General features: G+C 32.5%; 184 protein-coding genes, 2 tRNA genes, 2 other RNA genes and 1 pseudogene (2 of these 189 cut by a window edge). 92 read left to right on the top strand and 97 right to left on the bottom strand.

Features of this window, described 5'->3' with window-relative positions; genetic code table 11:
• Both J2W95_RS05710 and J2W95_RS05705 read left to right on the top strand, forming a co-directional pair.
• A protein-coding gene (locus tag J2W95_RS05710; protein WP_310004850.1) for a DUF4960 domain-containing protein crosses the window boundary here: on the top strand, nucleotides 1-337 show its end. Its footprint begins 809 nt before the window's first position; the window shows 337 of its 1,146 coding nt (coding positions 810-1,146); the start codon falls outside the window, past its left edge; the stop codon is at nucleotides 335-337.
• An 83-nt stretch (nucleotides 338-420) separates the two neighbouring features.
• Nucleotides 421-1,338, top strand: a complete 918-nt coding sequence (locus J2W95_RS05705; protein WP_310004848.1) for a carbohydrate kinase family protein — start codon at nucleotides 421-423, stop codon at nucleotides 1,336-1,338.
• A gap of 631 nt (nucleotides 1,339-1,969) precedes the next feature.
• On the opposite strand, the gene J2W95_RS05700 is transcribed toward J2W95_RS05705, so the two are convergent.
• Nucleotides 1,970-2,893 (bottom strand): hypothetical protein, encoded by a 924-nt coding sequence (locus J2W95_RS05700; RefSeq protein ID WP_310004846.1) that lies wholly within the window; start codon nucleotides 2,891-2,893, stop codon nucleotides 1,970-1,972.
• Nucleotides 2,894-3,719: 826 nt separating this feature from the next.
• Between J2W95_RS05700 and J2W95_RS05695 the strand changes: the two genes are divergently transcribed.
• Entirely contained in the window at nucleotides 3,720-4,373 is a 654-nt protein-coding gene (locus tag J2W95_RS05695; RefSeq protein WP_310004844.1) for a M15 family metallopeptidase, read from the top strand.
• Between the two features lie 643 nt (nucleotides 4,374-5,016).
• On the opposite strand, the gene J2W95_RS05690 is transcribed toward J2W95_RS05695, so the two are convergent.
• From J2W95_RS05690 to tsaD, 8 genes are all read right to left on the bottom strand, one after another.
• A complete protein-coding gene (locus tag J2W95_RS05690) occupies nucleotides 5,017-5,583 on the bottom strand; it encodes a hypothetical protein (RefSeq protein WP_310004842.1) in 567 nt (188 codons plus the stop codon).
• A gap of 1 nt (nucleotide 5,584) precedes the next feature.
• Complete coding sequence (locus J2W95_RS05685; protein WP_310004840.1) at nucleotides 5,585-6,766, bottom strand: THUMP-like domain-containing protein; 1,182 nt, start codon at nucleotides 6,764-6,766, stop codon at nucleotides 5,585-5,587.
• A 1-nt stretch (nucleotide 6,767) separates the two neighbouring features.
• Nucleotides 6,768-7,859 carry an AI-2E family transporter gene (locus J2W95_RS05680; RefSeq protein ID WP_310004838.1) on the bottom strand — a complete coding sequence of 364 codons (1,092 nt, stop codon included), beginning with the start codon at nucleotides 7,857-7,859 and terminating at the stop codon, nucleotides 6,768-6,770.
• Nucleotides 7,860-7,935: 76 nt separating this feature from the next.
• Nucleotides 7,936-8,886, bottom strand: coding sequence for a zinc metalloprotease (locus J2W95_RS05675; RefSeq protein WP_310004836.1), 951 nt, complete (start codon nucleotides 8,884-8,886; stop codon nucleotides 7,936-7,938).
• A gap of 211 nt (nucleotides 8,887-9,097) precedes the next feature.
• Entirely contained in the window at nucleotides 9,098-10,048 is a 951-nt protein-coding gene (locus J2W95_RS05670) for a zinc metalloprotease (protein WP_310004833.1), read from the bottom strand.
• Nucleotides 10,049-10,346: 298 nt separating this feature from the next.
• The gene (locus J2W95_RS05665) at nucleotides 10,347-10,988 is read right to left on the bottom strand and encodes a DUF4159 domain-containing protein (protein ID WP_310004832.1); all 642 of its coding nucleotides are present in this window, start codon (nucleotides 10,986-10,988) and stop codon (nucleotides 10,347-10,349) included.
• A 21-nt stretch (nucleotides 10,989-11,009) separates the two neighbouring features.
• A complete protein-coding gene (locus J2W95_RS05660) occupies nucleotides 11,010-11,717 on the bottom strand; it encodes a 16S rRNA (uracil(1498)-N(3))-methyltransferase (protein ID WP_310004830.1) in 708 nt (235 codons plus the stop codon).
• Nucleotides 11,718-11,720: 3 nt separating this feature from the next.
• Entirely contained in the window at nucleotides 11,721-12,743 is a 1,023-nt protein-coding gene (gene tsaD, locus J2W95_RS05655) for a tRNA (adenosine(37)-N6)-threonylcarbamoyltransferase complex transferase subunit TsaD (RefSeq protein WP_310004828.1), read from the bottom strand.
• Nucleotides 12,744-13,011: 268 nt separating this feature from the next.
• Here tsaD and J2W95_RS05650 point away from each other — a divergent pair, with 268 nt between their 5' ends.
• From J2W95_RS05650 to J2W95_RS05630, 5 genes are all read left to right on the top strand, one after another.
• Nucleotides 13,012-17,391: a translocation/assembly module TamB domain-containing protein gene (locus J2W95_RS05650; protein ID WP_310004827.1), complete on the top strand. Its 4,380-nt coding sequence runs from the start codon at nucleotides 13,012-13,014 to the stop codon at nucleotides 17,389-17,391.
• Nucleotides 17,392-17,719: 328 nt separating this feature from the next.
• Entirely contained in the window at nucleotides 17,720-18,706 is a 987-nt protein-coding gene (pfkA, locus tag J2W95_RS05645) for a 6-phosphofructokinase (RefSeq protein ID WP_310004825.1), read from the top strand.
• Nucleotides 18,707-18,754: 48 nt separating this feature from the next.
• The gene (gap, locus tag J2W95_RS05640; RefSeq protein WP_310004823.1) at nucleotides 18,755-19,759 is read left to right on the top strand and encodes a type I glyceraldehyde-3-phosphate dehydrogenase; all 1,005 of its coding nucleotides are present in this window, start codon (nucleotides 18,755-18,757) and stop codon (nucleotides 19,757-19,759) included.
• Nucleotides 19,760-19,887: 128 nt separating this feature from the next.
• Entirely contained in the window at nucleotides 19,888-20,739 is an 852-nt protein-coding gene (locus J2W95_RS05635) for an N-acetylglucosamine kinase (RefSeq protein ID WP_310004821.1), read from the top strand.
• Between the two features lie 4 nt (nucleotides 20,740-20,743).
• Nucleotides 20,744-21,118 (top strand): methylglyoxal synthase, encoded by a 375-nt coding sequence (locus J2W95_RS05630; protein ID WP_310004819.1) that lies wholly within the window; start codon nucleotides 20,744-20,746, stop codon nucleotides 21,116-21,118.
• Here J2W95_RS05630 and J2W95_RS05625 read toward each other — a convergent pair.
• Both J2W95_RS05625 and J2W95_RS05620 read right to left on the bottom strand, forming a co-directional pair.
• Nucleotides 21,099-21,479, bottom strand: coding sequence for a RidA family protein (locus J2W95_RS05625; RefSeq protein ID WP_310004818.1), 381 nt, complete (start codon nucleotides 21,477-21,479; stop codon nucleotides 21,099-21,101). The two genes, J2W95_RS05630 and J2W95_RS05625, sit on opposite strands and share 20 nt — an antisense overlap.
• A 21-nt stretch (nucleotides 21,480-21,500) precedes the next feature.
• A complete protein-coding gene (locus tag J2W95_RS05620; RefSeq protein ID WP_409025116.1) occupies nucleotides 21,501-24,332 on the bottom strand; it encodes a putative LPS assembly protein LptD in 2,832 nt (943 codons plus the stop codon).
• Here J2W95_RS05620 and J2W95_RS05615 point away from each other — a divergent pair.
• The 8 genes from J2W95_RS05615 (at nucleotide 24,302) to bshA (ending at nucleotide 33,318) form a co-directional block, all read left to right on the top strand.
• Nucleotides 24,302-25,453, top strand: coding sequence for an N-acetylmuramoyl-L-alanine amidase family protein (locus tag J2W95_RS05615; protein WP_310004814.1), 1,152 nt, complete (start codon nucleotides 24,302-24,304; stop codon nucleotides 25,451-25,453). The two genes, J2W95_RS05620 and J2W95_RS05615, sit on opposite strands and share 31 nt — an antisense overlap.
• A gap of 55 nt (nucleotides 25,454-25,508) precedes the next feature.
• The gene (locus J2W95_RS05610; RefSeq protein WP_310004812.1) at nucleotides 25,509-26,468 is read left to right on the top strand and encodes an MlaD family protein; all 960 of its coding nucleotides are present in this window, start codon (nucleotides 25,509-25,511) and stop codon (nucleotides 26,466-26,468) included.
• 5 nt (nucleotides 26,469-26,473) lie between these two features.
• Nucleotides 26,474-27,808, top strand: coding sequence for a 4Fe-4S dicluster domain-containing protein (locus J2W95_RS05605; RefSeq protein ID WP_310004809.1), 1,335 nt, complete (start codon nucleotides 26,474-26,476; stop codon nucleotides 27,806-27,808).
• A gap of 102 nt (nucleotides 27,809-27,910) precedes the next feature.
• Entirely contained in the window at nucleotides 27,911-28,702 is a 792-nt protein-coding gene (locus tag J2W95_RS05600; RefSeq protein WP_310004807.1) for a (Fe-S)-binding protein, read from the top strand.
• Between the two features lie 157 nt (nucleotides 28,703-28,859).
• Complete coding sequence (locus tag J2W95_RS05595; protein WP_310004805.1) at nucleotides 28,860-29,342, top strand: ABC transporter ATPase; 483 nt, start codon at nucleotides 28,860-28,862, stop codon at nucleotides 29,340-29,342.
• A gap of 17 nt (nucleotides 29,343-29,359) precedes the next feature.
• Nucleotides 29,360-29,974 (top strand): phosphatase PAP2 family protein, encoded by a 615-nt coding sequence (locus tag J2W95_RS05590; protein WP_310004803.1) that lies wholly within the window; start codon nucleotides 29,360-29,362, stop codon nucleotides 29,972-29,974.
• 58 nt (nucleotides 29,975-30,032) lie between these two features.
• Nucleotides 30,033-32,024 carry a heavy metal translocating P-type ATPase gene (locus tag J2W95_RS05585; protein WP_310004802.1) on the top strand — a complete coding sequence of 664 codons (1,992 nt, stop codon included), beginning with the start codon at nucleotides 30,033-30,035 and terminating at the stop codon, nucleotides 32,022-32,024.
• Between the two features lie 160 nt (nucleotides 32,025-32,184).
• Nucleotides 32,185-33,318, top strand: coding sequence for an N-acetyl-alpha-D-glucosaminyl L-malate synthase BshA (gene bshA, locus J2W95_RS05580; RefSeq protein WP_310004800.1), 1,134 nt, complete (start codon nucleotides 32,185-32,187; stop codon nucleotides 33,316-33,318).
• Nucleotides 33,319-33,360: 42 nt separating this feature from the next.
• Here bshA and J2W95_RS05575 read toward each other — a convergent pair whose 3' ends face one another.
• On the bottom strand, nucleotides 33,361-33,864 hold the full coding sequence (locus J2W95_RS05575; protein ID WP_310004798.1) for a hypothetical protein: 504 nt from the start codon (nucleotides 33,862-33,864) through the stop codon (nucleotides 33,361-33,363).
• Nucleotides 33,865-34,180: 316 nt separating this feature from the next.
• Between J2W95_RS05575 and aroC the strand changes: the two genes are divergently transcribed.
• From aroC to J2W95_RS05560, 3 genes are all read left to right on the top strand, one after another.
• The gene (gene aroC / locus J2W95_RS05570; protein ID WP_310004797.1) at nucleotides 34,181-35,242 is read left to right on the top strand and encodes a chorismate synthase; all 1,062 of its coding nucleotides are present in this window, start codon (nucleotides 34,181-34,183) and stop codon (nucleotides 35,240-35,242) included.
• Between the two features lie 63 nt (nucleotides 35,243-35,305).
• Nucleotides 35,306-36,580: a dicarboxylate/amino acid:cation symporter gene (locus tag J2W95_RS05565; RefSeq protein ID WP_310004795.1), complete on the top strand. Its 1,275-nt coding sequence runs from the start codon at nucleotides 35,306-35,308 to the stop codon at nucleotides 36,578-36,580.
• Nucleotides 36,581-36,775: 195 nt separating this feature from the next.
• The gene (locus tag J2W95_RS05560) at nucleotides 36,776-38,980 is read left to right on the top strand and encodes a response regulator (protein WP_310004793.1); all 2,205 of its coding nucleotides are present in this window, start codon (nucleotides 36,776-36,778) and stop codon (nucleotides 38,978-38,980) included.
• Between the two features lie 27 nt (nucleotides 38,981-39,007).
• Here the strand turns inward: J2W95_RS05560 and J2W95_RS05555 are convergent, their stop codons facing one another.
• Nucleotides 39,008-40,258 carry a DEAD/DEAH box helicase gene (locus J2W95_RS05555; RefSeq protein WP_310004791.1) on the bottom strand — a complete coding sequence of 417 codons (1,251 nt, stop codon included), beginning with the start codon at nucleotides 40,256-40,258 and terminating at the stop codon, nucleotides 39,008-39,010.
• A 109-nt stretch (nucleotides 40,259-40,367) separates the two neighbouring features.
• A complete protein-coding gene (locus J2W95_RS05550; RefSeq protein WP_310004789.1) occupies nucleotides 40,368-41,408 on the bottom strand; it encodes a formimidoylglutamase in 1,041 nt (346 codons plus the stop codon).
• 87 nt (nucleotides 41,409-41,495) lie between these two features.
• Between J2W95_RS05550 and J2W95_RS05545 the strand changes: the two genes are divergently transcribed.
• On the top strand, nucleotides 41,496-42,371 hold the full coding sequence (locus J2W95_RS05545) for a synaptonemal complex protein 1 (protein ID WP_310004786.1): 876 nt from the start codon (nucleotides 41,496-41,498) through the stop codon (nucleotides 42,369-42,371).
• Nucleotides 42,372-42,467: 96 nt separating this feature from the next.
• Here J2W95_RS05545 and hutI read toward each other — a convergent pair whose 3' ends face one another.
• Together hutI and J2W95_RS05535 are read right to left on the bottom strand one after the other, a co-directional pair.
• Nucleotides 42,468-43,706 (bottom strand): imidazolonepropionase, encoded by a 1,239-nt coding sequence (gene hutI, locus J2W95_RS05540; RefSeq protein WP_310004784.1) that lies wholly within the window; start codon nucleotides 43,704-43,706, stop codon nucleotides 42,468-42,470.
• Between the two features lie 6 nt (nucleotides 43,707-43,712).
• Nucleotides 43,713-44,762, bottom strand: a complete 1,050-nt coding sequence (locus J2W95_RS05535) for a glutaminyl-peptide cyclotransferase (protein ID WP_310004782.1) — start codon at nucleotides 44,760-44,762, stop codon at nucleotides 43,713-43,715.
• Between the two features lie 88 nt (nucleotides 44,763-44,850).
• On the opposite strand from J2W95_RS05535, the gene ffs reads away from it, so the two are divergent.
• From ffs to fsa, 3 genes are all read left to right on the top strand, one after another.
• Nucleotides 44,851-44,948, top strand: an RNA gene (ffs, locus tag J2W95_RS05530) — signal recognition particle sRNA small type.
• A gap of 218 nt (nucleotides 44,949-45,166) precedes the next feature.
• Complete coding sequence (locus J2W95_RS05525) at nucleotides 45,167-45,970, top strand: SDR family oxidoreductase (protein WP_310004780.1); 804 nt, start codon at nucleotides 45,167-45,169, stop codon at nucleotides 45,968-45,970.
• Nucleotides 45,971-46,015: 45 nt separating this feature from the next.
• Nucleotides 46,016-46,672 (top strand): fructose-6-phosphate aldolase, encoded by a 657-nt coding sequence (gene fsa / locus J2W95_RS05520; protein WP_310004778.1) that lies wholly within the window; start codon nucleotides 46,016-46,018, stop codon nucleotides 46,670-46,672.
• 207 nt (nucleotides 46,673-46,879) lie between these two features.
• On the opposite strand, the gene J2W95_RS05515 is transcribed toward fsa, so the two are convergent.
• The 3 genes from J2W95_RS05515 to J2W95_RS05505 form a co-directional block, all read right to left on the bottom strand.
• Nucleotides 46,880-48,319 carry an MFS transporter gene (locus J2W95_RS05515; protein WP_310004775.1) on the bottom strand — a complete coding sequence of 480 codons (1,440 nt, stop codon included), beginning with the start codon at nucleotides 48,317-48,319 and terminating at the stop codon, nucleotides 46,880-46,882.
• A 194-nt stretch (nucleotides 48,320-48,513) separates the two neighbouring features.
• Complete coding sequence (locus tag J2W95_RS05510) at nucleotides 48,514-49,215, bottom strand: LytR/AlgR family response regulator transcription factor (protein WP_310004773.1); 702 nt, start codon at nucleotides 49,213-49,215, stop codon at nucleotides 48,514-48,516.
• Entirely contained in the window at nucleotides 49,205-50,245 is a 1,041-nt protein-coding gene (locus J2W95_RS05505; RefSeq protein ID WP_310004770.1) for a sensor histidine kinase, read from the bottom strand. The genes J2W95_RS05510 and J2W95_RS05505 overlap by 11 nt, the downstream gene beginning before the upstream one ends.
• A 277-nt stretch (nucleotides 50,246-50,522) precedes the next feature.
• Between J2W95_RS05505 and J2W95_RS05500 the strand changes: the two genes are divergently transcribed.
• From J2W95_RS05500 to J2W95_RS05445, 12 genes are all read left to right on the top strand, one after another.
• On the top strand, nucleotides 50,523-53,570 hold the full coding sequence (locus J2W95_RS05500) for a SusC/RagA family TonB-linked outer membrane protein (RefSeq protein ID WP_310004767.1): 3,048 nt from the start codon (nucleotides 50,523-50,525) through the stop codon (nucleotides 53,568-53,570).
• Between the two features lie 11 nt (nucleotides 53,571-53,581).
• The gene (locus J2W95_RS05495) at nucleotides 53,582-55,162 is read left to right on the top strand and encodes a RagB/SusD family nutrient uptake outer membrane protein (protein WP_310004765.1); all 1,581 of its coding nucleotides are present in this window, start codon (nucleotides 53,582-53,584) and stop codon (nucleotides 55,160-55,162) included.
• 345 nt (nucleotides 55,163-55,507) lie between these two features.
• Nucleotides 55,508-57,445 (top strand): glucosamine-6-phosphate deaminase, encoded by a 1,938-nt coding sequence (gene nagB / locus J2W95_RS05490; protein ID WP_310004763.1) that lies wholly within the window; start codon nucleotides 55,508-55,510, stop codon nucleotides 57,443-57,445.
• Nucleotides 57,446-57,563: 118 nt separating this feature from the next.
• On the top strand, nucleotides 57,564-59,636 hold the full coding sequence (locus tag J2W95_RS05485; RefSeq protein WP_310004761.1) for a beta-N-acetylhexosaminidase: 2,073 nt from the start codon (nucleotides 57,564-57,566) through the stop codon (nucleotides 59,634-59,636).
• 253 nt (nucleotides 59,637-59,889) lie between these two features.
• Nucleotides 59,890-62,229 carry a T9SS type B sorting domain-containing protein gene (locus tag J2W95_RS05480; RefSeq protein ID WP_310004758.1) on the top strand — a complete coding sequence of 780 codons (2,340 nt, stop codon included), beginning with the start codon at nucleotides 59,890-59,892 and terminating at the stop codon, nucleotides 62,227-62,229.
• 131 nt (nucleotides 62,230-62,360) lie between these two features.
• Complete coding sequence (locus tag J2W95_RS05475) at nucleotides 62,361-63,977, top strand: ABC-F family ATP-binding cassette domain-containing protein (protein ID WP_310004757.1); 1,617 nt, start codon at nucleotides 62,361-62,363, stop codon at nucleotides 63,975-63,977.
• 274 nt (nucleotides 63,978-64,251) lie between these two features.
• Nucleotides 64,252-64,791 (top strand): bifunctional pyr operon transcriptional regulator/uracil phosphoribosyltransferase PyrR, encoded by a 540-nt coding sequence (pyrR, locus tag J2W95_RS05470; RefSeq protein ID WP_310004755.1) that lies wholly within the window; start codon nucleotides 64,252-64,254, stop codon nucleotides 64,789-64,791.
• A gap of 55 nt (nucleotides 64,792-64,846) precedes the next feature.
• Complete coding sequence (locus J2W95_RS05465; protein WP_116798305.1) at nucleotides 64,847-65,773, top strand: aspartate carbamoyltransferase catalytic subunit; 927 nt, start codon at nucleotides 64,847-64,849, stop codon at nucleotides 65,771-65,773.
• Nucleotides 65,774-65,782: 9 nt separating this feature from the next.
• Complete coding sequence (locus J2W95_RS05460) at nucleotides 65,783-66,115, top strand: ribonuclease Z (protein ID WP_310004753.1); 333 nt, start codon at nucleotides 65,783-65,785, stop codon at nucleotides 66,113-66,115.
• Between the two features lie 127 nt (nucleotides 66,116-66,242).
• Nucleotides 66,243-67,148 (top strand): ribonuclease Z, encoded by a 906-nt coding sequence (locus J2W95_RS05455; RefSeq protein WP_310004751.1) that lies wholly within the window; start codon nucleotides 66,243-66,245, stop codon nucleotides 67,146-67,148.
• 35 nt (nucleotides 67,149-67,183) lie between these two features.
• Complete coding sequence (pdxH, locus tag J2W95_RS05450; protein ID WP_310004748.1) at nucleotides 67,184-67,828, top strand: pyridoxamine 5'-phosphate oxidase; 645 nt, start codon at nucleotides 67,184-67,186, stop codon at nucleotides 67,826-67,828.
• 160 nt (nucleotides 67,829-67,988) lie between these two features.
• Nucleotides 67,989-68,495: a CAP domain-containing protein gene (locus tag J2W95_RS05445; protein ID WP_310004746.1), complete on the top strand. Its 507-nt coding sequence runs from the start codon at nucleotides 67,989-67,991 to the stop codon at nucleotides 68,493-68,495.
• A 67-nt stretch (nucleotides 68,496-68,562) separates the two neighbouring features.
• On the opposite strand, the gene J2W95_RS05440 is transcribed toward J2W95_RS05445, so the two are convergent.
• From J2W95_RS05440 to J2W95_RS05420, 5 genes are all read right to left on the bottom strand, one after another.
• Nucleotides 68,563-70,503 carry an OmpA family protein gene (locus tag J2W95_RS05440; protein ID WP_310004744.1) on the bottom strand — a complete coding sequence of 647 codons (1,941 nt, stop codon included), beginning with the start codon at nucleotides 70,501-70,503 and terminating at the stop codon, nucleotides 68,563-68,565.
• A 53-nt stretch (nucleotides 70,504-70,556) separates the two neighbouring features.
• Nucleotides 70,557-71,243: a tetratricopeptide repeat protein gene (locus J2W95_RS05435; RefSeq protein ID WP_310004743.1), complete on the bottom strand. Its 687-nt coding sequence runs from the start codon at nucleotides 71,241-71,243 to the stop codon at nucleotides 70,557-70,559.
• A 92-nt stretch (nucleotides 71,244-71,335) separates the two neighbouring features.
• Complete coding sequence (locus J2W95_RS05430) at nucleotides 71,336-72,247, bottom strand: PorP/SprF family type IX secretion system membrane protein (protein ID WP_310004741.1); 912 nt, start codon at nucleotides 72,245-72,247, stop codon at nucleotides 71,336-71,338.
• A gap of 141 nt (nucleotides 72,248-72,388) precedes the next feature.
• A complete protein-coding gene (locus J2W95_RS05425; RefSeq protein ID WP_310004739.1) occupies nucleotides 72,389-81,154 on the bottom strand; it encodes a DUF7507 domain-containing protein in 8,766 nt (2,921 codons plus the stop codon).
• A 55-nt stretch (nucleotides 81,155-81,209) separates the two neighbouring features.
• Nucleotides 81,210-81,752 (bottom strand): hypothetical protein, encoded by a 543-nt coding sequence (locus J2W95_RS05420; RefSeq protein WP_310004737.1) that lies wholly within the window; start codon nucleotides 81,750-81,752, stop codon nucleotides 81,210-81,212.
• Between the two features lie 1,335 nt (nucleotides 81,753-83,087).
• Between J2W95_RS05420 and J2W95_RS05415 the strand changes: the two genes are divergently transcribed.
• The 4 genes from J2W95_RS05415 to J2W95_RS05400 all read left to right on the top strand — a co-directional run bounded on the left by J2W95_RS05415 (nucleotide 83,088) and on the right by J2W95_RS05400 (nucleotide 87,472).
• Nucleotides 83,088-83,588 (top strand): CAP domain-containing protein, encoded by a 501-nt coding sequence (locus J2W95_RS05415; protein WP_310004735.1) that lies wholly within the window; start codon nucleotides 83,088-83,090, stop codon nucleotides 83,586-83,588.
• A 373-nt stretch (nucleotides 83,589-83,961) separates the two neighbouring features.
• Entirely contained in the window at nucleotides 83,962-84,447 is a 486-nt protein-coding gene (locus tag J2W95_RS05410; protein WP_310004733.1) for a SixA phosphatase family protein, read from the top strand.
• A 7-nt stretch (nucleotides 84,448-84,454) separates the two neighbouring features.
• On the top strand, nucleotides 84,455-86,530 hold the full coding sequence (gene ppk1 / locus J2W95_RS05405; RefSeq protein WP_310004731.1) for a polyphosphate kinase 1: 2,076 nt from the start codon (nucleotides 84,455-84,457) through the stop codon (nucleotides 86,528-86,530).
• 51 nt (nucleotides 86,531-86,581) lie between these two features.
• The gene (locus tag J2W95_RS05400) at nucleotides 86,582-87,472 is read left to right on the top strand and encodes a Ppx/GppA phosphatase family protein (protein ID WP_310004729.1); all 891 of its coding nucleotides are present in this window, start codon (nucleotides 86,582-86,584) and stop codon (nucleotides 87,470-87,472) included.
• A 74-nt stretch (nucleotides 87,473-87,546) separates the two neighbouring features.
• Here the strand turns inward: J2W95_RS05400 and J2W95_RS05395 are convergent, their stop codons facing one another.
• The 33 genes from J2W95_RS05395 to J2W95_RS05235 form a co-directional block, all read right to left on the bottom strand.
• Nucleotides 87,547-88,716 (bottom strand): L-lactate MFS transporter, encoded by a 1,170-nt coding sequence (locus tag J2W95_RS05395; protein WP_310004728.1) that lies wholly within the window; start codon nucleotides 88,714-88,716, stop codon nucleotides 87,547-87,549.
• A gap of 30 nt (nucleotides 88,717-88,746) precedes the next feature.
• A complete protein-coding gene (gene pflA / locus J2W95_RS05390; protein ID WP_310004726.1) occupies nucleotides 88,747-89,529 on the bottom strand; it encodes a pyruvate formate-lyase-activating protein in 783 nt (260 codons plus the stop codon).
• A gap of 97 nt (nucleotides 89,530-89,626) precedes the next feature.
• On the bottom strand, nucleotides 89,627-91,861 hold the full coding sequence (gene pflB / locus J2W95_RS05385; protein WP_310004724.1) for a formate C-acetyltransferase: 2,235 nt from the start codon (nucleotides 91,859-91,861) through the stop codon (nucleotides 89,627-89,629).
• 354 nt (nucleotides 91,862-92,215) lie between these two features.
• A complete protein-coding gene (locus tag J2W95_RS05380; RefSeq protein WP_310004722.1) occupies nucleotides 92,216-92,659 on the bottom strand; it encodes a DUF1572 family protein in 444 nt (147 codons plus the stop codon).
• Nucleotides 92,656-93,120 carry a nuclear transport factor 2 family protein gene (locus tag J2W95_RS05375; protein WP_310004720.1) on the bottom strand — a complete coding sequence of 155 codons (465 nt, stop codon included), beginning with the start codon at nucleotides 93,118-93,120 and terminating at the stop codon, nucleotides 92,656-92,658. Before J2W95_RS05375 ends, J2W95_RS05380 begins: the two co-directional genes overlap by 4 nt.
• A gap of 180 nt (nucleotides 93,121-93,300) precedes the next feature.
• A complete protein-coding gene (locus J2W95_RS05370; protein ID WP_310004718.1) occupies nucleotides 93,301-93,576 on the bottom strand; it encodes a YtxH domain-containing protein in 276 nt (91 codons plus the stop codon).
• Nucleotides 93,577-93,600: 24 nt separating this feature from the next.
• Nucleotides 93,601-93,756, bottom strand: a complete 156-nt coding sequence (locus J2W95_RS05365; protein WP_310004716.1) for a lmo0937 family membrane protein — start codon at nucleotides 93,754-93,756, stop codon at nucleotides 93,601-93,603.
• A gap of 70 nt (nucleotides 93,757-93,826) precedes the next feature.
• On the bottom strand, nucleotides 93,827-94,291 hold the full coding sequence (locus J2W95_RS05360; RefSeq protein ID WP_310004714.1) for a sll1863 family stress response protein: 465 nt from the start codon (nucleotides 94,289-94,291) through the stop codon (nucleotides 93,827-93,829).
• A gap of 94 nt (nucleotides 94,292-94,385) precedes the next feature.
• Nucleotides 94,386-94,571, bottom strand: a complete 186-nt coding sequence (locus tag J2W95_RS05355; RefSeq protein ID WP_310004712.1) for a CsbD family protein — start codon at nucleotides 94,569-94,571, stop codon at nucleotides 94,386-94,388.
• Nucleotides 94,572-94,682: 111 nt separating this feature from the next.
• Nucleotides 94,683-95,159 (bottom strand): low affinity iron permease family protein, encoded by a 477-nt coding sequence (locus J2W95_RS05350; RefSeq protein ID WP_310004709.1) that lies wholly within the window; start codon nucleotides 95,157-95,159, stop codon nucleotides 94,683-94,685.
• A gap of 392 nt (nucleotides 95,160-95,551) precedes the next feature.
• Nucleotides 95,552-95,776, bottom strand: coding sequence for a hypothetical protein (locus J2W95_RS05345; RefSeq protein WP_310004706.1), 225 nt, complete (start codon nucleotides 95,774-95,776; stop codon nucleotides 95,552-95,554).
• A gap of 11 nt (nucleotides 95,777-95,787) precedes the next feature.
• Nucleotides 95,788-96,264 carry a hypothetical protein gene (locus tag J2W95_RS05340; RefSeq protein ID WP_310004704.1) on the bottom strand — a complete coding sequence of 159 codons (477 nt, stop codon included), beginning with the start codon at nucleotides 96,262-96,264 and terminating at the stop codon, nucleotides 95,788-95,790.
• A gap of 142 nt (nucleotides 96,265-96,406) precedes the next feature.
• A complete protein-coding gene (locus J2W95_RS05335; RefSeq protein ID WP_310004702.1) occupies nucleotides 96,407-97,174 on the bottom strand; it encodes an MlaD family protein in 768 nt (255 codons plus the stop codon).
• A gap of 20 nt (nucleotides 97,175-97,194) precedes the next feature.
• Nucleotides 97,195-97,971 carry an ABC transporter ATP-binding protein gene (locus tag J2W95_RS05330; protein ID WP_310004700.1) on the bottom strand — a complete coding sequence of 259 codons (777 nt, stop codon included), beginning with the start codon at nucleotides 97,969-97,971 and terminating at the stop codon, nucleotides 97,195-97,197.
• 4 nt (nucleotides 97,972-97,975) lie between these two features.
• Entirely contained in the window at nucleotides 97,976-98,770 is a 795-nt protein-coding gene (locus J2W95_RS05325; RefSeq protein ID WP_310004698.1) for an MlaE family ABC transporter permease, read from the bottom strand.
• 236 nt (nucleotides 98,771-99,006) lie between these two features.
• A complete protein-coding gene (locus tag J2W95_RS05320) occupies nucleotides 99,007-101,403 on the bottom strand; it encodes a glycosyltransferase (RefSeq protein WP_310004696.1) in 2,397 nt (798 codons plus the stop codon).
• Between the two features lie 318 nt (nucleotides 101,404-101,721).
• On the bottom strand, nucleotides 101,722-102,792 hold the full coding sequence (locus tag J2W95_RS05315) for an OmpA family protein (protein WP_310004694.1): 1,071 nt from the start codon (nucleotides 102,790-102,792) through the stop codon (nucleotides 101,722-101,724).
• Nucleotides 102,793-103,118: 326 nt separating this feature from the next.
• Complete coding sequence (locus tag J2W95_RS05310; RefSeq protein ID WP_310004691.1) at nucleotides 103,119-103,292, bottom strand: hypothetical protein; 174 nt, start codon at nucleotides 103,290-103,292, stop codon at nucleotides 103,119-103,121.
• 183 nt (nucleotides 103,293-103,475) lie between these two features.
• Nucleotides 103,476-103,670: a hypothetical protein gene (locus tag J2W95_RS05305; RefSeq protein ID WP_310004689.1), complete on the bottom strand. Its 195-nt coding sequence runs from the start codon at nucleotides 103,668-103,670 to the stop codon at nucleotides 103,476-103,478.
• Between the two features lie 50 nt (nucleotides 103,671-103,720).
• Nucleotides 103,721-104,155 (bottom strand): response regulator, encoded by a 435-nt coding sequence (locus tag J2W95_RS05300; protein WP_310004687.1) that lies wholly within the window; start codon nucleotides 104,153-104,155, stop codon nucleotides 103,721-103,723.
• Nucleotides 104,152-107,106 (bottom strand): ATP-binding protein, encoded by a 2,955-nt coding sequence (locus J2W95_RS05295; RefSeq protein ID WP_310004685.1) that lies wholly within the window; start codon nucleotides 107,104-107,106, stop codon nucleotides 104,152-104,154. The genes J2W95_RS05300 and J2W95_RS05295 overlap by 4 nt, the downstream gene beginning before the upstream one ends.
• A 53-nt stretch (nucleotides 107,107-107,159) precedes the next feature.
• Nucleotides 107,160-107,705, bottom strand: a complete 546-nt coding sequence (locus J2W95_RS05290) for a helix-turn-helix domain-containing protein (protein ID WP_310005387.1) — start codon at nucleotides 107,703-107,705, stop codon at nucleotides 107,160-107,162.
• Nucleotides 107,706-108,098: 393 nt separating this feature from the next.
• Nucleotides 108,099-112,439 (bottom strand): CheR family methyltransferase, encoded by a 4,341-nt coding sequence (locus J2W95_RS05285; RefSeq protein ID WP_310004683.1) that lies wholly within the window; start codon nucleotides 112,437-112,439, stop codon nucleotides 108,099-108,101.
• Nucleotides 112,440-112,709: 270 nt separating this feature from the next.
• On the bottom strand, nucleotides 112,710-113,387 hold the full coding sequence (locus J2W95_RS05280) for a peptidoglycan DD-metalloendopeptidase family protein (RefSeq protein WP_310004682.1): 678 nt from the start codon (nucleotides 113,385-113,387) through the stop codon (nucleotides 112,710-112,712).
• Nucleotides 113,388-113,473: 86 nt separating this feature from the next.
• Nucleotides 113,474-115,882, bottom strand: coding sequence for an alpha-ketoacid dehydrogenase subunit alpha/beta (locus J2W95_RS05275; protein WP_310004680.1), 2,409 nt, complete (start codon nucleotides 115,880-115,882; stop codon nucleotides 113,474-113,476).
• Between the two features lie 187 nt (nucleotides 115,883-116,069).
• Nucleotides 116,070-118,895 (bottom strand): gluzincin family metallopeptidase, encoded by a 2,826-nt coding sequence (locus tag J2W95_RS05270; RefSeq protein WP_310004679.1) that lies wholly within the window; start codon nucleotides 118,893-118,895, stop codon nucleotides 116,070-116,072.
• A 138-nt stretch (nucleotides 118,896-119,033) separates the two neighbouring features.
• Nucleotides 119,034-119,762, bottom strand: coding sequence for an LOG family protein (locus J2W95_RS05265; protein WP_310004678.1), 729 nt, complete (start codon nucleotides 119,760-119,762; stop codon nucleotides 119,034-119,036).
• Between the two features lie 146 nt (nucleotides 119,763-119,908).
• Complete coding sequence (gene uvrA, locus J2W95_RS05260; RefSeq protein WP_310004676.1) at nucleotides 119,909-122,740, bottom strand: excinuclease ABC subunit UvrA; 2,832 nt, start codon at nucleotides 122,738-122,740, stop codon at nucleotides 119,909-119,911.
• A gap of 87 nt (nucleotides 122,741-122,827) precedes the next feature.
• Nucleotides 122,828-124,621 (bottom strand): chloride channel protein, encoded by a 1,794-nt coding sequence (locus J2W95_RS05255; protein WP_310004674.1) that lies wholly within the window; start codon nucleotides 124,619-124,621, stop codon nucleotides 122,828-122,830.
• A 100-nt stretch (nucleotides 124,622-124,721) separates the two neighbouring features.
• The gene (locus J2W95_RS05250) at nucleotides 124,722-125,390 is read right to left on the bottom strand and encodes a DNA alkylation repair protein (protein WP_310004673.1); all 669 of its coding nucleotides are present in this window, start codon (nucleotides 125,388-125,390) and stop codon (nucleotides 124,722-124,724) included.
• A gap of 79 nt (nucleotides 125,391-125,469) precedes the next feature.
• On the bottom strand, nucleotides 125,470-127,155 hold the full coding sequence (ggt, locus tag J2W95_RS05245) for a gamma-glutamyltransferase (protein ID WP_310004672.1): 1,686 nt from the start codon (nucleotides 127,153-127,155) through the stop codon (nucleotides 125,470-125,472).
• 13 nt (nucleotides 127,156-127,168) lie between these two features.
• Nucleotides 127,169-128,854, bottom strand: coding sequence for a gamma-glutamyltransferase (gene ggt / locus J2W95_RS05240; protein WP_310004670.1), 1,686 nt, complete (start codon nucleotides 128,852-128,854; stop codon nucleotides 127,169-127,171).
• Nucleotides 128,851-129,435 (bottom strand): acyl carrier protein phosphodiesterase, encoded by a 585-nt coding sequence (locus J2W95_RS05235; RefSeq protein WP_310004667.1) that lies wholly within the window; start codon nucleotides 129,433-129,435, stop codon nucleotides 128,851-128,853. Before J2W95_RS05235 ends, ggt (J2W95_RS05240) begins: the two co-directional genes overlap by 4 nt.
• A 198-nt stretch (nucleotides 129,436-129,633) precedes the next feature.
• Between J2W95_RS05235 and glmM the strand changes: the two genes are divergently transcribed.
• Entirely contained in the window at nucleotides 129,634-131,022 is a 1,389-nt protein-coding gene (gene glmM / locus J2W95_RS05230; RefSeq protein WP_310004665.1) for a phosphoglucosamine mutase, read from the top strand.
• Nucleotides 131,023-131,222: 200 nt separating this feature from the next.
• On the opposite strand, the gene J2W95_RS05225 is transcribed toward glmM, so the two are convergent.
• Nucleotides 131,223-133,436, bottom strand: coding sequence for a S9 family peptidase (locus J2W95_RS05225; protein WP_310004655.1), 2,214 nt, complete (start codon nucleotides 133,434-133,436; stop codon nucleotides 131,223-131,225).
• Nucleotides 133,437-133,607: 171 nt separating this feature from the next.
• Here J2W95_RS05225 and J2W95_RS05220 point away from each other — a divergent pair, with 171 nt between their 5' ends.
• Nucleotides 133,608-135,095, top strand: coding sequence for an aminotransferase class V-fold PLP-dependent enzyme (locus tag J2W95_RS05220; RefSeq protein WP_310004652.1), 1,488 nt, complete (start codon nucleotides 133,608-133,610; stop codon nucleotides 135,093-135,095).
• 127 nt (nucleotides 135,096-135,222) lie between these two features.
• On the opposite strand, the gene J2W95_RS05215 is transcribed toward J2W95_RS05220, so the two are convergent.
• Together J2W95_RS05215 and J2W95_RS05210 are read right to left on the bottom strand one after the other, a co-directional pair.
• Nucleotides 135,223-136,101, bottom strand: a complete 879-nt coding sequence (locus J2W95_RS05215; protein ID WP_310004650.1) for a lysophospholipid acyltransferase family protein — start codon at nucleotides 136,099-136,101, stop codon at nucleotides 135,223-135,225.
• A gap of 99 nt (nucleotides 136,102-136,200) precedes the next feature.
• A complete protein-coding gene (locus J2W95_RS05210) occupies nucleotides 136,201-137,070 on the bottom strand; it encodes a lysophospholipid acyltransferase family protein (RefSeq protein WP_310004648.1) in 870 nt (289 codons plus the stop codon).
• A gap of 120 nt (nucleotides 137,071-137,190) precedes the next feature.
• On the opposite strand from J2W95_RS05210, the gene J2W95_RS05205 reads away from it, so the two are divergent.
• Together J2W95_RS05205 and J2W95_RS05200 are read left to right on the top strand one after the other, a co-directional pair.
• Nucleotides 137,191-137,829, top strand: a complete 639-nt coding sequence (locus J2W95_RS05205) for a rhomboid family intramembrane serine protease (protein ID WP_310004646.1) — start codon at nucleotides 137,191-137,193, stop codon at nucleotides 137,827-137,829.
• 27 nt (nucleotides 137,830-137,856) lie between these two features.
• On the top strand, nucleotides 137,857-138,546 hold the full coding sequence (locus J2W95_RS05200; protein ID WP_310004644.1) for an SIMPL domain-containing protein: 690 nt from the start codon (nucleotides 137,857-137,859) through the stop codon (nucleotides 138,544-138,546).
• A gap of 48 nt (nucleotides 138,547-138,594) precedes the next feature.
• Here J2W95_RS05200 and J2W95_RS05195 read toward each other — a convergent pair whose 3' ends face one another.
• The 6 genes and pseudogenes from J2W95_RS05195 to J2W95_RS05170 form a co-directional block, all read right to left on the bottom strand.
• Nucleotides 138,595-140,040, bottom strand: coding sequence for an amino acid permease (locus J2W95_RS05195; protein WP_310004642.1), 1,446 nt, complete (start codon nucleotides 140,038-140,040; stop codon nucleotides 138,595-138,597).
• 80 nt (nucleotides 140,041-140,120) lie between these two features.
• Nucleotides 140,121-140,201 (bottom strand) — tRNA-Tyr (locus tag J2W95_RS05190).
• 404 nt (nucleotides 140,202-140,605) lie between these two features.
• Nucleotides 140,606-140,992, bottom strand: a pseudogene (locus J2W95_RS05185) (TlpA family protein disulfide reductase); the annotation flags it as partial.
• A gap of 18 nt (nucleotides 140,993-141,010) precedes the next feature.
• Nucleotides 141,011-141,766, bottom strand: a complete 756-nt coding sequence (locus J2W95_RS05180) for a DUF4369 domain-containing protein (protein WP_310004640.1) — start codon at nucleotides 141,764-141,766, stop codon at nucleotides 141,011-141,013.
• A 614-nt stretch (nucleotides 141,767-142,380) separates the two neighbouring features.
• Nucleotides 142,381-142,821: a KTSC domain-containing protein gene (locus J2W95_RS05175; protein ID WP_310005385.1), complete on the bottom strand. Its 441-nt coding sequence runs from the start codon at nucleotides 142,819-142,821 to the stop codon at nucleotides 142,381-142,383.
• Nucleotides 142,822-142,989: 168 nt separating this feature from the next.
• Nucleotides 142,990-143,235: a hypothetical protein gene (locus tag J2W95_RS05170; protein WP_310004638.1), complete on the bottom strand. Its 246-nt coding sequence runs from the start codon at nucleotides 143,233-143,235 to the stop codon at nucleotides 142,990-142,992.
• Nucleotides 143,236-143,539: 304 nt separating this feature from the next.
• On the opposite strand from J2W95_RS05170, the gene J2W95_RS05165 reads away from it, so the two are divergent.
• From J2W95_RS05165 to J2W95_RS05130, 8 genes are all read left to right on the top strand, one after another.
• Nucleotides 143,540-144,085 (top strand): hypothetical protein, encoded by a 546-nt coding sequence (locus tag J2W95_RS05165; protein ID WP_310004636.1) that lies wholly within the window; start codon nucleotides 143,540-143,542, stop codon nucleotides 144,083-144,085.
• A complete protein-coding gene (locus J2W95_RS05160; protein ID WP_310004634.1) occupies nucleotides 144,082-144,240 on the top strand; it encodes a hypothetical protein in 159 nt (52 codons plus the stop codon). Before J2W95_RS05165 ends, J2W95_RS05160 begins: the two co-directional genes overlap by 4 nt.
• Nucleotides 144,241-144,245: 5 nt before the next feature.
• Entirely contained in the window at nucleotides 144,246-144,479 is a 234-nt protein-coding gene (locus J2W95_RS05155) for a hypothetical protein (RefSeq protein WP_310004633.1), read from the top strand.
• Nucleotides 144,480-144,482: 3 nt separating this feature from the next.
• Nucleotides 144,483-144,863, top strand: a complete 381-nt coding sequence (locus tag J2W95_RS05150) for a YchJ family protein (protein ID WP_310004632.1) — start codon at nucleotides 144,483-144,485, stop codon at nucleotides 144,861-144,863.
• Between the two features lie 24 nt (nucleotides 144,864-144,887).
• Nucleotides 144,888-145,676, top strand: coding sequence for an META domain-containing protein (locus J2W95_RS05145; protein ID WP_310004631.1), 789 nt, complete (start codon nucleotides 144,888-144,890; stop codon nucleotides 145,674-145,676).
• A gap of 198 nt (nucleotides 145,677-145,874) precedes the next feature.
• Nucleotides 145,875-146,993 carry a vWA domain-containing protein gene (locus J2W95_RS05140; RefSeq protein WP_310004630.1) on the top strand — a complete coding sequence of 373 codons (1,119 nt, stop codon included), beginning with the start codon at nucleotides 145,875-145,877 and terminating at the stop codon, nucleotides 146,991-146,993.
• 217 nt (nucleotides 146,994-147,210) lie between these two features.
• Nucleotides 147,211-148,674 (top strand): magnesium chelatase, encoded by a 1,464-nt coding sequence (locus tag J2W95_RS05135; RefSeq protein ID WP_310004629.1) that lies wholly within the window; start codon nucleotides 147,211-147,213, stop codon nucleotides 148,672-148,674.
• A 129-nt stretch (nucleotides 148,675-148,803) separates the two neighbouring features.
• Nucleotides 148,804-149,397 carry a 2OG-Fe(II) oxygenase gene (locus J2W95_RS05130; protein ID WP_310004628.1) on the top strand — a complete coding sequence of 198 codons (594 nt, stop codon included), beginning with the start codon at nucleotides 148,804-148,806 and terminating at the stop codon, nucleotides 149,395-149,397.
• Between the two features lie 7 nt (nucleotides 149,398-149,404).
• Here J2W95_RS05130 and J2W95_RS05125 read toward each other — a convergent pair whose 3' ends face one another.
• Entirely contained in the window at nucleotides 149,405-149,701 is a 297-nt protein-coding gene (locus J2W95_RS05125) for a hypothetical protein (RefSeq protein ID WP_310004627.1), read from the bottom strand.
• A gap of 120 nt (nucleotides 149,702-149,821) precedes the next feature.
• Between J2W95_RS05125 and rnpB the strand changes: the two genes are divergently transcribed.
• Nucleotides 149,822-150,145: RNase P RNA component class A (gene rnpB / locus J2W95_RS05120), an RNA gene on the top strand.
• Between the two features lie 41 nt (nucleotides 150,146-150,186).
• Nucleotides 150,187-150,585, top strand: coding sequence for a DoxX family protein (locus tag J2W95_RS05115; protein WP_310004623.1), 399 nt, complete (start codon nucleotides 150,187-150,189; stop codon nucleotides 150,583-150,585).
• Nucleotides 150,586-150,589: 4 nt separating this feature from the next.
• Here J2W95_RS05115 and J2W95_RS05110 read toward each other — a convergent pair whose 3' ends face one another.
• Together J2W95_RS05110 and J2W95_RS05105 are read right to left on the bottom strand one after the other, a co-directional pair.
• The gene (locus tag J2W95_RS05110; protein WP_310004606.1) at nucleotides 150,590-151,276 is read right to left on the bottom strand and encodes a response regulator transcription factor; all 687 of its coding nucleotides are present in this window, start codon (nucleotides 151,274-151,276) and stop codon (nucleotides 150,590-150,592) included.
• 10 nt (nucleotides 151,277-151,286) lie between these two features.
• Nucleotides 151,287-152,645, bottom strand: a complete 1,359-nt coding sequence (locus J2W95_RS05105) for a sensor histidine kinase (RefSeq protein ID WP_310004605.1) — start codon at nucleotides 152,643-152,645, stop codon at nucleotides 151,287-151,289.
• A 138-nt stretch (nucleotides 152,646-152,783) separates the two neighbouring features.
• Here J2W95_RS05105 and J2W95_RS05100 point away from each other — a divergent pair, with 138 nt between their 5' ends.
• On the top strand, nucleotides 152,784-154,904 hold the full coding sequence (locus tag J2W95_RS05100) for an outer membrane beta-barrel family protein (protein WP_310004604.1): 2,121 nt from the start codon (nucleotides 152,784-152,786) through the stop codon (nucleotides 154,902-154,904).
• Between the two features lie 292 nt (nucleotides 154,905-155,196).
• Here the strand turns inward: J2W95_RS05100 and J2W95_RS05095 are convergent, their stop codons facing one another.
• Together J2W95_RS05095 and J2W95_RS05090 are read right to left on the bottom strand one after the other, a co-directional pair.
• Nucleotides 155,197-155,799: an RsmD family RNA methyltransferase gene (locus tag J2W95_RS05095; protein WP_310004601.1), complete on the bottom strand. Its 603-nt coding sequence runs from the start codon at nucleotides 155,797-155,799 to the stop codon at nucleotides 155,197-155,199.
• Nucleotides 155,796-156,608 (bottom strand): DUF3822 family protein, encoded by an 813-nt coding sequence (locus tag J2W95_RS05090; RefSeq protein ID WP_310004599.1) that lies wholly within the window; start codon nucleotides 156,606-156,608, stop codon nucleotides 155,796-155,798. The genes J2W95_RS05095 and J2W95_RS05090 overlap by 4 nt, the downstream gene beginning before the upstream one ends.
• 167 nt (nucleotides 156,609-156,775) lie before the next feature.
• On the opposite strand from J2W95_RS05090, the gene J2W95_RS05085 reads away from it, so the two are divergent.
• On the top strand, nucleotides 156,776-158,200 hold the full coding sequence (locus J2W95_RS05085) for an ATP-dependent DNA helicase (protein ID WP_310004597.1): 1,425 nt from the start codon (nucleotides 156,776-156,778) through the stop codon (nucleotides 158,198-158,200).
• Here J2W95_RS05085 and J2W95_RS05080 read toward each other — a convergent pair.
• Nucleotides 158,197-158,559 carry a winged helix-turn-helix transcriptional regulator gene (locus tag J2W95_RS05080; RefSeq protein ID WP_077370300.1) on the bottom strand — a complete coding sequence of 121 codons (363 nt, stop codon included), beginning with the start codon at nucleotides 158,557-158,559 and terminating at the stop codon, nucleotides 158,197-158,199. The two genes, J2W95_RS05085 and J2W95_RS05080, sit on opposite strands and share 4 nt — an antisense overlap.
• 119 nt (nucleotides 158,560-158,678) lie before the next feature.
• Between J2W95_RS05080 and J2W95_RS05075 the strand changes: the two genes are divergently transcribed.
• From J2W95_RS05075 to kdsB, 3 genes are all read left to right on the top strand, one after another.
• Nucleotides 158,679-159,557 carry an SDR family oxidoreductase gene (locus tag J2W95_RS05075; RefSeq protein WP_310004594.1) on the top strand — a complete coding sequence of 293 codons (879 nt, stop codon included), beginning with the start codon at nucleotides 158,679-158,681 and terminating at the stop codon, nucleotides 159,555-159,557.
• A gap of 117 nt (nucleotides 159,558-159,674) precedes the next feature.
• Complete coding sequence (gene ygiD / locus J2W95_RS05070; protein ID WP_310004592.1) at nucleotides 159,675-160,508, top strand: 4,5-DOPA-extradiol-dioxygenase; 834 nt, start codon at nucleotides 159,675-159,677, stop codon at nucleotides 160,506-160,508.
• Nucleotides 160,509-160,566: 58 nt separating this feature from the next.
• Complete coding sequence (kdsB, locus tag J2W95_RS05065; RefSeq protein WP_310004590.1) at nucleotides 160,567-161,295, top strand: 3-deoxy-manno-octulosonate cytidylyltransferase; 729 nt, start codon at nucleotides 160,567-160,569, stop codon at nucleotides 161,293-161,295.
• A gap of 69 nt (nucleotides 161,296-161,364) precedes the next feature.
• Here the strand turns inward: kdsB and J2W95_RS05060 are convergent, their stop codons facing one another.
• Nucleotides 161,365-163,239, bottom strand: a complete 1,875-nt coding sequence (locus tag J2W95_RS05060; RefSeq protein WP_310004588.1) for a glycoside hydrolase family 3 protein — start codon at nucleotides 163,237-163,239, stop codon at nucleotides 161,365-161,367.
• 162 nt (nucleotides 163,240-163,401) lie between these two features.
• Nucleotides 163,402-164,070, bottom strand: coding sequence for a spermidine synthase (locus J2W95_RS05055; RefSeq protein WP_310004586.1), 669 nt, complete (start codon nucleotides 164,068-164,070; stop codon nucleotides 163,402-163,404).
• Nucleotides 164,071-164,132: 62 nt separating this feature from the next.
• Here J2W95_RS05055 and J2W95_RS05050 point away from each other — a divergent pair, with 62 nt between their 5' ends.
• On the top strand, nucleotides 164,133-164,687 hold the full coding sequence (locus tag J2W95_RS05050) for a 1-acyl-sn-glycerol-3-phosphate acyltransferase (protein ID WP_310004584.1): 555 nt from the start codon (nucleotides 164,133-164,135) through the stop codon (nucleotides 164,685-164,687).
• 200 nt (nucleotides 164,688-164,887) lie between these two features.
• Here J2W95_RS05050 and J2W95_RS05045 read toward each other — a convergent pair whose 3' ends face one another.
• Nucleotides 164,888-165,343, bottom strand: coding sequence for a helix-turn-helix transcriptional regulator (locus J2W95_RS05045; protein WP_310004582.1), 456 nt, complete (start codon nucleotides 165,341-165,343; stop codon nucleotides 164,888-164,890).
• Nucleotides 165,344-165,653: 310 nt separating this feature from the next.
• On the opposite strand from J2W95_RS05045, the gene J2W95_RS05040 reads away from it, so the two are divergent.
• The 4 genes from J2W95_RS05040 to J2W95_RS05025 all read left to right on the top strand — a co-directional run bounded on the left by J2W95_RS05040 (nucleotide 165,654) and on the right by J2W95_RS05025 (nucleotide 170,596).
• Nucleotides 165,654-166,808 (top strand): M14 family metallopeptidase, encoded by a 1,155-nt coding sequence (locus tag J2W95_RS05040; RefSeq protein ID WP_310004579.1) that lies wholly within the window; start codon nucleotides 165,654-165,656, stop codon nucleotides 166,806-166,808.
• A 76-nt stretch (nucleotides 166,809-166,884) separates the two neighbouring features.
• On the top strand, nucleotides 166,885-167,364 hold the full coding sequence (locus tag J2W95_RS05035; protein ID WP_024981770.1) for an Lrp/AsnC family transcriptional regulator: 480 nt from the start codon (nucleotides 166,885-166,887) through the stop codon (nucleotides 167,362-167,364).
• Nucleotides 167,365-167,459: 95 nt separating this feature from the next.
• Nucleotides 167,460-170,045, top strand: coding sequence for a phosphoenolpyruvate carboxylase (locus J2W95_RS05030; protein WP_310004573.1), 2,586 nt, complete (start codon nucleotides 167,460-167,462; stop codon nucleotides 170,043-170,045).
• Between the two features lie 35 nt (nucleotides 170,046-170,080).
• Complete coding sequence (locus J2W95_RS05025; protein ID WP_310004571.1) at nucleotides 170,081-170,596, top strand: DinB family protein; 516 nt, start codon at nucleotides 170,081-170,083, stop codon at nucleotides 170,594-170,596.
• Nucleotides 170,597-170,614: 18 nt separating this feature from the next.
• Here the strand turns inward: J2W95_RS05025 and J2W95_RS05020 are convergent, their stop codons facing one another.
• From J2W95_RS05020 to aroB, 6 genes are all read right to left on the bottom strand, one after another.
• Nucleotides 170,615-171,094, bottom strand: a complete 480-nt coding sequence (locus tag J2W95_RS05020; protein ID WP_310004569.1) for a DNA-deoxyinosine glycosylase — start codon at nucleotides 171,092-171,094, stop codon at nucleotides 170,615-170,617.
• A 3-nt stretch (nucleotides 171,095-171,097) separates the two neighbouring features.
• Nucleotides 171,098-173,209 carry a DNA helicase RecQ gene (gene recQ / locus J2W95_RS05015; protein WP_310004567.1) on the bottom strand — a complete coding sequence of 704 codons (2,112 nt, stop codon included), beginning with the start codon at nucleotides 173,207-173,209 and terminating at the stop codon, nucleotides 171,098-171,100.
• An 84-nt stretch (nucleotides 173,210-173,293) separates the two neighbouring features.
• A complete protein-coding gene (locus J2W95_RS05010; RefSeq protein WP_310004565.1) occupies nucleotides 173,294-173,692 on the bottom strand; it encodes a DNA primase in 399 nt (132 codons plus the stop codon).
• A gap of 9 nt (nucleotides 173,693-173,701) precedes the next feature.
• Nucleotides 173,702-174,673 carry a deoxyhypusine synthase family protein gene (locus tag J2W95_RS05005; protein ID WP_310004563.1) on the bottom strand — a complete coding sequence of 324 codons (972 nt, stop codon included), beginning with the start codon at nucleotides 174,671-174,673 and terminating at the stop codon, nucleotides 173,702-173,704.
• Between the two features lie 135 nt (nucleotides 174,674-174,808).
• Nucleotides 174,809-176,206 carry a type III PLP-dependent enzyme domain-containing protein gene (locus J2W95_RS05000; protein ID WP_310004561.1) on the bottom strand — a complete coding sequence of 466 codons (1,398 nt, stop codon included), beginning with the start codon at nucleotides 176,204-176,206 and terminating at the stop codon, nucleotides 174,809-174,811.
• A 293-nt stretch (nucleotides 176,207-176,499) separates the two neighbouring features.
• Nucleotides 176,500-177,567 (bottom strand): 3-dehydroquinate synthase, encoded by a 1,068-nt coding sequence (gene aroB / locus J2W95_RS04995; protein WP_310004559.1) that lies wholly within the window; start codon nucleotides 177,565-177,567, stop codon nucleotides 176,500-176,502.
• 93 nt (nucleotides 177,568-177,660) lie between these two features.
• Here aroB and J2W95_RS04990 point away from each other — a divergent pair, with 93 nt between their 5' ends.
• Nucleotides 177,661-178,833, top strand: a complete 1,173-nt coding sequence (locus tag J2W95_RS04990) for a proline dehydrogenase family protein (RefSeq protein WP_310004557.1) — start codon at nucleotides 177,661-177,663, stop codon at nucleotides 178,831-178,833.
• 107 nt (nucleotides 178,834-178,940) lie between these two features.
• On the opposite strand, the gene J2W95_RS04985 is transcribed toward J2W95_RS04990, so the two are convergent.
• Complete coding sequence (locus J2W95_RS04985; protein WP_310004555.1) at nucleotides 178,941-180,728, bottom strand: ABC transporter ATP-binding protein; 1,788 nt, start codon at nucleotides 180,726-180,728, stop codon at nucleotides 178,941-178,943.
• 184 nt (nucleotides 180,729-180,912) lie between these two features.
• Between J2W95_RS04985 and J2W95_RS04980 the strand changes: the two genes are divergently transcribed.
• Nucleotides 180,913-180,990 (top strand) — tRNA-Val (locus J2W95_RS04980).
• Here the strand turns inward: J2W95_RS04980 and J2W95_RS04975 are convergent.
• The 4 genes from J2W95_RS04975 to J2W95_RS04960 form a co-directional block, all read right to left on the bottom strand.
• Nucleotides 180,947-182,503, bottom strand: coding sequence for a recombinase family protein (locus tag J2W95_RS04975; protein ID WP_310005383.1), 1,557 nt, complete (start codon nucleotides 182,501-182,503; stop codon nucleotides 180,947-180,949). The genes J2W95_RS04980 and J2W95_RS04975 overlap by 44 nt on opposite strands.
• The gene (locus J2W95_RS04970; protein WP_310004553.1) at nucleotides 182,391-182,669 is read right to left on the bottom strand and encodes a hypothetical protein; all 279 of its coding nucleotides are present in this window, start codon (nucleotides 182,667-182,669) and stop codon (nucleotides 182,391-182,393) included. The genes J2W95_RS04975 and J2W95_RS04970 overlap by 113 nt, the downstream gene beginning before the upstream one ends.
• 111 nt (nucleotides 182,670-182,780) lie before the next feature.
• Entirely contained in the window at nucleotides 182,781-183,155 is a 375-nt protein-coding gene (locus tag J2W95_RS04965; protein WP_310004552.1) for a hypothetical protein, read from the bottom strand.
• Nucleotides 183,156-183,210: 55 nt separating this feature from the next.
• Nucleotides 183,211-184,062, bottom strand: a complete 852-nt coding sequence (locus J2W95_RS04960) for a hypothetical protein (protein ID WP_310004550.1) — start codon at nucleotides 184,060-184,062, stop codon at nucleotides 183,211-183,213.
• Nucleotides 184,063-184,235: 173 nt separating this feature from the next.
• Between J2W95_RS04960 and J2W95_RS04955 the strand changes: the two genes are divergently transcribed.
• Nucleotides 184,236-184,643: a helix-turn-helix domain-containing protein gene (locus J2W95_RS04955; protein WP_310004547.1), complete on the top strand. Its 408-nt coding sequence runs from the start codon at nucleotides 184,236-184,238 to the stop codon at nucleotides 184,641-184,643.
• A gap of 105 nt (nucleotides 184,644-184,748) precedes the next feature.
• A complete protein-coding gene (locus J2W95_RS04950) occupies nucleotides 184,749-185,006 on the top strand; it encodes a hypothetical protein (RefSeq protein WP_310004546.1) in 258 nt (85 codons plus the stop codon).
• Between the two features lie 983 nt (nucleotides 185,007-185,989).
• Here the strand turns inward: J2W95_RS04950 and J2W95_RS04945 are convergent.
• From J2W95_RS04945 to J2W95_RS04930, 4 genes are all read right to left on the bottom strand, one after another.
• Nucleotides 185,990-187,624 carry an ArnT family glycosyltransferase gene (locus J2W95_RS04945; protein WP_310004544.1) on the bottom strand — a complete coding sequence of 545 codons (1,635 nt, stop codon included), beginning with the start codon at nucleotides 187,622-187,624 and terminating at the stop codon, nucleotides 185,990-185,992.
• On the bottom strand, nucleotides 187,605-188,237 hold the full coding sequence (locus J2W95_RS04940) for a lipid-A-disaccharide synthase N-terminal domain-containing protein (protein ID WP_310004542.1): 633 nt from the start codon (nucleotides 188,235-188,237) through the stop codon (nucleotides 187,605-187,607). The genes J2W95_RS04945 and J2W95_RS04940 overlap by 20 nt, the downstream gene beginning before the upstream one ends.
• Nucleotides 188,237-188,950, bottom strand: coding sequence for a glycosyltransferase family 2 protein (locus J2W95_RS04935; protein WP_310004540.1), 714 nt, complete (start codon nucleotides 188,948-188,950; stop codon nucleotides 188,237-188,239). Before J2W95_RS04935 ends, J2W95_RS04940 begins: the two co-directional genes overlap by 1 nt.
• Before the next feature lie 113 nt (nucleotides 188,951-189,063).
• Complete coding sequence (locus J2W95_RS04930; protein ID WP_310004537.1) at nucleotides 189,064-190,026, bottom strand: NAD-dependent epimerase/dehydratase family protein; 963 nt, start codon at nucleotides 190,024-190,026, stop codon at nucleotides 189,064-189,066.
• A 413-nt stretch (nucleotides 190,027-190,439) separates the two neighbouring features.
• Between J2W95_RS04930 and J2W95_RS04925 the strand changes: the two genes are divergently transcribed.
• The 4 genes from J2W95_RS04925 to J2W95_RS04910 all read left to right on the top strand — a co-directional run bounded on the left by J2W95_RS04925 (nucleotide 190,440) and on the right by J2W95_RS04910 (nucleotide 196,884).
• On the top strand, nucleotides 190,440-191,117 hold the full coding sequence (locus tag J2W95_RS04925; protein WP_310004535.1) for a response regulator transcription factor: 678 nt from the start codon (nucleotides 190,440-190,442) through the stop codon (nucleotides 191,115-191,117).
• Nucleotides 191,110-192,372, top strand: coding sequence for a sensor histidine kinase (locus J2W95_RS04920; protein ID WP_310004533.1), 1,263 nt, complete (start codon nucleotides 191,110-191,112; stop codon nucleotides 192,370-192,372). Before J2W95_RS04925 ends, J2W95_RS04920 begins: the two co-directional genes overlap by 8 nt.
• Before the next feature lie 63 nt (nucleotides 192,373-192,435).
• The gene (locus J2W95_RS04915; protein ID WP_310004531.1) at nucleotides 192,436-194,847 is read left to right on the top strand and encodes a TonB-dependent receptor; all 2,412 of its coding nucleotides are present in this window, start codon (nucleotides 192,436-192,438) and stop codon (nucleotides 194,845-194,847) included.
• A 78-nt stretch (nucleotides 194,848-194,925) separates the two neighbouring features.
• Nucleotides 194,926-196,884: an LTA synthase family protein gene (locus J2W95_RS04910; RefSeq protein ID WP_310004529.1), complete on the top strand. Its 1,959-nt coding sequence runs from the start codon at nucleotides 194,926-194,928 to the stop codon at nucleotides 196,882-196,884.
• A gap of 86 nt (nucleotides 196,885-196,970) precedes the next feature.
• Here J2W95_RS04910 and J2W95_RS04905 read toward each other — a convergent pair whose 3' ends face one another.
• The gene (locus tag J2W95_RS04905) at nucleotides 196,971-197,735 is read right to left on the bottom strand and encodes a phosphatase PAP2 family protein (RefSeq protein ID WP_310004527.1); all 765 of its coding nucleotides are present in this window, start codon (nucleotides 197,733-197,735) and stop codon (nucleotides 196,971-196,973) included.
• Nucleotides 197,736-198,814: 1,079 nt separating this feature from the next.
• Between J2W95_RS04905 and J2W95_RS04900 the strand changes: the two genes are divergently transcribed.
• The 9 genes from J2W95_RS04900 (at nucleotide 198,815) to J2W95_RS04860 (ending at nucleotide 206,998) form a co-directional block, all read left to right on the top strand.
• Nucleotides 198,815-200,044 carry an HD domain-containing protein gene (locus tag J2W95_RS04900; RefSeq protein ID WP_310004526.1) on the top strand — a complete coding sequence of 410 codons (1,230 nt, stop codon included), beginning with the start codon at nucleotides 198,815-198,817 and terminating at the stop codon, nucleotides 200,042-200,044.
• Nucleotides 200,045-200,174: 130 nt separating this feature from the next.
• Complete coding sequence (gene lpxD / locus J2W95_RS04895; protein ID WP_310004525.1) at nucleotides 200,175-201,218, top strand: UDP-3-O-(3-hydroxymyristoyl)glucosamine N-acyltransferase; 1,044 nt, start codon at nucleotides 200,175-200,177, stop codon at nucleotides 201,216-201,218.
• Nucleotides 201,211-202,599 carry a bifunctional UDP-3-O-[3-hydroxymyristoyl] N-acetylglucosamine deacetylase/3-hydroxyacyl-ACP dehydratase gene (locus J2W95_RS04890; RefSeq protein WP_310005381.1) on the top strand — a complete coding sequence of 463 codons (1,389 nt, stop codon included), beginning with the start codon at nucleotides 201,211-201,213 and terminating at the stop codon, nucleotides 202,597-202,599. The genes lpxD and J2W95_RS04890 overlap by 8 nt, the downstream gene beginning before the upstream one ends.
• Before the next feature lie 68 nt (nucleotides 202,600-202,667).
• The gene (gene lpxA, locus J2W95_RS04885; protein ID WP_111410775.1) at nucleotides 202,668-203,453 is read left to right on the top strand and encodes an acyl-ACP--UDP-N-acetylglucosamine O-acyltransferase; all 786 of its coding nucleotides are present in this window, start codon (nucleotides 202,668-202,670) and stop codon (nucleotides 203,451-203,453) included.
• Between the two features lie 95 nt (nucleotides 203,454-203,548).
• On the top strand, nucleotides 203,549-204,115 hold the full coding sequence (gene efp / locus J2W95_RS04880; RefSeq protein ID WP_111410776.1) for an elongation factor P: 567 nt from the start codon (nucleotides 203,549-203,551) through the stop codon (nucleotides 204,113-204,115).
• Between the two features lie 69 nt (nucleotides 204,116-204,184).
• Complete coding sequence (locus J2W95_RS04875; protein ID WP_310004519.1) at nucleotides 204,185-205,114, top strand: UDP-3-O-(3-hydroxymyristoyl)glucosamine N-acyltransferase; 930 nt, start codon at nucleotides 204,185-204,187, stop codon at nucleotides 205,112-205,114.
• A gap of 1 nt (nucleotide 205,115) precedes the next feature.
• Nucleotides 205,116-205,478, top strand: a complete 363-nt coding sequence (locus J2W95_RS04870; protein WP_310004517.1) for a nuclear transport factor 2-like protein — start codon at nucleotides 205,116-205,118, stop codon at nucleotides 205,476-205,478.
• An 87-nt stretch (nucleotides 205,479-205,565) separates the two neighbouring features.
• Entirely contained in the window at nucleotides 205,566-206,438 is an 873-nt protein-coding gene (gene sucD, locus J2W95_RS04865) for a succinate--CoA ligase subunit alpha (protein ID WP_077376539.1), read from the top strand.
• Between the two features lie 143 nt (nucleotides 206,439-206,581).
• Nucleotides 206,582-206,998, top strand: a complete 417-nt coding sequence (locus J2W95_RS04860) for a hypothetical protein (RefSeq protein ID WP_310004514.1) — start codon at nucleotides 206,582-206,584, stop codon at nucleotides 206,996-206,998.
• 74 nt (nucleotides 206,999-207,072) lie between these two features.
• Here J2W95_RS04860 and msrB read toward each other — a convergent pair whose 3' ends face one another.
• Together msrB and J2W95_RS04850 are read right to left on the bottom strand one after the other, a co-directional pair.
• A complete protein-coding gene (gene msrB / locus J2W95_RS04855; protein ID WP_310004512.1) occupies nucleotides 207,073-207,465 on the bottom strand; it encodes a peptide-methionine (R)-S-oxide reductase MsrB in 393 nt (130 codons plus the stop codon).
• A 5-nt stretch (nucleotides 207,466-207,470) separates the two neighbouring features.
• Complete coding sequence (locus tag J2W95_RS04850; RefSeq protein WP_310004510.1) at nucleotides 207,471-208,334, bottom strand: alpha/beta fold hydrolase; 864 nt, start codon at nucleotides 208,332-208,334, stop codon at nucleotides 207,471-207,473.
• 188 nt (nucleotides 208,335-208,522) lie between these two features.
• On the opposite strand from J2W95_RS04850, the gene J2W95_RS04845 reads away from it, so the two are divergent.
• The 7 genes from J2W95_RS04845 (at nucleotide 208,523) to J2W95_RS04815 (ending at nucleotide 219,465) form a co-directional block, all read left to right on the top strand.
• Nucleotides 208,523-209,947 carry a glycogen synthase gene (locus tag J2W95_RS04845; protein ID WP_310004507.1) on the top strand — a complete coding sequence of 475 codons (1,425 nt, stop codon included), beginning with the start codon at nucleotides 208,523-208,525 and terminating at the stop codon, nucleotides 209,945-209,947.
• Nucleotides 209,944-211,224, top strand: coding sequence for a glucose-1-phosphate adenylyltransferase (locus tag J2W95_RS04840; RefSeq protein WP_310004505.1), 1,281 nt, complete (start codon nucleotides 209,944-209,946; stop codon nucleotides 211,222-211,224). Before J2W95_RS04845 ends, J2W95_RS04840 begins: the two co-directional genes overlap by 4 nt.
• 289 nt (nucleotides 211,225-211,513) lie before the next feature.
• Nucleotides 211,514-213,448, top strand: coding sequence for an alpha-1,4-glucan--maltose-1-phosphate maltosyltransferase (locus tag J2W95_RS04835; protein WP_310004503.1), 1,935 nt, complete (start codon nucleotides 211,514-211,516; stop codon nucleotides 213,446-213,448).
• Entirely contained in the window at nucleotides 213,448-215,085 is a 1,638-nt protein-coding gene (locus J2W95_RS04830) for a maltokinase N-terminal cap-like domain-containing protein (RefSeq protein ID WP_310004501.1), read from the top strand. The genes J2W95_RS04835 and J2W95_RS04830 overlap by 1 nt, the downstream gene beginning before the upstream one ends.
• Before the next feature lie 32 nt (nucleotides 215,086-215,117).
• Nucleotides 215,118-217,025, top strand: a complete 1,908-nt coding sequence (gene glgB, locus J2W95_RS04825) for a 1,4-alpha-glucan branching protein GlgB (RefSeq protein ID WP_310004499.1) — start codon at nucleotides 215,118-215,120, stop codon at nucleotides 217,023-217,025.
• A gap of 109 nt (nucleotides 217,026-217,134) precedes the next feature.
• Complete coding sequence (locus J2W95_RS04820; protein ID WP_310004497.1) at nucleotides 217,135-217,950, top strand: M48 family metallopeptidase; 816 nt, start codon at nucleotides 217,135-217,137, stop codon at nucleotides 217,948-217,950.
• 189 nt (nucleotides 217,951-218,139) lie between these two features.
• Nucleotides 218,140-219,465 carry an MFS transporter gene (locus J2W95_RS04815; RefSeq protein WP_310004495.1) on the top strand — a complete coding sequence of 442 codons (1,326 nt, stop codon included), beginning with the start codon at nucleotides 218,140-218,142 and terminating at the stop codon, nucleotides 219,463-219,465.
• 32 nt (nucleotides 219,466-219,497) lie between these two features.
• On the opposite strand, the gene J2W95_RS04810 is transcribed toward J2W95_RS04815, so the two are convergent.
• From J2W95_RS04810 to J2W95_RS04795, 4 genes are read right to left on the bottom strand one after another with little or no spacing between them, the layout of a single operon-like run.
• Entirely contained in the window at nucleotides 219,498-220,217 is a 720-nt protein-coding gene (locus tag J2W95_RS04810; protein ID WP_310004493.1) for a head GIN domain-containing protein, read from the bottom strand.
• A gap of 56 nt (nucleotides 220,218-220,273) precedes the next feature.
• Nucleotides 220,274-221,344 carry a DUF4097 family beta strand repeat-containing protein gene (locus J2W95_RS04805; protein ID WP_310004491.1) on the bottom strand — a complete coding sequence of 357 codons (1,071 nt, stop codon included), beginning with the start codon at nucleotides 221,342-221,344 and terminating at the stop codon, nucleotides 220,274-220,276.
• The gene (locus J2W95_RS04800; protein WP_310004489.1) at nucleotides 221,328-221,864 is read right to left on the bottom strand and encodes an anti-sigma factor; all 537 of its coding nucleotides are present in this window, start codon (nucleotides 221,862-221,864) and stop codon (nucleotides 221,328-221,330) included. The genes J2W95_RS04805 and J2W95_RS04800 overlap by 17 nt, the downstream gene beginning before the upstream one ends.
• Nucleotides 221,861-222,415 (bottom strand): RNA polymerase sigma factor, encoded by a 555-nt coding sequence (locus tag J2W95_RS04795; RefSeq protein ID WP_310004487.1) that lies wholly within the window; start codon nucleotides 222,413-222,415, stop codon nucleotides 221,861-221,863. Before J2W95_RS04795 ends, J2W95_RS04800 begins: the two co-directional genes overlap by 4 nt.
• A gap of 297 nt (nucleotides 222,416-222,712) precedes the next feature.
• On the opposite strand from J2W95_RS04795, the gene lon reads away from it, so the two are divergent.
• The 5 genes from lon to rpsA form a co-directional block, all read left to right on the top strand.
• Nucleotides 222,713-225,166, top strand: a complete 2,454-nt coding sequence (gene lon / locus J2W95_RS04790; protein ID WP_310004485.1) for an endopeptidase La — start codon at nucleotides 222,713-222,715, stop codon at nucleotides 225,164-225,166.
• A 149-nt stretch (nucleotides 225,167-225,315) separates the two neighbouring features.
• A complete protein-coding gene (porQ, locus tag J2W95_RS04785) occupies nucleotides 225,316-226,338 on the top strand; it encodes a type IX secretion system protein PorQ (RefSeq protein ID WP_310004483.1) in 1,023 nt (340 codons plus the stop codon).
• A 63-nt stretch (nucleotides 226,339-226,401) separates the two neighbouring features.
• Nucleotides 226,402-227,094 carry a (d)CMP kinase gene (cmk, locus tag J2W95_RS04780; RefSeq protein WP_310004481.1) on the top strand — a complete coding sequence of 231 codons (693 nt, stop codon included), beginning with the start codon at nucleotides 226,402-226,404 and terminating at the stop codon, nucleotides 227,092-227,094.
• 77 nt (nucleotides 227,095-227,171) lie between these two features.
• Nucleotides 227,172-228,554, top strand: a complete 1,383-nt coding sequence (locus tag J2W95_RS04775) for a nucleoside permease (RefSeq protein ID WP_310004480.1) — start codon at nucleotides 227,172-227,174, stop codon at nucleotides 228,552-228,554.
• 589 nt (nucleotides 228,555-229,143) lie between these two features.
• On the top strand, nucleotides 229,144-230,686 hold the 5' portion of the coding sequence (gene rpsA, locus J2W95_RS04770) for a 30S ribosomal protein S1 (protein WP_310004478.1). 236 nt of this gene lie beyond the right edge of the window; 1,543 of the gene's 1,779 nt are visible here — the first part of the coding sequence; the start codon lies at nucleotides 229,144-229,146; the stop codon falls past the right edge of the window.

The raw sequence follows: 230,686 nt of genomic DNA, 5'->3' as shown, positions 1-230,686 counted from the left end.
CAATGGTGATTTTCCGGTTATAGATGCCGGTTACAAAGAAGATCATAATAATTTATGGGATTTAGGTCCATTATTAGCTCCGGGTAATCAGCTTGGTCAGTTTGCTGAATTTCAAAGACTCTATGGAGGTAAGGTTTTAGCAACCTGGAATCACGTTGCCGATGAAGCCACTGCAGGAATTATTGAATTCACACCAAATTCTGTGTTTGCAGGAACTATCATTGGTATTGGTATTGGCGGTATGGAATGGGCTATGAATGATGGCAGAATAAATGCATACGAGTCTAATATCAAGGGAATTTATCGCAATTCAATTGATTATTTAGGTACCAAATAATGATGGATTAAGTTAAGTTAGGTTTTTTGTTGTAAAGGGTAAGACTGATGCTCTTACCCTTTAATTTATTAAAATTAGAAAAAATGATTAAATTATTTAAAGTTAAAGCGGTTACATTCGGAGAAGTTTTATGGGATGTATTTCCAACCCAAAAGAAAATAGGAGGAGCACCATTGAATGTAGCACTTAGAATGAAATCCTTTGGAGCGGAATCCACCATTATCAGCAAAATTGGTTCCGATGTTGATGGTAAAGAAATTGTTTCTTTTTTGTCAGAAAAAGGGATTGATGCGGATATGATTCAGGTTAGTGAAGAGTATAAAACGGGTGTGGTTAATGTAATGATTAATGAAAAGGGAAATGCATCATATGATATTTTATATCCTTCTGCATGGGATAAAATAGCATTGAATGAAGATATAAAGAAAAAGGTTTCTGATGCTGATGTTTTTATTTTCGGAAGTTTAATCTGTAGGGATGAGGAATCTAGGTCAACTTTAAATGCATTATTGGAAGAAGCAAAATATAAAGTTTTTGATGTCAATTTAAGAGCTCCTTATTATACAACTGATGTACTAGTAGAGCTTATGATGAAAGCTGATTTCATCAAGCTTAACGATGAAGAATTATTTGAAATAAGCAGAAAATTGGATTCCCCTTATAATTCTTTTGAGCAAAATATTAAATTTATTGCTGACAAAACAAATACAAAACAAGTATGCGTTACTAAGGGGGCATTTGGCGCTGTTTTGTACTATAGTGAGAAGTTTTATTATAATAGCGGTTACTTTATTAAGGTAGTAGATACTGTTGGTGCAGGGGATTCATTTTTAGCATCATTGATAGTAAGGTTATTAAGAGGAAAATCACCTCAAAAGTCATTGAATTATGCTTGTGCGATAGGAGCTTTAGTAGCTGGAGAAGAAGGAGCAAATCCGAAGATTTCTGAAAAGGTAATTAGTGATTATATGATGATTGAGAAAAAAAACATTAAAAAATAGTTTGAGATTCTATTATTAACTATAGCGAATATGCAAGCAAAAAATAGAGAAAAAGTTTAATTATATTCTTATTTGCATATCTACTAACAGTATCGTATTAAATTAATTTTAATTTTTATACTTCTACGTGTTTTTATGATTGATAGAATTGGACGTATAAATGATGTTTATTGAATTAATAGGATATAGCATCATTAGCATTGATTTATACTCCTTTTTTCCAGCTGAATAAGAAATGCTAGTTACAATTTTTTTCTCTGAGTTTGGTGCTGGATATTTGCCAAAAAACAACGTAAAGAATTGTTTATTAGAGATGTAAAGCTGGTTAACGACTTGATTTAGAGATATTATAATTCGACCTTTATTAACTTATTAAATTGGTATAATTCTGGAGCTTCTTGGAGTAAGCCACTGCCAAGTATAGGAGCCGGTGCTCGTTATCAGGTAATCGAAAAGGTCGGTCAAAAAGTAAACGCTGGAATTGATGTTGCGGTTGGCCGTGGAGATTGGGGGTTTTATTTTAGAATTACTGAGGCTTTTTGAGATTGTGTTGAAAAAGAAAAATTAGTGATTGAAACTCTTTATAGACCTTTTTTTTCTGATTTAATGTATTGGAGGTAAGTGTATTAATTTATTTTTTTTCTAACACATGGATTACTTTATTTTTGGTATCCAATATTGTAATATACTGTGATAAAAAAGAATGGTCAAGAGTGAGTGTGTTTTTTTCTGTTATTTCTAAAGGCTTATGAGCGGGGCTAAAATTTTCTCTATCGATACCATAAAGATTTACGGTTAAACGGTTATCGATTTTAATATTATACCAATTATATAGCGTGCTGGGTTCGTCGTAAAAATTTTCAATATCTCCTTCATTTTTCAGCTTTTCAAAATACGAATCCTCTATAGTAAAACTACCTTTTCCCCCAGCCGTATCAAAAGTTAATAAAAGTTCTTTTCCTTTATGTTGTATTTTGATCATTGGGTGATTGTCTAGTTTTCGTGTAAAATAGGGCAGTGAGGTGATGTAGTTTTTATGATTTTTAATGTCATTCCAGTTCTCAATATCCTCTATTTGTTTGTAGAAAGTCAGTTCGTTCCTTAAGTAATCTATTTTCATATCATAGCCTCTAAAAAAATCAAAACCAATCTGACCAATAACGGTAGTGGAAATCGCCTCCAGAAAATCAAAATTATTACCTCTTACATTTTTTAAGGCCAAATATTCATTAGTTCCAACTTTGATTTGATCAATTAGGGGATATTCGAGTACTTCATATTTTTGTCCGCTAGCCACAAATCCTGAACCTACTGCTTTGGATTCAGCTCCAACCACTTTTTTAGAATGAACAGAGAAAGCTTTGCTATTTCCCGTATCAAACATCCAACGACCTTTTACTCCATTGATTTCACCATTTATAAAAGGCCAATCATTAATTAGAGCCACTGGAATTTTTACCACGTTACCTTCTAAATAAATACGTTTATTTTCTTGAGCATAACTATTAAAAGATACAGTGACAACGATGACAAACAAGAATTTTAGTAGCTTCATTATTATTATTATTATTAAAATAGGTTTTAGTTTTTGCTTTCTACAAGTTTAGTCAATATAGATTGATTTAAAATCACTGAATCTTGACTGTTTAATAAGATTTAAGATATCTGTAAATTGATGGTGAAACATAGCTTAAAATTTAGAGTCACTTCTGAGAGAACATCCTTTTGATAAGATCAAGGAAAGTTAATTAAAGCAAATATATATAATTTCAAGATATTAAATTTTTTAATGATAATGTGCAAGGGCTGTTTAAACAAATTACTTTTGAGTGTTTTTATAAAGATTAAAAATGCTATAGATAGAAAAATTGAATAATCAGAAATTGATTTTTATCGAAAAATTTTCCCTTGAAGTATAGAAGTTTGAAATTTAGAATATGCCCATAAAAAAAGCCCTAATTTTTTAAAAGATTCGAACCTATAGCCTTGAGCCCTTTATTTTTATGCCTTTTTTAAATTTATATTTCAAATTGCCACGATTTTGCCTTAAAAATTTCATCTATTTTGAAAACGATTAAATTAATCTACTCATTCTTAGCGGGTTGAAAAATAGAAATATAAATTGAAGTTTTCGCTTGAACGCCTTGTATTTACAGCTGTTTAGATCGTATAACCGTTGAAGTTTAGTTACTTATGTCTTGCAATTAATATTTTTAATTTGCAATATAATTATGTCTTTACTTACAAAGGATCGCGGGTTCGGAAACTTCTGCGTTCACAAGGAACCTTATAATCTTTGATTGTAAGGTTTTTTTGTTTTAAGATATATTTACTTTTCTAAACCCTTTAAATTTTCCTATTTTTATGAAAATTTATTTGTTATGACTTCCTACCTCAAACCCTTGTTAGTTTTTCTTTTTCTTCTAAACCTGCTCAATTGTAATTCGCAAACTGTTACAAATGCATCAACATCTTTGGATGCTATAAATGATACTACTTTTGTAAATTTAAAAGACTTCAGTCAAGATTTTATTTACGATATGAAATATGCCACAGATGACAATTTTTTGAAATCTAAAGTATATGATTGTGCAGAATGTTATTTGCGTTATAAGACTGTAAAAGCGCTTATTTTGGCCAATCAAAGATTTATGAAGAAAGGTTTTAAAATAAAACTTTTTGATTGTTATCGACCTTTGGATATTCAAAAAAGAATGTGGGCAATAATTTCGGATCCTCAATATGTTGCAAACCCAAGTAAAGGTTCAATCCATAATAGAGGAGGAGCGGTAGATATCACGCTGGTTGATTTTGAAGGAAAAGAATTGAATATGGGAACTTCTTTTGATTTTTTTGGCAAAGAAGCCAGTCATGATTATCGTGGTTTTTCTAAAGAAATTCTAAATAATAGAAATCTATTGAGAAAGGTTATGGTTAAAGAGAATTTTAATTCTTTCGATTCTGAATGGTGGCACTATAATTTAAAAGCTGGTTTAAAGGATACTGTTTCTAACTTTAAATGGGAATGTAAATAATTTGTTTTCTTATTCTAAATTATCCTTTAAAAATTCCTTTTTATTGTATTCTCGTTCTTAGAGAGTTACAAAATAGCTTGTTTATTTATCTTTTTTTTTATGCTATTTTTTTTAAAACTTAAGTGTCTAAAGACTTGTGAGTTGGTTGTTTTGTAAGAATTAACACTTAAATAAGTGTAAAAAATGTATTTAATCGATTATTTTGTTGTTTAATTGATTTATATTTTTACTTTCGCGCTTTAAATCATTTAAAAACAATGGTTTAAAGTTGAAATATATTAACCCCCATATTGAATTATTAGCAAGTGCTACTATTGCTTTTTAATTCAAATTTTGATTTAAGAATAATGATGTTGAATTTGTCAAAATTTTTTATCAAAAAAAATACGAATCGTTAGATGAAAAGGATATTGCAGAATAGTTTTTTTAAATGTATTGGACCGGAAAATAAATCAGGAATTACATTTGTTGAAGTACTTGTTGTTGGATGGCTAGTTCCATTGGTAGTACAAAATGTTAAAAATTATATTATCAGTATTGATAAACAAAACAATAATCGAGAGAGTTGTAACGCATAAAAAAACATCTTCAAATGTATCTAAGAATCATTTGAAGATGTTTTTTTATTTTGTATAAAAGATATTTATTCTACACAACGTAAGTTGTCTATGAAATAAGTTTCAGGATGATATATTTTTCCGTCTAATTCGGCGGTGAATTCTTTCTTGAATATAATGTCTTCAACGTCTGTTAGATATTTTATTCGCATTAAGGAAACTGGAGATGTTTTTAAATCATCATAGTTCTCTTTTGTGAACATAAAAATTCCTGATTTCACTCTATTGTCAAAACCTTTGTCGTCTCGTATCATAGAACCACAATTTTCTTGGTCTATATGCAACAGAGTAACGATTTTTCCATTTTGAAGCTGCAAGAAAACTTTTGAATCTTTATCAAAACAATTTGCTTTTACAAAATCTTTACTTTTTTGGATTAGTTGCAAGGTTAGCGTTGGTAATCCATCTGTTAACGCTAAAGAATAAAAAATGTAATTAGAATTCCCTCCAAAAACCTTTTCACTAATTAAGTATTCTTTTGTGGATTTGTATGTTCCAATGGAATCGGTAACGTTTGCAGTATATTCACAAGGTTTTTGAGCAAAAAGATTAAAACTAAAAAAGCATAAGGCTGTAACAAGTATGTATTTCATTTTATTTTATTTTGGTGCAAATTAAAACAATTTTGTTGTTATTTTCATCGGTTGTAAAAAAACAATATAAATCTCCACCATCTTTGATTTTCCATTTTTTTCGAATGCTTTCAACTGAATCAGAAAAATTTCGGGTAGTAATATTGGCTTTCTGATTTTCTAGATATTGTTTCATATCACTTTTGTTATAAGTAATACAGTTTTTAATTTCAAAGATTCTTCCGGGAAAGTCTTTTTGCTCTTCTGAGGTGTATAAATGTGAATGTTTATGTAATTTATTCAATTCATAAAAAAGGCCAACTTGATCAAAGCCTCCAGATTTCATAATCGAACTATTGGGCTCGTATAAATATTTCTGTGGTAAACTAAAGGTTGGCTGTTCTTGAGTGTCGTTTAATATAAATTCAAATGTTTCTGTTTTTTCTTTTAAAAGGTTAATAGTTTTAATAATAACAGCTCCGTTATAGTCTTTTTCTAATTCCCAAAGTAATTCTTTTACTTCATTCTCAACTGCAACTATATGTATGGATTTGATATGATCTAATTCATTTATACCGGCAGTAATATCCAATATTGGTGCCGTTTTTATTAAAATAGAATTTGATTTTTTGAAATAAAAGTTTAGATTTTCAGGTACATTTGGCAAGCAATCTTTTAGCATAAAAACTTTGCCTTTGGTATCGTTTCTTCTGGATGGATCTATGTAAATCCAATCCCATTTGGTATTTACGCTCGATAATGTTTCAAAACTATCTCCAACATAACAAGTGATGTTGTTGCTGTTTAATTGTTTACAGTTGTGCTCTACAATGCTGGATAATTCCGCATTGATTTCACAATGTGCTACGCTTTTTATTTTTTTTGAAAAATAATAATCATCAATACCAAATCCGCCCGTTAAGTCAATTAGATTTTCACCCGAAACGATTGAGCTTTTGTATAAAGCTGTCTTTTCGGAAGAAGTTTGTTCAATTGAAATTTTACTGGGATAAATTATATTTTTAGATGAAAACCAGGTTGGTAGCTTGTCTTTTGCCTTTGATTTTGCAGCAATTTGATTTAGTATAGAAATCCATTCCACATTTGGAAATGGATTTTTTTGAAGAGCCAATTTTGAAATAGATGCTCCAATATTTAAATCAATAAAATCTTGAATTTTAGAGTCTAAAATGTCTAGGTTCAATTTATATGTTTTTTGTTATTAGTTGAATAAATTTATTATCTGGAAAAAATTCTTTGCATATTACTTTTATAATCGTGTATAAAGGAACCGCAATAATCATTCCCATGATGCCAAATAAGAAGCCTGCTATTAATATTATTAGAAAAATTTCCAAAGGATGTGAACTAACACTTTTTGAAAAAATTATTGGCTGTGAAAAGTTATTGTCTATTACTTGTACTATCCAAAAACCTATTAGTACATAAATTGTAGTTGGTGAAATTTCGGATTGAAAGTCAGAGCCTAAGTTGCTTAACATAGTTAAAAGTGCTGCTAAGATTGAGGCAATTAAAGGACCTATGTATGGTATTATATTTAAAACGGCACATAAAAAAGCAATAACTAAGGCATTTGGAATTCCAAAAACAAATAAGACAATAGTGTATAATATAAAAACTACGAAAAGTTGAACTAGCAAACCTATAAAATACCTAGTAAGTAATAGGTTTATTTTTTCAACTGAGTTTAAAATTTTTTCTTCTTGGGAGTCAGGAATAAGTAGTTTGGCACCTTTTAAAAATATAGTTTTGTCTTTAAGGAAGAAAAAGGTAATGAACATCACGGAACCAAGACCCATTCCAAAATTACTAATTGTTCCTGCTACAGAATTTAAAAAATTAGGTATTATATTGAAATTTACTATTGATTTAAAGTTTTTTGAATCAAAGACTGTTGCAGAGTCTATATGATGGTTTTCTAAAAAACTGTTTAATTGTTTGAATAGTTCCAAACTGTTCTTTTCTATTTCAACTGTATTTAAAAGAGACAAATTTTGACCTTGTGATATAATCAATGGAATGAACATCATTATAAAACCCAACATAATTAAAATATAAATCATCAAAACTGTAATTGATGCAAAAGTATGTTTGAATTTTAATTTTTTCTTGAAAAAATCTAAAACTGGTAAGCCAATTAAGGCTAGTATTAATGAAACCAGTAGATAAATTAATACGTTTTGAATTTGATACAGAAAATAAAGAAGTAAAGCTGCTAAAATTAAAGTGCTTATTGCCCTTAAAATTCCATTTGCAATAATTTTGGATGTAATCATATCATTGTATTTGGTTATAAAGATAAAAAAACTCGCTAAATTTTAGCGAGTTTTAAAAACTATAAATTCATTATGACTATTGGGCGAAACCAGCTCTTATACCACCAGAAACAAATAATGCAGACATTCTTGTTTTTTGACCATTAGTAAACATATACATTCCTCTATCGTCAGTATAATCCATGTAATTCATTGTCATTTCATTATGACTTGGCAAACAAGTACTCACGTATGGATATGCTGGGACACCAAAATTTGAAGTTTTCGCAACTGGTGTGTCTGCAACCAAATCATTTCCGCATGATGAATCTCCCCAAATATGACGTAAATTCATCCAGTGCCCAACTTCATGTGTTGCTGTTCTTCCTAGATTGTATGGATAACTGTTACTTGCAGATAAACCAAAATATTTAGAATCAATTACAACTCCATCAGTTGCTAATGAACCTCCAGGAAATTGTGCATATCCTAAAATTCCATTTCCTATTTTGCAAGCCCAAATGTTTAATACAGTAGTTGGAGTAGTTGGGTCAATGCCTCCTTTTTTTGAACTTTTCATTGCATCTCTAGTTCCCCATGAACTCTTTGTTGTTGATTTTCTCACAATTTTCACTAATTCAAATGTAATACCAATATTTGCAGCAACTGTAGCGAATTCAGTTGGAGTACTTGAAAAATCAGAGTTTGTAGCTGTATAATCTTTATTTAAGACATTAATCTGTGATTGTATTTGGCTGTCAGAAATGTTTTCAGCAGAAGTTCTATATAGAACATTTACGACTACAGGGATTACGATTTTACCGTTTACAAGACGTTTAGTTAGCATTGCATCTTTGGTAAAAGCTTCAATTTGATTCATTCTTAATACCAATGTTGGATCCTCTTTTAATTGAGCTTCAAGAACTTCTTGTGTTGCACAATTACGAAGGGTAGATGAATCTGTTTGGGAGATTTCTGAGCCATTATCTTCATTTTGACATGAAAAAAGCATTATAAATGCAACTGCGGATAAACTAATTTTTTTCATAATAGCCTGTGTTTAAAAAATTGATTTTCAGTTAATTAATTTGAAATTTACAATTATTTATTGTTTAAGTATAAATAAATCGGTGAACTACACTTTTATAGTAATGAATGTTAAATTCTTTAAAATTTAAGTAATTGTAAAAAAAAAACTCGCTAACAAGTAGCGAGTTTTTACATTCTAATAACAAATTAAATCAAATTCCCAAAAGCAATTAAATTCCGAAAGAAGCTCTTGCACCACCTGAAACAAATAATGCACTCATTCTTGATTTTTGACCATTCGTAAACATAAACATTCCTCTGTCGTCTGTGTAATCCATATAGTTCATAGTCATTTCATTATGAGCAGGAAGACATGTGCTTACGTGTGGATAAACCGGTACTCCATAATTAGCAGTTTTAGCAACTGGAGTATCTGAAACTAAATCATTTCCACAAGATGCATCTCCCCAGATATGTCTTAGGTTCATCCAGTGTCCTACTTCGTGACTTGCTGTTCTTCCTAAATTGTATGGGTAATTTGCTGTACCTGATAAGCCAAAATATTTAGAATCAATTGCCACTCCATCAGTAGAAGAAGAACCTCCAGGGAATTGAGCATAACCTAGAATTCCTCCACCAATAGTACAAACCCATAGATTAAGGTTTGTTGTAGGAGATGTAGCTGCGATACCACCTCTTTTTGCATTTTTCATAACGTCATTAGTCCCCCATGAACTTTTTGTTGTTGATTTTCTGTTGATTTTAACTAATTCAAATGTAATACCAACATTTGCGGCTACTCCTGCAAATTCAGCTGGTGTATTTGCAAAATCAGGGTTTGTTGCAGTGAAATCTTTGTTTAATACATCAATTTGTGATTGTATTTGTGCATCCGAAATATTTTCTGCTGCAGTTCTGTATAATACGTTCACAACTACTGGAATTACAACTTTTCCATTTACTAAACGTTTTGTCAATAAAGCGTTTTGAGTAAAAGCTTCAATTTGATTCATTCTGATAGCCAAAGTAGGGTCGGCTTTTAATTGAGCTTCCAATACATCTTGTGTTGCACACTTTCTTTGTGTAACAGCGTTAGTAAGTTCATTAGAAGATTCATTTTGGTCGTTTTGACAAGAAAACAACATTAATACAGCAACAGCTGATAAAATTAATTTTTTCATGTGATAATGGTTTTTGTTATAAAAAAGTTTGTTTGGTTAATTATTTTACAATTTTATAACAAAAGATCAATTATTTGAAATTAATTTAACAATTTTTTTTCTTTATTTTAGAAATTTACTGGTTTTATTGACTTGGTTTGTAGTAATTTAGGTGTAAACACGTAGCTTTAATTTTGTTAAATTAAATAATTTATTAAAACTCATGATTTTAAAAAAGGTAAAATTTATTATTTTACTTGTTAAAATTAGTAAGGAAAAGAAATAAAATATTGAAAATGAATTTTTTAATTAGATATGATCAATTTGTGAAAATATAATTAATAATATTGGCTCCCATTTTTAAAGCTTTTTCACGAACTTCTAAAGGGTCATTATTAACTTCAGGATCTTCCCATCCATCTCCAAGATCACATTCGAAAGTGTAGAGTAGAACCAATTTGTTTTCGATGAATATTCCAAATGCCTGTGGTCTTTTTCCATCGTGTTCATGGATTTTAGGCAATCCATTAGCAAAAACAAAAGTTTTTTGAAATATTGGATGATTTGATGGAATTTCAATCAAATTATTATTTGGAAATATTTTCTTTATTTCCTTACGAATGTATTGATCCATTCCATAATTATCATCAATATGGAGGAAACCTCCGCCAAGTAAATATTTTCTTAAGTTCGTAACATCACTTTCACTAAAGACAACATTACCGTGGCCTGTCATGTGAACAAAAGGATAGGAAAGAAGGTCAGGACTGCTTGGTTCTACAGTTCTGGGTTTCAATTTTATTTTTGTGTTTATATTGGCATTACAATATTTTATTAAATTTGGTAAAGAAGTTGGATTTGCATACCAATCGCCCCCGCCACTATATTTTAGTAAAGCTATTTCTTGAGAGAAACAGCTTAAAGAAGAAGATAGTAATAATAAAAACAGTGCTTTTTTCATTGTAAAATTGAATTTTAAAATCTAATCTTCATTAATAAAAACCACACTGTGACAGGCAACTATAGCAGCAGTTTCTGTTCGTAGTCTGGTTTCGCCCAAAGAAACAGGAATGTAATTATTTTCTAAAGCCAATTCGATTTCTTTATTAGAAAAATCACCTTCAGGACCAATTAAAATTGTGTAGTCTGTTTTGGCTTTAAGTATTGATTTTAGAGATTTTTTATTTGTCTCTTCGCAATGTGCTATTAATTTTTCTCCTACTTTTTCTCTTTTTATAAATTCTTTCAACGAAATGGCAGGATTCAATTTTGGAAGATACATTTGATTGCATTGTTTCATTGCTGAAAGAATGATTTTTTCAAATCTTTCGGGATTTATTATTTTTCTTTCAGAACGATCACAAATAATTGGAGTGATTTCGTAGATTCCAATTTCTGTCGCTTTTTCAAGAAACCATTCGTAACGATCGTTCATTTTTGTAGGGGCAACCGCAAGATGTAGTTTTTGTTTTGGAGCTTCAGTTTCTGTAATTTCCAAAATTTGAACAGTACATTTATTGTCTGAAGCTAATGTGATTTCAGTTTTAAATAAAAAACCTAAGCCATTAGTTACAAACAATATATCGCTATCTTTTTTACGTAATACTTTAATTATGTGTTTGCTTTCTTCTTTATCAAAAGAAAAGGTTTCGGTAGTTTCGTTTATTGCTGGGTTATAAAATAATTGCATAATTTAAAATTGTATTCGTGCTTTTGAAACAACTTCTGCTGTTTCAAATTTTTGGGATAAAAACTTTTGATAACCTACAATTCCAATCATTGCAGCATTGTCGGTGGTGTATTCAAATTTTGGAATATATGTTTTCCAACCGTATTTTGTTTCTGTTTCTTTCAAAGTATTTCGTATTCCAGAATTAGCCGAAACACCACCACCAATTGCAATTTGCTTGATGCCGGTTTCTTTTACGGCCATTTTTAATTTATCCATCAATATTTCTATAATTGTGTATTGTATGGAAGCACAGATGTCATTTAAGTTTTCTTCTATGAATTCAGGTTTTTCAATTTTTTTCTTTTGAATAAAATATAGAATAGCTGTTTTTAAACCAGAAAAACTAAAATCCAATCCTGGAACTTTTGGCTTTGTAAAAGGAAAAGCTTTTGGATTCCCTAATTGGGCATATTTATCAACCAAAGGGCCGCCTGGGTAGGGAAGTCCAAGAATTTTGGCACTTTTATCAAATGCTTCTCCAACTGCATCGTCAGTAGTTTCACCAATGATTGTTAAATCAAAAAAATCATCAACCCTAACAATTTGGGTGTGTCCACCACTTATTGTTAATGCCAAAAAAGGAAAACTAGGTTTGTCAAAACCTTTTTCATCAATAAAATGAGCTAGAATATGTGCATGCATATGGTTTACAGCGATAAGAGGTATTTGCAGAGCCAATGCCATAGATTTTGCAAATGAACTTCCAACTAAAAGAGATCCCATAAGTCCGGGGCCTTGTGTGAAAGCAATAGCCGATAATTGTTCTTTTTTGATATTGGCTTTTTTTAATGCAGCTTCTATTACCGGAACTATATTTTGTTGATGCGCACGAGAAGCAAGTTCAGGTACAACGCCTCCGTATTGATTATGAATTAACTGATTGGCAACAACATTTGACAGTACTTTTTCGTTACATAATACTGCTGCTGCAGTATCATCGCACGAACTTTCGATGGCAAGTATATAAACCTCTGGAATTTGCATAGAAACAGATGAATTTTGAAGTATATTTGATGGATTACTATAAAAACAGTATTTTTACAGCTGTGCCAAAATTAAAGATTTTTTAGTTAAGGTATTACCATTTCTAAAGGCAAATTATTTATTTGTACTAAAAAAACAAAAAGCGACTCTTATCAAAAAGATTAAAAAAATAGTATTTCGCAGTCTACTAGGACTAATTTTACTTTTGTTAGTACTTTTTATAGCCCTTGGTTTGCCTTTTGTTCAAACTAAGCTAGCTCAGTATTTCATGAGAAGTATCAATGATGATTATGGGCTTCACATGAATATTGATGAAGTACAGCTTACTCTTTTTGGTGGTGTAAAACTTAAAAAAGTATTGATTATTGATCATCATAAAGATACCTTGATTTATGTTAAAAGATTGAATACATCATTTTTAGGTGCCAAAAAGATTTTAGATGGGGATGTTATTTTTGGAGATTTGGCGATGAATGGTGTTCTGTTTAATTTAAAAACCTATAAAAACGAGAAGAAGACCAACCTGGATTATTTTGTAGATGCTTTTGGTCCTCCCAGTAAAACACCTTCCAAGAAACATTTCTTATTGACCGCTACAAAGATTGATTTGTCGAACGGTCGATTTGTTTTGATTGATGAAAATCTCGAAACGAAGAAACCTGTTGATTTTACTAGATTAAACTTATCGGTTACCAATTTTAAAGTATATGGCCCTGAAGTGTATGCCAATATTCAGAAAATGTCTTTTTTAGATCATAGAGGACTGTTTGTTAAAAACTTGAAAGGAAATTATAGTTTTACCCAACAGCACATGATATTGGATAAAATGGAAATTGAAACCAAAGAATCCAGTATTAAAGGTTATGCTGCTTTGAATTATGAGATTGAGGATTTCTCCGATTTTGTAAATAAAGTAGAGTTTGATGTTAAGTTAAAATCAGCAAAACTATCCTCCAATGATATTCGTTATTTTTATAATGAATTAGGTAAACATCAATATTTTAAGCTTAAATCACATATTACAGGACCTTTAAATAATTTGAAATTTCTTGATTTATATCTAAAAGATAATAGAGGTACAAAAATCATCGGTTTTATAAATTTTAAAAACCTTTTAGGAACAAAAGACCAAAAATTCTATATGAATGGGAAGTTTGATCAATTGAATGCTAACTATGATGACTTAGTAAGTATATTGCCGAATGTTTTAGGTAAAAAGTTGCCAATAATCTTAAAGAAATTTGGTAATATTTCTTTAGTTGGAAACACCCAAGTTACAACAACTTCTATTCACGCAAATCTTGCTGCAAATACAGCTTTGGGGGCTGTAAAATCAAAATTTATTATCAATAATATGGATCAAAGCGACAAGGCTGCTTATGTTGGTTATATTGTTTTGAATGATTTCAATATTGGTAATTTATTAGATAATAAAGATTTGTCTAAAATAAGTTTAAATATTGATGTTGATGGCCACGGTTTTTCTGAAAAGTATTTGAATACTTCATTAAAAGGGATTGTTTCAAGTATTGCTTATAATGGATATAATTATAAAAATGTTGCTGTAAATGGTAATTTCAAATTACCTATATACAAAGGATCTATTGTTGTAAATGATCCTAATCTGAAGATGAATTTTGATGGATTGGTAGATTTAAGCAAAAAAGAAAGCCAATACGATTTTCAGATCAAAATTGACAAGGCCGAATTGAATGAATTGAATTTTGTAAAAGATTCAGTTTCTCAGTTCGAAGGGGATATTATTGTAGATGTACAGGGAAATTCTATTGATAATATGCACGGTAATGTCTATGTCAATAATGCGACGTATGTCAATTCTACAAGTACTTATCAGTTTAATGATTTTAATCTAAATTCGAGTTTTGACGATGAAAGAATTCGAACTATAAAAATAGCAGCTCCCGATATTACCAATGGTACAATTGTAGGAAAGTATAAGTTTTCTGAATTACAAGGGTTGATTTCGAATTCGTTGGGGAGTCTATATACGAATTACAATCCTGTAGCGGTTAAAAAAGGGCAGTTTTTGAAGTTTAATTTTGAAGTCTACAATAAGATAGTTGAAGTTTTTTTTCCTGAAATAAAGTTAAGTGAAAATACAGTTGTAAAAGGAAATATTAATTCTGATAATAATGAATTTAAATTCAATTTTAATTCTCCAAGTATAAAAGTAGCCGATAATTCTTTTGATAATATTAAGATTTCAATTGATAATAAAAACCCTTTATATAATGCTTATATTGAGTTGGACAGTATTAAAACTAAAAGGTATAAGATCCGCGATTTTAGTTTAATAAATGTTACTTCAAAAGATACTTTGTTTTTTAGAACTGAGTTTAAAGGAGGTTCAAAAGGAGAGGACTATTTTAATCTGGATTTATACCACACCATTAATAAAGAAGATAAAAATGTAATTGGATTCAGTAAATCAGAAATTAAATTAAAAAATAGTTTGTGGTTTATGAACGAGTCAAATCTATCAAATAATCGTCTAATTTTTGATAAAAAATTGACTGAATTTAAACTAGATGACTTTATACTTTCCAATAAAGAACAAGAAATAAAGTTAGATGGAGAGTTCAAAGGAAATTCTTATAAAGATATTAATGTTGAATTTAAGAATTTCGACATTAATGCATTGACCTCTGCTCAAGAGAGTTTTGCTATTTATGGGAATTTAAATGGTAAAATTAATTACAATCAAAATAAACAGGTTTATAAACCAACGGCTTCATTACGGATTGATAGTTTGAAGGTTAATGATCATGATTTAGGAATTCTAAATTTTGATATAAAAGGTGATGAAAATTTTAGAAAATTTACTCTGTTTTCTACTATTGAAAACAAAAATATTGAGTCATTTAGTGCCGATGGAAGTTTTGAGATAGTAAACAAAGAAACATTATTTGATTTAAATCTAAAATTTGATCAATTTAATTTGGCAACATTAAGTTCGTTGGGAGGAGATGTAATTTCAAATATAAGAGGTTTGGTATCAGGAAATGCGACCATTGGTGGTTCTGTGAGCAAACCAGATGTAAATGGGCGTTTATTTGTTAATGGAGGAGGATTGGCAATACCTTACCTTAATGTTGATTATGCATTAAAAGATAAAACGATTATAGATCTTACAGGTGAAAAATTTCTATTTAGAAATAACACTTTGATAGATACAAAATATAACACTACAGGAACCTTAAATGGAGTAGTTGAGCATAAGAATTTTTCTGATTGGAAATTGGATTTAGCTATTAATTCCAAAAGACTTCTTGTGCTAGATACAAAAGACAGTGAAGATGCTGCTTATTTTGGAACAGCATTTATTAACGGAATTGCAACAATAAAAGGGCCTGCAAATGGTTTGTTTATTAAAGTTGATGCAAAATCTGAAAAGGGATCTACTCTTAAAATACCGATTAATAGTGCGGAAAGTGTTAGTGAAAACAGTTTCATTCATTTTATAACCCCGAAAGAAAAATTCAATTTACAAAAAGGGATTGTTGATAAATCAAAGAATTATAATGGTCTTGAATTAGAGTTTGATCTCGAGATCAATCCTAACGCAGAGGTTGAAGTTATTTTAGACAGAAATTCGGGACATGGAATGAAAGGCCGTGGAAATGGAACACTTTTGTTTAAAATTAATACACTTGGTGCTTTTAATATGTGGGGGGATTTCTTGCCTTATGATGGTACATATAATTTTAAATATGGTGGATTAATTGATAAAAAATTCAAAGTTAGAAAAGGAGGATCTATTATTTGGGAAGGAAATCCAATGAAAGCTCAACTGAATCTGGAAGCGGTTTATAAAACATCAGCAAATCCTGCTTTGTTATTAGAAAATTCAAGTGTAAATAAAAAGGTTGATGTTGAAGTTATTATTGGTCTTCGTGGTGATTTAACCCGACCAGAGCCTGAGTTTATGATCGATTTCCCTACTACTACCAGTGTTTTAAAATCAGAACTACAAACTGAATTAGCTGATAAAAATATTAGAGAAACCCAAGCTTTGTATTTATTGTCAACAGGAAGTTTTTTGGGTAAAGATGGGTCAAGTCAGGCAGTTGCTTCAAGTGCTTATGAAACAGCTTCTAGTATTCTTGGAAGTATAGTTCAATCAAATAATGATAAATTTGAAATGAATTTTAATGTTGTCTCACCAGATAATAGACCAAGTACTCAAACAGATGGTAGAGTCGAAGCTATTGTTTCTTCTAAAGTTAATGAAAGAATCACGATAAATGGTAAGATTGGAGTTCCATTTGGAGGTGTTAATGAATCTGCAATTGTTGGAGCTGTTGATATTAAATACAGAGTAAATGATGATGGGTCCTTTAATTTCCATGTCTTTAATAAAGAAAATGATTTAAATTATATCGGACAAGATATTGGTTATACTCAAGGTGCTGGTATTACTTATGAGGTGGATTTTGACACTTTTAGAGAGTTGGTCGATAAAATGTTTAGAAGTAATAAGCTAAAAAAAGAAAAACAATCCAATACAAAAGTTGATAACTCAGATTCTAATTTAAATCCTGATTTTATTAATTTTACAAAACCCAAAGAACCTAGTTCTGAAAAACCAAAGGTTAATCAAGATGCTGTGCTTCCTGAAGAGGATTAGTTATAAGTGTTTGTTTAACAGGTGGTTTGTGTTTGCTTGTTGCTTTTGATAAAAACGATGCCCCTTATCGTTTGTTTTGCATCTTTAATTATTTAAAGTTTTATTAAATTTTCTCGTTTTTTCTCTTTTGTTGAAAATCTGGCCTGAAATTTGTTAAGAGGAAGATGTTAATAGATACTGTTTGAAAAAAAATCGAAAAAGAGTTTTTTTTAATTGTGAAAACTTATCAACGAAAACGTTTGAATTTCGATGATTTTATTAAAATGTTAGAAAGGTGCCCAAAAATGTATTCGATATTTGCTAAATTTACACTTTAATACTTAAAAAAATGTCAAAAACAATAAAAAAGATAGGTGTACTTACCTCTGGGGGAGATTCTCCAGGAATGAATGCCGCTATTCGTTCTGTTGTACGAACATGTGCTTTTCATAATATAGGATGTGTTGGTATTTATAGAGGATATCAAGGAATGATTGAAGGGGATTTTAAGGAAATGGGACCCCGAAGTGTAAATAATATAGTAAATAAAGGAGGGACTATTTTAAAATCAGCACGATCAATGGATTTTAAGACTCCAGAAGGACGTGAAAAAGCATATAATAATTTAGTTAAAGCAGGAGTTGATGCTTTAGTAGTAATTGGTGGTGATGGTTCTTTTACTGGAGCATTATTATTTAATTCTGAATATAATTTTCCTGTAATTGGAATTCCAGGAACTATTGATAATGACATTTTTGGTACAAGCCATACTTTGGGTTATGATACCGCTTTAAATACGGTTGTTGATGTAATTGATAAAATTCGTGATACAGCAAGTTCTCATAATAGATTATTTCTTATCGAGGTAATGGGGCGTGATGCAGGTCATATAGCCTTGAATGCTGGAATTGGAGCTGGTGCTGAAGAAATTCTTATACCAGAGGAAGATTTAGGATTGGATCGTTTGTTAGACTCTTTACGAAAAAGTAAAGCTGCTGGAAAATCTTCAAGTATTGTTGTTATTGCTGAAGGTGATAAAATAGGAAAAACTGTTTTTGAACTAAAAGATTATGTTGAATCTAATTTCCCTGAATATGATGTTCGTGTATCCGTTTTAGGACACATGCAGCGTGGTGGTGCTCCATCTTGTTTTGATAGAGTTTTGGCCAGTCGATTAGGAGTGAAAGCCGTTGAAAGTTTATTGGAAGGTAAATCAAATTTTATGGTTGGTTTATTGTGTGATAAAATTGCACTTACACCTTTGGAACAAGCAATAAAAGGGCATAGTGAAATAGATATGGAATTGCTACGCGTTTCTGATATCATGTCAATTTAAAGAAAAAAGAAAAAATAAAGTAGAAAAAAATAATTTAAATTTAATACAATGTCAAAAGTAAAATTAGGAATAAACGGATTTGGTAGAATTGGAAGAATTGTTTTTAGAGAATCTTTCAATAGAGATAACATAGAAGTAGTAGCAATTAATGATTTGCTAGATGTAGATCACTTAGCTTATTTATTAAAATATGATTCAGTTCACGGTCGTTTTGACGGAACTGTAGAAGTAAAAGAAGGAAAACTTTTTGTAAACGGAAGAAATATTCGTATCACTGCAGAAAGAAATCCAGCTGATTTAAAATGGAATGAAGTTGATGTTGATGTAGTTGCTGAATGTACAGGTATCTTTACAACTATTGAGACTGCAAATGAGCATATCAAAGGTGGTGCAAAAAAAGTAATTATTTCTGCTCCTTCTGCTGATGCTCCTATGTTTGTTATGGGTGTAAACCACGAAACTGCAAAAGCATCTGATTTAGTTGTTTCTAATGCTTCATGTACTACAAACTGTTTAGCTCCATTAGCTAAAGTTATTCACGATAATTTTGGAATTGTTGAGGCTTTGATGACAACTGTTCACGCAACAACTTCAACTCAAATGACAGCTGATGGACCTTCTAGAAAAGACTGGAGAGGTGGACGTGCAGCAAGCATAAATATCATTCCTTCTTCAACTGGAGCTGCTAAAGCTGTTGGAAAAGTTATTCCAGAATTGAATGGTAAGTTAACAGGTATGGCTTTCCGTGTTCCTACTGCTGACGTTTCTACAGTTGATTTAACTGTAAAAGTTGCTAAAGAGACTTCTTACGAAGAAATCATGGCTGTTTTGAAAAATGCTTCTGAAACTACAATGAAAGGTATTTTAGGATATACTGAAGATGCAGTTGTATCTCAAGATTTTATTTCTGACAAAAGAACTTCAATCATTGATGCTACTGCAGGAATTGGATTAAATTCTACTTTCTTCAAATTGGTATCTTGGTATGATAACGAGTATGGTTATTCAAGTAAATTAATTGACTTGGCTGTACATATTTCTTCATTAAAATAAATTTATAATTTTACAAAATCCCATTAATTGCACTTAATGGGATTTTTGTTTTTTTTGTTCAATTAAATATTGTCTAAAAATTGTATTTAAAATGAAGAACAAAAATCATAACTAATAAAATAAGTAATATGAAATTAATAGTTGATAGTGGTTCTACTAAAGCAGATTGGATTGCAATAGATGATGATGGAAAAGTTATGTTTACCACACAAACTTTAGGTTTAAATCCTGAAATTCTTGATAAAAATGAAATTCTAGATCGTTTAAATGATCGTTTTGATATATCACAAAATAAAAAATTAGCCACCCATTTATTTTTCTATGGTGCTGGTTGCGGAACTGATAGAATGAAAATTTTTCTTTCTCAAGTTTTTAAAGAATATTTTCCGAATGCGATTGTAGTTGTTGAAGAAGATACTTATGCAGCAGTTTTTGCGACTACTCCAAAAGGGGAAAAAGCGATTGTTAGTATATTAGGAACTGGTTCGAACTGTAGTTATTTTGACGGTAAAGTTTTAGAACAAAGAGTGCAGTCATTAGGTTATATTGTAATGGATGATTGTAGCGGAAATGTTTTTGGAAAAAGATTAATTAGAAAATACTATTTTAACAAAATGCCTAAAGAATTAGCTCAAGTTTTGGAAAAAGAGTATGATGTTGATCCTGATTATATCAAAAATAAATTATATAAAGAGCCAAATCCAAACGCCTATCTTGCCACTTTTGCAAAATTTTTAATTCAGCATAAAGAACACGAATTTTGTAGAAAAATAATTTTTAAAGAAATGAAATCTTTTATTAAAAATTATATCCAGCAATTTGAAAATTGTAAAGAAGTACCTGTGCATTTTGTAGGCTCAATTGCTTTTTATCTAAAAGATGAATTAGCTGAAATTTTTGAAAAATACGAATTACAGTTGGGCAATGTGTTAAGAAGACCTATCGATGGGTTGATAGCTTATCATATAGCAAATAAGTAATTATATGGAAATAGCAATTATTGCTCATGACGGAAAAAAAGAAGATATTGTTAAGTTTCTAATTAAAAACCGTGAGGTGTTACAGCAAGAAAAAATTCAGTTTATTGCAACAGGAACAACGGGAGGAAGAGCGGAAGATGCAGGTTTTAAAACTAGAAGAATGCTTTCCGGTCCATTAGGAGGTGACGCCCAAATTGCTGGAAGAGTTGCTGAAGGCAAAACACAAATGGTTTTGTTTTTTAAGGACCCTCTTTCAAGTCATCCGCATGAAGCTGATGTTAATATGCTTATACGTGTTTGTGATGTGCATAATGTGCCGTTGGCGACTAATGAAGCAACAGCACAATTGTTGATTAATGCTATAGCACTGCAATCATAGATATTTCTACATTTACATTTTTTGGCAAACAAGCCACTTGAACCGTTTCACGAGCTGGAGCGGTTTTTTCATTAAAATAAGATCCGTAAACAGTATTAATACTTCCAAAATCATTCATATTCATGATGAAAATGGTAGTTTTAACCACGTTTTCAAAAGTCATTCCAGCTGCCTCGAGAACGGCTTTCATGTTTTCCATCACCTGTTTGGTTTCCATTTCAATATTGTCTACTACCAATTCCATTGTTGCTGGATTCAGCGCAATTTGACCAGAAGTGTATAAGGTGTTTCCTTTTAATACCGCTTGATTATAAGGTCCAATTGGAGCAGGGGCTTTTTCGGTATAAATTATTGTTTTCATAACTATGTATTTAAAGTTAATCTATTGATTGGTAAGGTTTCTTTTTTCCCATTTAATATCACTAAGAATTCCGGATTTAATTCCGATGTAAAAATTCCAGCTCGCATTGTCTCCAAATGGCGTCCAGTTAAAATCCATTCTCCAGCTCATCAAATCCCTTTCAAAACGCAATTGTGTAAAGGTAACACCATGTTGAACAAAATCATATCCTGTAGAAATTCCTGCTTTCCATTTAGGTGTTAAATCGGTATTTGCAGAAACCATGATAGAATTTCCTATTATTTTTTTCTCTCTATTATTGTTACCATAAGTTAAGGAATATGCAAATGTCATGTCCCATGGTAATTTTGATCTAAAGAATTCTGTAACGGCGTCTTCTCCTTGGTCTTCGTCGTCAAATTGACTGTTTCTTACACTTCCAACATCAATATCTGAACCAAATAAATCATCTTCTCGACCTCCATTTCTTTTTCCTTGAGAGTTTTTCTTTTCTTTTTTACTATCTGAACTAGAAAGAGAATAATTCATAGTCAAATTGGCACTTGTCATTCTAAAAAGACTTCCTCCATTATTGATGTTGTAAACATCTATTCTATTCCCTGAGTTGTCAATTGCGTATGGATCCAATGTAGCTCCAAAATTCGCACTCAATTTATTGTCGAAAAATTGAGTTCCACCACTTACTCTTACCGGCGACCAGGCAAGTTCTGTGGCGTCAAAATTATAACTCGTTGATAAGTTTAAATTGTTAAGCAGCATTATTTTCTTAGGCTCAGTTTTGGTACTATCCTTATCTGCTACTTTTGCTTCAAATGTGTTACTAAGATTAAAACCAACAAAATTGGAACTATTCATACCTGGAGCGCCGTACATACCTCCTTCAAATCGAGTGTAGTCTTTTTGCATAGTACCACTGCCATCTGTTGCATAGGTGTCATAATATTTCTCAAAACTTGGAGTGTAACTATGTGAAATTGCAGGACGCATAACGTGTCGAATGGATTTTATCATTTTGTCTTCCCCAAAATTGAATGTACCGTAAATTGTTGTTCCAACGCTAGTAGAAGAAGAATATGTTCTAAATGAGTCAAAACCTTTTACATCGGTGGTAACAACAGTACTTAAATTATCATCATACTGTTTGTTGATTGTGTTAAAATACCAAACTTCTTCATAATTTAATGAAGACGAAACACTAAAATATTTGAAAATTTTGAAATTGGTACTCAATGGGATAGTATGTTGGAAACCAATTTCAGCATCTCGGAACATTTCGGGTTTAAAAAACAATGAATCTGTTGTAATGAAGCTATTTTTTCCGTTTAAATTGTATTGTAAGTTAATGTTTTTGAATATCCCTTTTTTTGCGCCATCATTTATAGCAAATGGATAAATACGATCTAAGCTAAATTGTAGCGTAGGGAGTGTCATATTAATCGCTTTTGTATTCGTGTTTTGGGAATGTGTCGCAGTTAGTGATATTCTGCTTTCTGGAACTGTATGGAATACTGTGCTATACGATATGGAGGAACTCAATGTGTTATTTAATGAGGAACCAACATTGACTTGATTTATTGTTTCTTTGAAATATTCACTACTTCCTAAATTCACAGAAGCTGAAAAAGTGGAATTTGGATTGGCTTTCGAATCTTGAGAATGCGACCATTGAATGTTGTAAATTTTGGTTTTCGAATAATCAGGATATCCTCTTTCACTGATAATATTGTTTTCAAATCTAATATTAACATTTCCTTGATAATTGTATCTATTGGCATAAGATGATTGTACACTTACACCATAACTTCCGTTCGTGTAGTAATCACCTAATAGGGTTAAATTATAATGGTCACTTAAAGCAAAATAATATCCTCCATTTTGAAGAGAGAAACCTTTATCGTTGGAATCATTATAGGAAGGCAGTATGATTCCCGAAGTACTGGTTTCTTTTGAAAGAGGAAAATAAGCGAAAGGCAAAAATAATGGAGTAGGTACTCCAGCAATTACCATGTTGGTAAAACCTGTAACTATTTTTTTTCCTGGAATAAATTTTATTTTATTAGTTTGAAAATAATATTCAGGATTGTCTACATCTTTGGAAGTAGTAAATCGAGCCCCTTTTAGGAAATATACTGAATCATTTTCTTTTTTTGTGATGGCTGCTTTTACGTTGAATTCTCCTTGAGAAGATCGAGAATTCCAGATTAACGCTTTTTTAGTTTTAAAATTAAAACGGATTGAATCAGGCTCGATAACATTTGAACCTTGTTTGAAATTTGGAAATTGAGTATAATTACCAAGAGAATCTTTTATTCTTCCGGCATAAACTTCATTTTTTTCATAATCCATTACAATAATACCCGATTTTAATTCAACATCTTGGTAGTATAATTCGGCTTTGTCATATAAAGTAATGAGCTTCTTTTTTTGTTCAATCTTTGTGTATTTTTCCGCTTTGTATTTTACCTTGCCATTAAGAGCGTTTTTTTTAACCTTAATAGTGTCTAGTTTAACGGTGTCAGCAGGGGTTTCAGCCAAAGAATTTTTAATGCTATCTTCTTGAATTGGTTTCTTAACTTCTTGTTTATTAGACGGAATTGCTGTTTGTTTCTTTTTTATATCTTGTGAATACAAATTAGAACATCCTAAAGATAGGAAAATTGATAGTAAAACGATATTAAATAAGTTTGTATGCAAAGGTTTAAATGCTATTTTTGTAAAATGAAGACTCGAATATTCGCGAGCCAAAATTACTATATTTTTTTGGCAAAAATAATCAAAACATAAATTTATAACGGAAGTCTTATAATTAAATTTACTATTAGATGTATATATCAAAAAAAATAAAAATTGCATTTACATTTTTATTAGTGATGTTGGCAGCCGATTCTTATAGCCAATCCAATGATTTTAAAGTTACTTTAGATGCTGGCCACGGAGGTCATGACTTTGGTGCGAATTATAACGGACGGATTGAGAAAAATATTGCATTGGCCATTGTTTTAAAAGTTGGTAAAATTTTGGAATCATATTCCAAAATTGATGTTATATATACTAGAAAAACGGATGTTTTTATAGATTTGATAGAGCGTGCCAATATTGCCAATAGAGCAGATTCTCATATTTTTGTTTCTATACACTTGAATGCCAATAAAAACACTGCTGCAGATGGTACAGAAACCTATGTGATGGGTATGAATAAAATTGCATCAAATCTTGAAGCTGCAAAAAAGGAGAATGCCGTAATCACAATGGAAAAGGATTATAAACAAAAATACGAAGGTTTTGATCCAAATTCTCCAGAAACTATGATTGGTATGACTTTAATGCAAGAAGAATATTTAGAGAATAGCATTTCTTTAGCAGGTAAGGTAGAAGATGAATTTGCAAAATTAGGCAAGAAATTAAGACATGGTGGTGTGAAGCAAGCTCCTTTTATGGTTTTGCATAAAGCGTATATGCCTAGGGTTTTGGTTGAAACTGGTTTTATATCAAATCCTGTTGAAGGTGATTTGTTAAATTCAGAAGATGGACAAAATGATATCGCTAGAGCTATTGCTAATGCAATAATCAGTTATAAATATGATTTTTTTGGAGATGGGGGAGCAGAAACTTTTGGAGAAAAGCCTTCTCAAATCCTTAAAGAAAATCCTGTAAAAAGTTCAGAAACTCCTGAGGTTAATAAACCAGATGTAAACAAAGGAATTATTAAAAAAGATACTCTAGGTTCAATTTATAAAATTCAGCTTTCAGCTAGTAAAAAAAAATTAGCATTGGAACCTAAAAATTTTAAAGGTTTGCAAAATGTAAAACTTGTTTATGAAGATAATATTTATAAATATCTGTACGGAGAAACCTCCGATTATGAAAGTGCTAAGAACCAATTAAGTGAGGTGAAATCCAAAGGATATGATTCTGCTTTTTTAATTGCTTTCAAAAATGGAAAAAAAGTAAGTATTCAGGAAGCAATCAAATAATACTAATAAATTCGAATATTTTATATTAAATTTGCCCATTAAAAAAACGAAAATTTTGAAAATTACAAGAGAAATAAAAACTGCTATTTTAGTTATTACCTCAATTTTATTATTCCTCTGGGGCTACAGTTTTTTAAAAGGAAAAGACCTTTTTAATAGTTATAAAACTTTTTATGTTGAATATGCAAACGTAGAGGGGCTGACACCTTCTGCTCTAGTAACAATCAATGGTCTAAGCATTGGAAAAGTGAAAACCATAGCGATTCGTGAAAATGGATCTTTGTTGGTTGAATTGCAAATTGATACTGACTTTCCAATATCGAAATCAAGTACAGCCTCTATTTATGACGCCAGTCTTATTGGTGGTAAACAAGTTGCTATTCACCATAATTTTAATGACAAAATTATCGCCGAAGACGGGGATTATTTGAATGGAAATATTGAACCTAGCCTAATGACTTCATTAGGTGATAAAGCTGCTCCAGTTATGGCTAAAATAGAAAAATTAATGACTAGTGCCGATCAGTTGGTGACTAGCTTTAATTCTGTTTTAGATGCAAAAGGGCAAGCAGATTTAAAAAAGAGTTTAGCAGAACTTAGTGCTACTATGGAAGAATTCCATAAAGTAGCTGCAAATGCTAATGGAATTTTGGATGAAAACAGAGGGCAGTTGAAAGGTGTTGTTTCAAATTTCAATAAAGTTTCTGATAATTTTGTAAAAATTTCAGACTCATTAAATAAAGCAGATTTAGGGAAGACAGTTAGAAACTTGAATACAACATTAAGCAAAGTTGATGGCTTAATGAAAGATTTAGAATCTGGAAAAGGAACTATGGGTAAATTATTGAAAGACGAAGCTTTATATGCAAACTTGGAAAAAACTTCCAAAGAGTTAGAATTGCTTTTGCAGGATGTGAGATTAAATCCAACCCGATATGTAAATGTTTCTGTTTTTGGTAAGAAAAACAAACCATATGTTGCTCCAAACGATTCTATAACAAAAGTTAAAAACTAGTATTTATGAGTTACCTTAGTAATGTGTTATTTGCCATTATATTAATTATTGGTTTCGGGTATTTTTATTCGAACGTAAAAAAAATCATTAGAAATATTAATCTTGGTGTTGATGTAAATCGAAAAGATAATGCAAAAGCCCGATGGAGAAATATGGCAATGATTGCTTTAGGGCAATCCAAAATGGTAAAAAGACCCGTTGCTGGAGTACTTCATATTATAGTATATATTGGATTTGTTATCATCAATATCGAATTATTAGAAATAATTATTGATGGTTTATTTGGAACTCATAGAATTTTTGCTCCGCTTGGAGTTGTTTATGATGTGTTAATTGGTTCTTTTGAAATCTTGGCTTTTTTAGTATTATTTGCTGTTATTGTATTTTTAATAAGAAGAAATGTAGTTAAGCTGAAAAGATTTATTCATTCTGATTTAAAAGGCTGGCCAAAAGGCGATGCAAATTACATTTTGTATTTTGAGATTACTTTGATGACTTTGTTTTTATTAATGAATGCTACTGATTTGCATTTGCAAAATGTTCCCGGAGGATTTTCACATTTTATAAAAGCGGGTTCTTTTCCAATAAGTCAATTTATAGCTCCAGTATTTAATGGCGTGTCGAATGAGTCGGTGATGTTGCTAAATGAAGTCTCTTGGTGGTTACATATCGTAGGGATTTTGGTTTTTATGAATTATTTATATTTTTCAAAACATCTTCATATTTTATTGGCTTTCCCAAATACTTATTTTGCCAACTTAAATCCTCAAGGACAATTTGATAATTTAGCTTCAGTTACGGCCGAAGTAAAATTGATGATGGATCCTAATGCAGACCCATTTGCGGCAGCGCCAGTTTCAGAAAATGAAACTCCAAGTAAATTTGGAGCTAGTGATGTTCAGGATTTAAACTGGGTTCAGTTGTTAAATGCTTATACGTGTACCGAATGTGGTCGTTGTACTTCTTCTTGTCCTGCCAATCAAACAGGTAAAAAATTGTCTCCTCGTAAAATTATGATGGATACCAGAGATAGATTAGAAGAAGTTGGTAAAAATATTGATGCCAATAAAGGTGTTTTTGTGCCAGACAACAAATCTTTATTAAACGATTACATAACTCCCGAAGAATTATGGGCTTGTACTTCTTGCAACGCTTGTGTAGAAGAATGTCCTGTAAATATCAGTCCGCTTTCTATCATTATGGATATGAGACGTTATCTTGTAATGGAACAAAGTGCTGCTCCAATGCCATTAAATGCAATGATGACCAATATTGAAAATAATGGTGCACCTTGGCAATACAGTCAACAAGATCGTTTGAATTGGAAAAACGAAATATAGTTGAATCGTTTAATCGGTAAAAAGTTTAACCGATTTAGAAATCAACGATTAAGCGATTTACCGATTCAACAAATAAACAAATTAACGATTAAACAATAAAAAATGTCAGAAAATTTAATTGTGCCAACAATGGCCGAAATGCTAGCCCAAGGAAAACAACCAGAAGTTTTATTTTGGGTAGGTTGTGCAGGAAGTTTTGACGATAGAGCAAAGAAAATAACAAAAGCATTTGTGCGAATTTTAAATCGTGCTAATGTTTCTTTTGCCGTTTTAGGTGCAGAAGAAAGTTGTACAGGAGATCCAGCAAAAAGAGCAGGAAATGAGTTTTTGTTTCAAATGCAAGCGATGATGAATATTGAAGTTCTTAATGCTTATGAAGCTAAAAAAATAGTTACGGCTTGTCCGCATTGTTTCAATACTTTAAAAAATGAATACCCAGAATTGGGTGGAAAATATGATGTTGTTCATCACACAGAATTTCTTAAATCTTTATTAGATTCAGGAAGATTAACTATTGAAGGTGGACAATTTAAAGGAAAACGCATTACTTTTCACGATCCATGTTATTTAGGCAGAGCCAATAATATATATGAGGCTCCAAGGGATTTAATTCAGAAATTAGATGTTGAATTACTTGAAATGAAGCGTTCGAAAGCTAATGGCTTGTGCTGTGGTGCTGGTGGAGCACAAATGTTTAAAGATGCTGAGACAGGTAATAAAGAAATCAATGTAGAAAGAACAGAAGATGCTCTTGAAACAAAACCAGATATTATTGCTGCGGGTTGCCCTTTTTGTAATACCATGTTGACCGATGGAGTTAAAAACAAAGAAAGAGAAGGTGATGTTAAAGTAATGGATATTGCCGAATTGATCGCTAACGCTCAGGATTTGTAAAGAGTTGAAGTTAGATTTTGATTGTTTCTGCAGCGAATAAATTATTTGAATCAGAAAGTAATCTAAAACAAATATTAGCGTTTATTCTTTATTAAGGTATTTAAAACCTAAAATTATAAATCTGCAGTCTGAAATCTGCAATCTAAAATAATATACCATGTACGTTCCATTTGAAAATTTACCCGAAGAATCTAGAATTTGGATTTATCAATCGAATAGAAAATTTTCGGATGCCGAGTTTTCTGAAATCGAAACAGATTTGCAATCTTTTCTTAACGAATGGGCTGCACACGGAACTAGCCTTGAATCTTCATATTTATTGAAATATAATCGTTTTATTATTATAGCTGTAAATCAGGATGTACAAGCAGCAACGGGTTGTTCTATTGATTCTTCTGTTGAATTCATCCAAGGTTTAGAAAAAAAATACAATGTTGATTTATTGGATAAAATGAATGTAACCTTCAAACTGGGTGAACATATTGCGCATAAAACATTAATAGATTTTAAGAAAATGGTAAAAGACAAAGCGGTTACCGAAAACACGATTGTCTTTAATAATTTGGTTAACAATATCGAAGAATTCAATGAGTCTTGGGAAGTTCCCGCAATGGATAGTTGGCATAGCCGATTTTTTTAAATCAAAATAAAGTTAGCATGTCTAGAATCCTTCCCCTTTTTGCGTTCTTTTTTTGTTTTTCAATTTCAAATGCCCAAAATTCTGATATAGATCTTTTAAAGAAAATAAATCTAAATAGAAATACGGATATTGAATCAACTATGATTGGGATTACAAACAGTGCTATGCCTGTCAGTATAGGTGCTCCAGTAATTATTTATGCAGTTGGATTGATTGAAAAAGATAGCATAACAAAGAAAAAAGCAATTTTTATTGGGGAATCATTAGCCGCTTCGGTATTTATTTCTTTAGCTTTAAAAAATATAACTAAAAGAGATAGACCTTATGAAACGTATCCAGAAATAGATAATGTTGAAGAAGAATCAAGCTATTCTTTTCCTTCTGCCCATACTTCATCGGCTTTTGCAACAGCAACATCATTGAGTATGGCTTATCCAAAATGGTATGTTATTGCGCCGTCTTTCTTGTGGGCAGGTGCTGTTGGGTATTCTCGTTTATATCTTGGAGTTCATTATCCAACCGATGTTTTAGCAGGTGCTATTGTTGGTAGTGGTTCTGCTTTTTTGTGTTATAAATTGAACAAGTGGATAAATAAAAAAAGAGCTCCTCACCAAAAAAAGCTTTGGGAATAATCTTTTTTTGATTGATGTTTATTCGTAAATTTAAAATTAATTAGTAATTCTTAAATTTATGAAGCATCAACATTTGCATAATAAATCTTCTACGGATTCTTATAATCAATTGAACTGTTGTTCGGATAAGAATGATTCTGTTTGCACAAGTGATGATGAACACGACCACGATCATTCTCACGGGAATAGAAGCAATTTTCAAATGTTCTTTCCTGCTTTAATTTCCTTTTGCTTACTCTTAATTGGTATTGTTCAAGATAATTATTTTCCTCAGACATGGTTTACCGGTTGGGTAAGGATTGGCTGGTATATTGCCGCTTACATTCCTGTTGGTTTTCCCGTCTTAAAAGAAGCTTTTGAAAGTTTTAAAAAGGGAAGTTTTTTTTCGGAATTTTCATTGATGGTAATCGCAACTTTAGGCGCATTTAGTATTGGACAATTTCCAGAGGGAGTAGCGGTAATGCTATTTTACAGTATTGGTGAGATTTTTCAAAGTCTGGCAGTTCAAAAAGCCAAATCAAATATCAAATCATTGTTAGATCAACGACCTGATTCAGCCTTTGTTTTAGAAGGAAATAAAACCGTTTTGAAAAAGGCATCCGAGATTGCAATTGGGACAATCATTCAATTAAAACCTGGTGAGAAATTGGCTTTGGACGGAAAACTTATTTCTGAAAGTGCTACTTTTAATACTGCTGCTTTAACTGGTGAAAGCAAACCAGATAGTAAAAAAAAGAATGATGTTGTTTTGGCTGGAATGATAAACCAAAATACCATTGTCGAAGTTGAAGTAACGACTGCTTATATAGATAGTAAACTCTCCAGAATTTTGAAAATGGTGCAAGATGCAACTGCTAAAAAAGCGCCAACAGAATTGTTTATCCGAAAGTTTGCAAAAATATATACGCCAATTGTAGTTTACCTAGCATTGACAATCTGTTTGTTGCCAATGTTTTTTTTAGGTGATTATGTGTTTAAAGATTGGTTGTATAGAGCATTGGTTTTTTTGGTGATTTCTTGTCCTTGCGCTTTAGTGATTTCTATTCCGTTGGGTTATTTTGGAGGAATTGGAGCTGCTAGTAAAAATGGAATTCTATTTAAAGGCTCTAATTTTTTAGATATAATGGCAGCTATTCAAGTGGTAGTTATGGATAAAACTGGAACGTTGACCAAAGGTGTTTTTAAAGTACAAAAAGTAGTGGCAATAGGTATTTCAGAAGAAGATTTGGTGAAATATACAGCAGCTTTAGAATCAAATTCTACTCATCCTGTCGGAACTGCAATTATTGAATATTCAAAAACATTGAATGAAAATTTAAAAGTAACTGAGGTTGAGGAAATTGCTGGGCTAGGACTTAAAGGAAAAATAAATGGTTTAGAAGTTATTGTGGGGAATTCTAAGTTAATGCGAAAATACAATATCGATTATGCTTTAGAAATTGACAGTTCTCCCTTTACCATTATAATTGTCGCAATTGGTAAGGTGTATTCGGGGTATTTTTTAATTGCTGATGAAATTAAGGAAGATGCAAAAGCCACTATTCAAAATTTACATAAAATAAATATAAAAACAATAATGCTTTCGGGTGATAAAGAAGCTGTTGTAAAAGCTGTTGCAAAAGAGTTGAATATTAATTTGGCTTATGGTGATTTATTACCAGAAAATAAGGCAGAACAGGTAGAAGCATTGAAAAATAAAAATCAGAAAGTTGCTTTTGTTGGAGATGGAGTAAATGATGCACCAGTTATAGCACTTGCTGATGCCGGAATTGCAATGGGAGGATTGGGAAGTGATGCAACCATTGAAACTGCTGATATTGTTATTCAAAATGACCAGTCTTCAAAGATTTATACAGCTATCAACATTGGAAAGCAAACAAAAAAAATAGTGTGGCAAAATATAACAATGGCATTTGTCGTTAAAGCTGTTGTTTTAATTCTCGGCGCTGGAGGTTTGGCAACAATGTGGGAAGCTGTTTTTGCAGATGTAGGTGTTGCTTTATTGGCTATTTTGAATGCAGTTCGGATTCAGAGAATGAAGTTTGAGTAGTTAAATTTTAACTTTTTTTTTATAATAATCCACACCGAATCTCCTTAATTTCGTTCAACTTAAAAAACATACATGAAATCGCCATTAACAACAAGTTTATTGTAATAAAACAATACAATATGGCGATACCATGTTTCCAAAATTTTAATATTATCTATACATGAAAATAGCAATTGTTTGTTATCCAACATTTGGCGGAAGTGGCGTAGTTGCTACAGAATTAGGTTTGGAATTGGCAAGAAGAGGACATGAAATTCATTTTATCACTTATAGCCAACCAGTACGTTTGGCATTATTAAATCCCAATGTTCACTATCACGAAGTAATCGTTCCAGAATATCCTTTATTCCATTTTCAGCCATATGAATTGGCTCTATCCAGTAAATTGGTGGACATGGTTAAATTGTATAAAATTGATGTCTTGCACGTGCATTATGCGATTCCTCATGCTTATGCAGGTTATATGGCCAAGCAAATGCTGAAAGACGAAGGAATTGATATTCCGATGGTAACTACGCTTCATGGAACTGATATTACCTTGGTTGGGAATCATCCTTTTTACAAGCCAGCTGTAACTTTTAGTATCAATAAATCAGACTATGTGACTTCAGTTTCTCAAAGCTTGAAAGACGACACGCTAAAATTATTCAATATAAAAAATGAAATTCAGGTGATTCCAAATTTTATTGAATTGGATAAAAATAATTATGATCCGACAGTTCCTTGCCGACGTTCTGTTATGGCTAAGCCAGAGGAAAGGATAATTACACATATCAGTAATTTTAGAAAAGTTAAGCGAATCCCTGATATCATTAAAATATTCTACAAAATTCAAAAAGAAATTCCTTCTAAACTGATGATGGTAGGGGATGGCCCCGAAAAAGAAAAGGCTGAAAAAATGTGCCGAAAATTTGGTATTCAGGATAAGGTAATATTTTTTGGAAATAGCAATGAAATTGACCGAATTTTAGGCCTTACTGATTTGTTTCTTTTGCCATCAGAAACTGAAAGTTTTGGATTGGCCGCACTCGAAGCAATGGCTTGTGGTGTTCCAGTAATATCAAGTAATTCAGGTGGTTTACCTGAGGTAAATATTGATGGAGTTTCGGGTTATTTAAGTGATGTAGGCGAAGTTGATGAAATGGCCGAAAATGCATTGAAAATACTTAAAAAGGATAGCGTTCTTGCCGAATTTAAAAAGAATGCCTTGCATGTAGCCGAAAGTTTTGACATTAAAAACATTCTGCCTGTTTATGAGGCTTTGTATCTCAAGGCGATCAATAAATACAAATAGTTTTAAAAAATCCATCTTTAGCATAAATTTAAAGATGGATTTTTATTTGAATTTATACCGCATTGCCAAGCCTAGGTTGAATCCAAAATCATTTTTCTGGTAATTGTTAAAGACAAATTCTGGTCTTAAGTCGATGGCAAGCTGTATTGGAATGTCTTTGAAGTTGTATTCGATTCCGACATCACCACAAATAACTGCAAAAACACCATTGTCGTTTCCATATACATTATTGTAATTATCATTTGTGTTCCAAGTGCCAATTCCTCCACCGAAACCTGTAAACCAGTCTAAATCTTTTTCAATATTCCAATACCATTGATAGATCCCTGTTATTTTTATTGCATCGGTATTGTTGTCATTAGTCCAACCTAAATCAAGTTCCAAACGATTTTTTGGTAATAACTTTTTTTGATACGAGATTTCAATGCCTAGACCGTGATTGTTGCCAATTCTTAATCCAATTGTATTTTTTAAAATGTTTTCTTGGGCTTGACTCGTAAATGCCAACCCAATTAGTAGACAAAAACAGCAGTAGTTTTTTTTCATTGATCTATTTGTTTTTGGTGTCAAAAAGCATCGATTCAATAAAAATACAAAAAAAAGCCAGAAAACCTCGTAGTTATTTAAAAATCAATGTGTTGTATTTTGTTTAAAAAAGTGAATTGAGATCAGTATTTGGAGTAGTTAAATATTAAGCAGAGTTCTCATATTAAATATCAATAGCATTTTAAGAGTTTAATGTTTATTTACGCTAAAACCAATAGGATTTAGTTTGATATTCTAAGGAATTAATATGAAATATTACTAGTTTATAATTTTTAGTTTAATTCATAAAACTTACATTTGCCAAAACTTTTATACAATGGCAGGAAATAGCTACGGAACACTATATAGAGTAACTACTTTTGGAGAATCACATGGTGAAGCATTAGGCGGAATTATTGATGGTTGTCCTCCCGGAATCCAGTTGGATTTAGAGTCTATTCAGTTTGAAATGTCAAGAAGAAAACCAGGTCAATCCGCAATAGTTACACAAAGAAAAGAACCAGACGATGTTCAATTTTTATCTGGAATTTTTGAGGGAAAAACTACAGGCACCCCTATTGGTTTCATTATCCCTAACACAAACCAAAAATCAGACGATTATTCCCATATCAAAGACAATTATAGACCAAGTCATGCTGATTACGTATATGAAAAAAAGTACGGAGTTCGTGATTATAGAGGAGGTGGACGCAGCTCAGCACGTGAAACGGCGAGTAGGGTAGTAGCAGGTGCCATTGCCAAACAAATGCTTCCTGAAATTAAAATAAATGCATACGTTTCTTCGGTAGGACCAATTTTTCTGGAAAAACCATACCAAGAATTAGATTTTTCTAAAATTGAAAGTAATCCAGTGCGCTGCCCAGACGAAGAATCGGCTGTGATTATGGAAGAGTATATTCGTCAAATTCGTAAGGACGGTGATACCGTAGGAGGAACCGTTACTTGTGTGATTCAAAATGTACCTATTGGTTTAGGAGAGCCAGTTTTTGATAAATTACACGCCGAATTAGGAAAAGCAATGTTGTCAATCAATGCTGTAAAAGGTTTTGAATTTGGAAGCGGATTTGAAGGTGTTAAAATGAAAGGGAGTGAACATAATGATTTATACAACCCTGATGGAACTACCCGAACAAATCTTTCAGGTGGAATTCAAGGAGGTATAAGTAATGGAATGGATATTTATTTCCGAGTTGCTTTCAAACCAGTGGCTACAATAATGCAAAAACAAGAATCATTGGATAATAAAGGAAATATTACCGAAATGACAGGAAAAGGACGTCACGATCCTTGCGTTGTGCCTCGTGCTGTTCCTATTGTTGAGGCAATGGCTGCTATAGTTCTTGCGGATTTTTATCTTTTGAATAAAACATATTTATAATTGCAAAGCATCCTCGGTATTTTGACGAGCTAGATATTGAGATTTAACCTTGAAATTAATTTAATGACTACAATTACAACTAAAAAAACATCATTCTTAAAAGGTCTTACAGGACAAATCTTGATTGCAATGCTCTTAGGGGCTGTATTAGGAGTTATTGTTCATAATTCTACTACTATTGAAAGCGCGCAGGAATTCAGTAATAAAATAAAAATGTTGGCTACTATTTTTATTAGACTGGTCCAAATGATTATTGCTCCATTAGTTTTTACAACTTTAGTGGTTGGTATTGCAAAATTGGGAGATGTGAAAACTGTTGGTAGAATTGGAGGAAAAGCTTTGGCCTGGTTCTTTACTGCCTCATTTATTTCATTGTTAATCGGAATGTTGTATGTGAATTTATTGCAACCTGGAGTTGGTTTAAATTTATCTAATGTTGATTTAGCTACGGCTACAGACGTAACAGCAAAAACTCAAAATTTATCTTTTGAAAATTTTATAGAGCACATTGTACCTAAAAGTCTTTTTGAAGCAATGGCTACCAATGAAATTTTGCAGATTGTAATATTTTCTATATTCTTCGGATTGGCGGCAGCATCTGTTGGTGATTATGCAAAACCAGTTGTCGACTTTTTAGATAGAACTTCACATATTGTTTTGAAAATGGTGAATTTTGTAATGAAATTTGCTCCAATTGGTGTTTTTGGTGCTATTGCAGGGGTTTTTGCCGTGAGGGATTTTCAAGAATTGGCAATTACTTATTTCAAATTCTTTGGTTCATTTCTAATCGGTATTAGTACTCTTTGGGTGGTATTAATATTTGTAGGGATAGTTTTCCTTGGAAAAAGAATAAAAATATTGTTGAAGCATATTGTGAGTCCATTAATTATTGCATTTAGTACTACTAGTTCTGAAGCAGTTTTTCCAAAACTTACTGAAGAATTAGAAAGATTCGGAGTAAAAGACAAAATTGTGTCTTTTATGTTACCATTGGGTTATTCATTCAATCTTGACGGAAGTATGATGTATATGACATTTGCGGCGATTTTTATTGCACAAGCCTATGGAATACATTTGGATTATCCAACTCAATTTACAATGCTTTTTGTTTTAATGCTAACCAGTAAAGGGATAGCAGGAGTTCCAAGAGCAAGTTTGGTAGTTGTGGCTGCTACTTGCGGAATGTTTAAAATACCAATTGAGGGAATTGCTTTAATATTGCCAATAGATCATTTTTGTGATATGTTTAGAAGCGCTACAAACGTTTTGGGTAATGCTTTGGCAACTTCGGTAGTTGGAAAATGGGAAGATGAAAAAGAAGGAAAAGGAAATAGTTAAAATTAAATTCCAAGCTTTTTTTATTTGATTCAAATATTAGAAAGGTAAATATAATCTACAACAAAAAAGCAGTTACAACTCAAATGTAGCTGTTTTTTTATTTATTGATGTGTATGTTATATTTTAAAATATTCTGAATTAAAATACAATTTATCCATAGATTATAATGTATATTTGAACAAATAACTACTATTTATGCCCCCAATAAGAATAGTTTTATTAATTATTTTGTGGTTTAATTTTTTCGGTACTGCATTGTGTCAAACGCAATTACCAACCAAAAAAGTAATTGATAAATTAATAAGTCAAGCTACTAAGTTGCGTGAATCAGGTGATTTTGAAAAATCTTTATTGATTTCAAGATTAGCTTTGCGTAAAGCAGTAGCTATACACGACAATGTTCTTATTGCCGAAAATTATAATAATGTTGCTGCCAATTATAATGATTTAGTTGAATTTGATAAGGCTATTTTTTACTACAATAAAGCCTTAATTTATGCTAATCTTACTCAAGATAATGCTGTAAAACAAAGGATTAATAATAATCTTGGAAATGTATATTGCTTTGAAAAAAAGAGATACGAAAAAGGGATACCTTATTATAGAAAGGCACTTGAATACAGCGAAAAAATATCAGACTCTTCTCAAATGGCTTTTACTAATCTCAATATAACTTGGGCTTTTTTTGACGTTGGTAAGTTTAAAGAAGGTGAAGAGAGTTTAAAAATGATTAATTCCTATTATAAAAAACATAATAATGATTTCATTATTGTTGTATTGAATATGCTTAATGGCATGTACTGTAGTTATGAAAATGAAGATATAAAAGCTGATTATTATTTTAAAGAGGCCATTCGGCTTGGAACAAAACTTAATGAAAAATCGGATCTGTCTTATTCTCATTTAGAGTATTCTAAATTTTTATTGAAACGAAAGGATTATAAAAAAGCCTATGAAAATTTAAATATTTATACTAAACTCAATGATGAAATTTATGCCGATGAAAAAATAGAAAAGGCAAATATAGAAGGTGTTAATTTTGAGTTGGATGAATATAAAAGAACAATTGATAAAATCGAAAATGAAAAGGATTTGCAATTTCAAAGTTTGAAAAAATCAAGGATTATTGTTTTACTTTTTATAATCGCAATTTTTGTTTTATTACTTTTCTTGAACTCATTGATTAAAAATAACAAACTTCGATTAAAATCAAATGCCGATTTGATGATTGCAAACGAAGAGTTGATTATAGCCAATAAAAAAGCAGAAGAATCATCTGTTCTAAAAACACAGTTCGTTTCTACGATAAGTCATGAATTGCGGACGCCTTTGTATGGAGTAGTTGGTATTACAGATTTGTTATTGGAAGAGCACAAAGAGCTGGCAGAAAGTCCACATTTAAATTCCTTAAAATTTTCAGCACGTTATTTATTGTCTTTAGTAAATGATATATTACAGATAAATAAAATAGAAGAAAATAAAGTTGTATTGGATAATTTATCTTTCAATTTTACTGATGAATTTCATATGATAAAAAATTCATTGTCTTTTATTGCTAAAAAAAACAACAATAAAGTATTTATTGATATTGATCCATTAATTCCTGAAAGTCTAATAGGAGATAAACTGAGATTTGCTCAAATACTTATGAATTTGGTTAGCAATGCCTTGAAATTTACTAAAAACGGAGAAGTTTATATAATTGCTAAACAAGTTGAAATTCGGGATAAAATACATGCCATAGAAATTAAGATTAAAGACAATGGAATTGGTATTGCTTCTTTAGACCAAGAAAAAATATTTGATAAATTTGTTCAAGTAGGGAGAAAAGAATTAGATTATCAAGGAACTGGTTTAGGTTTGCCAATAGTTAAGAAATTATTGGAACTTTTTGGAAGTGAGATCGTTGTTGAGAGTGAATTAGGTAAAGGAAGTGTTTTTAGTTTTATTGTCAACTTTGAATGTAATGCTGACAAAACTATAGAAATTATAAATAATATTCAGGTAGATATGACTTCTAGTCAAATTTTTAAAGTGTTGGTTGTTGAAGATAATCCTATAAATCAATTGATAACTAGGAAAACCATAGAGAAAAATAATTACTCTTGTGTTGTTGTGGATGATGGTTTTAAGGCATTGGAAGTATTAGAAAATCAAGAATTCGATATTATTTTGATGGATATCAATATGCCTCTAATGAATGGATTTGAAACTTCAAGAAGAATAAGGCAAAAAAATATTGATACTCCAATAATAGCTTTGACCGCCTTTGATAAAAACGAAATTACAGATGAAGCAATAATGGCTGGAATAAATGATATTATAGTAAAGCCTTTTGAAGTAGTTCAGCTTTTTAAAATTATTAATTGTCTTATTTTAAAAACAAAAAGCGTTGTTTGATAACAACGCTTTTTAGTTTATTTAATCTTAGTACCAACGTTTTTTGTTTTGTTTTGATGTTGCTGATTTTCTAGATTTATGAGCGCCACCGCTTCGGTTTGAATTTTTCTGGGCATTTGGGGTTTCTGTAGGACTTCCAGAGTGCCAAGGATACGGATGGTCATTTATAGTTTGGACATCAACTTTGATTAATTTTTGGATATCTTTCCAATAGTCCTTTTCATCTTTGCTGCAAAAAGAAATTGCAATCCCACCATTTCCAGCACGACCAGTTCTTCCGATACGATGAACATATGTTTCTGGAATATTTGGCAAATCAAAATTAATTACAAAAGGCAATTGGTCAATATCAATTCCACGAGCCGCAATGTCAGTAGCTACAAGAACTCCAACTTCTTTGTTTTTGAAAGCGTCAAGAACACGCTGTCTCGCATTTTGGGATTTATCTCCGTGTATAGCTTCAGCGGGAATGTCTTTTTTTCTTAATGCTTTTACAACGTTGTCTGCTCCATGTTTTGTTCTAGAAAAAACAAGGACATTTGATAAATTTTCATTTTTTATCAGATGGTACAATAAGTTTCTTTTTTCTGTTTTTTCAACAAAATATACGCGTTGCTCTACATTTTCAGCTGTTGATGAAACAGGGGAGACAGTCACTGTTTCTGGGTTTGTAAGAAACATTTCTGCTAATTCTCTAATAGCAATTGGCATCGTTGCTGAAAAGAAAAGAGTTTGTCTGTTTTTTGGAGTTAGTTTCACAATTTTTTTTACATCATTGACAAACCCCATATCTAGCATTTGATCAGCTTCATCAAGTACAAGAGTGTGTAAATTATCTAAATCAATAAAACCTTGTTTGTGTAAATCCAATAAACGTCCTGGCGTCGCAATTAATATATCAACGCCTTTTTTTAAATCATCTACTTGAGGATTTTGAGAAACACCTCCGAAGAGTGTCAATTGTGTCAAGTTGGTATATTTACCATAGGTATCAAAACTTTGTCCAATTTGAACAGCTAATTCTCTTGTAGGCGTAACTACAAGCGCACGAATTACTTTTGCTTTTTTAGAAGAACCTACGATTCTGTGTAATTGATGTATAATTGGTATTGCAAAAGCGGCTGTTTTTCCTGTTCCTGTTTGTGCACAACCGACCAAATCTTTTCCAGCTAATACGACTGGAATAGATTGTTCTTGAATGGGTGTTGCTTGTGTATAGCCTTCTTCAAATACGGCTTTTTGGATACTTTTAGAAAGTGATAAATCTTCGAATAACATAATTTTTGTATTAAATATCTTGTATTAAGTACATAGATAAGGCTGCAAAGATAGTGTTATTATTTTTTATGATTATTAATTTTGAATTTTGGCAAACTTAATATTTGATTTATAGTACAATAGAGTTTTGTGCTTTCATAAAATCGGTTACTAAATAACCAATTAATTTTCCGATTAAATGATTGTTTTTGTCTTCACCTAAATCTGGGGCTCCTTCACAAATATGTAAATAAGTAGCGTTTTTGTTTTTTCCAAAATAAGAAACAAATTGACGTAATTCTTCAATTGAAAAACCACTTAAAGTCATTGCACTACTTGCAATATTTGGGATGGCATCCAAATCAATTTCGATTCCAAATGGGTCGTTTTTAATAAAATCTAGAGCAGTTACCATTTCTTGATCAAAGTTTTTTTCTTTTCTAATATTAACACTATCGTAAGTGTTGTATCGAACTCTGTCTTCAATTTTTTTTATTATGTCCAAAACACTTTTGGAAGTGTAATTTTCATGTAGTCCAAAAATGAAATATTTCTTTAAAAACCCTTCTTCGAAGGCATATGAAAAACCATTTCCACTATGACGTCCTTCCAAAATTCTAAAATCGGAGTGGGCGTCAAAATTGATGGCATTTATTGCTTTTCCTTTGGCAAGAGCAGCTCCTTTAATATTTCCGTAGGCATTGTTGTGTCCGCCACCAATGACAATAGGGATTTTACCACACTGTATAATTTTACAAATTATATGGGAAACTTCTTTGTCAATTTTTTCAACTAATTGACTTAACTTAGAACGGTCGTCAATATCATTGAAATCAAGATGTTTTACTTCTTCCATTTCTTGTTTTACATTGAGCTGACCTAAAACAATAATTTGGTTTCCTTTCGAAAAACGATTGTGTTGTATGTTGGCTATACTTTTAATAGCACTTTCCCATGCAGATGCAGCTCCTGGTCTTCCATAATTGGCTCTTACTCCAATATCTTCAGGAATTCCAAATAAGACAAATTTTGCATCACTTGATTTTATAAAAGCTATAGGGTCAGTGTTCTTTGGTATTGTAAGTATTTTTTCACCAAACTTAATTTCACCACTTCTATGATTAGTGATTTTTACTAGATCGTTAATACTGAGCGTGATAAGGTTTTCCATAAAAAAATATATTTTTCAAAAATAATATAATTGTATTAAGTTGCGTTATATATATTATTAAATTTGTAAAAACTATAATATTTTAACATGGAAAATCAAAAAAACAATCAAAGTCTAAAAGCTGTCATAGCCGTTTTAGCTATTTTATTAGTAGGGAGTTTAGTTTATATTTTTAAAATGTCTTCTGAAGTCGAATCAGTTCAGTCCGAAGTTGTAAAAGTTGGATCAGAAAAAGAATCGGTTATGAAAGATTTACAAGATCTAAAAGCCACTTATGATGCCGCTATTGCAGAAAATACCTCAATGTCTGAGGAATTAATTCAAGAAAGGGATAAAGTCGTTAACTTGATGGATGAACTTAAAAGAACGAATGGTGATTTATCAAAATACAAAAGCCAAGTTCGTTCTATGCAAACTCATATGAATGAATTGATGAAAGAAAATGAAGGTTTGAAAAAACAAAACGTAACTTTGACTAATCAACGTGATAGTACAGTTGTTGTTTTGGGTCAAGCACAAAAATTCAATGAAGTTTTAGTTGGGCAAAATGAAGAGTTAGCAAAAACTGTTGATAAAGGATCTAAATTATCAATATTGAATTTGCAAACTGCAGCTTATAAATTAAAAAACTCAGGAAAAGAAGTTGCTACAGATAAAGCCAGTAGAGCAGACGTTCTTAAAATAAGCTTTACTATTGCTGAGAATTCTATTGCCAAATCTGGGGATAAAGATTATTATGTGCAAGTAATTGATAGCAAAAATAATGTATTGGGTGAGGCTAAATCTATTACTTTTGGATCTAAAGAATTGTTATATAGTTTTGTTTCTAGTGTGAAATATGAAAACAAAACTGTTCAAGTATCTCAAGATTTAGCTGGAAAAGATTTTGCAAAAGGAATGTATTCCGTAAATGTTTTCGATAAGGATCAATTGGTTTCATCAACAAATTTCTCTTTAAAATAAGAGACAATTTTTTTTAATAAAAAAAGGGAACGATATTCAATCTGAATATCGTTCCCTTTTTTTATTTTGCTTCAATTTTTTTAAAACTTTAAAATATTAATCAATAATTCCACCATCAAGCATTACTTTATCAATTAGATTACTGCCAAAAGCATACGGTAATTGATAATAAGATGGTATTGCTTTTGTGATGATTAAGTTGGCTTTCTTGCCTTTGGTAATACTCCCATGAGTTTTAGAAATTTCCATCGCATAAGCACCATTTAAGGTTGCAGCATTTATGGCTTCTTCGGGAGTCATTTTCATTTTGATGCACGCTGTGGCAATTACAAAATTCATATTTCCTGATGGTGTTGAACCAGGGTTAAAATCGGTAGCAAGAGCCAAAGGAAGTCCTGCCGCAATCATGTCGCGTGCCGGTGTGTAGGGAATGCTTAAAAAATAGGAACAAGAAGGTAAAGCAACCGGCATTGTTTCGGTATTTTTTAAATCTTCTATGTCTTCTGGTTTCATTATTTCAAGGTGATCTACCGAAAGCGCATTGTATTTTACGCCAGATTGTATTCCTCCAATAGAATTGAATTGATTGACATGAATTTTTGGCTTTAAGCCAAATTGAATTCCTGCTTCCATAATTTGTTCGGTCTCTTCAACTGAAAAATAACCTGTTTCGCAAAAGATATCAATAAAATCGGCCAATTTGTTTTTGGCAATTTCAGGAAGCATTTCGTGTATGATTGATTCTATATAACCTTTTTTATTGTCTTTAAAAGCGGTAGGGAAGGCGTGGGCTCCAAGAAAAGTTGCTTTTATGGTTATTGGGTAGTTTTTGGATAATTGTTGGATAACGCGAAGCATTTTGAGTTCTCCTTCAACTGTAAGACCATAACCTGATTTGATTTCAACTGCTCCCGTCCCTAATCGTATTACTTCTTCAAGACGCTCTTTCGATTGATTGTAAATGTCTTCTTCTGAGGTTTCGTTAAGTTTTTTTGCTGAATTTAAGATTCCACCACCTCGATTGGCAATTTCCTCATAAGTCATTCCGTTAATGCGATCAACAAATTCTTGTTCGCGATTACCGGCGTAAACGATGTGAGTATGGCTATCACACCAAGATGGAAGAACTATTTTTCCGGTAGCATCGATAGTTTTATCAACGGCAATTTTAGGTAAATTGTCCATAGATCCAAAATCAGAAATCAAATCATCTTTGATGAGTAAAAAAGCATTCTTTATTGTGGGCAAAATAGACATTTCAGCTCCGGATACTTTTAAAACAGAATTTTCACGAACCTGAAGCAGCTCTTTAATATTAACTATTAATGTTGTCATTTGTATTTATTCAGTAATAATAAGTTCAAACGTTTTGTCCCAATATTTACCAGTTACAAAAATAGTTTTGGTTTTTGGATTGTAAGCAATTCCGTTTAGAACATCAGCATTTGCATTTTTTATAAATTTTTTCAAACCAGACATATTCAAAATTCCTTCAACTGATCCAGTGTTTGGGTTTACAACTGCAATAGCATCTTTTTGCCAAACATTCGTATAGATTTTACCATTGATCCATTCTAACTCATTAATGGCTTTTATTTTGGAATCGGCAGAATATACATTAATATAATCAATCATTTTTTGAGTTTTTGGATCCATTTTCCAAATTTTTTCTGTTCCGTCTGTTTGATAGATATAAGTGCCATCATTAGTCATTCCCCAGCCTTCGATATCTTTTTCGTAGGTGAATTTTTTCTCTAATTTCAGCGTTTTAGCATCATATATAAAACCTGTTTTTTCTTTATAAGTCAATTGATATAATTTACCGTTTATAAAGGTGATTCCTTCTCCAAAATACATTTGATCTAAATCAATTTGCTTATAAATTTTACCTGTTTTATAATCGTATTTCCTAAAATACGATGATCCATATTGTCCTGTGTTTTCACACAATGTGTCATTGTAAAATTCAAATCCTTCTGTAAAAGATGCTGGATCATGCGGGTAAGTATTGAGAATTTTATAGTTTAATAATTTAGGTTGTACATTCGAAACCATTTCTATTCTTGCAGTTGCTTCCGAGTTTTCGCCATCAAAATAGACTAAAGCTTTAAGGTATTGATAGCCCAGTTTTTGATCTTTCAAATTGAAGTTTAATTTCTCATTTCCTTTTTTGAAACCTACTTTTTTATCGTTTACAAAATAGATTATACTGTCAATTTCTTTAGAATTTGGGTTTAAAATACCCAACGATATAGCATCATCAGAGGTATAATGTGCCTTGTAATTGGAATTATCGAAGGTAAATATAGAATTTTCACCATTTTTTGTGTTCCCACAATTTGCTAAAATTATTCCTAAGAAAATGATAAATAGGAAGTTATAGTTTTTCATATTTTTGAAATTTTAAAAAGCCAATATACAACGATAATTTTAAGAGGCAAAGCCCTTGCAAAGATATAAAAAGATTGTATATTTGCACCGGCAAGTCCTACACGACCAGCTCCTGCAGACTCCCCCAGGATGGGAACATAGCAAGGGTACGTGGTTGAGCGGTGCGATGTAGATCGCTTGCCATTTTTTTTTAATTTCATATTCTATACAAGAATTTTGCAAAAGTAGTCTTCCTTCGGGAGGATTTTTTTATTTTTACCCAATAAGTATTTAGATTTTATAATAAAGAAAATAAATTTCAGGAAATTTGAAGTTGTAAATTTTTAGTAGTGTACTAATATTTAGAATATATAAAATTAATCTACTTCTCTCAACCCATAATCCATAAATCATAACAGATAACAATGAATAAAGTAGTCTTAATTACGGGAGGATCTTCAGGAATAGGGAAATCAATTGGAGAATTTTTACATCAAAAAGGATTCGTGGTATATGGAACGAGTAGAAACCCAGAACGTGTACTTAATTCGATTTTTCCTCTAATTACTTTAGATGTTAGGAATGCAAATTCCATTCATTTGGCAGTTGCCAAAGTTATTGAGATTTCCGGAAGACTAGATGTTGTGATAAATAATGCAGGAGTTGGTATTACAGGACCTTTGGAAGAAATTCCGATGGAGGAAATCAAAAATAATTTTGAAACCAACTTTTTTGGACCAATTGAAGTGATGAAAGCGGTTTTGCCACAAATGCGTTCGCAACAATCGGGATTAATTATTAATATTACCTCAATTGCTGGATATATGGGATTACCTTATCGCAGTGTTTATTCAGCTTCAAAAGGTGCTTTGGAATTAATTACCGAAGCATTGCGTATGGAAGTGAAGTCATTCGGAATTCAAATTACCAATATAGCTCCTGGTGATTTTGCTACCAATATTGCTGCAGGACGTTTTCATGCACCTGTAATAAAAGGTTCGGCTTATGAGTTGTCTTATGGAAATAACTTGAAAACCATGAATGAACACGTGGATAATGGAAGCAATCCAAATGAAATGGCCGAAGCAGTTTGTGAAGTGATTCAAAATTCTAATCCAAAAATTCATTATAAAGTCGGTGCTTTTATGCAAAAGTTCTCTATTGTATTGAAGAGAATTCTACCTGATAAAGTGTATGAAAAAATGCTGATGAATCATTATAAATTGTAATTTTGCACCGAATTTTTTAAACACACAATTAAATATAAATATATTATGAAGTTTTTTATTGATACAGCTAATTTAGCTCAAATTAAAGAAGCACAAGCCTTAGGCGTTTTGGATGGAGTTACTACAAATCCATCATTAATGGCTAAAGAAGGAATTACAGGAAAAAATAACATTTTGAAGCATTATGTTGACATCTGTAATTTAGTTGAAGGAGATGTAAGTGCTGAAGTGAATGCGTTGGATTACGACGGTATGATCAAAGAAGGTGAAGAGTTAGCTGATTTACACGATCAAATCGTTGTTAAATTACCAATGACAAAAGAAGGAGTAATGGCTGCAAAATATTTCTCTGATAAAGGTGTTAAAACCAATGTCACTTTAGTATTTTCTGCTGGTCAGGCTTTATTGGCTGCAAAAGCAGGAGCTACGTATGTTTCTCCTTTTATTGGTCGTTTAGATGATGTTTCTACTGACGGTTTGGCTCTTATTGAAGAAATTCGTTTGATTTATGATAACTATGGTTATGAAACTGAAATTCTTGCTGCTTCTGTACGTCACACTATGCATATTGTAAATTGTGCTAAAATTGGAGCTGATGTAATGACAGGACCATTATCTGCAATTTACGGTTTATTAAAACATCCATTGACTGATATCGGATTAGCTCAATTTGTTGCTGATTTTGAAAAAGGAAACAAGTAAAAAAGTAATCAGTTTCAGACTGAAAATGCTAATAAAAAAGTCTCATTTCGTAATGATATGAGACTTTTTTATGATTTAAAGAATTTAAAAGTGTTCAGATTTTCTGTTTTAAAACTTGAGGTTAATAAAAAATCCCATTTTGCTATTCTGCAAAATGGGATTTTTATTTGTATTCATTTTACTGAATTTTCAAATCTGAAAACTGTTTTAATGTCCTCCAGATACTTTTTTATCAAAATCGATTCCATGCGCTTTTAAAATTGAACTTACTTTCCAAGCATAAAAAGCAAGATAAGCAAAACAAATGATACCGACGATGTAGCTGTTTTGTATTCCAATGATTTCGGCTACTGCACCTTGGCCCACACTCACAAAACCACCACCCATAATCATCATGATTAGGAAGCTACTTCCTTGGCTAGTATGTTTTCCTAATCCACTTACAGCTAAAGTAAAGATACATGGCCAAAGAGTACTACAAAATAAACCAACACTGGTAAAGGCATAAACACTTATCATTCCTGTAGTTCCCATACCGACAGCAGTTGCTAATATACCTAAAGAAGAAAAAATTAACAGCATTCTGGCTGGATTTCCTTTACTCGCCATATCAGCTCCAATTAGGACTAAAATTACCAATCCATAGATGTAAAAAGGAGTTAAATCATGATTAGCAATTGCATTTACAACCAAAAACACACCAAATGCTAAGTATGGAGCAATAAAACGCAATATTTTTAATAGGCTCATATTTTCAGTAAAAGCTTCAACAGCTCCAGTCCAACGGCCAATCATTAAACTTGCCCAATATAAAGATATGTATGGAGCGACATCTTTGGTTAAAAAACCTAATTTACTTTCCATATATGCAGGTAGGTTACTTGCTGTAGAAACTTCAACCCCAACATATAAAAAGATTGCAATCATACCCAATACTAATTGAGGATATTGTAAGGCTGATGTTTTTACTGATGTTGCATCATGGGAATCATCTTCTTCAATTAATTCTGGTCGCTCTGGTAACGATGAGAATTTTAATAAAATACCAACTATTAAAAAAGCCAATCCTAATATAAGGTATGGGATTTTTACGCTTTCAATACTTGCAGTGGTATTGGCATTTGTACTTGAACCAAAAATGGCAAAACTTACAATTAACGGACCTATTGTTGTTCCTAAATTGTTGATACCTCCTGCCAATGTCAAACGTTGGGAACCAGTTTTAATTGGTCCTAAAGCAATTGCCAATGGATTAGCCACGGTTTGTTGTAGTGAAAACCCTAGTCCTACAATAAATAATCCTGCCAACATTAATGTAAAAGAGCCTGTATTCGCAGCAGGATAAAATAAAAGTGTACCCAATGCCGAAATAATCAAACCTATTGACAGTCCATTTTTGTATCCAATTCTGTTTACTAAATCTTCTTTTATTATAACTGAAATTCCCATATATATAAGAGAACCTACGGTATATGCTATATAGAAGGCAAAAGCTACTAATTGACTTTCTCCTTGCGTTAAATTAAATGCTGTTTTGAAAACCGGAATAAGAATATCGTTACTTGCAGCTACAAATCCCCAAAAGAAGAATACGATGACTAAGGGGATAAACTGTCCCCATTTGGTTTGTGAATTTTCTGAACTCATAATTTTTAAAAGTTTAAGTTTTTGGTTATTATTAATTTTTTGATGCTGCAAGACTGTAAATATATTTGTTAAGAATTTCAAAAAAAAATTTTCTGATATAAAGTTTTTCACTTTTATATAAACGACATTATTTCGTCAACAAATAGTTATTTCATTACATTTTATTGAGTTAATATCTAGTATGTAAGTAGATATTATTCTAGGATTTTGCTTTTAACTTCTTTACTGTAATTTCGACCTATAGGAATGGTATAAGATAAAATTTGTATTCTATTGCCTTCAATAGATTTTACTTTATTCAATGCTATAGTGTATGATTTGTGGATACGCATAAATCGATCTGTAGGTAATTCTTCTGTTAATGAAGTCAATGATTTATGAGTGATATAAGTTTTTTCGGGAGTAACGACTTTGATGTATTCTTTCATTCCTTCGACAAAAAGAATCTCATCAATATTAATTTTCATCATTTTTTTATCGACTTTGATAAAAATATGTGGTTCAATATGATGGTTTTCAATTTTGATATTATTTTTTAAATTGTATTCGGCTTCAATTTTATGAATGCATTTTATAAAACGAGGCAATGGAATGGGTTTTACTAAATAATCCAATACTTCCAAGTCATAACTTTCGGCAGCAAATTCCCTAAAAGCAGTTGTGATGACAACTCGAGTTTTATTTTCAATTAAACTGATTAATTCAAACCCTGTCATCATAGGCATATTGATGTCTAAAAATACGGCATCAACATTATTTGAATTTATAAATTCGAGTCCTTCTAATGAATTATTAAATGTACCGATAACCTCAAAGTCTGAAAAATTTCCAAAATAATTGAGCAATACTCTTATAGCTAAGGGTTCATCATCAATTAATACACATTTAATCTTCATTATATAAAGGTATTTGCATTTTTATAATAAAAAAGTTGAATTTTATCATCTGTTTTATGCTAAAATCATTTTTATAAATTAGCTTCAATCTTTTTTTTGTATTAGATAAACCAATTCCTTTTTTGCTTTTTAACGGTGGTGAAATTACAAAATTATTTATTATTTCAAATTCAAGTTTCGAATTCACAATCCTAAAATTTATTTTCATTTTCAGTTTTCCGTTATTTAAACCTCCATGTTTAAAAGCGTTTTCAATAAGTGTAATAAACAATAGAGGTGGAACTTTTATATTATCAATATTTGATTCTAAGTTTATCGCAACTTCTACATTTTGAAATCGTAATTTTTCAATTTCAATATAATTTTGAATGTAATCGATTTCTTTTATAAGCGGTACAAATTTAGTATCATCTATGTCATATAGGACATATTCCATCAAATTGGAGAGTTTAATGATAACATCTGGAACTTTGTTTGATGATTCCAGTGATAATGCATATAAATTATTCAAGGTGTTAAAAAAGAAGTGAGGCTGAATCTGGTTTTTCAAATATTTTAATTTGATTTTAATTTGATTTTCCATTATCGCTTTGTTGCGATCTCTTTCTCTTAACCAAGTTAGCAAATAATAGAAGGACGATGCTATTGCAAGAACATAAATTTCACCAATAGTAACGGCAACAATATGGTTTATTTCAAATGGTCTATAGTCTCTATTGGCTTCAGGCCAAATATTCTCCGAAATTATATAATAGGTTAACCCCGTTTTTAAAAGGTAAACGACAGCCAAGCTGACTAATAATGAAAGGGTGTATTTAATATATTTTGATTTTAAAACGAATAAAGGGACGAGTATAAATATATTGAAATATACAAAAGGAATATGAATAGCATACTCCAATAAATTGGATTTGAAGGAATATTTATAATCATTAAAATACGCCCCCCAACGCAAAAAATTAAGAAAAAACCAGATTAACCAGAACCATACATAGTTTATGGGTTTTATTTTGGAGTTTTTTTTTTTCATTTATAACGGTGAATGTTGTAATGCGGTAAATAGAATTATTTAGAATTTAATTTTGCAACAATAATCATTTTGTCATTAAAAAAAGCATTTTGATGAAAAAAATGTTGAAATATAGGTAGAAGAGTTTAAAAAATATTTAAGCAAACGTTTTCGAAAAACGCATTATTGATTAAAACATGTCGTTGGTTTAAAAAGTAATGCTGTTGGTTTAATATATTTTTTTTAACAGTACGTTAAGAATAATTTTACGCTATAACTAACAAAAAATAATTTAAAAATGAAAAAAATTTTTTTAATCGTGATGATTATTTTTACGACGCAAGTAACCCTTGCGCAGGTAAAAAAAATCAATGGTTTTGTTTCAGATGCAGCGGGTACCCCTATACCAGGTGCAAATGTTAACGTACAAGGCGAAGCTAATGGCGCTACAACAGACTTTGACGGTAAATTTACAATTGAAGTTAAGTCAGGTGCTACATTGGTGGTTTCATATTTAGGATATGAAACTCGAAATGTAGTAGTAGGAGAGTCTTCAACAATCGATGTAAAGTTGAATTCAGCAGGTTCTACTGCGTTGACAGAAGTGGTTGTAACTTCATTAGGTATTAAGAAATCAAAAAAATCTTTAACTTATTCAGCTCAAGAGCTAAAAGGTGAAGATCTAGTTAGAGCAAAAGATCCGAATCTTATGAATACGATTGCAGGTAAAATTGCGGGAGTTGCTGTAACTAAAAGTGCTGGAGGTTCAGGTGGATCTACAAAAGTTACTATTCGTGGAAATTCATCTACAACAAACAACAATCCTTTATATGTTGTTGATGGTGTACCAATGTTGAATATATCTTCTATACAGCCTAATGATTCGTTTGGTTCTACTCAAGGTGGTAACCGAGATGGGGGAGATGTTATAGGGTTGTTGAATCCAGATGATTTTGAAGGTATGACTGTACTTAAAGGTGCATCAGCAACGGCTTTATACGGTAGTCAAGGTGCTAGAGGTGTAATTTTATTGACTTCTAAAAAAGCAAAAGAAGGAGTTTCAACATTCAAAGTATCTTCAAATACTACAGTTGAAACAGCAGCTTATTTGCCTAAGTTTCAAACTTCTTACATCGCTAAACCAGGAGCAGATGAGTCATGGGGAGCTGCACAAAGAACTCCAGATCATACAAGAGACTTTTTTGATACAGGAGTTACTCAAATATCTTCATTTGGTTTTTCTACTGGATCTCAAAATTCTGCTACTAATATATCTTATGCTAATACTTCATCTAATGGAGTTTTACCAACTAACAGTTTGAGTAAAAATAACTTTAGCATCAGACAAATGGGAAAATTCTTTGGAGACAGATTGACAGTAAATGCTAATGCAAATTACACCTCTCAGTATGTTACAAACAGACCTACTAGTGGTTTGTATTTTAACCCTCTTACTGGTCTTTACTTGATGCCTAGAGGATATGATTTTAACGAATATAAAAATAATTTTGAAGTTTTTGACCCTGCTAGAAATATGATGGTTCAAAATTGGATGACTAATAGAGATATCGAACAAAATCCATATTGGGGATTGAATCGTAATAAATCTAAAGATGGTAGCCAATATATGAATGGTGCTGTTGGGTTAAACTATAAAGTTAATAGTTGGCTTTCTGTTGGATCTAGATATAATTATGATAGAATTACTTCAGAATTTGATAAAGAAATTTATGCAACTACACAAGGTACTTTGTCTCATCCAAATGGTAGATACATCAATATTAATAATGTAAGTACTCAAAATTATGGAGATTTAATTGCTACTATTAATACTAAATTTAACGATGATCTTACATTCTTTGCAAACGTAGGAACAAGTTTTACAAAAACTTCGCTTAATGATGAAACTGTTTTAGATTCTGATCCATCTGGTTTAGGTATTACAAATTGGTTTACACTTCACAATTTTAATTCTAATACTGGTAATTATCAAAATTACGGTTTCCGTAGAGAGCAACAATCGGTTTTTGCTGCAGCTACTTTTGGTTACAAAAACATGTTGTATGTAGATGTTACAGGACGTAATGACTGGTCTTCTACATTGGCAAATACGGGGAATATGTCTTTCTTCTATCCATCTGTTGGGGTGACTTGGCTTATATCTGAGACTTTTACAATGCCTGAAGCAATTACATTTGGTAAAGTTCGTGCTTCATATGCACAAGTTGGTAATGACGTTCCAGCATTTTATACATCGCCAACTTCGGCTTATGTTGCATCAAATCCACAAAATATTAATCCAACTGTTGGTCCAAGACCAGGTACAAATTTGAAACCTGAAAGTCAAGATTCATATGAGTTAGGTACTGAATGGAGATTTGTTAATAACAGATTTGGAATAGAATTGACGTACTATAATAATGAAACTAAAGATCAGTTGCTTACAATTCCTGCACCATCTACAAATGCTGAAGGATACCAAAATTATGCTTACAATGGAGGTGTAATTAAAAATAATGGTATTGAGGTATTGGTTAATGCTAGAATTATCGATAATGATAAATTTAAATGGGATGCTACTGTAAACTATTCAAAAAACAACAATGAAGTTTCTGGATTACCAGAAGAATTAGGAGGTACAGTTATTCTAACTCCAGCAGGTGTGAATAGTTATAGATATTCATTGATTAATGGTCGTCCATTTGGAGTTATCGAAGGAATTAATCTTAAGAAAGATGACCAAGGAAGAGTTTTATTGAATGAAGATGGTTCTATTCAAAAGACAGGTTTTGAAGAAGTTGGGAATGCGAATCCAGATTATATGTTAGGTTTTAATAACTCATTCAAATTTGGTAACTTTTTCTTAAACTTCACTATTGACGGACGTTTTGGTGGAGATGTAATGAGCTTAACTGAAGCTGTAAATGACAAATTTGGTGTTTCTCAAGCAACAGGAAATTCTAGAGATGCAGGTGGTGTTGATATTAATGCAGTTTATGCTCCAGGAACTACAAAAGCGGGTCAAGCATATGCTGGAAAATATGATTCAGAAAGCTACTATAGCCAAGTTGGTGGTAGAGAAGGCGCAACAGGAGAGTATGTTTATGATGCAACTAACGTAAGTTTAAGAGAATTGGCTTTAGGATATACATTTGATCTTAAAAACAGTAAAATTTTCAAAACAGCTAATTTATCTTTAGTGGGTAGAAATTTATTCTTCTTCTACAAAGACGCACCATTTGATCCAAATATTTCTTTAAGTACAGGTAATGGTTTACAAGGGATTGATGTTTATGCAGCACCATCTACAAAAAGTATCGGTCTTAATTTAAATGTAACTTTCTAATATATATCATCATGATACTAAATAAAATAAAAACAACTGCTATTTGCGCTTCATTGCTTGCAATAGTAAGCTGTACAAGCGATTTCAATGAAACTAATACTAATCCAACTGGGATTACCGCCACAGATCTTGAGCAAGATTTTAATCATGTAAGAGTTCCTTTTGTAACCGTTTTTACTGGGATTTTCAATACTTTACATTGGAAATACCAATTGCAACAAAACCTAAGTGCTGATATATGGTCTGGTTATATGGCTACTCCAACTCCTTTTAAAGGGGCTGCAGGAGATAACTCAAATTACAACTATGTTGATGGTTGGAATGGTTTTATTTGGGACTTGCCTTATACAGATGTAATGGCAAATACGCTTAAAATCGAGCAAAGAACTAAAGGGAAATATGATCAATTCTATGCTATTTCCTTGATTTTGAAAGTGGAAGGAATGCATAGGGTAACTGATGTATTTGGACCAATTGTATATTCTCAATTTGGTACTACAGATGCTACAATTGCATATGATTCACAAGAAGAAGTGTATACTAAAATGTTTTCTGAACTTGATTTTGCTGTTGCAGAATTGACTAAAAGAGTAAATGCTGGTGAAGCTTCAACTTTTGCTGGTACTGATATGAGTGCATACGCTGGTGATTACAAACAATGGGTTAAGTATGCAAATTCATTGCGTTTGCGTTTAGCTATGAGAATTGTTAAAATTAAACCAGCTTTGGCTAAAACTGAAGCTGAAAAAGCAATCAGTCATCCTTTTGGTGTAATGACTACAAATGCTGATATAGCTAAAGTTATTATTCCTAATTATATTGATCCAATTTTGACAATATCTTCTGCATGGGGTGATATTAGAATGTCTGCAGATATGGAATCAATAATGAATGGATATTCTGATCCAAGACTTGCTAAATATTTTAAGGAATCAGCTGATTTTCCTGGTGAATACAGAGGAGTTCGTACAGGAATTGATATGATAGCTAAGTCTGATCGTACAGGTATGTCTGAAATTGGTTCAATTGTTGGGTCAAATGAAAAAGTATTAATGACTACTGCGGAAGTATATTTCTTAAGAGCGGAAGGTGCTTTGAGAGGTTGGAATATGGGTGGAACTGCTCAGGCTTTATATGAAGCGGGTATAACAACTTCGTTTACACAACATGGTGCTTCAGGAGCAGCAGCTTACATAGCTGATAACGTAAAAACTGCCAAAGATTTCGTTGATGTTAAAGATTCTGGTAATAATGGAACTGCAGTAAATAATGTAACTATTGCTTGGGATGGTGCAGCTGGTAACGAAGTTAAATTGCAGAAAATTATTACTCAAAAATGGATTGCTAACTTCCCAGAAGGACAAGAAGCTTGGTCTGAATACAGAAGAACAGGTTACCCTAAATTATTCAGAGTGTTACATAATACAAGTGGTGGAACAGTAACTACAGAATTTGGTCCTCGTAGAGTAAATTTTGTACAGTCTGAGAAAGATGGTAACCCTGGTGGTATTGAAACTGGTCTGGCAAAATTAGGAGGACCTGATAATGGAGGAACTAGACTTTGGTGGGATACTACTGGATCTAATTTCTAAAAAAAAACACAAATAGTTATTTTTTATTCCAGACAGGTTTTTGCCTGTCTGGATATAAAATAAAGGATTGAAAAATGATGTTGCAAGATTTTTTTAATTGATTTTTAAAGGCTTTATAGCCAATCGCTCCGATTTGTAAAGTAATTTTACTTTGTTTTAAGAGCTAATTACTATTGAAATTTCTTTTATTTTTTTAAATAAAAATTATATATGAGCAAACTAGTATGGTTTTTGCTTCAACACAAAAAAAAAGATATTAATTTGTAAATTAAATTTAAATATTTGATCACCAAATAATATTTAATTGTTACTTTTTAAGATTAAAAATTTATAATAAAAAACAACATGAGAACTACATCAAACATCGGTAATGACATAAGCTTCAAAAAAGCAGGTCAGTTTGAAGATACCCGTTTTGAAAAAATCCACAACGTAATTTTTAAAAACTCAGCTGATGCTTCAATAATCGTCGCTCAGGAGATTGCTGGTTTAATTCGCACAAAACAAGAAAAAAATAAAAAATGTGTATTAGGTTTGGCTACTGGTTCTTCACCAATAAAAGTGTATCAGGAATTGGTTCGTATGCACAAGGAAGAAGGATTGAGTTTTGATAATGTTGTTACTTTCAACTTGGACGAATATTATCCTATGCCAAAGGAAAGTAACCAAAGTTACTATTACTTCATGCACCAACATCTTTTTAATCATGTTGACATCAGACCTGAAAATATCAATATTCCAGACGGAACAGTTGCTTTAGAAGATTTAAACCAGTTTTGTGTAGATTATGAAATGAATATAAAAAATGCCGGAGGACTGGATTTTCAATTGTTGGGAATAGGTCGTACTGGGCATGTTGGTTTTAATGAGCCAGGTTCACATATCAATTCGGGAACGAGAATTATCACTTTGGATCATATTACCAAAGTAGATGCTTCTGGTGATTTTAATGGAATTGGGAATGTTCCAAAAAAAGCAATTACGATGGGAGTTTCTACTATTCTGAGATCCAAAAGAATTGTTTTGATGGCTTGGGGACAAAACAAAGCTTCGATTATCAAGAGAACGATTCAAGGTGATATCAGTTCTGAAGTTCCTGCAACTTTTTTGCAAAATCATAACAATACAACATTTGTATTAGACGAAGGAGCAGCTTCGGAATTGACCAGATTGGAAACACCTTGGTTAGTAGGGGAGTGTATCTGGACCGAACAATTGAAAAACAAAGCAATTGTATGGCTTTGTCAACATACGGATCAATCAATTCTTAAATTGACCGACAGAGATTACAACAACAACGGAATGTCTGATTTATTGGCAGCAGGAAGTTCAGCTTACGATTTGAATATAAATATGTTCAATGTTTTGCAACATACCATTACGGGATGGCCTGGAGGAAAACCGAATACAGATGATTCACACAGACCGGAAAGAGCAAATCCAGCCAAGAAAAGAGTGATTTTGTTCAGTCCACATCCAGATGACGATGTTATTTCGATGGGAGGAACATTTGCCAAATTAATCAAACAAGGTCATGATGTACATGTGGTGTATCAAACTTCTGGGAACATTGCGGTTACTGATGATGAAGCATTGAAGTTTGCCGAAGTGTGTAATGATTTTGTTGAAGGTGATAAATCAGGAATCAATTTTCAGTCAGTAATTGATTCAATCAATTCAAAAACGATTGGACAAAGCGATTCTGATGAAGTCCGCAAATTAAAAGGATTGATTAGAAGACGTGAGTCTTATGCAGCAACGAGATACATCGGTTTAAAAGACGAAAATACCCATTTCTTGGATATGCCATTCTATGAAACAGGAATGGTTCAAAAGAAGCCATTGGGAACAGAAGATATTGCTATTGTAAAAGAAATTATTGAGAGAATTAAACCACATCAAGTATTTGCTGCAGGAGATCTTGCTGATCCACACGGTACACATGAAGTGTGTTTGAATGCCATTTTTGCGGCTATGAAAGCATTAAAACCGAAGCCATTCATGAACGATTGTTGGTTGTGGCTGTATAGAGGAGCTTGGCATGAATGGGATATTCATGAAATTGATATGGCAGTGCCATTGAGTCCGGATGAAGTTATGTTGAAAAGACAAGCCATTTTATATCACCAATCACAAAAAGACAGGGTGATGTTCCAAGGTAATGATTCGAGAGAATTTTGGGTTAGAGCTGAAGATCGAAATAAAAATACAGCAAAAGTTTACGATAAGCTTGGTCTTGCCGAATATGAAGCGATTGAAGCCTTTAAACGTTTTGAGTACTAAAATACCATAATTTTTTGTTTTGTGTTAAGTTTAGTGCTGGACGTTAAGTTTTTTTAGAACTTTAAAACTTGGGTTTGGCACTATTTTACATTTTTACTAACATTTTTTTTATTATCAAATGAAATATATTCTGTTTTTTTTATTTGCATCTTTCATTTCCACAGCTCAAATTACTAAAGAGCAATTAAATCTTATGCCATGGCCACAAAACATAAGCCTTAATGATGGTTCTTTTGTACTAACAAAGAATTTTAAATTGAATATTACTGGAGCTCCTAATGCAAGAATATTTACTGGAGCAACTAACTTTTTGAGAAGATTGGACGGAAGAACAGGCCTGTTTTTTAACCAAGGGTTTATAACTGGTTTGAATGAAGTTCCAGGAGCTGAATTGCAAATTAATTGTGTGAGAAGCGGAAAAATTGAGCTATATGAAGATGAGAGTTATTTACTAGATGTAACTCCAAATAAAATTACAATAAATGCTACTACTGATGTTGGAGCATTGCATGGTTTGGAAACATTATTGCAACTTTTGCAAAACAATAGTAATTCTTTTTATTTTCCAGTTTCAAAAATTTCTGATTTTCCAAGATTTACTTGGAGAGGCTTAATGATTGACGGAGCGAGACATTTTATGCCTGTTGATGTTATTAAAAGAAATTTGGATGGAATGGCTGCTGTAAAAATGAATGTTTTTCACTGGCATTTGGTAGATGATCAAGGTTGGAGAATTGAAATGAAAAAACACCCGAAGTTGATTCAAATGGCATCGGATGGAAATTATTATACTCAAGAAGAAATTAAAAACGTCGTAAAATATGCTGCGGATAGAGGAATCTTAGTAGTTCCGGAAATTGATATGCCAGGTCATGGAACGGCAATTTTGGCGGCTTACCCGGAAATAGGAAGTAAAGTGGTGAATCTGAATGTGAATTCTGGTGAGAAAGGACAGCAACTTACACAAGTACAATCCTATGCTCTTGAAAGAAACGCTGGTATTTTTACTCCTACTTTGGATCCTTCAAATCCAAAAACATACGAGTTGATAAGCTCTATTTTTGATGAAGTTTGTCCATTATTTCCTGGAAAGTTTTTTCATATTGGAGGAGATGAAAATGAGGGCAAAGACTGGGACTCAAATCCTAAAATTCAAGAATTCAAAAAGAAACATAATTTAGCGACTAATCATGAACTGCAAACTTATTTTACCATGCAGTTAATTCCGATGCTCAAAAAACACAATAAAGAATTAATGGGCTGGGAAGAAATTATGACCAAAAATATGTCTAAAGAAGCGGTAATTCATTCTTGGAAAGGTTCAAACGAAGGGCTTGCAGCAGGAAAATCATTAGTCGAGGCTGCCAAAGGAGGATATAAAACTGTTTTGTCTAATGGATATTATATTGATTTGATTTATGGAGTTGAAGATCATTATACAGTAGATCCAATGCCTAAAAATGTAACATTCACTGATGAAGAAAAAGCAAGGATTTTAGGAGGTGAAGCTACCATGTGGACAGAATTGGTTACTCCTGCTACATTAGACAGTAGAATTTGGCCTAGAACAGCAGCAATCGCAGAGCGTTTTTGGTCAAATGAGAATGTAACTGATATCAATAGCTTACGCAAAAGACTGAAAACTATTTCTTTTAGATTGGAAGAGTTAGGTTTGACACATCTAAAAAGCAAAGAAAGTTTGTTAAGAAATATTAGCAATAATCAAAAAAGTGATGCTTTGCTTGATTTGTCCAATGTTTGTGAGCCATTAAAAGGTTATACCAGAAATAGCGGGGGAACTGAATATAAAATGTATTCTCCATTGACCTTATTTGCTGATGTTTGTACTTCAGATGCTTCAGATGCTTTAGATTTTAATCAAGCTGTTACTAATTATTTAAGTAATAAATCAATCGAAAACCAATCTGCTGTTGTAAGTTATTTAAATAAATGGATTAAAATGAACTCAGATTTAAATGTTTTAAGCAACAATGCTCCATTGGTTCAGCCACTTTTGCCATTGTCTAAAAGTTTAAATGATATTTCTCAGCAATTGTTGCTTAAAATAGAAAAGAAACAAAATATAAATGCGACAATATTGAATGAGTTACTTGAAAAGTGTAATTCTAAAGATCATGCTGATGTTGAATTAGCAGTTTATAATAGCTTGAAAAAGTTAGTTCAAGCATAATAAAAATTTAAATTCAAAAATTAAAGTTGTAATCGTTAAGATTGAGTTTGGTTATTTATATTTTACTATGATTTCTTTTATTTTGAATTGCTATTGTTTTTATATGAAAACAATATATAATGCCTGGTAACTCGTTACCAGGTTTTTTTTGAAGTTTTTCCTTCCGGGTAAGATTAAACGTGTTATAATATTAAATATACTAATGATACCTATCAAAAAAATATTTTTATTTTGTTGCATTTTATTTTGTCAAATGTCTTTTTCACAAGGAGATTGTGCCAGTGCTCTTACTATATGTGGCAATACAACTTTTACAGGAGTAATAAAAACATATCCAGATGACACTCAGTTTAATGGTCATGTAAGCTGCGGAAATTACCTTCATTCTCCTATGATATGGCTGAAAGTAACCATTGTAACTGGCGGTAGTTTTGGGTTTGTATTGACTCCCAAAAGTCTAGATCCCAAAGCAGATTTAAACTTTTTTGTTTTTGGCCCAAACGTTCCTTGTGGCGATATTGGACAGTCTATTCGTTGTTCTTATACTTCACCTACAAAAATATTTTCAACAAAAAATGCAACTGGATTAATTCCTAATGCTTATGGAAATAGTAAGGAGTCTAACGAAGGGAATGGCTTTCTTGAAATGTTAGACGTAAAAGCAGGAGAAAGTTATTATATTGTTGTTATGGATGCAGGACCTCCATATAATCAGTTTTCAATTGATTTTAATGGTACTGCAACAATAGACGCTCCTCCTGAGATAAAAACGCCAAAAATATTCGATAGTTATGGTGCTAAAATCTGTGAATCGGACGGTGTAAATGATTTTATTACAAATATCGATCTAAATGAAATTGCTGCTATTGCTGTAGGAAATCAAAGTAATGTTGAAGCTTCTTTTTACACTAGGGGTGAGGATGCAATAATAGATATCCGAAGGCTTCCTAACGGATTTCGAAATACCGAAAGTCCACAAATAGGATATATTAGATTAACCAATACTGTTTCTAAATGTTTTGTAGTTGAGGAATTTGTTTTTACGGTAGAGCAGTTACAGACACCTTATCCATTAAATATAGCTGGTTGTGATGTAAATCAAACGGGTTTTGTTCATTTCAATTTAGCAGAAAATGATTTGTTATTACAAGACAATAATCCAAACAGAATCGTAACATATCATCCCACCGCAAATGATATGATACTATTGCCAAAAGATTATGTTAACAAAGTGGCTTATCAAGAAGAAACTATTTATGCTAAAATAATGGATACAAAATCGCTTTGTAGCGTTTTTAAGCCTTTTAAATTAATAATAAATAAAACGCTTCCGAATGTAAAACCTGTTCAGTTGACACAATGTGATATTGGTAATGTACCAAGTGATATAAAAACATTTAATCTCTCGGAAGCATCAGAAGCATTGACTTTAAGTGATTCACAGTTTTCTGTGAAATTTTACCTTAACAATGCAGATGCTCAAAATGATGTAAATTCCTTAGATACCTTGTACACCAATAGTACAAATCCGCAAACAATAATTGCCAAAGTAACAAATGAAACCACCGCTTGTTATGCTTTTACAACTGTGGATTTGAAAGTAAAAAAAGGAATAACATTAACCCAAATAATAGAAAAATGTGATGATGATGGTATAGTCGATGGTATTGTAAAATTTAATTTAGCTGACGCGGGCTTCGAAAATAATGGAAATAAAGTCGCTTATTTTTTAACATTGGAAAATGCGCAATTGTTCCAAAGTCCAATATCTTCAAGTTTTACAAATACGCAGCCTTATCAACAAACGGTATATGCTAGAGTCCAAAATGAAAATGATTGCATTGGTATTAATACTATTGAGCTTAAAGTGGCCGTTTTGCCAAATCTTGAAAAAAATGAAGTATTGTATTTATGTTTAGATCAAACAGATGATTCAATAAAATTAGATACAGGAATTACCAGCTCTGATTTAATTAATTACCAATACAAATGGTTTCCAAACGGAGAAATAATTTCAGAGATAGAAGTTTATAAAGAAGGAACATACACTGTTGCAGTTAAAAATAAAGGAGGTTGCACAAAAGAGCGGATATTTACAGTGAAGAACTCTGAACGTGCTGAAATTTATGAAGTTATAATAGACGATTTTACCGAAGTAAAAAAGGTTACAATTTCTGTATTAGGGCAAGGAATTTATGAGTATTCTTTAGATAATATATCCGGAAATTATCAACCTTCTCCCATTTTTGATGGCGTTGCCACTGGTATTCACGATCTGTATATAAAAGACATTAATGGCTGTGGTATTCTACATCAAACAATTTCTGTTTTAGGTGCCCCAAAATACTTTACACCAAATGGAGATGGTATAAATGACAATTGGAATCTTTGGGATTTAAACACTCCATCTAATTCAAATGCAATCATTGATATATTTAACCGATTTGGTAAACTTCTAAAACAAATATCGCCAAAAGAGGTGGGGTGGGATGGTACGTTTAATAATCTTCCTTTGCCAGCTGACGACTATTGGTACACTTTATATTTATCTGACGGAAGATTTACAAAAGGACATTTTTCGCTTTTGCGATAACAACTAGTATATTTTAAATGGAGAGAAAATATAATATTGAGAACCTGATAAAATTTTATCAGGTTTTATTTGAATAAAGAAAATCATTATTTTTTTGTACTTTTGCACAAAATTTTAATAAAAAGACATTCATGTTAACAGTCAATAATTTATCAGTTCAGTTTGGCAAACGAATTTTGTTTGACGAAGTAAATACAACCTTCACACACGGAAATATTTATGGAGTTATTGGAGCCAATGGTGCTGGAAAATCAACTTTTCTTAAAATAATTGCAGGTGATATCGACCCAACTTCGGGACATATTCATTTGGAACCAGGAAAACGTATGTCGGTTTTAAACCAAAACCACAACATGTTTGACGAACACACGGTATTGGAAACCGTGATGATGGGTAATAAAGTTTTGTATGCTGTTAAAACAGAGATGGACGCCCTTTATTTGGATTACAATGATGCAAACGCAGACAGAATAGGAGAGTTGCAAGTTCAATTTGAAGAGATGAATGGTTGGAATGCCGATTCTGATGCTGCTTCAATGCTTTCAAACCTTGGTATTTCAGAAGATAACCATTATACATTAATGGGAGATTTGGAAGGGAAAATTAAAGTGAGAGTGCTTTTGGCACAAGCTCTTTTTGGAAATCCTGATTTATTAATCATGGATGAGCCTACCAATGACTTAGATTTTGAGACTATTGCTTGGTTAGAAAACTTCTTGGCAAACTATGAAAATACAGTAATTGTAGTTTCTCACGACAGACACTTTTTGGACTCTGTTTGTACACATATATCGGATATTGATTTTGGTAAAATAAATCATTATTCAGGGAATTATACTTTTTGGTATGAATCAAGTCAATTAGCTGCTAAACAGCGTGCTCAACAAAACAAAAAAGCCGAAGAAAAGAAACAAGAGTTGGAAGAATTTATTCGTCGTTTTTCTGCGAATGTGGCCAAATCTAAGCAAGCTACTTCTCGTAAAAAAATGATTTCTAAATTGAATATTTCAGAGATTAAACCTTCTAGCCGTCGTTATCCTGCCATTATTTTTGATCAGGATCGTGAAGCTGGAGATCAAATTTTGAATGTACAAAATTTGAGTGCATCTGTAGATGGTGATTTGCTGTTTAAAGGAGTAGATTTGAATATGGCAAAAGGGGACAAAATTGTTCTTTTTTCAAAGGATTCACGTGCTACAACTGCATTTTATGAAATTCTAAACGGGAATCAAGAAGCGGATTCCGGAACATTCGATTGGGGTGTAACTACTAATCAGGCTTATTTGCCAGGTGATAATCATTCTTTTTTTGAAAATGATTACACTTTAGTTGATTGGTTGCGTCAATGGGCAAAAACAGAGGAAGAGCGTGATGAAGTTTTTATTAGAGGTTTTCTTGGGAAAATGATTTTTTCTGGTGAAGAAGCTTTAAAAACAAGTCGAGTTTTATCTGGAGGAGAAAAAGTTCGTTGTATGTTGTCTAGAATGATGATGGAACGCGCTAATATCTTAATGCTTGACGAACCCACTAATCACTTGGATTTGGAATCTATTACCGCATTCAATAATTCATTGAAAAACTTTAAGGGATCGGTTATTTTTACAACTCATGACCATGAATTTGCTCAAACAGTAGGTAATCGTGTGGTTGAATTAACACCAAATGGAGCAATTGATCGTTACATGACTTTTGATGAATATTTGGATGATGAAAAAGTTCAAGAATTAAGATCTAAAATGTATTCATAAGAATAAATAAGTTTCTATAAATTATTAACTCCTGCATTTATGTGGGAGTTTTTTTTTGTAGGCAAATGTTCAAAAGATCCTATTCGTAAGGAGTATATTTGGTATAACTCAACATGGGTTTCTTTTAGAAAAAAAGAAAAAATTTTCTAGTCTTGCAATTAATAAATCCTAAATCGGAATTTGTATATTTGCTTAACCAAAAACCTACGATGTTTTAAAATCGAATGTTAGATTGATAAAGTCGTAAATCTTTTAAAAACAAATAATTGCTCATATGAATCAAAAAGTGTTACTCAATTCAAAAGAAGTCAATATTATTTTGAATCGTTTGGCTTGTCAATTAATTGAAAAACATCTTAACTTTTCTGATACTGTTTTGATAGGTATTCAGCCTAGAGGAACATTTTTGGCAGAACGACTAAAAGAATTGTTAGAAAAAGAATATCATATACCTAATGTGTCTTTGGGATATTTGGACATCACTTTCTTTAGAGATGATTTCCGAAGAACCAACAAGCCTTTGGAAGCCAATAAAACACAAATTGATTTTTTAGTAGAAGAGAAAAAGGTAATCTTCATTGATGATGTATTGTACACGGGACGCAGTATTCGTGCTGCTTTGACAGCTATTCAATCTTTTGGAAGACCTTCAGGAATTGAATTGTTGGCGTTAATCGATCGTCGTTTTAGTAGAGACTTGCCAATACAACCGGATTATCGTGGTCGTCAAGTTGATGCAATTAATGGTGAGAAGGTTAAAGTTTGTTGGGCTGAGCAAGATGGAGAAGATGGAGTTTATTTAGTCACCAACTGATTGCAGAATTTAGAGTAAACGATTAAACAATTTAAACGAATAAATAAGAAACATAATGAGCGAATTAAGTGTAAATCATTTATTAGGTATTAAATATATTAACGAAAATGATATTAACCTGATTTTTGAAACTGCCGATCATTTTAAAGAGGTAATTAATCGTCCAATTAAGAAAGTGCCTTCATTGCGAGATATTACAATTGCTAATATTTTTTTTGAAAACAGTACACGAACAAAATTATCATTTGAATTAGCTCAAAAACGTTTATCTGCTGATGTTATTAGTTTTTCGGCAGCACAATCATCAGTAAAAAAAGGAGAAACATTAATTGATACTGTTAATAATATCCTTTCTATGAAAGTAGATATGGTAGTTATGCGACATTCAAATCCAGGTGCCGCTTATTTTTTATCAAAAAATGTTAAGGCAAGTATTGTAAATGCAGGGGATGGAGCTCACGAACATCCTACTCAAGCTTTATTAGATAGTTATTCAATCCGTGAAAAATTAGGAGATGTAACGGGGAAAAAAGTGGTTATTGTTGGTGATATTTTGCATTCAAGAGTTGCGCTTTCCAATATATATGCTTTGCAAATGCAAGGTGCCGAAGTTAAAGTTTGCGGACCCAAAACACTTATTCCAAGATATATTGAATCACTTGGAGTAACAGTTGAGCCTAATTTACGTAAAGCACTTGAATGGTGTGATGTAGCAAATATGCTGAGAGTTCAAAATGAGAGAATGGACGTTAATTTTTTTCCATCTACCAGAGAGTATGCTCAACAATATGGAGTTGATAAAGCTTTATTGGATTCACTCGATAAAGAAATTGTAATTATGCATCCAGGACCTATAAATCGTGGAGTTGAAATTACAAGTGATGTAGCCGATTCACAACAATCAGTTATTTTAAATCAAGTAGAGAATGGTGTTGCTATTAGAATGGCAGTTATCTATCTTTTAGCATCAAAAATCCAATAAGCACCGATTATGAAAGTTACTACCAAAGGACATACAATTATAATTAAAGATACTGAAGGGGATATTGTAGAATTTCTTGAGAAAATAAATAATCAATACAATAGTTTTAAAGATCATAATCTTATTTTAGATATTTCGCATGACAAATCGGTTGATGTAAAATCGATTAAAATTTTTTCTGAGTTAGCCAAAAAACATAAAAAAGAAAAAAAATCCTTGGTTTTTGTTGTTCAAGATTTAGACTATAATAAAGTTCCTGTTTCTATTACAGTTGTTCCTACCCAATTGGAAGCTCAAGATTTGATTGAAATGGATGAAATTGAAAGAGATTTAGGTTTTTAAAATTGTTTAACCGTTTATTTGTTTAATCATTTAAATTTAAATTGGTTAAAACTGGTAAAGTTTATTATTTCAACAAATAAACAATTCAATAAATAAACGATTCAACAATTAAACAAATAAACTAATTTTGAAACTTACCATATTAGGCTGCTATGCCGCTACTCCTCGTACTTTAACCAATCCTACTTCGCAGGTTTTAGAAATTAAAAACAGGCTTTTTTTAATTGACTGTGGAGAAGGAACCCAAGTTCAGTTGCGTAAAAACAAATTAAAATTTTCAAAAATTAATCATGTTTTTATTTCTCATTTGCATGGGGATCATTTTTTTGGATTAATAGGTTTGATTTCTACTTTTGCACTTTTAGGACGCACTACAGATTTACATATTTATGGTCCAAAAGGAATTAAAGAAATAATTGATTTGCAATTAAAATTATCAAATTCATGGACTAATTATCAATTGTTCTTTCATGAATTGGAATCGAAGGAAAGTGTAATTGTATATGAAGATGATAAAGTAATCGTAAAAACCATTCCATTAAAACATCGAGTTTATACAAATGGTTTTTTATTTCAAGAGAAAATAGGGGAGCGCAGGCTAGATTTGAATGCGGTTCGTGATTATGAAATTGATAAATGCTATTATCAGAACATCAAAAACGGTAGAGATATCACGCTTGAGGATGGTCGCATTATACCCAATCATAAATTGACATTTGAGCCAATTCCTCCATTGAGTTATGCTTTTTGTTCCGATACTAAGTATTCTGAGGAAATAATTCCTTTAATAGAAAATGTTACGGTATTATATCATGAATCTACATTCTTGCAATCTGAAGAAACATTGGCGCAGAAAACGATGCATTCGACTGCCAAAGAAGCTGCCAAAATTGCTTTGAAAGCAAATGTAAAACAATTAATTTTAGGTCATTATTCTACTCGCTACGATAGTATAGATGTTTTTAAAAAAGAAGCAGAAACGATTTTTAAAGAAGTGCTATTGGCTGAGGATGGTAAAAGTTTTGAATTTTGATAAAATTCTTTTTGATAATTTAAAGTTTATAAAAAATGAATGATTTAAGTAATTATAGAAAATCATATGAGAAAAGTGAATTATTAGAATCGTCAATCCCAGAAGATCCAATAAACCTTTTTAATAGATGGTTTCATGAAGAGGAAGATTTTGATGGTGCTGGTGAAGTCAATGCGATGACTGTTTCTACTATTGGCTTGGATGGTTTTCCAAAATCACGTATTGTTTTGTTAAAAAAATTCAATGAAGAAGGTTTTATTTTTTTTACTAATTATAATTCTGAAAAGGGTAGGGCTATAATCAATAATCCAAAAATTTGCCTCTCATTTTTTTGGGAAAGTATGGAGCGACAGGTAATAATAAAAGGGATTGCCCAGAAGACTTCTGAAAATATTTCAGATGGTTATTTTGAATCAAGACCAAATGGCAGTAAATTAGGTGCTATGGTTTCCAATCAAAGTGAAGTTATTCCTTCTCGAAATTACCTTGAAGAGAGTTTAAAACAATTAGAAAAAGACTTTGAAGGAAAAGAAATTCCTCGTCCAAAGCATTGGGGTGGTTTCTTAGTAACTCCTTTAGAGGTAGAATTTTGGCAAGGAAGACCGAATCGTTTACATGATAGAATTCGTTATACTCTTCAGGGAGATTTTTCATGGAAAATTTCTCGGTTAGCTCCATAATGTAGGAATATGGTATTCTTTTTTATACTTTATATGTAGTTCATCGATTTTATTTGGTAGTTTTAAGTTTAGTGAGTTTATTTGGATTAAAATTTACCCTAAACCGTTAACATTAAAGCAGTTTGCCCCCAATCTACTTTAAATTTAAACTACTATTTTTATGAATTCGAAATTTCTTCGTTTATCTTTTTTTGCTGCAATTTTGAGTTTTATGGTTTCCTGTACCGCAGAGGATTCCGCTTCATTACAAGAAACATCCGAAACCTTACCAATTGTTTTGAATTATGATTATAGTCCGGTTGAATTGGAAACAATGGCTTTGATTAACAATTACCGAGTAAGTTTAGGTTTGAATGCCTTGGAAAAAATCAATCATATTTCGCATAAATCTGAAGAGCATGATAATTATATGATTGCCAATAATGTTGTAAATCATAATGATTTTGAGGCACGTTCAACAAATATTAAGAAAGTTCTTAATGCCAAAAATGTAAGTGAAAATATTGCTTACAATTACAATAGTGCCAAAGGTGCATTTGATGCTTGGCTAAAAAGTGAAGGACACAAACAAAATATAGAAGGTGATTTTACACATTTTGGCCTTTCTATCAGAGAAAATCCAGCAAATGGAAAAAAATACTATACTAATATCTTCGTTAAGATTTAAATTCTAAAATTTAATTAAAAGCAAAAAACTACCTAAATGGTAGTTTTTTGCTTTTAATATATCTTTTTTATAATGCCGTAATGATAAATTCACTACGTCTATTTTGTTGATGTTCTTCTTCTGTACATTGTACGTCATCAGAACATTTATTGAATAATTGTGTTTCTCCGTAGCCTTTACTGGTTAGTCGATTTGGATTAATACCATTTTTAATTAACCAATCTTTTGTTGATTTTGCTCTTCTTTCAGATAACCCTTTATTGTATTTGAAAGAAGCACGACTATCGGTATGTGAACGGATATCGATTTTCATATTTGGATATTCAGCCATTACATCTAATATTTTGGCTAAATCTAGAGCAGCTTCTTGTCTGATATTTGATTTATCTAAATCAAAATAGATCCATTTTATTCCGAAGCATTTACCTAGATCGTCACCCACTGCCACTTTACACAAGGCTTTTTCAAGTGCAAAATTTAATTCAGCCTTACACTCAGCAGGCATTGTTTTTGTTTGTTCTGCAGTTGTGAAATCTTCTTTTTCAACTCTTATACTATATGTTTTTTTCTTATGTAAATCGGCAAATGAATATTTACCATCAGAATCAGATTGAACACTATTGATTACTTTATGTTGGTCATCATAAAGAGTTACTTTGGCATTTGGTACTACTTGTGAAGATATCAATTCTGTTATAATTCCACTTAAGACAGGATTACAAAGTGGTTTGGTTTCTAAAAATTGATAAATATCATCGTATCCTTTCCCTCCATCTCTGTTGGAAGAGAAAAAACCAATTTTATTTTTGGTATTTATTAAAAAAGCAAAATCATCTTTTGGAGAATTGACATCGGCTCCAACATTTTGAACCTCATCGAAAGTTCCATCAGGTTTAATTTTTGATACAAATATATCTAGACCTCCAAGGCCAGAATGTGTATCAGAAGCAAAATAGATTTCGTTTTGGTCGGTTACAAACGGAAATGTTTCTTTTCCTACGGTATTAATATTTTTTCCTAAATTTTCCGGAATACCATAACTACCGTCACTATTGATGCTAACTTTAAAAATATCTGATTCTCCCAAGGTTCCAGTCATATCAGATACAAAATACAATGTTTTTTCATCAGGACTAAGAGCAGGGTGAGCAGTACTATAATTGTTGCTGTTAAAAGGTAATTCCGTAATTTTTTCCCAATCTTTGTCCCCTAAACTAGCTTTATATAATTTAACTAATGTAACTTTATTACCATCTTTTCCTTTTTTCCCTTCCAAGTAATTGTTTCTGGTAAAATACATGGTCTTACCATCTTTTGTAAAAATAGCACTCGCTTCATGAAACCTTGATTTTACACTTTTTGAAAATTTACTTGCTTTATCTGGTCTTAATGAATCACCACTTAGGTTTGCTTCATATAAATTTGTAAAATATTGATCGTTCCAAGTATGCTTTCTTTGTCCTAAGCTACCTGTATCTCTTGATGAAGTAAAAACTAGCTTATTTTCATTGTAGAAAGAACTGCCATAATCTGTATATTTAGTGTTAATTCCAGCATCTTTAATTTTATATCGACCAGAATTTTCTTTTATTTCATCTAAGAAATTCACGTCTTGGATATAAAGCTCTCCTTTTTTAGAGTTGTCTGATTTCTCATTGTAGATTTTAAGCATTTCATTTGCTTTTTCATTATCTCCTATTGATCTTAAGCAGTAGGCGTATCTATAATAATAGACAGGATCAACATTTGTAGTTAAAGCAAATAATTGACCATACCAATTAGCAGCCTTATCTAATTCAGAATTAAAGAAATATGCATTACCCAATTTCTGAAACATATCAGGTGATTGATATCCTTTTGCGGCAATTCTTTCATATGTTTTTATTGCGTCAATATAGGCGTAATCGTCATATTTTTTATCCGCACTTGCTACTTTAGCTTTTTGAGCATAATTGCTTAATGATGAGAAGCAGAGTATCGTTAAGTAAATTACTGTAATGTTTTTCATAATATTAATTTTTTAGGACTCTTTAATAATATTTTTGATTACTATAAGTGTTGTCATCGAGTATTGTTACTAGATAATTGATTGAATTTTTTTAAGTATTCATTAGATTTTTCTGTTTTGCCAATCGATTTCAGTGCAATAGAATAGCGATAATAATATTCAGGTTCTAAATCCGATGTTTTGCTAAAAAGTTTGGTATAACATTTTTCCGCTTTGTCTAATTCATCATTAAAAAAATAAGAATTCCCCACTTTTTTCAGCATATCTATAGATTCATATCCTTTTTCAGAAACTCTTTCGTATGTTTTAATAATGTCTATATAAGCATAAGAATCAACCTTTTTAGGTGCTTCAGAAATTGAAAGTTTTGAATTTTCAATATTTAACGTTGTATCCGATTTTAGAATATTTTTTTCGTCTTGTTTACCTTCAGCAAATACTGGTGTGACAATTCGTTTGCTATTTGGCCCTAAATCATATGTTCTAATTAGTTTTGGATTACTTACGTTATAAACTGTTTTATGACCTCCAAATTTCATTGGAACAATTTCTTCTACATGATAATATTTCACTTTCATGTTTGGATTATGATTTTTTTGATCCATCACTAAACTATTAGTTGATCCATTAGTTGATCCATTTGCTTTTTTTTCATTTAATGAAATAGCATTCTTTTGTGTCCAACTATTGAATGAAAATAAACTTATAATTACGGTGTAAAGAAGTATTTTATTTTTCATGACATTTGTATTAAGAGAAAACACTTTTTATGATGTAATTACCATTTGTTGATTTTTTTATTTAATTGATAAATGGACAAATTATTGTGGAACTAAAAGAATCTAGGGGTTATGATTTTACTGTTTTTCTTAAACACCTCATAACGTAAAAAGATCTCATGAGAACCAGAATTGTAATTGTCTAGTTCAGTAGTTTCAAAATCATAAGCGTATCCGACATAGAATGCATCAGAAACTTGGAAACCGGCCATGGCACTCACTGATGCGCTCCATCTATAGGCTAAACCAACTATAAATTTTTCGTTGAACATGAAGTTACCAGAAAGATCGACTTGCAAAGGAGAACCTTCTACTAGCTTAGTCATGAAAGTTGGTTTGAATTTTATTGAAGAACTTAAATCGAAAACATATCCCCCAATCAAATAATAGTTGATTTTTTCTTTATAAATCGCCACATCATTGTCATTGTATGCATCTGTTTCAATAAAGTTCGGTATTGAAAAACCTATGTAGGCTTTATGTGAATGCAAATAAAGACCTGCTCCTATATTAGGAGAAAACTCATTGTCAAAATTCTGAAATTGAGGATCAGTTTGGTCACCTGGATTTAATTTATTCACATCTATGCTAAATAGATTTGCAGTTCCTTTTACACCAAATGATAATTTATATGATTCGGATACAGGTATGCTGTAAGATATATCTGCTGATATTGAATTGGTAGTCGATGGTCCAATTTCATCATTTATTATAGAAACACCCAACCCCAATTTGCTATTATTAAAGGGAGTGTTTGCAGATAATGTATTTGTAACTGGAGCACCATCAAGGCCTACCCATTGTGTACGATGCAAAGCAAAAAAGCTTAATGCTCCTCTCGATCCAGCGTATGCAGGGTTCACATTTATTGTGTTGTACATATATTGAGTATATTGAGCATCTTGTTGCGCATAACTTGCAATGGCTGCAAACATCATAACGATTGAAAATAATTTTGTTTTCATACTTAGTTATTTGTTGGTTTAAATTGGCTATTTTTTCAATAGCAGAGTTTTGAGGGTTTATTGTTTTGTATCGTAGTCTTTTATTAATGCTGGTTGAAGATACTCTGAGGGTTTAATTCTCAGAGTATTTTCAATACCAATTTATTTTACCAAATAGAGGAATCCATCTTTTTTAATATTTTGCGTATTACCAAGACCATCAACTGTATCGTAACTTATTATATAAAAGTATGTTCCTGTTGGCAAACCTTCATTTTTATTAATGGTTGTTCTTCCTTCTGATCTTCCTCTAAAGGCATTACCTTCATTGTTATAATTATCTTTCTCGAAAACTAAAACCCCCCAACGATTGAATACTTCAACTCTTATATTTCTATAGCAATCATTGTTTTCTAAGTTTTCAATTTGGAAATAATCATTTCTTCCATCTTCATTTGCAGAGAAAGCATTATGTACAATTATAGTTTTACAAGGAAGTACTTTACAATCATCGTTAATTGGTACTATGAGGGTTAGACTTCTTGGACAATCACCTGTAATTTTGTATTCAAAATGATATGTGTTTACTGGTAATCCAAAAGCATTTAGAATATTTCCATTTAATGCTCCCGTATTATCAGTGTCCACCCAAGTTCCACCTGTTTGAACACCTTGAGGTAATAAATTTGTCAAATTAATCGGTGTTGTATCTGCATTACAAAATGCTGGACTAGTAATTGTTATAGGATCAATTCCTGCAACATTGATTGTAATTGTTGATGTACCACAGTTTGTAGGATTTGCAACTTCACAAACTTGATATTCAAACACATATTGACCAACAGCTACACCATTTGTTAATGTTACATTTCCGTTATCATCAATAACAATATTTTGTCCGATAGCTGTTAACAATTTAAATTTAAATTTCGTAATATCTGTTATAGAGCCATCCAATAAATCGTTGCTTAACGCATTACGAATTGCATCACCAATTGAGCATTGTGTCACACTAAATTGATCTGGAGTCGGTTGTATATTGGCAAACATTTTACAACTGATACCAAAATCAATATCTAGATGAACTTGATTATCAGCGGTTACAGCTGCCGTTTGTGGATTGGTATTTGTAGGCCCACAAACTTCAAAGCTAGATGGTTTACCAGTTTTTGGCGAATTTCCATTTTTACTTGTACTTGGTAGGATTTTAACCAATCCTGTAGCACTCATTGCTGAAGATTGTGCTATTAAGTTGGCATCCATTTTTAGTTCTACATTATAGTCTCCGAAAGCACCAGCTGCTGGTCTGTTTCTCCAGAAACCTTGAATACCGATAATTACTGAATCTGAATAATTATTAGGACCAGTTACAAATATATTTGAAGATTTAGCATTACCAAAACCCGCCGCATTCAATTCGCCAACATTCAATGGTCCTTGATAGCTTCCATCACCATTAAGGTCAATCCATTCCCATTTGCTATAATCAAATGAGCCATTGGCATCAGGTATGTTTTGAGTCACCAAATTATCATTGTTGGCATCAAACCATTCATCTTGAATACCATTGTTATTTGTATCATACCAAACAAAGTCTCCTAATACGGGTAAATCTGATTTATCATATCCAAAATTATGAGCTTGGTAAATACAATTTTCTAACGTTGTAAAGAATAAACTTGAATCTACAGGATACAATTGGTATGCACTATTTAAATTAGCATCTTGTACTTGCACTAAATAATCTCCAGGAATCATTCCTGTAAAATTATAATATCCTTGTGCATTAGTTATTCTAATTAAGATTGGACCAGTTGTAGTTCCTTGAGGGATTAAGTTTACTGGAACATTTGCCAAAGGAGTGTTAGTTCCAGCATTAAAAATTGTACCCGCAATTTTTGTTGCATTATTACAAATAACTGTTATAGTAACAGTAGCAGTATCACAATTTCCACTGTTAGCATTTTCACAAATTTGATATACCAGGGTATAAGTTCCTGCCGGGGTACCATCTTTTAAATCTATAGAGCCATCTGTATTCATTGTCATATAACCTGTTGCGTCTGGTGTTACCAAAGTCAAGGTAACATCGACAGGGTTTACAGCAATAGCATTCAAAGTATCATTATTGAATACATTAAGAACATTAGAGGCGCCATTAATTCCGTCTATTGGACCAGCAGTGTCATCTACAGCATCAATTGGATTTGCTCTTTCATTGACAATTTCTTCATCAGTACTGCTAATAGGAGTGTTATTTGGTGTTAACCCATCAGCTGTCACAACATTGGTAACAGAACCTTCATTTAAATCTTCTTGGGTTACAGTGTAGCTTTGTGTATATTCTGAACTCGCACCAGAAGCTAAAACATCTATAGTCGTGTCTAATCCTGTAAGTGGGTCTTTTACGATTATTTGATGCAATGTTGTATTACCAGTGTTTTTTACAATTATGGTATAATTAATTACATCTCCAACAACGCTATAACTTGTAGTAGTAGCGGTTTTGATTACTGATAATCCAGGTGATTGTGTTAGTGGTGTAATTGTACAATCTGGGCACTCAGGGTCTATTGGACAAGTAGTACAAGGTGTAGAGTCAGACGAAGTATCCGTTACTGGATTTCCGTTTGGATCTTTGGATGTTACTGTTGCCAAGTTATAAACATATCCAGTATTGATGTCTTCTTGTGTAATAACATGTGAACCAGAGAATGTCGTAGTATCTGTCGCACCAACAGCTAAAGTTGTAATTGGTCCACCAGTGATAGTTGCATTGTTGTCTGTGACTGTCACGTCGGTTAATGTTACGTTTCCGGTATTTGTAACTACGAAATTGTAAGTAACCACATCTCCCACATTGGTAATGCCATCTAGATTGCTATCCACATAAGTTCCGTCTTTAGTAATGTTTATACTAGGAGATTGAGTTAATGGTGTAATTGTGCAATCAGGACACTCAGGGTTGATTGGACAAGTAGTACAAGGAGTAGGGTCAGAAGATGTGTCAGTCACAGGTTTATCTTCTGGATCTTTTGCTGTAGCTGTAGCTAAGTTGTAAACATATCCAGTATTGATGTCTTCTTGAGTGATTACATGTGAACCAGAGAATGTTGTTGAGTCACTAGCTCCAACAGCTAGAGTTGCAATTGGCCCACCTGTAATAGTTGCATTATTATCGGTAACTGTTACATTGGTAAGTTCTACACTTCCAGTATTTGTAACTACAAAGTTATAAGTAACAGTATCTCCAACATTGGTAATGCCATCTTGATTGCTATCTACATAGGTAGCATCTTTGGTAATATTGATGCTTGATTCTGAAATAACATAAGAGTAATTAACTTTACAACCTTTACTATCAATAATCACAACACTGTATGTCCCATTTGGTAAGCTAGATATATCTTCTGAAGTGGCCCCATTTGACCATAAGAATTTATATGGAGCTGTTCCGCCTGAAACTGTTAGGTCAATGGATCCATTACTACAAGCAACACAATTATTGTTATTTATGATTACTGCTAAAGCACTTAAAGCTGCTTCCGGTTGTCCAATGGTCACGTTACAAGTTGTTTTGTATCCTAATTTGTCGGTTATTGTAACACTGTGTGAACCTGCACTTAAACTTACAGCTTGTTGTGTAGTTTCACCATTATCCCATAAGTAGGTGTATTCTCCGTTTCCGCCAATAGCAGTTACAGTTGCCACACCATTGCTGTCTCCATAACATTTGGCGGGAGCATCCTGTACTACACTGCAAGACAGTACTTCGGGTTGTGTGATTGTGATTTCGCAGGTGGTTTTACAGCCTTTTGAATCTGTAACGGTAACGCTGTGCAATCCTGCGTTAAGGCCTACAGCTTGTTGTGTAGTTTCTCCATTATCCCATAGGTATGAGTAACCTCCATTACCACCTACTGGGGCAACAGTAGCTTGACCATCGCTTAGTCCATTGGAAGTAACAGCTTTGTTTTGTATGATTGAACAGGTTAGAGCTGCTTCCGGTTGCCCAATGGTTACGTTACAAGTTGTTTTGTATCCTAATTTATCAGTCACTGTAACAGTGTGTGAACCTGCGCTTAAACCTACAGCTTGTTGTGTAGTTTCACCATTATCCCATAAGTAGGTGTACTCTCCGTTTCCGCCAATAGCAGTTACAGTTGCCACACCATTGCTGTCGCCATAACATTTGGTGGGATCATCTTGTACAACACTGCAAGAAAATATGTCAGGTTGAGTGATTGTGATTTCACAAGTGGTTTTGCAACCTTTGGAATCTGTAACGGTAACGCTGTGTGAACCTGCACTTAAACTTACAGCCTGTTGTGTAGTTTCTCCATTATCCCATAGGTATGAGTAACTTCCATTACCACCTATTGGAGTAACGGTTGCTTGTCCATCGCTTAGTCCATTGGAAGAAACCGCTTTATCTTGAACAATTGAACAGGTTAGAGCTGCTTCCGGTTGCCCAATGGTTACGTTACAAGTTGTTTTGTATCCTAATTTATCAGTCACTGTAACAGTGTGTGAACCTGCGCTTAAATCTACAGCTTGTTGTGTAGTTTCACCATTATCCCATAAGTAGGTGTACTCTCCGTTTCCGCCAATAGCAGTTACAGTTGCCACACCATTGCTGTCGCCATAACATTTGGTGGGATCATCTTGTACAACACTGCAAGAAAATATGTCAGGTTGAGTGATTGTGATTTCACAAGTGGTTTTGCAACCTTTGGAATCTGTAACGGTAACGCTGTGTGAACCTGCACTTAAACTTACAGCCTGTTGTGTAGTTTCTCCATTATCCCATAGGTATGAGTAACCTCCATTACCACCTATTGGAGTAACGGTTGCTTGTCCATCGCTTAGTCCATTGGAAGAAACCGCTTTATCTTGAACAATTGAACAGGTTAGAGCTGCTTCCGGTTGCCCAATGGTTACGTTACAAGTTGTTTTGTATCCTAATTTATCAGTCACTGTAACAGTGTGTGAACCTGCGCTTAAACCTACAGCTTGTTGTGTAGTTTCACCATTATCCCATAAGTAGGTGTACTCTCCGTTTCCGCCAATAGCAGTTACAGTTGCCACACCATTGCTTTCTCCATAACATTTGGCGGGATCATCCTGTACAACACTGCAAGACAGTACTTCTGGTTGTGTAATTGTGATTTCACAGGCAGTTTCACAGCCTTTAGAATCTGTAACGGTAACGCTGTGTAATCCTACGTTAAGGCCTACAGCCTGTTGTGTAGTTTCTCCATTATCCCATAGATATGAGTAACCTCCATTACCACCTATTGAAGTAACGGTTGCTTGTCCATCGCTTAGTCCATTGGAAGAAATCGCTTTATCTTGAACAATTGAACAGGTTAGAGCTGCTTCCGGTTGTCCAATGGTTACGTTACAAGTTGTTTTGTATCCTAATTTATCAGTTGCTGTAACAGTGTGAGAACCTGCGCTTAAACCTACAGCTTGTTGTGTAGTTTCACCGTTATCCCATAAGTAAGTGTATTCACCGTTTCCGCCAATGGCAGTTACGGTTGCCACACCATTGCTGTCGCCATAACATTTGGCGGGAGCATTTTGTGTAACACTGCATGATAATACGTTAGGTTGTGTAATTGTAATTTCACAAGTGGTTTTACATCCATTAGAATCAGTAACTGTGACAGTATGTGAACCAGCATTAAGAGCAGTTGCTTGTTGAGTTGTTTCACCATCATCCCATAAGAAAGAATATCCACCGCTTCCTCCAAGAGGAGTTACAGTTGCTTGTCCATCACTCAGACCATTAGAAGAGACGGCTTTGTCTTGCGTAATTGAGCAGGTCAAAGTCGCTTGAGGCTGGGTAATAGTTACAGACAATGCTTCAGTGCTACAACCATTTTCATCTTTCACAGTCACAGTGTACATTCCTGCGGGCAATCCTGTACGGTCTTCAATATTATTTGTTCCTGCTAAATCAGCCCAGTCGTATGTGTAATCTCCTGTTCCACCAGAAGCTGTAATATCGATAGCTCCAGTTGATTCTCCATAACATAAAACATCTGTTTTGGAGGTTTTTACTACACTAATAGCAGATGCAGGCTGGGTAATAGTTACTGACAATGCCGCAGTGCTACATCCATTTTCATCTTTCACAGTCACAGTGTAAGTTCCAATTGGTAGTCCTGTGCGGTCTTCACTATTATTTGTTCCCGCTAAATCGCTCCAGTCGTATGAATAATCTCCCGTTCCACCGGAAGCAGTAATGTCGATTGCTCCGGTTGATGCTCCATAGCATAAAACATCTGTTTGTGAAGATTTCACCACAGTAACTGCAGATGCAGGCTGGGTAATAGTTACAGACAATGCTGCAGTACTACATCCATTTGCGTCTTTTACAGTTACGGTATATGTTCCTGCAGCTAGTCCCGTGCGGTCTTCAATATTATTTGTTCCAGCTAAATCATCCCAGTCGTAAGTATAAGTTCCTGTTCCACCAGAAGCTGTAATACTAATAGAACCAGTTGATTCTTCATAACATAAGATATCTGTTTTTGAGTTTTTTACAACAGTAACAGCAGAAGCAGGTTGCGTTATTGTTACAGATAATTCATTAGAAGAGCAACCGTTTGCATCTTTCACAATTACAGTATAAGTTCCTGCTGCTAATCCTGTACGGTCTTCAATATCATTTGTTCCAACTAAATCATTCCAGTCGTATTTATATGCCCCTGTTCCACCAGAAGCTGTAATACTAATAGCTCCAGTTGCTTCTCCATAACATAAAACATCTGTTTGGGAAGCTTTTGCCACAGTAAGAGCTGAAGTTGGTTGTGTAATTGTTACCGATAATTCACTTGAAGCACATCCATTTTCATCTTTCACAGTCACAGTGTAAGTTCCAATTGGTAGTCCTGTGCGGTCTTCACTATTATTTGTTCCCGCTAAATCGCCCCAGTCGTATGTATAATCTCCCGTTCCGCCAGAAGCAGTAATGTCAATTGCTCCGGTTGATGCTCCATAGCATAAAACATCTGTTTGTGAAGATTTCACCACTGTAACTGCAGATGCAGGCTGGGTAATAGTTACAGACAATGCTGCAGTACTACATCCATTTGCGTCTTTTACAGTTACGGTATATGTTCCTGCAGCTAGTCCCGTGCGGTCTTCAATATTATTTGTTCCAGCTAAATCATCCCAGTCGTAAGTATAAGTTCCTGTTCCACCAGAAGCTGTAATACTAATAGAACCAGTTGATTCTCCATAACATAAGATATCTGTTTTTGAGTTTTTTACAACAGTAACAGCAGAAGCAGGTTGCGTTATTGTTACAGATAATTCATTAGAAGAGCAACCGTTTGCATCTTTCACAATTACAGTATAGGTTCCTGCTGCTAATCCTGTACGGTCTTCAATATCATTTGTTCCAACTAAATCATTCCAGTCGTATTTATATGCTCCTGTTCCACCAGAAGCTGTAATACTAATAGCTCCAGTTGCTTCTCCATAACATAAAACATCTGTTTGGGAAGCTTTTGTCACAGTAAGAGCTGAAGTTGGTTGTGTAATTGTTACCGATAATTCACTTGAAGCACATCCATTTGCATCTGTTGCAATAAGGGTATAAGTGCCGTAACCCAATCCTGTTAAGTTTTGAGTGTTTGTGGCATACGCTAGACCATTTTTTTTCCAAGCATAAATATATGGACTTGTTCCCCCAGTGGCATTACTAACTGTTATTGTACCAGTGCTTGCTCCAAAACAATCCACATTAGTTTGCGAAGTTAAATTAACTGAAGGGCAGGGAACATTTGTAGAAGGTGTCGAAATGTCCAAGAATGTATTTGTACATGATGAATTTTTATAATCAAGCCTTGAAGCAGTATTGACCGTTTTTGTCCCGCAGACATTTGATTTTGGAGTCAATTCATATTTTAAGGTAATAGTTTCAACATTTAAGAAATCTATATTCCAAGAAATAACTTGTCCTGAAACTGATGCTGTTCCTTTTGAAGGAGTAACAGCGCCAATTGTAAAATCGTTACTTACGGTTTCTTTGCCAAATGGGGTGCCTGTAATTTGTTGAGCAACCCAAGAGAGTTGTGTCGATATACTTGTATATATAGTAGTCAAATCTGCTGCAGTTTCAGTATAATATTTTCCTGCAGTTTGAATATTGTCTAGGGTATATTGAGCATTAATTTGATCTGTTCCTGAAATCGCCCCGAAAAGGCCTACAGAAAATATTTGATTATTATAATCTCCACTTGGTTTTGTAGTTGTTTTTGCAGCTTGAGCCGCTATAATTGCACTTTGAATACAAGTTCCATTCTGACCATTTGTACAATTATCGCCACTTGCATTATTTCTATTAGCTACACCATCAGTCAATAGTATAATACTTCTAGAGGTAATACAATCAAATGTGCCATTTGCGTTCAATTCCTCACTAGCTTTTTTTATCCCTCCTTCAATGTTAGTACTTCCATTTGCATTTAAAGCATTAATTGCATTTATAAGTTCTTGTTTGTTTGCTGAAGGAAGTAAATTTTTTACAATAACACCATTATTGCCATATGTGACAATGGCGATTTTATTTTTAGTTGTTGGATTATTTGCTGGAAGAAATACTTGGTTGATGAAATCAATTGCAGCATCTTGTGCATGCTCTAAAGGATTCTTAGAGTCATTTTGAATATCATCATCCATACTACCCGAAACGTCAATAACTAAAACAACTTCAAGAGGTCTTGAAACAGGATTAGTTCCTTGGATTTTTAATTCCACGTCAATTTTGCCACATACGCCAGGTCTTACAGTAACGGTTTTGGTCGGAGTAATGGTTTGTGAAGAGCCAAGTAAACATGAAAATATAAATAGAATTAAGAATAATCCTTTTTTTATATTTTGTATATTATTGCTGAAGTGTAATGTTTTTTTCATTTTAAAAAAATTAAGGTGAATAACCAAAATAGTAAAAGAGTATTTTTTAAATTAATCATTCTGCAGAAGGATCACTTACCATAGTGTGTAAAGTAGTACTTACTGAATAAGAAGGACATTCTGTTGCTGTAGCATTAATTTGAGAACAATTCCATCTATTTATAGTTGTTCCATTAGGAACTTTTACTTGTGCTAAAAATGTAATTGTTTCTCCAGGGTTTACAGATATTTGATTTATAGGTATTGAATTCGTATCTGTAAGTGTGATACTTAGATTAACATTGCCCGCGGAGCTACTTCCGTCTTTATTTGAACAATTACTGTTTGTGTTTGTTGCACTCAATGTATAGATAGAATTAGAAGTGCCTATATTCGAAATCTGCAGTGAATATGATACACCTTCTGGAGGAACACTTTTTGTAAATCTGTTTTTCTCTACCTGTAGAGTTGCTTTACAAGAGTTTGATTGAGCATTAGAAGTGGAGTTGCTTAACAATAAAAGAAATAAGAAAAGCAACATCTGAGAACCTTGTGAAACTTTTTTAAGTTCAATTGCCAAAAAGTTTTTGAATAGGTTTAGTGTAGTTTTAGGTTTCATAATTTTTTATTTATTGATTAGGTTGTTATTAATTGTTTTTGAAAATATATCTTGATTTGCCAATTAAATAAATAAGCAAACTAATAGCTATTGTAGTAGGTTCGAGAAAGACAATTTTTATTTGATTTGGATTTGGGAAAGAAATCAATTAAAAATTTAGTTTTGTCTAGATTGAGAACTGAAGTATACTATCAGTTACCATTAAATTAAGTAGGTTGATCGCTAATTCTATTTTGATTCAGATTTGGGAATTAAATCAAATAAAATCTTGTTGTGTCAAAATTGAAACTGATGTCAGTTAACAATGAATTGAAGTAGGTTTTCTTGACAATTAAATTTTGATTGAGATTTGGGATTACAATCAAAAAACTTTTTTTAAATATGCTAACACATGTTTGGTTAACAGATAATTGTAGTAGGTTTTTGCTTTTAATTTTGATTGAGATTTGGGATTACAATCAAAAAACTTTTTTTTAATATGTTAACACATGTTTAGTTAACAGATAATTGCAGTAGGTTTTTTTATGTTTTAATTTTGATTAAGATTTGGGAAATAATCAAAATTTTTAATTTCAGCATTAAAGCTTGCAGTAGGTTACAAAATAATATTTATAGCGTTTTTTATTTGGGGTTAAAAAACTAATCAATTATTTATATACCAAAATTATAAAGAATGTTCATATTACAATCTGATTGTCTTTGAAAAACCTAAATACTCGTTGAATAGTTAAAAATATAAGAAAAATACCTTATAAAAATGTAAATTTTTAGATCAATTTTTACTTTTTTATAACAATTGGATTCTTAAAATTGTTAATTATTTTTAATTGTTTTAAAAAAATCTGCATTATGATACGAATAGTTTAAGAATGATGCGCTTTTGATATAAATAATTTACTACTATTAAATGCTAATGATTTTGTAATTAAATTTTATAAACAATCTATAAATCAATGTTTTAACTTTTGTTTAGAACATTGATTTTCTATGTTTTTTATTAAAAAGATTGCTAAAATATTTTGATAATCTTGAATCAAATGACAACTGAAAAATGAGATTTGATGTCATATCGATTCTAAAATCCTTTTTTAAAAATTTCATCTTAATTTTTTTTTAAAAATTTATTTAACCTTATTTTGTTGTAAATCAATAGGTTTAGTTTTTAAATGAAAGATTTTACTTCTTATTAATATACATTAAATGTATTTTGTCGATTATTTGTTGTATTTAAACGAATAATTCGTTTATTTTGACAATGGAAATTTAATAAAAATTATGCCATATAATTAAAGTTTTTTGCCCCACAATCTACTTTAAATTTAAACCTACAATTTTATGAGTGCAAAATTATTTCGTTTTATTGCTATTGGATTTATTCTTACTGTTTTTACATCTTGCTCATCTGATGATAATTCAAATGAAACCGAGGAAAAATTACCAATAGTTATGGCTTATGATTATAGTCCTTTAGAATTGGAAACAATGACATTGATAAATAATTATAGAGTGAGCGTTGGATTAAATGCTTTAGAAAAAATAAATCACGTTTCTCATAAGTCAGAAGAACATGATAAGTATATGATTGCAAATAATGTTGTCAATCATGATGATTTTGTAGCTCGATCAGAAAATATAATAAAAGCATTAGGTGCGTTAAGAGTAAGTGAGAATATTGCATATAATTATAATAGTGCACAGGGTGCATTTGATGCTTGGATGAATAGTCCAGGCCATAGAGAAAATATTGAAGGCGATTTTACACATTTTGGATTATCAATAAGAGAGAATCCAATTAATGGAAGAAAATATTTTACAAATATTTTTGTAAAAATGTAAATTTTGTTTGTTTGTTTGTAAGGGAGCTGTCATTTTATTGGCAGCTTTTTTTTTTGATATAATTAAAAGTGATTGATATCTAAAAATAGTTATATAATTTTAAATCTAGAGAATAATTAAAAATGAATATTGTTGCTGAAGTTATTGTCTGAAGTATATTTTTAAATTAGAGAACTAAAAATCATATATTATTTTAAATGAAAAATTAAAATAAAGATTCTAAACTTTTTTTTTGTAAATTGTAACTCCCTAAGATTTTCTAATTCAATTTATATAATTGAAATCTAACCTAATTAAATTTTAATTTATTGAATTTCAATTCATTGATGTTGTGATGAAGTTTTTTATTATATAAAATAAATAGTTGTGATATATGAAAAATTTAATTTTAATTCGGCATGCAAAGTCTAGTTGGGAAGCACCTTTACATGATAAAGATAGACCTCTAACTTCACAAGGAATGCAAAGTGCTCATTTAGTTTCTTCTCATGTTATTAAATATTTGCCTAAAACTTTTAGTATTTGGAGTAGCACAGCCGAAAGGGCGGTAGAAACTGCTTTGATTTTTGCACAAAATATAAATTTTCCTTTGGAAAGCATTCTATATAAGGATGATCTATATACTTTCGATGAAAGAAAATTAGAAAATGTTATCAAATCATATAGTAATGGTTATGATAGTATAATTATATTCGGACATAACGAGGCTATTACAAATTTTGTTAATAAATTTGGGGATATTTACATTGAAAATGTTCCTACGGCTGGATTTGTCCATATAGAATTTGATAATGAAAGTTGGGACGCTATTAACAAAGGCAAGACCAAAAAAATACTATTCCCCAGAGATTTAAAATAAATAAAAAGTGTTTGAACATAAATATATTGATAGAGAGAAAAGCTGGTTGGCTTTTAATGCTCGGGTGTTACAAGAAGCTGCTGACGATTCAGTTCCATTATTAGATAGGTTGAGGTTTCTAGGGATTTTTTCCAATAATTTAGATGAATTTTTTAGAGTTCGATTTGCTGCAATAAGACGGTTAAGTTTGAGTGGCATTTCTGGCGAAAAATATTTTGGTGGAGTTACAGCACAACAATTAATTAAAGATATAACAGAGATTGTTATCCAACAGCAATCTGAAAGTTTAAGAATTCTTAATAACATAGAAGAACAATTAGAAACTGAAAATATCTTTATTATTCATGAAAATGATATTAATAAAGAACAAGAGGCTTTTTTGAAAGAATTTTTTATTCAAAAGCTAAGTCCAGAACTCGTTACCATTATATTAAATGATTTAGCGGAATTTCCTGTTCTTAAAGATTCATTGGGGTATTTGGCGGTAAAACTCGTGATGAAAAAGAATCTAGAAGTTCGTTATGCCATCATTGAGATTCCTAAAATGATCAATCGTTTCGTAGTATTGCCTTCTAATAATGAAAAGCAGTATGTAATTCTGATTGATGATGTTATTAGAATGCATTTGAGTAGTATTTTTAATATTTTCAATTACGAAAGTGTTTCGGCTCATATGATAAAAATAACGAGAGACGCTCAATTGGATATTGATAGTGATTTGAGTAAAAGTATGCTTGAAAAAATATCATCGAGTGTAAAGGACAGAAGAATAGGGGAGCCAGTACGTTTTATTTATGATCAAGAAATAGACAAGGATACGCTAAAGTTTTTTCTGGACAAAATGAGTATCGATTCTACGGATAGTATTATTCCGGGAGGTAGATATCATAATAGGAGAGATTATATGGATTTCCCAAATCTTGGTAGATTTGATTTGCTGTACCAAAAAAATGATCCTCTTCCTATACCTGGTTTAAGTCTAGAGGGTAGTATTTTGGAGAAAATTGCCGAAAAGGATTATTTGTTGAATGCTCCGTATCAGTCATTTGCTTACTTAATAAAATTTTTGCGTGAAGCCGCTTTGGATCCTAAAGTAACTTCGATCAAAATTACTTTATATCGATTAGCTAAAAATTCTCAAATCATTAGCTCTTTGATTAATGCTGCCAAAAACGGAAAAAAAGTAATTGTTCAAATAGAATTGCAAGCTCGATTTGATGAGGCTTCAAATATTTCTTATGCCGAACAAATGCAAACAGAAGGAATCCAACTTATTTTTGGAATAAAAGGATTAAAAGTTCACAGTAAAGTTTGTGTGATTGAAAGGTTGGAGAAAAATAAAGTAAAAAGATACGGTTTTATTTCGACTGGAAATTTTAATGAGGCTACAGCAAAAATTTATACCGATGTAACACTTTTTACGTGTCATCCTCAAATATTAAAAGACATATCAAAAATATTTGAATTTTTTGATATCAATTATAAAGTGCAACGCTATAAACACCTTATCGTTTCACCTCAATATACCAGACAACGTTTTGTGAAATTGATCGATCGAGAAATTGCACACGCCATAGCTGGTAGAAAAACTTACATGAAATTAAAAATGAATAGTTTGTCTGATTTGGCGATGATCGATAAATTATATGAAGCTAGTAAAGCTGGTGTAAAAATTCAATTGGAAGTAAGAGGTATTTGTTCTTTAATTCCAGGGGTTAAAGGTTTAAGTGAGAATATAGAGGCTATAAGTATAGTTGATAACTATTTAGAACATTCAAGAGTTTATATTTTTGGGAATGCTGGATTTACCGAAGTTTATATTTCTTCGGCAGATTTTATGACCAGAAACATTGATGCTAGAGTAGAAGTAACGTGTCCAATTTATGATCAAGAAATAAAAAATGAATTGATCGATAATTTTGATATCGGCTGGAAAGGAAATGTAAAAGCAAGATTTCATTCCTATAAATTGGATAATAAATATAGAATTAGAGGAGATAATCCCATCTTTAGGGCTCAACTAGAAACCTATAAGTATTATCAAAGAAAAGTGGAATTGATAGGCGAATTAAAAGAAAATTAAAATAACGCAAGAATAGAAATATTCAAAACCATAAATCGCATCCTAGAGAATATGATTAAAATTAAAAAATATGCTGCTATTGATATTGGGTCGAATGCTATGCGTTTATTAATCACCAATATTGTAGAAGAAGAAGGAAAAGAAACACAATTCAATAAGAGTTCATTAGTGCGTGTGCCTATTCGTTTAGGTCAGGACGCTTTTACGGTTGGAGAAATTTCTCCAGAAAATATTGAGCGAATGATTGATGCGATGAAAGCATTCAATTTGTTAATGAAAGTACATAAAGTAGAGCGATATATGGCATTTGCAACATCGGCCATGCGTGAAGCTTATAATGCAAAAGAAGTTGTAGCTTTAATAAGAAAGAAAGCGGATATCAAAATAGAAATTATTGACGGTAAAAAAGAAGCAGCCATAATAGCTTCTACAGATTTACACCATTTATTAAAAACTGATGAAACCTATCTGTTTGTTGATGTAGGTGGTGGAAGTACTGAATTTACATTGTTTTCTAATGGAAAAATGGTAAATTCAAGATCTTTCAAAGCAGGAACTGTTCGATTGTTAAATGAAATGGTTTGTGATGTAGTCTGGGATGAAATTGAAAAATGGATTAAAACCAATACCGCAGATTATGAAGAGGTTACGTTAATAGGTTCTGGTGGAAATATTAATAAATTGTTCAAAATGTCGGGTAAAATTCAAGAGAAACCGCTGTCATACATTTATATGAACTCTCAATATGCTTATTTAAATTCGCTATCCTATGAACAAAGAATTTCTCAATTAGGTTTAAATCCAGACCGAGCTGACGTAATTGTTCCAGCAACTCGTATTTATCTGAATGCAATGAAATGGAGTGGAGCTAGACAGATTTATGTTCCAAAAATTGGACTTTCAGATGGTATTGTAAAAGCAATGTATCACGGAAAAATATAATTAAATTGTCAAAAAATAAATAAAAAAGCAGTCTATTTGGACTGCTTTTTTTGTACAAAATATTTTGAATAAAATTAAGTAAGTTTTAATAAAAGACTTTTTAGCCACAATCCAACAAATAAAGCCATAACAAGCAATATTGCAAATAGATAGAAAATGGAAATATCTGTGCTTAAGCCCAATAATAATGGGCCAACAAATCCTGCTGCAGACCAAGCTGTTAATGTGTAACCAAGTACTTGACCATATTTTTCTGCCCCAAATATACTTTTTACAAAAGAGGGCATAGTTGCAAAACCAGCACCATAACCAGCAATAATGATAAAGGTTAAAGTTTGAAATGAAGTTTGATTTGTTGAAAAAGTTGGTATTAATGCAAAACAAGCAGCATTTATTCCGATGAAAATCATAAAAGTTGCCCAGCATCCTATTTTATCTGATATGCTTGACCAAAACAAACGTCCCAACCCATTGAATAAACCGATAATTGCTACGAACATAGTAGCTTGGCTGGCACTCATTCCCACAACTTCTTCACCTAAAACTGCAGCTTTTGAGATTATGGCAATTCCGCCACATACGTTTAGGAACAACAGTAACCATAGTGCAATAAAACGCTTGTCTGTTAAGATTTGTTTTGGAGTTAAATTTATGTGTTTATGTTGATTATCAGCTGTGCTTATAGGATTAGCTAAATACAAAGCGCTCAAAAGCATACAAATTCCGTAACCTATTCCTAAAGTTGATAAAGCGCCAGAAAGTCCCATCGAAGCATATAAAGGGCCAATCAAAAAGGAAGCTAACAAAGATCCCAATGCAAAAGACATAATGATTATACCGGAAGCTAATCCCGGTCGGTCAGGAAACCATTTTACAACTGTATAAACTGGAGCAATATATCCAAATCCCAAACCGATTCCTTGCAAAACTCCATACGTCAAGTAAAATAAATAGATTGAAGAAAGATGAACTGCCAAAGCAGCACCTAACAATCCTATTGTTAGAAATAAGGCCGCAATTAGTCCAGCTTTTTTAGGGCCAATTTTTTGGGCAAAATTACCCATGAAAGCCGCAGTTAATCCTAAAAAACAAATTGCTAAGCTAAATCCTGTTTTGGTATCGTGTGGGTCCCAATTTAATTCTTCTGATAAAGGTTCGATCCATTTGCTGTAAGCATAAATAGATCCGATTGACAGTTGCATAATCATTCCTGCCAATACAATCAAATATTTATTTTTTGACATGTTTTGTATTGTTGTAAAGTTATAATGACCTTATTTAATTTTTACATTTTTGAAATAAAGCTTGAATATTTCGGCAGCTTTGTTTATTTCTTCTTTTGTGTGTGGCACTGTGTCTGCCAATTGATATTCTAAACCTAACAATTCCCATTTGTGTTTTCCTAATTGATGAAATGGAATAATTTCGACTCTTTCTACAGTTTTATAAGAAGTGAAATGTTGTCCCCATTCGTGCAAATATTCTTCTTGATCACTCCAGCCTGGAACTAAAACATATCGCAACCACATTGGTTTACCCGTGCTTTCTCTGTATTCTGCCACACGTAGCGTTGTTTTATTTTTTAGGCCTGTTAGTTTTTTATGCCATTCTTTGTTGATGTGTTTGACATCCAAAAGCAATAAATCGGTTCTTTCCAATAATTGCTCTGTTTTGGAGTCCAAAACCCTTCCATTGGAATCCAAGCAAGTGTTGATTCCGTTTTCATGCAGGCGATCAAAAAAAGTAATTAATTTTTCGCGTTGCAGCAAAGGTTCTCCACCTGAAACAGTTACGCCACCTTTTTTACCAAAATAAGTTTTTTGATTTAACGCTTTTTCAACCAATTCCTCTATGGGTACAAATGAACCGCCGTGAATATCCAGAGTATCGGGATTTTGACAATACAAACATCTAAACTGGCACCCTTGTGCAAAAACAACCATTCTTATTCCAGGGCCATCATGAGTTCCTAATGTTTCCAAGGAATGGATTCTCAATAAGTCTGGGTTATGAGCATCTATGGAGTCGTCAATATATTCTTGCTGTGGGAAGTACATTTGATATGAGATTTAAAAAAACCTGTCTAAATTAAACTTTATTATAGTTTCTTTAGACAGGTTCATGGTTTTAATTTAAAATTAGTTCATTCTAAATTTACATTGTTTCATGGAAAGTTCTTGTGATAACTTCCAACTGGTGTGCTTTGGACAATCTAACGAAATTCACAGCATAACCAGAAACTCTAATTGTTAATTGAGGATAATTTTCAGGATGTTCGTAAGCATCCATTAAAGTTTGTTTATCCAAAACATTTACGTTTAAGTGATGTGCGTTTCTTCCAAAATAACCATCCATGATTGTTACTAGATTTGAAATTTGCTCTTCTTTATCTGATCCCAAAGATTTTGGTACCATGCTGAACGTATTTGAGATACCATCCTGAGCATCTTCATACTTCAATTTACTTACTGAATTTAAAGAAGCAATGGCACCATTTACGTCTCTACCGTGCATTGGATTTGCTCCAGGAGCAAAAGCTTCACCAGCTTTACGTCCGTCAGGAGTAGAACCAGTATTAGTTCCATACATCACATTTGATGTAATCGTCAATAAAGATAGAGTAGGAGTGGCATCTTTATAAGCTCTGTGTTTTCTTAATTCATCAATGAAGATTTTAGTTATTTCCTGTGCAATGCTGTCAACTCTGTCGTCATCATTACCATATTTAGGAAAATCACCTTCGATGTTGAAATCTACAGTTAACCCGATATCGTTTCTTACTGGAGTCACTTTGGCATATTTAATTGCAGAAAGTGAATCGGCAATGATTGAAATACCAGCAGCTCCATAAGCAATGTCAATTCCAGGATCACTATCAATCAAAGCCATTTGTGCTCTTTCATAATAGTATTTGTCATGCATGTAATGAATGATGTACATTGATTTAGCATAAACTCTTGCCACTTCAGCCAAAGTTACTTTGAAGGTGTCTAATACTGAGTCATAATCTAATACTCCGTCTTTCATTTGAGGAATATTTTTGATAACCACAGACCCTTTGTCTTCTTCACGACCACCGTTCAAAGCCATTAATAAGGCTTTTGGCAAATTGGCACGAGCTCCGAAGTGTTGAATTCTTTTTCCAATTTTTTGGTATGATACGCAACAAGCAATTCCGTAATCATCAGAACCTCTATTTGTACGCATCAAGTCATCATTTTCATATTGAAGTGATGAAGTGTCAATAGAAACTTGTGCACAGAAATCTTTAAATCCTTGTGGTAATTTTTGTGACCAAAGAATAGTCAAGTTTGGTTCTGGAGAAGCTCCTAAGTTATAAAGTGTTTGAAGAAATCTAAAAGAAGTTTTAGTTACTTTAGTTCTTCCATCATTTAACTGTCCACCTATTGCCTCAGTTACCCAAGTTGGATCTCCACCAAAAATCTCATCATAGCTGCCAGGACGCAAGTGACGTACCAAACGCAATTTCATCACGAATTGGTCAATGAATTCTTGTGCTTCTTCTTCAGTGATTAAACCTGATTTTAAATCATTTTCGATATAAATATCCAAGAAAGAAGATACGTTTCCAAGTGACATTGCAGCTCCGTCTTGTTCTTTTACGGCGCTTAAATAAGCTAGGTAAGTAAATTGGACAGCTTCGTGTGCGTTGATCGCTGGAACAGAAATATCAATACCATAAGTATGGGCCATTAATTTCATGTCCTGCAATGCATTTATTTGAGATGTGATTTCTTCTCTAAGACGTACTTTATGGTCTGTCATTTCAGCTGAAACAGCTGCAAAATCAGCTTTCTTGGCTTCAATCAAACGATCTACACCATAAAGAGCTATTCTTCTGAAATCACCAATTATTCTTCCTCTTGCATAATTATCAGGTAAACCTGTTAATAAGTGTTTGGAACGAAAAGCTCTAATTTCGCTATCATAAGCACTGAAAACAGCTTGATTGTGGTCTTTTGCATAATTGAAAATCTTAACGACTTCATCAGATACTTGCAATCCTCTTTCTGCTAAAGCTGATTGAACCAATTTGATTCCTCCAAAAGGTTTCATGGCTCTTTTTAATAACTGATCAGTTTGTAGTCCAACGATGGTTTCATTTTCTTTATTAATGTACCCAGGCCCAAATGAGGTCAAATCCGAAATAACATTGGTGTCAATTGCTAAACAGCCGTTATTTTTTCTTTCTAGAAGCAAATTTTCCTTGCAAACATCCCATAGTTTTTGAGTTCTTTGTGATGGTCCAACCAAAAATTTAGAATCTCCATTATAAGGAATGATATTTTGCAATACAAAATCATAAACATCAATTGCTAAATTCCAATTTCCTGTTTTAAAAGATAGCGTTTCTGTTGTACTTTTCATTTTATTTAAAATTATTATTTTACGTGTGTTGTTTGTAATAGTCTGATTTACACTAGTAAAATTAATGAATTTAAATGTTGAATATACATCTTAACTGATTTTTAAATAATAATTATGGTATTGAGTTAAGTGCGGTAATTTGTTTAGATATTACTTTATTTTAATAACTATTCTTAAAAGCTATTTCGTTATCGATAAAATTTATCGTCAATTTATGATGAAGGTTTTTTTGTGTTAAAATGTTAGTATTTTCAAATATTCTTCTCAAAATAGGTTGCAATCGGGAATTTTATGAATTGTTTAAGAATTCAAAAAAAAATTAACAAATTATTGGTAATTCGGTTATATATCTCTTTAATTATCTAATAAACGTCTATGATAATTTATTTGCCCTAAGTGGTAGGCTAGATGAGTTGTCAGATGCGTTAGTAGGAATTCTGTTGAAGTTTTGGTTTCAAAAACTAAAAAGAGGTGTTCCTTTTTTAAATCATCCTCTGTTAAAAGTGTAAGAGCATCATTCACAGTTTGTATTGTGGTTTCAATTTTGGCTATTAATACCGCTTTTGGAACGTCTTTGTCGCTAAATTCCAATTCTCGATTCCTGATGTAATTTGTTTTTCCTATTTGGGCTCCGATGTAAGTGTTTAGATTCCCTATTAAGTGCAAGCAAAGATTTCCCGCCGAATTGGAAATTGATTTTTCAATCTTCCAAATTTTACTTTCGTTTTGGTATGATTCAATCTCCAGTTTAAGTTTATTAAGGTCTCTGTTAAACAAAGCTTTTAAGGTTTCTATCATTTATTATAGTTTTTTAAAGAAGCAAGTGCTTGCTTTTGAATTTGATTTTGCATAAAACCAGTCCAGCCTAACAATAGTCCTTTGAATCCTAATGCTTGTTTCGACCATTTCCAGATGTCAAAATTATCGGTATGTTTGATTATCAAATTATCTTTAAACTGAAATTTAGCATGAATAACATTAACTACTTTTCTATTGGTTTTACTAAAATTATAAGTAGCGATCCAGTTTGCAGTACCAGAGAAATCATCAGCTTTGATATCAGAAAACTCAATTTTGATATTTCCTTTACTTTTTTCGATTAACATTTTCCACATTTGGCAAACATCATTTCCTTTTAGAATACCAAATGCAGGGTCTTGAAACTGTATGTTGGGATGATAGCTTTCACACATTGTTTTGGCATCTGCATTTGCAAAAGCGGTATAGAACTTATGTATTAATTGTTCGTTGGGATTCATTTTAGTTTAATTTGTAAGTAAAAATAACCTTTTTATTGATAATAATTAAGCCTCATTATTTATATTATTCAAATAAAAGAGGCAATTTTTTGTGCTTAACAAATCATGGTCATTTTATATAAAAAAAGCCAAATTGCTTTTTACACAATTTGGCTTTTTTTCAATTACAGTTAGTTTTTATTATAAAATTTCAGGATTGATATTTTTTATATTATCAATTTTAGATTTGCTTTCAGCTACTAAATCTTTACCATTATGAACTATTTTATCATAATTGCTTTTTAATACTCCTGATAAATTTTCGAATTTATCTTTCAAGTCATCGGCATAATCACTGCCTTTTTGCTGAATTTTTTTTCTTGTATCTGCGCCTTTTGCAGGGGCAAATAATATTCCTACTACTGCTCCTGCTGCTATACCGCCCAAAAGCCCTAATGCGATGTGATTTGCTTTCATATTTCTATATTTTTAGATGATTAATTATAAAACTTTTCTGCCTTGAATTATTCTTAATATTACTGCAATTAGTGCAATAACAAGCAATATGTGTATTATAGATCCTGCACTATAGGCAAAGAATCCAATTGCCCAAAAAAGTACTAGTATTACTGCTACTGTATAAAGAAGATTGCTCATGATTTCTATTTTTTTTTAAGATTAATAATTAGTTGCAATCATCACTATTACAACTATATAACGTATTTATTTAATTTTTGTTATTCTCGGTAAAATCTTTTAAGCTTTCTCCAAGTTCATCCATATCATGGTTGAATTCTCTCTTAAAAGATTGCCAATCGCTATCGACATCATTTTTATAGGTGTCTAATTTGGCTTTTAGATTCTTGTTTTTTTGTTCAATTGTATCGATGTTTCTTTGATATGCTTTATCAATATCTTTTCCCGTTTTTTTGATTTTCAATTTCAATTCGGCTATTCTAGCATTGTTTTCTTCGATTTTTACACTGGTAGCATCTTTGAATTCTTGCCATTCTTCTGCTGTTGCAGCTCTTCTGGCTTCATCCAAATTTTCTTCCGCTTCGTCTACTGCAACTTTTGCGCTATCAACACTGTCTTGTGCAATTTGTTCTTTATCAGTATTTTGTTTACAACTCATAAGGGTTGATCCAATTACGAAAGTGGCAATTGCAAGGGTTAAAATTGTTTTTTTCATGTTATTTATATTTAAGGTTATATTCTTTTCTATAAAAATTGTATCCATTTAAAATGTCAAAGAAAATCAAATGGATACAACTTCAAGTAGCTACTTAAAGCGCTTGAATAATTTTTTGAAGTTCTTCTTTGGTTTTTCCCAATTTAATTTGAAGTTTCCCCAGCATTTCGTCTTTTTTTCCTTCAACAAATAATAAATCATTATCAGTTAAGGCAGCAAATTTTTGTTTCAATTTTCCTTTTTGCTCGTCCCAATTTCCTTTTAATTCTGTTGTGTTCATCTTCTTCATATTATGTGTGAAACCATTTTCACAACATTACAAAGGTTGCCATATTTTGCCTTAAAAATGTTTCAAAATTCTTGTAAACTGTTATATCATTTACGGTTCTTTCTACCGTAATGCTTCATTGTTATCTTTTTTAGGGAGGGCTTCTTCCACATCCAATGCACTATCTAGTTCTCTTTTATACTCCCCTTTGAATTCTTCATCCAACTCTTTAATTTGTTCTGCCAAATCAGAATACTCTTTGGACAATTCTGTGATTTCCTTTTCTGTCTTGATTTCGGCATTTAATACGGCATTGTTGGCGGTATCGTGTGAGGAAACTAATTCGTTTATTTTTAGATGAAGAGATGCCGAGAATCGATTGAACGATTTTTGGATAATGAACAAACTCAAGAATGTTATTCCAAAAATGATATCGCCAATAATAAGATGTGCATCAGTTTTGATGAATAAACTATTAATCCACCAAAACAGTACCAGACATAATGCTATTAAAAATGAAATGGAATTTCCAAGTATTGTTGTTGCCACAGAGACTAATTTTTCGAATAGATTTTCGGAATGGTTATATATTTTATTCATGAGATTTTATTTTAGTGGGAATACAAAAGCCCAGCTAATTTAATAGCAGGGCTTATATTAAATTTTTAACTAACTATCAGGTTGTCTTAAATTTAAATTTTATTTGAACATTTATGCTTTTACTGTTTCAAAAAAGTCTGAAACAAATTTGATTCGTTGAGTCTCACTCATTTTCTCTGCCTCTTTGACTTCTATTTTGATATTGGCAAAGCAATTGTTATTTTGTTCTTTATTATGCATCAATGATTCAATTTTAGTTAAACTGTCAACTTTATCCTGATGTGTGAAATTGGATTCAATAGTTTTTTAATTCTTTCCATTAATCAGTAAATTCTATGATGTGTGCTATTGAATTATCCATCCAAATGCCTATTTTCTTTATATTTTTGTTTTCAAATTTTTAGAACATCAATGCTGTGATTTGGAGCATATTTATTTAAAATTTCCTTCAAAGAATTTAAATAATCATTTAGAACTTTTTTGTCCATTTCAGGACTTTCAATACCAGGAATGGTTTCTGGCATTTCGAGAAGATATTTTGATAATTCTGGATAATCCTTCCGTATCAGCAATGTTGTCTTCAAGATTTTGTCATTCAGTTCTTTTACAGTATTCATAACATTAGGAATTAATGTTTTCCTTTGTTCCCTTTTCCATTGTTCCCTTTTCCATGATTGTCCTTATTTCCATTATGGTTTCCATTGTCATGAGGTTTGTAATTGTCGGCTGTTTTGTATGTTTTTTGATGTCCTGGATTATAGCCTTTGTAATATTTTACTTTGTGCTCACGGTAATGGACATAAGGACTAGGACCTCTATAATCATTTAAAACTACTTTATATCCATTGTACAAATCATAGTTTCTATAACGATATGGTAAACTATGAGATCTGATCCAAACTCCATTGCTTAAAAAAATGAACTGTTGTGAACGTATATCATAATAGGATTCCACATCTGGTATATAATAATACGATACTTCTGTATATCCAACCGGTCCCCATTGAGGCGGTGCCCCTACATTTACGCTTATTGATACTTGCGCATGATTTGCAGTTGATGCAAAAAAGAATAGGGCTAGGGCAATTAGTTTTAGTGTTTTCATTTTTGTTGTTTTAAAATTTTTCAAACTACTTTGTTTTCAAAATAAGAGATAAAGGCTCTCTTGATTTTTATAATACAAAGTTCATTCACAAGCCATTGATTCCTGTTACAGTATTTGTTGTAAAAATTTCATAATTCACGGATTACTTAGTATTTGATTTCAATTCTTTTTCTTTTTGCTTTTCTTCTTGTTTTTTGGCTTCGGCTTTCTCTTTTTGGATCTCTTCTTGTTTTTTTGCCTCGGCTTTTTCTTTTTTATTAAAATACCCTTTCAGCAAAAAGTTGTGTTTTGCGGCTTTCATATTATCATCAAAACCCTTGGTCCCTTTTTCCAGATTGGTCATTGTAGCATCCAGTTTATTTCCCATTTGTTCATCCATTAATAATTTGGACAAAGTTCCTTTTCCGTTGTTTATTTTAAAACTAAACTCGGCTAATTGATCTGTAATTACAGCAGCGTTATCGACTGTGGTTTTTACCCCTTTCATGATATCTTCAATTTCAATAGCATTGAGTGACGCAATTGTAGCGTTGTCTTTTACAGTATTTTTTGATGCTGTACCTGGTGATATAGTCAGTACTTTATCACCCATCAAACCATCAGAACCAATACTGGCTTTTGCATCAGTTTTTATAAAACGTCGTACTTCCTCTTTAATCACTAATTTGACTACTACAGCCGAATCAGTAATGAGTTCAATTTCACTTACAGTTCCCACATTTATGCCTGAGAATCGAACATTATTTCCAACTTTTAGACCTGTCACAGTTTTGAATTGTGATTGCAACGTAAAAGTTGAACCAAATAAATTTTTCTGTTTTCCAACAAAGTATATAGTTCCTATAAAAAGAATCAATCCAATTGTTACAAACATTCCTAATTTCCACGTAAACCCTGATTCTTTATACATAGCTTGAGTATTTTAACCTATTAAATGAAAAAAGAACGAACCGATTTGTCCTTGCTTTTTTCTAATTCGTCATAAGATCCTTCAGAACATATGACACCTTCTTTCAAAATTATAATTCGGTTTGCTGTTAATTTGGCGCAAGCCATATCATGAGTTATAATAATAGAAGTTGTTTTGTATTTTTTTTGAACATACAGTATTAATTCGCTGATTTCTCTTGAAGTAATGGAATCTAAACCTGAGGTAGGTTCATCATATAAAATGATTTCGGGTTTTATGATGAGTGTTCTGGCAAGACCAATTCTTTTTCGCATTCCGCCTGACAATTCCGAAGGCATTTTATCAATGGCTTCTTTAAGTCCAACATTGTCTAAAGCTTCAAGTATTGCTTCCTCAATTTCAGTTGAGGACAAATAGGGGGAATGGTGTTTAAGGGTAAATTCTAAATTTTGTCTAACAGTCATAGAATCATATAAAGCGCCATTTTGGAACAAAAAACCTATTCGAACTCTAATTTCATTTAGGATTGCAGCATCCATTTTTGTAATATCTTCTCCAAAAATATTTATTTCACCTTCATCAGCATGAACTAAACCTACCATGCACTTTATAGTAACTGATTTTCCTGAACCTGATCTTCCTAAAATTACCAGATTTTCTCCTTTTTTTGCAATAAGGTTAATACCACTCAGAACTTTATTATCTCCAAACGATTTGTGTAAATTTTTTAGTTCTACGATAGTTTCTAAAGATTGTATTGCTTTCTTTTTATCGTTCAATAATTTAGTTTGTATCATGGCTTTAATAAAATAAATCAGTTATTTGTACGGCAATCATATCTAGAATAAAGATGGTTAGCGAAGCGGTAACAACTGCTGTATTTGCAGCTTTCCCAACACTTTCAGTCCCGTTTTCGGCATTAAAACCTTTATAGCAGCCCACCAAACCGATGCCAAATCCGAAGAAAAAAGTCTTTATTACTGCTGGAAATATGTCTAGAAATTCAAGATGCTCCAGTACATTAGAGAAATAACGGTAGAATCCCATGTTTTCATGAATATTAAAACCTATGTATCCGCCAAAAACTCCAACAAAATCGGCGTAAATTACTAAAATAGGTATCATAATTGTGGTTGCCATAATTCGAGTAACCACCAAGTATTTGAATGGATTTATAGCCGAAACCTCCATGGCATCTATTTGTTCTGTAACTTTCATAGAACCCAATTCAGCTCCTATGCTAGAGGCTATTTTTCCGGCACAAATCAAAGCTGTGATCACAGGCGCAATTTCCCGGACCAGCGAAAGTCCAACCATACTAGGTAACCAGGACTCGGCACCAAACTTAACCATTGTGGGACGGGATTGTATTGTAAGAACTAATCCCATTATAAAACCAGTGATACTCACCAAGGGCAAAGTTTTGTATCCAATGGCATAACATTGCCACAGAAATTCCTTGATTTCAAAAGGCGGCTTTACGACTTCTTTAAAAAAACGAATTGTAAATAGAGTCGCCTTACCAATATCTTCAAAAATATTTTTTAGATAGGATTTATCAAATGTTATTTTTATTGTGTTTACAGGTGTATTCATGATTTTAAAAAATGGAGTTGTACAGTGGATTTATGTAAAAGCCTAATCTGAAAATAACTTTGTTGAAATCGAAGTCAAATTTTCTGCTAGTCACCAGTAAATCTCCAAGAACCAATTTGGCATTGTTCCTCTAACTTTTTTCTTGAAATACTACGAATTTATCAATAGACAAAGGTCAGTACTTTAGTGTCCAAAAGTGTTTCAGAACTTTGAGTAAATATTATATATTTCACACATTAAGCCAATGTTTTTTTATGGTTTAGTTTCGCATAAACCTCTTTTTGGAATCCATTCTGTGGGTTTAGTTTTAAAGACCTTTTTGCATTTTTTTCTATGCATAATCGAGCCATTAAATAACTTACAGTAGATTCTGCTCCTTGATTTAAATTGATGTACGTATCTTCTAAACCGTCATAACAGCCACCAGTGCAAGGATTATAAATAATTTGATGCAGGTGATTATTTCCCAAAAACCAACTGAATGCAATTTTCATTTTTTGGGTATATTCCGGGTCATTAAAGGCTTTTGAAAATTTGTTTAATGCCAAAATGGTATATGCAATATCAATAGGTTGTTCTCCTCCAATTGCCCGAATTTTTGTACTATTATCTTCCATCATCCAGCCTTTATTGGATATTACTTTAATACTTTTGTCATTAAAAATTTTGGACAAGAGAAAGTCAAACGATGTTTTAGCTACAGCTTTATAATTGGTATCACCTGTACTCAAATAGGCGCAAAGCATTGCTTCTGGTAGAATGCTGTTGCCGTAAGTCAAGTAACTTTCGAACCAGTTCCAATTGGGTTTTGATTCATGCTTGTACATTTGAATCATTCTGTCGGCAAGTTCTTTTATTATAACTGTATTTTTTAGTGATTTTTCTTTTGAATTGACATAATAAAGCCCTTTGATTACAAAAGCCATTGCACGTGTTGAATGCATTTTTAATACATTGGCAGATGCTCGCTCCAAAGTCTTTTTTGCTTTTTGAACTAGTGCAACAGGTAAAATTGATTCTAAAGAAATCAAATAGCCTAAAGCCCAAATGGCTCTTCCATTAGAATCCTCAAGATTAGTCTCGTAATTTTGGTCTGTAAAATCACCATCCTCATCTACATAATTTAGAAAAGAACCATCGTCTTGTAAACAAGAAGTTATGAAATTCAAGTAGATTTTGACGTACTCTAAATCGGCTTTGTCTTTCGTTAATTCAAAATGTTTACACATTGCCACCATGGCACGGGCATTGTCATCTATTGTATATCCTGATTCCAAGTCGGGTTGATTGATAATGGAAAACTGAATCATGCCATAATCGGTGGTTAATTTTTTGATGTGGTCTAAATTGATTTCAGGAATTTTATATTCTAATTTTATATTTTCTCCACCCATTTTTTCGAATAAGAAAGCATGGGCAATTGCCGAGTTTTCCCAGGCTGTTGGTACAATTTTATGCAATCCGTTTGCGCTTATGTTTTTTCTTAATTTATTATCCAGTAACAAACGGTTTACTTCTTTGGCTAATTGTACAGAATTTCCAAAATCGATTATGATTCCGGCTCCCTCACTCAACACTTCATTCGCATGTGGAATAGGAGTGGAGATAATGGGGCAACCACAACTCATGGCATACGAAAAAGTTCCGCTTACAGCTTGATTCGGATCTTTTGAAGTAAACAAATAAATATCTGTAAGCTGCAAAAAATCTAATAATTGGTGTAAGGGCAAAAAGGCGTTTACGAACAATACGTGATTTTGCAATTTAAGGCTTTGAATTTTTTCGTCAAGCATTGCTCTGTATTTTTCACCTTCTTGTTTTACTACAGATGGATGAGTTTTACCAATTATTAAAAATAAAACATCCTTGTTTTTTTCAATAATACTTGGCATGGCATCCAGCGTTGTTTCGATGCTTTTTCCAGAACTTAATAATCCAAAAGTTGAAAGCACTTTTCTTCCTGATAAATTATATTTCTCTTTCAAAAAATCTTTGTCAGAATGAGGTACCAAATGTGTTCCATGGGGTATTACAGATATTTTCTCAGGATCGACTCCATAATCTTTTTTTAAAATTAAAGCAGCTGAATGGGTCATCACAATTATCGAATGAGCCAGCTGTCCTATAATTTGAACATTTTCTTTATGTGCCTCATTAGCATTAGGTAAAACTGTATGAAATACGATTGTGACAGGTTTTGTAATTTTATGCAAAAACTCTATTAAATGAGCTTCGTTATTTCTAAAAAGCCCAAATTCATGCTGAACCAATACCATTTGAATTGAATTATTAGCATTGATTTTTTCGGACAAATTGCTGAAAGAATTTGGTTGATCGGTATTGAGAATGTATTTCACGGATTCATCGTACTGATGTTTTTCAGTGTCCGTTTCCAAAGCACAAATTTTTATGTTAAATGTATTTTTAAATTTATTATTTATTGATTTAATCAAATCTTGCGAGTAGGTTGCAATGCCACATTCTCTAGGGGGAAAAGTGGTAATGAATAGTATTTCGGGGAGTATTTCAGCTGTTTTAGATGTCAAATGGTTAGTGGCAGAAGTTCTGAAGTCTGTATTAAATAATCCAATATGATGGATATTTGTGCTGCGAGAGTTGATACTATTTTTCATTGTTGGAGGTATTAAGCATTAGTTCATCTTTTTTAAAACTTAGAATTACAAGAATTATAAAGGTCTGTTTATAATGCCAAAAAATGTTATGTAACTTTTGGAATTAGTTATATTATTCACAGATTGTCAATTAGTTATAACGTTGTTGTAAGTGTGTTTTGTATTGTATAATGTTTAAAAAAAAGCCAAATGTTTCTGTTCCATAAATTGGTAATTGAATTCAGATTACAATAATTTCACAATAGAAAAGGGCTGTTGTTTCCAACAGCCCTTATTCCTCCAAAAAAAATTATAGAAAAAAGTATTAAGATGTAATCTTTAGTAGGATGTTTTCAATTCAACTCTTCTGTTTTTGGCTCGGCCTGAAGAAGTTTCGTTACTCTCAATTGGTTTACCGTCCCCAAATCCTAAGGCTGTCAGTCTTTTTTCTTCTATGCCTTTACTTATTAAATACGTTTTTACAGATTCTGCACGATCTTTCGATAAGTTTATGTTGTATTTATCACCAGCATTACTATCTGTATGACCTTCAATTTGTAAATTAGTAGCATTGTAACGATTTAAGATGACAACCAAATAATCAAGTTGAACAAAAGAAGATGTTTTTAACTTGGCGCTGTCATTTTCAAAGAAAAGTTTACCTGCAATATCTGCTATTTTTTTGACATCAACAGGGGCAATTGTAGGACAGCCTTTATCGGCAATATTTCCTTTTTCTTTTGGGCAACGGTCAGTATTATCAGTAACACCATCTCCATCAGTATCTGAACAACCTTTTAATGCTGGTGGTCCAGCGGCATCTGGACAAAGATCTTCTTCATTGGCTACACCATCTTTGTCATTATCCCAAGGACATCCTGAAGGATCTACTTTATAGCCGGCGGTAGTATTAGGACATATATCGTCAATATCTACAACGCCATCTTTATCAACATCTTGACAACCTTTTAAATCGGCTGGTCCAGCTACATCAGGACAACGGTCTTTACTGTCAGCTACTCCATCTTTATCTTTATCGGGACAACCACTCAAAGATCCTAATCCTAGTTCACTAGGACATTCGTCTAGATAATCGGCAACACCATCTAGGTCTTTATCAAGAGGACATCCTGTTTTGTCTACAGCTACACCACTAGGAGTGCTTGGACATTTGTCTTTTTTATCGGCAACACCGTCATTATCTGTGTCTTTTATTTCATCAGATAAAATGGCTGTTAAATCTCCAACGCCATAAAACGAAATATCTGTTTTATAAAAATTATTCACTAAGTCTTCGCTATATAGTGTTGCGCCATCAGATATTTTAATATCCAATTTTCGGTCTCCGCTTTTTGCTTCCGTAATATATGTAAATGCTAAGCATATGCATACGAATAGTAATTTTTTCATTTTGTAGTTTTTTTAATTGTTCATTACAAAGGTCTTCAACTGATTGATTTTTAGTATTATATAACTTTTGTAAATATTTGTATTATTCACACCTTTTAGATTAGAATGTTAGATAAAATAAGCTGGAAATATAAAATCTGTATGATATAACAATCACACAGATTTCGGATATTTTAGAGTGAAGATATTGGATAATAAATTATTCAATAGGGGTTGTAATTTTACCAAATAACTTTGCAAAAGGGAAATTAGTACTGTTATTTTCGATAGGTATAATTCAATTTTTTAGCTCAGAATTTTAGAATTTCAATCCTTTGATAGCAAGCTTAAAGAGCTCTTCTTTTTTCGATAAAAGTGGCATTAGATTTTTTAAATGCTTCTGTTTTAAAGTCAATTTGAATGATTCGTGAATCATCAGCTCCATTTTTTGAAGAAGTTATTTTACCCACTTTACAATTACTTTTTGGAATGAACAAAAACTCATTTTCTACTTTATACATCTTTATATTTTTAATGGATTTATTTAATCTTTAGAATACAAAGATGGAAGTTTGTGAATGAAATGTGGTTGTATAACTTTTGATAATAGTTGTAGAATTTACAGTTGTAGTTTTTTAAAAAATAGCTGTATATCAGTTGTATGAAGCTTTGTTTTTATTTTTTTTAAATTAGATTTGATAAATCTAAGATTCATCTTTTGTAGTTCGTACTAAACTAATTCCCGACATAAAGAAGATTACTCCCAAAACGCCGTAAATGACTAAAGCCTTTATGTCTTTGTCGCTTCCCGAAGTGTTTGTAAATATTACGGCTTCATAAATAAGGGCACCGATGCCGAGAGCCGTTAATAATGCACCAAAGATTCGTTTGATATTCATGATTTTTATTTTTTAAATTTATAATGCTTTAGAGTTTGAAATCATTTTGATTACATTCTTTCCATATACCAATTCAGTTCTTTTTTCATTTTTCTAAATTCGAAGAGAGAAGATATTATTTTTTGTAAACGGACAAAAGCTGTTTCACTTTTCACCACATAATCAAAGGCTTGATGGTGCATACAATCGATAGCAACATCTATTTTGTCTTGAGAAGACAGCATAATAACAGCAATTTCGGGATTGAATTCTTTTATTTTATCTAAGGTGTCAATACCGTTTATGGCATTTTTATCAATACCATCAAGATGATAATCCAGAATAATTACATCCGGTTTATTGGATAAATTAGCCAGACAAAGTTCTCCAGTAGAGTAGGTTTCTATTTCAAAATCAGCATGATCCAAAAACTCAATTTCCAAAGACTTTAAGAATAAGGCGTCATCATCGACTAAGAATAGTTTTATTTTGTTTATGGTATTCATTTTAGGGATTTTTTTAATGTTTCTAGTTCTAGTTCTAATTCTTTACAGGCTTGCATACATACATCTTCAAGTTTCAATACCATACTTTCCATTTCATCATTTTGTTGTTGTATCACCACAAATTCCTGAATTTTTTTTGCCATATTTTCAAAATCGGAATGAATTCCCATAATCGAAAATGAAGGAATCATTTTATGGATGGCTGCGTTGAGTAAATTCCAATCCTGATTAACCAAACTCTGTTTCAGCGTATTGATTAATTGAGGTGTTTGGTCCAAATACAGACCAATCATTTCAATCATCAATTTTGGATTGGATTTGGTGCGATGGTTTAAATACTCCAGGTTTATATATTTTATTTTTTCTACTTCTGAGACTTCCGCAATGTTGTTTTTATTTGGTTTTGAACTTTTAGGTTTTTTAATTAACCCAACAATTTTACTGTACAATACCCTTTCATCAATCGGTTTTGCAATATAATCGTCCATACCCACAGCTTTGCATTTGGCCAAATCTACCGTAGTGACATCAGCCGTTAAAGCAATGATTGGAATAGTCAGATTTAATGTTTCCCTGATGTATTCTGTGGCTTCAAAGCCGTTCATTTCGGGCATTTGCAAGTCCATCAAGACAATATCGTATTGTTTTGTTTTGAGTTTTTCGATAGCAATTTTTCCGTTTTCGGCAATATCGCGTTCAAAGCCAAAATCATCCAATACCGTTTTCATCAACAACTGATTCAGAGCCATATCTTCGACTACCAATACTCTGATGCCTTTGATTTCATTATTCAATTCCATGATTTCATTTTCTAAAGCTGCATTTTCTTTCGTTTTCAGGAAAGGTAGCGTAAAACTAAAACGGGAATATTCGTTTACTTTACTTTTGACGCTTATGCTGCCTCCTTGCGATTCCACCAATTGTTTTACAATGGCAAGTCCAAGGCCTGTTCCTCCATATAAACGGGAAGTTCCGCTCGAAGCCTGTTGGAAATTTTCGAAAATACTTTCCATTTTATCTTTTGAAATTCCTATTCCGGTATCATTAACAGCAAACTCGATAATTACTTTTTCATCATCTTCAAACATTAAATGAACACTTACAGTAATAACACCTTCGTTAGTGAATTTAACGGCATTGCTGACTAAATTTAAAATAATCTGATGCAAACGAACAGGATCTCCAACCAAGACTTCTGGAATGTTGTCGTCGTAATCTGATACTAGCTTTAGATTTTTCTCCTGAATTTTTGTTTCAAATAAATGGAGCATTGAAGACAATGATTTTTTTATTTTGAAAGGAGTTTGTTCAAATGTCATTTTTCCAGCATCCACTTTAGCCAAATCCAGAATGTCATTTATAAGCACAATCAAAGCATCACCACTCATTTTTATCGCCATCAAATATTCTTTTTGCTTGGCTGTCAATTCGGTTTTCAAAACTACTTTCGTAAAGCCAATTATGGCGTTCATCGGAGTCCGAATCTCATGGCTCATATTCGACAAAAACTGCTGTTTTGCTTTTACCGCATTTACGGCAATTTCTGTAGCCAATTCGGCTTTGCTTTTGGCTTCTTCGGCCAGTGCAGTTGCTAGTTCGGCAAAAACCTTAGCTTCCAATAATTCTGTTGCGATTCTTTTTTGTTCCGTAATATCTCTGGCAACCACCACAGCACCAATAATGTTTCCTAAAACATCTTTGTAAACGGAACCGTTAAACAAAACATCGGTAAATTTTTCGTCTTTTATCGTAAGCGGATAATCGACAACAAATCCTCTTTTGAAAACTTCTTTATATCCCTCACGTGCCTTTTGAGGTTCTGTGAAATAATCAAAAAAATCGGAACCAATTAATTGTTCTCTGGAAACTCCCGTTACTAATACAGTTGCTTCATTAGTTCCGGTAATTTTTCCCTTGAGAGATATGGTAAATAATGGATCGCGACTGGCTTCAATTAAACTTAAAGAATATTGCGAAGCTAATTTAAGTGAATCACTCTGGGCTTCTAATTTTTTGTTGGCAATTTCAAGTTTCTTTTTTTCTTTATTGTTGAAAATTAACTCAAAATCAGCAATTGTTAGTTCTGCTGCTCTGCTTTCCTTTTCGCCTGTTTGAAAAAGAAGCTCTTTGTTGGCAAGGTATAATTCGTTTGCTCTTTTCTCTTTTTCATCATTCTGAAAAGCCAATTCTTTGTTGGCTATTCCTAATTCTGCAGCACGTTTTTCTTTTTCATTGTTCTGAAAAGCCAGTTCTTTATTGGCAATTCCTAATTCATTTGCGCGCTTCTCTTTTTCGTCATTCTGAAAAGCCAATTCTTTGTTGGCTATTCCTAATTCTGCAGCACGTTTTTCTTTTTCATTGTTCTGAAAAGCCAGTTCTTTATTTGCAATTCCTAATTCATTTGCGCGCTTCTCTTTTTCGTCATTCTGAAAAGCCAATTCTTTGTTGGCTATTCCTAATTCAGTCGCTCTATTTTCTTTTTCATCATTTTGATAAGCCAATTCTTTGTTGGCTATGAATAATTCCGCTGCACGTTTCTCTTTCTCTTCATTCTGAAAAGCCAATTCTTTATTGGCATTTCTTAATTCCAGAGCCCATTTTTGTTCGGCTATATCTCTTGCTACAATCACAACTCCTTTAATGTTACCTTGATTATCTCGATACACGGAACCATTAAACAGCACTTGAGTCAGTTTCCCGTTCTTGTGACGTAGCGTAAGCGGAGAATCTGAAACCGAATTTTTCTCAAAAACCTCCTGATAGACATCATGGGCTTTGTTTGGTTCGGTGAAATAATTTTTAAAGTAAGTTCCTGTTAATTTTTCTCGGGATATTCCGGTTATATGTGTCAGAGCCTCATTCATATCCGTTATTTTACCTTCGGTGCTTATGGTTACCAAAGGATCTAAGCTAGCTTCTATTAGACTGCGGGCGTATTGTGATTCTTGCATGTTGGCTTTTATTTGATGCTGTTTTTAATTTGGTTTCAAAAAGCAAGACAGTATTAATTACCAATTTCCTCAATTGGACTGCGTCTTTTGTCTTTTAACTGCTTAAAGTGAGTAGGGGACAAGCCCGTGACTTTCTTGAACTGACTCGATAAGTGAGCAACACTGCTGTAGCCCATTTTCCAAGCAATTTCGGTGATATTGAGTTCGCCATAAATGATCAATTCTTTGATTCTTTCGGTCTTGTGGGAAATGATAAACTGCTCAATTGTAGTTCCCTGCACTTCCGAAAAAAGATTAGACATATAGGTGTAATCATGATTTAATTTTTCATGTAAATAATCCGAAAAATTGATCTTAATATTTTCATCAGTGTGATGAACCATCTCGATAATTACATTCTTTATTTTTTCAATAAGCATGGCTCTTTTGTCGTCCATCAATTCGAGTCCGGAATCAATTAAGCCTATTTTGAGTTGTTCCCTTTGGGCCATAGAAATAGTTTCCATGATTTCAACTTCGCCTAAATCAACAACGATAAAGTGCAGACCAAGTTTCTTCAACTCTTCTTTAACCGCAATTTTACAGCGATTACTAACCATGTATTTGATATATAATTTCAAGTTTTTTCTAATTAAAAGATAAAGTAAAGGTCATCTAGAAATCAACAATTCCTGTTATAGAATTCACAAGATTGTTGTATAATTCACAGGTTGTTAAATATTTTGTTATTAGTAATTATTGAAGACAATCAGTTTAAATAACTGTTTGGAGTTCATGTAATTGGCATTTGAATGTTTTTTTGGAGCAGAAAGATTTGGCCTTTTTAGGAGGCCTTAGTCCCGCTATCCACTTCAATCTTATGAGCCGAACCCCGGCTCACAAGGATTTTCGTTCCTATCGGGGCTAAGGGGAGATATTTTGCTTTTTTGTTATTATTCAATGAGTAGTTTTCGCTTACAATTACACTATTAGGTAATTACTAATCACTATCGTTATTTCTTATGAAGTGTTTTTTTAAGCTGTTTGATTATTTTATCATACAAGAGCTTTTCATCAATAGGTTTAGAAATATAATCATTCATTCCCACTGTTTTCGATTTTTGAACATCTACAGTGGTGACATCAGCGGTAAGCGCAATGATAGGAATTTTGGAATTCATAATATTCCGAATGTAATCCGTAGCTTCAAAACCATTCATTTCGGGCATTAGAATATCCATTAAAATAATGTCATAGCTATTCTCTTTTAGTTTTTCTATGGCAACTTTACCATTTTCGGCTATGTCACATTGAAAACCAAATTCCTCTAAAATGATTTTTATCAAAAGCTGATTCAACGGCACATCTTCTGCTACCAAAACCTTTATGTTTTCTAATCCTTCAATCGTATTCTGAATATTTTCCGCTTCGGTTGGAGCTTCTACACAGAATTTACCGAAATCCATAATAAATCCAAAAGTGGAACCTTTACCTTCTTCACTTTTTACAATTAATGTTCCACCTTGATGCTCCACCAATTGTTTGACAATGGCAAGCCCCAAACCAGTGCCTCCATACAATCTTGAAATTTCGGTAGATGCCTGTTCAAAATTATCAAAAATAGTTGCTAGTTTATTTTTTGGAATCCCAATCCCTGTGTCGGTTAAAGTGAATTCTATTGTGGTTTTTTCTAAATCTTCTTTCAGCATTTGAACTCTTAAAATTATTTTTCCTTTTGAAGTAAATTTGATTGCATTGCTTATTAAATTCAAAATAATTTGTCGTAAACGAATGGAGTCGCCTACTATGTATTCAGGAATTCGAGTATCATATTGTTGTTCCAATTTCAAATTTTTCTCAGAACATTTAGATTCAAATAAATAAAAGATGTCGGCAATCGATTCGAATATGTTAAAGTTTTTCTTATCAAATGCCATTTTTCCGGCATCAACTTTGGCAAGATCAAGGATGTCATTAATTAAAACAATCAATGCACTTCCCGAAGATTTAATGGCTGAAATGAATTCTTTTTGCTCTTTATTCAAATCGGTTTTCAATACCACATTCGTAAACCCAATTATAGCATTCATCGGAGTCCGAATCTCATGGCTCATATTCGACAAAAATTGTTGCTTCGATTTTAAGGCGTTTTCAGCAATTTTTGTGTTTTGTTCCGCAATGCGACGGGCCTCAATTAATTCATCTTTTAGGTTGATTTGTGCCGTCACTTCATACGCAATAATAGTGACACCCAAGATGGTTCCATCGGCATCCAGATACGGCTGATAAACAAAATTGAAGTAAACATTATCTAATTTTCCATTACGCATCAAAGGGACAAGCAGTTCATACCCTTCTTGTGCAACACCTTTTGTGTAAGCATCATCGAGCATTTTTGGGATTGGACCGTCTTTTAATTCGGGTAAAATACTCATAATAGGGTTGCCTTCTATGATACTTCCTTTTCCCCATATTTCTTTAATACTGTCATTGGCCAGGGCAATAATCATGTCTTTTCCTTTTAAAATGGCAAAAGAGAAAGGCGATTGCATCAGCATCATATTATAGCGTTTATTGCTGTCTTCAATCAATTTAAGCACTTTTTTCTCAACTTCAAGCTGTATTTCCAATGCTTTTGTTTCTTTAACTTGGAGCTCTATGGCAAGATTTCGAACATCGGTAATGTCGATAATCGTAAGAACAATCAGCTCTTCATTTTCTCTAGTTTGAACGATACGATGGGCGTTGAGCAACATTATTTTTTTGCCAATAACTGGAAAAACATGTTCTACTTCAAAATCATGAAATCGGTTATTTTTTGGAACAATTTCTTCCAGCAGTTCTTTTAATTGTTTAATATTCCATTGGTTATTCCCTAATTGATACAATGATTTTCCAATGCATTCTTCTTCGGTGACGTGAAATGTTTTGCAAAATGATATGTTGGCCGATTTGATTTTGATCTCTTTATCAAGAACGAGCACAGGTTCATGAACCGTAGAGAGTATGGCTTCATTATATTGATTTAATTCTTCGACTTGCTGAATTCTAGAATGTAATTCCTGATTACTAATCACTAATTCCTCATTGGTTGATTCAATCTCTTCTTTGGAGGTTTCGAGTTCTTCGTTCAGGCTTTGTAATTCTTCATTGCTTGAGACTATTTCTTCGTTGGCACTTTGCAGTTCTTCATTTGCAGCTTCTTGATCATGTGTTATAGACCCCATATCAGCACGGGCAGCGGCAAGTTCATCTTCCAGTTTTTTTATTCGACGGTCTTTTGCAATTGTATTATTTTCTTGAGCTTTTATTGAATCTTCTTCTGTTTCATGCTGTATGTATCCTGTAAAAATTACAATCAATAAAGGTTCTTCTCCTTCAATGTTCAGAGGAATAACCTCAAGATTTACAATTTGAATGGTGTTGTCTATAGGATTACGATTCATTTCAATTCCCATTTTCCTAATCGGAAGTTTTGTTTTTATCGCATGATGAATAGCATTTCGCAACTCAAATGTTATTTCGATATGTGCCATTTTCAAAATATTAAAACTGGCCTTACCTGGAGAATGCTTCAAATACAAGGAAGTAGATCCTCGAAATTGAAGAATTTCCAAGTCGTAATTAATGATGACGCTTGCAGGCACATGATGTTCGAGTAAAACATTATCAAAAGCCATCCCGATAGTACCGTTTACCGATGCAGATACTTTTTTGAATGCAGAAGGGGGTATTGTGTTTTTATCAGACATAGTAGAATGGGATAGACGTGAAGTAAGGTCAGGAATAGAACGTAATCCTGAATTCTTTTTTCGTGAATAAAATTTAAATTTTTTATCGAGAATCGTAAAAATCGGGGCTATTGTTCCAATTGTTTCCGATTTTCCTAACATCAAACAACCTCCATCGTTCAGCGCATAATGAAAAGTGGAAATGGCTTTTTTCTGGGCAGTAGTGTCCAAATAAATTAGCATATTTCGGCAACTGATGAAATCCATTCTCGAAAATGGAGGATCACGCAAAATATTATGCTTTGCAAATACACAAACATCTCGTAACTCTTTTGATATTCGATATTTATTTTTTGATTTTATAAAGAAACGGTGCAGTCTCTCTTGCGAAACAGTTGCCAATTGATTAGTAGAATATTCACCAGTTCTAGCAATCCGAATCGCATCGCCACTGAGATCTGAAGCGAAAATTTGAAAAGGAATACTATTTGGACTGCTTTCTTGTAGTTCGAACAATATCATAGCGATTGAATAAACTTCTTCGCCGGTGGCACAAGCGGCTACCCATATACGAAGAGTTTCTCCTGCAGTTTTGGTTTCAAGTAATTTAGGCAGAATTACATTTTTTAAATGCAAAAAAGGTTCGGTGTCTCTAAAAAAAGCTGTCACGTTAATTAATAAATCCTGATAAAGAATATCGACTTCATTAGATTCATTCATAAGCAATTCAGCATATTCTTTTAAAGTTTTAATTTTATGAACTAGCATCCTTCGAAGCATTCTCCTTTTGATGGTATTCATTTTGTAGTGACTGAAATCTACATTTTTTCTTTTGTGCAAAAGTTGCAGAATAATCTTCCACTCAAGATTATTATTATCTATTTCAGTTTCGGAGATTTTTTTGTGTGTTGTATTGATTATCAGCGGATGTTTACTGATGCGTGTTAATTCAATTCCAATTTCTTTTGGAGACAATACAAAATCAACAAAACCTTCGGCAATGGCAGAATTGGGCATACTGCTAAATTTAGCTGAGTCATCCTGTGCGAAAGTAATTCCTCCAGCTTGTTTTATTTCTTTTAATCCTCGTGTACCATCATTAGCCGATCCAGATAGAATAACACCAATTACGTTTTCATGATGCGTTTCTGCTAAAGAAGAAAAAAGTAAGTCGATTGAAAAGTTTGAAGTTCGGTTTTTGGGGCGTGGAATTAGTTTAATATGTCCGTTTGTTACCTCAATTTCTTTATCATTTGGAATGACATAAACATTATTTGGTTTCATGGTTTCCATATTGTCAATCACCTGAACTTCCATTTGAGTCACTTTTGACAAAAGTACATCAAGCAAACTTTTATGATTAGGACTTAGGTGTTGGACGTAGATAAAAGCCATACCTGTGCTAGGAGAAATATTTTTCAATAACTGGGTTACTGCTTCAAGACCACCTGCAGAAGCACCAATAGCTACAACAGTAAAAGATTTTTTTTTGAGCTCCTTTTTTGAAAACGGAAGTTTCTTTGCAGGGACTTTTGAGATTTTGATTGCTTTCGTTGCTATTAGTTTGTTGCTGGGTAGTAATTTAAGTAAACTATTGTCTTCTATGGTCGAAATTGATTTCATTGTACCAATATTTACTTTGGATAGTAGCATTAAAAGAAATATTCCCTTTAATACATCCATTAAATATGGGTAAATCCATACCAAATATAGTCATAAGTATAACCAATAACTATTAATACAGGGCTTATCTTTTTATCTCCAAAAAATAGTGACTTTGTTATTTTATTGAAAATTAATAAGAAAGCTTATGAATGGTGAAGAAGTTACTGTTTAATGGGGATAAATATATTTCTAGTTCTGCATTTATCCCATAAAAAAACTATCAGATTATTAGTAAATCTTTAATAGCAAATTGGGATCAGGACAGTTTTCCAAATAAAAAGCCAGTTTGCTTTTGCTGCAAACTCCCGGATAATCCCCAGACTTGTCTTCAATGTCTTTAATAATCTGGAAATGCAAATGCGGAGAATAATCGCCATTTACGTTATTATCTCCTAATGTAGCTAATTGTTGTCCTTTTGCAAAAAAATCACCAATTTTAATAGATGCGATACTTTCTAAAGACAAATGTCCGTATAAGGTATAAAAAATATGCTGTTCCAATTGGTGCTTCAAAATAATCGTAGGTCCGTAATCACCCAAGTTATTGTTGTATTGAAAACTATGTACTTTTCCGTCCAAAGCTGCCAATACTGGTGTTCCTGCTTTAATCCATAAATCCAATCCGATGTGAATATTGCGTTCCTCAGTATTTAGATCATTAAAAACAGCACTTCGTTTATACAAACTTCGAATTTCATTGTAACCACCATGAGCCACTTTTGCATTGTTTTTATATAATAGATGCTCTATATAAGTTTCAAATTGTGAAGAATCAGTAATATTCAATTGTTCCAATTCTAGATTTGAAGCAGATAAATCTAATGGAGTGTATTGCGAATAGGGGATAGCGTTATCAATTACTTTTATATCTTTTAAATCTAAAAATAAAGTTTCTAATGGTGTCATTTAAGTTGGTGGTGATAGTTTTGAATAAAGATAAAAAAAAATCCCATTTGCAGAGCGAATGGGATTTTGAATATTACATTTTAAGTCTAATATAGACTTGGATATTTCGAAGGATTTACTTCATGCATCATTTCATATACCTTTTCGTAAATGTCTTCAGTAGAAGGCTTTGAGAAATAATCACCATCAGTTCCGTATGCAGGACGGTGAGCTTTAGCAGTCAAAGTTTGTGGTTTACTATCTAAATGATTGTAAGCATCTTGTTGTTCCACAATTTGTTGCAAAATATAAGCAGAAGCTCCACCTGGTAAATCTTCATCAATAACCAGTAATCGATTAGTTTTTGAAATACTTTTTACAATATCATGATTAATATCAAATGGTAGTAACGATTGTAAATCGATAACTTCGCAATCAATTCCTGCTTCAAATAATTCTTTGGTAGCTTGTTCTACTAATCTCAATGTTGAACCATAAGAAACAAGTGTTATATCAGTCCCTTTTCTCAATGTTTCCACAACACCAATTGGCGTTTTGAATTCACCATAATTCAAAGGTGCTTTTTCTTTTAATCGGTAACCGTTTAAACATTCGATAACCAAAGCAGGTTCGTCACATTCCAATAAAGCATTGTAAAAACCAGCTGCTTGTGTCATGTTTCTTGGAACCAAAACATGAATCCCTCTTATAGCGTTGATAATCATTCCCATTGGAGAACCAGAATGCCAGATACCTTCCAAACGGTGTCCACGGGTACGTATAATAAGTGGTGCTTTCTGTCTACCAACAGTTCTGTATTGTAAAGTAGCCAAATCGTCGCTCATGATTTGTATCGCATACAATAGGTAATCTAGGTACTGAATTTCGGCGATCGGACGTAATCCTCTCAATGCCATTCCAATTCCTTGACCTAATATACTGGCCTCACGAATACCAACATCGGCAACTCGCAACTCACCATATTTCTCTTGCATTCCTTCCAAACCTTGGTTTACGTCGCCAATGTTTCCGGCATCTTCTCCAAATATTAAGGTTTCTGGGTATTTTGAAAAAATAGCATCAAAGTTATCTCTCAAAATCATCCTACCATCAGTATCTTCTGTGACGTCACTTGGATATTGTGGTAAAACTTCTTTAACAGAAAATACGTTTTTATCTGATTCAGAGAATAAATTACTACTGAATTTTGGTTGTGTTTTTTTGATGTAAGCAGTGATCCAACTAGATAATTCTAATTTATCTTCCTCATTGATAATCAAACGCAATGTTTTTCTAGCCACAATCAATATTTCTTTTTTCAAAGGAGATTTAATTCCTTTTAAACTAGAAACATTTTTTAAAATTTCTTCTTTCTTATTGCTAGTTATTGCTATTCTTTCTAAAATAGCAACTAATTCGTTTTGCTCACTAATTATTGGTCCAATAAAAGCATTCCAAGCGGCTTTTTTACCCTCAAAAACTTCTTTTTTAGCTTCCAAATCGATAGCTTCAATTTCTTCTGGTGATGCAATATTGATCGCAATCATCCATAATTTCATTTGACGAATACAGTCAAAATCTTTTTCCCACGCTAATCGGGCTGCATTTTTGTATCTTTCGTGTGAACCTGAACTAGAGTGTCCTTGAGGTTGTGTTAGTTGATCAACATGAATTAAAACTGGAACGTGTTTTTCACGAGCTATTTCAGCAGCTTTCTCATAAGTGGCAATCAAATCTACGTAGTCCCAACCTTTTACTTTTAGTATTTCAAAACCGTTAGTATTTTCATCTTTTTGGTATCCTTTTAAGATTTCCGAAATACTTTCTTTGGTAGTTTGGTGTCTTGCGTGTACAGAAATCCCATACTCGTCGTCCCAAACACTCATTACCATTGGAACTTGTAATACTCCAGCAGCATTTATTGTTTCAAAAAACAATCCTTCTGATGTACTAGCATTTCCAATCGTTCCCCATGCAATTTCGTTTCCATCTATAGAAAATTGATCCGCATTTGGAATACCAGGAACGTTTCTGTATATTTTTGAAGCTTGTGCTAGTCCAAGTAATCTTGGCATTTGCCCAGCTGTTGGAGAAATATCGGCACTAGAATTTTTTTGTTGTGTTAAGTTTTTCCAAGATCCGTCTTCGTTCAAACTATGGGTTACAAAGTGACCACCCATTTGTCTTCCTGCAGACATTGGCTCAAGATCAATATCAGTATGACCATATAAACCCGCGAAAAATTGCTCAATAGTCAATTCGCCAATAGCCATCATAAAGGTTTGATCGCGATAATATCCAGAACGGAAGTCCCCATTTTTAAAGCATTTGGCCATGGCAAGTTGTGGAACTTCTTTTCCATCTCCAAAAATACCAAACTTGGCTTTTCCAGTTAATACTTCTTTACGCCCCAATAAACTACATTCTCTGCTTATTATGGCAATTCGGTAATCATTTAAGACTTCGGTTTTAAAATCTTCAAATGTTAAACTAGTATTGACTTTCTCTTTTATCATAATTTAAAAGTATAGCTTTAATGGTGCAAATCTAATCAAAAACTACATATATATCATTATGCGATTCTGTATTTTTACAATTTTTTATGAAATAATTTCTAGTAAAACGAATGTATTTTTGTCATATATTTAATTTTAACTTAAAAAATTGATTAATAGTTTAATATTTTAAAGTTTTTGTTTTGAATTAAAACCATTTTCGGGTAAAAAGATTAATTAATGATTTTGGATTAAAAACGAAGATAAATCGTATTTTTTCATCATAATTTTTTTGAGTAACTTCAAATCCATTAGAAGAATAGACCGGAAAGAATAATTCGAAGTAATCCTGAACCAAATTCAGCCTGATTCCGCTATCATAAACAAACTCTCCTTGTATTCCTTTATTTTTAATAAAACCAAAATCGGCATAGGCATCCACCCAGTTCCATAATAAACTATAACTCAAATTTGTTGTTGCCAACCATTGATTGGATTGAGAAGGATTAACAAATGATTTGAAAGCTCCTTGAGCCATAACATATTGTTGACTCAATATTCCAGTGGTATCAGATCGTGCATAGACTGAGTATTCAAACATATAATCATTTACTCTGGCAACACCAAAATTATAGTTTTCAGTGTTATTAGTATTGTATAAAAAAGTTCCAGCAAATCCGCGAACATTAAAATAACGATTGTCATTAAATAATTTACGATATTCTATTTCGGCTGATACTTTTCCAAAATAACCTGACAACTGGACATCAGTAAGAAATTTTACATGGCTCGTAATCTCAGTTTTTATATTGGAATATTTTAAGCTCAAAATGGAGTAATTGTCTGTACTGTCAATTACTGTAGCAGAAGGTTCTTTGTAGATGATATTGTATTTTAAAAATAGGGCTTGTTTTCTATTGTCTCTGTAGCTAGGCTCCCGAAAATAGAGTGACAAACTTGGATATAATTTTAAATAAGCAGCATCCGAAGCATAATGATAATAGGAACCATTCAAAGAATAGCGCATGTTATACAATCTTGTTTCTCTCAGATATTTATTAAAAATCAAAGAATAGCTACCTATAATTGATTTCGTATTGATTGAGTACATCGGATTCAAAGAAAACATAAATGGTTTGTCAAAGAAGCTGTAATTGTAAAAACTGATTCCAGGTGCAAATCCATCGTATTTATTGAAAAACAAAGTCGGAACATAAAATAATTGAGAACGATGCGGATCTTCAAAGTCTTGAAAGAAAGTCATTTTCAATGGACGGTTCAGTGAAACAGTATTCAAGGACTTCCAATTGTTTCTCAAATTAAATTCTGGAACTTCATTATTATAATTGAGCACCAATTTGTCAATGCTTTTTCTTTCAAAAGTGAGCGTAGTGTCTATTTCATTAGTTTCAAGCCATTTTTTAAACACAATTTGTTTGTCTTTTATACCAAAAATAGGCATTGGAACCAATGGAACTCCTTTCTTTTTTACACTAAAAGTAATGCTTTCTTGTGTTTTAGAAAAATCCCCAAATTTATAGTCTATTGGTTTTCTACTATCAATAATATACTTAAAAAACCAGTCGATATTTTTGGATGCTTTTGATTTCAATATGTTTTCAAAATCATCTCTGTCGGTTTGTCCATCTTTATTTAGTTTATGAAACTGCTGAATTCCAGATAAAACCAAATCATTCCCTAGATAATCATCGAGATAATGCAGACTCAAGCCGGCTTTGTATTTGTTAGCAATTTGGACATTGTATTTTATCAATGTGTTTTTTGGTGCATTTAGCGGTTGATCAAGATTTTTACGAGCCATCAGCATATAATAATAGCTGTATTGTTCATTAAAATCGATTTGAGCCATTTTAAATCCTCTAAATAGAAAATATTTGGAAGCCGATCCCATCATTTTGCTTTCGGGATGGTAGTGATCAATATAATTCATCATTGTAAAAATCTGAATCCCATCGTATATCCAATTATCTTTTCTGGAATCCAACAGCAAACTATTTTTGAGGAAATTATTCAAATACGTTTTTAAAAATTTTATTTCGAATATAAAATCAGAGTGGAAAGGACGCATGAATTTCGGCAGTTGATTCAAACCATAAAATGGATTCTTCTCATAATCTTCCTCCGAAACGACTATTTTTCTAAATGGATATTGTCCAATATTAGTACCGGAAAAATCAACAACTCGCTTGATGATTGCTGCTTTCAGTGAATCATCAAATCTAGCTGAACTAATATTGGTCATAACTTCCAAATCACCAATTTTATAACTCCTATAACTCGATTCATTTTCAATTATAAGCTCAAAATCAGTTCTGTTTTGACCACTAAGATTTACATGGGTTTCTTTTTCTGTTTGCACTAAATTAGTGACTGCTAAATCTGAAGTAACTACACTTTTACTGGGAATTTTCAAATCAATGTCAAAATCCGAAATTCCATTGGCAATATCGTCAAGATTTTCGTTGCTGTATTTTATAAATTGTTGATTTTCATAACGGGCAGGAGTAAGGAACCAATTTTTGGGATGCATGCCGTTTTTTTCAAAATGACCGTACTTGGTAAATTTATTGCTTGGAATTTTTGAAACATAAGTAAGATGCAATTTTACCTTTTGGCCAGGAGCCAATATTCGATGCAAGATAACCTCAATGTAATCAGGATTTTTTTGGGTTCTTTCCCAAGTGAAAACATTCTTATCTTTATCTTCAATAATTAAATTAATGGTTCCTCCACGCTCTTCTGCTTGTGCCATATGAAACTTATTGTAGAATTCGTCCGAAAAACGTTTTCCCAAAGGACTATTTCTGTCCGAAAAAGCATTGTTCCAATCATTCAATACAATAGAGGTTAAAGTGTCATTTGTTTGGTTGTAAAAGGTAATTTCTTGGTCAATGGTCAGGATATTTGCATTCATATCCACAGCGACAGCAATTTTGGAGTGATGCTGTGCATATTGTTTGTGGAAAACCAACAAAACAATTATGAATAGGATGATTTTACCGTGAGTTTTCAATCTGGGGATATATAAGTTTTTAAAAAAGTATAAATCTAATACAATTTACAAAAAATCAAGAAAAGTTCAGTACTTAACGGTTAAAATTCATCAATATGCATTAAAAGAAAAGAGCCGTTTTCAAAACGGCTCTTAGTATTAAAAATTAGGACTTAAATCGTATTTTTTATAGAATTTATCCAAGGCTTGAACTACTTCATCCTCGGTGTCTACTATTTTAAACAAATTCAAATCATCAGGACTTATCGTGTGTTCTCTTTCTATCAATACCGTTTTTATCCAATCAATCAAACCTGACCAGAATGTAGTTCCTACCAATATAATCGGGAATTTGCCTATTTTTTTTGTCTGAATTAAGGTAATAGCCTCAAATAATTCATCCAAAGTTCCAAATCCACCTGGCATAACCACAAATCCTTGCGAATATTTTACAAACATTACTTTTCGAACAAAGAAATAATCAAAATTCAAATTTTTGTCCCTGTCAATATAAGGGTTAAAATGCTGTTCGAAAGGCAATTCAATGTTAAGTCCCACCGAAGTTCCTCCACCCAAATGCGCTCCCTTGTTTCCGGCTTCCATAATTCCGGGACCACCACCTGTAATCACGCCATAACCAGCCTTACTAATTTTAAAAGCAATTTTCTCAGCTAGCAAATAATAAGGAGCATCGGGTTTTATCCTAGCAGAACCAAAAATGGTCACACAAGGTCCAATACGGCTCATCGTATCATATCCGTTTACAAACTCGGACATAATTTTAAAAATCGCCCAACTGTCATTTGTTTTTATTTCATTCCAAGTCTTTTGCTTTAATTTATCTTGGATTACTCTGTCTTCATCGTTATCAAAATCTTCTAATCTCATAATATTAATTTATTTTATTTTGAGCTATTTCCAGCTATTCGTTTCAATCTTTTTATTTCAAAGGAAAAATAAAAAGGATTTCCACTTCTATCTGGGCTAGGGCTTCGGTTTTAAATTGAACTTTAATCTTTGTTAAAGATGTTTAACTAAGATAACTCTTTTTTCAAAAACTGTGCTGTATAGCTTTTTTTGTTTTTTACAATTTCTTCAGGTGTTCCTTTGGCTACAAGCTGTCCACCGCCTTTTCCTCCTTCAGGACCAATGTCAATGATGTAATCAGCAAGTTTGATTACGTCCATGTTATGTTCAATAATCAAAATGGTATTTCCTTTGTCAACCAATTTATTAATCACATCCATCAACACCCGAATGTCTTCAAAATGCAAACCAGTTGTTGGTTCATCAAGAATATAAAATGTATTTCCTGTATCTTTTTTAGACAATTCACCTGCCAGTTTAATACGTTGCGCTTCTCCGCCAGAAAGTGTGGTACTTTGTTGACCAAGTGTAATATAACCCAAACCAACATCCTGAATCGTTTTTACTTTTCGGTAAATTTTTGGGATGTTTTCAAAGAATGGAACCGCTTCGTCAACCGTCATATTCAATACATCCGAAATGGATTTTCCTTTATAGCGAATTTCCAATGTTTCTCTATTAAAACGCTTTCCTTGACAAGTCTCGCATTCCACATAAACATCAGGCAAGAAGTTCATTTCTATTGTACGAACTCCAGAACCTTCACAGGTTTCACAACGTCCGCCTTTTACATTAAAACTAAAACGTCCCGCTTTATACCCCCGAATCATACTCTCGGAAGTCATCGTAAACAAGTTTCGAATTTCGGTAAAAACTTCAGTGTACGTTGCAGGATTGGAACGTGGTGTTCTACCAATCGGGCTTTGGTCAATATCAATCACTTTGTCGATATGTTCCAAACCTTCTATTTTTTTATACGGCATCGGAATTTTGACACCATTAAAATAATAGGCATTCAAAATAGGGTAGAGGGTTTCATTAATCAATGTTGATTTCCCACTTCCGGAAACGCCTGTAACACATATCATTTTTCCCAAAGGCAATTCAATCGAAACATTTTTCAGATTATTCCCCGTTGCTCCGCTTAGTTTCAGGAATTTACCATTTCCTTCACGGCGTTTTTCAGGAATTTCCAATTTCATTTTGCCATTCAAATACTGAGCTGTAATCGTATCCGATGCTAAGGTCTCCTTTGGAGTTCCAATACTGATAATTTCACCTCCGTATTTCCCAGCTTTTGGGCCAATATCAATCACGTAATCGGCTTGTTCAATCATATCTTTGTCGTGTTCAACCACAATTACGGAGTTTCCAATGTCACGTAATTGTTGTAAAGAATGAATTAACTTTTCGTTGTCTCTTTGGTGCAAACCAATACTTGGCTCGTCCAAAATATACAAAACACCTACCAACTGCGATCCAATTTGAGTTGCCAATCGAATACGTTGCGCTTCACCACCCGAAAGTGATTTGGAGCTTCGGCTTAAAGCCAAATAATCCAAACCTACATTCATCAGGAAAGCCAAACGATCTTTGATTTCCTTTATTACTTCGGTCGCAATTCGTTTTTGTTTATCTGATAAATGATGGTCTAAATCCAAAAACCAAGCCGTCAAATCCGAAATGTCCATATTGCATAACTCGGATATGTTTTTTTCGTTTATTCTAAAATAATTGGCTTCTTTTTTTAAGCGGGAACCTTCACAAACAGGACATTTTACTTCGTCCATAAACTCTTTGGCCCAACGCTTAATGGTTGTTGAACCACTTTCGTCATGTTGGTTTTTTATAAAATGAGAAATCCCTTCAAAATCAATTTTGTAATCGCGTGCAACTCCCAAATCTTTTGAATTGATAGTGAATTTTTCTTTCCCTCCATTCAAAATCATTTCCATTGCTTCTTCAGGAATTTTTTCGATGGCATCGGTTAATTTAAAACCATATTTTTCACCAATAATTTCCATTTGCTTGAAAATCCAAGAAGCTTTGTATTCACCCAAAGGTGCAAATCCACCTGCTTTTATAGATAATTTAGGATTCGGAATAATCTTGCCAACATTAATTTGATTGACAGTTCCTAATCCGTTACAATGATCACAAGCTCCTTTTGGAGAATTAAAAGAAAATAAATTCGGTTCTGGATTTTGATATGATATTCCAGTAGTAGGACACATCAAATTTCTACTGAAATAACGAACTTCATTCGTGTCTTGATCCAAAACCATCAACACATTTTCACCGTGATGCATGGCAGTGTTGATACTTTCGGAGAGACGTTTTTCGTTGTCAGGAGTATCTTCGATTACCATTCTGTCAACCACAATTTCGATATCGTGGGTTTTGTAGCGATCCAATTTCATCCCCGAAACTAAATCCAGAATGTCTCCATTAACACGAACTTTCAAGAATCCTTGTTTGGTAATTTGCTGAAAAAGTTCGGCATAATGTCCTTTTCTTGCTCGGATAACCGGAGCGAGAATATTGATTCGTTTTCCAGTAAAATCCTGAATAATCAATTCTTTGATTTGGTCATCCGAGTAGGAGACCATTTTTTCGCCTGTATTGTAGCTGTAAGCATCGGCGCCACGAGCATAAAGCAAACGCAGGAAATCGTAAATTTCGGTAATAGTTCCTACGGTTGAGCGTGGACTTTTACTTGTCGTTTTTTGTTCGATGGCGATAACAGGGGAGAGTCCATCAATTTTATCGACATCAGGACGTTCCAAACCTCCTAGGAATTGCCTTGCATAAGCAGAAAACGTTTCTACATAACGGCGTTGTCCTTCGGCATAAATAGTGTCGAAAGCTAATGAAGATTTCCCGGAACCCGAAAGACCAGTAATTACCACCAGTTTTTCACGGGGTATGGAAACATCTATATTTTTTAGATTGTGAACGCGTGCACCTTGAACTTCAATCGTATTGTCTGTATCTAGCATAATTTTTGCAAAAAAGCAAAGTTACCATTTTGATTGATTCTTTTAATAGAACAGTATGGAAGATTGTGTTAAAATGGGATATAAAATTTATTCTATGGTCATGGATTTTAATTTGGTTCTATATGCTTCTAAAGCTTCAGATTTAGATATAAAACCATAATATTTGTCATCACTTATTACAGGAAGAAAGACTTTTTTGGAGGATTCAAATTTGTCCATGACAATTTCCATACTATTGGAGGGATGTACAATGGCAACAGGCTGAACCATTATTTCTTTTATCAAAGTATATTTTACCCTGTATGGATTGAAAATAATCTCCCGAATATCATTAAAATGGACAATTCCCATTAAATAGTTATCTTTTGAAACTACTGGAAAAATCACCTGATTAGAATGTGAAATTAGATCTACCAATTTTTCAAGATTTTCATCTGGTGTTAACTTTAAAAAATCGGTTTGAATAATTGATTGCGTGTCCAATGTTGAAAGTACATTAGAATCTTTATTGCTGGTAAAAGCATGTCCTTTTTTGGCAAGATTCTTGACATCCAAGGAATGTTTTTCAAAACGCTTGGATATTGCAAAGCTAATAGAAGCAACAATCATAAGAGGAATCATCAATCCATAGCCTCCTGTAATTTCGGCAATTAAAAAGATTGCCGTTAATGGCGCATGGAATAACCCACTCAGGATTCCTGCCATTCCCACCATAGTAAAATTACCAACTGGCAAATTTGTCAAACCTGTTAAGTTTAATAATTTTGAAAAGAAAAAACCAACATAAGAACCTAAAAATAGAGATGGAGCAAAATTACCTCCATTACCACCACTTCCTAAAGTTATTCCAGTGGCATAAGCTTTCAACATCAAAGAACAACCTACAAAAGCCAATAATGCCAAGTTATTATTCCTAAACTCACTAAAAAGAGTATTTTCTAACAATTCTCCTGGATCACTACCAGCTAAAGTCCTAATGCTTTCATATCCTTCCCCAAAAAGTGTTGGAAAAATAAAAATTAAAAGGGCCAAAATGGAAGCGCCAATAAGAGCTTTTGTATAAAGAGGAAATCGAATATGACCAAAAAAATGCTCTGTTCTTTGGAAATTACGGGCATAAAATACTGCTACAAATCCTGTAAAAATGCCAAGAAATATGTAATATGGCATATTATGGTAATCAAAAGTTTCTCTACTTGGGAAATTTAGTAAAATGGTTTCGTCAAGAGCAATTGCTGACACTAAAGCTCCTGTGGCAGCAGCTATCATTATTGGGGTAAAAGCCGATATGCTAACATCAACCAAAAGAACTTCGACGGCAAATAAAACCCCTGCAATTGGGGCATTAAAGGCAGCCGCTATTCCAGCAGCGACTCCGCAACCAATAAGTAATGTTCTATCTTTATATTGAAGTTTGTATCTTTGAGCATAATTAGATCCAAAAGCAGCTCCTGTCACTACGATGGGACTTTCAAGACCAGCAGAACCTCCCAAACCTACAGTAAGCGAACTTGTCATTATTTGGGCATACATTTGTTTTTTTGGAATAATACTTGCTTTTTTTGCAACTGCATATAAAATTTGTGATGTTCCCTTTTCAATAGTTCCTCCTAAAAAACGTTTTACGACAAATACAGTGAGCATAATACCAATTACAGGTAACATTATTTTAAGAAGCCCTATCTTCAAAAAATTGGTATGAATAGTTATATATGTAGCAAATCTGAAAACCCAATGGGCAAAAGTTTTTAATACAATAACAGCTAAAGCAGAAGAAATCCCAACCAAAACACTCGATAAAAATATGAATTGCTTTGAGGTTAATAAAGATTGAGATAAAGCAATTACATCCTCTATTTTTGAAAAAAACTTTTTAAACATTATATTTTATAATTGGTTTATCACAAAAATAAGCTTTTTAGAGCAAAAAAATAAACTATTTCATCAAAGACATTGACTATTTGGATAAAAAACATCTATTTTATTTTATATTTTTCAAAGCTTCTTTTTTACTCAATTTTTTCAGTTTGGAGACTGATACGAAATTTTCTACAGCTTCGGAATCTGTTTTGGCAAATTCCCGCAATGCCCAGCCAATGGCTTTTTGTATGAAAAATTCAGTTGATGTTTTATGCTTTTCGCAAACGGATTTCAATAAATCAAAATTTGTTTTTTCTTTATAGCCTAACTGAAAAAGAATGACGCTTCGATTCAGCCACATATTTTCGGAATTTGAAAAATGAGAGATAACAGCATTTGTTTCTAAAGGAAATTGCTGCAAATAATCTCCCAAAATAAATTTAGCTATAACATCAACACTATCCCACCAAGAGTTGTTAATTATGATTTTTTCGATTAGCTGAATATCTTCTTTTATATAATTCTTTTTCATGCTTTTTATCAAAATTTCTAGGGCACAATAATGAAGCTCTCGTTCTTTTTTGGAATATAGAAACAATGCTATTTCTCTTGGGTTATCAGAAACTTCTTTTTGATTTTCTATCCAAATTTTTTTAAAAATCTGTCTTCTTTCTTCTGTTTTAATTCCAAAAAACTGAAAATTATTTTTCATGTATTTTGACATAGCAACTGCATTTTCGGCATTGCTATTTTCTGTAAATGCTTTTTCTAAAGAAGGTATAAAATTCATGGCTATAACAATTTCAATAGCAATATCAATGAAAAATCAAAAATCTATTTTCTAAATTCTTTATTCTGAAATCTGCAATCTAAAACCCAACCGCCTTATCATCACCTCTATAATCAGCACCTCCTTCAATTTTACCGTCAGGTAGAATCAAAATAGCATCTACTTTTCCAATTACTGGAGTTGTTTTTTCATTGATGATATATCCTTTGGATTTTAATTTTTCAAAAGTGTTTGTATCGAAAGTATTGGGTTCAAATGTGATAACATCTGGTAGCCATTGATGATGAAATCTCGAAGCATTCACGGCTTCCTGCATTCCTAAATTGTATTCATAAACATTGAGAATCGTTTGTAAAACCGAAGTAATGATGGTAGATCCACCAGGTGAGCCAACAACCATAAAAAGTTTTCCGTCTTTCTCGACAATTGTGGGTGTCATGGAGCTTAGCATTCTTTTTTGTGGAGCTATACTGTTGGCTTCATTTCCAACCAATCCAAACATATTGGGTTCGCCGGGTTTGGAACTAAAATCATCCATTTCATTATTTAGAAAGAAACCCAATTCATCACAATAATATTTTGATCCATAACCGTCGTTTAAAGTTGTGGTTGCCGCTATTGCATTTCCAAATTGATCCACAATCGAGTAATGAGTTGTTTCTGTACTTTCATTATAAGTTACTTTTCCTTCCTTAATTTCAGAAGATAAAGTAGCTTTATCTAAATTAAAACTTGACATTCTTTGTTTTAAATAATCATCAGCCATCAAGCCTTTCAACGGTATTTTTACAAAATCTGGATCGCCTAGAAAATAGCTTCTGTCTGCATAAGCTCGACGTTCTGCCTCCACAATTACCTGAATCGATTCATCTGAATTGTGTCCCATTTTGGATAAGTCATATGGCTCAATCATTTTAAAAATTTGTGCCAAACAAATGCCACCACTACTTGGAGGCGACATCGAAATGACTTTTAAATCTTTGTATTTAAAAGATAGGGGAGTTCTCCACTTAGCTTCATATTTAGCCAAATCATCCATTGTGATTATGGAACCTTTTCCTTGAAGATATTTCACCAAGGTTTTGGCTGTTTGCCCTTTGTAAAATTCATTTTTCCCATTCTTGGCAATTCTTTTTAGCGTTTCAGCCAAAATCGGATATTTAATAGTATCGTTTTGCTTATAAATTGCGGCGAATTTGGTGTTTTCTCCATTAGCCTTAATAATAGCAGCTCTATAATCATTTAATCTTTTTTCTTGTCTTTGAGTAACAATCACACCTTTTTCAGCTAATGCAATTACGGGTTTCAAAATTTCGGACATTGGAATTGAACCGTATTTGTCATGTATAGCAAAAACACCGGCAATAGTACCAGGAACTCCAATTGCTAATGGGCTTTCTGTACTTTTTCCTTTGATTACTTTTCCGTCTTTGTCCAGAAACATATTTTTGGAAGCTGCCAAAGGTGCTTTTTCTCTATAATCTAAAGAACCAATTTCACCATTTGCTTTGCGAAAGACCATAAATCCTCCTCCTCCAAGATTTCCGGCATAGGGATAAGCTACTGCCAAAGCTAATTCGGTGGCCACCATAGCATCAAAAGCATTTCCACCTTTTTGCATAATTTCTGTTCCAATTTTGGAAGCTTCTTCACGTGCCGAAACGACCATAGCTTTATCTGAAATAAGACCTGTGGTTTTTGCTGTATTTGTTTGTGAAAAACTATTCAAACAAACAAATAGTATTAAAATAGATGCTTTTTTCATTTTCTTAAATCAATTAATATCCAGATGCATTATTGTCTCCTCTTTTATCAGCACCGCCTTCTAATTTGCCATTTGGAAGCACCAAAATAGCATCAACTTCACCAATAATTTGGTTGTTTTTTTCATTGATGATATAGCCTTTCTTTTTTAAATCTTCCAATAATGATTTTGAAAAAGAATTGGGTTCAAAAACGATTTCATCAGGTAGCCATTGATGATGAAAACGTGGTGCATTGACAGCTTCTTGCATGCTCAAATCAAATTCGTAAACATTCAAAATTGTTTGTAAAACCGAAGTTATGATAGTGGATCCTCCAGGAGTTCCAACGACCATAAATAGTTTTCCGTTTTTCTCAACAATAGTTGGAGACATAGAGCTTAACATCCTTTTTTCGGGTGCAATGCTATTGGCTTCTGATCCTGTCAGACCATATAAATTGGGCACTCCGGGTTTGGCACTAAAATCATCCATTTGATTGTTTAAAAAGAATCCCAATTCATCACAATAGATTTTAGAACCATAATTGTCATTTAGTGTTGTAGTTACCGAAACTGCATTTCCCTTGGCATCAACTATAGAATAATGGGTTGTTTGCTTACTTTCATAACCTTGAATTATACCATGAGCAACATCAGAAGATTTTGTAGCCTTATCAAATGAAAAATTACTCATTCTGTTTTTTAAATAGGTTGAATCTTGCAATTCTTTCATTGGAAGTTTTACAAAATCAGGATCTCCTAAGAAATAGTTTCTATCGGCATAGGCTCTTCTTTCGGCTTCGGTAATCACCTGAATGGCTTTTATGTTATTATGTCCCATTTCGGCAAGATCAAAAGGCTCAACCATCTTCATAATTTGATTCAAACAAATACCGCCACTGCTAGGAGGAGACATCGAAGTTATCTTTAAATCTTTGTAATTAAAAGTGATAGGTGTTCTCCATTTTGCTTGATATTTTGCCAAATCATCAAGAGTAAAAAGACCTCCTTTTTTTGCTATAAAAGAAACTAGTTTCTGTCCAGTTTCACCTTTGTAAAATTCATCTTGACCATTTTTTGAAATTCGTTTCAATGTTTCGGCTAAAGCCAAATATTTAATAGTATCTCCAACTTTATATACTTTCGAAAATAAACTATTTGGGCCGTTTGCTTTTATAAACGAAGCTCTGTAATCTGCAAGACTTTGTGCTTGAAATTGGGTAACTATAACACCTCTTTCTGCCAAAGCAATAACTGGTTTTAAAATTTCGCCAATAGGTAAAGAACCATATTTTCTATGTACTTCAAATACACCAGCAATTGTTCCGGGGATTCCTGAAGCCAAAGCTGTTTCTGTACTTTTTCCATCAATAACTTTTCCTTTTTCATCCAGATACATATCTTTTGATGCTGATAAAGGTGCTTTTTCTCTATAATCTAGAGCGCCCGTTTCTCCATTGGCTTTTCTGAAAACCATAAACCCACCACCGCCAATATTTCCAGCTTGTGGGTGGCTTACCGCCAATGCCAATTCGGTGGCAACCATAGCATCAAAAGCATTTCCGCCTTTCTGTAAAATTTCAACTCCAATTTTTGATGCTTCTTCTCGAGCCGAAACGACCATAGCTTTCGAAGTCACTTGACCTGTAGGTTCAACTATTTTTTCATTGGACTTGCAACTTAAGAACAGTATTGTGGCTAAGAATATTATTTTCTTCATAAAGTCATTAATTTTTGTTTTGAATGTATTCTTACGTCTTCAAAGAATGTGATAAATTCTTGTTCGAACTCGGTGTAGAATTCAATTAGCTCATTAGATGAGAATCTCATTTTAGACTCGTTTTTGGTTCGGCCGTCCATTTGTGTCAAAATTCTACTAATTCCCCCGATAGTTTGATAACTTACAAGCCAATTGTATTCAATCATATAGGGCATCATTCCTTTCGTTCTTTCAGATAAAAAATCATAATTATCACGTAACGATTGGTAAAAATGATTTGTAAAATCAACCAAACTTTCATCCGAATAATTATTCCAGTTTTTTGCTAGAAAGTGATCGTAAAACACATCTACAATTACACCAGCATAATGATGGTATTTATCGTGTAAACGCTTAGTGCTTTTCCTAAAAATTGGATGCGCATCGGTATAAGTGTCAATAAAACGATGCAAAATAATTCCCTTTTGTATCTCTAAGGGGTAATTCTCAAACTGTTTCCCTCTTATTCCATCAGCCATAAAGTTTCCGATTTTTATCAAATCATTGTCTCCTGATAAATAGATGTGGGCTAGGAAGTTCATTTTTATGGAATTACTTAAGGTTCTTAGGTATTGAGATTCTAAGTTTTCTCTTGTAAATGTATAAACTTTTAATTTATTAATTCTAAAATATAATTTTCAAGGACCAATCTTATCAGAACTAAATTTTATAAAAACATAGAAACTTAGAATCTCAGTAACTTTTTTATATTTGTAGCAAATAACCATTAATTCAAAAAAATGACTTTAATAAAATCAATATCCGGAATTCGAGGAACGATAGGAGGGAAAGTAGGAGACAATTTAACTCCGGTTGATGCCGTAAAATTTGCTTCCGCGTATGGAACTTGGCTGAAAAATTATTCTAAAAAAGATAAGTTAACTGTTGTAGTAGGTCGTGATGCCCGTATTTCGGGCCCTATGATTCACAATTTGGTTATTAATACACTTGTAGGATTGGGAATTGATGTAATCGATTTAGGTCTATCGACAACTCCAACTGTAGAAATTGCTGTTCCATTGGAAAAAGCAGATGGTGGAATCATTTTAACTGCCTCACATAATCCAAAACAATGGAATGCATTGAAATTATTGAATGAGAAAGGTGAATTCTTAAGCGGTGCAGCCGGAGAAAAAATCCTTGAGATCGCCGAAGCCGAAGCTTTCGATTTTACAGACGTGGACAGTTTGGGTGAAATCACTATAAATGATGCCTACATGGATATTCACATCGACGAAGTGTTGAACTTGCCGTTGGTGGATGTTGAAGCTGTAAAAGCAGCTAAATTCAAAGTGGTTGTAGATGGCGTGAATTCATCTGGAGGAATTATTATCCCTAAATTATTGGAATTGATGGGCGTTGAAGTAGTAAAATTATACTGTGAACCAAACGGACATTTTCCTCACAATCCAGAACCTTTAAAAGAACATCTAACGGATATTTCAGAGTTAGTGGTTAAAGAAAAAGCGCATTTAGGAGTTGTAGTTGATCCAGATGTGGATCGTTTGGCTTTTATCAGCGAAGACGGTGAAATGTTTGGTGAAGAATATACTTTGGTAGCTTGTGCAGATTATGTTTTGAGCAAAACTCCTGGAAATACAGTATCTAATATGTCATCTTCTCGCGCATTGCGTGATGTGACCAACAAACACAACGGAAGCTACGAAGCCAGCGCAGTAGGTGAGGTGAATGTGGTAGAATTGATGAAGAAAAATAATGCAATCATCGGTGGAGAAGGTAATGGAGGAATCATTTACCCAGAATCACATTACGGTCGCGACAGTATGGTGGGCGTGGCTTTGTTCCTGACACATTTGGCTAACAAAAAAATGTCGGTTTCGGCTTTACGTGCTTCCTATCCGGAATATTATATGAGCAAAAACAAAATAGAGTTGACTCCGCAACTTGATGTTGATGCTATTCTTGTTGCAATGACCGAAAAATATAAAAACGAAGATATTACCACAATTGACGGTGTGAAGATTGACTTTGCCGATAATTGGGTTCACTTAAGAAAATCAAACACTGAACCAATTATTCGTATTTATACTGAAGCTGCTACCCAACAATTGGCAGATTCTCTAGCACTACGAATTATCGACGAAATTAAAGCTGTTGCTGGAATCTAATAAATTTTGAAGGAGCGAATGAATAGGCTTTATCGGTACACATAGTTCCTGCTGTCCACTATATTCCATCTCGTTGAAAAAACGAGAAGGGATACCGCTACCATCAGGGCTAAAAAGCTGGCATAGTCTATTTTTGGAAATATAAAAGAAAACCCGACTTAGGTCGGGTTTTGCATTTATTAAAAGTTTTGTCTGGAGTATTATTTTCCGCCAGGAGGACAATACATTTTTAAATAGTTAGTGTAAAGTGTTGACAAATGTTCCTGAGTGCCTTCGCCTTCCGAAATGCTGTGCGTGCGGTTTGGGTAAGGCATAAACTGGAATTGTTTGTTGTATTTAACCAATTCATTAACTAACATTTCCGCATTTTGGTAGTGTACATTGTCATCACCTGTCCCGTGAATGTAAAGTAGATTTCCCTGCAAGTTTTTTGCGTAAGTAATAGGGGAGCCATTTACAAAATCTTCCATATTTTCTTGAGGCAAGCCCATATAACGCTCCTGGTAAATATTGTCATAAGTCAGCAGATTACCGCAAGCAGCTATTGCAATTCCAGTTTTGTATATTTCAGGATATTGAAACATAAGATTTAAAGTAGCCGATCCACCACCACTCCAGCCCCAAACAGCCACTCTTTCGGGGTCAACAAAATTCCATTTTAATATTTCTGTAGCTGCCATGGCCTGATCTTGGATGTTTACTTTACCTATTTTTCTGTAAATAGCTTTTCGCCAAGCTCTTCCTTTTGGAGCAGGTGTGCCTCTATTGTCAAGAGAAATGTAGATATAGCCATCTTCGGTCATGTCTCCATTGTAAAGAAAATTTTGACTAGCTCCATAGCCGTCAGCAACCGTTGCTCCAGCAGGTTCAGTATAAACATAAAACACTACTGGGTATTTCTTTTTAGGGTCGAAATTTTTAGGTTTTACCATCCAACCATCCATTTCAATACCGTCTTTGGTGGTGATTTTGAAAAACTCGGTAGTTGGTTTTTCCTGAAGTTGAGTCAGTTTTGAATTAATACTTTCTTTTTCGTTCAGAGGTTTTTGATTTTCAACCAATATTGTTTCACTTGCAGATTTCGTAAAATGATTTGAAAAGGTATGCGTAGCATATTTTCCGTTTGAAGAAAAATTATAATTATGTGTTCCCTTTAAAGCTGGCGGGGTTAGTAATTCGGCATTACTGGATCCATTTAGTTTGGTACGATACAAATATTTTTGTGTGGCATTATTGGGTGAAGCCAGAAAATAGACATAACCATTTTTAGCGTCTGTATATTTCACATCAATGATATCAAAATTGCCTTTTGTTACCAGATTTTCTGATTTTCCATTCAATGGAATCTGATACAAATGTCTCCAGCCGTCTTTTTCTGAAGCCCAAAGAATACTTTTGTTATCATTTACCCAAGTAAAATTATTAGTATAGTCAATCGCATAAGGATTTCCTAATTGGAAAACATCAACCCAGGCTTCATCCGACTCTTCATTGATAACCTTACTGTTTCCATTGGATGCATCTGCTACATACAGTTTGCTGTTGTTTTGCTTGCGGTTAAGTTGTTGAATAATTAAATTGTTTGTTGCAGGAATGAATTCCATTCTGACAATATAATTTTGATTTTCCACTCCTGGGATTTTCATCCAAGTTGTTTTAGCGTCTGCCAAGGTTACAACTCCCACTTTACAAGCTGAAGGATCTTCTCCAACCACAGGATATTCTATTGGAATTACCTCAGAGTAAATGGCAGCCGTATTGTTAATCATATAAAATTTCTTAATACTGCTGGCATCGATTTGCCAATAAGCAATCGATTTGCTGTCAGGACTCCAACGAAAACCATCTCTACAGGCAAATTCTTCTTCATATGCCCAGTCAAAAGTGCCGTTTATCATTGTTACAGAACCATCTGTGGTCAAAGGTTTTATTTTGGAAGTAGCCAAGTCTTCCGCATAGACATTATTGTTGCTTACATAAGCCACCGATTTGCTGTCAGGAGATAATTTAGCAAACATTAAGGAAGATTCAGGCAATGTTTTCCCTAATTGTGTAAGATTACCACTTTTAAGATCCAAAACCCAGTAATCGCCTTTTGTGTTTAACCTCCACACTTTTTTCGTATTGGTAAATAGTAACACTTTTTGTTGGTCTTCTGAAAAAGAGAAGTAACTAATCTGCAATGGAGTCGAACTTCCTTTTGGTGTCAGTTGACTGTTTGAGATGATAATTTTGGATGCATTTTGGGGTAAAGAATATTCCGAAATTTCATTTTTCTCAATACGATAATACGAATTTCCATCTCGGGACCACTTTTGAGAATAGGAGTTTAAAGAAATTAATAGGGTCCAAACGGAGACGAACAATGTTTTAAGAAACGTTTTGTCCTTGAAAGTAAATCGACTTGATTTCATAGAGGTTATGGAGTTAATTTATAGATTAGTTTTTAATGGTTTTAATAAGGTTATGACATTTAAAATGTAAATATAATTCAAAAAGTATAGTGTTTTAAAAAATTACAATATGCACTTATGAAATTGGCTTTTATATATTAAATGTTATATTTACAGCCAAATTTGAACACGATGATTGCTACAGAAAGATTGACAGATTTAGAATTATATTTTCAACAATTCCGCGAAAACATTATAGGAATAAACCAAGAGTTTGAATCGCCTTATGGCCAAAAAAAAATAATCTATACCGATTGGACAGCCAGTGGCCGTTTGTATCGTCCGATCGAAGAAAAGTTGATGAATGAATTTGGACCTTTTGTTGCCAATACCCATACAGAAACTACCGTTTCGGGAACAGCAATGACCAAATCGTACCATCATGCCCGTAACATCATTAAGCATCACGTCAATGCGAATTCAGATGATGTTTTGATAACGGATGGAACCGGAATGACAGGCGTTGTCAATAAATTTCAACGTATATTAGGTTTAAAAGTACCTGAAAACCTTAAAGATTATATCAATATTCCAGCCGAAAAAAAACCAATTGTTTTTATTTCGCACATGGAGCATCATTCCAACCAAACTTCATGGCTTGAAACCATTGCCGATGTTGAAGTTATTCCTTCATGTGAGGAAGGGCTTTTTAGCATTGATAATCTCGCCGTTTTATTGGATAAATACAAAGACAGAACTTATAAAATTGCCTCCATAACTTCTTGTTCTAACGTAACTGGTATTAAAACGCCTTACCACGAAGCTGCCAAACTGATGCATCAGCACAACGGGGTTTGCTTTGTGGATTTTGCCTGTTCTGGTCCTTATGTAAAAATAGATATGCATCCGGAAGATCCAGAATCATATTTGGATGCAATTTTCTTTTCTCCTCACAAATTTTTGGGTGGGCCGGGAACTTCTGGAGTTTTGGTTTTTAATAAAAAATTATATCACAACATGGTGCCAGATTGTCCTGGTGGAGGAACTGTTTCCTGGACAAATCCTTGGGGTGAACATAAATACATAGACAATATAGAAGATAGGGAAGACGGTGGTACTCCAGGCTTTCTTCAAGTAATCAAAACGGCATTGGCTATTCAATTGAAAGAGCAAATGGGAATTGAAAATATTCTCAATCGCGAACACGAAATCGTGGAATATGTTTTTGACTCTTTGGGAAATATTCCAAATATCAAGATTCTTGCGGGACAACACCATAATAGATTGGGAGTGATTTCATTTTTTATCGAAGATTTACATTTTAATTTGGGTGTAAAACTATTAAATGATAAATTCGGAATCCAGACCCGTGGAGGTTGTAGTTGTGCGGGTACTTATGGACATTTTTTATTGCATGTAGATCAGGAAGCTTCAAATAAATTGATTGATGAAATTAGTTTAGGAGATTTAATCCGAAAGCCAGGTTGGATTAGAATGTCGATACACCCAACTACCACAACTGCCGAAATTGAATATGTTTGTAATAGCATTAAATCTCTAGCCGAAAGTCATAAAAATTGGACTTTGGATTATGATTACAATAAAGACACCAATGAGTTTTTACACAAAAACTCCCATGCAATTGAAGATACGTTAGTTCATGATTGGTTTTCTCTATAAGAATCTAAGAAATTAAGATTCTAAGTTTTTAAGAAATAAAAAACTCACCCTTTCAAGTTAGTTCTTTTGAAAAGGTGAGTTTTTTTTTAATCAAAATTTTAAATTCTGAAATCTGCAATCTAAAATCTTAAATACTATTTCTTCTGTATTTCCATCTTTTGTGTGTCCACAAATAAAATTCAGGGGCTTCATATATTTGTTTTTCCAAAAGTTTTAGGTACTGATCAGTAAGTTTAAAATTTGGAACCTCTTTTGGATTATCAGAAAGAATTTCCAGAGTAGCTTCGTAATGACCTCGTGATACTTTTTTGGTATTGAGATAGACGAGATTCATATTGTACCTTTTTGATAACATTTCGGCACCTACATGAACTGGAACTTCAATTTCCATGAATTTTGACCAATGCATTGCTCCTTTTGCCTTAGGAGATTGGTCGCTGGCAAAACCATACAAAGCCAATATATTATTTTTATTGTTATTAATTATAGTAGGAACTGTCTGTTTGGTCGTGATTAATTTGGCATTAAATCTAGAACGTATTTTACGGACTAATTTATCAAAATAGGGATTTTTTAGTTGTTTATAAATTCCATACCCTGCAAAATCAGAATAATAATTCATCGATATAATCCATTCGTAACTGGCATAATGCGAACAGATAACAGCTACGCTCTTTCCCTGTTTTTCAAGTTCTTTATAAACTTCAATATTTTTAAAAACAAATCTATTGCAAATTTCTTCTTTGGAAATATTCATGGTTTTTACCATTTCAAGAAACATATCACACATGTGATGGTAGAATTTTTTTTCTACAATTAATCGCTCTTGATCAGATAAATGAGGTAATGCTAAAAATAGATTTTCACGAACAGTTCTTTTACGATATCGAATAACTCGGTATACGATGAAATAAACAAAATCAGAAAACAAATATAATAATCGAAAAGGAAGCATCGAGATTAACCAAATTATTGGATAGGCTAGTATATATATGAGATATTGCATTTATTTAAAATTTATACAAATATAAATAAATAATCTTTTTCCGAATTGTTTGAAATTCGAGAATCACCAATTATATAATCTCACAACCTTTTGAATAAACTATCTTTTGTGTTTCCAACGCTTGTGTGTCCACAAGTAATATTCTGGAGATTCATAAATTTGCTCTTCAACACGTTTTAAAAATAAATCGGTCAATTCATAGTTGGGTATTTCTTTTGCATTTTCTGAAAGCACTTCCATAGTTGCTTCGTAATATCCACGTTTTACTTTTTTTGTTTTAAGAAAAATAACATTCATGTTGTATTTCTTAGAAAGCATTTCGGCACCTGTATGCACTGGTACTTCAATTCCCATAAATTTAGTCCAATGATGGGCGCTGTTTTCTTTTGGAGATTGATCACTGGCAAAACCGTAGACAGACATTTTTTTATTTCTGTTATTGGTTATAATTGTAGGTATTGTTTCTTTGGTAGTAATCAAAGTCGCATTAAATTTGGAACGAATTGAATGAACTAATTTGTCAAAATGAGGGTTTTTTATTTGTTTATAAATACCGTAGCCGTGAAATTTTGTGAAGTAGTTCATTGAGACAACCCATTCATAACTCGCGTAATGCGCACACATAATAGCAATACTTTTTTCTTGCTTTTCTAGTTCAGCATAGACTTCAAAATTTGTAAAAACATATCTTTTGCAAATTTCTTCTTTGGAAATAGTCATTGTTTTTATCATTTCAAGAAACATATCACACATATGGTGATAGAATTTTTTTTCAACGATCAAACGCTCATTATCGGATAAGTGGGGTAGAGTCAGAGCTAAATTGGCTCGTACTGTTTTTTTTCTGTAACCAATAATTTGATAAACAATAATATAGACGAAATCTGAAAAAAGATAGAGTAATCGAAAGGGTAACATTGAAATACACCAAAGAATAGGGTAAACAATTAAATAAACAATGTATTTCATTTTATATATTTTTTCAAATATAGTTTATTAAATTACATATGGAAATAGTTTATGATTTCTTTATTAATACAAAATATAATATTAATTAGATTTACACTAAATTTTAAAAACCTACTTTTTATGAATGCCATTTTGATTGGAATTATTGTCGCCAATGTACTGATAAGTTATAAAGGATTTAACGATCTTTCTTTTTTTAGAAAATATGAATTCCATGTTGGCAGTATTCGCGCAGGAGAACAAATCCGAATGATTTCGTCTGGATTTTTACATGTTGACATGACACACTTGTTGTTCAACATGCTAACTCTTTATTTCTTTGCTCCAGTTGTTACAAATTATTTGGGAAATTTTTCATTTGCTCTAGTTTATTTTGGAAGCTTGATTTTTGGAAGTTTATTGACTATGCTTTTTCACAACGATGATTACAATTACAGAGCTGTAGGAGCATCAGGAGCTGTAACTGGAGTTTTGTATTCTGCTATTTTGTTGCAACCTGATATGATGTTGGGTCTGTTTTTTATCATTCCAATTCCTGCTTATCTATTTGGAATTATCTATTTATTGTATTCTATTTATGGAATGCGATCCAAAAATGACAATATTGGTCATACGGCTCATTTTGGGGGAGCTATGGGTGGCTATTTAATTACTCTCCTAAGAAATCCTGAATTAATACAAGAACATACTTTAATGACCGTTTTACTTGCTATTCCTATTGTTATTCTTTTTGTAATGGCAAAAATGGGTAAACTATAAATTTTTAATCTATAAAAAATAAATATTATGAAAAAATCAATTTTGTTTGTCATCTGTCTATTTACTGTTTTGGCGTACAGCCAAGAAATTAAACCAATTCCTCAAGTAAACGTATCGGGTGAAGGAAAAATAAAAGTAGTTCCAGATCAAGTTACTATTTTGGCCACAGTGGAAACCAAAGGAAATAATGCTAAAGAAGTAAAAAAACAAAATGATCAGCAAATGGAGGCTGTCTTAAAATTAATTAAAAGCATGAATTTGGCTCCAGCAGATTATAAAACCAAAAGAGTTTCCTTGAATCCACAATATGATTATGAAAAAAAGAAACATTCTTATAACGCTACACAAACTGTTGAGATTTTGTTGAGAGATTTGTCAAAGTATGACGAATTAATGGAAGGTTTGGTTGATCAAGGTATAAATCGAATTGACAATGTGACTTTTCAATCATCAAAATTGGCTCAATACCAATCAGACGCTCGCAAACAAGCGATGAAAGATGCTAAAATTAAAGCAGAAGAATATGTGTCTGTTTTAGGGCAAAAAGTTGGCGTAGCAATAACTATTACTGATAATTCACAAACATACTATCCGCAGCCAGTATATGCCATGAAATTGATGGCAATGGAAGCCGATGGTGCATCTCCTAGACAAACAATGGCCGCTGGAGAGATTGAGATCATCGCCAATGTAAGTGTGAGCTTTAAACTAGAGTAAAGTCGGTTTGTTATAAAAAAAAGTGCTTGAATTTTCAAGCACTTTTTTTTATGATTTAGTTTCGTTTCGAAGTTTGCTTCTTTTCTTACCGTAAAAGAAATAAATTAAAAAGCCAATTGCTAACCAAACAAAAAGTCGCAACCAAGTGTCAAATGGTAGGGAAACCATCATAACAACACAAGTAATAATTCCTAAAATAGGAACAAGGGGAACGAATGGAGTTTTAAACGGGCGCTCTAGATTAGGTTCTTTCTTGCGAAGAATTAAGATTCCTAAGCAAACCATAACAAATGCTAATAAAGTACCAATACTAGTCATTTCTCCAACGACACTAATTGGAACTAGTCCTGCAAAAAGGCTGATAAAAATGCACAAAACAATGTTCGATTTATATGGGGTATTGAATTTAGGATGCAATTCCGAAAAAACTTTTGGTAACAATCCATCTTTACTCATTGAATAAAATACACGTGATTGTCCTAATAAATCAACTAGAATAACCGAAGTATAACCAATTAAAATGGCTAAAATGACGGCAATTCCTAACCATTCATACGGTGTATTTGCTATAGCAATAGCAACAGGAGCTGCACTATTTTTAAATTCAGTGTAATTTGCCAATCCTGTCATGACATAACCAAATAAGATGAATAAAACGGTACAAACAAGTAATGAGCCAATTATTCCAATAGGCATATTTCGTTGTGGATTTTTTGTTTCTTGTGCCATTGTTGCAACAATATCAAAACCAATAAAAACAAAGAAAACTACACCTGCTCCTCGCAAAACGCCTGACCAACCAAATTCACCAAATGTCCCCGTATTGTTCGGGATGAAAGGATGATAATTAGCAGGATCAATATATTGCCAACCCAAAGCTATAAAAACGATCACAACACCCACTTTTAAAGCAACCACTACAGCATTGAATAAAGCAGATCCTTTTGTACCACGAATAATAATTGAAGTAATTAAAGCGATAATTAAAATAGAGGGTAAGTTTACAATACCACGAACAATGCTTCCGTCTGCTAATGTGGCTGTTTCAAAAGGCGATAATACCAATTGTGGTGGAATGAAAATATCAAACTTTTCCAGAAATTTTACCAGATATTGCGACCAGCTTATTCCGACCGTTGCAGCTCCAACTGAATATTCCAGGATTAAATCCCACCCAATGATCCAAGCAAAAAGTTCTCCTAAAGTTGCGTAAGCATAAGTGTAAGCACTTCCCGAGACAGGAACCATAGAAGCAAATTCAGCATAACATAAAGCGCTAAAAGCACACCCAACGGCTGCAATAACAAAAGAGAGTATTACGGCAGGGCCAGAATTGTTGGCTGCAGCTATACCTGTTAATGAAAAAAGACCTGCACCAATAATTACACCAACACCAATGGCAACTAAATTAATTGCACCTAAGCTTCGTTTTAATGAATTTTTCCCTGTATTTTCTGCTTCAAATTTTAAAGCTTCAATTGATTTTTTTAACATACTTAAATAAATTTACAAACTATATGGATATAGTAGAACTATAAGTGAAAAAAAACGCTTCAATTTCTTGAAGCGTTTTGTGGGGAGAGCAGGATTCGAACCTGCGAAGTTCACACAGCAGATTTACAGTCTGCCCTCGTTGGCCGCTTGAGTATCTCCCCAAGCCTTATTTGGTAGCGCTTATTGCGTTATCCGGGTGCAAATATAGAGACTGTTTTTAGTTTTACAAACTTTTTTTGCACTTTATTTTAGTATTATTTTTAATGCATTGGTATTGAATAAAATAAAAAATGTCTTTATTGAATATTTTTTATTTTGATATCCAAAAAGGCTTGATATCCTTGATGATTCTATGTTTTACAACTCCATTATCTCTTAAATTATATAATAAGTCTTTTAGATTAAGTAGAGATTTAACATTGTATAATTTCAATCTTTATTAATAAAATGATTAATATACTGATGAATAATTTTTGGGTGAATAGAAGCATATCTAATATGTTTGCCCTTTTAAATAAAAAAATCTCCACGAGGGAGATTTTTTTATTTTGGAATACTAAAAGGATTATTTCCCTAGTAATTCTATAATTTTTGCTTTAAGTTCATCGCCTCTTAAATCTTGTGCCACTACATTTCCTGATTGATCAAGAATGAAAGTAGCTGGAATCGATTCTACTTTATATTGCTTTGCAATTGGATCTTCCCAACCTTTAAGATTCGAAACTTGAGTCCAAGTTAGTTTATCTTTTGCAATAGCTTCTTTCCATTTTGCAGGATCTTCATCTAGAGAAACACCAATTATATTAAGACCTTTAGAATGCAATTCAGCATAAATGGCTACTACATTTGGATTTTCTTTTCGACAAGGACCACACCATGAAGCCCAAAAATCAACGATTGTAACTTTTCCTAAACTTTCCTTAAGGCTAATTGTTTTGCCTTGTGGGTTAGGAGCAGAGAAATCAGTCCTTCATTTAGCAGCTGGAGCTTGTGGCATTGCTGTAGCACCAACAGAAGGAGTTTTCAATTCAGCAAGTTTTGTTTTTAGAGCTTTACCTGGCTTAGAATTTTTCAAAGACTCTTCAAGACTATTGTACATAGTTTCAATTTTTTTAGAATCTACAGCTGGATCATTGCTCATTCCTTGGATGATTAATACACTGATAAAAGATTTTGGGTGTGTATTAGCATAATCTACATATTTAGTTTTTGAAGTAGCACCAATTTCAGTTTGAATTTTAGTATACTCTTTCATCAAACCATTAATAGTTGCAGTATCTTTAGTTTGTTGAGCCATTTGCATTTTTTGCATGTTAGCTGTTTGGAAATCCATTAAAGGTTTTTGCACTTTAGTGATTTCTTCGTTGAATTTCACATACTCGTCATTGTTGTAAGTACCTGAAATTTTAGATTTTTGAATTGTATCTTTGTTTACAACGATTGTTATATCTCCGTTTTCTAAGATAAATGGAATTTTACCTTGAGCACCTTCAATTTGTAAAGTGTGGAAAGATGGTTCAACAGCTTTTCCTTTGATTTCAAATTTACCGTTTTCTATTTTAACTGTATCAACAGCAATTAATCCCATACCTTTCTCATCTTGAGTCTCTAGGATTACTGTTTTACCATTTTCAAATCCAGTAGCAGTTCCTGAGATAGTGTATTTGTCTTTGCTACAAGAAGTAAGTAATGCTGTAGCAGTAAGAAATAAAATAATTTTTTTCATTTTTATTAGTTAATTGTTTTTAAGGTTACAAAAGTATTTAAAATTATAAATTAACAATAACTTTAGTCCCTAAATTTATGTTATAATTTTTTAGTTTTTAAAGTTCTTAAAAACCAGTAAATTCAATGTTTATAATTTTATAAAGTTTGAATACATACACTCTGGAAAAGTATTGATTCTGTTTAAATTAAATATTTTTTTATTAATTAAAGCGTTTAGGATTCGCATTGATGAATATGTGATTCGATATGTTCGATTTCATTTAATGTGATCTTGATATCTAAATTTACTGTCCTTAAATCTTTGTGGAGATGTGAACAAACTGGATTTGATTTTAATTTAAAATCTATTTCAGCCTTTATATTTTTTAGCTTTTCATAGGTTTTCAGGGCATTTTTATATTGCCTCTGATACCGATTAATGTAATCATTCATGGTTTTTTGGTTAAGTTAGTTTAATTTGGGTATGCTAATTTATTAAAAAACCTGTTAAAAAAACGTTAATCGAATTCAATTTTAAAATTTATGAGATTTACGTGACTATTTTGAATTAGTATTTATATAAAAAAAGCACTCTTTTGAAGGAGTGCTTTTTTTATATAAATTAAGGAAAAACTATTCTTGGTTTGTTGTTTTTCTCCAAGGATACGCATTAAAGATATGTCTTTTTGCAAATCTTGCAGGAGAGTCAGCGTTAACCATTTTTACGTAAATTGCTTTAGGAACACTGATGTATTCGTAAACGCTTCCATTTGAGAAATTAATAATCAATCTACCTTCTACAAATTTATAATCTGTAACGGTTGATGTAGAAGTTGTCTCAGTATATTCAGGTAAAAGTTGTTTGATTGTCTCAGCGTTGATACTTACCAAGAAGTGGTAAGCTTCAATAATTTTTTTACTGTTTTCTTCAGCAGCTTTTAAACCAGCATCATCACCTTGAAATTTATCAGGATGCGCATCTTTCATCGCGTTACGATAGATGGTTTTCAATTCTTTAAGCTCAACTGTTTTTTCTACATTAAGTAGTTTGCGGTATTCAACTATTTTTTTCATAAATATGGTAACTGCTTGTCTTTTACTATTGAACCAAACTTGTTTTGGCTGAAAATCGACAATTTTTTGCAAAGGTACACTTTTTTTTAACTTTTTAGTTTAGACCAAAAAAAAAATCAAAAAAAGTAATTTTTTGATTTTTTTTAATAATCCGTATAGTCTAAATGTCTATTGCTCAGGCTTCATATTTGCCTTGTCAAAGTTTTTGGACTTTTTTGGGTATTTATTATAACTGATGTCGCTTGGGTTTTCGATGACGCTTTTTATAGTAATCATATCGCCAAGATTGTGTTTTTGAGCCATTTTGAAGTCCAAAAGATAAATACCACAAAAATAATTGTTGTTTTCATCTTGCTCCATTATTCCTGTAAAAACGCCTTTTTGTAACATTCTTTCTTCTGATGCTTTGGTCATATTCTGTTTATTTTAAAATAAATGTTGTGCAAAGTTAGCTAATTAATCGGAGAATGTGGTGGGAAATGGAGTTGAAATGCTTTTTCGTGGAACTGAATATTTGTTATTTAAACCTAAATAGTATTGCGGTCGGGTGAGGGATGGAAGCTAGCTACCGAAGTAGCGCGTACAGCCCGACAGCATAAAGGAAAGGGACCAAATCACCGTTGTATAAATTTGGTCCCTTTTCTTTATGGTGACACCCCATAATGTTTGTTTTGCAATTGATTTGGTACTTACTGCTGTTTGTGGCTACCTTTGTTTTATGGAAAAAATATTTCGACCGAGTCCAAAATCGTTCAAGAATACATTTTGTGTTTTTCGCCAGGTGTTGCCTGATAGGATTGCGGGAATGCCAGTGCAATACGACAGCCAGTCGGGGAGTAAATACTATTATACTAAGGAAGGAATGTATCGATTGTCGAATCATTGGGGGCGTTTGGCCAACAGTAAATGGCGTTTGGAGCAAATGGAACCAGAAACAGAATCCAAATTTAAAATAGGTTTTGCGTCTTGGGATGAATTTTATCCTGACAATGCTGAAGAGGAATTATATTATCTGGATGCCAATTACGAAAAGGGAACGGTTAATTATCAGCATCGAAACAATCCAAATTACGACAAAAAAGCTATATTGAGAACTAGTTTTGCTACTGCTAAAAGGATTAAGCAGATTCGGAATTTATTTGAATTGACATCGTGGGCAAAATATTTTGATTATGATGATATTGATGAATTACGCAAGGAAATTATAGAAGAACTAATTTTTACCAATAAGACTTTGGAAGAAATAAAAAGAGAAATACAATGAGCCGAAACAACGAAAGAAACATAAAGAAACACAACGATAAACTGCACAAAGCCCAAGATAAGGCCAAGAAAGCGGCGATGGATCGCAAAGAAAAACTAAAACAAATCACTAAAAAATTTAACGAAGGGAAATCTTCGGAGGATAATCAAATCTAACAATTATGGATACAGACAAATTTGACGAATTGAAAAACGGAGTCCAAGAAATAATTGACTTTATAGCTAATAAAAACGCAAAAGAGGCTAGCAATAAATTGGTAGATGTTAGCGAAGAATTAGACGAGCTTTTGGATCATTCTGCTGATGATGAAGATCTTATTGAGATCAGTAAGTTTCAAGTCCTGTTGAACCAGTTACAACAAAAGATTACCTTGATTAAGACACAACTTAATTGATTTATGGAGCCTGAAAATTGCTATTGCGGTTCCGATAAACCTTTTGAATCGTGTTGTGGTCTTTACATAAGCGGTGTGCAACATGCGCCAACGGCTTTGGCTTTGATGAAATCGCGATATTCGGCTTACGCAACTCAACAGGTTGATTATTTATTGGCGACAACTCATAGTTCTGAAAGAAAATATTATTCGAAAGAAGAAATTTTGAAATGGGCTACCGCCAATAAATGGCAAAAACTAGAAATTATTTCAGCTACAGAAAACACGGTGGAGTTTAAAGCGTATTTTATTGATGAAAGTAATAATAATCAAGTGCATTATGAGTTTTCTACTTTTAAAAAGGAAAATGGAAGTTGGTTTTATGTGGATGGAAAGTTTAAATAATTCAAGTTTTTAAATTAAAAAATTATGAAAAAATGGCTTCAATTATTGCCAATTGTTTTACTGGTTATAGGTTGTAAAAGCACAGTAACAGCTCCAAGCGAGCCTGTAGAAAAAGAACCAACTTTTGCCTACAAACAGCAAATGGAGAATTTAGAAAAAGGTATTTATTTTAGAGGAAATGGTAACGAACCCGATTGGAGTTTAAAAATTTCTGAGAAAACTATTGAATTTACCTCTTTGATGCCCGGTTTTGAAACATTAACAGGCAATCACGTTGAACCTCTTCAAGCTATGGATGCCAATGTAAAAATGTATCGAGTTGCGTCTGGGGCAGTTTCTATGATTATCCAAATTATGCAGCAGGAATGTGTAAATACAATGTCTGGCGATAAATCGGCTTATTCTGTCCGAATTGAATTTGTTAAAAATAATGAATCAACATTCATTAGCGGTTGCGGAAACTATGTAACCGATTCCCGTTTGCACGATATTTGGGTTTTGGAACAATTGAATGGAGAAAAGGTGACTTTGGCAGATTTCACCAAAGAATTGCCTAATCTGGAAATAAACAGTTCTACCAATAAATTCATGGGATTTGCCGGTTGCAACAGAATGAATGGTGCGATTTTCTTTGAAAGAGGATTACTTCGATTTAAAAATGTGATCACTACTCGAATGATGTGCCAACCAAATAATAAAGAAAATGACTTCCTAAAAGCATTGCAAAGTACTACCAATTATAAAGTCGAGAATATGCGATTAACATTAACTAATCAATCGGGTTCGGAATTGGTTTTTAGAAAAGTAGATTAACTGTTTTAAACTTTTAGTTTAATTTTTAACCATTAAGATATTAAGTTCCATTAAGCATTAAAACTCAATGAAACTTAATATCTTAATGGTTATTTTTTTGGACTTCCTAAATGTTGTCTTTTGTAGTTAAAGGCTTTTAACTTAAAATTATAAATTGTTTTTAGTTGGTTCATTCAAAAATAATCTAAATTTATGATTATGAACACTACTATAAAAAAGGGATTCTATTTCAAAAGCTACGAAGCTCCGTTTCAATCTCCATTTGATAAGCTTTTTGCTATTTTCAAAGAGCTTATTACACACACTTCGGGAGATTTTGATGAAGCTATCAGTTGGTTACGCGAATTAGACAAAGAATACAAACTAACAGAATCGACCTATACCATCGATGATTTTATTGAGGATCTGAAGAAAAAAGGATATATCCGAGAGGAAGTCAAAGATGATGGAACTTCGGGTGTAGGAATTACTGCAAAAACAGAGCGTGCAATTCGCCAACAAGCTTTGGATAACATTTTTGGAAATCTTAAAAAGTCGGGGAGCGGTAACCACAAAACCAAACATGTTGGCAATGGTGATGAACACACCGGGGAATTCAGAGAGTTTCATTTTGGAGATGGCCTAGAACGAATTTCCCTGACAGAAAGCCTGCGAAACGCACAAATCAATAACGGTATGGCCGATTTTATGCTAACCGAAAATGATTTGGTGGTCGAAGAAACCCGATACAAATCCCAAATGAGCACCGTTTTGATGATAGACATCAGTCACAGTATGATTCTGTACGGAGAAGACCGCATAACGCCCGCCAAAAAAGTGGCCATGGCATTGGCCGAATTAATCACTACCCGATATCCAAAAGACACCTTAGATATTCTTGTTTTTGGAGATGATGCGTGGAGGATTTCTATAAGGGATTTACCTTATCTCAAAGTTGGCCCATTTCATACCAATACGGTTGCAGGTTTGCAATTGGCAATGGATTTACTTCGCAGAAAACGAAACACCAACAAACAGATTTTTATGATTACCGATGGCAAACCAAGCTGTGTTAGGGAAAAAGATGGAAGTTATTATATGAACAGCAACGGTCTCGATCATTATATTGTAGAAAAATGTTATACACAAGCACAACAAGCCCGAAAATTACATATTCCGATAACCACTTTTATGATTGCCAACGACCCTTATCTGCAAAAATTTGTAAATAAGTTTACCGAAGCCAATCAGGGAAAAGCGTTCTACACTGGATTAAAAGGTTTGGGCGAAATGATTTTCGAGGATTATGAAACGAATAGAAAGAAACGAATTAAATAGAGTTCAATTATTATTTTGAAGCAGAAAGATTGGGTATTTTTGGAAGCATAGTCCCGCTTTCCGTTACAATCTTATAAGCCGAACCCCGGCTTATAAGGATTTCCATTGCAATCGGGGCTAAAGGGGGAAATATTGCTTTGTTGCCATTATAAAACAAACAGAATTAATTAAACTGAGATTCTAAGAACCTTAGAATCTCAGCAACTTTAAAAAAAATATGATGATAGAAAACATAAACACATTCGGAGAATTAAAGAAATTAGGATACGTAAGTAAGAATATCAAAGATGAATTGCGTCACAATTTGAGAACAAAAATCAAATCGGGAGAGCCAACTTTTGAAGGAGTTCATGGTTTTGAAAACACTGTAATACCAGAGTTGGAGAGAGCAATTTTGTCACGTCACAACATCAATTTATTGGGACTTCGTGGTCAGGCCAAAACGAGATTGGCTCGAAAAATGGTAGAATTATTAGACGAGTACATTCCGTATGTGACTGGTTCCGAAATCAACGATGATCCTTTTCATCCCTTATCAAGATTTGCAAAAGACTTAATTGCCGAAAACGGAGATGCAACTCCAATTTCATGGCTACACAGAAGCGAACGATTTTTCGAAAAACTAGCCACTCCAGATGTAACCGTAGCCGATTTAATTGGTGATGTAGATCCTATAAAAGCGGCCAATTTAAAGTTATCTTATGCCGATGATCGAGTAATACACTTTGGAATGATTCCGCGTGCGAACCGTTGTATTTTTGTGATCAATGAATTACCCGATTTGCAAGCAAGAATTCAAGTAGCGCTATTTAATATACTGCAAGAAGGAGATATACAAATACGAGGATTCAAATTACGAATGCCACTTGATATGCAGTTTGTCTTCACTGCTAACCCTGAAGATTATACCAATAGAGGAAGTATTGTAACGCCACTGAAAGATAGAATTGGTTCACAAATCTTGACGCATTATCCAGAAAGCATCAAAATTGCTAGAACCATTACTGAGCAAGAAGCTAAATTGGATATTGCTCAAAGCGATTTAGTTTATATTCCATCTTTGGCTAAGGATTTATTGGAACAAATTAGCTTTGAAGCGAGAGAAAGTGAATTCATTGACAATAAAAGCGGTGTAAGTGCTCGATTGAGTATTACAGCGTATGAGAATTTGTTGAGTACTGCTGAACGTCGTGCTTTACGATCTGGAATAGATAAAACTACTTTACGTTTATCTGACTTTATGGGAATAATTCCAGCAATTACCGGTAAGGTTGAATTAGTTTACGAAGGAGAGCAGGAGGGAGCTGCTTTTGTTGCACAGCGATTAATAAATGATGCCATTCATACTTTTTTCCCTGCTTTTTTTCCAAAAATCGAAAAACTAGAGAAACAAGGAGAAAAAACACCGTATTCTGATATTTTAGATTGGTTTTTTACTGAAAGCGGTTTTGAATTATTAGATGATTCAACTGATGTGGAATACAAAACTATCTTGGACAATATCGCTCCTTTAGAAAAATTAATAGAAAAATATCAGCCAAAATTACAAAAACAAGATCGTTATTTTATGAAAGAGTTTGTTCTCTGGGGATTGGTAGAGTATAAAAAACTAAGTAAAGACCGAGTTTCCGAGGGTTTTGAGTTCAAGGATATTTTTGGCAGTTATATCAGCAAATTTTAAGAGCGAAATGGATTTAGTGTTACTACATTAAATCCATTTTTTTATTATAATTTCAAAAAAGGCGTTTTCCTATTTTATTTAGTCTACCTTGCTCCGTTGGCTGTATTTTCAGCCTTTCCAAAAAAAATAATGGAAAATTCCTTTGAGGATTTAATTGCGACTTATATTGAAAATAAAGTCGGTATATCGGAACATTTCTTGAGTTCTGAATTAGCTAATAATTTAAAACAAAATTTACTGAATTTAAACAAAAACAGTTTGTTAAAGACTGCTGGAATTGGTAATTCTGAGAAACTTTCTTATGATGGTGCGATTCGAAGCGATTCGATTTACTGGTTGGATAAAAAGAATAATAATGCGTTTGAAATCGAATTTTTTACTCAAATTGAAGCCTTCATTGTGTATTTAAATGAAAGTTGTTATGCCGGAATTACGGGTTATGAATTCCATTATTCTTTGTATGAATCCGGCGATTTCTATTTGAAACATCTAGACCAATTCAAGAATAATCCTAGCCGAAAATACTCTATGATTAGCTATCTTAACAGTGATTGGAAGGAAAGTGATGGTGGCGAACTGATGATTCATCAATTGGATAATAATCAAAAAATTAGTCCAACTCAAGGCAAAACGGTTTTCTTCAAAAGTGACGAATTGGTTCACGAAGTTTTGGTAACACAAAATACCAGAATGAGCATTACAGGTTGGCTTAAAAGTGATTAAGATTTTATTACCTATTACTTTCTATATATAATTTGTCTAAAATTTGTGCAGCTTCATTATCTGAATTAGCCGAAAAACCTGCTACAAACACACCTTTTTTACCCGAATTTGAAATTATTCCGTACACAACTGATTCTTCATCTGGATCCGAATCTCCTTCATAACGATAAACATGTTTAACAGCATAATCGTTCGGATTTGACTTAATAGCATCGTTATGAAGATTAAAATCATGGTCAAAACCTTTTTCTTTTAAATCTTCTAAAGCCTCTAAAACAGTGGTGTAATGATATTTAGTTTTCATGATCGAATAAATTAAAAGTAATTATTAAAGGTAACTGTTTTATTTATAATAGGTTGCAAAGGACTTGTTAAAGTAAAAATAACTGCTCTTGATAAACCTTGATTAATGTTGTAGATTTGCACCGCAGACCGCCTTATCGTCGTCTCGTTTAATCGGGAGGGAGGAAAGTCCGGACACCAAAGAGAAGCATAGCGGGTAACACCCGTCGGTTCCGATTTATTGGGATTAGGACAAGTGCAACAGAAAGTATGTACAGGTAATGCTGTAGTGAAACCAGGTAAACTCTATGCGGTGAAATATCAAGTATATCAGCATTTAAGGGCTTCTCGTCCGTTGCTGAAGGGTAGATAGCTTGAGTTCAGCAGTAATGCTGAATCTAGATAAATGATAAGGTATTGTTAGCAATAACAAGAACAGAATCCGGCTTATAGGTCTGCATTTTTTTACAGTTTTTCATGTTTATTTATTATTTTAGTAAAAAAAATATGAAAAATTTTCCTTTTATATCCACATCACAGTCACTTTTTCTTTTTAGAATTACTTTACCATTGTTTTTTGTAGCCCATGCTGTTACTAGAATTGGAAATGGAACAATAGAACGATTTGCCGGTTTTTTATCCAAAAAAGGCTTCTTTGCTACTACAGCAATGGTTTGGGGAATTACTGTTTATGAAATTATTGGAGGAATAGCCCTTGCCTTGGGTTATTATACAAAGTATTTATCTCTCGGATTTATTTTAATGCTAATAATGGGAAATATAATTATTCATTATCAGAATGGCTGGTGGGTTGGTGAGCATGGTGAAGGAGGAATGGAGTACAGTTGTGCTTTAATTTTAGGGCTGATTGTAATTGCTTCAACAGCAAAAGATAACTCCAAATAGCTTTTTATTCAGCAATCTTAAATTCTAACCCAATATTTCGAACACTTTCAATGCTTATTCTTGAGTCCTCTTTGAAATATTTACGAATTTTACTGATGTAGACATCCATGCTTCTTCCCGAAAAAAAGTCGTCGTTACCCCAAATCGTTTTCAAAATTTGCTCTCTTTTTACCATTTGATTTTTATGAGTATAGAAAAAATGGATAAGAGAAGCTTCCTTTTCAGTGAGTTGCTGTGTTATAGAATTATTTTTTAGACACAAACGTTTGGTATCGAATAAATATGTACCAATTTGTAACTCATCATCTATTTTTGGAAAATGATTTTGTTTGCTTCTTTTCAAAATATTGTTCAGTCGCAAAACAAGTTCATCAGCCTCAAAGGGTTTTACAATATAATCATCCGCACCCAATTTTAGGCCAATGATTTTGTCATCTTTTAGCTTTCTTGCCGTTAGAAAAACAAAAGGAACATCGGGATTGATTTTAATGATTTTTTCTGCAAGAGTAAATCCATCCATTCTTGGCATCATGACATCAAAAACACAAATGTCGAAGTTTTTAGTTTGAAAAATAGCCAATGCTTCTTCACCATTTTCGGCCCAAGTGATCTCAAATTGGTACAATTCTAAGTATTGTTTGAGAACGCCTGCAAAATCAGCATCATCTTCGGCTAAAAGTACTTTTTTCAATGACAAATTATTAGACTTTAAACATGATTGTAAACTCAGACCCCTTACCTAAATCACTTATAACAGCTATTGTACCTTGATGCGCTTTTATGATTTGATTTACATAATAAAGCCCCAAACCTAGTCCTTTTGCATTATGCAGATTGCCTTGCTCGACTCTGTAGAATTTATCAAACAATAAAGGATGTTTGCTTTTTGAAATTCCAATTCCGTCATCTTTGATGCTGATATTGAATTGGTTTTTGATTAATTCTGTTTTGATTGTAATTGTGTTACTACCATATTTTACGGCATTTTCGAGTACATTTAAAATGGCTGTAGTCAAATGAAATTTATCTAAAACCAAAAGGGTTTCTTTAGTATTAAAATGAGTTTCAAGAGTCACTTTTGGAAACGCAACCTTAAAATCGAAAACTATTGCGTTCAAAAATGACTCTGCAATGATTTTCTCTTTTTGCAGTTCAATATCACTTTCACCCAATGAATTAGCCATTACTTGGTCAATTAAACTTTGCAGACGGTTATTTTGACGTGAAATAGTATTTAGAACACTGCTGAATTGCTCGTCATTGTCACGGATATCTTTTCGCTCCAATATTTTTGTGGAGATTCCCAAAGTAGTCAAAGGAGTTTTGAGTTCGTGAGTGATATTATTGATAAAATCAGTTTTGACGTCACTTACTTTCTTTTGCTTAATTAACGCTTTTATGGCAATTACGAACAGCGTTATTAGCGTAAGAATGGATAACAGAGATAATAGCAAAATCATTTTCATTCGTTCGAAAATGATCATTTCCCAATCGATTACAGAAACATACATAGAGTCTTCGGTAAGCAATTTATACTCTTTTAATGTTTCAGGACCATTGGTGGTGCTAACATAATTTCTAACTAAAAAAGCATTATTTAAAGACTTTAAGTTACCATATATTTTACTTTGTATAAGGGGCTTTTTGGAAAAAATAGTGTCTGCTTTTTTATGACTATTATAAATGACAAACTTGTTAAGAACAATAGCAAAATCAATTGAAATATCTGGAAATTCACGTTTGAATTTTAGTTGCAGTTTTCGAGTTAATTCACTTCCAGATTCATGATCCAGTAATGTGCTTTCAATTTCGAATTTTGGCTTTTTGGTCAAAACATAATTTTGTGCCAATTGCTTATAAAGCATTTCCTTTTTATTGACATAAGCCGAATCAATATCACTGTAATCATTTGTAATTAGAGCAATTTTATCTTTGATTTCTGTGTGAAATTGGGCTACTTTATAATCGTAAGTAGTTTTTACCAAATAACATTGTACAACTGATAAAACGATCAGAGCAACAACTGAAAAGGCGATTAATAAATTGATTCTTTGCTTCATTTGGTAAAAATTGAATTCAAAAATAATTCTTTTATTATTCAAATTAGTCATTAACTCCGCATTAACCTTCGATTAACTTAGGAAGCGAGGATTTAGAAGCATTTTTGTAATGTTTTAAATCGCAAAACTTACTATTAAATGAATACCAATTTAAGAATTCAGAATACATTAATTATAATTTGTCTTATCGTTTCAGGATTTGGTTACGGACAAAATACGACTGAAAACGACAGTATTTCCAACAAATTAACTGAAGTAATCGTCACCAAAGAAAAGAAAATGTTCACCAATAAAAATGGAAATATCAAAGTTGATGTGGCCAATTCAATTCTTAATTCAACCCCAAATACATTAGATTTATTATCCAAATTACCCAATATTACGATTAGTGCCGACAAAGAAAGTATTACGGTCATTGGAAAAGGAAATCCTTTGATATACATAGACAATCAAAAAGTTGGAATGAATGATTTGAATGCTTTGTCTGTTGACGACATAAAAACCATTGAAATCATCAATAATCCATCCTCGAAATATGAAGCAGAAGGAAGGGCTGTTATTTTGATTACAAGGAAATTTAGCAAAAAAGAAGGTTCACAAACAACTGCGTCCGAAGTGGCTTCATTCAAGAAAGAATTCAATAATTACCTTGGAATAAATTCAAGTTTTAAGAAAAACAAATTCGAGTGGAAGGCTAATTTTAATTACAATAAATTAAGTCCTTGGGAAAGCCATAAGATCGATTATCAAATTCCCGACGAAGACATAATCTCGAATTATAACGTTGCTACCGCAAATAACAAAAGAAAACAATTCATTTTTGGCGGAGGTCTTTTTTATAAAATTAATGAGGATGATTATTTTTCAATTAGTCTAAATAGTAAATTACAGAGCGAACCTTTTGATATAAATGCAACTACTTATAACAAAAATGGAGATGTCGAAAATGATGTTATAACACATAGTGACAATAAGAGCCAGAAGAATTTTATAAACTCTTTTGTAAATTATTCCAAGAAAATAAAACCAATCGACACACAATTATTTGCTGGTTTACAGTATTCAAATTTTGATCAAGATTTAAGTTCATTGGCTCAAAATAATTTTAATGACACACAATTTGAATGGGCACTAAACAGCAATCAAAAATTTAATGTTAGCGTTTTTTCTGGAAGGATTGATCTTGAAAAGAAATTTAAAAATGAAATGAAATTGGAAGTTGGAGGTCTGTATTTATCTGCTGACGCAAAAACTGATTTTGAAATTTTTAATTTTGAAACAAACAATACAGTCAGTTCAATGTATAATTTCGATGAGAAAAACAGCGCAGGTTATGCTCAATTGTCAGGAAGTATAAAAAAGATTGGCTATTCTGTAGGTTTCAGAGTTGAAAACACAGATATTCTCGGGAAATTCAAAAATGATCAAGAGCCATTAATCGACAAAAATTACACCGATTTCTTTCCGAAAGCACAGGTTGATATTCCTATTGACAGTACAAAATCGATAACCTTAAATTATTCAAAAAGCATTTCGAGACCAAATTATTCCTCCACAAGTCAAGGATCTACCTATATAAATCCTTACTATTTATATTCTCGAAATATCAATTTAGATCCAACAATTAACAATCAGATTTCGTCTAGTTTTCAATACAAGGACAAATCCGTAAAACTAAGTTATTATAAAAATACAGATCCCGTTTATAGCAGTTTTGTATATGATGATGAAAACAATATATTGATATTTAAAGAAACTAATTTTGACAAAGAATCAGGATTTAATTTAGAATTTACTCTGCCTTTTACTTATAAAATTTGGACATCAACCAATAGTTTAAGTTTTATATTAAATAAAATAGAAGATGATTCAGCTCAGTTTATGACATCAAAACCATATTTATATTATTATTCCAGCAATGAATTCAAACTCCCAAAAGGGTATGTCATTTCTCTGTCAGCTTGGGGCTCTACCGAACAAAAAGAAGGTGTGTTTGAAAGAAAAGCAATATCTATTATAATGGGTTTAGGGGTTTTAAAAACATTTTTCACCAATTGGAACTGTACCTTAAGTTATAATGATATTTTGAGCAATACGATTTACGAAGAAAAATTTACCATAAATGATATCAGTTCAAAAGCAAGATTTTTGGTAGATGCACATGAATTTTCAATAGCGCTTAAATACTCATTTGGTAAAATAAAATCAGCTGAGTTTAAGGAGAAAAATATCGATGATAATTCTAATAGGATTAAATAATGGTTTTAATAGTTATACTTTTTATTTTAATAAAACTCAGTCATTTTTTCAATTAATCTAATTGTTTTAAGACAAATAACTATTGGTTTAACCCATGATCTCATTGTTTAAACACTATGTCTTGTTGCTTGAGCAAGGGATGTCATTGTTTGAACACGAGACGCCATTGTTTTAAGTTGGGAGTGTGTTTGTTTAAAATTTATGATAAGTAGTAATAAAACAGCAGTGTTTGATAACTAAAAGAAAAGCCCCTGCATTGCAAGGGCTCTAGTTATATAAATACTTTGGTTGATTAACCTTCGTCTTCTTCAGTTTCTTTTCGGTTTGATTCATCGTCAATTTCTTCCTCTTCACTTGAATCCAATTCGAAGAAACTAAAAATTGAACCTCCATAACTTTTTTGGAAGGAAAAATTAATCATGTGATCTAATTTGGTGTATTTGGAATGCTCGATAACCATCATGCCTTCTTCATTGAGCAGTCCTTTTTCGAAAACCAATAAAACAATTTTTTCGAATATTTTTTGATCTAATCCATAAGGTGGATCGGCAAAAATAATATCATAGCTCGTTTTGTTTTTTTCCAAAAAAGAGAAAACATCACTTTTGGTCGCCGCAATATTAAAATCATATTCGGCTGCCACTTGCTTGATGAATTTTACGCAGCCAAAATCCCCATCAACTGAGGTAATTGGTGTACTTCCGCGTGAAGCAAACTCATAGCTGATATTGCCTGTTCCAGCAAATAAATCCAAAACTTTTAAACTGTCAAAGCTGAAATGATTGTTCAAAACATTGAATAATGCTTCTTTGGACATGTCGGTTGTCGGTCGAACGGGGAGTCCTTTTGGCGGAGAAATGCGTCTTCCTTTGTATTTTCCTGATATGATTCTCACGAGTTAAAAAGTATAAAATGTTGCTGATTTTGTGCGGTTGAAAAAGAATTGCTTTTTTGCAAATCAGTTACATTAAAGAATGAAATGTTTCTAATGTATTTGAAAGCGATTTTATAAAAATCGTCATCTTCAGAAATAGCACCTAATAATTCCAATTGGAAACTTTCGGGATTCATATTTAATTGTTCGGCTGTGAAAAGCAAATAATAAATAAAATCCTCTGGTGTTTTATATTCGAATGAATTGAATAAAAGTAATTTTTGATTCTGAATTACAATGATTTCAAAATGTCCTGGATTAAAATGAACGATCATCTTTTTGTTATCATTGTTTTTGGATGCATCCAAAAGCTTTGAAACCAAGATACTGTTGGCGTGCTTGTAATCGAAAGAACCAAATTGATCTATAAAAAAGTTATTGATATTCACATAAGGAATGTAAACCGCGTTCATCTGATAATTGGTTATTTCATCAAATGCAAAAAAGTCGGTTTCAAAAACTTTGGTATTGTATTGCAAATAGCTACCTAAGAAATTTTCGTCGAATAGGGCAGTGGGAACAAAAGTTGAAAGATTGTTGTTATGAATCACCTGAATTTCATCATATTGGTCATTCAATTCCGGATAATTTTTAAAAGCATCCGAAAACAATTCCTCAATTTTGGTCGATTTATGAAAAGTATCAAAATGAATTTCATTTATTGATACAATCGTATTATGAAGTGTATCAAAACAACAAAAAGAAAGCCCAGTCAGTGAAACCTGAATAGATAGTTTTTTGTATTTTTTATCGGTTATATTGGTGTTCATAGATTTTTTTTGCAACAATGCAAACTTACGAATTTAAAAGCAATAGGCAATAGGCTATAAGCAGTAGGCTTTACTACTGAACTATTGCTTAAAGCCTAAAGCATAAATAAAATTGATTTTTGATATTGCCATTGAAATAACCGTTCTTTGTAAACTAAATAAACCACATGAATTCCTCCTCGTTTTATAGTCATTTACAGAAAAAATTCCCTTTTCAGCCTACTTATAATCAGGATATATTTTTTCAAAAAATTGCTATTTTTTTAACCGACACTCAAAATGAGACCATTTTTGTACTGAAAGGATATGCAGGAACAGGAAAAACGACGGTTATTTCGACTATCGTAAATAGTTTATTGGAGATTAATAAGAAGTATGTTTTGCTGGCTCCAACTGGTCGCGCGGCCAAGGTAATTGCCAATTATTCGAATAAACCGGCTTTTACCATTCATAAAAAAATCTACTTTCCGAAGAAGAATTCCGGTGGCGGTGTTTCGTTTACTTTACAGCAAAACAAACATAAAAATACTGTTTTCATAGTCGATGAAGCTTCGATGATTTCGGATACTAATTCGGATTCCAAATTATATGAAAATGGATCTTTGCTCGATGATTTGATTTCGTATGTGTATTCGGGAACCAATTGTAAAATGATTTTGTTGGGAGATACAGCGCAATTACCACCTGTAAATTTAGATATAAGTCCGGCTTTGGATATTCATACACTTAGTATAAATTACAATAAAGAGGTCGAATATATTGAGCTTGATGAAGTAATGCGTCAGGAGGAAAACTCAGGAATTTTGCATAACGCAACCGAATTGAGGGAATTGTTGAAAGATACTTTTATAACCGAATTCAAATTCAATGTTCGGAAATTCAAAGACATTGTTCGTTTGGTTGACGGGTACGATATTCAGGATGCGATTAATTCCGCTTACAGTAATTTTAGCATCGAAGACACCGCTTTTATTGTTCGTTCCAATAAAAGGGCAAATCAATATAATGAGCAAATTCGAACCAAAATCCTTGATAAGGAAAGTGAATTATCAACGGGAGATTTCCTGATGGTGGTGAAGAATAATTATTTTTGGCTAAAGGATTCAGATGAAGCCGGATTTATTGCCAATGGTGATATTATTGAAATTTTGGAAATGTTTGGAATAAAGGAATTATACGGCTTTAAATTTGCGAAAGTAAAAATCCGAATGATTGATTATCCCGATCAGAAACCCTTTGAAACCGTGCTTTTGATGGATACTATAAAAAGTGAATCGCCATCTTTGACATTTGAGGAATCGAATAGATTGTATCAGGAAGTGATGTTGGATTATGAAAGTGAAACTACGAAATATAAAAAGTTTCAAAAAGTAAAGGAAAACGAATATTTCAATGCACTTCAGGTTAAATTCTCGTATGCCATTACTTGTCATAAATCTCAGGGAGGTCAATGGAACACAGTGTTTATTGAGCAGCCGTATTTACCAAATGGTATCGACAGAGACTACATCAGATGGCTCTACACTGCCATGACGAGAGCCAAAAATAAGCTATATTTGATAGGCTTTAAGGATGAGAGCTTTGTGGACTAACTTCCTGAAAGAACGTTTTCACGATGTTGCAAACCCCATTCTAACATTTTATCCAAAACGTCACCCAAAGATTTTGCCGAATCCGTTAATTCATATTCCACTGAAATAGGAATAGTATCATAAACGGTACGTTTAACCATTCCGTTCATTTCTAAATCTTTCAATTCTTTAGATAACATTCTAGGTGTAATTTTGGGAATGTTGCGTTGTATTTCTGTGAAGCGTCTTTTTTCGAACAATAAAGAACCAATAATTGGCAATTTCCATTTACCATTGATTACGTTTAAAGTATCGTTTAGTGCCAATACAAACTGAATAGGGCAGGCTTTGGCTTCTTTAAAACTCATTTTAATTTCCATTAATTCTCTGATTTTGTTATTACTATACTAAAGTATACCGCTATACTTTAGTATATCACTATACTTTAGGTAGCAAATGTAACTATCTTTGTTTTACTAATAACATTAATCAAAAAAAAATGAGTGCAAAAATTTTAGTTACAGGCGCAACAGGTAATTTTGGAAAAACAACAATCGATTTTTTATTAGAAAAAGGAATTGCTGCATCAAATATTTCAGCTTTGGTTAGGGATGAAACAAAAGCAGAAGAGCTTAAAACGAAAGGAATTACGATAAAAGTTGGAGATTATAATAATTATGATTCTTTAGTGACAGCGTTTCATGGGACAGATAAGCTATTGTTGGTTTCGGGAACTGATTTAGAAAATCGTGGTAAGCAACAATTGGATGTAGTTAAAGCCGCTAAAGAAGCAGGTGTTAAGCATATTTTATATACTAGTTTTGAACGTAAAAATGAATCTGAAACTTCACCGATCGCTTTTTTGGCAAAATCACATATAGATACCGATAATGCCATCAAATCGAGCGGAATGACTTATAGTATTTTCAAGAATAATTTATACTTAGAGGTTTTACCGATGTTTTTTGGTGAAAAAATTCTTGAAACAGGAATCTTTTTCCCGGCAGGAGATACTGGCGCAGCGTATGTTTCACGAAATGATTTGGCAGAAGCGGTTGCTAATGTGTTGATTTCTGAGAATAATGAAAGCAAAGAATATGCGATGAATAATATTGAAAATTATTCGATGAAAGAAAGTGCGGATCTTTTAAGTAAAATAACAAATACTACGGTGAGCTATACAAGTCCAACTCCTGAAACTTATTCTGAGGTTTTAAGCAATGCGGGTGTTCCAGGTGAATACGTTGGAATGTTTGTTGGTTTTGCGGCAGCTATTCAACAAGGTGAATTTCTAACTGCATTAACTGATTTAGAAAATTTATTAGGCAGAAAACCTATTTCATTGGAAGATTTCTTGAAGCAAGTGTATACAAAATAATAGCAAAAAAATTAAGATTAGAAAAACGGACAATTTTATTTGTTCGTTTTCCTTTTTAATTGAATAACTGAGAGGAAAATATTTTTTACATTTAAGAATTATTTAGACAATTATATTATGAACACGCTAAACGACTTACATAAAATATCAGGCTCATTTTCGAATACAGAAAAGATGCCTGTTCTATTTTTGGGTCACGGAAGCCCAATGAATGCGATTGAAGAAAATCAGTTTGTTGCCAACTTTAGAAATTTAGCTAAAACGCTGCCAAAGCCCAATGCTATTTTATGTATTTCGGCGCATTGGTTTACCAACGGAACTAAAGTTACCGCCATGGAAATGCCAAGAACAATTCATGATTTTGGAGGCTTTCCACAAGAACTATTTGATGTACAATATCCTGCTGAAGGAAGTCCAGAACTAGCCACATTGACCCAAGAATTATTATTACCAAACAGTGTAGAACTAGACCATCATTGGGGTTTGGATCATGGAGCCTGGAGTGTAATTAAACATTTATATCCTGATGCCGATATCCCTGTGATTCAAATGAGTATCGATTATACAAAATCGGGACAATACCATTTTGATTTGGCACAAAAACTAAGTGCCTTGCGTAGCAAAGGAATACTGATTGTAGGAAGTGGAAACATTATCCATAATTTAAGATTGGTCGATTTTAGGAATATCAATACGGATAATTATGGTTATGATTGGGCAGTAGAAGCCAGAGCCGATATAAACGATTATTTACTCGACGGCAATTTCCAACCGCTTATTGATTTTGAAAAACAGAGCAAAGCTTTTCAACTTTCGATTCCAACTCCAGACCATTATTTGCCTCTGATTTATACTTTGGGATTAAAGGAAAAATCAGAAGATTTGAGTTTGTTTAATGATAAATTGGTAGGCGGGTCTTTGAGTATGACATCAGTAAAGATTTCGAATTAGTTTTAAATTATAAAAACATATATTTGAAATTAAATTTAAAATAGAAGAATAAATAAAAATGAAAATAATAGCAGTCATTCCCGCACGTTATGCATCCACAAGGTTTCCAGCAAAACTGATGCAGGATTTGGGAGGTAAAACGGTAATTTTAAGAACCTATGAAGCAGCCATAAACACTCAATTATTTGATGATGTTTTTGTGGTAACTGATTCTGATTTGATTTATGACGAAATTGTTTCCAATGGTGGGAAAGCCATTCGAAGCATCAAAGAACACGAATCGGGGAGTGATCGTATTGCTGAAGCTGTCGAAAATCTTGATGTAGATATTGTTATCAATGTGCAAGGTGATGAGCCTTTTATAGACAAAGATCCTTTGGCAAAAGTCATCGAAGTTTTCAGAAATGATGCTTCTAAGCAAGTTGATTTGGCTTCTTTGATGAGAGAGATAAAGAACGAGGAAGAAATCAACAATCCTAATAATGTTAAGGTAGTAGTGGATCAAAATGGATTTGCATTGTACTTTTCCCGTTCGGTGATTCCTTATCCAAGAGAGATAAATGTAGGTGTTCGATATATGCAGCATATCGGAATTTATGCTTTTAGAAAACAAGCCCTTTTGGATTTTTATAGTTTACCAATGAAATCATTGGAAGCTTCCGAAAAATTGGAACAATTACGCTACCTTGAATTTGGCAAACGTATCAAAATGGTAGAAACCACACACGTTGGAATCGGAATCGACACAGCGGAAGATTTAGAAAAAGCTCGGAGAATGATAGGATAAAAAAAAATCCCGATTCAAAGATTATATTTAAAACCTTTGAATCGGGAATTTTATTTTTTTGGAAACTAATTAATAGTGTAGTCCAAATCCAAAAGCATACAAAGGATTTTTCGAATCATAAGGAACATCCTCCTTTTGATTTTTGACAGCTTCCATTGATGAAGGCAATTCAAAAGGCAGTTTTCCTTCTGGCTTTGCAACGCCAAAAATAACATCCAAAAGCGCTGAATCACTTGCTCCATAATTAGCAAAAACAGCTTTGGAAGCACTATTTACCTCAGGAAATACAGCAGGACGATCCAAATAAATGTCAACAATTGTTGGTACTGTTTTGCAAAGAGTTAAAACATCTTCTAAATCCTTTCCTTTAAAATCTAAGTCACCATGATGGAATCCTTTGGCAAACGGATTATCCGTGTCAAGAGGAATCCAAGGCGTATTCAAACGGATAATTGCAATATCGGCTTGCTCAGGTAAAGCAACGATAATACCGTATTTAGAAGCAATTTTGGTATCTACATTTTTTACATAAATCTTTAATTTATTTGAAACAGATAAAGGAAGTTTTAAATCGTTTTTCAATAATGTCATTGAGCGACGTTGAGTATCTTCTCCTAATTTTTTAAAATCTGCACGACCGACAATCTTGGTTGCATTTTCAACATCAACATACGGGTTGTCAAATAGGCCTAAAATGAATTTTTGACGCAATAATCTACGAACCGATTGATCAATTCTTGATTCTTTAATTTTTCCTTCTTTAACTAACTGAACAATATATTGAGGGCAGTTCTCTCCACCAAATTGATCACAACCAGAGTCAATTATCTTTTTTACTCTTTCAATTTCGCTAAGATTTTCAACTCCCCAAGCTCTTGCAGGCCATATTACTGGGCCCATACGTGTATCTGTTACTAAGCCCCAATCTGTACAAACCACACCATCAAATTTGTATTTGTCACGAAGTAATTTAGTTATAATGTCTTTATTGTAAGAGAACCCAACATTTTCAGAAGTTTGATCAGTTGGGACTCCATAATACGGCATAATCGCTGCAGTATTTGCTTTGAATGCTGCTTCAAAAGGAATTAAGTGATAATCGAAGTTTTTTCCTGGATACACCTGACCTTTTTGATATTGAAAATGGGGATCCAAACCTTCTTTTTGTGGACCACCACCTGAAAAATGTTTTGTCATACAAGCAACACTCGTATTTCCCAATTGTTTCCCCTGAAAACCTAAAATGTAAGCTTGAATCATTCGGGCAGATAAATTAGCATCCTCCCCAAAAGTTCCGCTTACACGAGGCCAACGAGGTTCTGTAGCTAAATCGGCCATGGGATGCAAAGCTTCTCGGATTCCAACGGCAAGATATTCTTGACGGGCAATATCTCCAAATTTCTGAGTCAATACTGGATCGTTAATTGCAGCAAAACCTAATTGCTCTGGCCATTGAGAAAATCCATTGGCTTCCATAGCAAATACATTATTACTAAAATAATGACGCGGATCTGATGCAATGGTTACAGGAATACCAAGTCTTGATTCTTCAGCAACTTTTTGAATGGCATTATATCCCATCGCCAATTCTTTTACACCAGGAGCTTGCCAATAATTAAAATGATTCATTTTTTTATTTACAATCAAATCCCTTGGAGAAGGTAATCCAGCCGCCATTCCAGTAGCATTTTCCTTTTTATCAATACTTCCGTCAGTATTGATAAGCGTTCCATTGATGAACATCAAACCTGCTTTTTCATCAATATTCATTAGAGAAATGAGATTGTCAATTCTCTTTTCAATGGGAAGATTTATATTTTCATAGGGATCCATTTTTCCGTTTTTATTTAGATCTCGATATTTAGGAGGATCAATAAACGACAATGAAACTAAAGAGGTTACAAATAGTGTTGAGATACACAGTGGTTTAAATTTACTTCTCATTTGAATAATGAATTAAAATTATTTATAATGTGTTATTTTGACACAATGTACAAACAATTATTTAATTTCAAATAATAAATAAAACTAAAACTTTGAATAATAGAAAATTATAAGAATATAATTGTGAATAATCAATACAAGGATATATTATTTATGTAGTAATTACGAATTCAATTTTTCTATAATAATTAACTCATTATGTACTTCAACCCTAGGAATAGATTGAATTCTGAAATTTTCTTCATTGAACTCCTTGATGAAATTTTGATTTCTAAAATTATCACCAGCAGTCAAACACATAGTATTAAAAAGTACAACTCCTTTGCTTTTGAGTAAAAAACAAATTCTATTAATAAAGAACTTTTCAAACAAGAAATTAGGCATCGTAGTATCTTGAAAGATATCTATAATAATCAAATCGTAACGATCTTTTGTTTTTAGTACAAATTCAAAAGCATCATCAATTATAATATTTAAATTTTTTATCTCATTTAGTTTAAAATACTCATTCGCAATTTTAATAATGTCTGGATCAATATCAACACCTGTAATTTGGCCTTCAAAATGAATTTCATCTACCAATGTTTTAATAACACTTCCGCCCGCAACTCCAAGTACTAGCGCATTATCCATTTTCGCAATTTTCTCAAATCCGAAATGTTTCAACCCTTTTCTCAATATGCGTTGTAAGCTACCATAAGAATAATTGGTATTTTCAGAATCGATCACTAATTCACCATTTGCCCATGTAACTTCAATGGTTTTACTCAAAGTTGATTTAGTTTTATATATTTTGATTGGAATAATATAACTTAATAATTTACGCAGCATTAATTTAGGTTTTTATCAAAAATAAGATAATAATTATTTAATTTGTACAAAATTAATCATAAATGAAGAGACTAATCTATAAATGGATTTTTGAGAATCTAATGGGCTGGAAAATAGAAGGTAGCTTCGATGAAGAGATAAAAAAAAGCGTTTTGATGGTTATGCCTCATACAAGTTGGCATGATTTTTATGTAGCTATTATTTGCAGAGGCGCTATTGGTGTAGATATTAATTGGGTTGGAAAGAAAGAATTATTCCGATTTCCCTTTGGATATTTTTTTAAATCATTAGGAGGCGCTCCATTAGATAGAACGGGAGGCTTAAACAAAGTTGAGTCTATAGTAAGTATATTTAATTCTAAAGAAATATTTCGATTGGGTTTGTCTCCTGAAGGAACACGTAAAAAAGTAGAACAACTCAAAACAGGTTTTTATTATATTGCCTTAAAGGCAAATGTGCCAATCATTCCAGTATCAATAAATTTTGAAAAGAAAATTGTTGATTTTGGAAAACCATTTTATCCAACAAATGATATAGATTCTGATTTATTATGCTTGAATAAACATTTTGTAGATGCGAAAGGCAAAATACCAGAAAATGGATATAAAGTATCTTAAAATGAAACTCGCTGAGAATCGCATAAAATATTTTTTCTGAATCTTTGTAAAGAATATTCAATTCTCGCGAATTGTAATTTATTTACAGTTTTAGCTTTTTATATATTACCTCTGCTATTTAATTCCTGAAATAGATAAAGTTCAATTTTAAATTTAAAAAGAAACCCAATCGATTCTAAAATTCTCTCAAATTTTTAAAATCAATTGGGTGAATATATTTTGAAAGTACCATTTTTATAAAAGAAGATAATTTTTTCTACTTCATCAGTATTTTCATTTTCTATCGAAGTTTTAATTTCTCTTGTTTTTGAATGATCGATATTTGGTTTATCAGGTATTGATATTTGAGAAAATAAATCAATTGGAGTAGGAGTAGTGTCTATATTTGAAACAGTAGAATTAGAATTTAAATTTTCACTTACTTCAGAATTTTTTGGAAAAACACCTTTTCCATTTAATATCCAATACAAATCTACATCGGGAAAAACTTCAATAATTTTTAGAATAAAATCCAAACTTGGCTTGTTTCTTCCAGAGAGTAGGTGAGACATACTGGAACGCTGCACGCCAATTTTATCTGCAAACGAAGAAGCATTAAGACTATAATAATCGAGTATAATCTCCAATCTTTTTATGAAATCATCCGTGTTTACCATTGTAAATTATGTTTCAAATTAGCATATTTACAAATGTAATCAAAAGGAGTATTGCAACCTAATTTACAATGTTAAAACATAAATTCGTTATTCTTTAATCTAATGTTTTTATATAGGTTAATTAATATAAAACATTGATTTAATATTGTTTATATAAATAATCTAAAATTCATATTGAATAGAAATATTGATTACACTTGTCTACAATTGACTTTTAAAATATAGTTTACAATTTTAATTTTTTATAAAAAACAACTGTTTACAAATGTAAAAATAAAGATGTTTACTTTTGTAAATCAAATATTGTAACATGAATTTAGAAGGAATATTTAATCAAAATAAAGAAAATACAATTCAAGGGCGCTATATTACATTAGAGAATATTGAGCCAATATTAAACAGAGAATCCTTGAAGAAGGATGTGAAAATTATTGGAGAATCTGTTTTAGGAAAACCTATTTATAGTTACCAAAAAGGAACTGGTAAATTGAAAATTTATCTTTGGTCACAAATGCACGGCAACGAAAGCACTACGACTAAAGCATTATTTGATTTTATAAACTTGTTGAATAACGGATCAGATTTGGCTAATCAACTTTTGAGTGCTTTTACTTTTTATTGTATTCCAATGCTAAATCCAGATGGAGCTAAATTATACACTAGAGCTAACGCGAATGACATTGATTTAAATAGAGATTCCCAAAACCTCACACAGCCTGAAAGTAAAATACTAAGAGCAGTTTTTGAAGAGTTTAAGCCTGATTATTGTTTTAATCTGCATGACCAACGTACCATTTTTGGTGTTGCAGACACTGGAAAACCAGCAACTGTATCCTTTTTAGCACCTTCCTATAATGAAGAAAGAGAAGTTAATGAGTCTAGATTGAAAGCCATTAACTTGATTGCTGGTATTAATGAAGTTTTGCAAAATTTTATTCCAGGTCAAATAGGTCGATTTGATGATTCTTTCAATATTAATTGCATTGGAGATACATTTCAATACTTAGGTGTACCTACTTTATTATTTGAAGCTGGGCATTTCGCAGGTGATTACGAGAGAGAAGTCACACGAAAATACATATTTATTGCTCTACTTTCGAGTTTTACTATTCTCAGCGAAAACGATATAGTTAGCAATATAAATGATAAATATTTGAACATTCCTCAGAATAAAGTCGTTTTTTTTGATTTTATGTATAAAAATGTCAAAATAAATTATGATGGTATCGAAATAATCACGAATTTTGTTGCTCAATATAAAGAAGAGTTAATTGACAATGAATTAAATTTTAATGCTTACATAGTTGAAGTAGGTGATTTAAAAGGTTATTATGGTCATTATGAGTACGATGCAAAAGAAGCATTATATAAAGATGATTTTACTAATTTCCCAAAACAAAATCAAAAAGCCAATTTTAATTTAAATGAAAAAGTGTTTTTTGTTAACGGAACAATAATAAAATAATATTTTATCCGTTTATTTAATTTTTATTTATAAATTTAACTTTTTAAGCATCAAATAACCATATAATAAAAGAATTATGAGTAAATTTCGTTTAGATGAAGTAGATCACCAGATTTTAGATATGTTGATAGACAACACAAGAGTTCCGTTTACAGACATTGCAAAAAAATTATTGATTTCAGCTGGGACGGTTCATGTAAGAGTTAAAAAAATGGAAGATGCCGGTATCATCATGGGGTCCTCATTAGTCCTTGATTATGATAAACTAGGATATTCATTTATTGCTTATGTAGGTGTTTTTCTTAATAATACTTCTCAAACAAAATTTGTATTAGAGCGTATTAATGAAATTCCTTTTGTAACTGTAGCCTCAGTAACTACAGGAAAATTCAATATATTTTGTAAGATTAGAGCAAAGGATACTAAGCACGCCAAAGATGTTATTTTTATGATTGATGATATCGAAGGAGTATATAGAACCGAAACTATGATCTCACTTGAGGAGAGTATAAATGATAAAAAGCGTTTGATGCATACCATTTTTAAAGAAATGTAAAAAATCTTGAATGCTATATTATAAAATATAACCTCAAGTGTAATCTTGGGGTTTTTTTATGCTAAATTAACCAACCATTAAACCGTAGTATAATTATGTATACGTTACCCAAAATAGAACGTTTTAATCAAAATGTTTTATCTAAATACCATATTTATAATAGTGTATTTATAACATTACCTTTCGATTCTGTTGATAACACAGGAGTTTTGTTGCCTATTTTTACGGAACTTTGCGATAATGGATTCAAAAAGCAAGAAACTCCAAAAGAAATTTTTGATTTCTTTTCAGATAAATATTTGACTAACGCGACAGAAAAAGATAAAATTAATTTGATGTTTCATTTTATCCAATATATTGAACGCCAAATTGTTTTGTTTGATGCTATCGAAGATGCTGCATTTCCAGTGGTGAACAACATGGAAGGTAGAGGGTCTCTTCGTGATATTAAAGAAAAGTCAGATGTTAGGGACAATAAAGAAGAACTTATTCAGTTTCTTGAGAATTTTAATGTTCGTACTGTTTTAACGGCACATCCAACACAATTTTATCCTGGACCAGTATTAGGAATTATAAATGATTTGACCGAAGCAATTCGAAACAATGATTTATTGGAGATCAAACAATTACTTGCTCAATTAGGAAAAACTCCTTTTATTCAAAATGAGAAACCCAATCCTTTTGATGAAGCGGTAAGTTTAATTTGGTATTTGGAAAATGTTTTTTACAACACTTCTGGAGAAATGGTGCATTATTTGCAAAAAAACGTTTTTGAAGGGGAGTCCATAAACAATCAATTAATCAAACTTGGGTTTTGGCCAGGAGGAGATCGTGATGGAAATCCATTTGTGACTACTGAAATTACGTTAAAAGTAGCAGATCGTTTAAGAACGTCTATTCTGAAATGTTATTACGGAGAGATGAGAAATCTAAAGAGAAAGCTTACTTTTCCTGTAGTGGATGCTTTAGTAATGGAGTTGGAGCAAAAACTGTATCGTTCTGTTTTTTATTCTAAAGGAGAAATTTTCATTACGCTTGATGAGCTTAAAATTCAACTGAATAAAATAAAAACAATAATAATTGAGCAACATCAATCGCTTTATGTAGATCAAATTGATGCTTTGCTTATTCGATTAAATTTGTTTGGTTTCCATTTTGCAACTTTAGATATTAGACAAAATAGTAAAATTCATCAAAGTGTTTTTTATGATATCGTTGATTATTATTCAAAATCTAAAACGAATATTTTTCCAGATAATTATTTCCATTTAACAGAAGATGAAAAAATGGAAGTTTTATCAACATTAAAAGGCAATTTAGATTCAGCTGATTTTGATAATGAAATGACAAGATCTACAGTCGAATCAATTCAAGCGATAAAATCAATTCAGGAAAATAATGGAGAATTTGGTGCCAACCGTTATATTATTAGTAATAATGAGAGTGCACTTAATGTAATGGAAACTTTTGCATTATTCAAATTATGTAATTGGGAGAACGCTACTGTTGATATTATACCACTATTTGAATCTGTTGATGATTTGCAGAATGCGCACTTAGTAATGGAAAAATTATACACCAATGCTGAATATGCTAAACATTTAACAAATAGAAATAACAAGCAAACTATCATGCTTGGTTTCTCTGACGGAACAAAAGATGGTGGATATTTAATGGCGAATTGGAGTATCTATAAAGCCAAAGAAGCATTAACTGAAATTTCCAGAAAATATGGAATACACGCAATTTTCTTTGATGGACGTGGAGGGCCTCCAGCTCGTGGTGGTGGAAAAACACATAAATTTTACGCATCACTAGGGCCTAATATTGAAAACAACGAAATTCAAATCACAATTCAAGGACAAACGATTAGTTCAAATTTTGGAACTTTGGATTCTTGTCGTTATAATTTAGAAAATCTTTTGAGCGCTGGTGTTGCCAATCAAGTATTTAATCAAGGGCAAAATGAATTGTCAGTTGAGGAAAAAGAAATTTTGAATCAAATGGCCGATTTAGGGTATAATAAATATTTAGATTTTAAAAATCATCCTAAATTTATTCCTTATTTGGAACAAATGAGTACTTTGAAATATTATGCAAAAACCAATATTGGAAGCCGACCATCTAAAAGAAGTAAGTCCGAAACTCTTGATTTTGCAGATTTAAGAGCAATTCCATTTGTAGGTTCTTGGAGTCAATTGAAACAAAATGTACCTGGATTTTTTGGAGTGGGTTCTGCTTTAAAACATTTTGAAGATACGAATCAATGGGAAAAAGCTCAGAATTTATACAATAATTCATTATTTTTTAGAACGTTATTGGAAAACAGTATGATGTCATTGGCAAAATCATTTTTCCCTTTAACTGCTTATATGAGTAAAGACCCTGAATTTGGAGCTTTTTGGCAAATTATTTATGATGAATTTTTGGAAACCAAAAGATTATTATTGAAAATAGCTGGGCATTCTCAACTTATGGAAAATTATCCAGATGGTATAGCTTCTATTCAAATGAGAGAGCGTATCGTACTGCCTTTGTTGACAATACAACAATATGCTTTATTAAAAATTAATGAATTGAATAAAGAAACGAATCCAGATTTAAATCTGATAACTGTGTATGAAAAAATTGTGACACGCTCACTTTTTGGTAATACGAATGCGAGTAGAAACTCTGCTTAATTTAAAATATAGTTTTTCAATTTTAAAAAAAAATTATGAATTCAAATCAATTGCCAATAAATGAATATTCAAAATTCTATGCGACTTACATAAATGCTCTAGAGAATGTTGAATTATTTGAAGAATTAGAAATAAGTCTGCATGATTTCATCAAATTTGTTCAAAATATTCCATTGGATAAATTTGATTATAGTTATGCGGAAGGTAAATGGACTATAAAAGAAATTATTCAGCATATCATTGATGCCGAAAGGATTTTTGCATATCGCGCACTTCGAATTTCAAGAAATGACAAAACTCCATTACCAGGTTTTGAAGAAAATGAATATGTTGAAAATACAGATGCCAAAAACAGAAGTATTCAAGAATTATTAACTGAATTTTCAGCTGTACGACATTCTAACTTATTAATGTTTAAAAGTTTTTCTGACGAACAATTGAGAAGAATTGGGATTGCATCACAACAAGAAGTTTCGGCAAGAGCCTTAGGTTTTTTAATTATTGGCCACATGAAACATCATCAAAAAGTTTTTGCAGAAAGATATTTGTAAGTTTTTAAATAAATAGTTTTATTTAAAACAGCTTGACCAAATTTTTAACTTATTCTCAAAAGTCATAGTATTTGCAGGACTGGTTGAAGGCATTACAAAATATGTAATGCCTTCAATTTGTCCGAATCTTTTATAAAAAAATGCATGACTTTGTTTTCCATTAAAAACGATTTTAGTGACAGATAGAAATTTTTCAAGTAAAGCCACAAAATCATTTTCCTTTTGATTTTTGATGTGAATGTCCAAACTCCCTTTTCTTTCACAGTTTTCTAAAACATCCCACAGTCCAATTTTATTTGTTTGAAGAAATTTAACTTTCTCTTCAAAATTATAAGGAATAGGTAGTTCATCAAAAAGGGTATAGATTATTTTCCAAAAATGATTTCTTGGATTAGCATAATATTCATTTTTTTCAAGAGACATTGCTCCAGGCATGGTTCCCAAAATCAAAATTTCTGCATTTGAATCTATAAAATATGGAAATGAATTTATTTGCATAAATTAAAGTGTTGCATTTTCTTTTTCCAAAATCGTTAAGCCAATTCGAATTTTATCATACGAAATAGTTTCTTCAAAAAAATCATAGTAAGGTTTCAATGCACTAGGCGATTCTAGTTCTAATTTTGCTTCAGCGATTTTTGAAATTTCTTTTTCTGAAATATAGGCGCTAAAATCAATTGCATGGCCATCATTGTATAATTTAGCTAAATGAGAAAATATTGTTGGTACTCCCAATTTTCTTTTCAATGCAATTTCTTCCGGAGTCATTCCGCTTTTAAATAATTCAAAAGTTTCTTTATAAGTAGTATTTTCCTTTTTGACTCTAACCTTTTTAATTTTTTGAAATTCAATAATCGCTTTTATAAATACGTCACCATATTTTTCAAGTTTTGCTTTTCCAACTCCATCAATAGCCAAAAACTCATCATCACTCATTGGCCGTTGAATTTCCAACTGCTTTAACGTTGCATCATTAAAAATAACGTAGGCAGGAACTCCTTCTTCTTTCGCAATTTCAGAACGCAGTTTTCTAAGAAATTCAAAAAGCGAGTTTGAAGCAGATTTTGTTTTAGCTGTTTTAATTTCTGCAGTTTCCTTTTTCAATTTCTGAACAGTTGTCAACTGCACTTTTTCTCCATCAAACAATACTTTTTTTGCAAATGGAGTTAATTTTATTTTATTCTGCTGATGAAAAGCAATTTCGCAATACCCTAAATTTATTAATTGGATAAGATACTGATTCCAATCGTACCAGGAAATATCGGCGCCAACTCCGTAAGTTTTTAAATTTTGATACCCTTTGTCATAAATGGAAGCATTTTTAGAACCTCTTAAAAAATCAACAATTACTGGCAAAGCTTCAGATTCTTTCAGACGACCTATCGCAGACAAACCTTTTTGGGCAATTATGGTTCCATCAAAAAAGGCTGGTGGATTTTTGCAAATATCACAGTTTCCACAATTTTCAGAAACCAGCTCACCAAAATAGGATAACAAAATTTTTCTGCGGCAACTCAAAGCGTCAGCATATTGCTTCATCCTTTCGAGCTTGGCTAATTGTACATCAGCATTTAATCCTTCGGAAGCAAATTTCTGCAATTGAATTACATCTCCATAACTTTCAAATAAAACTGTTTCGGAAGGTAATCCATCACGACCGGCTCTTCCTATTTCTTGATAATAGCCTTCAATATTTTTTGGCAAATTATAATGAATCACCCAACGCACATTCGATTTATCGATTCCCATTCCAAAAGCAATCGTTGCGCAAACGACTTGACAATCGTCGTTAATAAATTCATCTTGAGTTTTTGATCGAATTTTATTGTCCAAGCCAGCATGATAAGCTTTGGCTTTAATTCCAATTTTTTGCAGTTTTTCGGCAAGTTCTTCGGTGGTCTTTCTACTTAGGCAATAAACAATACCGGATTCATTTGGTTTATTTTTTATAAAATCAATAATTTGTTTTACACGATCCAAAGCTGGTCGAACTTCCAAACTTAAATTTTTTCTATCGAAAGAAGCCACAAAAGTTTTAGGATTATTTAAATTTAATTGATTGCAGATGTCAGTACGTGTTGCTTTATCAGCAGTTGCGGTCAATGCAAGGATTGGAGTAGAAGGGAAGCGGTTTTTTAAATATCCCAAATTGGTATAAGCTGGACGAAAATCATGACCCCAAGCCGAAATACAATGTGCTTCATCAATGGCAATTAAGCTCACAGTTATTTGACTAAATGCATTTTCTAAAAAAGACAGACTTTCTGGTGCAACATAGACCAATTTAACTTTATTGTCTTTTAAATTTTGAATGTGTAATTGCTGTTCTTCTGAAGATTGGCTACTATTAATAAAACAAGCGTCTATTCCATTGGCTTTCAAGCTGTCAACCTGATCTTTCATCAAGGCAATTAATGGTGAAATTACAATAGTAGTTCTCGGCAAAACTAAAGCGGGTAGTTGAAAACATATTGATTTACCTCCTCCCGTTGGCATAATAGCCAAAGTATCTTTTCCCGAAAGGATAAAATTAATGATTTCTTCTTGATTGGGTCTGAATTTTTCAAACCCAAAATTCTCTTTTAATTTGGCGTGTAAAATTTCTGTAGTCATTTTGGCGGATATTTAGAAATATAAATCTAACAAAAAAAGGAACTCGAAATAGAGTTCCTTTTTAATTTTTATAAAATCATAGAATTAATCTTCGTCTTCATCATCATCTTCGTCGGCAATATCTTTGTCATTACCGTCTTCATCGTCATCATCACCGTCAACATCTGGTTTGTCAAGATTTTCATCTTCGTCATCATCATCATCTGCATCATCAACATCCAGTTCCAAACCGCTGATTGGTTCTACAACATCATCAATTTCATCATCTTCATCAAAATTTCCAATTCTATCAGCTAATTTAGTACTTACTTTTACTAAATAAATAGTATCTTCAGTTCTAACTTCAACAGCTTCAATCAATTCGTTTTTAGCATTTCTAAATCGAATGATATCTGAATCATCATAACCATCAGGAAATTTTTCGACCAAAAGATTCAAAATTTCGTTGGTCAATTTGGCGTAATCAACTATTACTCTTTTCATAAATAATTATTATAAATCTAACAAATATGCGAAAATTAATGGGGCCACGATAGTAGCATCAGACTCAATTATGAATTTTGGGGTACTGATATCTAATTTACCCCAAGTGATTTTTTCATTAGGAACTGCTCCGGAATAAGAACCGTAACTAGTTGTGGAATCTGAAATTTGGCAAAAATAACTCCAAAAAGGAATATCATGCATTTCCATATCTTGGTATAACATTGGAACTACACATATTGGGAAATCACCAGCGATTCCTCCTCCAATTTGGAAGAAACCAACACCATTAGTGCTGTTTTTTGGATACCAATCAGATAAGAAAACCATATATTCAATACCGGATTTCATGGTAGAAGCTTTCAAATCTCCTTTTATAACATAAGATGCGAAAATGTTACCCATGGTACTATCTTCCCAACCTGGCACAATAATAGGAAGGTTTTTTTCAGCAGCGGCATACATCCAACTGTCTTTTAAGTCAATCTCATAATATTCTTCCAAAACACCTGAAAGTAACATTTTGTACATGAACTCATGAGGAAAATATCTTTCTCCTTTATCATCAGCATCTTTCCAAATTTTATAAATGTGTTTTTGAAGACGACGAAATGCTTCGTGTTCTGGAATACAGGTATCGGTAACTCTATTCAATCCTCTTTCCAATAAATCCCATTCGTCTTGTGGAGTTAAATCACGGTAATTTGGAACTCTCTCGTAATGAGAATGTGCAACCAAATTCATGATGTCTTCTTCAAGATTTGCTCCTGTACAAGAAATAATTTGAACTTTATCTTGACGAATTATTTCGGAAAAAATCTTTCCAATTTCAGCGGTACTCATTGCACCAGCCATGCTTACCATCATTTTAGCACCATTGGCTAATTGCTGTTCGTATGCCTTTGCAGCGTCAACTAAAGAGGCAGAATTAAAATGCAAATAATGCTTCTCTATAAATTGACTGATTGGTCCTTTACTCATATTCTTTTCTTTTCTTTTTTGTTTTTATTTTAAAAAGGTTATTGAGATTTGGGTTTACAAATAAAAGAAATTTATAAATATCAAATTTCCTTAATCATTATTTTTAATGATTATTTATTATAACCCAATTTTCTATTATTTATTATAACCCAATATTTTTAATACGTCCTCAGCTGTTTGTTGCTCAGAAAACACTTCAGTTGCCAATATTCCATTCTCATCACGGTCTATCAAAATGTGTTTTGGTTGTGGTATCAAGCAGTGATGCAAACCACCATATCCACCTATAGTTTCCTGATAAGCCCCTGTATTGAAAAACCCTAAATACAATGGTTTTTCCTTATTGTATTTTGGCAAATAAATGGCATTCATGTTTTGCTCTGAATTGTAATAATCATCACTATCACAGGTCATTCCACCTAATAAAACCCTTTCGTATGTTTCATTCCATCTATTGATGGCCAACATAATAAAACGTTTATTTATTGCCCAAGTATCTGGCAATGTAGTAATAAAAGAAGAATCAATCATGTTCCACTTTTCTCTATCATTTTGTTGTTTTTGATACAATACTTGATAGATAGCGCCACCACTTTCTCCAACTGTAAACGAACCAAATTCAGTAAAAATGTTTGGCACTTCTACTTCCGCTTCGTCACAGGCAATTTTAATCTGATTGATAATTTCATCAATCATATATTGATAATCGTATTCAAAAGCCAATGAATTTTTGATAGGGAAACCACCACCAATATTCAAACCATCAAGGGTAGGACATTCCTTTTTCAAGGCTACATAAACCTTGATACATTTTACAAGCTCATTCCAGTAATAAGCATTGTCATTAATACCCGTATTAATAAAAAAGTGCAACATTTTAAGTTCCAAATTTTTATTTTCTTTTATTTCTTTCTTATAAAAAGGAACAATATTTTTGTATCCAATTCCTAATCTTGAAGTATAAAACTCAAATTTAGGCTCTTCCTCTGCAGCAATACGGATTCCAATTTTGAATTTTCCGTTTATTTGCCCTTGCAACAAATCCAATTCTTCATAATTATCAATAATCGGAATGGTATTCTTGTGGCCATTATTGACCAATCTTGCAATGTTATCAATATATTGATCTCTTTTGAAACCATTACAAATGATATAAGTGCTTTTATTAATTTTTCCTTTTTCTAATAAATTTTCAACAATATTAATATCAAAAGCAGAAGATGTTTCAATATGAATGTTATTTTTGAATGCTTCATTCATAATATATTCAAAATGAGAGCTTTTTGTACAATAACAATAATAGTACTTAGCCTCATATTTGTTTTTTTCCATCGATTTACGGAACCAACTTTTGGCTTTATTGATGTTGTTTGAAATTTGTGGCAAATAGGTAAACTTTAAAGGTGTACCATACGTTTCAACCAATTTCATCAAATCAATATTATGAAACTGAAGATTGTCTTTGTTTAATTTAAATTCTTCCTGAGGAAAGTAATATGTTTGGTTTATTAAATCGGAATATTTTGTATTCATTTGTTCTGTAGAGTTTTATATTAATTGCATTTGAAAAAATAGAATTAATAGAAATTCAAACTCTAATATTGGCGTATATAATCTGAAGTTTATCGTAATCGGCCTTGAAATATTGAAACACATCAAAACTAAAATTTCCTTTTATACCATAAAACCGTTTCAATAAGCTTAAGAAAGACCTATTGTTACCGTTCCTTTTGGTAGAAAATGTTTTAGTATTTTGTTTTTTATTCATTGGCGCAAATGTAAAAAATAAAACAGACGCAAAGCAATCCTTTTTTATTAAAAAATACCTAAGATTTGTAATCCTGAAAAGCGTTTAGAATTAATTCGTTTTCAACAGATTGGTTAATTTTTATTTTTCCGATACCTTCAATTAATGCAAATTGGATCATGCCGTATTCATTTTTTTTGTCATGAATCAACAGTTCAAGGATTGGATCAATATCATTTTCTTCAAAAACAACATAATCATATATTGATTTCAGTGTGGTTTTTATTTCGTTATATTCATCTTGTGTTATTAATTTTTTGTGTAATGAAATATAACTTTCCAAAATCATACCTACAGCAATAGCTTCACCATGTAGTAGGGTAGTTTTGTTTTCATTTTCTAAAAAATAACTTTCAATCGCGTGTCCTAATGTATGACCAAAATTTAATGATTTTCTAATATTTTTTTCCGTTGGATCTTGCGTTACAATGATGTTCTTAATTTCAACTGAACGATGAATAAGAGCATCCAAATGATCAAAGTCTATTGCTTTTAGATCTAAAAAATATTCCCAATAAGCTTTATCAAAAATCAACCCATGTTTCAACATTTCAGCAAGTCCAGAACGCATTTCATTTTGAGGAACCGTCTCTAAATACTGAGTATCAATTAATACCATTTTTGGAGTATTGATAACACCAATTTGATTTTTTAAATTACCTAAATCTACACCGTTTTTGCCACCTACAGATGCATCTACCATCGATAATAGTGTTGTTGGAATGTGTATGAAATCAACTCCTCTTTTAAAAGTAGATGCCACAAAACCACCTAAATCGGTAACAACGCCTCCGCCTATATTAATAATCAATGTTTTTCTGTCAGCACCAAGTTCTGTTAGGACATTCCAGATTTCTACACAGGTTTCAATGTTTTTATTAATTTCTCCAGCTTCAAATTCAATTATTTCTATAGTCAAATCCGTTTCCAGCAAAGGAAGAAATTTAGTCAAACAATGCTCATTTGTATTTGTGTCAGCAATTATAAATAGGTTTGAGTATTTATTCTCTTTTAGATGTTGGTTTAGTTTTTCATATCCAATTTCGTTGAAATGAACAGGATAATTATTAGCTTGAATAGATTGCATGATTTTAATTTAATTGAAACCGCAAAATAAGGTAAATTTTGCTAATAATAATCGCTTAGTCTCTTTATATTTGCAGAAAAAATATAACAAAAAATGAATAATATTTTTAATAACACACAAATTGCATTTGCACTAAAAAGTGATACAGAACTTGACAGAGCTTATTTCCTTTTCAAATTAATCAATAGTCAACCTTTAGTACGTATAGGAACAGCAGTAACTAATTTTGCCATAAAAGCAAATCTTCCTGTTGAAAGCCTTATTCGTGCTACTGTTTTTGATCATTTTTGTGGTGGTGTAAATGAAGATGATTGCCTATCGGTAGTTGACAAAATGTATACCAAAGGAGTTTCTTCTGTTTTGGATTATTCAGTTGAAGGCAAAGAAGAGGAAAATCAATTTGATGCTGCATTAGAGATGACCCTAAAAACAATTGAATTTGCAAAAGAACGTAAAGCGATTCCTTTTGCAGTTTTTAAACCAACAGGTTTAGGTCGTTTGGATTTATATGAAAAAGTAGGAGAAAAACAAACTTTATCTCCAGACGAACAAGCAGAGTGGGACAGAGTAGTGACTCGATTTGATCAAGTATGTAGTGAAGCGCACAAAAAGAATGTTGCCTTGTTGATTGATGCTGAAGAAAGCTGGATGCAAGATGCAGCTGATGATTTGGTTACCGAAATGATGCGTAAATACAACAAAGAGAAAGTAATCGTATTCAATACACTTCAAATGTATCGTTGGGATCGTTTGGATTATTTGAAAAAATTACATGAGCAAGCCAAGACCGAAGGATTCTTTATCGGAATGAAATTGGTTCGTGGTGCTTATATGGAAAAAGAAAATGTCCGTGCTGAAGAAAAAGGATATGCAACACCAATATGTGCATCCAAAGAAGCTTCGGATATTAATTATGATGCTGCTGTCCTTTATATGGCAGAACATTTAGATACAATGTCAATTTTTGCAGGAACTCATAATGAAGAGAGTACTTATAAATTAATGGAGTTGATGAAAGCCAAAGGAATTCAATCTACTGATGACAGAATTTGGTTCGGACAGTTATATGGAATGAGTGATAATATCAGTTATAATTTGGCAGCAAATGGATATAATATTGCTAAATATTTGCCATTTGGACCTGTAAAAGACGTTATGCCATACTTAATTCGTCGTGCAGAAGAAAACACATCTGTTGCTGGACAAACTAGTCGTGAGCTTTCTATGATTAAAGCAGAACGTAACAGAAGAAAAGGAAAAAAATAGTAGGCAGTTTTCAGGCTTTTAGTATTCAGAAAAAAGCAGTACCTCTTTTACATAAAAAATCCATTTGCTAAAAACAAATGGATTTTTTATGTGATTTTATTTTAAAACTAAGAATTACTAAACTGCAAATTACTAAGGTTTTTATACAAACCATTTTCTAAATTGATTAGTTCTTGATGTGTTCCTTGCTCGCTAATTTTCCCATTATCAAGCACCAAAATTTGATCAGCAGAACGGATTGTAGAAAGGCGGTGAGCTATAATGATACTTGTTCTTCCTTCCATCAAGATTTCAAGGGCTTCCTGAACTAGTTTTTCACTTTCGCTATCTAATGATGAAGTTGCTTCGTCCAAAATCAATATCGATGGATTTTTCAGTAGGGCACGAGCAATAGCAATTCGTTGTCTTTGTCCGCCGGAAAGTTTAATTCCTCTTTCTCCAACAACAGTTTCAAATTTTTCAGGAAAACTTTCTATAAAGACATAAGCATTGGCTTGTTTGGCTGCCAAAATAATTTCATCATCTGTAGCATTTGGTTTACCATAAGCGATGTTTTCCTTTATGGTTCCTCCAAAAAGAATAACATCCTGAGGAACGATACTCATATTACCACGGAGATTCTCTAAATCATAATCGTAAATATTTTTTCCGTCGATTAGAATTTCACCACTTTCAATATCGTAAAATCGCAATAATAAAGATGCAATAGTTGATTTACCCATTCCGCTTGGCCCGACAATGGCTATTTTTTGCCCAAATTCTGCAGAGAAATTAATGTCTTTTAAAACCTTTATTTCTTTTCTTGAAGGATAACTGAAAGCAACATTATTAAAGGTTACATCTCCTTTTATTTTATTTATAGAAGGAATATGTACGTTTGAATTGATTTTTTCGGGTGTTTCATCCAATAGTTCAAAAACTCTTTCGGTGGCACCAATTGCTTTTTGCATTTGTGCATACAATTCGGCAATTCCTCCTGATGAAGCTCCTACATAACTCGAGTATAATATAAAGGTAAATAATTCTCCAACCGTAATTTCTCCAGCAATACTTAATTGTACTCCGTACCAAACGACAGCCACAATCGTTCCAAACAAACAGATAATAATAAAGGAAGCAAAATAACCTCTAAATTGCCCACCTTTAATCCCCATTTTAACAACTTCTCTAATTTTATCTTTGTAACGAGCAATCTCATACCATTCATTAGCAAAAGCCTTAACAATACTGATTCCTTGCATGGTTTCTTCAACAACTACTTGGCTTTCGGCTACTTGATCTTGTACTTTTTTAGAATATTTTCGAATAAATCTTCCAAAAATAACGGCTGCAACCCCAACCAACGGCACAACCGAAACCATCATAATAGTCAATTTCATATTGATACTCGCCAACATTGCAAAACTTCCGATAATCAATATAAATTGTCTTAAAAACTCTGCTATAGTTGTAGTTAAGGTATCTTGAATCTGGGTAATATCATTACTGATTCGGCTATTCAATTCCCCCACACGTTTTTGGGAGAAAAACGACATTGGCAATTTAACCAAGTTGGTATATAAAGCCAAACGAACATTGGCTAATGTGTTTTCTGTAAAATTGACAAACAAAGAAAGTCTAAAAAAAGAGAATAATGATTGTAATAATAGCACCAATCCTAAGCCTAAAGCAATCTCATTGGCTAAATGAGCATCTTTCTTATTAACACAATCTACAAGCATTCCCATAAACTTAGGAAAGGCTAGAGCAGTGACACTGGTAAGTAGTAAAAATACCAATCCAACATAAAATTTCCATTTATGATTATTGGCATATTTAAAAATTAGGATTGCTTTTTGCAGAGAACTTGCAGTAATTTTTGATTTGGGTAAATCATTTTCTTGGTATCGCGCCATTATATTTGTTTTATAATACAAATGTAACGCTATAAGGAGTTCATAACAAAAAAAATATGGAGATTGAACCTTCAATAAAATACTGTTTATGAGTTACTAAAGAAAAACGAAGCAATTTTTCTTCTATTTTTTTAAATTTTTGCTTGCAATTACGAGTTCTAGTTGTATATTTGCACACGCAATAGGGCGATTAGCTCAGCTGGTTCAGAGCACCTCGTTTACACCGAGGGGGTCGGGGGTTCGAACCCCTCATCGCCCACCATAAGAGACAAAGCAGAAATATTCTGATTTGTCTCTTTTTTATTTGAGTCTAATTGCTCATTTATCAAGTACATTAGCTGGACTGCTTCATTGATTCTTGTGGTTCGAAATCCAATTCCATCATATATCAAATTCTCAGGATATATTGAACCAATCAAATCCCTGCACGCTACGAATTCTGAATTTTCATAGATAGAGTGAATTCTAAATAAATTTTCAATTCCTTGATTAAGTAATTTTTCAATATCACGTTGATCAGTATCAAGACCTGAATATCTTGCTTGAAGTCTCGCTAATATTTCCCCGTAATCAGATTTTATATCTCTATAGTCAGTTGAATCAATTTGATTTGTCATTAACAAATCTCGAGCCTTACTCAATCTACCCTCATAATCCTTTATTTGATTTAATAGCTGTGCTTTTTCATTTTGTCTTTCTTTTGTTTGTTCTTTATAAGCCTCCAGAATTATAATACTATAAATTTTTTTATATTCTCGTTTTGGAGCATATTTTAAAAGTTCTTTTACGAACATTTGATTTACTTCATCTGCACTTGAACGATGTGTACAACCTTTAAAACAATGATAATAGGCATAATATTTATTACGACCTTTTGACTTACTACCTGACAATACTTTTCCACACACTGGACATATTAAAAAGCCTCTTAAAGGCAGTTCCAGAATAGTTTCAACTTTAGCACGAATTACTTTCTTTCTTCCGTCCACTACATCCTGAACTTTATAAAATAATTCCTCGCTAATGATCGCTTCGTGTTGTCCGTTGGCAAAATAGCTTTCTTCATCCTTATACTGAGGAACTTTTATTTTCCCACAGTACAAAGGATTTCTGACTGCCAACCAAAAACTATGCTTGCCCGTTTTTATTCCTTTTTTTCTTGCCAGACGATGAATATCTTCAGTACTAAATATCCCTTTTGATATCTCATTAAATGCCCAGCGCATAACGGAAGCCTCCGGTTCTTTGATCGCAATATATTTACTGCCATCATCTTTTGACTTATTTACATAGCCAATAGGTGCCTGACTCATATATCTTCCTTCTTTCTTGGCTCTGCGCATACCGTGAAAAACATTTAAGGCTCTTCTGTCATTTTCGACCTCCGGAACAGCCAGATAAAATGCCAGCATCATTTTGTTTTCCGGTACAGAAAGATCTAAAGGTTGCTCTATTGCCTGAGGTTCAACTCCAAGTTTTCTTAAGATACTGATCATTTGGTATGCGTCTCCCGCATTTCTGCTGAATCGATCCCATTTTGTAAATAAAAGTAGATCCGTTTTATTTTTAAACCTTTTTAAATTAACCAACAGTAATTTCCATTTGGGTCTAATGAATGTTTTGGCCGAATGATCTTCATATATAATATCACGAACTGCAATATTATTTATCTGACAATACTTTTTTAATACTTCTTCTTGGTTTCTTTGTGAATATCCTTTGTCCGCCTGTTCGTCCGTACTCACTCTCACATAAAGGTCTGCTATCTGTTTCATTTTGCTGATTTAAAAAATTTGATACGGTTATCGTCGCTAGTTTGCGCATAAATTCCAAGACTGTCCTCGCTTGGTCAAGTGTCAGGTCTAAATTTTCTTCATTCAACATTTTTAAAGCCTGTTCGGCCGTAAGTTTCCCTCTTTCATCTCTTTCATCGTTCTCCATTTGATATCTCACTTCATTAAAAAAAGACCGTTACTGGTCTTTCTTGTTCTACAATCATTCATCCCTATAAAGATAGACCTCATTTTTGATTTGATCAGAGGCAAAATATAGCTATGATGGCTTTGGAATGTTATTTTTTGAGAATATTTCATCTTCATTTCTAGAATCAACAGGAAATAAGATGCTGATCTCATTTAACAGTTCGAATTCATCAATTGGAAATAATTGCAGGGCTATTCCCAAAATTAGCCCCACATCAATCGACTGATTTTTTATCGTAATGGGAACTACAGCGCCATCTTCATCAAGAGCCACAATACATAATTTTAGCAGATTTCTAATAACCGAAGCGAGTTCATAATAATCACGCACTCTAATTTTTGCGGTATGAATTCTGTTTTTATCTTCAATTGGCTTCAAAGCACTGAGACAGTTGGCCGTCAATCTTTTAATAGTTTCTAAGTTTTTAATTTCATCTGTTTCCATAATTTTTTAATATTATTTTGTTTTTTCTTTATTGCTATTGCACTCTTGTAAGCTTTTATGGTTCATTATTTCTTAATTTTTCAATCCCTTCCAATTCTGCTTCCGCAATTTCACAGGCTCTTTCATAAAAAAGATTGCATCTTTTCTCTAGAAGTTCTGTGTTTAAAAAACTGGAAGTTTTCAAATTAGCCCAACGAAGGGAACTTGGATGCATTTTTAATAAATCAAAAAGTTTTTTATCCTCCTCCGTTTTTCTAGGAAATATTTCAGAAGTCAGTGAAGTAAATATTTCACAAATATCAAAAAGGAAAGTCAGTGAAAAGTGATTCGGCTGATACCCCAAAAAAACATCGATAAGTCCTAGACAAATTTGTTCAACTGAGATATGTAACATTGATTCCTGAATAATTTCTGTGTTGAATCCATCAATTTGATTTTCACTTTCTAAAAAAGTTTTTGCAACGATATTTCTGTTATCCCAATGCGAGCGGATTAATTCCAATTTACGTTTTGGGATTCCATCAAAGGCAATGTTTGGTGGAACATTAACATGTTCATAAACCGTCTGGGATTTGGTTAAAACCTCATAGAAGAAATGTAATTTATGAGGTGCCAGATATCGAACCGATGTAGCTTTATGCAATAACAAAGTTGCCGTGTACCGACCTTCCGTTTTGGTTTTTATGATATCACTAATGTCTGCTACCGCATTAGTTTTGTTTTCATTGGCAAAAACCAATAGATAAAAATGAGTGTGCTCTTCTTGTTTGGAAGCAGATTCCTGAAATGGGTTTTGAATAACCTGAATTTCCTTTTTTTCTCCAAAACAGTAAATCCCGCTAGTGCTAATACTTTCAATAATAATATTGCTTAGTACTTGTAATCCTGTGTTGTCAATTGCTTTCATAATTTTACTTTCTTTTTAGTGATACATGTCTGAAAAATTGTATTTTTGTTTAATACACAGCAAGTAAGCAATAGATTGTATCGTACCGAACTATTTGAAATTGTATCTCACAAAAGCTAACTTGTTTTTTACCAAGACTTATTTTTTTAAAGAATTTTAAATATCTTTGAGCTATGAACACAGCAACAAAACCAAAACATATTGGCAGAAATATCAGCCGAATCAGAGAGCTTAGAGGCATGAAACAAGAGGCATTGGCTACTGCAATTGGTGTTAGCCAACAGTCTGTTTCTAATATAGAAAACAGCGAAACTATAGACGACGAAAAACTTCAAGCGATTGCCGAAGTATTAGGTGTTTCTGCTGAGGGAATAAAAAATTATAGCGACGAAGCTGTATTTAATATTATAGGAAATACTTATCATAATACTAGTAGCGATAATTCAACATTGATTGCTAGTTCAATGAATTACCAACCAACTTTCAATACAGTTGAAAAAATAGTTGAACTATATGAACGATTAGTTCAAGCTGAAAAAGATAAAGTCGAATATTTGGAAAAATTGCTAAAAGGAAAATAACCTTTATAGAAATATATTAATTCCAAAAAAGAGACTCGACAGGGTCTCTTTTTTGTTTAGGAATGTTTTTTGATTTATGGTGCAACAATAATAAAAACCAACAAAATGGACAAGACTATTAAACTCCGCGTAAAAAAGGAAATTGATAACATTGATGAGCTTAAAGTATTGAAATTAAAAGGCGCATTAATTGCCAAAAAGTACACTGAAATAATTCACATTGCTGATGAAAATGATGACTTTTATCTTAATTCATTTTCTTCTTCACCAACCCACAAAAAAGAGGCAGAAGATTTCATATTAGAATACATTTCAAACAATAATCTTACAGATACCATTACTCTCATTAGTACAAAGAATTAAACAGTTTTTGACTGCAATTATCCCCCTAAGACATCCGCAAAAATCTTCCTGAAAAGAGTCAGAATTTTGTGGATTTCAAAAGCATCATTGTTTGAAAAAGTACGTTTCTTTTTTCTGTTATTTCTTCATATGATTTTGAGAAACGTACACTTTCAAAAGACATTTTAAAAATGATTATTCAAGCTTTTTAAAAGTTTATAATTCTCTGCCCAAAGGAGAAAAAATCAGCCAAGGTATTGGACATCGGCAACTACGTGCACATAATGACAATCCTCGTTCCTCGTCCTGTCACCCTTCGGGACTTATAGCACTCCGTTTGCCTAACTGTCCAATTTCAAATCTGCTTTCTTTTTTTCCTTTTTCTTTGGGAAAGTGATTTAGGCTGTAGCGGTTTCAACTACTTCTTTTCATAAAACATAACTCGTTCTATCGTAGCCAAAACTAACCTTGATAGGATAAGTCTTTTATCCACCATAAATTAATCTCTAACTTTTAAAAAACTGAAAGATTGCCACGTTCCTGCAATCGGCAAGATGTCCGATTGTATCACAACCGATATCTTGCTGCCCTTTCACTCGGAACTCGTAGGCAGTGAAACTTAAAGATTTTGAGTCTTAAAAATCACAGGATATAGCTTCAAAAAAACTTTGATTCTAATTAAGCTAATACTAAGAGTTATATTTTTACCTACATATAACAAGAAAATTAGTCGTAAAATATTTTTTTGATTTCTTCAATCTATAGTAACTCATGGGATACCAATATTGAGCATTATATTAAAAATGGACTCTATGATAATTTACCTATGGAATTAAAATCCAGAATCTCAAAAACAAATCAGCATCGCTCGCAAAATGAGTCTGAAGACAAGTATTGACGATGCAAAATTAATTCATTTATTAAAGAAGAGTTGGAACTAATTAAGTGTCACTATGAGTTGTCTAATTATAAATAAGTAATGGTTTCAATGTTATCAAGAATAATTATTTCTTCGTAACGATATAGTATATTCTGGTCAATCGATCATTGTGTTTCTTTGAATCTGTAGGGACATGATTCAAATCGATAGATGAAACCTTTTTTAAATTGTAATTCTGGAATTCTTTTTTAGAATCAACATGATCTTTTTTCAAAGCCAATAAACCAAATTTACTTTCAGAAGGTAAGTTTATTTTGTTGGTTTCTTCATTTAATAAAATGGGTATGCTAAAACCATAATCCCAAATAATTTCGGGTGTGAATGTATTTAATTCATAAGTTCGAATACCGAGACTTTTTTCTTTTTCTCTAATCGTTTTAGCACTGGCGTAATCAGGATTCTTTAAAATGAGCTTTGTGAACGGTATTCCAAAAAGAATTACAGCTGCTTGTACAGCTATAACAGCATAGAATACTTTTGCAAAGTTTTTATTTCTAAGGTTTGTAAATAGCACGTATCCTATTGCCAATAAAGACAGCGTTAAGCCAATTAGCCAAAATTCATATCCTGCTAAATCATTTTTTACTTTGATAAAAATTCCAACTGGAATGGCAATACAAATGATACCGATAAGTCCAAAAGCAAAATAAATAATTCCTTTTTCCTTTTTTAAACTGATGTTTTTAAAATTGTTAATCAAGTATTCGATGTAAAATCCCGTGTTCAAAGCCATCGGAATTAATACAGGCAATAAGTATCTTGATTTTTTTTCGGGTACTATAGAAAGTAAAACAACCGAAGCCAATGTCCATATCAACGTGAATTGATAGGCTTTTAAATTACTTACACTATTTTTTAAATACGGATAGATTAATGCAATTAAAGCAGGAACGGTCCAAATACCACTTTGGGTGAAAAAACTCCAGTAATAATAAAATGGTCTAGTGTTGTAATTTCCCCATCGGCTGCTTTCTATTTTGGTAACTTTTAAATAAGTCTCAGGGTCTACCCATTTCACATACAAAGGCCATGATAAACCAATGATTATCCCCAATATAAGAATTAATATGAGATACGATTTTTTGTCTTTCAACTGAAATTTATACGTGAACCCATAAGCAATTAAAAATGGCAATAATAAGGCATAAACCGAAATTGGTCCTTTGCTTAAAAAAGAAAACCCAAAAAACAATCCGGCCATGACCGCATTAAAAAGCGGTTTCTTCGAATCATTCAATAAGTTCCATAAAAATAGAATACAAACAATCATAAAACTATGGGTGTACATATCCCATTGATTATCTCTTCCTGCGAAATAAATATAAAAAGAAGTAATTAAAATCAGTCCGTTGTGGAAGCTTTGCTGTTTGGTTAGACTTAATTTTTCAGAAAGTTTATAAACTCCAAATATGAGTAATAATGTAAATAATACAACAGGAATTCGCAAAGCGTAGATACTCTCAAATCCAAAAATAATTCCAAAAACAGCAGTTATCCAAGTGGGTAATGGCGGTTTTTCATAACGAGGCAAATCATTGATAGTGGTCAAAATCCAATGATTGTTTCTCACCATTTCTCTTGCCGTAATGAAGTTCCGAGCTTCCATGATGTTTGTTTCAATAGCATCCAAATGCGGGAAAAGCATCAGACAAGCTACTACCAAAATCCAAAAAGTATAATTATGAGCTAATTTTGACATCCTTCTTTATGATTATAATATTTCTGGTGTAAATAATTAAACCTATGGCGTGACCTGTTAATAATACGGGATCTTTTCTGAATATGGCATAAATGAATATAATTAGAGATCCGGTTAAACTGATAATCCAAAAACCTAATGGTAAAACAGAATCTTTTTTCTTTTCAGAATAAATCCATTGATAGACAAATCGCAATGTAAATAGTACTTGGCCTATGATTCCTATCCAAAGTAGCCATTGTGGTACTTTTTCGTTTTTGAACAAAAAATCGATGTCCATAACATTGTTGTTGTAACCATAACCAATTATAAAAAATGGAAATAAAAGTAAAAACCATCTTAAAAGAATATGCAATTTATTCCAGTCGTTTTGCAACTGTATGTTTCTAATATAAATATAATAAGTGATTGTCTGTCCCAACATAATTGAGAAATCATGTCTAAAATAACCATATACGAATAATAAAAATGAGGCAAATAAACTGATTTCCCAAAATAAAACAGGAGTCAGTACCTTTTTGTTTTTTTCGGAAATAACCCATTGTAAAAGCATTCTGCTCGAAAACAAAATTTGAGCAATGAATCCTATGGAATAAATGATGATGTTATTCATTATCCTTTTTTTGCTACGCTATAATTGATGTATTTTTTCTTCATCCACAAGTATGCAAAACAATCCTGTAATGGCCCCAACAATCGATTCCAAAGATTGAAATTTGAAACACCTGCGATTCTAGGAAAATGTCTCACTGGAGTTTGCTTGATTTTACCGTTTTGCAACAAAATCATGGCTGGTAAAAAACGATGCAAACCATTGAACATCGGTATTTTTTTTGCCATATCCGTACGAATTATTTTTAATGGACAACCCGTGTCGTCCATTCCGTCATCTGTAAAAGCCCTTCGTATGCCGTTGGCAATGAGGGAGGACATGTTTTTGGTAAAGGAATCTTTTCTGTTGGATCGTACTCCAGTAACTAGGTCAAATTCGCCGGCAAATTCCATTAGAATATTAAAATCTTCGGGAGCAGTTTGCAAATCGGCATCTATATAACCCACCCAAGGTGTGTCTGTATAATCAAAACCTGCTTTGATAGCCGCACTTAAACCCGCATTTTTTCCGAAAGAAATAAAAGTAAACTCTTCGTTATCCTTGCAGATTTTTTCAATTAATGATTGACTATTATCTTTGGAACCATCATTTACAAACAAGATTTTTGCCTTTTTCTTTGAAATGGACAAAAATTGTTTCATTTCCTGATGTACACGGTCGAGATTGTCTTCTTCGTTATAAACAGGTACTATTATTGTTAATTCGAAATTCATGTTTTGATAAATTTTATATAAAAGTAATAGCTTAAATTTTGTTTAAATTCGAGTTTACTTTGGCTTTTGTTTATGTTAAATGATGGATTTTAAAAATGCATAGAGAACGCTTTTTAAATTTCTAAATGTTGTTGGTCAATAAAATTTTCCTGATACCATTCTATTTGTGCTTTTAATCCTTCGATTAAACTTGTTTTAGGATTATAGCCTAGTAATTTTCTGGCTTTGTCGATTACGGCTTTAGTTCTTAATTGGTCTCCAGTTCTTGCTTCGACAATTTGCAGTTCTATTTTTTTATTTAAAATTTTTTCAACGATTTCAATTCCCTGTTGCGTTGTGTTTTCTTCTTCGTTGCCTAAGTTGATGATTTCATTGTTTACCAAATCTTCTTTACCAATCACGCTTAACACGCCATCAACAATATCTTTAACATAGGTAAAACTTCTTAGGTGAGTTTCGCTTCCCTTATACAATGGGAAAGGAATGTCATTAAAAGCATTTGCAATTAACTTTGTATATAGTTTTTCGGGTCTTTCGCGAGGTCCGTAAACGGAATATAGTCTAAGGGAGCACGCCTTGAATTGTCCCAGTCTGCTACTTTCCAAAACCAACTGCTCAGCAGCCAATTTTGTCACGCCATAATGAGAAACTGGTGTTGGAGGAACTGTTTCGTCAAATGTGGCATGAATTCCATAAATGGATGAGGTTCCAATATTTACAAAAAGAGCTAATTTTTGATTTTTAAAAGCAAAATCGATTAAGTTTTTGGTTCCGATGACGTTGTTCTCCAAATAATCCTCAAACTGGGATGTAGTTGAAATGCCTGGTTGTGCGGCAAAATGAAATATATATTCAAAATCGGTCGGTAATAACTGAAGTTGCTTAGTAAACCGTAAATCAATTTTTTCGATAGCGATCCCTTTTGAATTTAATGTACTTGCATTGAGTTGCTTCAAAGACACATCATAATAATCCGAAAAATTATCTAAGCCAACAACCTCGTGCCCCATCGACTGTAGTCGTTCGGCTGTATGTGAAGCAATAAATCCAGCCGAACCTGTAACTAATATTTTCATAGATTGTATTTTAATGATTTTATCTTTAGCATTTTTAGGGCTAATTCATGTTGGGATAAAACTCTTTTGATCATAAAAAAAAAAAACAAAGGCTAACAAATATTATTTTTTCAGTTAGGGAGAGTCTAATTATATGTATGTTTTGATGATACGTTTTCTAATGAATAAAAATAAGAAATATTGGTTAAATTTTCAGATCGTCAGACTCAATAAATGCTTAAGAATAAGAGGATAAGAAAAATTGTTTTTTTTTTAATAAGAATGTATCATGGAGCCTTTATGCCTTTATTAAACAAAGGAATCGTTCAATTTTGAATTTTTCCTGAATTTTGTATCAACAATATGATTCGAATAAGTAGTTTCATTAACAGATTTATTCAGATTTTCTTCAAAATTGATTCGTAAATTGCGGTATGAAAATTCTAATTATCGAAGATGAGCAGGAAATTGCTCTAAGCATAAAGAACTATTTTAAGACAAATGGGGTTCAATGTGAAACAGCAAACAATTGCACGTCGGCATTGAATAAAATTGATAATTACAGTTACGATTGTATATTATTGGATTTGATGTTGCCTGATGGTGATGGTTTTGATATTTTGAGAGAATTAAAAAACCAAAACAAAACAGAAGGAGTAATCATTATATCTGCAAAGGAAACTCTAGACACCCGCATTGAAGGTTTCAATCTCGGTGCAGATGATTTTCTCACGAAACCTTTTCATCTTTCGGAACTCTTAGTTCGAATGCAAGCGCTCATTCGTCGCAAGAATTTCCAAGGAAATAACACTGTTGTTTTCAATGAAATTAGTATTGATATTTTTTCTAAAACGGTAACAATCAACAATGAAAGATTGGATTTAACCAAAAAAGAAATAGATTTACTATTATTTTTAATTGGTAATAATAATAAAGTCTTATCCAAAGGCGCTATTGCTGAACACCTTTCTGGCGATATGGCAGATATGCTTGACAATCATGATTTTATTTATGCACATATAAAGAACCTCAAAAAGAAACTACATGCTGCCGGAAGTGGTGATTACATCAAAACAATTTATGGTTTAGGTTATAAATGGGAAAATGAGTAAAAAATTATTACATAAAACAACCAGTAGCTTCCTTGTGTTTTCCACGGTGCTATTATTGGTGTCTGCTCCTGTATTTTATTTTATCTGTCAACAGCTTTATATTTATGAAACCGATGAGGTTTTGCTTTTTCATAAAGGGGCTTTTGTCAAAGAGGCACATAAAGGTTTTGATCAAGATGATATAAAAGCTTGGAATAAATACAACCATAATGTAACGATTGTTGCTGATATGGGAATCAAAAATGATTCTATTATTGGCAAAATGTTATTTGATTCTATTGCTAGAGAGGAAGAACCATTTCGAATATTGTATGCTCCAGTAGTTGTAAAAGGCAAGCGATACACTTATATAGAAAAGACAAATCTCGTTGAAATGGAAGGGATGGTCATAAATGTGGCTGTCATGTTTCTGTTAATTATAATTATTTTGCTTTTTGGAATTGTTTGGATTTCAAAAAAATTGGCAACTAAAATCTGGAAGCCTTTTTATAATACTTTAAGTCAAATTCAAAATTTCGAAATCGATAAAAACAAATCACCACAATTTATTCCAACTGATATCGATGAGTTTGACAGCCTAAACAAAAGTCTTGAAAAGCTTATCGAAAAAAATACGGCTATTTATAAAAGCCAAAGAGAATTTATAGAAAATGCAGCACATGAATTGCAAACACCACTGGCTTTATTTCAAACGAAAATTGATACTTTACTGCAATTAGAGCTTAATAAAGAGCAACTTTCGGTTTTAAGTTCATTAAATAATGATGTTTCCAGACTTAATAGGCTCAATAAAAACCTATTATTGCTTTCTAAAATTGATAATGAAAGTTATCTTGAAAATAACACTATTGTTTTGAATGATTATATTGAGAAGCATCTTGATTTTTTTACGGAACAAGCAAAGTCGAAAAATATTTCAATCATAACCAAATTAAATAATAATCTTGTGATAAATGGAAATCCCGCTTTGACAGAAGTATTGTTGAATAATTTGTTTTTGAATGCTATTCGCCACAATGAAAAAAACGGTAAAATAGTTATTCGTATAACAGACAATCAATTATCATTTGAAAATACAGGACAGCAAACTCCATTGTCAATTGATAAGTTGTTCAATCGATTTTCTAAAATAAATCCATCTTCTCAAGGGAATGGTCTTGGATTGGCCATTATTAAGAAAATAACAGAACTCAATCAATGGAAAATCACTTATGATTTTGAGAATAAATTGCACTGTTTTTGCATTACATTTTAAAATTCAAACTTTCTACAAAATAAGTTTTGAAATTTGTGCCAATAATTAAAAGCACAAAGCAAAATGAGGTTCAAAATAATTCTACTCTTATCATTCTTAATAGTAATTTGTTTCAATACAACAGCTCAAAATAATAAAGCGACTATTTCGGGTTTAATTAAAGATAAAAAATCTGATGTTCCTGTTCCTTACACTAATTTATTGTTGAAATCAGTGAAAGACCCAAAAGCTATTTTTGGAATACTAAGCAATGAAGAAGGTCGATTTAGTTTTCCAGCTATCCCATCTGGGAATTACACATTAGAAATTAGCACTATTGGATATAAAACGCTAACGCAAAAGATTTTCGTAGGGAACCTTTCTGCGTTTCTGGATTTACGCACCATTCATCTGGAAGAAGATATTAATAATTTAACAGAGGTAGTTGTAAATTCTAAACCCCAAGAAGTGAGTGCAAAAATGGATAAAAAAGTTTTTACCGTAGCCGATAATATTTCTCAAAGTGGCGGTTCGGTTCTGCAATCGATGCAAAATTTACCTGGAGTTACTGCAAATGAGGGTAAACTGCAATTGAGAGGAAATGACAAAGTAATGGTGCTTATAGACGGTAAACAAACTGCTCTTACGGGTTTTGGTAATCAATCGGGTTTGGACAATATTCCAGCTTCTGCCATCGAAAGAATTGAAATCATAAATAATCCCTCGGCAAAATTTGATGCCAATGGAAATGCCGGAATTATCAATCTGATTTACAAAAAGAACAAGCAAGAAGGATTTAATGGGAAAGTCGGAATCGCTTCTGGTTATGGTGCTTTATGGGTACGCAAAGAGAATCTACCAACCATTAGTCCTCAATATCAAGTCACTCCAAAAATCAATCCTTCACTGTCATTAAACTACCGAAAAGGAAAAATAAATGCTTATTTACAAGCTGATTATCTTTATACAGAAACACTCAATAAAAATGAATTTGTAACGCGAACTTATGACGACGGAACTATTATTAATCAGCAGAGTAAACGAAATAGAGACACTCATTTTGCAACCCTAAAAACAGGAATTGATTGGGAATACAATGAACAAAATACCTTTGCTTTTTCGGGTCTTTTTGGAAGTGAAAAAATTATAGATCATGGAGAAGAACCTATTTTTAATGCTGATTATTCCCAGCGTTTGCGTCTTTGGCAATTTTTAGAAGATGAGCTTAAAACAACTGCAATGGCAAGTGTTTCTTATGAACATAAGTTCAAAGAAGCGGGACATAAACTGAATGCAGGAATCAATTATACCTATCATCGGGAAGATGAGAAATATTACTTTTCGAATACAACACCCACACTTACAGGGAATGATGCCTTCAAATTGATTTCGGATGAAAAAGTAGTCGATTTCAATCTCGATTATGTTCAGCCTTTAAAACAAGGGCGATTTGAAATGGGCTTGAAAATGAGACACAGAGAAATCCCAACGAATATGCAGTTTTTCCCTGGTGAAAACTCTGTAATAGACGAGGATGCTGGTGGATGGGCTGATTATAAAGAAAATATACCGGCAATTTATTCTAATTATATTTATGAAAATAATAAAATCGAAGCGGAACTCGGACTGCGTTTGGAATATGTAAATCTGGAATATGATGTCAACCCAGATCATCCTACTTATAAAAGTGATGGCTATTATTATATTGAGCCTTTTCCAAATATGCGATTTGGATATAAAATCGACGACCAAAACAAAATAACTGCTTTTTACAATCGCAGGGTTGACAGACCAAATGAAGTCGATATTCGAATTTTTCCAAAATACGATGATGCCGAAATTATAAAGGTTGGAAACCCAGGGCTTCAACCACAATTTACCAGCGCTTATGAAGTGGGTTATAAAAGAAATATGGAAAAAGGATACTTTACATCTTCTCTATATTACCGAATTATTAATGGAACCATAACACGAATTGCCACAACAGTTCCTGGCAGTAATTTGATTTATAATGTATTTCAAAATGCCGATGAAAGTATCTCTGTAGGAATTGAAATGATTTATTCTAAAGAAATAAACTCTTGGTATTCCTTTAATCTAAATGGGAATCTGTATCAAAATACTATTGATGCTTTTTCGGTAACCAATTTATATCCGGTTCCAAGTACATATTACGGAGAGCGTCAACAAATGGTTTCTGGTAATTTAAAATGGAACAGTAATTTACAACTAAATAAAACTCTAAAAGCTCAATTGTCGGTAATTTATCTTGCTCCCGATATTATCCCACAAGGTAAAGTAGACTCTAGATTTTCGGTTGATTTAGGACTCAAAAAAACAGTTCAAAAAGGCAAAGGGGAAGTGTTTCTTAATGCAACAGATGTCTTCAATACGCTAGTAATTCAAAAAGAAATTCAAGGTCAAGATTTTAGCTACAACAGTAAAGATTATTATGAAACTCAAGTAATACGATTTGGGTACAGTTATAAATTTTGATTTCTTAATTAAAACCAAAATTCAAAATATATTCAAAATTGGATTCTAAAATTTGCCTTTTAATTATTAAATAAGGCTATGTATAAATTACCCTCAAATCTCGGCAGATATTCACTTTTAGTACATTTTGTAATCTGGTTTTTGGTACTGTCGCAATTTTTAAGAATTGGATTTTTCCTTTGGCAATATGATGAGGTTTCTTGGAATATAATTGATTTAGCAAGAACACTGCTAACAGGTTTATTCTTTGATTTGGGAACAATTGTTTTTATCTCAATCTGTAGTGTGCTGTATTATAGTATACTGCCAAATAAATGGATTGGTTCTCTTTTAGATAAAGTACTAGTCTGTTTTTTTACGTCGCTAACAGTCTTTATACTTGTTTTTACTTTTTTTGCTGAATTAACATTTTGGGATGAATTTAAAACAAGATTTAATTTCATAGCGGTAGACTATCTTATTTATACCCATGAAGTCGTAGCCAATATCAAACAGTCGTATCCACTGCCTATTCTAATTGGCGGAGTATTGCTACTTACTTTAGTGTTCTTGTTTCTTTTTTATAAAAGAAAAGCTTTTGCAACCACTTTTACTTCTACAGTTAATTTTAAAACTAGACTTTCCGTTTTAATACCTACTATTGCTGTTGCTTTGTTTTTTGCTTTTTTTATAAACAACAATCAAGCGGAATGGTCTTCGAATCGCTACAATTCAGAGATTTCTAAATCAGGAATTTATTCGTTTTTTGCAGCTTTTAGGAACAACCAAATGAAATATGTTGATTTCTATACTTCAATTCAAGATGACAAAGCTTTTGGTTTAATTAGAAATAAATTAGCTTCTGATAATTCTATTTATTCTAAAACTAATAATTCTATTCACAGAAAAATTACAAATAGCTCTCCTTCTCAAGAAAACAAAAATGTTGTTTTTGTTTTGGTGGAAAGCCTAAGTGGAAGTTTTCTTAAAGAATTTGGAAACACCCAAAATATCACTCCTTTTTTAGATAGCATTGCCCAAAAGAGCATCTTTTTTGAGGATTTATATGCAACTGGAACTCGTACTGTTAGAGGAATGGAAGCTGTAACTTTATGTATTCCTCCAACTCCTGGTCAAAGTATTGTTAAAAGACCGGATAATCAAAATCTCTATACGGTTTGCAGTGTATTCAAATCCAGAAAATACGATTGCAATTTTTTCTACGGAGGAGATGGTTACTTCGATAACATGAATGCTTATTTTGGCGGCAACGGATTTACTATTTATGATCGTGGTCGAGGCAGTGTTTTAAGCGATCAAATTAAAACGGTTCGTCATAATATTGATGATAAGGAAGTGACTTTTGAAAATGCTTGGGGGGTTTGTGATGAAGATATTTTTAATAAAATGTTGAAAGTTGCAGATGCACAATACAAAAATAATAAGCCCTTTTTTAATTTTATTATGACAACTTCCAATCACAGGCCATTTACTTATCCTTCTGGAAAAATTGATATTCCTTCGGGAACAAGTAGGGAAGGTGCTGTAAAATATACCGATTTTGCTTTAAAAGAATTATTCAATAAAGCCAAAAAGAAGCCTTGGTTCAAAAACACTGTTTTTGTCATCATTGCAGACCATTGTGCTAGTAGTGCTGGAAAAGATGAAATTGATGTGGCAAACTATCATATTCCTGCATTCATCGTCAATTTTGATGAAAATCAAAATCAGAAAATAACGAAACAATGTTCTCAAATAGATCTTTGGCCTACTCTTTTTTCTCTGTTTCATTGGAATTATGATTCTGATTTTTTTGGTAAAAATGTTCTTGAAGCCAATTATGAACAGCGCGCCTTAATGGGGACCTATCGTAAATTGGTCTTAATGAAAAAAGAAAAAGTCATGATTTTATCCGACCAGAAGAAACAGGCATTTTACTCCTGGAGCAAAAAAGATAATAGCCTCAATTCAATACCGATGGATCAATCTTTTTTGGATGAAACAATTGCATGGTATCAAACCGCTGATTATCTTTTTACGAACAAACTTTTGAAATAGTAATTGGTATTTTTTATAATCCCAAGATTATCAAAAATAAAGATAATCTTGGGATTTAAATTTTATACGAAAAAACAGAAGTCAATCTAAAATTGGATCACAAGATTACAGCCCAATTCTTTTCCGTTATAATAAGGTAGAATCAACGTTGTTCCTTTGTTTTCTTTTTCCTTTTTAGTAAAAACTTTCTTGTTCAGAAAAGGATACATCCAATAGGCAGCTTTGGTGCTTAGTATTCCAATTCCAGCTCCCGCTGCAACATCTGTAAACCAATGCCTGTTATTTACGATTCTAAAAGCACCTGTTCCAGCAGCTACAAGGTAACCGCTTATTCCGTACCAAATGGACTTGTCTTTATATTCCTGCCAAAGAAACTCGGCTCCGGCAAAAGCAGTCGCCGTATGACCAGAAGGGAAAGAGTTATTTGAAGATCCATCGGGTCTTTCGACCTTTGTGGTGCTTTTTAGAGCTAGAACCGTGACACTCATCATAAGATAGGAACTAGCCAAAATAATCGATCGGTCTCTGAGATTGTTTTTACCTTTGTCTCCAAATGCGTTTAAGGCGTAAACCGCAGCGGCTGGTGCGTATTGTGCAAAGTCATCAATAGTAACTTTGTCATCAATATGTTCAGTGACTTCTTCTTGAACTTCGGAGTTGAAATTCTTGATTTGGTCACTTTCAATTCCAATAAGACCATAACCAATTAATGCGGTAGGAATGATTAATTGTTTGTAGTTGAACTTTAATTTTTTTACACTGTCATTTACGACAATAGTGTCGGTTGCATTATTTTGGGCTATCAAAATTGAAGTTGATAATAATGCAAAAACTATACGTAAGTATTTCATTTTTAATGTTCTAAAATCAAAACAAAGAACAGATACAATTCTGAATTAATTCTGTGTTTTTGGGTAATTGCTAAAAAGCAAAATCACTCCTTTTATCCCCTTTAGCCAGATGGAATCTTTGTGAGCTGGTATTCAGATCACAAGGTTGGAATGGACAACGGGAAACCATACTTCGAAAAGACCAAATCTTTCAGATTCAAAAAAATAACAATTGTACGGTTGGTTCCTGCGGTCCATTTTATTTGTTTTCTCCTTTTTTTCATTCCAGTTTTCCAAATTTATAGCTAAACTAAATACCGAAAGACTGGACAAGAATTTCTTTGATTTTAACTAATCGTAATTTTCACAATACTTTTTTGATTTCTGGGTCATGCATCTATTAAAAAGGGTTGCGATCGCAATCCCTACGCAGGTATTTTTATTGAAAAACTGTATACTCAATGCCAAGTTTTTAGAATAAGATGTTGGTCGGTCCTGCTTGCTATTTTTTTTTGTGACAAACTATAATTGCCAGCTATTTCTCATCCTGTGATTGAGCTAAAGTCATTGCTCAAATTTAAAATTGCTCTCAGTATAAAACTGCTCACACTCTCCAGACCTTGAGTCCTGTTGGTTCTGTTACCAAAATCAATATTGGATATGAAATTCACTTTTTCGGCAACCAAAACCGCTCCGCGTATAGAATCATATCAATGCACCTTTTTGGTTGGATTTTATGTAGTAATTAGATTTAAGTCACAGCAATATAAGAATATCTATAGTACGATTGAAAACTGAAATTGAAATGATTTCTCAGTAGGATCTAATCGAGATTTTCTTTAAATCCTGCAAAAAATGGTTCGTAAACAAGTTCTTAAGGACCACAAAACTTCTCAAGAAATTGAGAAGTTTTTTTTTGCCTTAAATTTTCCAAATAATTTGTTATAACTCAAAAAAAAAAAAAAAGTACAGAATAACAAATTAAACAAATGAAAAATAGCCACTTTTATAATGCAATCAAGCTTAAATCCGTATTATTTTACCCTTTTAAAACAAATACTATTTTGAGTATATTTGTTGTCTTATAAAAAGAACGGATAGTGACTCAAATAAATAAATTAAAAATATTTAATGACCCCATTTATGGGTTTATTACAATTCCCAATGCCTTAATCTACGATTTAGTCCAACACCCTTATTTTCAACGCTTGAGGCGTATTTCCCAAATGGGTTTGTCTTATTTGGTGTACCCAGGTGCCAATCATACTCGTTTTCATCATGCACTAGGAAGTATGCATCTGATGCAAAAAGCAGTCGAAGTATTGCGTTTCAAAGAGGTAAACATTAGTTCTGAAGAAGAAAATGCCCTATATATTGCCATATTATTGCATGATGTTGGCCACGGACCTTTTTCACATGCTATGGAAAGTAGTATTGTTGAGGATGTGCATCACGAGGAAATCTCATTATTATTTATGAACCAGCTCAATATTGAATTTCAAGGTCAATTGAGTCTTGCCATTAAAGTTTTTAAAGGAGAATACCATCGTAAATTTATGTTGCAACTTATATCGAGTCAACTTGATATGGATCGAATGGATTATTTAAAACGAGATAGCTTTTATTCTGGGGTTTCAGAAGGGAATGTCAATTCGGAACGACTGATTCAAATGATGAATGTTGTGGATGATGTATTGGTTATTGAAGAAAAAGGTATCTACTCTGTCGAAAAATTCTTGATGTCCAGACGATTGATGTATTGGCAGGTATATTTGCATAAAACAAGTTTGGCAGCCGAATTAACGTTGACCAAAGTCTTAAAACGTGCAAAAGAATTAACCGAAAGGGGAGTTGTCTTGCCTTGTAGCGAGCCATTGCTGTTTTTTATGCAAAACAAAGTAACAATGGAAACTTTTGATCCAAAAACGCTGAAACTATTCGCTAAATTAGATGATTTTGATATTATCAGCGCTCTTAAAGCCTGGGAAAGTAATGATGATTTCATTCTTTCTTCGTTGAGTAAAATGATTATCAACAGAGATCTTTTGAAAATCAAACTGACGAATGATAAAGTTCCGTTAGAAGAATTACAAGTACAAAAAGAACGGTTTTCTATTCAAAATAAAATTTCTCTAGCCGAATCCAATTATTTTATTTTCAAAGGAAAAATAAAGAGTCAAGCTTACAGTAAAGTTGCCGAACCCATACGAATCCTAAATAAAGACAAGACAATTGAAGATGTTGTTGAAGCCTCTGACCAACTGAATTTGAAATCATTATCCAAGTTAGTGACTAAGTATTATATTTGTTTTCCAAAACAACTGCTTTAAAATTAACATACAAAACCTATTTTTTATATTTTTGTGGCAAAAAAACAAGCCAAACTATTTTTATTAGATATTGTGAGAACTACCTTTGGTAAGTTTCATTTTTTATTTTTTAAAAATACAATTCAATAAGATGAAATTTACAGCTGAACAAATAGCAGGAATATTGGAAGGTGAAATTGTTGGTAATCCCAATATTGAAGTTTCTCGCTTATCTAAAATTGAGGAAGGGACTGAAGGGTCGCTTACTTTTTTATCTAATCCAAAATACGTTAATTACATATATACTACAAAGGCTTCAATAACAATCGTTAATGATACTTTTGTTCCGGAATCTCCAATAACTACTACACTTATTAAAGTAGCCGATGCCTATAAATCTTTTTCTAAACTATTAGAGTTTTACAATCAGGTTAAACTAAACAAAAGCGGTATCGAAACCCCATCTTTTATTTCTGAAAGTGCAAAATATGGTGAAAATCTATATTTAGGAAGCTTTAGTTATATAAGTGACAATGTTGTATTAGGTGATAATGTTAAAATATATCCTGGAAGTTTTATTGGTGACAATGTAACTATTGGGAATAATGTGGTTATTTTTGCAGGCGCTAAAATTTATTCGGAAACAATAATCGGTAATAATTGTACTATTCATTCTGGTACAATTATTGGTGCTGATGGTTTTGGTTATGCCCCAAATGAAGATGGTACGTACAATAAAATACCTCAAATTGGTAATGTAATCATAGAAGACAATGTAGATATTGGCGCCAATTCGACTATTGATAGAGCCACCTTGGGATCAACAGTTATTAGAGCAGGTGTAAAATTGGACAATCAAATTCAAATTGCACACAACGTTGAAATTGGTCGTAATACGGTTATTGCTGCTCAATCTGGAATTGCAGGTTCTACCAAAATAGGGGAGAACTGTATGATAGGAGGGCAAGTAGGTATTGTTGGGCATTTAACAGTTGGTAATAATGTTCGTATTCAAGCTCAATCTGGAGTAGGAAGAAATATAAAAGATAATGAAATACTACAAGGAAGTCCAACTTTTGGATATTCTGATTACAGTAAATCATATGTACATTTTAAGAATTTACCAAAACTGGTAAAAGAAATAGAAGAGTTAAAAAAACAAATATTAAACCAAAAAAATGGAAACAATGGTTAAACAGAAGACCATCAAAACAGAAATTTCGCTAACGGGAGTTGGATTACATACTGGAAAAGAAGTTAAAATGACTTTCAAACCTGCTCCAGTAAATAATGGCTTTACATTTGTTCGTGTCGATCTTGAAGGTCACCCTGTTATTGAGGCTGACGCTAATTACGTGGTTAATACACAACGTGGTACTAATTTAGAAAAATTAGGTGTCAAAATTCAAACTCCAGAACATGTTTTGGCTGCTTTAATGGGTTGTGACTTGGATAACGTTATTATTGAGTTAGATGCCTCTGAATTACCAATTATGGATGGTTCTTCTAAGTTTTTTATCGAAGCTGTTGAGGAAGCTGGAATCATTGAACAAGAGTTAAACCGAAATGTATATGTTGTAAAAGAAGTTATTTCTTTTACTGATGAAGCTTCAGGAAGTGAAATCATGGTTATGCCAAGTGATCATTATAGTGTTACTACAATGGTCGATTTTGGAACAAAAATATTAGGTACTCAAAATGCCACTTTAAAAACTATCGGAGATTTCAAAACGGAGATTTCTAATGCTAGAACTTTTAGCTTTTTACATGAATTGGAAGCGCTATTAGAAAATGGATTGATTAAAGGTGGAGATTTAAACAATGCTATCGTTTATGTAGACAAAGATATTTCTGAATCTACAATGGAAAGTTTAAAGAAAGCCTTTGGTAAAGATGAAATTACAGTAAAACCAAATGGAATTTTAGACAATTTGACTTTGCATTACCCAAATGAGGCTGCAAGACACAAATTACTTGATGTAATTGGAGACTTAGCTTTAATAGGAACTAAAATCCAAGGAAAAATAATCGCCAACAAACCTGGACATTACGTAAATACTCAGTTTGCAAAAAAAATGGCCAAAATCATCAAAAGCGAACAAAGAAATTATGTTCCAACTTATGATTTAAACCAAGAACCATTAATGGACATCCACAAAATTATGGCTATGTTACCACATAGACCTCCATTTTTGTTGATTGACAGAATCATCGAAATGTCGGATAGTCATGTTGTGGGGATGAAAAATGTAACAATGAATGAAAATTTCTTCGTTGGACATTTTCCAAATGCTCCGGTAATGCCTGGAGTTTTGATTGTTGAGGCAATGGCGCAAACAGGAGGGATTTTAGTTTTAAGCACTGTTCCGGATCCTGAAAATTATTTAACATTTTTCATGAAAATTGATAATGTAAAATTCAAGCAAAAAGTTTTGCCGGGAGACACACTTATATTCAAATGTGATTTGATCACCCCAATACGAAGAGGAATTTGCCACATGCAAGCCAATGCTTATGCAAATGGAAGATTGGTAGCGCAAGCCGAATTAATGGCGCAAATTGCAAGAAAACAATAATTTTATGTTTATTAGGTTAATCTATTATAAGATTATCCATTAAACAGTTTAACGATTAAACAAAACATATGAATCAACCGTTAGCATACGTTCATCCAGGTGCAAAAATTGCCAAAAATGTTGTAATCGAACCTTTTACAACCATCCATAACAATGTAGTCATTGGTGATGGAACTTGGATAGGTTCTAATGTAACAATAATGGAGGGAGCAAGAATTGGTAAAAATTGCAATATTTTTCCAGGTGCTGTAATTGCTGCTGTCCCTCAAGATTTAAAATTTGGAGGAGAAGATTCTTTAGCAATTATTGGAGATAATTGTACTATTAGAGAATGTGTTACTATCAATAGAGGTACCATAGCCTCAGGTCAAACAGTAATTGGTAATAATTGCTTGATTATGGCAACAGCCCATATTGCTCACGATTGTCACGTTGGTAATAATGCTATTATTGTTAATGGTGTTCTTTTAGGAGGACATGTAACAATTGGAAATTATGCAGTTATTGGTGGACTTTCAGCTGTACATCAGTTTATTAGTGTTGGTGACCATGCCATGGTATCTGGAGGATCTTTATTAAGAAAAGATGTTCCGCCATACACTAAAGCAGCAAAAGAACCTTTATCCTATGTTGGAATTAATTCCGTAGGATTAAGAAGACGTGGCTTTACATCTGAAAAAATCAGAGAAATTCAAGAGATTTACAGAATATTATATCAAAAAAATTACAATGTAACTCAAGCATTGGACATAATAGAAGGAGAAATGGAAGCTACACCTGAGCGCGATGAAGTCATAGATTTCATTAGAAACTCATCAAGAGGTGTAATGAAAGGGTACTCTGGGAATTACTAAATAAAAGTTCAATCGTTTATTTGTTTAATCGTTTAGTCTAAAAACAAATAAACGATTGAGCGATTAAACAAAATAATAAATAAAACAAAACAATAATGGCATCTACATCAGATATTAAAAACGGATTGTGCATCAAATACAACAATGATATTTACAAAATCATTGAATTTCTTCATGTGAAACCAGGAAAAGGACCAGCATTTGTAAGAACAAAATTAAGAAGTTTAACTAATGGCAAAGTATTAGATAATACTTTTTCTGCTGGACATAAAATTGATGAAGTAAGAGTTGAAAACCACAAATTTCAGTTCTTATATCCTGAAGGAGATTTATTTCATTTTATGAATGTTGAAACTTTTGAGCAAATTTCTTTGAACAAAAACATTTTGGATTCACCGGATTTATTGAAAGAAGGAGAAAGTGTAATGGTAAGTATTAACACTGAGACAGATTTACCTCTTTCTGTTGATATGCCAGCATCTGTAGTACTTGAAGTTACTTATGCAGAGCCAGGTGTAAAAGGAAATACAGCTACTAATGCTACAAAATCAGCAACTGTTGAAACAGGTGCAACAGTAAACGTTCCTTTGTTTATTAACGAAGGTGACAAAATCAAAATTGATACTACTTCTGGTTCTTATATGGAGCGAGTTAAAGAATAGTTGTCTTTGTTTAGTGTTCAGTTTGATTAGAAACTGAACACTAAACACTGATTTCTGAATACTATTTTTATGAAATTACCAAAAGTTCATTCTCTACAAGAAATAGCAAATTTGCTTCAATGCGAATTTGTTGGTGATGCCTTGTTTCCAGTTTATGGCATGAATGAAATTCATGTTGTAGAATCTGGGGATATTGTTTTTGTAGATCATCCAAAATATTATGATAAGGCTTTACAATCTGCAGCTACGATTGTTTTAATCAACAAAAAAGTAGATTGCCCTGAAGGAAAAGCTTTGTTGATTTCTGATGATCCTTTTAGAGATTTTAACGTATTGACAAAACATTTCATGCCTTTTGTGCAATCTAATGTTGCTATTTCCGCTTCCGCAAAAATTGGAAAAGGAACTATGATTCAGCCAAATTCTTTCATTGGAAATAACGTTGTTATTGGAGAAAACTGTTTGATACATGCTAATGTTGCCATTTACGACCATACAATAATAGGGGACAATGTCATTATCCATTCGGGTACTGTTCTTGGAGCCGATGCTTTTTACTATAAGAAAAGACCAGACGGTTTTGATCAATTAATTTCGGGAGGTCGAGTTGTAATTAAAGACAATGTTGGTATTGGTGCACTTTGTACGATTGACAAAGGAGTTACCGGTGATACCACTATTGGGGAAGGCACCAAAATTGACAATCAGGTACACGTTGGACACGACACTATAATTGGAAAAAAATGCTTAATCGCTTCACAAACAGGTATTGCAGGTTGCGTAATTATTGAAGATGAAGTTACCATTTGGGGACAGGTGGGAACAACAAGTGGCATTACTATAGGAGCAAATGCAGTAATACTTGGACAGACAGGTGTTACAAAATCAGTAGATGGGGGGAAAAGCTATTTTGGTACTCCAATTGAAGAATCAAGAGAAAAATTGAAGCAATTAGCAAATATTAAAAAGATACCCGAAATTTTAAAAAAACTAAAATAATATGTCTGCTAAAGAAATTGTAAAAAGTTTTTATAAATCAGATGCCTTCATTAACACAGAAATAATGAAAGAATATTTACATCCAGAATGTATTTTGGATTGGAATAGCAGCAAAGGATTTATTCAAAGGAATTATGAAGAAATATTAAATATGACTAGTGATATAAGTAGAGCTTATGTTCGTACCAAAGCTAGAATTAGTCATATTGTTGAAGAAGGTAATATCGTTTCTGTTCGTTTTGATCATTATGCAAAAACGATAGAAAACCCAAGAGAAGAAATGTTTTTGGCTCATATGATGGTTATATGGGAATTGAAAGATAATAAATTATACAGAGGATATCAAATGAGTCAAGTGATGTAATTATTTTTATTTTAAAAAAAAGTACAAAATAATTACAAAAGCCTTACTTTTGCGTCACAATTTTAAAAACTACATAAAAAATATATCATGAGTGTTTTAGTTAATAAAGATTCAAAAATAATTGTTCAGGGATTTACAGGTAGCGAAGGAACTTTCCACGCTTCTCAAATGATTGAATACGGTACAAATGTTGTTGGTGGTGTTACTCCTGGAAAAGGAGGAACTACACATTTGGACCTTCCAGTTTTTAACACAGTAAAAGATGCTGTTGAACAAGCTGGAGCTGATACTACTATTATTTTTGTACCACCTGCTTTTGCTGCAGATGCAATTATGGAAGCTGCTGATGCTGGAATAAAAGTAATCATTGCAATTACTGAAGGAATTCCAGTTGCTGATATGATTAAAGCAAATAGCTATGTTAAAGAAAGAAATGCTAGATTAATTGGACCAAACTGCCCAGGTGTTATTACTCCAGGGGAAGCTAAAGTTGGAATTATGCCAGGTTTCGTTTTCAAAAAAGGAACTGTAGGTATTGTATCTAAATCAGGAACTTTAACTTACGAAGCAGCTGATCAGGTTGTAAAACAAGGATTGGGGATCACTACTGCTATCGGTATTGGTGGAGATCCAATCATTGGAACAACTACAAAAGAAGCTGTTGAATTATTGATGAATGATCCAGAAACAGAATGTATCGTAATGATTGGTGAAATTGGTGGTCAATTAGAAGCTGATGCTGCTAAATGGATTAAAGCTGACGGTAACCGTAAACCAGTTGTAGGTTTCATTGCAGGAGTTACAGCTCCAGCAGGACGTACAATGGGACATGCAGGTGCAATTGTTGGAGGTTCTGACGATACAGCTGAAGCTAAAAAACAAATTATGAGAGAGAACGGAATTCACGTTGTTGACTCTCCAGCTGAAATCGGAAAGAAAGTAAAAGAAGTACTTGGATAATCTCCAATTATTTAAATAATAAATTCCAAAAAAAGTCTCAATATTTTGTTGAGACTTTTTTACATTTTTAAAATGTCTGGAATAAAATTAAAAATTTAGCAACTCAGACTCTAAGAATCTTAGTTGCTTAAAAAATTAAAAATATGTACAAAGAATTAGAAAAGTTTACAGTAAAAGGGAATTTTACGTTTACACAGGAAGATAATTTAGAAGCTGTTTGTAACGCTTCAGAAACAGGAAGTGGAGTTTTTGTTGTTTATGCAGACAAAGAATTAATTATGGTTGGTTCTACAGGAACAGTCCAAAATGATGGAACGTTGAAAAGCAAAAATGGTGGTTTACATGATAAGATTGTAAATGGTCATCAATTTGCTAAAACAGGAAGAAAATATTCTTGGCCTGCTCAAATGAAAAAAGAAAGTATTGATACTTTAGAAGTTTTTTGGTTTGAAACTTTTAATAGCGATGCAAAATCAATTCCAACTAGCGTTGAAGGACAAGTTTTGCAAAACTTTCTAGATGAAAATGGTAAATTACCAAGATGGAATGTAGCTTTTTAATACATTCTCAATCAAGCAAAAAATGCTTTACAATTCTGTAAAGCATTTTTTGTTTATAGTATTTTGAAAAAAGATTATTTATCTTTAAAATCTACAGACAACGAATTAACACAATATCGTTGACCAGTTTTTGTCGGACCGTCATCAAAAACGTGTCCGAGATGTCCACCACAATTGGCACAAACAATTTCAGTGCGTTTCATACCATGCGTATTATCAACAATATATTCTACTTTTCCAGGGATTGATTCGTCAAATGATGGCCAACCACAATGTGCATCAAATTTAGAATTGCTTTCAAATAGGGGAGTACCACAACCTCCACAGCAATAAACTCCATTCTCAAAATGTAAATTATATTTCCCTGTATGTGGATATTCGGTTCCTTTTTGACGAAGAATTCGGTAACGTTCAGCTCCTAACTCTTGTTCCCATTCTTGCTCTGATTTTACAAAAGGATAGTTCATAATTATTAATTTTCAATAAAATTAGTTATTTTTTCAATTACTTGGTGGTCGGCAAGTATCTTTCTATGACCCAATTTTTTGGTCAACATTAATTCACCATTTTTAAGATGTTCATGTATATGTATTCCTGCTTTTACAGATACTTCAGGATCATTTTCATCATGAATTACCAATGTTGGAATTAATGTCATTTCAGCTGCTTTGTATGCGCTATAATCGTCCATTTTACCTCCATGCTTTTTTTCAAAACGTTCACATAATAGCTTACTGATTTCAGGTTTCAATTCCAATTTAGCAACAAAATCATCGATAATATCTTCTACAATATCCCCACTTCCAATAATTACAGCTTTTTTTACTTGAAATCCTTTTTTTATAGCATTCATAACAGACATTCCGCCCAAGGAATGACCAATAGCAATTACAAAAGGGCCAAATTGTTTGTCTATTTCAATAATTGAAGCAATAAAATCAACCATAATAGTTGAATTGCCCGGAGACTTACCATGTGCTGGTGCATCAAAGCTAACAGTTGAATACCCTAATTTGATCACTTCATCTGCAATTTTACATAATTGAGTTCCTCTACCTGACCATCCGTGAACTAGCAAGATTTTTTTATTGCTTTTCCCATATTCATAAACATTCACCTTTCTGTTTATGGACGAAACAACAATCATTTGCTGAATACTCTTTTGATCCATTTCAACTTCTCGTTTAGGAATTTTATGTTTTATTGGTGTTGTAAACAATTTGGACGCATAAATAGTAATCCATTTAGTAGACAAAAAAGCAATAAACTTACTCGATAGGATTATAATTTTTGGAATTTTCAAAGGCTTAGTATGATTTGTGATCTTTTTTGTCATATTGATAAAATTATATAATGTCTTTAAAAATTAATTTTTTTTAAGTAAATTTAAAAAACATAAAAGTACAGTAAATTTAATGTTAATATAATTTAATTTAATAGTGTAAAAATATTAAATTTTTAAATTTTGTAATCAAATGAGATATTTAAATACATCATCATTAAACCAAAAATAAAAGGTAATTCATGGAAATATTTCACATTGGAGCAGAATGTTACCCAGTTGCCAAAGTGGGTGGTTTAGCCGATGTAATTGGATCATTACCAAAATACCAAAGTGGTTTAGAAAATAAGGTCCGTGTCGTTATTCCCTGTTATCAAACAGCATTTCGGTTAGAAAATGATTTTGAATGTGTTCATTGGGGTAAATTAAAATTAGGTAACTTTAATTTTCCTTTTAGCGTATTAAAAGAAACGTCAAATAAACTAGGCTATGAGCTTTATTTAATAGAAATACCGGAACTTTTTGACCGACCAAATATATATAATTACAAAGATGATATAGAACGCTTTTTATCATTTCAAATTGCAACATTAGACTGGATTTTAGGACGGAACTCGATGCCAGATATAATCCATTGTCATGATCATCATACAGGGTTAATTCCTTTTATGAAAAAGTATTGCCCAAAATATGAAAAACTAAAAGATATTCCTGTGTTAATCACTATTCACAACGGTTTATACCAAGGAATATTTACTTTTAATAAATTGTATTATTTACCAGAATTTGATTTGATTAACATAAAAGAATTAGAATGGGGAAATTGTATCAATTCTTTGGCAACAGCTATAAAATGTGCAGATGAAATCACCACTGTTTCGCCGAGTTATCTAAATGAAATCAATCATTCTGGCACTGGACTGGAAACATTATTTCAACAGGTTCGACACAAATCAAAAGGTATTCTAAATGGAATTGATATTGATGTTTGGGATCCCTACAAAGATCCAATGCTAGAAATTAATTATTCAGCAGAAACAATTGATGAAGGAAAACAAAAAAATAAAGAGCAATTATGCGCGCTTTTCAATATGAATCCAACAAAGCCGCTTTTTAGCTTCATTGGCAGATTATACAATGAAAAAGGAGCCGATTTACTTCCGAAGGTAGTGTCATCAGCTTTGACAGTTTTTAAAGAAGAAATCAATATTTTAATTTTAGGTTACGGAGATGTCGAAATAGAAAATCAACTTACGCAATTACATTCTATTTATAATGGAAATTACGGTGTTTATATTGGTTATAACGAAGAGTTAGCACATAAGACATATGCTAGTTCCGATTTTATTTTAATTCCATCTCGAGTAGAGCCATGCGGTTTAAATCAAATGTATGCATTACGATATGGGACAATACCAATAGTAAGGAGAACTGGAGGTCTAAAAGATACCATTATTGATTTGGAGGAAAACGGAAACGGAATTTGCCATGATAATGTTTCAGTTGAAGATATTTGTGATTCCATACAAAGGGCAGTCGATTTATATAAAAATAAAGAAAAAATCAAACAAATTAGAATAAAAGGAATGAATACTGACCATTCTTGGAAAAACGTTAGCCAAGAATATATTGAATTGTATAATTTAATTATTGCAAAGAGATTATGAAAAGTAAAAGAAAAAATGTTGTCGCTATTATTTTAGGAGGAGGGCAAGGTTCTAGATTGTATCCCTTAACTGCCAGTAGATCAAAACCAGCAGTTCCGATAGGAGGCAAATATCGATTGGTAGATATCCCAATTTCAAATTGTTTGAACTCCGATATTTATAAAATGTTTGTATTGACGCAATTCAATTCTGCTTCTTTGAATGCTCATATCAAAAACACTTATAATTTTAGTATTTTTAGCCGATCGTTCGTAGATATTTTGGCTGCAGAGCAAACACCTGATAATCCAACTTGGTTTCAGGGAACAGCCGATGCAGTAAGGCAATGTATGCCTCACTTTTTGAACCATGATTTTGAGTATGCATTGATTCTTTCGGGTGACCAATTATATCAAATGGATTTCGGGTCAATGCTTGAGGCCCATATCGACGCTGGAGCCGATATTTCTATTGCAACTTTGCCTGTAAATGACAAAGATGCTCCAGAGTTTGGAATATTGAAGACCAATTCGGAAAACAGTATTGTTTCTTTCATAGAAAAGCCTGCCAAGGAATTACTGCCTGAATGGAAATCAGAGGTTAGCGATGAAATGAAAATCCTAGGAAAGCATTATTTGGCCTCAATGGGAATCTATATTTTCAACAGAAAGTTATTGGTGGAATTGATGTCTAATCCAGAAACAAAAGATTTTGGAAAAGAAATCATTCCGCAAGCAGTTGGAAACAAAAAACTTTTGAGTTATCAATACGAAGGGTATTGGACGGATATCGGGAATATCGACTCCTTTTTTGAAGCCAATATTGGACTAACTGATGATCTTCCTCAATTCAACTTATTCGATGACAACAATAAAATTTATACAAGACCGCGATTGTTGCCTCCTTCGAAGTTTCATAAAACGATGATCGAAAAATCAGTAATATCCGAAGGCTGTATTCTCCGTGCCAAAGAAATTACAAAATCCGTTATAGGAAACAGATCCAGAATAGGTGAGGACACAGTGATTAAAAACACCTATGTAATGGGTAATGATTTTTATCAAAATATAGAGGACATCAAGCATGACATTGAAAATGATATACCAGTAATCGGAATTGGAGAAAGATGTTTTATCGATAATGCTATTGTAGACAAAAACAGCAGAATTGGCAACGATGTATATATAAAAGGTGGAAAGCATTTAGCCGATACTACGAATGATTTATATTGCATAAAAGAAGGAATTATAGTAATTCGAAAAGGAGCCATAATTCCAAATAATTTTAAAATAGAATAATTTCACTCTGGAAATCTTTCTTAAATATTTATTACAAGAAAACTCATTATATCAAATCGTCTGTATAATTTATTGCACTTTCGATTTGGTGTAATTAGTAGTTATAAGCAATGTAGTTTTTGATTCAACTTTAATCCAAAAGAAAAACTACTAATTAATGTAATTTGATTTATTATTCACAATAAACAAAGTCTAATGAATCTAATTAATGGAATATCTGCATTTTTTAAAATTAGTTTCTATAAATATTCAATATTTACTAAATTACATGTTCAATTTAACTAATACCATGCAAAATCAAACCCGTATAATTATAGAAAATGTTTTGCCACAACTTAACAGTGGTAATTTTGCCATTAAAAGAATAATTGGTCAAAAAGTGTTTGTCACCGCTGAAATTTTTTCAGATGGGCATGATGTTATCCAATGTTGCGTAAAATTCAAACATGAATCCGAAAATAATTGGCAGGAAGTTCGAATGATTCATACTCAAAATGATGAATGGTTTGCTGAATTTCATGTTGAGAAGCAAGGAAAATATGTCTATTTCGTAGAAGGATGGGTTGATTATGCATTGAACTGGCAACACGGTACAGAGCGAAAAATTAATGACAATCAATACGTTAAATCAGAATTACTGGAAGGAGCAGAATATGTTCAAGCCATTCTCAATATTGTTGATGCTTCCGAAAATGAATATCTCAATCGATTAAATTATTATTTCACAACAGAATCTGAATATGATAATGCAGTTAGAGAAGCAAAATCTGAAGAACTTACCAGAATTTTCAAAAAATATCCAATACGCTTTTTAGAAAACAAATCGATAGATTTAGAAATATATGTAGATCGCAAAAAAGCCCTTTTCAGTACTTGGTATGAATTTTTTCCGCGTTCTGCTTCATCCGAAGATGGGAAACACGGAACTTTCAAAGATTGCGAAAAATTACTTCCCAGAGTTGCCGAAATGGGATTTGACACGCTTTATTTCCCTCCAATACATCCAATTGGGGAAGTTAATAGAAAAGGTAAAAACAATGCTACAAATGCCGAATATGGCGATGTTGGTTCTCCTTGGGGAATTGGTTCGCATCACGGTGGACACAAATCGACCCACCCAGAATTAGGATCGATTGAAGATTTTAAAGAATTGGTAAAAAAAGCCCAAGATTTAGGAATCGAAGTTGCAATGGATTATGCTTTACAAGCTGCTCCTGATCATCCTTATGTGAAAGATTTTCCTCAATGGTTTAAATGGAGACCGGACGGAACAGTTCAATACGCTGAAAATCCACCCAAAAAATACCAAGATATCCAACCAATTTATTTTGAAAGCTCCGATTGGAAAAACCTATGGAAAGAACTTTTAGATGTTGCACTGTTCTGGATTGAAGAATGTAATATTCAAATTTTCAGGGTTGACAATCCGCATACAAAACCCTTTTATTTCTGGGGTTGGTTAATTGCTGAAATCAAAAAGAAGCATCCCGATGTTTTATTTTTGGCAGAAGCTTTTACACGTCCAAAAATTATGAACGAATTGGCTAAACAAGGTTTCAGTCAATCCTACACTTATTTTACATGGAGAAATACCAAAAAAGAATTAACAGACTATGTAGAAGAGCTGACTCAAACAGAGCAAAAAGAATTTTATCGACCAAATTTTTGGCCAAATACACCAGATATTAATCCTTTTGCTTTGCAAAATGCAAACGAATCGATGCATTTGCAAAAATACTTTCTGGCCGCAACCTTAAGTTCCAATGTTGGAATCTACGGTCCTGTTTTTGAATACATGATAAGTACGCCAATGGCGCCAGGAAAAGAAGAATATCTCGATTCTGAAAAATATCAATGCTACAAATGGGATTGGAACATTCAAAACAAACTCACCACTCTAATTACAAAAATCAATGCCATAAGAAAAGAACAAATTTCGTTGCAACAAACTAATAATATTGTTTTTTGTGAGACCAATAATGATCAAGTAATTGCTTATTACAAATTTGATGATGATAAACAAGATGAAACTTTGATGATAGTTAACCTTGATTCTCATAATACTGGTAGAGCAATGATTAAACTTCCTGTTGACAAAATGGAAAGACATAAAATTGAAATCACCGATTTGATTACCGGAAATTTCTATTCATGGGATAATGAATGGAATTATGTAGAACTTCCTTCAGAATTGCCTTTTCATTTATTTAAAATTCAGAAATAATGGTTGATAAAATTAACGAAGCCGAATATAAAAACCCACTTATTTTTCATGCAGATTGGGATAATGCTTTTGAAGACGAAAGTTTTATTAAAATTTTCGCCTCCGATATTTTAGAAAATTATATTATCAATAAAAGATGGTATGGAGGAAAAGCCAGTACCTTAAAATATATTGAGATTGTACATTCTTTTAAAATTGCTTCAAATGAAAATACATATTACGGCGTTTTATTAGAAGTTAATTTTAAAGAAGCCTTTTATCAACATTACTTTATGCCATTGGCATTTATGTCTGAAGAAGATTTAGATACTAACACCGTTATTGCTCCAGTTATAATGAATGAAAAGGAGGGATATCTTGTGGATGCTTTACACCAAGAAGATTTTAGAAAATTACTTTTTGATAAAATTATCCATTCTAAAAAAAATGAAGAGTCAAAAGTTACCTTTCACAAAGGAAAAGCATTACATGTTAAAGAATATATTTCATCTCATTTTATGGGAGTGGAACAAAGTAATACTTCCATTGTCTACAATGACAATCTAGTTTTAAAAATTTTCAGAAGAATTTACATCAGTATGAACCCTGATTATGAAATCAGCCGTTTTCTTACTGAAAGAATGAATTTTAAACATTCACCGGCTTATACAGGAAGTATTAGCATAGTATCATCTGACGGGAATATTACTCTTGGTTTGATGCAAGAATTAGTTCCAAATCAAGGAGACGCATGGAAATATATGCTAGAAGAAGCAGATCGAATTTTTGACAACTTAAATACCAAAAAAATCTCAGTCGGAAAACTTCCAGATATCGATTTATTTAAAAGATTAAAACTAAATGATGTACCTCATGAAATCATTGATTGGGCTGGTTTAAGTATTTTTCTAAAAATTCAAACTTTGGCTACTAGAACTGCCGAAATGCATATCGCATTAGGAAGTGATATTCACGAAACAGCATTCACACCACTTACTTATAATGGAGATTACTCTGTTTGGTTAAAAAATAGATTAACCTATCAATTTCAAAACCGCTTGAATATTTTGGAAAATAATTTGCACAAATTGGATGGTTTAGCTTTAGAGTTGGCCAATCAATTTTTAGATCATAAAAAAGAAATTAGAAAAGCATTCCTTGATTTTGACTGGACACAAATGAAATCGGAAAGGATTCGTATTCATGGAGATTATCATTTGGGCCAAGTTTTAGTGAATGGAGATGATTTTTATATTCTTGATTTTGAAGGTGAGCCAGAAAGCACTATTCGAGATCGAAAAGTAAAACAACCTCCTTTAAAAGATGTTGCAGGAATGTTTCGTTCTTTTCATTATGCAATTTATGCCACGATCTTCAACAGTAATGATAAATATCCTTATGAACAAGAAGAACTTTTTCAAGCTGGCGAAATTTTATATAAATATTTTGTTGGTGTTTTTCTTAATACGTACACCGAAGTCGCTCAAGGTGGTAATCTAAACATCGGATACATAAAAGAAATTGATTTTTTATTGAAATATTGCCTTTTGGAAAAAGCAGTTTATGAATTGGGTTATGAATTAAATTCTAGACCGAGATGGTCAGTAATTCCGTTGACAGGAATTGCCAGTATAATGGGGTTTAATAAAGTTAGTTGATTACAATTTCACAAGAAAATAAAATACAAAAAATGAACAAAGTACAAACCTATTCGCTTTTTACAGATTTTGACATTGATTTATTCAAAGCCGGGAAACACTATAGACTTTACGAAAAATTAGGAGCACATATTATTGAAGTTGATGGCGTAAAAGGGGTTTATTTTGCCGTATGGGCACCATCGGCAAGAACGGTTTCAGTAATTGGCGACTTCAATTACTGGATACAAGGAGAACATCCATTGCAGGTACGTTGGGATTCATCTGGAATTTGGGAAGGGTTTATTCCCGGATTAGAACAAGGAACTACATATAAATATAAAATACAATCCAACAATGGTGGAATCATCACCGAAAAAGCAGACCCATTTGCTTTTTATTGCGAAAAACCACCTCATACAGCTTCTGTTATTTGGGATCTTGACTATAAATGGAAAGATAAAAAATGGATGCAAACCCGCAAAGAGCATAATGACTTAGATAAACCTTATTCAGTTTATGAAGTTCATTTAGGTTCGTGGAAAAGACATGGAGAGGAAAATCGTTTTTTAACTTATTTAGAATTTGCCGAAGATCTTGTAAAATATGTAAAAGAAACCGGATTTACTCATGTAGAGTTCATGCCAGTTATGGAATATCCTTATGATCCATCATGGGGTTATCAATTAATAGGCTATTTTGCGCCTACATCCCGTTTTGGAAATCCTCAGGATTTTATGGTTTTGGTTGATAAATTACATCAAGCAGGTATTGGGGTAATTTTAGACTGGGTTCCATCTCATTTCCCGGATGATGCACATGGTTTAGGTTTTTTTGACGGTTCCAATTTATTTGAACACCCAGATCGTAGAAAAGGGTATCATCCTGATTGGAAAAGTTTAGTTTTTAATTATGGACGAAATGAAATTCGTTCGTTTTTAATCAGTAATGCGTTATTTTGGTTGCAACATTATCACATAGATGGACTTAGAGTAGATGCTGTTGCATCGATGTTATATTTGGATTATTCTAGAGAAGAAGGGGAGTGGGAACCTAATATTTATGGTGGAAGAGAAAATTTGGATACCATTAGCTTCTTAAAAGATTTTAATGAAGCTGTATATTCTAATTACGAAGGTGTACAAACAATCGCCGAAGAAAGTACTTCTTTCCCGATGGTTTCCAGACCCACATTTGTAGGAGGATTAGGTTTTGGGATGAAATGGATGATGGGTTGGATGCACGATACATTAGAATATTTCCAAAAAGAAACAGTCTATCGAAAATACCATCAAAATGATTTGACATTTTCTATGACTTATACCTACACAGAAAATTTCATGTTACCACTTTCACATGATGAAGTGGTGTATGGAAAAAGATCTATTGCAGGAAGAATGCCTGGTGACGAATGGCAAAAATTCGCAAATCTAAGGTTGCTTTATGGCTATATGTTCACGCATCCTGGAACCAAATTATTGTTTATGGGAGCTGAATTTGGACAAAGTAGCGAATGGAATTTTGAAAGTAGTCTAGATTGGCATTTATTAGAATATCCTTTTCACAATGGTATAAAAAAGGTTATCACCAAACTCAACAAATTGTACAAAACAGAGCCAGCTTTACACGAAAAACAGTTTAGCCATGATGGTTTTGAATGGATTAACTATTCAGATCATGAAAATGCTGTGATGTCGTTTATTCGAAAAGGTAATAATCCTGCAGACGATTTAATAGTTGTTCTTAATTTCACTCAGGTAGTTCGTGAGAATTACCGAATAGGCATACACAAAACAGGAAAACTTGTAGAATTATTCAACAGTGATAATACAGATTTTGGTGGCAGTGGAGTGAAAAATAGCAAAAAACTATCCATAGAAAACAATCCGTATGATGGAAAAGAATATTCTACTGCATTATTGCTTCCGCCATTAAGTGTAGTAGTTTTTAAGATATCCTAGATTTATATTTTTTAATAGTTATCGGAAAGTTGATACTTTTGAATTTAATTATGTAAAATAATAAACTAATAAAAGTTGCAGTTTTGTATAGATATTTAACAATAAGATTATGAAAAAATATTTATTAATAGGAGTAGCTATAATTAGCATAATTTATTCTTGTGCAACAAATCCGATGACAGGAACGAAAGAACTTAATTTTGTTTCTAATAGTCAGTTGTTTCCATCTTCATTTCAACAGTATGGAGCATTTTTAAAAGAAAACAAAATAATTTCAGGAACAGCTGATGCAAAATTGGTAGAAATGATTGGATTAAAAATTAAATCCGCAGCTGAAAAATATGCAATTTATTTGGGACAAACAGGGTATTTGAATGGGTACCAATGGGAATATAAATTAATTGAGAGTAAAGAAGTTAATGCATGGTGTATGCCAGGTGGAAAAATCGTTGTTTATTCTGGGATTTTACCAATAACTAAAGATGAAGCTGGTTTAGCAACAGTTTTGGGACATGAGGTTTCGCATGCATTGGCCAATCATGGTGCACAAAGAATGAGTGCATCGCAATTACAGGAATTAGGTGCGGTAGGTGTTGCTGTTGCTACAGGTCAGCAAAGTACTGAAAAACAACAAATGTGGCAACAATATTATGGTTTAGGTTCTGAGGTTGGAGTAATGCTTCCGTTTAGTAGAAATCATGAAAGTGAAGCTGATAAAATTGGACTTACCTTAATGGCAATAGCGGGATACAATCCAGACGATGCAATTATTTTTTGGCAAAGAATGGCTACACAGTCAGGAGGACAATCACCTCCAGAATTCTTAAGTACACACCCATCAGATGCTACAAGGATGGCAAATTTAAAGGCTTTGATCCCAGAAGCCAAAGCAACTGCTGCAAAAGTTAATGCATCCTACAAATAATTGCCAAGTGTAATTATTGTAATTTTTATAAATTATTTAGGCTATTCTTAAAAGAATGGCCTTTTTTAAATCATATTGAATGCAATAATAGTAATGATTTATTATTAAAAGATTAATATGTGAAAAAGCAGTATTTATTGTTTTTACAATTAAAAAATAAATAAATTCGCAAATAAAAAATAAACATATATGGCAGATTTAGCAAAAGGAAGTAAAAAGCTACTAAACGCTTGGGCATTTTATGATTGGGCAAATTCTGTATATCCATTGGTGATTTCATCGGCTATATTTCCTATATTTTATGAGGCTTTATTTTCTGAAAGAGATCATTATATTGAGGTTTTCGGAATGAGCTTAAAAAACTCTGCATTAATTAGCTTTGTTACTGCTGGGGCTTTTTTGATGGTTGCCATTATTTCTCCTTTTTTATCTGGAATTGCCGATTATGTTGGGAATAAAAAGTTCTTTTTAAAGCTTTTTTGCTATACAGGAGCTCTTTCCTGCATTGGTCTATATTGGTTTAGCTTAGAAAATATTTATGTTGGATTATTTTTTTACTTTTTCGGTTTAATAGGTTTTTGGGGAAGTATGGTTTTCTATAATTCTTATTTACCTGATATTGCTTTTAGCGAACAACAAGATGCCGTAAGTGCCAAAGGATATTCTCTTGGATACATTGGGAGTGTGATTTTGTTAATAGTAAATCTTGCTATGGTAATGATGCCGGATACTTTTGGGATTACTGGAAGTAAAGGTGAAGCAGCAATGAAAGCAATGAAATATTCTTTTGTAATGGTTGGAGTTTGGTGGATTCTATTCAGTCAATATACCTATTATTTTTTGCCAAAAGGAAATAAAAGTAAAGACCAAAAAGTAACCAAAGCTGTTGTCTTTAATGGTTTTAAAGAATTAAAAAAAGTTTGGGGCTTATTAGAAGCCAACATTCCATTGAAAAGATATTTACTTAGCTTTTTTGTTTACAGTATGGCTGTTCAAACCGTAATGCTTATTGCTACTTATTTTGGTTCTCAAGAAATCGCTTGGGAGTCCGCAAGCCAAAGCCAAACAGGTTTAATTATATGTATTTTATTAATACAAATTATTGCTGTAATCGGAGCAATTTTAACATCAAAAGCTTCTGCAAAATTTGGAAATATACCTACCCTTATTGTAATCAATTGTTTTTGGGTCATCCTTTGTTCTGCTGCTTATTATATAGTAACTCCAAATCAGTTTTATATCATGGCAGCGCTAGTAGGACTTGTAATGGGAGGAATTCAGGCATTATCCCGTTCTACTTATTCCAAACTTTTGCCAGAAACAGAAGATACGGCTTCATTTTTTAGCTTTTATGATGTTACCGAAAAAATTGGAATTGTAATTGGAATGTGTGTGTACGGCATAATTGATCAAATTACTGGAAGTCCAAGACTAGCAATTGTTTTCTTTGGGATACTTTTTATAGTTGGTGCTATTTTATTAAGAAGAGTTACAAAAAAAGAGGCTTTAAAATAAAGCCTCTCAATAGTCTATAAAATTTCATTTAATTATACTTTTGAAATATCACCCGAGCCACTCACTTTCGTATCTTTTGTTTGAGGATCTCCTTTGTATTGAATATCACCAGATCCCGAAACTCTTGCAAATAAACTCTGGCTGCAATTTACTTTCATATCACCTGAACCTGAAATCGTCAGATTTGCATTTTTTGTTGTCAAATTAATAGCGTCCACATCTCCAGAACCAGAAGTTTTTGAAACAAAATTATCAGAACTTCCTGTTAAAACAACATCTCCAGAACCACTTAAATTAGATTCAAAATCAGTTGTCTTAACATCCAAAGTCAAATCACCAGAGCCCGATAATTTAGCTACGAATTTAGAACCAACAATCGTGTTTTTTGACTTAACATCTCCAGATCCAGAAAGTGAAACAAAACTTATTTGTTCAAATGGAACTGTCAAAACAATATCTCTCTTAGTCTCAATATTGATATTTTTTTCGGTATAAATTTTCAATATATTTCCTTCAACTTCAACTTTGATATAAGGAAGTATATTTTCCTCACCCTGAATGGATATTGCACCTTCGGTACCAGATACCAATACCACATCAAAAAAACCGGAAACATTTATTTCGTCATATCCTGCAGTAGTTCTCTTCTCGGTAATTACTTTTCCGTTTCCTTTTATTCTTGACCATTGTGCATTTGCAATTGTTGTAAAAAACAAAGCACTAAAAACAACTAATAAAACTGATTTTTTCATAGATTAAAAATTATAATTGAACGTGATTTTTGAATTTGATATTATGATTGAAACTGTTATTGAACTTCCTTTTTATACAATTTTACATTACCGTAATCGGATGTAATTGAAATTTTATTTTCTCCTTTTTTCTTATAAAAACCACTGACTCTTTTAGTATAATTAGTTTCTTCCTTGGAATTTACAGTCAATTCATTATCATATTTAAAGTCGCCATATCTTACCGATATATCAAAATCAAAATTATAATTAGATTGAAAACCAATATCCACACCCGTATATCCAGCCACTATATTTATATTATTAGCTTTGGCTTGCATGGCATCAATTGAGATGTTACTGTATTTTGTATTTAACTTCAATTGATTTGAAACAGAACCTACATCAATAGTCAGATAATTTCCATTTCCATCCAATGAATTGATTTTTTTAATTCTAACACTACCGTATTTACTGTTGTATTTTACATCATTACCTTCATTGATATCAATTTCAGAATAATCCGAAAGTAAATCAAGTTTAGAAACCTCATTCATTTTCAATCCAGAGTATTTTGAGGTAATCATACCATTTTTCAAGTATTCAATAGTAGAACTTGAACAATAGCTAATTTGTACTGTATTACTGTTTCCATTAAGCTTCCCTAAATTAATTTTACCGTATTTACAATTGATATCAGTTGTAGAAAAAAGATCTGAAGTACCAATATTTCCGTACTTATTATTCAATTTTACTGTTCCATTTTTAGGAATCTTTATAGTGTAATTGATTTCAAAATTGTTATTTCTTCCATTGTTTTTAGTACTTGTGTTTCCAAAAACAGTTTTGGCGCTAACCATGCTTTTCAAGGCTATAAAATCCACATCAATTCCAGCTAATTTTTGGTTAACCCATTTCTCATTATCACCACTGACCTTGATGAGAACTTCAATCTCAATTTTATCCTCATTCCAGGTAGTAACAAAAATGCTTCCATAAGAGTTGTCGATATTTATCCCGGCGTCGCTATTCACAATGTAGGCTTTGTTGATGACTTTTTGTTTAGTATAATTAAAATCATCATTCGAAAATCCCAAAAAAGGAATTAGTAAAAGGGTTAAAAGCAGTATGTTAAATTGTTTTTTCATTTTTTAAATCTTTAAGTTTTTCTGTTTCTTCAATTTGTTGCAAAACATTCTGCAGAAATGAAATTCGGGTTTGTAGGTTACTGATCATTGCATAAATAATAGGTTTACATTCACCGTTAACTTCTAATTCGTGCATGATTTTTTCATAATCGCTATCCAGCGATTTCATTTGATGCAAGGCATCATTTATTATTTTTTCGTTTTCAGGCGATTTTTTAGCTTTAATTTGATCCAGTTGATGTTCAATCAAAACGGTAAAAATAGAATCCGTTTGCTTAGTTTCTTTGGAGGCAAATTTCAGTTCTTTGTGATTATCCGCTTTAGGATAAAACAAAGTAATTCCCAGCAATACAACTACCGAAGCAGCGATGGCGTATAAAAACCCAAAATTCTTTTTCCTTTTTTTAAGAGCCAATTTTTCTGAAAACCTATTTGTATGTTGGCTATCCATTTCATGAACATCCCATTGATTTTCTAAATTTTCAAATAATTGATCTAATTTTTCATTTTCATTTTTCATAACTCATTTAATTTTTTTCTTAAACTTTCTTTAGCTCTGCTTAATGTTGTTCTGCAATTGGCATAACTAATTTTAAGAATTTCGCTTATTTCTTCTTGATCATAACCTTCAATATAGAATAAAGTAAGCACCATGCTGTAATTGTATTTCAAGGACTGAATAGCGTCCAAAACCTGTTTGACTTTTAGATCATTAAAATCTAATTTCTCTTCCAAATCATTTTCTGATTCTTCTAATTTGTAAAGTGTTTTTTCAAAATCTTCTGTTTTAAATGAATTATTCTTTTTGTAAAAATCAATACTATAATTAACTATTATTCGTTTCAACCAAGCTCCAAAGGCAACTTCTTGTTTAAAATCGTTTATTTTGGTAAACGCTTTCAAAAAGCCTTCTTGCATTACGTCTTCGGCAAAGTGCTCATCTTTCACAATTCGATAGGCCACATTATACATCGCCTTGCAATAGCGATTATAAATCTCAAATTGTGCTTTCTGATTATTCTCTTTGCAAAGCGAAATTAATTCTTCGATATTTTGACTGGTCAGATTCAATTAAATAGTTATGATTTGTAGTAAAGACATGAAATTTTTTGGTTTGTTACAGTTTTATAAAAATAGTTTATTTTTTTTTCATTTTTATCTTAAACAAAAAACAGCTTAAACCAAAAATTAGCTACACAATTGGATAATAATTCAAATCTGATTTGATTTTGGCATAATGATTGCCTTATTTTATAGCTCAATATTATACTGTATTTATACATCGATATTAGCCTGAAATATTGTTGCGATACCTTATATTTGCGTTCCGATTTAAAAAATTAATGACAAAAAGACTTAAATACTACTATGTCAAATCATAAAATACTTACTATTGACAATCTGTCACTTCAAGAATTTGATTCTGAAGCCGAATTAATTCCATTATTGACTCCAGAAGATGAAGAAGAAATGAATAATGAAGAATTACCTGATTCTTTACCTATTTTACCTTTACGTAATACGGTTTTATTTCCTGGAGTAGTTATTCCGATTTCGGCTGGAAGAGATAAATCAATCAAATTGATTAACGATGCCAATGCTGCTGGAAAAGTAATAGGAGTAGTGTCTCAAATCAATGAAGAAGATGAAGATCCTAAATTTGATGATATTCATAAAATAGGTACTGTAGCTCGAATTCTAAGGGTTTTAAAAATGCCTGACGGTAATGTTACAGTAATCTTACAAGGAAAAAAACGTTTTGAAATTACAGAAGTGGCTTCGGAAGAGCCTTATCTTACAGCTAATATCAAAGAAGTTCCTGAAAAAAGACCAACCAAAAAAGACTCAGAATTCAATGCGATAATTGATTCGGTAAAAGAATTGGCTGTTAAGATTGTCAATGAAAGTCCCAATATTCCTTCAGAAGCTACATTTGCCATTAAAAACATAGGAAGTCCTTCGTTTTTAATCAATTTTGTTTCTTCCAATATGAATTTATCGGTAAAAGAAAAACAAGACTTATTATCGATAAACGGATTGAAAGAGCGTGCTTTGGAAACCCTTCGTTTTATGAATGTCGAGTTGCAAAAACTTGAATTAAAGAACGATATTCAATCTAAAGTCCGTTTTGACTTAGATCAACAACAAAGAGAATATTTCTTGCATCAGCAAATGAAAACCATCCAAGAAGAATTGGGAGGTGTTTCGCAGGAGGAAGAAATGGACGAAATGAGTGTGAAAGCCAAAAGCAAAAAATGGGATGACAAAACGCTAAAACATTTCGAAAAAGAATTGTCTAAAATGCGAAGAATGAATCCTCAAGCTCCTGATTTTGGAATTCAAAGGAATTATTTGGAAATGTTTTTAGATTTACCTTGGGGTGAATTCTCGAAAGATAATTTTGATTTAAAACACGCCCAAAAAATATTAGACAAAGATCACTTTGGTCTGGAAGATGTCAAAAAAAGAATGATTGAGCATTTAGCCGTGCTTAAATTAAGAAATGACATGAAGTCTCCAATCATTTGTCTAACAGGGCCTCCAGGTGTTGGTAAAACTTCGATTGGTAGATCTGTTGCAGAGGCTTTGGGAAGAGAATATGTTCGCATTTCATTAGGAGGATTACGTGATGAAGCTGAAATTCGTGGTCATAGAAAAACCTACATTGGAGCTATGCCGGGACGAATTATTCAAAGTTTAAAGAAAGCTGGAACATCAAATCCAGTGTTTGTTTTGGATGAAATAGATAAACTTTCTTCTAGCCATAATGGAGATCCATCTTCGGCATTATTAGAAGTTTTAGATCCAGAACAAAACAATGCTTTTTATGATAATTTCCTTGAAATGGGGTATGATTTATCTAAAGTAATGTTCATCGCTACTTCAAATAATATGGCTGCTATTCAACCAGCTTTGGTAGACAGAATGGAGGTTATAAAAATGTCTGGTTATACAATTGAAGAGAAAGTAGAAATTGCTAAGAAGCATTTGTTTTCAAAACAATTGGCTGCACACGGATTGAAAGCTAAAGATCTGACAATTGGAAAAAAACAATTGGAAAAAATTGTAGAAGGCTATACTCGTGAATCTGGTGTTCGTGGATTGGAAAATAAAATTGCTCAAATCGTTCGTAATGCTGCCAAATCAGTAGCAATGGATGAGGAATACAATAAAAAAGTAACTGACGAAGATATTATAAAAGTACTTGGAGTTCCTAGATTAGAAAGAGACAAATATGAAAATAATGAGGTTGCTGGTGTTGTAACAGGTTTGGCTTGGACAAGCGTTGGTGGTGACATTCTTTTTATAGAGTCCTTAGTTTCCCCAGGAAAAGGAATGATGACAATTACAGGTAATTTAGGTACTGTAATGAAAGAATCAGCCACAATTGCTTTGGAATACATTAAAGCCAATGCCGAATTAATGGGTTTAAATCCAGAAATACTTTCAAAATATAATATTCATTTACACGTTCCAGAAGGAGCTACACCAAAAGATGGACCTAGCGCCGGTATTGCAATGTTGACTTCTTTAGTTTCTTTATTTACTCAAAAACGAGTAAAGAAAAACTTGGCCATGACAGGGGAAATTACTTTGAGAGGAAAAGTGTTGCCTGTTGGTGGTATCAAAGAAAAAATATTAGCAGCCAAAAGAGCTAATATTAAAGAAATCATCTTATGTCATGAAAACAAAAGTGATATTGATGAAATAAAAGCTGAATATTTAGAAGGTCTTACCTTTCATTATGTGAAAGAAATGAGCGAAGTTTTAGAATTAGCCATAACTAAAGACAAAGTTAAAAATGCAAAAGATTTGAAATAAATTCAAATTCTGAATATTTTAAATTCCAAATTCTAACTCCTAAATAAACTAGGAATTGGAATTTGGAATTTGCTTTTTTATTCTTTTTCTTTTTAATTTTCGTAAGTTTGACGCTTGGAATTTTTAAATTTTGACTTTTCAAATACTGTATGTCCCAAAAACTTATTATCTACTTTTTGCTCTTAATTTGTTCTGTTACTTACGGACAAATAGGAGGCAAGTACACTTATGAGTTTTTGAACTTGATTACCTCACCAAGACAAGCGGCATTAGGAGGGAAAGTTATTACAATTTATGATGAAGACGTCAATCAGGCTCTTTTTAATCCTGCTTCTATTAATGAAGAAATGGATAATCATCTATCATTAAATTATGGAAATTACTACCAGGAAGTAACTTATGGAACTGCTTCATACGCTTATACCTACGATCAGCATCTACAAACATTTCAAGCCGGTATCAATTACATCAATTATGGAAAATTTGATGGATATGATGAAAATGGCTTGCCCACAAGTTCGTTTACTGGAAGTGAAATTGCCCTTTCATTAGGCTATGCTTATAACATTCCCTATACTGATATTCATTTGGGAGCCAATGCCAAACTGATTCAATCTACACTAGAAAGCTATAATTCCTTTGGAGCTGCCGTAGATTTAGGAATGGTATATATCGACGAAAAAAATGATATAAATTGGGCCTTGACTTTAATGAATATTGGAACCCAATTTACTACTTACGACGGGACTAGAGAAAAATTACCTTTTGAAATAATTGCTGGAGTTTCTCAAGAATTGGAACATGTTCCCATACGCTGGCATTTTACACTCGAGAATTTGCAACAATGGAATTTGGCTTTTTCAAATCCTGTTAATGCAGAAACTTCAATTGATGGTACAGTGACTGAAGAAAAAGTGTCTTTTTTAAACAATACACTGCGACATATGATTTTGGGGCTTGAACTTTTTCCAAAAAAAGCGTTTAATCTTAGATTTGGTTATAATTTTAGAAGAGCTGCAGAATTGCAAATTCAAGACCAAAGAAATTTCTCAGGACTCTCATTGGGTTTTGGATTGAAACTGAATAAATTAAAATTTAATTATTCGTATTCAAAATATACTTTGGCAGGAAATACCAGTTTGTTTGGATTGATTGTTAATTTTGGGGAATAATTTTTAGTAGAAAGAACGAAGAAGGCAGAATAAAGATTTAAAACTTATTTTTAAAACAATAAAATGAAAAAGATAACCATAGCAATAGATGGATTTTCATCCACAGGGAAAAGCACTTTGGCTAAACAACTTGCCAAACATTTGGGATACGTATATGTAGATACTGGAGCTATGTATCGTGCAGTGACTTTATTTGCAATGCAAAATAATTGTATTGGAGCTGATTTTTTGGATAAAGAAAAATTGGTAAAAAGTTTGCCTTCAATAAAATTGAGTTTTAAATTCAATCCTGAGTTAGGTTTTGCTGAAATGTACTTGAATGATGTGAATGTGGAAACTGCGATTAGGACCTTGGAAGTTTCTAGTTTTGTGAGCGCCGTAGCAGCTATTTCGGAGGTGCGTTCTAAGTTAGTTGAGCAACAACAGGAAATGGGCAAAGAAAAAGGAATTGTCATGGACGGTAGAGATATAGGGACGGTTGTTTTTCCAAATGCTGAACTTAAAATATTCATGACCGCAGGAGCAGACACCCGTGCACAAAGACGTTTTGATGAACTACAAGCAAAAGGAGATTCAGTTACTTATGAAGAGGTTTTGAAAAATGTAGTTGATCGTGATTACGTTGATACTCACAGAGATGATTCACCTTTAGTAATGGCTGAAGATTCTATTGAAGTAGATAATTCTTATTTGGATCGAAAAGAACAATTTGATGTTGTTTTGGAGTTAGTAAATGAGGTAATTAATAGCTTATAAATTTTTTGTTAATATCAATATTAATAGTAGATTTACGCGCCACAAAATCTTAAAATAAAAAAAATACAATTCGTCACATGGGAATTAAAAACAGATTGATAATAATGAGTTTTCTCCAATTTTTTGTTTGGGGAGCATGGTTGATTACAATCGCAAATTATTGGTTTGGAACCAAAAACTGGGAAGGAACCCAATTTGGTTTAGTATTTGGAACAATGGGAATTGCTTCCCTTTTTATGCCTACAATAGCTGGTATTATCGCTGATAGATGGATTAATGCCGAAAAACTATACGGTATTCTACAAATTTCATACGGGGCTGCTTTATTTTACATTCCACAAGTTACAACACCAGACACTTTTATATATATTATGCTTTTGGCAATGTGTTTTTATATGCCAACTATCGCATTGAGTAACTCCATTTCATACAATGCATTAAAAACAAACGGATTAGACGTGGTTAAAAATTTTCCACCTATTCGGGTTTATGGAACGATTGGTTTCATTGTTGCGATGTGGATAACCAATTTGACAGGAAATAAAGCTACCGCAAATCAATTTTATATCGCTGGAATGGCGGCTGTTGTATTGGGAATTTACGCTTTTACTTTGCCAAAATGTAAGCCACAACGATTAATCAAAGAGGATGCTTCTTTAATGGAAACTTTAGGACTAGAGTCTTTTAAGTTATTTGCCAATTACAAAATGGCTTTGTTTTTTATTTTCTCAATGTTTTTGGGAGGAGCTTTACAATTGACAAATGCTTATGGCGATGTGTTTTTAGATGAATTTAAACATTTTCCAAAATATGCCGATTCATTTGTGGTGAAGTATTCTACAATTATTATGTCTATTTCTCAAATTTCTGAGACTTTATTTATATTGGCAATTCCATTTTTCTTGAAACGTTTTGGAATAAAACAAGTAATGCTTATCAGTATGTTGGCTTGGGTATTACGTTTTGGCCTTTTTGCATTTGGAGATCCTGTTCAAGGATTATGGATGATTATTTTGTCTTGTATCGTTTACGGAATGGCTTTTGATTTCTTTAATATATCGGGATCATTGTTTGTGGAAACACATGCTGAACCTAAAAATCGTTCTTCGGCTCAGGGGATGTTTATGATGATGACGAATGGAGTAGGAGCAATATTAGGAAGTTTTACTTCTGGATGGGCTATTGACCGCTTTTTTACAAAGTCATTTAATAATACAACCGAGTTAGCTTCTTTTCTGCAAACTGATGTTGCGAATCCAAAAATGTTGGAATTTGTAAAAGGTCAAGGAAATTCTGTTACCGCAGATGGTTTGTTACAAAACGTAATCATGATGAAAGATTGGCATACAATATGGCTAGCTTTTGCAATTTATTCATTGGTTATTGCTATTGCTTTTGCCATTATGTTTAAACACGAACATAATCCAAATGCAGATGTAGCGGAGAATTTGAGTCATTAATTGTAATTCAATTTAATATATACAATCCTAACAGGTTTTAACTTGTTAGGATTTTTTTTTGCCTACAAATCATTTAAAATAGAGTTGAATTATTCGTCTTGATTTTACTATTGCCAGCGGTTTCAATCGTTGGAGATAATAATGAGATTCTAATATTTATAATGCGTTACCCACAGATGAAACCGCGAGCCATGATTAATTGTGTTGAGAAATTGAAAAATATTTATTTGCTGATAATTCACAATATTTTCTAACTAGCCCCGATTGCTTCGCCAGTTCACTTCGCTCGTGTGCAGTGGAAATCCTTATAAGCCGGGGTTCGGCTTATAAGATTGTAACGTATAGCGGGAACAATGTCAATAAGTATACCTAATTATTCGCTTCTAAACCTTATTTCTGACTGTTTGACGGTTTGTGCAAATATCTCTCTATAAATATTTTGCCATATTAAATAAAAGAATTAATTTTGCACACCTTTTGGTAGAGAAGAGTTTCCTTTAGGTATCAACTATTTATGTAAAACAACTTCTGTATTTTTCTATCGCATGAAGAAACTCGAGAAAAAACAGAATACAAATTTTTTATCAGCATGTCTGAACAATTAAAATCACAAGAAGAGTTTTTAGCAAATTTTAACTGGCATAACTTCGAAGAAGGTATCGATGCAGTAGATGAGAAAAACTTATTAGAGTTTGAAGAACTAGTATCTAAAACTTTCATCGCTACAGATCAAGAAGAAGTAGTTGAAGGAGTTGTTGTTAGAATTACAGATAGAGACGTTATCGTTGATATCAATGCTAAATCTGAAGGTGTTATTTCTTTAAATGAATTCCGTTACAACCCAGCTTTAAAAGTAGGTGACAAAGTAGAAGTATTAATTGACATCCGTGAGGACAAAACAGGTCAATTAGTATTATCTCACAGAAAAGCACGTACTATTAAATCTTGGGATAGAGTTATTTCTGCAAACGAAACAGGAGAAATCGTTAATGGTTTTGTAAAATGCAGAACTAAAGGTGGTATGATCGTTGACGTTTTCGGAATTGAAGCTTTCTTACCAGGATCTCAAATTGATGTTAAGCCAATTAGAGACTACGATGTATATGTAAACAAAATGATGGAATTCAAAGTGGTAAAAATTAACCACGAATTCAAAAACGTTGTTGTATCTCATAAAGCGCTTATTGAAGCGGATATTGAAGTACAGAAAAAAGAAATCATCGGTCAATTACAAAAAGGACAAGTATTAGAAGGTGTTGTTAAAAACATTACTTCTTATGGTGTGTTCATTGATTTAGGTGGTGTTGACGGATTAATTCACATTACTGACCTTTCTTGGAGTAGAATCAATCACCCAAGTGAAGTTCTTGAATTAGACCAAAAATTAAACGTTGTAATCCTTGATTTCGATGATGAGAAAACAAGAATTCAATTAGGATTGAAACAATTAAATGCTCACCCATGGGATGCTTTGAACTCTGATTTGAAAATCGGTGACAAAGTAAACGGTAAAGTAGTTGTAATCGCTGATTACGGCGCATTTATCGAAGTTGCTGAAGGTGTTGAAGGTTTAATCCACGTTTCTGAAATGTCATGGTCAACTCATTTACGTTCTGCTCAAGATTTCGTAAAAGTTGGAGATGTTGTTGAGGCTGTTATCTTAACTTTAGATAGAGATGACCGTAAAATGTCATTAGGTATCAAACAATTGACTCAAGATCCTTGGACTGACATTACTTCTAAATACCCAGTAGGTTCTAAACATACAGGTATCGTTAGAAACTTTACAAACTTTGGAATTTTCGTAGAATTGGAAGAAGGAATTGATGGATTAATTTACATTTCTGACCTTTCTTGGACTAAGAAAATCAAACACCCATCTGAATTTGTAAATGTTGGTGAGAAATTAGACGTAGTTGTATTAGAATTAGATGTTGACGGACGTAAATTATCTTTAGGTCACAAACAAACTACTGCTAATCCTTGGGATCAATACGAAGATTCTTTCGCAGTTGGAACTATCCACACAGGTGAAATTTCTGAAATCGTTGACAAAGGAGCTACTGTAGAATTCGGTGAAGATATCGTTGCTTTCATTCCTACTCGTCACCTTGAAAAAGAAGACGGTAAGA

Source organism: Flavobacterium granuli (assembly GCF_031456055.1).
Classification (GTDB): Bacteria; Bacteroidota; Bacteroidia; order Flavobacteriales; family Flavobacteriaceae; genus Flavobacterium; species Flavobacterium granuli_A.
Note: the sequence above shows the minus strand (reverse complement) of the source record. Positions and strands in the feature narration are given on the sequence as shown.

Bases quoted from the DNA above. Each gene is read 5' to 3' on its own strand.
- J2W95_RS05575 (WP_310004798.1), bottom strand. From the start codon at position 33,864: ATGAAAAAAAACTACTGCTGTTTTTGTCTACTAATTGGGTTGGCATTT.
- J2W95_RS05350 (WP_310004709.1), bottom strand. From the start codon at position 95,159: ATGAATAAAATATATAACCATTCCGAAAATCTATTCGAAAAATTAGTC.
- J2W95_RS05360 (WP_310004714.1), bottom strand. From the start codon at position 94,291: ATGAAAAAAACAATTTTAACCCTTGCAATTGCCACTTTCGTAATTGGA.
- J2W95_RS05630 (WP_310004819.1), top strand. From the start codon at position 20,744: ATGGAAATAGCAATTATTGCTCATGACGGAAAAAAAGAAGATATTGTT.
- cmk (WP_310004481.1), top strand. From the start codon at position 226,402: ATGAAAAAGATAACCATAGCAATAGATGGATTTTCATCCACAGGGAAA.
- J2W95_RS05205 (WP_310004646.1), top strand. From the start codon at position 137,191: ATGAATGCCATTTTGATTGGAATTATTGTCGCCAATGTACTGATAAGT.
- J2W95_RS05380 (WP_310004722.1), bottom strand. From the start codon at position 92,659: ATGATAGAAACCTTAAAAGCTTTGTTTAACAGAGACCTTAATAAACTT.
- J2W95_RS05010 (WP_310004565.1), bottom strand. From the start codon at position 173,692: ATGAAAAGAGTAATAGTTGATTACGCCAAATTGACCAACGAAATTTTG.
- porQ (WP_310004483.1), top strand. From the start codon at position 225,316: ATGTCCCAAAAACTTATTATCTACTTTTTGCTCTTAATTTGTTCTGTT.
- J2W95_RS04925 (WP_310004535.1), top strand. From the start codon at position 190,440: ATGAAAATTCTAATTATCGAAGATGAGCAGGAAATTGCTCTAAGCATA.
- J2W95_RS05625 (WP_310004818.1), bottom strand. From the start codon at position 21,479: ATGAAAACAATAATTTATACCGAAAAAGCCCCTGCTCCAATTGGACCT.
- J2W95_RS05365 (WP_310004716.1), bottom strand. From the start codon at position 93,756: ATGAGCAATCTTCTTTATACAGTAGCAGTAATACTAGTACTTTTTTGG.
- J2W95_RS04960 (WP_310004550.1), bottom strand. From the start codon at position 184,062: ATGAAAGCAATTGACAACACAGGATTACAAGTACTAAGCAATATTATT.
- J2W95_RS05265 (WP_310004678.1), bottom strand. From the start codon at position 119,762: ATGAGATTAGAAGATTTTGATAACGATGAAGACAGAGTAATCCAAGAT.
- J2W95_RS05460 (WP_310004753.1), top strand. From the start codon at position 65,783: ATGAAAGTTACTACCAAAGGACATACAATTATAATTAAAGATACTGAA.
- J2W95_RS05115 (WP_310004623.1), top strand. From the start codon at position 150,187: ATGAAAAATTTTCCTTTTATATCCACATCACAGTCACTTTTTCTTTTT.
- J2W95_RS04815 (WP_310004495.1), top strand. From the start codon at position 218,140: ATGGCAGATTTAGCAAAAGGAAGTAAAAAGCTACTAAACGCTTGGGCA.
- J2W95_RS05425 (WP_310004739.1), bottom strand. From the start codon at position 81,154: ATGAAAAAAACATTACACTTCAGCAATAATATACAAAATATAAAAAAA.
- J2W95_RS04985 (WP_310004555.1), bottom strand. From the start codon at position 180,728: ATGGCGCGATACCAAGAAAATGATTTACCCAAATCAAAAATTACTGCA.
- J2W95_RS05480 (WP_310004758.1), top strand. From the start codon at position 59,890: ATGTCTTTTTCACAAGGAGATTGTGCCAGTGCTCTTACTATATGTGGC.
- J2W95_RS05170 (WP_310004638.1), bottom strand. From the start codon at position 143,235: ATGACCAAAGCATCAGAAGAAAGAATGTTACAAAAAGGCGTTTTTACA.
- J2W95_RS05075 (WP_310004594.1), top strand. From the start codon at position 158,679: ATGAGTGCAAAAATTTTAGTTACAGGCGCAACAGGTAATTTTGGAAAA.
- J2W95_RS05510 (WP_310004773.1), bottom strand. From the start codon at position 49,215: ATGAAGATTAAATGTGTATTAATTGATGATGAACCCTTAGCTATAAGA.
- aroB (WP_310004559.1), bottom strand. From the start codon at position 177,567: ATGCAATCTATTCAAGCTAATAATTATCCTGTTCATTTCAACGAAATT.
- J2W95_RS05565 (WP_310004795.1), top strand. From the start codon at position 35,306: ATGACTACAATTACAACTAAAAAAACATCATTCTTAAAAGGTCTTACA.
- J2W95_RS05660 (WP_310004830.1), bottom strand. From the start codon at position 11,717: ATGCAATTATTTTATAACCCAGCAATAAACGAAACTACCGAAACCTTT.
- J2W95_RS05275 (WP_310004680.1), bottom strand. From the start codon at position 115,882: ATGATAAAAGAGAAAGTCAATACTAGTTTAACATTTGAAGATTTTAAA.
- J2W95_RS05595 (WP_310004805.1), top strand. From the start codon at position 28,860: ATGTACGTTCCATTTGAAAATTTACCCGAAGAATCTAGAATTTGGATT.
- J2W95_RS05680 (WP_310004838.1), bottom strand. From the start codon at position 7,859: ATGATTACATCCAAAATTATTGCAAATGGAATTTTAAGGGCAATAAGC.
- J2W95_RS05220 (WP_310004652.1), top strand. From the start codon at position 133,608: ATGATTGCTACAGAAAGATTGACAGATTTAGAATTATATTTTCAACAA.
- J2W95_RS04975 (WP_310005383.1), bottom strand. From the start codon at position 182,503: ATGAAACAGATAGCAGACCTTTATGTGAGAGTGAGTACGGACGAACAG.
- ygiD (WP_310004592.1), top strand. From the start codon at position 159,675: ATGAACACGCTAAACGACTTACATAAAATATCAGGCTCATTTTCGAAT.
- lpxA (WP_111410775.1), top strand. From the start codon at position 202,668: ATGAATCAACCGTTAGCATACGTTCATCCAGGTGCAAAAATTGCCAAA.
- J2W95_RS05375 (WP_310004720.1), bottom strand. From the start codon at position 93,120: ATGAATCCCAACGAACAATTAATACATAAGTTCTATACCGCTTTTGCA.
- J2W95_RS04910 (WP_310004529.1), top strand. From the start codon at position 194,926: ATGTATAAATTACCCTCAAATCTCGGCAGATATTCACTTTTAGTACAT.
- J2W95_RS05605 (WP_310004809.1), top strand. From the start codon at position 26,474: ATGAGTTACCTTAGTAATGTGTTATTTGCCATTATATTAATTATTGGT.
- J2W95_RS05020 (WP_310004569.1), bottom strand. From the start codon at position 171,094: ATGCAAATAAATTCATTTCCATATTTTATAGATTCAAATGCAGAAATT.
- J2W95_RS05525 (WP_310004780.1), top strand. From the start codon at position 45,167: ATGAATAAAGTAGTCTTAATTACGGGAGGATCTTCAGGAATAGGGAAA.
- J2W95_RS04920 (WP_310004533.1), top strand. From the start codon at position 191,110: ATGAGTAAAAAATTATTACATAAAACAACCAGTAGCTTCCTTGTGTTT.
- glmM (WP_310004665.1), top strand. From the start codon at position 129,634: ATGACTTTAATAAAATCAATATCCGGAATTCGAGGAACGATAGGAGGG.
- J2W95_RS04870 (WP_310004517.1), top strand. From the start codon at position 205,116: ATGTCTGCTAAAGAAATTGTAAAAAGTTTTTATAAATCAGATGCCTTC.
- sucD (WP_077376539.1), top strand. From the start codon at position 205,566: ATGAGTGTTTTAGTTAATAAAGATTCAAAAATAATTGTTCAGGGATTT.
- kdsB (WP_310004590.1), top strand. From the start codon at position 160,567: ATGAAAATAATAGCAGTCATTCCCGCACGTTATGCATCCACAAGGTTT.
- J2W95_RS05180 (WP_310004640.1), bottom strand. From the start codon at position 141,766: ATGAAAAAAATTATTTTATTTCTTACTGCTACAGCATTACTTACTTCT.
- efp (WP_111410776.1), top strand. From the start codon at position 203,549: ATGGCATCTACATCAGATATTAAAAACGGATTGTGCATCAAATACAAC.
- lon (WP_310004485.1), top strand. From the start codon at position 222,713: ATGTCAAATCATAAAATACTTACTATTGACAATCTGTCACTTCAAGAA.
- pdxH (WP_310004748.1), top strand. From the start codon at position 67,184: ATGAATGATTTAAGTAATTATAGAAAATCATATGAGAAAAGTGAATTA.
- J2W95_RS05335 (WP_310004702.1), bottom strand. From the start codon at position 97,174: ATGTATAAAGAATCAGGGTTTACGTGGAAATTAGGAATGTTTGTAACA.
- J2W95_RS05690 (WP_310004842.1), bottom strand. From the start codon at position 5,583: ATGAAATACATACTTGTTACAGCCTTATGCTTTTTTAGTTTTAATCTT.
- J2W95_RS05000 (WP_310004561.1), bottom strand. From the start codon at position 176,206: ATGAATACAAAATATTCCGATTTAATAAACCAAACATATTACTTTCCT.
- J2W95_RS05445 (WP_310004746.1), top strand. From the start codon at position 67,989: ATGAATTCGAAATTTCTTCGTTTATCTTTTTTTGCTGCAATTTTGAGT.
- J2W95_RS05440 (WP_310004744.1), bottom strand. From the start codon at position 70,503: ATGAAAAACATTACAGTAATTTACTTAACGATACTCTGCTTCTCATCA.
- J2W95_RS05500 (WP_310004767.1), top strand. From the start codon at position 50,523: ATGAAAAAAATTTTTTTAATCGTGATGATTATTTTTACGACGCAAGTA.
- J2W95_RS05040 (WP_310004579.1), top strand. From the start codon at position 165,654: ATGAATTTAGAAGGAATATTTAATCAAAATAAAGAAAATACAATTCAA.
- J2W95_RS05475 (WP_310004757.1), top strand. From the start codon at position 62,361: ATGTTAACAGTCAATAATTTATCAGTTCAGTTTGGCAAACGAATTTTG.
- J2W95_RS05195 (WP_310004642.1), bottom strand. From the start codon at position 140,040: ATGTTAAAAAAATCAATTGAAGCTTTAAAATTTGAAGCAGAAAATACA.
- J2W95_RS05030 (WP_310004573.1), top strand. From the start codon at position 167,460: ATGTATACGTTACCCAAAATAGAACGTTTTAATCAAAATGTTTTATCT.
- J2W95_RS05175 (WP_310005385.1), bottom strand. From the start codon at position 142,821: ATGAAAAAAATAGTTGAATACCGCAAACTACTTAATGTAGAAAAAACA.
- J2W95_RS04930 (WP_310004537.1), bottom strand. From the start codon at position 190,026: ATGAAAATATTAGTTACAGGTTCGGCTGGATTTATTGCTTCACATACA.
- J2W95_RS05515 (WP_310004775.1), bottom strand. From the start codon at position 48,319: ATGAGTTCAGAAAATTCACAAACCAAATGGGGACAGTTTATCCCCTTA.
- J2W95_RS05560 (WP_310004793.1), top strand. From the start codon at position 36,776: ATGCCCCCAATAAGAATAGTTTTATTAATTATTTTGTGGTTTAATTTT.
- J2W95_RS04955 (WP_310004547.1), top strand. From the start codon at position 184,236: ATGAACACAGCAACAAAACCAAAACATATTGGCAGAAATATCAGCCGA.
- J2W95_RS05700 (WP_310004846.1), bottom strand. From the start codon at position 2,893: ATGAAGCTACTAAAATTCTTGTTTGTCATCGTTGTCACTGTATCTTTT.
- J2W95_RS05495 (WP_310004765.1), top strand. From the start codon at position 53,582: ATGATACTAAATAAAATAAAAACAACTGCTATTTGCGCTTCATTGCTT.
- J2W95_RS04875 (WP_310004519.1), top strand. From the start codon at position 204,185: ATGAAATTACCAAAAGTTCATTCTCTACAAGAAATAGCAAATTTGCTT.
- J2W95_RS05370 (WP_310004718.1), bottom strand. From the start codon at position 93,576: ATGAAAGCAAATCACATCGCATTAGGGCTTTTGGGCGGTATAGCAGCA.
- J2W95_RS04850 (WP_310004510.1), bottom strand. From the start codon at position 208,334: ATGACAAAAAAGATCACAAATCATACTAAGCCTTTGAAAATTCCAAAA.
- J2W95_RS05125 (WP_310004627.1), bottom strand. From the start codon at position 149,701: ATGAAAACTAAATATCATTACACCACTGTTTTAGAGGCTTTAGAAGAT.
- J2W95_RS05650 (WP_310004827.1), top strand. From the start codon at position 13,012: ATGAGAAGTATCAATGATGATTATGGGCTTCACATGAATATTGATGAA.
- gap (WP_310004823.1), top strand. From the start codon at position 18,755: ATGTCAAAAGTAAAATTAGGAATAAACGGATTTGGTAGAATTGGAAGA.
- J2W95_RS05415 (WP_310004735.1), top strand. From the start codon at position 83,088: ATGAGTGCAAAATTATTTCGTTTTATTGCTATTGGATTTATTCTTACT.
- tsaD (WP_310004828.1), bottom strand. From the start codon at position 12,743: ATGCAAATTCCAGAGGTTTATATACTTGCCATCGAAAGTTCGTGCGAT.
- J2W95_RS05620 (WP_409025116.1), bottom strand. From the start codon at position 24,332: ATGCAATTTTTATTTTTTTTGATATATACATCTAATAGTAAATTTAAT.
- J2W95_RS04840 (WP_310004505.1), top strand. From the start codon at position 209,944: ATGAAAAGTAAAAGAAAAAATGTTGTCGCTATTATTTTAGGAGGAGGG.
- uvrA (WP_310004676.1), bottom strand. From the start codon at position 122,740: ATGCTAGATACAGACAATACGATTGAAGTTCAAGGTGCACGCGTTCAC.
- J2W95_RS05140 (WP_310004630.1), top strand. From the start codon at position 145,875: ATGAACACTACTATAAAAAAGGGATTCTATTTCAAAAGCTACGAAGCT.
- J2W95_RS05295 (WP_310004685.1), bottom strand. From the start codon at position 107,106: ATGCAAGAATCACAATACGCCCGCAGTCTAATAGAAGCTAGCTTAGAT.
- J2W95_RS04890 (WP_310005381.1), top strand. From the start codon at position 201,211: ATGGTTAAACAGAAGACCATCAAAACAGAAATTTCGCTAACGGGAGTT.
- J2W95_RS05590 (WP_310004803.1), top strand. From the start codon at position 29,360: ATGTCTAGAATCCTTCCCCTTTTTGCGTTCTTTTTTTGTTTTTCAATT.
- J2W95_RS04860 (WP_310004514.1), top strand. From the start codon at position 206,582: ATGTACAAAGAATTAGAAAAGTTTACAGTAAAAGGGAATTTTACGTTT.
- J2W95_RS05250 (WP_310004673.1), bottom strand. From the start codon at position 125,390: ATGAATTTTATACCTTCTTTAGAAAAAGCATTTACAGAAAATAGCAAT.
- J2W95_RS05155 (WP_310004633.1), top strand. From the start codon at position 144,246: ATGGATACAGACAAATTTGACGAATTGAAAAACGGAGTCCAAGAAATA.
- recQ (WP_310004567.1), bottom strand. From the start codon at position 173,209: ATGACTACAGAAATTTTACACGCCAAATTAAAAGAGAATTTTGGGTTT.
- hutI (WP_310004784.1), bottom strand. From the start codon at position 43,706: ATGACAACATTAATAGTTAATATTAAAGAGCTGCTTCAGGTTCGTGAA.
- pflB (WP_310004724.1), bottom strand. From the start codon at position 91,861: ATGAAAAGTACAACAGAAACGCTATCTTTTAAAACAGGAAATTGGAAT.
- J2W95_RS05200 (WP_310004644.1), top strand. From the start codon at position 137,857: ATGAAAAAATCAATTTTGTTTGTCATCTGTCTATTTACTGTTTTGGCG.
- msrB (WP_310004512.1), bottom strand. From the start codon at position 207,465: ATGAACTATCCTTTTGTAAAATCAGAGCAAGAATGGGAACAAGAGTTA.
- J2W95_RS05435 (WP_310004743.1), bottom strand. From the start codon at position 71,243: ATGAAAAATAAAATACTTCTTTACACCGTAATTATAAGTTTATTTTCA.
- J2W95_RS04905 (WP_310004527.1), bottom strand. From the start codon at position 197,735: ATGAAATACTTACGTATAGTTTTTGCATTATTATCAACTTCAATTTTG.
- J2W95_RS05255 (WP_310004674.1), bottom strand. From the start codon at position 124,621: ATGTTTAAAAAGTTTTTTTCAAAAATAGAGGATGTAATTGCTTTATCT.
- J2W95_RS05485 (WP_310004761.1), top strand. From the start codon at position 57,564: ATGAAATATATTCTGTTTTTTTTATTTGCATCTTTCATTTCCACAGCT.
- J2W95_RS05085 (WP_310004597.1), top strand. From the start codon at position 156,776: ATGAATTCCTCCTCGTTTTATAGTCATTTACAGAAAAAATTCCCTTTT.
- J2W95_RS05550 (WP_310004789.1), bottom strand. From the start codon at position 41,408: ATGGAAAACCTTATCACGCTCAGTATTAACGATCTAGTAAAAATCACT.
- J2W95_RS04820 (WP_310004497.1), top strand. From the start codon at position 217,135: ATGAAAAAATATTTATTAATAGGAGTAGCTATAATTAGCATAATTTAT.
- J2W95_RS05325 (WP_310004698.1), bottom strand. From the start codon at position 98,770: ATGAATACACCTGTAAACACAATAAAAATAACATTTGATAAATCCTAT.
- J2W95_RS05505 (WP_310004770.1), bottom strand. From the start codon at position 50,245: ATGAAAAAAAAAAACTCCAAAATAAAACCCATAAACTATGTATGGTTC.
- J2W95_RS04775 (WP_310004480.1), top strand. From the start codon at position 227,172: ATGGGAATTAAAAACAGATTGATAATAATGAGTTTTCTCCAATTTTTT.
- J2W95_RS05340 (WP_310004704.1), bottom strand. From the start codon at position 96,264: ATGAAAACACTAAAACTAATTGCCCTAGCCCTATTCTTTTTTGCATCA.
- J2W95_RS05675 (WP_310004836.1), bottom strand. From the start codon at position 8,886: ATGAAAAAAATTAGTTTATCCGCAGTTGCATTTATAATGCTTTTTTCA.
- J2W95_RS05105 (WP_310004605.1), bottom strand. From the start codon at position 152,645: ATGAAGCAAAGAATCAATTTATTAATCGCCTTTTCAGTTGTTGCTCTG.
- J2W95_RS05235 (WP_310004667.1), bottom strand. From the start codon at position 129,435: ATGAACTTCCTAGCCCACATCTATTTATCAGGAGACAATGATTTGATA.
- J2W95_RS05395 (WP_310004728.1), bottom strand. From the start codon at position 88,716: ATGTCAAAAAATAAATATTTGATTGTATTGGCAGGAATGATTATGCAA.
- J2W95_RS05615 (WP_310004814.1), top strand. From the start codon at position 24,302: ATGTATATATCAAAAAAAATAAAAATTGCATTTACATTTTTATTAGTG.
- J2W95_RS05400 (WP_310004729.1), top strand. From the start codon at position 86,582: ATGATTAAAATTAAAAAATATGCTGCTATTGATATTGGGTCGAATGCT.
- J2W95_RS05130 (WP_310004628.1), top strand. From the start codon at position 148,804: ATGGAAAATTCCTTTGAGGATTTAATTGCGACTTATATTGAAAATAAA.
- J2W95_RS05315 (WP_310004694.1), bottom strand. From the start codon at position 102,792: ATGAAAAAATTACTATTCGTATGCATATGCTTAGCATTTACATATATT.
- J2W95_RS05355 (WP_310004712.1), bottom strand. From the start codon at position 94,571: ATGAACACAACAGAATTAAAAGGAAATTGGGACGAGCAAAAAGGAAAA.
- J2W95_RS05695 (WP_310004844.1), top strand. From the start codon at position 3,720: ATGACTTCCTACCTCAAACCCTTGTTAGTTTTTCTTTTTCTTCTAAAC.
- J2W95_RS04950 (WP_310004546.1), top strand. From the start codon at position 184,749: ATGGACAAGACTATTAAACTCCGCGTAAAAAAGGAAATTGATAACATT.
- J2W95_RS04800 (WP_310004489.1), bottom strand. From the start codon at position 221,864: ATGAAAAATGAAAATGAAAAATTAGATCAATTATTTGAAAATTTAGAA.
- J2W95_RS05635 (WP_310004821.1), top strand. From the start codon at position 19,888: ATGAAATTAATAGTTGATAGTGGTTCTACTAAAGCAGATTGGATTGCA.
- J2W95_RS05535 (WP_310004782.1), bottom strand. From the start codon at position 44,762: ATGAAAAACTATAACTTCCTATTTATCATTTTCTTAGGAATAATTTTA.
- J2W95_RS04970 (WP_310004553.1), bottom strand. From the start codon at position 182,669: ATGGAGAACGATGAAAGAGATGAAAGAGGGAAACTTACGGCCGAACAG.
- lpxD (WP_310004525.1), top strand. From the start codon at position 200,175: ATGAAATTTACAGCTGAACAAATAGCAGGAATATTGGAAGGTGAAATT.
- J2W95_RS04990 (WP_310004557.1), top strand. From the start codon at position 177,661: ATGAATAATATTTTTAATAACACACAAATTGCATTTGCACTAAAAAGT.
- J2W95_RS05330 (WP_310004700.1), bottom strand. From the start codon at position 97,971: ATGATACAAACTAAATTATTGAACGATAAAAAGAAAGCAATACAATCT.
- J2W95_RS05225 (WP_310004655.1), bottom strand. From the start codon at position 133,436: ATGAAATCAAGTCGATTTACTTTCAAGGACAAAACGTTTCTTAAAACA.
- J2W95_RS05035 (WP_024981770.1), top strand. From the start codon at position 166,885: ATGAGTAAATTTCGTTTAGATGAAGTAGATCACCAGATTTTAGATATG.
- pfkA (WP_310004825.1), top strand. From the start codon at position 17,720: ATGTCAAAAACAATAAAAAAGATAGGTGTACTTACCTCTGGGGGAGAT.
- bshA (WP_310004800.1), top strand. From the start codon at position 32,185: ATGAAAATAGCAATTGTTTGTTATCCAACATTTGGCGGAAGTGGCGTA.
- J2W95_RS05135 (WP_310004629.1), top strand. From the start codon at position 147,211: ATGATGATAGAAAACATAAACACATTCGGAGAATTAAAGAAATTAGGA.
- J2W95_RS05420 (WP_310004737.1), bottom strand. From the start codon at position 81,752: ATGAAACCTAAAACTACACTAAACCTATTCAAAAACTTTTTGGCAATT.
- J2W95_RS05555 (WP_310004791.1), bottom strand. From the start codon at position 40,258: ATGTTATTCGAAGATTTATCACTTTCTAAAAGTATCCAAAAAGCCGTA.
- J2W95_RS05055 (WP_310004586.1), bottom strand. From the start codon at position 164,070: ATGCTGCGTAAATTATTAAGTTATATTATTCCAATCAAAATATATAAA.
- J2W95_RS05150 (WP_310004632.1), top strand. From the start codon at position 144,483: ATGGAGCCTGAAAATTGCTATTGCGGTTCCGATAAACCTTTTGAATCG.
- J2W95_RS05320 (WP_310004696.1), bottom strand. From the start codon at position 101,403: ATGAAAAATAGTATCAACTCTCGCAGCACAAATATCCATCATATTGGA.
- J2W95_RS05060 (WP_310004588.1), bottom strand. From the start codon at position 163,239: ATGAGAAGTAAATTTAAACCACTGTGTATCTCAACACTATTTGTAACC.
- J2W95_RS05290 (WP_310005387.1), bottom strand. From the start codon at position 107,705: ATGGTTAGTAATCGCTGTAAAATTGCGGTTAAAGAAGAGTTGAAGAAA.
- J2W95_RS04830 (WP_310004501.1), top strand. From the start codon at position 213,448: ATGGTTGATAAAATTAACGAAGCCGAATATAAAAACCCACTTATTTTT.
- glgB (WP_310004499.1), top strand. From the start codon at position 215,118: ATGAACAAAGTACAAACCTATTCGCTTTTTACAGATTTTGACATTGAT.
- J2W95_RS04935 (WP_310004540.1), bottom strand. From the start codon at position 188,950: ATGAATTTCGAATTAACAATAATAGTACCTGTTTATAACGAAGAAGAC.
- J2W95_RS05165 (WP_310004636.1), top strand. From the start codon at position 143,540: ATGGAAAAAATATTTCGACCGAGTCCAAAATCGTTCAAGAATACATTT.
- J2W95_RS05545 (WP_310004786.1), top strand. From the start codon at position 41,496: ATGGAAAATCAAAAAAACAATCAAAGTCTAAAAGCTGTCATAGCCGTT.
- fsa (WP_310004778.1), top strand. From the start codon at position 46,016: ATGAAGTTTTTTATTGATACAGCTAATTTAGCTCAAATTAAAGAAGCA.
- J2W95_RS05410 (WP_310004733.1), top strand. From the start codon at position 83,962: ATGAAAAATTTAATTTTAATTCGGCATGCAAAGTCTAGTTGGGAAGCA.
- ggt (WP_310004670.1), bottom strand. From the start codon at position 128,854: ATGAAGAAAATAATATTCTTAGCCACAATACTGTTCTTAAGTTGCAAG.
- J2W95_RS05280 (WP_310004682.1), bottom strand. From the start codon at position 113,387: ATGACACCATTAGAAACTTTATTTTTAGATTTAAAAGATATAAAAGTA.
- J2W95_RS05465 (WP_116798305.1), top strand. From the start codon at position 64,847: ATGAGCGAATTAAGTGTAAATCATTTATTAGGTATTAAATATATTAAC.
- J2W95_RS04805 (WP_310004491.1), bottom strand. From the start codon at position 221,344: ATGAAAAAACAATTTAACATACTGCTTTTAACCCTTTTACTAATTCCT.
- J2W95_RS05600 (WP_310004807.1), top strand. From the start codon at position 27,911: ATGTCAGAAAATTTAATTGTGCCAACAATGGCCGAAATGCTAGCCCAA.
- J2W95_RS05345 (WP_310004706.1), bottom strand. From the start codon at position 95,776: ATGAATACTGTAAAAGAACTGAATGACAAAATCTTGAAGACAACATTG.
- J2W95_RS05430 (WP_310004741.1), bottom strand. From the start codon at position 72,247: ATGAAAACAAAATTATTTTCAATCGTTATGATGTTTGCAGCCATTGCA.
- J2W95_RS05145 (WP_310004631.1), top strand. From the start codon at position 144,888: ATGAAAAAATGGCTTCAATTATTGCCAATTGTTTTACTGGTTATAGGT.
- J2W95_RS05100 (WP_310004604.1), top strand. From the start codon at position 152,784: ATGAATACCAATTTAAGAATTCAGAATACATTAATTATAATTTGTCTT.
- J2W95_RS05310 (WP_310004691.1), bottom strand. From the start codon at position 103,292: ATGTATAAAGTAGAAAATGAGTTTTTGTTCATTCCAAAAAGTAATTGT.
- J2W95_RS04810 (WP_310004493.1), bottom strand. From the start codon at position 220,217: ATGAAAAAATCAGTTTTATTAGTTGTTTTTAGTGCTTTGTTTTTTACA.
- J2W95_RS05300 (WP_310004687.1), bottom strand. From the start codon at position 104,155: ATGAATACCATAAACAAAATAAAACTATTCTTAGTCGATGATGACGCC.
- J2W95_RS04940 (WP_310004542.1), bottom strand. From the start codon at position 188,237: ATGAATAACATCATCATTTATTCCATAGGATTCATTGCTCAAATTTTG.
- J2W95_RS05215 (WP_310004650.1), bottom strand. From the start codon at position 136,101: ATGCAATATCTCATATATATACTAGCCTATCCAATAATTTGGTTAATC.
- J2W95_RS05005 (WP_310004563.1), bottom strand. From the start codon at position 174,673: ATGAGTAAAGGACCAATCAGTCAATTTATAGAGAAGCATTATTTGCAT.
- J2W95_RS05050 (WP_310004584.1), top strand. From the start codon at position 164,133: ATGAAGAGACTAATCTATAAATGGATTTTTGAGAATCTAATGGGCTGG.
- J2W95_RS05305 (WP_310004689.1), bottom strand. From the start codon at position 103,670: ATGAATATCAAACGAATCTTTGGTGCATTATTAACGGCTCTCGGCATC.
- J2W95_RS05585 (WP_310004802.1), top strand. From the start codon at position 30,033: ATGAAGCATCAACATTTGCATAATAAATCTTCTACGGATTCTTATAAT.
- J2W95_RS04945 (WP_310004544.1), bottom strand. From the start codon at position 187,624: ATGTCAAAATTAGCTCATAATTATACTTTTTGGATTTTGGTAGTAGCT.
- nagB (WP_310004763.1), top strand. From the start codon at position 55,508: ATGAGAACTACATCAAACATCGGTAATGACATAAGCTTCAAAAAAGCA.
- pyrR (WP_310004755.1), top strand. From the start codon at position 64,252: ATGAATCAAAAAGTGTTACTCAATTCAAAAGAAGTCAATATTATTTTG.
- ggt (WP_310004672.1), bottom strand. From the start codon at position 127,155: ATGAAAAAAGCATCTATTTTAATACTATTTGTTTGTTTGAATAGTTTT.
- J2W95_RS05160 (WP_310004634.1), top strand. From the start codon at position 144,082: ATGAGCCGAAACAACGAAAGAAACATAAAGAAACACAACGATAAACTG.
- J2W95_RS05090 (WP_310004599.1), bottom strand. From the start codon at position 156,608: ATGAACACCAATATAACCGATAAAAAATACAAAAAACTATCTATTCAG.
- aroC (WP_310004797.1), top strand. From the start codon at position 34,181: ATGGCAGGAAATAGCTACGGAACACTATATAGAGTAACTACTTTTGGA.
- J2W95_RS05670 (WP_310004833.1), bottom strand. From the start codon at position 10,048: ATGAAAAAATTAATTTTATCAGCTGTTGCTGTATTAATGTTGTTTTCT.
- J2W95_RS05705 (WP_310004848.1), top strand. From the start codon at position 421: ATGATTAAATTATTTAAAGTTAAAGCGGTTACATTCGGAGAAGTTTTA.
- J2W95_RS05665 (WP_310004832.1), bottom strand. From the start codon at position 10,988: ATGAAAAAAGCACTGTTTTTATTATTACTATCTTCTTCTTTAAGCTGT.
- J2W95_RS04845 (WP_310004507.1), top strand. From the start codon at position 208,523: ATGGAAATATTTCACATTGGAGCAGAATGTTACCCAGTTGCCAAAGTG.
- J2W95_RS05025 (WP_310004571.1), top strand. From the start codon at position 170,081: ATGAATTCAAATCAATTGCCAATAAATGAATATTCAAAATTCTATGCG.
- J2W95_RS04835 (WP_310004503.1), top strand. From the start codon at position 211,514: ATGCAAAATCAAACCCGTATAATTATAGAAAATGTTTTGCCACAACTT.
- J2W95_RS05285 (WP_310004683.1), bottom strand. From the start codon at position 112,439: ATGAAATCAATTTCGACCATAGAAGACAATAGTTTACTTAAATTACTA.
- J2W95_RS05080 (WP_077370300.1), bottom strand. From the start codon at position 158,559: ATGGAAATTAAAATGAGTTTTAAAGAAGCCAAAGCCTGCCCTATTCAG.
- J2W95_RS05210 (WP_310004648.1), bottom strand. From the start codon at position 137,070: ATGAAATACATTGTTTATTTAATTGTTTACCCTATTCTTTGGTGTATT.
- J2W95_RS04915 (WP_310004531.1), top strand. From the start codon at position 192,436: ATGAGGTTCAAAATAATTCTACTCTTATCATTCTTAATAGTAATTTGT.
- J2W95_RS04965 (WP_310004552.1), bottom strand. From the start codon at position 183,155: ATGGAAACAGATGAAATTAAAAACTTAGAAACTATTAAAAGATTGACG.
- pflA (WP_310004726.1), bottom strand. From the start codon at position 89,529: ATGTACTTCCCACAGCAAGAATATATTGACGACTCCATAGATGCTCAT.
- J2W95_RS05045 (WP_310004582.1), bottom strand. From the start codon at position 165,343: ATGGTAAACACGGATGATTTCATAAAAAGATTGGAGATTATACTCGAT.